This is a genomic window from Parabacteroides sp. KHUB-02, from assembly GCF_056640955.1.
This window is the reverse complement of the sequence record NZ_JBWQEV010000001.1, coordinates 1,037,576-1,268,261: the sequence shown is the minus strand read 5'-3', so window position 1 is coordinate 1,268,261 and position 230,686 is coordinate 1,037,576. Positions and strand designations below refer to the sequence as shown.

Genomic DNA, 230,686 nt, shown 5'->3' with positions numbered 1-230,686 from the left:
TTGTCTAATAAAAATACTTTCAGCAAAATCAGCAACAATTGTTTCTCTCCGGAAGATAATTGTTCCAGATGAAGCACGTCTCCAGCTTGATGAAAGTATTCAGTTCTTGCATTAATGGACTTTCTGATTTGCGCTTATCGGCTATAGGAGTGTCGAATGTGCGAAGATAGACTAACGGATAAGTTTCCGTATTAAGAGGTACACCCTGAATCTCCTGATATTTATACTTTCTTAGTTCTTTCGTATCATTGGTATAATAAGCATACATGATATTCATCAATGTAGTCTTTCCACTGCCATTAATTCCAACCAGCACATTGACATCGGGATTAACATTCAACCAGTCCACATTTTTATGCCCCCATAATCCTTGCAAGGAAAACGATCTTATGTATGTTTTACAAGAATCTTTCATCCTTTTTATTTTGAACAATTCCACACTACAGATATAACACATTTCCGGCAAACCATCAACCATCAATCACAAATCCCCCTCTCTTTCTCCACCCTCTCCCGCACCTTCCCCGATAGCGGATAGCTCAGCTCCAGTATCCGGCTGCGGGAACATCGGAGTTCATTTCGCTCGGGCTCACGCTCCTTCTCCGGGAAATGGAAGGACACCAAGTGGAGGAAGGTGGCGTAGACACGGTCTAGTGATTCCAGCCGCAGACTGCCATCCGGATGGCTTGGACTCAACTTCGACAGTGTGTGGCGGCTGATACCCAAGAACACGGAAGCGTCTCGCACGGAGGACAGACCCCAACGATCCAAGATGAGGCATACCTCGAAGGACGCCACACGAATCCAAGGGTTCAGATCCGAGCTTTGCGGTTCGATCATTACGTCTCAAGGGGGAAATCTCTCCATGGTGAAACGCTAAGACCTTGAAGAAACATTAAAATAGGTTATAATACTCTTAAATTGGCGCACCCATGAGTGCGCCACCCACAAATTCAAAGGCTATATCTTTACCTGCGATCCGAAGCGAAAGCCTTGGATCATCATTGTTTAAACCTTATTAAAAAACAAACACAATGAAAGAATCCATCATGTCTTTTTACAACGCTCCGATTACCAATCAAGTGCCAAACGGAGTGGTCAGTATCGACCAATTGTACACCTACGTCAGCACCAATGAATGGCTACGGGAACGGACGGACCGCACACGTGTCGCACTGGACGACGAGAAACGGTTCAGGCAGTTGAAGCAAAGCCTCCTGCCCTATGTCACGCCCGCCGGGGTATTCTCCTACCGAAAGGAGGACCGGTTGCTTTTTCCCTCGGGTGAACTGGTTATCGATATCGATCATCTCGCCTCGCCCGAGGAGGCTTGTACGTGGCGAGACACGCTGTTCGCCGACGAGCGGCTACGCCCCGACCTCGCCTTCATCAGCCCCAGTAACACAGGCGTAAAGCTCTTCGTGCCTTATCGTTTGTCCGTTACCGCCACGATCGAGTGGGCCTTCGACGAGGCACGACGATCGGCTTGGGAATACCTTGAGTGGAGATACGGACTGAAAGCCGATACCTCAAACGCCGACTTGTCAAGGGCTTGCTTCCTCTGCCACGACTCTTTAGCCAAGCTGAGAAATCGTGGCAATTGAAAATTGAGAAATGAAAATTGAAAATTATATATTACCATGAACACTATTCAAGATTTAGAGCGGCTCGTGGCCGCTATCGAGAAACAGGGGGCGAACGTCGCTCCCACCTATCAAGAGTATATGCCGCTGGCCTTCGCTATCGCCAACGATTGCGGCGAGGCGGGACGGTCGTTGTTCCATCGCATCTGCCGTATCTCGGAAAAGTATGTGTCCGACGAGGCGGACAGACTCTTCGACCACGCCCTCAAAGGGGGTAACGGACGAAACGGAATCGGGTCTGTCTATCACTGGGCAGAGACCGCCGGCGTGAAACTCGACAAGCAACTGGCCGGTACCGCCCGGAGCTACGCCGGGAAACAACCCGAAACTTGCGAACTTGCAAACTTGCAGCCCTCTCATCCTCTCACACACACCTGCGCACATGAGGCGTACATTAATATGCCCGTCTTCGGAAACTATGATTGGCCCCCTTTCTTGAACCAGCTCATCGACTGCGGTGACTCCCCGGCGCAACGGGATATCCTGCTGCTAGGTGCCGTCACCGTACTAGGCGCTACCCTCAACAAGCACTTGCGCATACTCTACGGACGTAAATACCATTATCCCTGCCTGCAAACCTTCATCGTGGCGCCTCCCGCCTCGGGAAAGGGGGCGCTCACTTGGGTACGCCACCTAGCCGAACCGATCCACGAGGCAATGATGGAGGAATTCAAATCCCTACGCAAGGAATACCGGCTGGAGAAGGCACGGTGGGGTTCCCTAGGCAAGGAGCGGGCGAAAACCCCTGAGCCGGAAGAGCCAAGGCCTAAGATGTTCCTGATCGCCGGCGATAATTCCGGAACGGGCGTATTGGAGAATCTGATAGAGGCGGACGGCGTGGGGCTGATCTGCGAGACCGAGGCGGATACCGTCAGCACCGCTATCGGCACGGATTACGGCCATTGGAGCGATACCTTGCGCAAATGCTACGATCATGACCGACTAGCCTTTAACCGGCGTATGAATCATGAGTATCTGGAATGTATGAAATCTTTTCTCAGTGTCTTGTTAAGCGGGACACCGGCACAGGTGAAACCGCTCATTCCCTCGGCCGAGAACGGATTGTTCTCACGCCAGATGTTTTACTATATGCCCTCCATCACCGAATGGGTAAACCAGTTCGACCTGTCCGATGAGGATTATGATTCCCGGTTCACCGGATGGGGCAAACAGTGGAAGACGTTCATCGAGTGGCTCGGCGCTTCCGTGAATCTCATTCAGCTCAAGCTGTCCGAAGAGCAAAAAATCCGTTTCAACGAACGTTTCGCGCAACTTTTCGGCCATGCGGGTTTCACGCATGGGGGAGCCATGAGAAGCACCGTGGCACGTATCGCCATCAACATCTGCCGAATCCTAAGCGTGGTGGCCCTGCTACGAGCCACGGAAAAACTCCTCCCGCCACACAAAACAATTTTCAATTCTCAATTCTCCATTTTCAAATGCCCCGGTCTCTCCCCTTCCGATGACATACCGGAAGAGAATGTCCGAGACGGTATCGTACCGAAACTGGACCTGACAGCGACAGAGGCTGATTTCGAGGCCGTGCTCAACCTCACCGAGCCTCTTTACCGGCACGCTTGCCATATCCTGTCTATCCTGCCCGCCACCGACGTGCAACAACGGGAACCTACTCCTCAAGAGGCGCTATTCGATGCCCTCCCCCTCGCCTTCAACCGCCAAGAGGCGCTTCATGAGGCAAAGAGGATCGGCATGGGTACCGATACCCTAGATTCTCACTTACGGCGTATGCTGGAAAAGGGCGTGATCCAAAAGAACGCACGGGGTGAATATATATTCACGGCCAAACAACGCCAGACACCCCAATCCCCTTTATAATGTACATGTATGTGTGTGAGGTATGGAACCGACCGCAAGTTTGCAAGTTCACAAGTTTCATTTTCCCAGATTCATAATCCATAAACAATAAATCAAATGTCCTTACCATTAAGAAAGTCCGCACTGGCGGCATCCTATTTCCCGGAACTGGCCTCCCATCAAGCCTGCAACCGTCTACGCCGCTGGATCATCCGATGCACGGAGCTGTACGACAAGCTGCGGGAGACGGGCTACCGCCCCGAGCAACGTATATTCACGCCACGACAGGTGGGGTTGATCATCCACTACCTCGGAGAACCGTAAATTAGTTGACAGGTGACAAGTGGCAGTTGCGCACAGCGGTGAATTAACTGTCACTTGTCAACTATCAACTAGAACGCCCATCCAAGGCCCCTTACAATGCCCATTCAAAGAGTCTTACAATGCCTATCCAAAGGGGCTTACGATGGGCAGCGTAGTCCGGCGGCCATTGGCTACCATTATTCATTGTTAATTATTAATTATTCATTATTCATTCCCTAAGGTATCACCCGGCATCACCGCCCCTTACGGCGGCACCTATCTTTGTAACGTTGATCAACAAACAATTAATTTTCTATTATCAACTTTTAATTTTCAATTACCATGCCACAAGCATTTCAAGCACGAAAGTTTTTTATCCCCAAGACGGATCCCAAGCAGGAGGTGTACAAGCCGGTTCCCTATTATTTCGGTACCCTATCCACACAAGACGCGGCCGACCAGATCGCCGAGGAATCCTCGCTCACGAAGGGTGACGTATTGAACGTATTGGATCGTTATCAGCGGTATGTCATCAAGAACCTGCAGAAAGGCTACAAGGTGGAGCTGCTGGGCGAGAAGACTTCGTTGCTCAAGGTGACGATACTCGGGACGCCGGTGGAGGAAGGGGGCGGTTCCGATTCTGAGTCGCCTGATGAGATCTAGTGTCACTTTTGGCTTGACCCAAAAGTAACCAAAAGGTCAAGGCCTCAGCGGACGGGCTACTTCGAGACCTACGCTCGCTGTCGCATCCCAACTCGCTTCGCTCAGACAGGGATGCTCCGGGCGCTCGCTACGGTCTCTTCGCTTGACGCCCGTCCGCTGAGGCCGTCCGAAGGAAAGCCAAGCTTTCCTCTTATATCAGCCGGGATATCATTATTCACTATTCATTATTAATTATTCATCATTCATTATTAATTATCATGAAGAAATCTGTCTGGAGTACCATTATCAAAGTGATCATCGCCGTAGCTACCTCCATCGCAGGGGCACTTGGCATCCAATCCTGTATTCTCTAATTTTCAATTTTCAATTATCATGGGTAAGGCTTATTGTTTCTACCAGAATTACAGGGAGGTCAGACTCCTTGTAATTCATTGCTCGGCCACACGATATGACAGGGATTTTCCCGTGGAGGCGCTCCGTTCATCGCACAAGGCACGGGGATTCGCCGATATCGGCTATCATTTCTATATCACACGGGACGGGAAATTACACCGCTGCCGGCCGGTCAACCAGATCGGGGCGCACGCAGCCGGATGGAACGACAAAAGTATCGGTATATGTTACGAGGGAGGACTCGACGAACAGGGCCGTCCGGCCGATACCCGGACCTACGCCCAGCGCTGTACCTTGATGGATCTGCTACGGCAATTACGAAGGGACTACCCGGAGGCACGTATTCTAGGGCATTACCAGCTTAGCCCCTATATAAAGAAGTCTTGCCCTTGCTTTGACGCAAGGAAGGAGTATGAAACCTTATGAAAGCCATACTATGCCTCCACAAAAAATAGTCGTCATTCATCTATTGGATATAAATTATTCTTTACTAATTCATAGAAGGCTTGAACTAAAACATTACGTTTCGAATTATTTTTATTTAAATAAATAGAAACGTAAAGCAGGTAATCATCTATTTGGGTGGAAGCATCGTATTTTATGATGCTTCCATCATTATAAACAGAATACCATTTAGAGAACAACAATCTGCGCTTTTTTTCTTTGCCATCTAAATTATCACAAACCATTATCATCGCATGGTCGTTCCTTGAGAAGAATATCCGTAATAACGAGACTATGGTCATCGCTATACGATTATCTATCGAATGAGGTCTATCCGACTCCGGCTCTATATTAAAAGTATAGACATTATCAAATGTCGGATGGTATATTGAAAAATCTATAAAATAAGCATGATAAACAATGCCATGCTTAGTCTTAAATGAATAATTCCAATCACTTTCCTCTACTATATCATAAGGGAGTGGCAAACTTGATTCCACGTTGTCGTGCTATTTCTTTTATATCACCTCCCTTTTGAATACATTCTCGAATAATTCGTTTGTCTTCCAATATCTTTTGAAAGACAGACACTGGTCTCATTTCTTTTTTTTTGTTATCCATAGAGGTTTCGTTTTTTATGTTATTAGGCAAAGATAGCTATATTATCTTACAAACAAAGTTTTACCACAAGATATTACAGAAATATCAGAATTTCTTACCGAACGCTATATTCAAGAAGGTCTTCACCAATATCTTGAAATCGAACAGCCAAGAGCGATGCTCCAGATAGAACAGGTCGTAACGCAAGCGGCGGAGCATCTTATCGACCGTGTCCGTATACCCATTGTAGAGCGTGGCGTAAGAGGTCACCCCCGGACGGATCTGGTAGAGGTAACGGTAACGGGGATCACGCTCCATGATCTGGTCGATATAGAACTGGCGCTCCGGACGGGGACCGATAAAGGACATGTCGCCCACAAAAACATTCCATAACTGGGGCAACTCGTCCAAGTGATGTACCCGAAGGAATTTTCCGACACGGGTCATCCGGGGATCTGCCCCACCCTTGTAAAGGGCCGGACCGAATTTCTCAGCGTCCAGACGCATACTACGGAACTTATAGATGTTGAACGGGCGACCGAAACGACCGATACGCTCTTGCCTAAAGATCGCCGGGCCTCCATCCTCCCGTTTTACGGCGATATAACAAAGTAAAAACAGCGGGGAGAATACGATCAAGGCCAAAAACGCCAGCGCACAATCCCCTATACGTTTTACATTACGTTGGAACATACCCATCCCATCCGGGATGAATCGCTCCGGTTCCGCTCCCTCACTTTTTCCGAATGGTGTAGTTTTCTTTTTTTCAGCACTCATACTCTCTCACTTAATAAAGGTAGTCCCTCCACCTCGCCGGCGTGCCATTCACGGTAGTCTGCCAAGGAAAATCCGGGGACGGTCAATAGCTTGTAATCCGACTCGTCTCTTCTCAAGATATGTTTGCGGGCGTACGAGCGGAGCGAGCGATCCGTAACGGACACCATCACGATCGGGAACGGGTAGGCGAACAGGCGCAACGGCATGGTCTCGCTATCCGGAAATGCACGATACAACTGATAGGCCGAACACTCAAAAGCCACCCAGTAAGCCCCCGTACAATACAGGTGTATTGAGTTTTGGTTCGCACGCTCACGATCCATGATCTCTGTCAAATGCTCACGCAACAGGTTCATCAACCGGAGGCCGGAAGGAACCTCGCACGTCTCTCTCTCTTTTCTCATATCTTTCATTTATCGCTATGCACAACTTTTACTTATCAACTGATCCCGTGTCCGAGCCAACGGTCGTAATCACGTAAACGACGTATCAACACGGACTTGCTCTTCTTGGGCGAGGCCTCCTCCATCCAAGGGTCAACCAACTCGTGCGCCATGCGCTGATAGAGGCTGCTGTCCGTACAGCCGTACAGCGTGACCAGCAACAAGGCACGGGATTGCGGCGCTTTTATCACGGGGAGCATGCTGCGCATCGTGGAGCGCAAACGATCGAACTCATCCTCCTCGCCCAAAAGCTTATAGGCAGGAAGGAGCAACGAGTAAAGCTTGCAACGGATCACGTCGGTCTCAGCACGGAGAGAGGCGTAGCCACGCAGGACCTCACGGGCCAGACAGGCATCCTCCTCCACTACGCTGCCGGACGAATGGTAACGCCCCAAGGCTCCGTGCAAGCCTTCCGACAGACGGTCGTTGTCCAAATGGGTATAGACGTGCTTGCCCCCCGTGTTCAGCTCGATCAACTCATACTCCCCAGCTCTCACCTCGAACAAGGGAACCCACATGCAATCGAGGATACGCACCATCACGTCCTTATGGCCACCGCCCGGCTGTACCACCACCTCGGCCTCCATGTCGGCAAACGGACCGGAGGTGATACGCACACGGTCGCCTTTCAACAGGTGGCCGCTATCAGGCACGTACACCGGAAGCTCGTTGGAGTAAGACGCCGCGACCCAACGTAAGGTCTCCATCTCACGATCCGAGAGGTAGGGAAAGTAAGACTGTCCACCCGAGGAAACCCGGGGTAGGAAATTGTACAGGGGAAGCGTACGCTTCAGACTAAAGATCTCGTTCTCCGAGGCGTGGATGAACACGTAGTTGTACAGCAGGGGCCGTTTCGTGTTGACCATCTTGCCGCCCACCTTCCTCGCCTCGACATACGAGGGGGAGAAATACTCGAACAAGGCCTCCCCACGACGCTCGCGGCGGGAAAGCTCAACGTCCAGCCCCTTCGCGGGGCTGATCTTGTCACGCCCGCCACCGGCGGTAGGAAGCGTGAGCACGTACCAGCGGACGACCTCTTGGTCACGTCGCTTACGAACATGCGCCATGAACCTATCCGAGCACTTGCTTGTCAATATATCCATCTCTATGATTATCTTTTCTAGTGGTTATCCCATGGCCCGAAAACAGACCCCACGGCAATTCAGAGCCCTACCAAGAATCATTTATATCATCTTGATAAACAGCGTTTTATATTCTCAAATATGGCATTACTGAAAATTACCATCTCTTGAAATCTTAGGCTACTTGGAGAGTAGCGTAAAAAGGTAGGAGAATGGTTATTACCCGGTTGTAGAGACGGAGCGTGCTCCGTCTCCCACCGTCTGGGAGTAATTTTAAATACCATTTTGAAGGGATGAGACGGGGCACGCCCCATCTCTACAGGGATACACACAGGTTATGAGACATGGCGGAATGATACCGAAAACAAGGAGTCGTTTCGCCCGCATCACCGTGTCTATACGTCTAGGAAAAAATGGAAAAATCAAAGAATAGAGAGGGTCAAACACCAATAATGAACAAACAAGCGGATCTATTCGCTTGTTTTTAGCTATTTTTTATTACATTTGCGCCGTGAAAGAATACGCTACTCTCCAAGTAGCCTCACCCCGCTTGAGATTCATAATTATAGACACCGCCAAAGCAGGCGCTATTAACCTCTGTCATTTTCCCTAAAGAGAAACTCCTTAAATAAATTTGTGTTGTCTTGATAGATTTATGCCCCAATAGTTCGCTGATCATTTCAATCGGGACATTTTGTTCTTTTAATGTCATGGCAAAAGAATGGCGAATCGTATAAGAGGTGACATCCGAGGTAATTCCCGCAAATTCTTTCAACGCTTTTAAATTCCGGTTAAATCGAAATAGTGCCGCATTGTATTCGAGGTATTCCTCACGCCCCTCTCTGGTGCCACTCAGAAAGGGAAATAAATATCCGGAATCTCGCACTTTCTCTCCTGACAATTCCTTATACATTGTCTCGGCTGTCTCCAAGATCTCCAGTCTCATCGGTGTCCCGGTCTTCTGACGGTTGTAATCTAATATACCGTTTTTGATATTACCGGTCTTCAAGTGGGCAAAGTCAACGAAAGACATACCCCCAAACAGAAACATCAAGCAAAGCGCCAACTGTGTCTTTCTCTGCTTCCCATCCTCCACCGGGACTGTCATCAGACGGTGTAAATCCTCGATAGGCAAGGACTTCTTACGCTTACTTTCCACACCCGTAAAAATCCCCTTGAATAAAGTGGGAATAAATTCCGCCTTACCGTTCTCCACCGCTTTGTTATAGATACAACGCAAACGCCGCATATAAGTGGAAATCGTATTGCGCATACAGCCGTTCTCCAATAAATAAGCCTCGTACCGGCGAAGATTATCCTTATTAATAGCCGAGTAAGCTATACAGTCGGTTCCGCTATACCTTATAAAGGAGTTTAATGCGTCTTGATAACTCTTAGCCGAGGAATATCGCTTTTCTCGATTCAACTGGGCTATATACTCCCTCATACCTTCTACAAATCCTTTCTCATCCATATCCCTATTTTAAATACTGTTTTGTAAATGAATGAACAAATGTATTTAAAAAGAGATCCCCTTTACCCTATCTCACGAATGAGAATAGTAAAGGGGGAAGACTAAAGTTATTTCTTCAATTTTATCTCGATAACACCATTACGACCTTTCTCTCCAAATTTAGCGATCGCCTCGTTTCCTTTGTACACATTCATAGACGCAATACGATCGGGATTCAAATTGTCCATCCTCTCTTTAGATGATTCCACTCCATCGATGTAAACAATACCGGAGAAAGAGGATTTTACCTTTGATGCCTCCTTAGCAGCCTTCTCATTGATATCTATGGCTTTCATGGCCTCCTCTATGGTTCGATTGATCTCCGGTTGGATCTTCTCCATTTCGGCGGCAATAGTCTCATCTATCTTGGCTGCCTCTATCGCCGCTTGCACAGCCTTGTCGATCTCAGCTTGGTGTTTCGCCATTTCCGCAGAAACTATCTCGTCGATATTCGCCGCATTCACAGCCTCTTCAACCGCCTTGTCAATCTCCGGCTGGTATTTCTCCATCACGGCCGAGACCTTTTCCTGTATCGCTTGCATATCTTTTTCAAAAACGACCGAATCCCTTGCGAGGGTCTCAACCTCTACATTTCTTTTAGGCTCTTTTTTTTCCTGAACCGGAATAATTTCGCTAATTTTGACACTCGAAATCTTCTCCAATTCGTGAGAGATTTCCGGACGGGCAAAGGCTACCACCGTTAAGGCTGCCAACGGGAGTACATACAGATACTTCAACCGTGCCCATGGACTTGATTTTTGTTTTAACATCATAGCTATTCGCTTTTTAAGTGAACTGTGATTAAAGCTGTTGGCCATAGAAGTGAAGCGCTGTGCACCAACAGCTTTTTTGATTAATAATAATTGATATCTTTTTGCGTCGACGCCTTGATTTAATACGCTCTCGTCGGCCTCGTATTCATGGATATTTTGCAATTCCTGTCTCAACAACCAGACAGATGGGTTGAACCAATGGAACAGGATACAAATCTCGGAGATCAGCAGATCAATGGAATGACGGGCTTTTATATGCGCCATCTCATGCGTCATGATCTCTATCCCACTTTCCTCAAAATCCTTCCGGCTTATTACGATCGTTCGCATCCAACTGAACGGGACGACTGGTTGGTCCATAAGAATCAGATGGATTCCGTCCACCAGCTTCGGTGTACCTTGTCTCATCAACCGGAACAAGGCATAAAATGAATATGCGAATTGACAAAGCGTTAATATCCCTCCGATTATATAGGCTATCACCATAACTCGTAACCATACAGGTTGGCTAGCGGATTCCGCCGACGTTCTCATGGAAACCGCCGCTAGCAAATTCTCCAAATCCATGACCGGACGCTGAATGGCCGTCGCTTCCTCCAAAGTAATCTCACAAAATGGGATGATAACCGAAAGCATGATCAAGCTTAATAAAGCGATCCGGTTGAAACGATGGAAGGTATCACGGCTCAACAATAGCTTATAAAACAGATAAAATATCGTCAAGCACACGGATGATTTAAGGATATATACAAAGAAGATTCCCATATTCGTTCTTATTTACGATTCCCTTGTTCTACATCATCTATTAGTTTTCGCAGATCATCCACAGAGATATCCTCTTCCTTGATCAGCGTAGAGACAACCCCCAGATAAGAATTATTGAAATACTTAGCGATCACATTTTTCAGCGTGCCGTTGCTATACTCCTTTTCTGTTAAGACCGCATAATATTGATAGCTATTCCCGAAATTCTTATGGGCGAGGAAACCTTTCTCCTCCAAGCCTCGGACAATCGTAGAAAGGGTATTGAAATGAGGTTTAGGCTCCTCGTAATATTCAAGTAGCTCCTTCACGAACAATGGGCCTTTCTGCCAGAACCAGCCCATGATTTCTTCTTCTTTCGCCGTAAGTCGTTTCATAACCTTATCTTGTTTGCGACAAAGTAACTAAAACTTTTAGTTACCAAACTAATTCGTATAGTTAATAAACTAAAAGAGATAGTTTATTCATTGATCCAATCAAAAAAGCCGCCCCGGGAATGTCCGGGACGGCCTTTATTATATCCAGATGTTTGAATGATTAGGCGACAGGAATCGTTCCGCCAATCAAGATCACAACCAATAAGGCCAAGATAGCGTATAACTCAGGGAATACGGCCATTACCATCGTAGCACCGAATACGTTGTGTCCGGCACCAACACCAGCGATACCATTCGCGCAAACTTGAGCTTGGCGGATTGAAGAGTAAAAACCAGCGAAACCTAACACTAAACCAGCGCCGAAAACAGCCGTAGCGGCCAACATGGAAATATCAGCGACCAAGAACTTCTGCATCATAAAGTAGCCCACGAATCCATACAAACCCTGTGAAGAAGGCAACGCACTTAAAGCGATGTACGTACCCAGAGCATCCGGATTTTTCTTCATCGCACCTACCACCGCATTACCTGCGATCGTAACACCATAACTACTGCCGATAAAAGTTAAACCTGTCATCAACGCAATACCTACATAAGCTAATAAAATTGGTTCCATAATAAAATGTGTTTTTAAATTATTCTTTTATTGTTTTATTTTCTCGTTTAATTGTTATGCTTTTCTGAATGGCTCATAAGCCTTACCTCCACCTTCGAACTCTGCGTTCTTGTAATATTCCACGAAGATCAAACGAAGCGGGTGTACCAAGGAGCTGATCGTACAAAGAGCGATATTGATGGAGTGACCCACTAACAAGATCAACAACATACAGATCGCACGTGCCACGATATTCATACCGTCTGTCATCGTAACCGCCAACGTATTAAATACGCCACCCAAGATGGAACCGGTCAGACCGATAGCGAACAAACGAATGTATGATAACGTATCCCCCAGCAATCCGGAGGCCATATTGTACGTGTTCCAAAGTCCGGTACCAAAGTTCAAGAATACGTTCTTGCCCGGTGTATTGTACAGATAAGCGACAACCAGACCCAAGATGGCGATTCCGTAACATACCATAACGACAGCGTTCGGCAAGTGAACGTTCAACATTGGAAGTCCGAACGCCAATGCCAAGGATATGATCACGAACACCCAAGCGAACGGAGCGATACTGTGTTTCGTTCCTTTCTGTATCTTGATCTTGTAAGCAGCGACACATTTACCGAATATGATCTGTACCAAACCGATGACAATAGAGAATGTCATCAAGTTGTCGCTATTCACAAAGTAGTTCTTGATCTTTGACAAAGCCGGGATATCCGCCAAGGCCACTCCGAAGAAAGATCCCGTACAAGTACCCACCAATAAGGCGGCGAAACCTAAATACTGGAACAAGGTCAAATAAGGCTTGAAGTCCGGGTTCACCTTCTTCTTCAAGATCGTACAAGCGATCATGACCAACAAACCGTATCCGCCATCGCCGAAACAAAGTCCGAAGAACAGCATAAAGAACGGGGCGAACAACGGGGTCGGATCAAGTTCACCGTAATTAGGCAAGGAGAACATCTTCGTGATAGGCTCGTACAGCTTACTGAATTTATTATTCCGTAACTTGATAGGCACCTTATCCCCATCCTCGATCTCTAATTGCTGGAAGAAATAACCTTGCTTATCCAGCTCGTGCTCCAAGGCCGGAGCGTTTTCCGTCGGCACCCAACCTTCCAACAACATGAGCTTATCACCCGCTTGCCGGTCTGTCTGCACTAACGCATTAGAAAGATTAAACTCGTCCTGCAGGTTCTTATCGAATTCCTCCAACGTTTTATAATCCTCCACGGCACGATGTTTCAGCTCATCCTCCACATTCTGGATATCCTTGGTACGTTGATCCAGACGGGCACGCAACTTCGCCAATCCTTGAACCGGCATCTTCGGACGTTCAGCGTCTATATCGATCAAGGTACCTTCCTTGGTAATCGTGATAAAATACGTTACCGATTGGAAATTATTGATCAGAATGGCGTTATACAGCACGCCCCATTCCGGCTCGTACTTAGCAGTAGGACAGGTAAAGAACGTAACATCGTATCCCGCTCTTTTCAGACGGTTGATATTCTGATAACTGAACTCACCCCATATTTCCATATAAGCCAGATCCTTCTCGATCGATTGCTTGGAAGCGATCAATTGCGCTTTCTTATCTTGCAATTCCTCTATCTTACGCACCAACTTCAAGCCTTCCTCTTTCGTCAACTCACGGGCCGGGGCAAACTTAACGTCTTTCTCCGCCGCATGGAGGTTCTTAAAGTAACGCATCAGCGTATTGATCTGTTTACGCTCAGCCAGAAGCTCTTGCAACCTCTCGTTATCCATCACGGAGTTTGTCTCCTTGATATGGACGACACCTAAGTCACGAAGCGTAGAAAGGAACGTATCATACTCCTTATGGTACACCATAAAGGCATATTTACTCATCTTTACTATCATACCTCGGCCTCCTCTTTTTCTTCTTTTGCCTTACGTTTCTCCTGATTGGCTCTCATGATCTTCTGTGAGGACTTAGAAAGACTCTCCTCGTCTTCCATAAACCGTTTCACCTTACGGATCGCATCCTTATAACCCGGAATCTGTACCTTCTCAAACAGGTTCACCTTCTGAGTGGTCTTTTTCCTAGCATGCTCCAACAACTCCAGCTTCATGCCCGAGAACTCCGCCTCGATACCGGTACGAGCCAGCTTTTTCAGCAACTCGATACCATCCGTATACCATGCGGGGGCATTAAAGAGACTATAGTGTCCGATCTCGAACTTGATCTCGTCCAATAACGGGACGATCACGCCGGCGATCTTCTTCGTGGAGAGCGTAACGTCCTTCACGGAGATCAGCTCCGGATTGAACTCGTTCCACAAAGCCACCATATTCTCATAACTCTGAATCTCTCGTTCTAGCTGAAGTTCCAATTTATTCACTTCGTCCTTGGTCCGCTTCACCTCGATACGCAGAGCGCTCTCCTTGCTCTTGATCGTAGGCAGGGAGCGTTCACGCATCTTCAGTTGCTTTTCCAATTGCTGAAGAGAGGTTTTATTATATTGAAACTTTATTGCCATGTTTATTTAATTTACTTCCAGTACTTATCAACCAATCCTTGTTTGATATTTACCTCCTCCGGGCTGAAATATCTAGCGAACAATCCCCAAGCTACGTCCAGCATCTCCGTCGTATCCAAGTTTACGTCGATAGCCAACAGCTTAGAAGAATAATCCTTGGCGAAAGACAAGGTACGGTTGTCGTAGTCGGTCAAGTCGAAACCGTTCTCCAGCTTGGTCTTAGCGTTGGCGGCATCGGCATACAAGCGTACGGCGGCGTTCATTACCTGTGGATGATCCTCACGGGTCTTCTTTCCGGTTACCAGCTGTTTCAAACGAGACAAGCTTCGGAACGGATCGACGATGACCTTACCCACATCGCTATCACGACGCAAATACAACTGACCTTCCGTGATATAACCCGTATTATCAGGTACGGCATGCGTGATATCACCACCGGATAAGGTCGTTACGGCGATAATCGTGATGGAACCTCCCGCCGGGAATTGAACGGCTTTCTCGTAAATCTTCGCCAAATCCGAATACAAGGAACCCGGCATAGAGTCCTTAGACGGGATCTGGTCCATACGGTTTGATACGATCGCCAAGGCATCGGCGTAGTTGGTCATATCGGTAAGCAATACCAAGACCTTCTCGTTCTTCTCCACGGCGAAATACTCAGCGGCGCTCAACGCCATATCCGGGATCAAGATACGCTCTACGGACGGGTCCTCGGTCGTGTTGATAAAACTAACGATACGGTCTAGGGCACCGGCGTTACTAAATGTATTCTTAAAGAACAGGTAGTCGTCGTTCGTCATACCCATACCTCCCAAGATAATCTTATCGGACTTTGCACGCAAGGCTACCATCGCCATAACTTGGTTGAAAGGCTGGTCGGGGTCGGCGAAGAACGGGATCTTCTGACCGGTTACCAAGGTATTATTCAAGTCGATACCGGCGATACCCGTAGCGATTAATTCAGAGGGTTGTTTACGACGTACCGGGTTCACGGACGGACCACCGATCTCGACCTCACGTCCCTCGGGGATCGGGCCGCCATCGATAGGCTCGCCATAAGCGTTGAAGAAACGTCCGGCTAACTGGTCACCTACTTTCAAGGAAGGGGCCTTCCCCATGAATACCACCTCGGCATTCGTACGGATACCTTCCGTTCCAGAGAATACCTGCAACGTCACCTCGTCGCCGATAATCTTTACCACCTGAGCCAGCTTTCCGTCTACAGAGGCCAACTCATCATACCCAACTCCCGTTGCTTTCAGCGAACAGGTAGCTTTTGTGATCTGGGTAATCTTCGTATATATTTTTTGAAATGCTTTTGTTGCCATAACTCTTTTAATTTTCGATTCTCTCCTTCAAAAGTTCATCCAGTTCCGTATTAAACTTCTTGAATTGGTCACTCTCATATTCCGAATAGTTCATCTGCTTAAAGATGTTGATCATCTTCTTAAAGTAGTCCATAACCTCTAGGAAGGTATCAAACTTAAACTCTGAACGGCAAACATTCACGACTCTATCCAGCATGAATTCCTGACGTTGCAACGGAGTAACCGCATCGATGGCATCGAAAGCATCCTGTTGCAAGATCACGAAGTCGATCAACTCGGACTTCCAGAATGTAACGTGATACTCGACAGGCACACCATCATCACCCAAGATATTGATTTGCTCGGAGATCTCCTTACCACGCAACATACGGGTCTTGATCTCGTTTACTTTCTCGATCCATTCCGGGGAGATATGTTTAGCGATGTATTCCTGAAACTCCGGATACTCGATATACTTGGAATAACTCTCGATCGGGTTTACGGCCGGATAACGTTTACGGTCGGCACGCTCCTGCTCCAAGGCATAGAAACAACGGGCCACCTTCTTCGTATTCTCGGTCACCGGCTCCTTCAAGTTACCACCGGCCGGCGATACCGTACCGATGAAAGTGACGGAACCTGTAGCGTTGTTTTTCAAATGGACGAATCCCGCACGAGCGTAGAAGTTCGCCACGATAGCGGACAAGTCCATCGGGAAGGCATCCGGTCCGGGCAACTCCTCCAAACGGTTGGACATCTCACGCAAAGCCTGTGCCCAGCGGGAAGTAGAGTCGGCCATCAACAGAACCTTCAAGCCCATGCTGCGATAATACTCGGCGATGGTCATCGCCGTATATACGGATGCCTCACGAGCGGCTACCGGCATGTTGGATGTATTGGCGATAATGATCGTACGTTCCATCAATTTACGTCCCGTATGCGGGTCTACCAATTCCGGAAACTCCGTAAAGACCTCCACTACTTCATTCGCACGCTCACCGCAGGCGGCGATAATCACGATATCCGCTTCCGCTTGTTTAGAGATAGCGTGCTGAAGCACCGTCTTGCCCGTACCGAACGGACCGGGGATAAATCCGGTACCACCCTCAACGATCGGGTTCACGGTATCGATCGTACGAACGCCCGTCTCCAGCAATTTGAATGGACGGGGCTTTTCCTTATAACAAGTGATGGCTTTCTTTACCGGCCATTTCTGGATCATCGTCACGTTTACGTCCGTGCCATTTTCGTCCGTAAGGACAGCCATCGTATCATTGATGGTATATTGTCCGGCTGGAACCACCGATTTCACAGTATAAGATCCCTCGAACTTAAAGGGGACCATAATCTTATGAGGTTGGAAATTCTCGTCCACCTCTCCCAGCCAATCACCGGCGCTCACGGTATCGCCCGCTTTAGCCAGAGGCTTGAAGTCCCACTTCTTATCATTGTCCAACGCAAACGTATAATCGCCACGTTTCAAGAATACACCTTCCATCTTGTCCAAGTCATTCTGCAAACCGTCATAGTTGCGGGACAACATACCCGGACCCAGCGTAACTTCCAACATATGCCCTTGGAATTCAGCCTCGTCGCCGACACGCATACCACGTGTGCTCTCAAATACTTGTACAAAGGCATTCTTACCTATCACCTTGATTACTTCCGACATCAGCTTCACGCCTCCGACAGAAATGTAACAGATCTCATTCTGAGAAACCGGACCATCCACCTCTACGGTTACTAGGTTGGATACGATTCCTTTTACAATTCCTTTCGTAGCCATAATTTATTTTATATTGTTTCTTTTAAATTCTTCCAACGCATTCTCACTACCCATCTTCATGGCGCCTACCAATTCACGGAAAGTCTTCTCGCCTCTCGCCTTATCCAAGGTTACCCAGCGCTCTATCATCTCCAATTTCAATAAATAAGCGAATACACTCTCTATGTCGAACGTCTTGAAGAAGGTATTATCGTCCAGCCATTTCCATTTCAAAAGATCGATTTTCTTCTCACGAACGATCAGATCGGTCTCTTCGGCGATGCGTTGTAACTCGGGCAAATATTCCACGGAATCGCCCAAGCCGAAATCACGGGCGTTCGACGTACGGATATTTTCCGCTATCTCATTATGCCCCACGATATAATTGGCCTTATCAAATCCATATTTACGGCAAGTGATCGCAGTAAGAACATTGTTGATATTCAGGTTAAGCTCGAACCAATCGGCCACGAACTTATTCCCACATTTCATGGCATATTCATAATATAACGCAGCCAAGCGGTCTTCCCATGATATATATTCTTTCTCGCTTTTGGTGTCCTTAGCCTCTTCGGCTAGATACAGTTTAAAGAATTGCACGAAATAAGGCGGGAGATTATCATTTTTGGGAATTTTTTCCTCATCCTTCAACGCTTTATATAAAGTATTGAACTCATCATACGTTATTCTTCCTCTTTGATCCGGATCGGAGTCCGGTCTTTTAGCGTGAGCCAGCAGATTTATATTATCATATTTCAAATAAAATAAATCAATCAGCTTTTTGTCCTTAGAAGATAGCATATCCTCTATTTCTGTCCGGAACTCACAGACCGAATAGGCTAGTTTACTATCATCCAACGCTATGTTAGGAAGTCCGGAGATTAAGTAGTAATACTTACTCATATCAGAACAGCATTTCTACTAATTGCGGACGCAAGAACTCTTTAAAGAACTCGATGAACTCGTCTTCGCCAAACGTCACTTTATAAGACCCATCCGCCGGGATAATAGAGAAAGACGCTTTCTTTCCGCTTACCTTCTCGATCTTATACCCTTTCTCTAGCAAACCTTTGGCATTGGCCTCAAAATACGCCTTCAAGCCATCGGAATCAGAAGCTTGGATAGTCAAGAACTCATTAGCGGGCCAGCTTTTCACAAGCTCGAGGATCACTTTCTGCATATAGGCGGGATCCATCAACGCCGCTTTCACATTCGAACTAGCGATATCACCAGTGATAAGGTTTGTCACCTCGCTCTTTAATGCCTCGACAGACTGGGTGGCGAACAATTTCAATTCGGCTTCCGTATTCTTCTTCAACTCGGCAGCTTGTTTCTCGGCAGCCGCTACGATACGTTTCGCTTCCGCTTCCGCATCTTTAAGAATCGTATCCTTTTGAGCATTGGCCTCGGCGATTATACGCCCCGCTTCTTCGTTCCCCTTCTCTACACCTTCCTTGTAGATCTTGTCTGTTAGTTCCTGAATCTTTGTATCCATTTCCTATTATGTATTTGAATTGTATTTTTCAATAGTAAACGCCCACAAAGTTATTATTTTTCGCGGATTAACATGAGAATAAGTGTGAAATCAAGCTAAAAAATAACACTAGTCAAGTAAAATTCTATTTACATTCGTCTATATTGTATTTTTGTTCGTCTATTTGTATCTTTGTGAGTCAAAATACAAAATTAACATGTTTACGATTAGAAAAGCGACTATTGATGATCGTTCTCTTATTCATGACCTTGCCTCACGCATTTGGGAGAACACGTATGGAAAGATACTTTCTAAAGAGCAATTGGATTATATGTTCGATATGATGTACGCTCCGGATAACATTCTTAAACAAATGGAAGAGTTACATCATCAATATTTTATTATATTGGCGGACGATATGCCGGCAGGCTATTTATCCATAGAGAAAACAGGTGAAAACACGTACAATTTTCAAAAGATCTATTCCCTACCGGAAATGCATGGCACGGGAATCGGGCGTTTTATCATCGAACAAGGTATTAATTATTTGAAGGAGGTACATACCGGGCCTTTCACTATAGAATTATACGTAAACCGTTACAATCCCGCCATAGGCTTCTACAGACATATGGGATTACGGGAAATAGGCACACGGGACCATCATATAGGAAACGGCTATTTCATGAACGATTATATCATGAGCATGGAAGTGGAGAATAAATAGACAGTCATCCCCTATTCATATATTTATATATAGAATAGGGGATGATGATTGTCAACGGGTCTTCCCTCTTTTCGGATTACGAGGTTTCTCTAGGATTCGTACACTACTAACTTTTACAGAGTAAATAACAGCGATCCTATCATTCTTCGGATTCTCAATCGCAGGTTGAGAGTTCCAGATTTTCTTTTCTTGTTTTTTATCCATAACGCTACAATTTAATAGTTCATATTTAATAAGTCAAACCTTGACTGTCTTTTTCTCTTTTCCTTCCGCTATCTCAACCAGATAAACCCCGACGCAAATACAGATAATGGCGAACGTCTGTGTCCAACTGAAACGGTCTTGCCCGATCAATAGGGATGTAATCGTTGCCACGATCAAGATCAGATAGCCATAAATAGCCACCAACGTAGTTTTCAAATACTTCAATCCGATAGGAATCAACAGATAACTAATTACCGTAGGGAAAATAAGCACAAACATCAATACGGCAAAAGGCCACCAATGAAATGGCTCCGAGAATAAAGGAGCATGAAAGCCTTCTATCGGCAAAATCAATAGACTGGAGAAAGCGGCGCCCGTGAATGTATATCGAAGCATCGTCATCGTCCCTACTTTTTGTAAGATCCGCTGGCTTAAGACCAAATACACGGCATAAAACACGGAGCTAGCCAAGCATAGCATATTTCCATTAAAAGCGTCCGCCGCTAAATCGTCGCTTTGCTGGGTCAAGATGCAAACCAAGGCCCCGGATAAACCAATCAAGATACCGAGTATTTTCATCCAAGTAGCCTTTTCCTTATAAAAGAATACCATAATCAAAAATACCCAGATCGGTTGCAAGCTCGTGAAAATAGAACTCGAGACCGGCGTTGTCTTGCTAAGCCCCACTAAATAAAGAAACATAAAACCATAGATACCGATAGCGCCTAGTAAAAATAGCCACACCTTATCTTTCGTCGTAGAAACCTCCGGTTTCATAAACCAGCCGATCACCCAAAACGCCACGGCCGCAAACACGCATCGGAAAGAAGCGCCCGTCAACGGGCTCATCCATAAGGGAAGCAAGTATTTCAAGGCGTTCATATTCAATCCACTGAAAGTTTTTGAGACCACCATGCTAATATTAGCTTCTGTTTTCTTATTTTTCACTGTCTATCGTTTTTTAGTTTTATATTCGTAAATCATATTTTATCGTTGAAAAGGAACGAGTCTCGTTTTACATAAGCCCAGATCGTAGCGACCAGCGCAATACAGAGATTAAAAATAAACGCGAATTGCTGGCTCTTGACATGGAGCATAGACTGGAAGAAATCGATAATAAACGGACAAAGTAATATCGCCAAATAATTCATCGCCATCACGAAAGCTAATGCCAATGTAACTTTCTCAGGAATGGCCGTACGAGTCGTTTTATCATAAGCAATTGGCTGGATAACACCATATCCGAAACCGATAAAAATACATCCCAATCCAATTAGCCATTCCGTACGAGATATCAAAATCAAGGCCATCCCTAAAGCGATGGCCAATAGACTGACAAATTTTGTCTTTTGCTTAAATAAATCAACGATCTGATTCAAGATAAAACCGGGAGCCATAATAGCCAAGAAAAACAATGATATCATTAATCCGGAATTACCGCTTGTAAACTTATATTCCTTCATTAAAAACGGTAAGTTAAAGCTGACTATAATCACTAAATACGTAGCCAATCCATAAAAACACATGATTTGTACCAGATGCTTTATATCCACACCATATTTACCCGGAACCGTGACGGGATCTGCCGCAACAGGGGCTTTCACTTCTGATTTCGATACGATCGCCGGCTCATTCTCCATACTCCTTTTCAAGTATACGGAAAGTACGATGGAAATCAAGGGCAATAGATAAACGGCAAACGGTAAATGCCAATTCACCTCCGCCAGATATCCCGTTAAGATCGTGGCTAATACCAACGTTACATTTGTAATAGCAGAACTTAAACCAAATTGCTTCGTCCGGTATTTCCCGATAAAGAAACGAGAAATCAAACCGGTCGATAAGGGTACGATCAAGCCAGATCCGATTCCCATTAAGGCGCTCACCGCTATCAACTGCCACATCTTATTAGAGAGTAAGTATAGAATACCACTTAGGGCAAAGATCACCAAGCCTAATTGCAATAGACGTATCTCATTTACTTTCTCCGTTAATTTACCCGACAATATAATAAATGGAATTATCAATAACGATGGCAAAGAGGAAAGCATCTGAATATCCAGTTCCGTAGAATGAGGAAAAATAACGGAAAGTTTCCCTAATATCGGAGAAACCGCTAAACCCGGTAATGCATTTAAAGCGGAGATAGACCATATCCCTACCAGAGTTATAAGGGGAATTGTGCCCCGGCCTGTCTGTATTCTCATAAAGATTTAGTTTTACGTTTTTATCTAATCAAAACAAACATTTTATGTGAAAGTTCATCATTTTCGCTCTTTCCAAGAGGACTGGACTTGTATCGCTAATAAACCCCAAATAATGTAAATCCAAAAAACATTCCAATCCATAATCTGTTTTGGCATAAACGCTCAGTGGAAGCAGTATTCCATTGACTCAAATCATTTTATTAACAAAAAAACTAAAGAAAAATGAAAGACTCAAATTTCAGAAATGGCGATGCCAAAACAGCGATTTTTGGCTCAGAAGTGATGTTGACACCCTCTCCAGTAGATAAGATTCCTGATGGCCCTACAACCCCGGAGATCGCTTATCAAATGGTTAAAGACGAGACTTTCGCACAAACACAGCCTCGCTTGAACCTAGCTACATTCGTTACTACGTATATGGACGAGTACGCGACAAAATTGATGAACGAAGCTATCAACATCAACTATATTGACGAAACAGAGTATCCGAGAATCGCTGTTATGAACGCCAAATGTATTAATATCATGGCGAGTCTTTGGAATTCTCCCGAGCAAGAAAAATGGAAAACCGGAGCCTTGGCTATCGGTTCTTCAGAGGCTTGTATGCTAGGTGGTGTAGCCGCTTGGTTACGTTGGCGCAAAAAGAGACAAGCACAAGGTAAACCAACTGACAAGCCTAATTTCGTGATCTCTACTGGCTTCCAAGTCGTATGGGAGAAATTCGCCCAGCTATGGCAAATCGAAATGCGTGAAGTTCCCTTGACTTTAGACAAGACGACACTTGATCCGGAAGAAGCGCTTAAGATGTGTGACGAGAACACGATTTGTATCGTTCCTATCCAAGGTGTAACATGGACAGGACTGAACGATGACGTAGAAGCCTTGGACAAAGCGCTCGACGCATACAATGCCAAGACCGGTTATGATATACCTATCCACGTAGATGCCGCCAGCGGTGGTTTTATCCTTCCGTTCTTAAGCCCGGAGACAAAATGGGACTTCCGTTTGAAATGGGTTCTTTCTATCAGCACATCCGGACATAAATTCGGATTGGTTTACCCGGGATTGGGTTGGGTTGTTTGGAAAGACAAGAAATATTTGCCGGAAGAAATGGCATTCAGCGTAAACTATCTTGGAGCGAATATCACTCAGGTTGGTTTGAACTTCTCTCGTCCTGCCGCACAAATCCTCGGACAATACTATCAGTTTATCCGTCTCGGATTCGAGGGCTACAAACAAATCCAATATAACAGTATGGAAATCACGAAATACATCCACCAAGAAATCGGTAAGATGGCCCCATTCGTTAATTACAGCAACGAGGTTGTGAATCCATTGTTTATTTGGTACATGAAACCGGATTACGCTAAGAACGCCAAATGGACACTTTACGATTTGCAAGATAAATTGCAACAAAGCGGTTGGATGGTTCCAGCGTATACACTACCGAAGAAGCTGGATAACTACGTGGTTATGCGTGTCGTAGTTCGTCAAGGTTTCAGCCGTGATATGGCCGATATGTTATTAGGTGATATCAAGAACGCTGTAGAGGCATTGGAGAAACTTGAATATCCGACTCCTACTCGCATCGCTCAAGACAAAAACGTTCCGGTTAAGGGTAAGGTATTTACTCACACCGCAATGAGCAACGCTAAGAAATAAAAACAAAATTCATCAAGGCGTGCATGAAAGGACTATCAGTGTTTTCATACACGCCTTCTTTAATCCAATTCATATATGGACAAAAAAATAACGATCGCCCAAATAAAGGAAGTAGCTCAACAGGCTTACGATCTTTACAAGACAAATACGGATGGTAAGAATGCCGATTACATTCCTTATCTGGCGAATATCAATAAAAATCTATTCGGAATCAGTATTTGTCTTTTAAACGGACAAACCATCGAGGTGGGAGATTCCGAATATCGTTTCGGTATTGAATCCGTATCGAAAGTACACACCGCTATCTTGGTACTGCGCCAATACGGAGCGAAAGAATTATTGGAGAAGATTGGTGCCGACGCTACCGGATTGCCATTTAACTCCATCATCGCTATCTTATTGGAAAACGACCATCCTTCTACCCCATTGGTAAATGCCGGCGCTATCACGGCTTGTAGTATGGTGAAGCCTGTCGGTGATTCCAAACAGAAGTGGGATGCTATCGTAGCCAATATCACGGATTTATGCGGAAGCGCACCGCAGTTGATCGACGAACTCTACAAATCCGAGTCCGCAACGAACTTCAATAACCGCTCCATCGCTTGGTTGCTAAAGAATTACAATCGCATTTATGACGATCCGGATATGTCTTTGGATCTGTATACCCGTCAATGTTCTTTGGGTATCACGGCTAAGCAACTATCTGTCGCTGCCGCTACGGTCGCAAATTTAGGTCTTAATCCTGTGACAAAGAAACAAGTATTCAATGCAGAGTTATCTCCGAAGATCACTTCCATGATCTCTACCGTAGGTTTTTATGAACACACCGGTGATTGGTTGTACACTTCCGGTATTCCCGCAAAAACTGGCGTAGGCGGTGGCGTCATGGGTGTACTTCCCGGACAATTCGGTATTTCCGCATTCGCTCCTCCTATTGACCAAGCTGGTAACTCTGTAAAGGCACAGCTTGCTATTAAGTATGTAATGAATAAACTCGGATTGAACGTGTTCAACGGGCACCGTGTGACGATCGTTGACTAATAGACTGAATCAGTTTAAACGAGAAATAGTATAGAAAAAGTGTTTCATTACGATGGGCAGTTATACCATCTAAATGAAACACTTTATTTTTTGTATCAATAAAAATCGGATCAATTCTCCGACACGACCCAAGCCGAATCGTATACTTCCGTATTCGGGGTCTTATAATACATATCCTTTTCTTGAGGAATGCTTAATTTATAGGTCTTCCCACCTGTCACCAACTTCCGATCACGGAGCCAAGGATTAAAACGTTTCAAGTCCGCATAAGTGATCCCATGCTCTTTAGCGAAAGCCGACAGATTCTGTATATCTTGGCTTACAGCCACGTCTACGGTAGGGATCGGCTTATACAGGTCACGGGCACGAAGCACAAAACCGTATTTCGACGGATTCTCGAAAATTTGCTTGATCGCCATGATTCGATAAATATAACGGGTAGTCTCCTCCACCAGCCAGAGATCAAAGGAGGAATCCGCATCTTGTTTGACCAGCTCACCGGATATACGTCCCATGCCGCCATTATAAGAAGCGGCTACCGCCGCCCAATCTCCATATTTCTTATAGGCGGCTTTCAAATAGCGGCAAGCGGCCCCAGTAGCTTTCTCCACATGGCAACGCTCGTCGACCGTCGGGGTGATTGTCAAACCATACTCCCTTGCCGTGCCCTCCAGTAATTGCCACATCCCGACAGCACGAGCCGGAGAGGATACACGGGGGTCCAAATGGCTTTCTATCACCGCTAGATATTTGAAATCATCGGGAATGCCGTTCGCCTTCAAGATCGGCTCGATCACCGGGAAATAACGGTTCGCCCGCTTGATCAGAAGCATCGTCGTAGAATGGAAATAAGTAAAGCTACTCAATTCACGGTCATAGGCTTCCCGCATATCATAGCGGGTAATATCGATTAGTTTCCCACAAAAAGGAACCGAGGACGGAACATCCGGAGACAGGGTCATGGACGAGACAACCGGACGGCTCTCTATCACTTTTTCCACGTCATTCGAACTCATCGAGATACATGCGGTCAAGCAAACGACGCCTCCACATAAAAAACTAGCTAAATTATTCTTGGATATTCTCATTTTCATCTTGAATTGTTTTAGGTCTAAGAATGTTTATATCGCCTTTTTCCTTGTACTTAATGCCATCGGAACCTTCGGCTTCTATCACATAAAAATACACACCCGGCTGAACGTATTTACCACCTTTCTTACCATCCCATCCTTGGGCCGGATCTGTCCAGTAATACATCTGTAGGCCCCAGCGATTAAATATCCATGCCTTAAATTTCACCAACGACTTATAGGCAACCCGGAACTCATCATTAATTCCGGGCGTGGTACCCGGGGAGAATGTGTTCGGTATCATCAGATAAGACTCCGAGATATCAATCTGAACCTCATCTTCCGTGCTGCAAGTAGTGCTTTGGTCGCTTACTTCCAACTTGATGATAAAAGTCCCGGATTGGTTGAACGTATAATCCACTTCCTCACCCGTAAAACGAACAACCGGATTATCTTCTTCCCCTTGCCGATAGATTTTCCAATTAAACAGGGCGGCTGTCGGCGTATTCGCGATAGCCGAAAATTGAACAGTGGCGGGAGCGCAATAACCGCTCTTCGTCGTATTCATATTCGGGGCCTCTTGCTCAATCAGCAACGTGTCTATATGAGCATCTACCGCAGCGGCCTGATATTCATCGATACAAAGCGTAACCTCCTTTCCAAAATGACGAGCGAAATAATCGCCTTTCACACAGATCTCCGTATCACACCAAGGAGCGGGAATGGATTTACCGAACAAATTGCCCTCGATGACCGCCGTCTCTTGTTTAGAGGTATATTCTTTTTTATCCGAATTATATTCCAATGTATTATAAATAACATCAAATTGGCGAGACAGTTCACGTCTTGTTCCCGTATTCGGCCAATAATAATAAATAGGTTGGATCGTACCTGTCCCAGCCAAGACCAATCCGCTACATGGATCGCTATTATCGGAGACATGCAGGTTGGATATGTTTAAGGTGTATTTGCTGTAATCAACGATCCAGACGTAACGAGATACGGCTCCTTCCTCGACAAAATAGCCATATCCCTCCTCTACATTCCGAATGGTGGAAGTAGTTCCATTTTGGGTGGAGGCCACCTTCTCGGCCTCCAATCGCTTGGTTTTATAACGATACCATTGATGCGAAGAAGAAGATGATGAGGTATAACTAATCGTCACGTTATCCATTCCATACACCAAGTAGACCTCAAGTCGCTCGGCGGAATCGCCGGAACTCTGCGTGGCTTTCATCGGGCTACCACTTCCTCCCGTCACCACATACTGGGCACACGAGACAGCCGCTACAAACACAAAACTTAGCGATAACAGTATCTTTCTTAATTCCTTCTTTAGCATATATAGTCTAAAAATTACGGTTCCAAAATTAGGGAAATAAAAGGACATACGTAGCATGATAAGCAAAATTCACTATCTTTGTCACAAAATACTCCGAACAGCAAATGAACAAGATTAGTATATACGCATTGACGTTCTTTTTAAGTTTATCGAGCGTAACCGTTTATTCCCAAAAGAATAATAAGCAAGTTATTTTTACTAACGAACAAGGGAGCGATATATTTTATCATACCATCGAACGCGGACAAACCGTATACGCCATAGCGACCATGTATGGCGTAAGCGTAGAGGATATTTATCGGTTGAATCCGGAAAGTAAAGAAGGGATCAAGGCCGGTTCTACGTTAAGAATCCCGCAGAAGGACTCCGCTATCGCACCTTCCGGCAAAGCAGATAACTATACATACCATACGATCCAGCCGAAAGAGACCTTGTACTCTTTATCCATTAAATATTCAGTGCCCGCCACGGATATTATCGCCGCCAATCCGGGTCTCTCCACATCGACCTTTACGATTGGCAAGAATATCCGGATCCCGCCGACACGACTGGAAACCTTGCCTACTACGGAAAAAAAGACCGTACAGAAGGAAATGGAATATACCATACAGAAAAAAGAGACCATGTACCGTATCTGCCGGAAGTTCGATATTTCCAGCGCGGAGCTTTTAAGACTCAACCCCGAGCTGAAAAACGGAGTAAAAGCGGGCATGGTTATCAAGATACCGGTAGCCAGTGAAGAAGTGATCACCCAAAACATGAGACAGCCGGAAGAGCGTGAGGTGAACGCCCTCCTCTCTACTCCTAAAGATATAAAGAAGGTGAACCGTATCCAAGTCGCCTTATTGTTGCCGTTCATGACGAACGAGACAACGCAATCATCCGCAACCTCCCGTTTCGTGGAATATTACGAGGGATTGCTATTGGCGGTCGACAGCTTGCGAAATATGGGAACCTCTATCGAGCTATCGGTATATGATACTGGAAACGGTACGAAGAAAGTCAAGGAGATATTGAAAGAAGATGCGTTATCAAACGCTAATTTGATCATTGGCGCCGTACAGAACGACCAAATCGGATTGATCGCTGATTTTGCCCAAAAGCATAATATCAAATACGTGATCCCTTTCACCTCCAAGAATGATGATGTCTTGTCAAACGCGAATGTTTATCAAGTAAACACACCTCATTCCTATTTATACTCCAAGGCGGCACAAGCCGGATGCGATTTATTCTCGGATTACAATATCATACTTGTCAATATAAAGGATAAAGAAGAAAAGCCGGAATTTATCAAAGCCTTCAAGACGGAGATGCAGCAACGCGATATCCCGTTCAAGGAAGTAACTTATAAAGGGGATACTTTCGCCACGGATATAGAGGCAGCCATGGTAAGGGACAAGCGGAATGTGGTATTGCCAACCTCCGCCTCCTTAGATGCGGTGAATAAGATCAAGGCACCGCTCCGTATGCTTTCCGAGTTGAAAGAGGAGGAGAAAGAGCCTTATATGGTCAACCTATTCGGTTATCCGGAATGGCAGACCTATACAAGAGAGTGTCTGGAGGACTTCTACGCATTGAACACCTATATCTATAGTAATTTTTATGCGGACAACTTATCTCCGGAAGTCCATAGCTTTTATTCCGATTATAAAAACTGGTATAGCAAGAATTTAATCAACACATTCCCGAAATATGGAATCCTAGGCTTTGACACGGGTATGTATTTCCTAGGCGCCATCAATAAATATGGCTCGAACTTCGAGAATAATTTAGACAAGATCCATTATAAGAGCATCCAGACCGGATTCGATTTCCATAGAGTAAATAATTGGGGCGGTTTTATCAATACGAACTTGTTTATTGTACATTACAAGAATGATTATACGGTAACCCGCAGTGAGGTAAGATAATTGATATGATGACGAAAAAGATATTTGTAGCGATATTTCTGTGCATGGCAAGCTTATCGATTTGCTATGCGCAGAAAAGTACTTTTAAGCAAGAGCTTGCGGTTGGAGCGTCCTTCGGATTAAATTTCTCTAGCGTAAGTTTTGCCCCAAAAGTCCCTACGAAGATGAAACTTGGGTTTAACGGGGGAGCGACGATACGTTGGAATACGGAACCCAATTTAGGCATACAGGCGGAATTGAACTTTACCCAACATGGATGGGAAGAGAAGTTTGAGGAGAAACCTCAATATAAATATAGCCGTACGGTAAACTATATGGAGCTTCCGTTCTTGACGCACATCCATTTCGGAAGCAAGCGAGTGCGTGTATTCGTCAATCTAGGGCCTAAAATCGGTTATGCGCTGAGCGAAAGTACGGAGTCGAACCTTAATGGCGAGAACCCGAACGCGAACCGTCCGGACGAACAACATACAATGGAAGTCCAAAAGAAGTTCGATTGGGGGCTTTGCGGCGGACCGGGAATCGAGCTCCGCACCGGAATAGGCTCTTTCCTGTTGGAAGGTCGTTATTACTATGCGCTGGGCGATATGTTCAATAGCCGTAAAGGAGACACTTTCTCTAAATCTTCCAGCCAAATAATATCCGCGAAACTAACCTATCTGATTCCCATCTTTAGTAAATAAAGGGGATGGACTCGTGATATCGTAACAATCAATTGAAGATCTGTGCCGCAAGTAATCCCACTCACGGGATAAGAACGGTGGATAATATAGCCAAGCACCGGACGATCTGATCTTTTCACGAATGTGAAGAGATCTTTTCACGCTCGTGATACGATCGTTTCACCCTTGTGAAAAGATCATTTCACATCCGTGAAAAGATCTTTGGATACAGGCGTACAAGCTACTTCCGATAATACCTTTATCCAACAGGAAGGTTCTACAGTAATAAATCATGAATACAATGGGGAACGCATCTAACTATCATTATTGTTGAGGTGACCTACTATAAAAGAAAAGGCCATCCGTCACGGACAGCCAATCTCATTGTTAACCTTAAATCTAATACCATGAAAAACACAGTGCAAATATAGAGACTTTATGTTATGCAGCATAATTTTCCAACAAGAAAAGCCTACTCATTAACTTTATTTAAGATAAACATGCTATACAACATAGAATTCAGCTCTTTTTATCTCGTTTTTTCTATTAACAGCGAAATACTACCACTATAAATATTTCTTACCTTTGCATTTATAAACATAAATATGGATTAATATAAGAAATCATGCTAATTATAGGTATAGCGGGCGGGACTGGTTCCGGGAAAACTACAGTGGTAAAAAAGATCATAGAAAGTTTACCTCCCGGTGAGGTCGTATTACTCCCTCAAGATTCTTATTACAAAGATAACAGCCATGTGCCGGTAGAGAAACGTCAATATATTAATTTCGACCATCCCGACGCATTTGATTGGCCGCTCCTCTCAGAGCAAGTCACCTTGCTGAAAGAGGGGAAATGCATCGAGCAGCCGACTTATTCTTATCTTACCTGCTGCCGATTGCCCGAGACCATTCATATCGAGCCTCGTGATGTTGTCATCATCGAAGGGATCCTCGCTTTATGCGACCCTCAATTACGAGACTTGATGGACTTGAAAGTATTTGTCGATACAGATTCGGACGAACGTCTTATCCGTGTGATCCAACGGGATATGATCGAGAGAGGACGCACGGCGGAAGCGGTAATGGAACGCTATACCCGGGTACTAAAGCCTATGCACCTGCAATTTATAGAGCCTAGCAAACGATATGCCGACCTAATTATACCCGAAGGAGGAAGCAACCAGATCGCCATCAATATATTGAAAATGTTTATCGAGAACAATCTGGGGCTTCCCCATACAGAAAATCAATAAACCAATCGTTCCGACAGGGATCTCCCCAATATAAATGCGTGTACCCCGCCAATACGTTCTTGTAGCGATATAGCGGGGTATCCGTTTGACCTCCTTTCGCCGTAAAGGCTTTCGCTACCGAAGGCAGCGGGCTTTCCATAGGCACGATCCGGGAATAATGGAACTCATGCCCTCGTAGGACATCATTCTTATAGCATAAAGTCCGATACCCTAAACGTAACTTCATGTTCTCCATCGTGGCGGATTGCGGTAATACACCGGCCATTGGATAGGCAATCCCATCCGTACCGATAATCTCTTTACAGAGATACATCATCCCCCCACATTCCGCCAGCAACTTGCCCCCCATTTCCACAAAGGAATGAATCGATTCACGCATCCCGGAATTCATGCTCAACTCCGATAAATATAACTCGGGATATCCACCCGGCAAATAGACAAAATCGGCCTCCGGTAAACAATCATCCCTCAATGGACTGAAATAGGTAATCTTGCCTAGAGTAGATAAGAAATGTATATTTTCCTCATATGAGAAATTAAAAGCGGGATCACGGGCGATGGCTATATTTAAGTTTGCCTTTGAAACAGTCCTCATGACTTCCTTAACCCGAGGAACTGGCTGTCGCTCTGGCAAAGCCGTGATTGCCAACAGGCGGTCTATATCCACATGCTCCTCCACCAAGCAAGCAATCCGGTCCGCAAACTCCTCAAAGCAAAAGTCCTCATCCAACGACAACCCCAAATGCCGGCTCGGGATCTCTACATCCGCACACTTCGGTAGATAGCCTAACGCTTCCACACCCGCATCCTCACACGCTTGTCTCAAGAAAGAATAATGGCTCTCCGACGCCACGAAATTAAATACCGCCCCCACGACATTCAGATCTTTCCGAAAATTCCGGAAGCCATAAAGCAAGGGAGCCACCGAATAAGCCGTACTTTTAGCGTTCACCACCAATACGATCGGTATCCGCAATAAACCGGAGATCTCCGCACTACTCCCTCGCATGGCATCGTAGCCATCGAACAGTCCCATCACCCCTTCGGTCACGGCTACATCCGCATTCGAGGTATACCGGGCATATAAATCCTTGATATGCCCTTCCGACATCATGAAACCATCCAAATTCACGGAAGCGCAACCAGCCGCCATTTTATGATGACGAGTATCTATATAATCCGGCCCACACTTAAAAGGCTGCACCCGTAAAGAACGATTTCTCAAGGCACGAAGCAATCCTAAGGTAAAAGTAGTCTTCCCGCTTCCCGACGAAGCGGCACCTATTAGCAAATGAGATCTCATGTATTCTGTTTCTAATATATCTGGGAAACAAAGATATGAAACCAACTCGTAAATGTAACATAGAAATAACATAAATTCTTGTTATACTATAAATCGATCCTATTATATTCGCTGCATGAAACAAAAAGAATAAGTAGTTAGTGAAAACAAGATTAACCATATTATATAGTATTTGTTGCATATCAATGTTTCAGGGCACGACTTTTTCCCAAACAAGCACTTTTACCCACCGGAACGACAGTTCCAGTCTAGCGCCTTTATCTACTTGGGGAAGAATCCAAAGACAAACCGACAAGATAATTACCAGCAATGTTTTCCAAATGACCTATATCGGGGTACCGTTGATCGTTAGCGGTTTGATTATCAAAAATGAGGACGATCATTTTCAGAGTTTGCGCAATACATATATTCCAAATTTCCGATACCATTACGACGATTACCTGCAATATCTACCTGCCGTAGCGATGCTTGGCTTAAAAATAGGCGGTGTACAAGGAAGAAGCTCTTGGTCCCGAATGCTCGTATCCGAAGCCATCACCGCCAGTATCATGGGAGCAACCATCAATACGGTGAAACATACGGCAAATGTCACCCGTCCGGATGGTTCGAACAATCATTCTTTCCCTTCCGGGCACACGGCCATGGCATTTATGGCCGCCACCATGTTGCATAAAGAATACGGGACGACCCGTAGCCCTTGGTATAGTATAGGAGGCTATACGGTAGCGACCGCCACGGCCGTATCCCGTATGCTCAATAACAAGCACTGGCTATCGGATGTAATGGTTGGTGCCGGAATCGGGATCTTATCGACCGAGGTCGGATATTTTCTAACGGATCTGATCTTCAAGGACAAAGGTATCACCCATAGCTATCTGGGATTCGAGACATTCAAATACCAGCGAAATCCCTCTTTTTTCGGAATCTATATGGGGTTTAGCTTGATGCCGACAAAGTTTAATCTGGCTCCGGATGTGCGATTAAAAGCATCGCCGGGAAGTACGGCCGGATTTGAAGGCGCTTGGTTCATGAATCGTTATATAGGCTTCGGCGGACGCATCTCGGCGACAAGCATGCCTTTATCCCTTACGAAACCCTTAGCGAATCCGACAGTTCCCGGTACGACCTATCAAGTGAACGCCCTAAAATCCGATCCTCTCGACATGATCGGCGGATACATCGGCTCCTACCTATCGTATCCGGTGACCAATCGATTTCTCTTGGGCACGAAACTGCTAATCGGATGTAATTACAGCCCAGCCTCCCGAATATCAGCATTGGGCGTGGAGGAAGGCAAACCGGAAACGATTGAGAAAGAGATCGTAAACACGAATAAAGCGTTTAATATAGGATATAGCACAAACTCCTCTTTCTCATACATATTGCATCCTAATCTAAATGTGCGGGTATTTCTCGATTATACTTTTATCCCCTCACGATTCGTATCATACATAGCCAACCCCAAAAAAGAAACCGATCGCTTCGAGCATCATAAGACCTTACAGGCCTTGACGCTCGGAGCATCGGTAAATATCATGCTTTGGTAGATTTAAAAATCAATATTGCTCCTTCTCGTTCGGGAAATCTTGAGATTTCACGTCCTCGATGTACGCTTGTACGGCACGGGTAATCTCCTCCCCTAAATTAGCGTAGCGACGTAAGAAACGGGGAGAAAAGCCTTGATTGATACCGAGCATATCATGCATAACCAACACTTGACCATCTACGCCTCCACCGGCGCCAATGCCGATAACCGGGATCGTAAGCTCCGAAGCGACACGAGCCGCCAACTCCGCCGGGATCTTCTCCAACACCAAGGCGAAACAACCTATCTCCTCTAGCAAATGGGCATCCTCGATCAGTTTATTAGCCTCGGCCTCTTCACGGGCACGTACCGTATACGTACCGAATTTATTGATCGATTGCGGCGTCAATCCTAAATGTCCCATAATTGGAATACCGGCACACAAGATACGTTCGATAGATTCCCGAACCTCAGCCCCGCCTTCCAACTTGATACAATCGGCATGCGTCTCTTTCATCACCCGGATAGCGGAGGCCAAGGCTTCTTTAGAGTTTCCTTGGTACGTACCGAAAGGCAGGTCTACCACCACCAGCGCACGATTCACCGCTTTCATGACCGATTTACCATGGTAAATCATCTGGTCGAGCGTAATCGGCAAAGTGGTCACGTTTCCAGCCATTACGTTAGAAGCGGAGTCTCCCACCAAGATCACATCCATTCCTGCTTGATCGATCAATTTCGCCATCGAATAATCATAGGCGGTAAGCATGGATATTTTCTCGCCACGCTGCTTCATCTCTATCAGGCGATGCATGGTCACCTTTCTATTATCATCTACTTTTGCGACAGACATATTATATTTTTTTATTAATTGTTTCGGCCGCAAAGGTAAGTATTATTATTTATTTTCAAGACAAACATTCACGGCACTTAAGCCTCTGTCGCCACGTTCAAGGTCGAACGTCACGATATCGTTCACGGAGATATCATCCACAACATTGTTCACGTGAAAGAAATACTTTTCCGTCCCCGACAAGTCACGGATAAACCCGAACCCTTTTGCCTCATTAAAATAGTCTACCCTGCCCCTTAAGATAACGGGAGCCACATCCTCTTTCTTAGGAGTCGAGATCAAGATATCTTCCTGATTTATCTCTTCTTTTTGACGAAGTTCGGGAGGGACAGAGGTGATCATCCCATTTTCATCCACATAAGCGATCATATCCTCAAAGCTAGTCGCCTTACCGGATGATTTTCTTTCCTCTTTCCTGTTCTGTTTCTCTACTCGGCGGGCTTGTTTCTTTTTCTCGTTTTCACGTTTACCAAATGATGCGTATTTTGCCATACAGTCGATTTTAATTTATACTAGGGCCTCACGTTCCGTGAAGCGTTGTTTATACTAACTTAGCGTGAGAATTGATGATTAAAGGTGAGATCCGCTTAATAATAATATAAAAAGAAGAACTATGTCGATAATGATTCTAGACTCAAACTTTCGCAAAGATAATAAAATAAACGGAGAAAACCTTATAGATCCTCTCATTTAAGAATAAAAAAACTTACTTTTGCATCCTATACCAAAAAGCATTTATGAAACTACTTTTTTTTGATTTAGAGACTACCGGCATAAAATACTGGAGAAATGGCGTCCACCAAATAAGTGGGGAGATCGTAATTGATGGGGTTACGAAGGAATCTTTTAATTTCAATGTCTGCCCACATCCCCAATGTGAGATAGAGGAAGAAGCGCTTCGCATTTGCAACGTGTCCAAGGAACAGATACAAGCTTATCCTCCCATGCGAGAGGTGTACGTTAAATTCGTGAACATGCTGTCCAAATACGTGGACAAATTTGATAAAAAAGACAAGTTCTTCCTCGTAGGATACAACAACGCCTCTTTCGATAATCACTTCTTGAAAGCCTTCTTCGTACAGAACGGAGATAATTATTTCTACTCATGGTTCTGGGTGAACTCGATCGACGTAATGGTATTGTCTACCCAGCATTTGATGCGCAAACGGCATGAGATGACAGATTTCAAGCAGGAAACAGTGGCAAGGGCTTTAGGCATACAAATAGATTCCGCTAAATTGCATGACGCGTCCTATGATATTCAATTAACCAAAGAAATTTATAATAGGATATCCTCCCTCTCATTTATGGGTTGATTGATTCTTTTTATAAATTATCGTTTTTGACTATAGGTTGATTTAATTATCTTTACGGCGTAGAATCAATTTTTAAGATGTCTGTGAAACATAGTATCCGTATTTTCTTCATCTTTATTATCGCTCTCGTATATACAGGTTCCTTGACTGCCCAAGAAAAGGCGTATCCGAAAAACGGAGAGGGCATCACTCTTTTTCTCAAACGCTTCAACCGTACCGGCGGGACGTATCAGAAAGAGTTTATCGAGCTTAATAAAGGGAAGTTGGGTAAAAATAACACTCTGCGCATGGGCGTAAAATATACCTTGCCTCCGCTCGCCTCCGCCCCTCAGAAGAAGAATTATCAGCCCCTATTCGGCAAGTCCCTAGCCAGTTACAAAGTAACCTCTTCCGATTTAAAGGGAGCTTGCTTTTATCTGGTCAGCGGTCATGGCGGTCCGGACCCCGGGGCGATCGGTAAAATGGGCTCCCATGAATTGCATGAGGATGAATACGCTTACGACATCATGCTACGTCTGGCACGCAATCTTTTAACGCGAGGCGCAAAGGTACATATTATCATCCAAGACGCAAAGGACGGAATACGTGACCAGCAATTCCTCAATAACAGCAAACGGGAAACTTGTATGGGTAGTCCGATCCCCCTCAGCCAAGTAAGCCGTCTGGATCAGCGTTGCGCCAAGATAAACAGCTTGAGCCGGAAAGATAAAGAAACTTATAAGAGAGCGATATTCATCCATGTGGACAGCCGGAGCCGGCATCAAAGGACCGATGTCTTTTTCTATCATAAGCCCAAGGATCAAGCGAGCAAGCGCTTGGCTAAAACGATGAAATCCACTTTCTCGCGCAAATACAACCGCCACCAGCCGGGCCGGGGATTCTCGGGCACGGTAGACGATCGTAACTTATATGTATTACGTCACACGACCCCGACCTCCGTATTCGTCGAATTGGGCAACATACAAAACCAATACGACCAACAACGGATCATCCTCAGCAACAATCGGCAAGCCTTGGCCAACTGGCTTTGCGAGGGTTTTGTCACGGATTATAATTATTATAGGAAGTAGCATCCCTAATGATCTATTATACTAACACATATCCTGCGGCAGAAATGTTATATGAGCGATCTTAACAGCAATGTAACATATATTTCATTTCTCCGAAATAAGAATATCCGTTCTTTGCCAAAAATAATTATATTTGTATATGGAGAGCCGTAAGGCACTCTTTTAAAAACAGAACAGCTTATGGCAACAACTCGTATTCTTGTAGTGGATGATGAAGAGGATTTGTGTGAGATCCTTAAATTCAACTTAGAAATAGAAGGTTATGAAGTAGATACCGCCTATAGTGCGGAAGAGGCATTGAAAAAGGATCTGACCGTTTACAATTTATTATTGTTGGATGTCATGATGGGAGAAATCTCCGGTTTCAAGATGGCACGTATCCTGCGACAAGATGAGAAGACGGCCAATACCCCTATCATCTTCCTCACGGCCAAAGATACGGAGAACGATATGCTCACAGGGTTCAATCTCGGGGCGGACGACTATATCTCCAAGCCTTTCTCCATCCGCCAAGTGATAGCGCGTGTTAAGGCCGTACTAAGAAGAACTTCCGAGAAATCAAAAGATAAAGAGATTGAGAAACTCGAGTATGAGACATTAGCTCTTGATACGAAACGCATCAAGGCTACGGTAGACGGGGTGGAAGTTCCATTGACCAAAAAAGAGTTTGAGATACTAAAACTTCTATTGGAAAATAAAGGGAACGTCTTCTCCAGAGAGGAAATACTGTCTCGCATCTGGAAAGACGAGGTATATGTTCTAGACCGTACCATCGATGTCAACATCACCCGGTTACGTAAGAAAATAGGTCCTTATGGAAAGAACATCGTAACTCGCTTAGGTTTCGGTTATTGTTTTGAATGCTAATATTGTCGTGAATCATGGTAAAGATAGATGGTGAGAAAAGGCACCGGATACCGTTTAGCCAACGGCTTTTCTGGTCGGTCTTTTTTATGTTCTTGGGCTTTACGGTCTGTTTCCTGCTATTCCAATATCAGCGGGAAAGGGAGTTCGCGCAAGAAAAGTTGAACAATGTGTTGAGTAACTATAATTACCAATTATTCCGCAAATGCCAACAAAGTACGGACATCAACAAGACCGTAATAAGTTTCATGGACGACATCCCTCAAAAGGATTTGCGGGTAACCATTATAGATCCATCCGGCGACGTATTGTTTGATAATAGCGGGACGGACGAGTTTAATAACCATAACGACCGGAGCGAGGTACGCAAAGCCCGATTATATAATGAAGGGTTCGCTATCCGTTCCTCGGAATCTACGGGAAAAAGGTATTTCTATTCGGCATCAAATATAGGAGGTTATATTTACCGCTCAGCCCTGCCCTATGATCCATATGTAAGAGGGATATTGACGGTAAACAAGGACTTCATTTATTTCATGGCATTGATGACCTTGATTTTCTTCTTTGTCCTTTCCCGTTTTACTTTCAGCATAGGTAAAACGATATCCAAACTAAGGGATTTCGCCTTAAACGTAGAGAAAGATCGAATGCCTGCGGTCGATTATGTTTTCCCGAATGATGAGCTAGGTGATATCTCACAGAATATCGTAACCTTATACCATCGGCAACAGAAAGCGAAAAACGAGTTATCCATGGAACGGGAAAAGCTTATCAAACATTTCCAATATTCCAAGGAAGGCTTCGCTATGTTTACAAGTGAAGGGCGGGAGATTCTTTCTAACATCCTATTCATTCAATTCATAAATGTCATATCCGACACCCAGATCCACCAAGTGGAAGACGTTACTGATATAGCCGAATTAGAACCAATCCGTACCTTCTTGAATAAGAATATCCGGAATCTGAATCGGAAAAAGAAAGTATTAAGAGAGTCCGTGACTATTGACAAGAACGGTAAAATATTCTTGATCGAATGTATTTTATTCCTCGATAATAGTTATGAGATCTCTATTAATGATATATCCCGTCAAGAAGAAGAAAGCCGGATGAAACGACAGCTTACGCAGAACGTCTCTCACGAGCTGAAAACACCGGTCAGCAGCATTCAAGGGTATTTGGAAACAATCCTATCCAACCCAGATTTGAGTCCGGACAAACGTCAATTTTTCTTGGAACGTTGTTATTCCCAAAGTACCCGCCTTACAGGATTATTACGAGATATTTCCGTATTAAACAGACTTGACGAGGCATCCGAGATGTTCGACCTCACGGAAGTAAATATCACGAAGCTTATCGCCGAGATACAAAAAGAATGCTCCCAAGATATGGAAGAAAAACACATCACGTCGGAAATTATCCTCCCGGGAGATCCGACCGTGTTCGGGAATAACTCCCTACTCTATTCCATATTCCGGAATCTATATGACAACGCGATCGCTTATGCGGGAGAAAACATAAGGATTACCGTCAACTGCTATAAAGAAGATCCTAAATATTATTACTTTAGCTTCTCCGATAATGGAGTGGGTATCCCGGAAGAACATATCAATCGCATATTCGAGCGCTTCTACCGGGTAGACAAGGGACGCAGTCGTAAGATCGGAGGAACCGGATTAGGATTATCCATCGTTAAAAACGGGGTTAATTTCCATAAAGGACAAATATCGGCGAAGAGCAGTCCGGGAAAAGGGGTTACTTTTTTCTTCACTTTGAAAAAGAAACTATAAGGCAGACCTCTAAAATTCCATAACATACGCTTGATATTTAATATTAAAATGTATTTTTGTATTGAACATCATACAATATCATGAGAAATACCTATTTAGTATTATTTATCTATTTAATGATCCCAATGTTTTCTTTAGGGGAAAACACCTATACTACCCAACAAAGGGAAGACAGCCTTTTATCCCTATTAAAGTCCTCGCCAGCCATAAATGAACAGATCGAGTTATATAAGGATTTAGCGACAATGTACAGGCAAATGCCCAAGGAGATTGTTTACCTAAACAAAATGGCAGATGTGGCAAGCTCCACTTCGAAAGGTCATGCTTCCTTATATTACGCATGGGCCAACTTATCCCGCCATTATTACAATATACAAAACAGGGATAGCCTGATTTACTGGTCGCATAAGATAGATTCATTGGCCGCGGCCAAGAATGAGGTTCCGGACGCATTATTCGATGCGCGAGGATTCATTTGCCAAATGGATCTATGGGACGGCAATTATGAGTTAGCGATGAACGGGGCGATCAGCCTATACAACTATGCCCGTGATACAAAGAGTGAATATGGATTGATTTGTTGCAATGAGAACTTAGGTTTAATCTATCAAGAAATACATCGGGATAGTGACGCGATAGTAGCTTATCGGGAAGGTCTCGATTTATTACAGAAACGAGGTGACAATCCGAAATTCGAGATGCAATACATGGGAAACCTCATCGAATCTTATCTACGAACCGATCATTTCACCGAGGCCGAGGAATTATTAACCCGTTACGATGAAATGATCCAAGATAGGGAAAGAGAGAATGAAGAACAAGGCACCGCATTCCCCGTGGATCGTTGCCGTGCGCTAATGTATGTTTTTTATGCGGATATGTATGTCCTTCAAGACAAGCCCAAGAAAGCATTGGAGACCTTGTTGAAGGCGACACCGATCGTAGAGAAAACCGGAGATGATTATACGGAATTCTGCTACAACTTCGTTTTCGCCAAGTATTACTATTTAATAGGTAAGTATGGAAAGGCGCTGAATATCATAGACACAAATAAATTAACAGAAGAAGATATACGAACCTCGGAGCTGAAAGTCGAGATTCTCGAAGCATTGGGACGTTATAAAGAAGCGCTCGCATTTAGTAGAGAAGTTGTAGAACATACCAAGATGTTGCATGACGAGGCCTTCAACCGGCAGATCAATCAGCTCCGGACATTACATGATCTAAACAATCAAGAGATGCAGGCATACGAGCTACAGCTACGTGAACAACAACTGCATACCCAAAGGTTGTTAATGATTATTCTACTCGTAGTATCGATCGTTCTTTTAGTGATGCTATACATCGTATACAAATCCTATCGCTCCGCACGCCGCTACCAACGAGAACTTATGAAAGACAAGGAAGCCTTAGTAGAGTCCGAGCGTCAACTTCGTACAGCCAAAGAGATAGCGGAACACGCCAACCAGATGAAAAGCACGTTTATCGCCAATATCAGCCATGAGATCCGTACGCCGCTTAACGCGATTGTCGGCTTTTCGGAATTAATATCCGATGAATCTATTTCCGCTGGCGAAAAGAAAGAGTTTTTCTCCATTATCAACAATAACTCTTATTTATTACTTAATCTGATAAATGACATTCTTGACCTTTCTCGCCTAGAATCCGGGAATATGAAGTTCATTATAGAGAAGACAAACTTATCGGATTGTTGCCGGAACGCTTTAGCAAGTGTAGAGCACCGGGTCTTTCCGGGTGTTCAATTGACCTATACACCTTCTGAAGACCCCTTACATATTCAGACAGATTCGATACGTCTCCAACAATTATTGATAAACTTATTGACTAATGCCTGCAAATTCACGAAAGAAGGAGAGATCAACCTATCTTATCAAATAGATGAGGACAAACAGCATGTACGTATCACCGTAACCGATACCGGATGTGGAATACCGGAGGATAAGCAGAAAGTCATATTCGAGCGTTTCGAAAAGGTAGATGAATACGCGCAGGGTACAGGCTTAGGGTTATCCATCAGCCAAACGATTATCGAGCATTTAGGTGGCTCCATTCAATTAGACCCGACGTATAAGCATGGAGCCCGGTTCATCGTACTCCACCCCTATAATCCTCTTGATAATCCATCATGACGTAAACCACGTCTTGAAATCCGGCACTCTCGCCTTGCTAACCAATATACGCTCCAAGGTCGGTACGATCAAATTGACCGCAAGGCGTCCGTTAAACCAGAGATCGATATCTTGCACCGCCTTTCTGGATATCAAGTACTGACGATTGATCCGGAAGAACAAGGCAGGATCAAGGCTATCGGCGAGCTCATCCAAGGTCTGCGTGAAAAGGTATTCCTTCCCGTCCGTCATCACCGCCTTTACATTTCCGTCCGCTATATAGAAAAATAAGATCATATCCACGGAAACAGGTAGCAGCTTATCCCCTTTCACAGGGATCAAGAAATGCGTTTTATATCCTTCCACCCGCTTCAAGGCTTGCATGACAGCGGAATAATCGATCGCTTCTTTCTCCACAGCCGTCGATTGTAACCGTGACAACTTATCCAAAGCTTTCCGTATATCATCCGCGTCGATCGGTTTCAGCAGATAATCTACGCTATTCACTTTAAACGCTTTCAGCGCATATTCATCATAGGCTGTCGTGAAAATGATCGGGCAAGAGATATCTACATGACCGAAGATCTCGAAAGCCGAACCATCCGCCAAATGGATATCCAGAAAGATAAGTTCCGGCATTGGATGCGATTGAAACCATTCAACACTATCCGTAATACTATCTAGGACATCGATCACCTCGATATCCGGATCAACCTCTCCCAGCAATGCCATCAAATTACGGACAGCCGCTTTCTCGTCTTCTATTATCAAAGCTTTCATACCAAAGGGATTGTTACGCTGAATATACTAGCATCTTCTTTTATGGAAATATCTTTCTTATACAAGAGGTTATAACGTTTACTCAGGTTCACCAAGCCAATACCGGTGCCTCCGCTATGTGTCAATTTCGGTTGGATGGGATTGCTAACCGTCAAGGAATCATGGTCAGAACGAACGGAAATGGTCAATGAATGACGGTTGCTGATCTCGTTATGCTTCACGGCGTTCTCGATCAAAAGCTGCACCGACATAGGAGGCAGTTGCTTAGACTCGTGCTCCTTCCCTAAGTCTATATCGAAGACCAGATTATCCTCATAGCGCATTTTCAAAAGGAAGATATAAGCGTTCACGAAATCCATCTCCTCCCGTAAAGTAACACTACGGCACTCATTCTCTTGCAAGGTATAACGTAAGACACGGGATAACTCCTGCAAATATTCTTGTGCCTTCCCGGGAGTCTCCCGGATCAAGGAACGGAGCGTATTCAAGGAATTAAATAACATATGAGGATTAAGCTGGCTCTTCAACGCCTCATATTGGTTCAATAGATTCTCCGCCCGCAATTGCTGGTTCTCGACCTGTACTTGCTGGCTTTGACGAATCAGGTAAATCATATAGCAACTACCCGTAACGACACACGACATGATAAAATCCCTCAACGGATGCAGATAATGATGCACCAAGGCGTCGATCGCCGGGATATCAAACTGATGGTGCAAGAACACGAAACCCTTTCCTAATAAATTATTCACGCACCAAGTCATCACGAACGAGAGCAGGACCTTCCGCCAAGAGATATGCGCTTTCTGCCGATTGAAACCAAAGACATACGTGTTCATCGCAAATAACAGTAAGAGGGACACGAAGGTGAAAAAGACCTCATTCGCTACATCCAATACCGACATATCCGGGAAAAGAGCGTTCTGCCCGGTAACGTCAAACAACGACACCAATTCCGGGAAATGGATCAAGAAGGCCACCATGATCGATATGATGACCAACGAGAACACATATTTATTCTTTATATTCATTTTCTTCATGAAGACAAAGATAGTCATTTCTTCTCTACCCGTGCGGAAACATACATACCGGGACGAAAACGGGGATTCGTCTCTTTCACCCGAGCGTACATTTCCAAGGAACGGCTCGTCTCGTCCACCTCCTGTCCGATCGAGACCAAGACCGCATGGAAGGTCTCCTTCCCCATTCCATTCACCCGGAACTGCACTTGGTTCCCAATGGATAAGTCCGCTAAATCCTTCTCATAAGCGGTCAGGCAAAGAAGAGTCTCGCCTTTATCGATCACATCACAGATCGGTTCGCCCGCGTTCACGTATTTACCGAGATTAATGGACAGCCCGGCGACATAACCGCTTAATGGCGCTTTTACCTCCAAATAAGGTTGGATACCGTCTTCCAGAAGATCGCCGGCGGAGACACCTAGGATAGCGAGTTGCGCGGCGGCGGCATCTTGACGGCTCTTCATGGAAAGATAATCCGCCTTGCTTTGCTGGAAACGTTTTTGCGAGGCCGCTTCTTGCTCGCTCAAACGCTGTTGCCTTTTATACTCAGCCTCTAAGTATTCCGTTTGGGCATGGGCATCCAAATAGGTCTGTTGCAACGTGATAAAATCCGGATTCTCCAAGCTGACGACCACGGAGCCCTTCTTCACATAATCGCCCGGAAGCAGCGTAGTAGCATGAACCGTGCCTCCCATCGTCAATGTAACCGTAGCCTGCCGCTGCGGGGGAACTACCATGATCCCGTTGAAAGAGGAGTGATTCGGAAGGGCCGTAGCCGAGGAAATCCCATCCACCTCTACGCTATCCACGGATGGTTCGGACGGTATGTTTTCTGCTACTTGAGTAATAGCGGGCCGGGCAGTTATGTCTTGCGAATCGCCCTGTCCTTTCTCCGCGTTGTTTGTCATACTGCATGCGGCCAATGCCATAAGAGCCGCAGGAATCCATATCTTTTTCATCTTATACGATTTTTCTGGTTATCTACTATACAACTCCAACTCAAGCGCCGATATATTATAGGCATATACGGCCTCGATATATCCCCGCCGGATCTCCCGGGCGGCGTTCAGGCTTTGAACAAACTGCGTGATATCTGTCTCGCTCTCTTTGAACTGTACCGTCGCGCTCTTCAACAAAGCCTCCGCTTCCGGTAAAGCGCCGGTCGTATAATAGCGGATATGCTCTCCTTCCTTACGAAGCGCGACGCTCAACTCCTCCACCTTATTGTTCAATTGACGGATGTTACTCTCCGCTTCCGTACGGGCGATATAGGAATCGATCTTCGCTTGCCTTACCCGGCTATGCTGCGGGAAGAATAATACCGGGAACGAGATCCCGACCATCCAAGAGTCCAGACCGCTCAACGGGGCTATTTTCTGACGCACATATCCTACCGATAGTTCCGGGAAGAAACGGCTTCGTTCGATACGAAGCATGGCTTTCTTCTCATCGGCCACGCTCCGGAAATAATTCAGATGGATATCGGACGGAGCGATCTCGGCTACGCGAGCGGGGAATAAAACCAATGTCGTATCCATAGGCAGTAATGGGGAATCCGAATAACAAGTCCAAGAGAAACGACGGGTAGCCAATTGCAACTCCTCTTCCGCCTGCGACAAACGGGTCTGTAGATCGGCGACCAAGGTAGATGACATATTCCGCTCCAATAGCGTGATATCCCCTTGCTCATAACGCAACTGACTTGCCTTTCGCAAACGTCCGGCCCACTCGATCTGCTCTTTATACAAGGCACATAGATGAAAGGCATATTGATAATAAGCCCATGCCCGTTTTACCTCGGCCGTAATCTCCTTCTTCACCAAGTCCCGGTAATATTCTCCCGTGGCGACTTGACGGTTCACCAAGGCGTTCTTATAAAATGGGGTCAATAGAGAGCCCAAGGATTGCGTGATCTCCATTTGATTGTCGTTTCGTGTCTCACCGTTGATCTGTCCCCATGAATAATTAAAGGTGGTCGGTGACACCTCCCAGCTCTCTCCCCGTGAAGCACGACTACGTTCAATGGATGCCGTGGCAGTCTTCAGGCGAGGATGATTCTCCAAGGCGATCGTCACGGCTTCTTCCAACGACACCGTCTGTTGGGCATGCGTGGGGAATAAGATACCTAAAAAAAGAAGAAACGGCAATAGGCGCTTCAACCAGCATTGGCGCTTCCAAGCGGCCGAGCTATTTACCAACCGATAAAATACCGGGATAATAATCAACGTCAAGATCGTGGAGACAATCAAGCCTCCGATCACGACCGTCGCTAACGGACGTTGCACCTCCGCGCCCGCGGACTTCGCTATCGCCATCGGCACGAATCCTAGAGAAGCTACCAAGCCGGTCAAGAATACGGGGCGAAGTAGATGCGGACATCCTTTCGCGAGGATACGATTCGTTGTCATTTGATATTTAGTTTGTTTTCGTAAGTTATTAAAATGATTAATCATTAATATACCATTCAAAACCGCTACGCCAAACAAGGCGATAAAGCCGACCCCCGCCGATATACTGAAAGGCAACCCTCGTAACCAAAGGGCCAGAATACCCCCGATCAAGGATAACGGGACGGTAGAAAATACCACCAGCGAGTAGGTAACACTCTTAAAGGCAAAGAACAATAGCAATAAGATCAATGACAAGGCGACCGGTATCACGATCGTAAGCGTATCGATCGCATTCTGCAAGTTCTCGAACTGGCCGCCATACTCAAAGTAGTATCCCGGTTCCAGCTTGATATGCTTGTCAAGGGTTTCTTGGATAGTACGCACGACTTTCTGGATATCAGCGTCACGGACATTCACCCCGATCACGATACGGCGTTTCGTGGCATCCCGGTTAATCTGTAGAGGCCCGTTGACCAGCTCGATCGTAGCGACCTCGCTAACCGGGATCTGGATTCCCTCGGCAGTCCGTACAAAGAGCTTATCCAAATTCAGATCCGCCACTTTATCGTTATCCAGACGAAGCACCAAGTCGAAACGTCGCTCATTCTCGAAAACGACACCCGCCGCCTCTCCCGCATAAGCCGTACGGATGATCGTGTTCAACTCCTCTATATTCATCCCGTAACGGGCGATCTTGGCACGATCGTAGTGTACGACCAATTGCGGTAGCCCCATCGCCTGCTCCACGATCACATCGGCGGCTCCCGGTACTTGCTCCACGAAAAGAGAGGCTTCCTTCGCCTTCTTATAAAGCTCCGCCATATCCTCTCCATATAGCTTGATCGCGATATCCGCCTTGGCTCCCGTCATCAATTCATTGAAGCGAAGCTGGATCGGCTGGCTGAAATTAAACTCCGCCCCCGTAATCGGTTCCAAGGAGGCCTTCATCTTCTCCACCATCTCCGCACGGCTGGAGGCCGAGGTCCATTCCTTGAAAGGTTTCATCACGATCATGATATCCGCGTCTTCCACCGCCATCGGGTCGGTCGGAACCTCGGCCGTTCCGATCTTGGCTACCACATGCTTGATCTCCGGGAAATTCTTCATCAAGGTCTCTTCCGCTTGCTTCGATAGCTCGATACTATGCGTCAGGGAACTACCGGCGGGAAGCGTCATCTGCATGGCGAAATCCCCCTCATCCAGCGTAGGGATAAACTCCGCCCCTAACCTCGTGAATAAGAAAAGGGACACAGCCAGAGCCGCGAAAGAACAAGCGATCGTTCCCCAGATATGACGCAAGCAGAAATGAAGCGTACGCCTGTAAACCCCGTTTAATTTCCCGAAGAAACGATCGGCGAATGTAGGCTTCGAAGAGATCGTACGCTTTAGGAACAGGGAGGCCATCATCGGCACGTAGGTGAGCGAAAGGATCAAAGCTCCGATAATACAAAATACCAAGGTCTTCGCCATGGGGGTAAAATACTTGCCCTCTATCCCGGTCAGCGTAAGTAGCGGGAAGAAGACGATCAAAATGATCAATACGGCAAAGGTAGCGCTCCGGGCGACATGACCGGCTCCGGCCTCGACCTCCCGGTCCATCTCCTCGGCAGAGAGCGTACGCCCCATCAACCGCCTCGAATAGATATGCGCCAATATCCCCTCCAATATAACGATCGATCCATCGACCACGATACCGAAATCGATGGCCCCCAAACTCATCAGGTTGGCGGAGACCCCGAAAACACGCATCAAGATAAAAGCGAAAAGCATCGCCAACGGGATCACGGAAGCCACGATCAAGCCGGCCCGCACATTCCCCAAGAAGATGATCAATACGATAAAGACGATCAACGCTCCCTCTATCAAGTTACGGATCACGGTGGATATATTTCGGTCTACCAATTCGGAACGATTCAAATAAGGTTCTACACGAACACCTTCCGGCAACATTTTCTGTACCCTTTCGACCCGTGCCTCCAGTTCCTTGGTCACGACATTGGCGTTCGCACCCTTCAACATCATGGCGATACCGCCCACGCACTCTCCCTCGCCATCCTTTGTCATGGCGCCAAAACGCTTGGCGGAACCAAAGCGAACCGAACCGACATCGCTTATATGAATCGGTATCCCTCCACGGTTCGTGATCACGATGCGCTCGATGTCCTTTATCTTGCCGATCATTCCCTCGCTACGGATGTAGTAAGCCTTATTGATTTTCTCGATATAACTGCCGCCTGTATTCTGGTTATTCCGGTTGAGTGCCTCGAACACCTCGCCGATCGTAATATTCAAGGAATAAAGGGCATCCGGATCTACCGCCACCTCATACTGTTTCAGATAGCCGCCAAAGCTATTGATCTCCACGATACCCGGTATACCGCTCAGTTGCCGTTTCACGATCCAGTCCTGAATGGTACGGAGTTCCATGGCGTCGTATTTCTCCTCATAACCGGGCTCCACGCTCAATACATATTGATAAATCTCGCCCAAGCCGGTCGTGATAGGCATCAGCTCCGGCGTACCCAGTTCCGTGGGGATTTCTCCCGCCACGGTTTGTATCTGCTCGTTTATAAGTTGGCGGGCATCTAAGGTAGGCACGCTTTCCTTAAATACGACCGTTACCAATGACAGGCCAAAGCGGGAAACGGAGCGGATCTCTTCCACGTTCATGATATTACTCATCGCTATCTCGATAGGCATGGTGATCAATTGCTCTACCTCTTGCGGGGCCAAGGTTGGCGATACCGTCACGATTTGCACTTGATTGTTCGTTATATCCGGTACGGCATCTATCGGTAAAGTCATCATGGCATAGATTCCTCCCAGAAGCAGAAACAAGGTTGTCAACCCAACGAATAGTTTCTTCTGAATAGAAAAATGGACAATCGCTTTAAACATCACTTCATTTATTTAATATAATGGTTACAAAAATAAAAGGTAAGTGTTTGCCTGCCCGACATAAAATAATGAAGTGACCGAAATCAAGGTTGAAGTATCGGTATGAGGAGTTGGAGCATATCAATAGAAAAAGGCTTCACATGCCCTCTATGACACATGAAGCCCCTTTTGTTATCCTATATAAATAATAAGAATCGTTGCCGTTAAAAGCGGATCAGCACTTAATGCTCAACTGTCGCAACACCTCACGGATCTTCTCATACGTGACGATACGTGTAGGAACCAAAGGCAAACGAAGCTTATTCTCGATAAAGCCCATCATATTTAACATACTCTTCGCTCCGGCAGGATTTCCATCCACGAACAACAGGCTGAACAGCTCCGTGAAGCTATGATGGATCGTACGTGCGCTATCATAATCACCCGCCAAGGCCAGACGTACCATACGGCTAAACTCACGAGGGAAGGCGTTACCGATCACGGAGATCACTCCCACCGCACCTAATGTCATTAAAGGGAAAGTAATACCATCGTCACCGGAGATCACGTTGAAACGGGCCGGCTTGTTCTTGATGATATCATCCATCTGGGTGATATTGCCGGAAGCCTCTTTCACGGCGATCACGTTATCGAACTCACGGGCGATACGAAGCGTAGTCTCGGCCGTCATGTTCACACCCGTACGCCCCGGTACGTTATAGAGTACGATCGGTAAATGAGTAGCGTTGGCGATCGCCTTGTAATGCTGGTAAATCCCTTCTTGGGAAGGCTTATTATAATAAGGTACGACCGAGAGGATAGCGTCGATACCCTCGAAATTATCGGTCTTCAATTTCTCGACAACCGACCGTGTACAATTACCTCCCACGCCTAATACGATAGGGATACGGCCCCGTACACGAGTCACTACCAAGCTTATAATGTTTTTCTTTTCTTCTTCCGTAAGTGTAGGGGTTTCCGCTGTAGTTCCCAGCACTACCAAATAATCCGTACCGTTCTGCACCTGATAATCCACCAGCTTGCCTAACGCCTCGTAATCTACACTCTCATCTTCCTTGAATGGCGTGATCAACGCCACACCCATTCCTTTTAAATTTATGTCTGCCATGGGGAAAATATTCCTTTTTGTTATTTAGCACTGCAAAAATAAGGAAATTATATCATTTAGCACGGATGGAACGCAAATAAAATAATATCTGTCCGAATAAATACTGAATATCGTCCTTATCTGTTACAGTCAAGCCTAAGTCGTACCATTCTTGGCCCGGATACTTAATCCCGACCTTGAAGGCGGATGGATGCCGGAGAGCGATGTATTGCAAGGCATAACAACCCGGCCGGGTGATATCGATCAAGATATCCGCCTTGAGAGCGCCCACCTTTTCCAAGACACTATCGGAAGGGAATCCCCACGCGTTGAGATCGTTCTTTATATGTACAGGAATATTGGAATCGTCGAAAGGAATATCCGCTCCTCCGGACGGCACATATACACACGTCTTGATGTCCTTCTTCGCCTTGCGCAAAGGCTCCAAGGCCCTCATGACGTCCTCGTGATCCTCTATATTATACAAGACCAAAAGCGAACGTGCCTCATCCAAGGAAAGGGAACGATGCGGACGCCCCCCAGCGTCCGACACTAAAGCCTGTATCTTCTTCTTGATAAAATAATTCGTAAACATTTATTCCAGCATATTTAAGAACGCATCCTCGTTGATAATCTTCACACCCAGCTTCGCCGCTTTCTCCAGCTTGGCCGGTCCCATATTCTCGCCGGCAAGGATATAATCGGTCTTCCCCGAGACGGAGCCGCTATTCTTGCCGCCATGTTGCTCAATCATCGCCTTATACTCGTCACGTGAATGCTTGGAAAATGTCCCGCTGATCACGATCGTCAATCCTTTCAACTTCTCGGAACGGTTCGCCAATTGCTCTTCGGAAACCGCCATCCGCAAGCCCTGTTCCTTTAATCGGTTCACCAACGTACGGTTCTTCTCGTCCGAGAAATAACTCAATACACTCTGGGCGATCCGCTCGCCGATCTCGTCCACGGCTACCAAATCCTCTAAGGACGCCTGCTCCAATGCCTCGATCGAGTGGAAAGCCGAGACCAAGCGTTTAGCGACCGTCTCTCCCACGAAACGAATCCCCAGACCGAACAAGACCCTCTCAAAAGGAACTTGCTTGGATTCCTCCAGACTCGACATCAGATTCTGGGCGCTCTTCTCCGCCCACCGTTCCAGACGCAATAAATCGGCAACCGTCAACGTATATAAGTCCGCCGAGTCTTTTACATAACCGGCGTTGTACAAATCCTCCACCGTTTCCGGGCCTATATTGATATTCATCGCCTTCCGGGTCACGAAATGCTCTATACGCCCCTTGATCTGAGGAGGACAGCCCGACTCGTTCGGACAGTAATGTGCCGCCTCTCCCTCCGGACGCACCAAAGGAGTCCCGCACTCCGGACACACACGGATAAAGCGGACCTTATCCCCCATCAGCATCGAACGAGCCTCCACGTTCACTCCCACGATCTTCGGGATGATCTCCCCGCCTTTCTCCACATACACTTGGTCGCCGATATGCAAGTCAAGCCCCTCGATAATATCGGCGTTATGCAAGGAAGCCCGCTTCACCACCGTCCCCGCCAACAATACGGGCTCGAGGTTCGCCACCGGAGTGACCGTCCCCGTCCGTCCCACTTGGAAAGAGACCGAGTTCAAGCGAGTCTCGGCACGCTCCGCCTGAAACTTATAAGCGATCGCCCAGCGAGGGCTTTTCGACGTAAAACCTAAGTTCCTCTGCTGACGAAGCGAGTTTACCTTCAACACGATTCCATCCGTCGCCACGGGCAGGTTCTTACGTTCCACATCCCAATATGCGATATAATCGAATATATCCTGTAGGCTCTGGCATTTACGGATCACGTCCGGAATCTTAAAACCCCATGCGCGAGCCGCCTGCAAATTCTCATAATGCCCTTCGGCCGGCAGGTTCTCACCCAATAAATAATAGAAATAAGCATCCAGCTTACGGGAGGCCACGATAGCCGGATTCTGCTGTTTCAACGTACCGGAAGCGGCGTTGCGAGGATTGGCGAACAAGGGTTCCTCCTGCTCCTCCCGCTCCTTATTCAAGCGATCGAACTCCGCCCAAGGCAGCAATACCTCGCCACGGATCTCGAACTCCTCCGGAAAATCAGAACCCCGGAGTCTTAATGGAACCGAACGGATGGTCTTGATATTCGCCGTCACGTCATCACCACGAGTGCCGTCGCCACGGGTCACGGCACGCGTCAAGCGTCCTTTCTCATAGGTCAAAGAGATAGAAGTACCATCATATTTAAGCTCCGCCACAATCTCGAAAGGCTCATTCAAGGAGCGGACCGTACGATCATAAAAATCTCGGATCTCATCCTCGGAGTACGTATTACCCAACGAAAGCATCGGATATTTATGTACCACTTGCTCAAACTCTTTCGAGAGGTCGCTCCCCACCCTCCGGGTCGGGGAATCCGGATCGGCGAACTCGGGATGCGCCGCCTCCAGTTCCTGCAACTCTTTCATCATCTTATCAAACTCAAAGTCTGATATTGTCGGTGCCGAAAGCACATAATAATTATAATTATGCCGCTCCAGCTCATCACGCAGGGCTTTTATCTTTGCTTCGACCATATTAGTATATTAATTCTACGTTGTCTATCCAAAACGTATTTCCCGGAGAGCCGATATAGGCCCCTCCGTGGCTGGAGGTGAACTGCAACACCATATGCGTAGGTGCCTCGCCCGGCTCCGCCCAGCCTACCTCTTGGATAGGAACGCTTTTTCCTTTACTATTTAACGTATAACGTTCCTCTACTTGTATACGCATATACGGTTTATATTCGGGTTTGGATGTTATATTTCCATAAAGGATCGGGTAAGTAGCGTCATTTACCCAATCAGGGGTAGATTCCGTATAGCGTTGCACCATCGTACCGACCCGCTTGGAATAAACATTCCCTTCCGCGTCTTCCCATCGTTTCTGCAACAACAAGATCACCGCCAAGGAATCCTGCCCGGCCACCGTACTCTTACGGCTGAACCCCGTACTACGTACCCGATTCTTCTCGGGAGCGGCTTTCACCTTATAATCAAACCGCAACGCTTTCGGCTTCTTGGAGAAAGGCACTCCTGATTGTAACATCGCTTGAGGGTTTTTTGTTCCCTTGATCGGCTCATGCACCGTACCCAAGAAAACGGAGCCGGCGGCGATCACCTCGATATCCACCAAACCGAAAACCTTCACGCTCTCATAACGGGTCTCCATGCGGGCGCACATCCCATCCCCCCGTTTCTCCGGGAAAACAGACGTATTGGTTTTCACCACTCCCGCCACTTTCGCCATCACGTTGGAAGTAGCCCACGGAGAACCGCCCATATTACGAAACGCCGTATTACCGACAATCGTATCCGAGGGCCCCAGCTCATAAAGCCATTTCGTATTTCCCCCGATAATGCCAGACTCATGAATCTCACGGACAATCCAATTATCCATGTCTCCATAAGCGAAGGGCACCACATTCTCCGATGTCACCCCATCCCCGTCCGCGAGAACCACGGACAAAGGCATACAAGCGATTGCCAAAAATAACGCTTTCTTTCTTAAACTCAAACCCATCCCTCTATCAATTTAATACCTATCTAACCCTTTTATTTATAAGCTATAGCCCCATTCCTTCAAGGCCATGCCCCAATTTTCCTCTACGAGCCGGACCGTACGATCCTCGTACTTGTATTGGTTCTTCTTGTAGCCCTTCTTCTTGCCCAGATACTTCTCTATATCCGCCTTAGACTCCTTAAAGCCGGGTAAGTTTAATGACCCGTAAATATTTTCCGTCATGGCGAAAGCGTCTTTCTCGAAATCCTCGAACTTCACTTCCACCAGATTGCCTTCCGGTATCAGGTGCTTCTCTTCCTCGTACTTGTAGAAAAGACGGCGATATACCTCGATGAAGTTCGCCTCGATCTGCTCGTTCGTGATATCCTGCAAACGCAATGGCTGGATCGTATTCGTAAAGAAACTGCGGGTACTCTCGAATACCGTATACGGATTTCGCTTCAAGTAGATGAACTTAGCGTTCGGGAACATCTCCAGCAATGTCTTCACACGCCCCGTATGCGGTGGGTTCTTGCTCAAATACTGCGTACCGTTCGTATTCCAGAGGGAAACCTTAACCAGACGCATGAAAGTATCCATGAAGATCCGCCGCTCCTCCTCCGTGATATCGTTAAACAATAAGTAACGATCGCAATACTCCATCCAGCGTTTCGGGAAGAACCAGAAATTATAATATGTATAAGGCATCATGTTCGACAAGGCGAACTCCTCCTCTTGCGGAAGATCCACCTTCAACTCCATATTATCGGTCGGACGCTTATCCGGCATCAAGAAAGCCATGTTCTTCTTGAAGAAAGGCTGCCCCCAGAGCATCAGGTGCGGGAATACCGTCTGGTACGTCGTGGTATAACCGAAATGCTTATCGCAGGCGAAGATGTTATGAACAAAAGTCGTACCACTCCGCCAATGCCCCAAGATAAACAAGGGGTCCATCTCGAGCGGCTTATCGGCCAATTTCTTGAACCGGCTATCCTCGATCGGCTTCAAGGCGCTCAACAGGCGGCAAACACCGGTCGTAAGGCGATACTTACCCTTAAAGCCCTTGTCTATCTGCTGCCGGGCCGTCACCTTCCTGAACGTATCCCAATCCGCCCCGACCAACGTATTGATCGGTAGCTTATCAAACTCCAACAATCCCATATCCTATCGTTTTTCCGTTATACATTTCACAGATACGCCCTGCCGGCCCAACTCCTCACAAACCTTACGGATCGCCTCATAATGCTCCTCTCCGATTCCCATCTCCGGGAGGTTCAAGGTAGCCAAAGCGTCTTCCGTCACCATATCTTTAGCGTCCACACGGTCGATGATCATACCCACGGCGGACGTATTATTCGTAATCGGATCGATCAAGATAAACGAGCCGGTCTGCTTATTCCTCCTATACGGATCGAAGAACAACTCCTTGCCGGTAGTAAATACCACACGGCCGATCTCGTTCAGCTCCAGATGATCCACGGAAGACTGCTCCATCGTGTTCACGTTCACCTTATAGCGGATACTATCCACACGGGCACGTGTCGTATGAGTGGTCTGCTTGATGTAGAACTGCTTGTTCACGTCCATGGCTTCCTCATCCATCCACACCAGCATGGCCTCGAAATTACGGTCGCGGATCGGCAAGTTATCCGGGTGCACCAGCATCTCCCCACGGGAGATATCGATCTCGTCCTCCAAGGTGATCGTAATACATTGAGGCGGGAAAGCCTGCTCCAACTCACCCTCGTAGGTGACGATGCTCTTTACCTTCGAGGTCTTCCCGGAAGGCAACGCCATCACCGTATCTCCCTTACGCACGATACCGCTAGCCACCTTGCCGCTAAACCCACGGAAATCCAGATTCGGGCGCAACACGTATTGCACCGGATAACGGAAGTCCTCGTAGTTACGATCCAAGTCGATAGGCACGTTCTCCAGATAATCCAATAAAGACGTACCCTCGTACCAAGGCGTACGATCACTCTTCTCCACCACGTTATCGCCATCCAAGGCCGATAAGGGGATATACGTGATATCCGGGATATCCAGCGGCTCCACGAAACGTTTATAATCCGCCACGATCCGGTCGAACGTATCCTTGTCGAAGTCCACCAAGTCCATCTTATTCACGGCCAGTACCACATGTTTGATCCCCAGCAAAGATACCAGATAGGTGTGACGGCAGGTTTGCGTGATCACGCCCGTGCGGGCATCCACCAAGATGATCGCCAGATTCGCCGTGGAACCACCCGTGATCATATTCCGGGTGTACTGCTCGTGCCCCGGGGTGTCGGCGATGATGAACTTACGGTTGTTCGTGCTGAAATAGCGGTAAGCCACATCGATCGTGATACCTTGCTCACGCTCGGCCTTCAAGCCATCCAGCAACAAAGCGTAGTCGATATGCTCGCCGGCGTTGCCCATACGCTTGCTGTCACGCTCCAAGGCATCCAACTGATCCTCGTATATTTTCTTACTATCAAACAGCAATCGGCCTATCAAGGTCGATTTGCCATCATCCACCGAGCCGGCGGTCAAGAATCTCAGCAGGTCCTTCTGCTCGTCCTTATCTAGGAATTCCTTTATATTTAATTTTGTATCTGCCATGTCTCTTCTGTGTTAAAAATACCCTTCCCGTTTCTTCTGCTCCATACTAGCGTCTTGATCGAAGTCGATCACACGGGTCGTACGCTCGCTCTTCGTCGTGGTCATCATCTCCTCCACGATTTTCTCGATCGTATCCGCCTCGCTCTCCACGGCGCCGGTCAGCGGCCAGCAGCCCAACGTACGGAAACGGACCATACGCATACGGATCTGGTCCCGGTATTGCTCCGGCAAGCGGTCGTCGTCCGCCATGATCAAATTACCGTCGATCTCCACGCACGGACGCTCCTTGGCGAAATACAGGGGAACGATCGGGATATTCTCCAGACGGATATATTGCCAGATATCCAGCTCCGTCCAGTTCGATAGCGGAAATACACGGATGCTCTCGCCCTTATGCACACGGGCGTTATAGATATCCCACAACTCCGGGCGCTGGTTCTTCGGGTCCCATTGATGGAACTTATCGCGGAACGAGAAGATACGTTCCTTCGCACGGCTCTTCTCCTCGTCACGACGGGCGCCGCCGAAAGCGGCGTCGAACTTATATTTATCCAAGCCACGAAGCAAGGCCTGCGTCTTCATCAAGTCCGTATGCACCTTGCTTCCATGCGTGAACGGGCCCACGCCCGCGTGGAAAGCCTCCATATTAGACTCCACGATCAAGTTCCAGCCGAATTTCTTCGCATAAGAATCACGGAACTCTATCATCTCCTTAAACTTCCATTTCGAATCGATGTGCATCAACGGGAAAGGAACCTTACCCGGAGCGAAAGCCTTCTCGGCCAGACGGACCATCACGGAAGAATCCTTCCCGATGGAATAAAGCATAACAGGATTCTCGAACTCGGCGGCTACCTCACGGATGATGTGGATAGACTCGGCCTCCAGCTCCTGTAAATGACTTAACTTGTAATCAGACATATCTTTTTTCAGTGTTTAATTTCTACTTTCGGTACGATCAACTCCAACAACCGGCTCACGGATTGTTCCACGCTCAATACGGAGGTATCCAAGGACAGGTCCGGACGCTCCGGTGCCTCGAACGGGGCGGAAACCCCGGTAAACTCCTTGATCTCGCCTTTCCGGGCCTTGGCATACAGGCCTTTCACGTCACGGCGTTCGCACTCGGCGAGCGGCGTACTTACGTAAACCTCCAAGAAATCCGCTTTACCGATGATAGCGGACGCCATCTCTCTCAACTCGTTGTTCGGGCTGATAAAAGCCGCTATGGTTATAACACCCGTATCGACAAACAGTTTACCCACCTCGGCGATCCGGCGTATATTCTCCACCCGGTCCTCCGGCGAGAACCCGAGATTATTGTTGATACCACTACGGATATTATCCCCGTCGAGGATGCGGCAAAGCAATCCCCGTTTATGCAACTCACGCTCCAAGGCGATAGCGATCGTGCTTTTCCCCGAGCCACTCAAACCCGTGAACCACACCATCACTCCCCTTTGCCCCAGAAGCGCCTCTTTATCCTCACGACCCAGCATACGGTCGAAAATCGGATAGATATTATTTTCTAAAACTTCCATATCATAGGTATTACAAACACGGAGATCAAGAACGTGATCAAGTTCAAGGGCAGGCCCACCTTCACGAAATCCGTGAACTTATAGCCTCCCACGCCTTGTACGATCAGGTTGGTCTGGTAGCCGATCGGCGTACTGAAACTAGCCGACGCCGCCATACAGATCACGACAAAGAATGGGGTCGGATCAACGCCTAATTGCGTAGCCACCGACAAGGCGATCGGGAAACTCAATGCCGCCGCGGCGTTGTTCGTGATCAACTCCGTAAATATATTGGTAATAATAAATATAATCGCCAGCAACGCATACGGTCCTAAATCGTCGGCCATACCGATTATATGGCGGGCTATCATGGAGGCAAAGCCGGAATTCTCCATGGCCTTGCTGATAGCGAAAGCGCAAGCGATCGTTATCAAGATATCCCAAGAAATGTATTTCGTGTATTTTTTAGGCGGGAAAAGCTTCGTCCACGCCATGATGATTGTCGTAATACAGACAAAGAAGAACATATCCAAGCGCATACTTGGAACGGCCTCTTTCACGACTGGCAACTCTCCTACCGTCGCCCCCGTAATCATAAAGATCAACAGTCCTAAAGCCAGCCAACGTTTCTTCCTCGATACCGGCTCCGTTGCCTCATTACCATTCGCCAACATCAAGAAGACACTAGACTCACCCCATGTAGGGATAAAAGAATCGTCCGCCCACAACACCAAGGTATCGCCCTCATGCAACACCACCGTATCCAGATTACGGGTAAAACGCTGTCCGCCGCTTTTCACCTCTTTCACGATCGCCCCGTAATGGCGGGTAAAGTTAAACTCTCCCAAGGTCTTGTTGATACCCGGGAAGCGTGCGCCCAGCACGGCCTCCACCCGGTGGAAATTCCCGGGATTCTCATCCTCCCCGTCTTCGGATACCGTATCCGTCCTCGAGTCCGGAAGCAGTTTATTCGAGAAAGCGAACAAATATAAAATACCGGCGATAGCGATAAAAATACCGACTTTCCCCAGCTCAAACATCGTAAAGCCCTCATATCCCGCCTCCAGAATCATGCCGTGCACCACCAGATTCGTAGAAGTACCGATCAAGGTACATATACCGCCCAATATCGTGACATACGAGAGAGGGATCAAGAATTTCGTGGCCGGAAGCCTCACCGCCTCCGCCCATCGCTTGATGATCGGGGCAAAAATAACCACCACCGGCGTATTATTCAGGAACGCCGACACGAAAGCCACGGGCGGGAGCATCCTCGCCTGCGCCTTGAAGACGGTGGTCTTCCCCTCGGGAAGCAGTTTCTTGATCAATTGGCCTAAAGCCCCGCTCTGCCGCACTCCCTCACTGACAAGGAAGAGCATGGCTACGGTTATCATCCCTTTATTGCTAAAGCCCTCCAGCATCTCCTTGGGAGTAAGAATGCCTACGCAGAGAAAAAACACGACCACTGTCAGAAGAACCATTCCCGGCCGCATCTTATCCCATACCAAGGCTGCGATCATGCCGATCAGGGCCAGCAACACAAACACTATATCAAAATTCATGTATTTACTTTTAAGAGCGCAAAAATAATAAGAATACTCAAGTGCGCACTCCTTTCGCTAACCTATTTTTAGGATTATATGGGATATAGACCAATAATGATTGATTCTGGGCCAACTTATATTCTTACAAGGTAGTCTTCTAAATTTCGTTCATAACCAAATAAACAAGAATGCATTGTACTGCTTGTAGAGACGGAGCATGCTCCGTCTCCCACCGCTGACAGTAACTTAAAATACACATCCCCCTCACTTCACGATAAACCACGGATTATGCAAATCTTCCTTGTTATAGCGAAGCGGGGTCTTGCCGTCGATATGATATATGTCGCAACCGGCAGACTTGGCGATGGCGTGGCCGGCGGCGGTATCCCACTCCATCGTCGGGGCGAAACGGGGATAGATATCGGCCGAGCCTTCCGCTACCAGACAAATCTTCAGGCTGCTGCCGCTACTGATCAACGTAACGGGCTTTCCCTGCTTGCGGAGATTATCGATGAAAGCGGTGGTCTCCTCCGTTTGGTGAGACCGGGACGCCACTACCACGACTCCTTGATGCGCCAGCGCCATCGGCAAATGTATCGCCCGCTGCTTCATCTCGTCCATCGAGGGCTGGCTACTGCTATCGATTCCCGTAAACTTATAAGCACCCACAGAGGAGGAGGCGAAATACAACTCCTTCCGGACGGGCACATAAATGACGCCCAACACGGGCACACCTTTCTCCACCAAGGCGATATTCACGGTAAACTCGCCGTTTTTCTTGATAAACTCTTTGGTACCGTCCAGCGGGTCCACGATCCACAGCGTCTCCCATTTGGAGCGCTCCTTGAACGGGATCTCCTTTCCTTCCTCGCTTAAGACCGGAAACGGGGTAACGGACAAAGCGTTTGTTATCAATCGATGGGCCGCCTTATCCGCCTTTGTCAACGGCGAGTTGTCTGCTTTTCTCTCTATCCCGAAGTCTGATTCGGGGTCGTTATAGATATCCATGATCGACTTGCCTGCGTCTACCGCGGCACGGATCGCTATGTAAAGATAATTGGCGTAGCTCATCATCACTTCTCGTTTTATTATTTGTTAATAAGCAAATATATGGAAAAAAAACAAATTAACGCCCTGTCGCCTGTAAATATTCCGTACGTTTGATCAAATAAGCCGTATAATCACCCGTATACTGGTCACGGCTTTGCTGGAGGAGCGATTGGGCGTCCAGAAGATCGCTCAGCGTTACCGTGCCCGCCTTATAATAGTCCGTATTAAGGCGGACATTCTCCTCGGCCGTCGCTATGGACTCCTCCGAGAGCTTGACTTGCTTATAAGACTCCTCCAGCTCGTTCCAGAGCTTCCGCATTTGTACCAACAGAAGCTCATTGGCGTTTTGGCGGGAATACTCGGCCGCCTTCACCTGAAGCTTTTGCTTCCGGATGGCGTGCGAGCCGCCCCACCAATCACTGATCGGAATCGCTACGGTAGCGAAAACCATGCCGAACGGACGGTCCTTATCCAGTAAGTTGTGATACATATACCCGGCTCCGATCCCCACGGTGGGCAAGTATTGCCCAACCTTCAGCTTTTGTTGAAGACGGGCGGCCTCCACGTTCTTCTCCAGCAATTTATAAGAGAGTGTCGTAGGGAGCGCCTCCTCATGGCTCACCCGGTAAAACTCCGGGGAGGGCACCTCGGCGGGCAGCGTGAAATCGATCTCGAAATCATCTTCCCCGATACCGATATATTGAGCCAGCACCATCTTGGAAAGGCGCAAGCCGTTCTCCACCCGCAGGCGGTCGCTCGCCACGCCGTTCTTTTTCAACTGGACTTGCAGTAGGTCATTACGAGTCGTCACGCCGGCGCCGACCGCTACCTCCACATCCTTATAAAGACTCCCCACCAAGGATTCCACGATCTCGATCGTCCTTAATTTCTCGTGAAGGGAGATCCATTGCCAGTAATACCGCTCCACCGTCAGGGCTACCTCATCCTCGGATTGGCGCATCTGGTAACGGCTCACCTCGAGCGCCAAGTCGGCCAGCTTATTGCCGTTCACGATCTGTCCGCCGGCGAACACGGGCTGGATAGCGGTCACCCCACCCAGCAAGCCGTCATCCATCATCGACAACTCGAGAAGGCCCGGTATCACGCTCATATCCATCATCCCGTGGTTCGCCTTAAAAGCTGTTCCCACGGCGCTGACATTCGGGAAGTATTTCGTAAAGGCCTCCTTTTTTCCTTCCCTCGCCCCTTCTACGTCCAAACGGGCGTTCTTCATCTTCGCATTATTCTCCAAAGCCATTTCCCGGCATTCTTCCAGCGATAATGTCCGCTGGGCGCTCACGGTCCCCACGCATAAGACGAGGGAACCGACGATGCCATATATCCATCTTTTTATCATCTCTTTTTTCCGCATATATTCATTCCTATATTATATCCTAATCCACATCCGTATCATTCATTTATTCCCGAATATCTTCCAATAGAAAACAGGCAGGATGATGACCGCCAAGATCATCGAGAAGACCGTTCCCGAGCAGATCACCACACCCATCGGCATCCAAAGGGAACTGCCGCTGATGATCATGGGAACCACGCCCACGGCCGTTGTAGCCGAGGTCAGGAAGATCGGGAGCATGCGTCGCCGGCCGGCGTCGAAGGCGGCATCCCTCGGGCTATAATGCTTATGAAGCCGCAAGTCTTGCGCATGCTCGAATATCAAGATAGCGTTTCGCACCACGATACCGATCAAGCTGATAACGCCCAAGACGCACGTCAAGCTGAAATCGATATGGAACGCCCACAAGCCCAGCGCAGCCCCGAACAAGGTGAGCAGCAACGAGGACAGGGCCGCCAACGCCAAGCCGATCTTCTTGAAATTGACCAACAGGAAGAAGAAAACAATGATCACGGCGATCGCCAAGCCCTGCATCAGCGGGTTCATCGTCTCGAAATCCAGCTCCTTGGCTCCACCGTACTCGTACGTCACGCCCTCGGGCAAGGTCGGGATAATATGGCTTTCCATGACTCGCTCGATCCGTTTCTGCATAGCGTTCTGGTTGGTCCCCCGGGTTACCTCGGCGAAGACGCTCAAGGTACGCACGCCGTTGCGACGGACGATCTGCCCCTCATTCCAGCCTCCCTCGATCGTGGAGACTTGCCGGAGCGGGACGCTCACGCCGGGGACGATGGTGGGAAGATACTGGTCGCCGACCTTATCGAACGCGTCACCCTCCCCTTTCTTATCGGATCTCAGCTGGATCGGCAAAGCGTAATCGCCTTCCCAGAGGGAGCCAACCGAGAGACCGTCGTAACGGATCGCCAGATCGGCCGAGGCCATCGCCTTCGTGATCCCGAGGCGGGAGGCTTCCACCGGGTCCAATCGAACCCGTACGTCGGGCAAGGCCTCCTCGTAATTGGTGTGTACCCAGACCAAGCCGTCCATCTCACGCAACACGGCCATCAAGGAATCCCCAGCCTGCTTCAACCGAGCGATATCGTCTCCCATGAAACGGATCTCTAAAGGAGAGGATACGTTTTGGTAATCCAGTTGCTTAAACTTCACGTAGGCGTCGGGGAAATAATCGGCGTACCGGTCCGTATAATCATCCAACACGCTACGGGTGGCCTCTATCGAGGCGGTGTTGACAATGAACTGGGCGTAATTCTTCCCGGCCAAGTTCGGGGCGTAGGTAGCTTGGAAACGGGGCGAGGAAGTTCCGATAAAGGAGGTGACGGACAGGATGCGCTCATCTTCCGACAACAGTTTATAGAGGCTATCGCTCACGGCGGCGGTACGGTCCAGCGAGGTTCCCTGCGGGAGATAGATCTCGACGGCGAACTGATCCCGGTCGGCTATCGGCATCATACGCTGGCTCAGTTGGGTGATCATCAGGATCGCCAAGGCAACCGTCAAGACGCCCAGACCGATCGTGGTTTTCGGGAAACGGAAAGTCCACGTCAGTGCCCTCGTATAGACGGCCTGTACGGTATCCAGCAGATTGAACCTCTTCTTGCCCGTATTCTCCCGCCCGGACTTCAATCCCTTCTTGATCAAGACCCGCTCCAGCAGCGGGATAAAGACCATCGCCACCGCCAGCGACACCATGAGGGAGATGGAAAGCGTCCAAGGGAAGAAGGTCACGAAATCCAACATCTGCCCCGTCATCGTGAAAAGCAACGGGAAAAAGATCACGCAGATACACAGCGTAGCCAACAAGATCGAGCTGAAATAGTTCTTGGCGCTATAGACGGCGGCGTACCAACGGGAATAGCCCTTGTCCAGATATTCCAGATAGGCGTCTATCACGATGATGGAGTTATCCACGATCATGCCCAATACCACGATCAAGGCGGCCAGCGTCACCGTATTCAGCGGGATGCCGCAAGCGTACATGACACCGATCGAGATAAAGACACTGATCGGGATGGAGGTAGCCGCAACCAATGCCGAGCGGAAAGGGAAGAGTACCATCATCACCAAGATCACGACCACGATGGACACAAACAAATCCCGCACGAAGGAACTTACCGAGTCTCCCACCACCTTCGGCTGGTCGGCGATCCGGCGGATCGAGACACTCTCGGGAAGATCCCGCTCGAAAGCGTGCAATACCTCGTCTACCTCCTTTCCGTATCGTACGATATTATGGCCCTCACGCATCTCCATGGAAAGGATGATCGCTTTCTTGCCGTTGTTCGTTATATAGCTATCCGGCTCGGGATATTCCCGCACGATACGGGCCACGTCTTTCAAGCGGATCATATGCCCGTCGGCATCGGCCAGCAGGATCTGCTCGCCTACCTCCCGCTCCGAGGGATAGGTCACGGAAAGGTGGATGGGAATGTCCAAGCCGCCATTCTCCAAGGAGCCGGAGGCGGTGGTAAAGCCTTGGGTGAACAAGGTTGTCATCAGCATACGGGTATCTAGGCCGTAAGCGGCTAGCTTGTCTGGATCCAAGTAGACCGAGATCTGCTCGTTTTGTACCCCGTAACGGCGCAGGTTGGATACGGACTCGATCCGGCGCAGGCGGTCTTCCAGCGTCTCCATGTATCGCTGCAATTCCCGGTAGGTCTTGTCTTCCGATTCCAAGGTGATCAATAAGGCGGAAGTATCGCCGAAATCATCATTCGCGATGACGGCGAGTACGCCCGAGGGCAGTTGCGACTTGAAGTTCTGCAAGCCGAGCTTGATCTTCGACCAGACCTCGTCTTTATTGTTCACGTCGTCGTTCAGCTCCACCATCACGTACACCATTCCATCCCTTGACATGGAGTACGTCTTTTTCTTCTTTACCTCCTTGAAGGTAAACAGGTATCTCTCCAAAGGCTTGGCCAACTGCTCCTCCACCTCTCCGGAAGTCGCCCCGGGGTAAACACCCACGACCACGCCTTGGCGGATGGTGAACTCCGGGAATTCCTGTTTCGGCATGTCCACCAAACCCCAAATACCCAACCCGACCAGCACGGTAATCACCAGCAACGTGATCTGGTAATGACGCATGGTCCATTCGATCACTCCGTTTTTACGTTCTCTCATAACGCACGCACTCTCATGCCCTCACTGATTTTCTGGTAACCGCCTATCACGACGATATCCCCCTCGTTCAACCCTTCCAGAATAAACAAGCCTTGCTCCGTCAAGTCGCCCGTCCGTACGGGCGTAGCTTTCGCCTCTCCGTCTACGATCTTCCAGACGAAACGCCCCCCGTCGTTCGCTATCAGCACGGCGTTGTTCGGCAAGGCGATAGCCGGCACGGATTCCTCTCCCGACAGGCGTACATCGCAAACCATGCCGGGCAACAAAGCGCCGGACGGGTTCTCCAGCCGGATCTTCGCCTCGTAAGTATGGGAGATAGGGTTGGCCACGATACCTTTCTCCGTCACTTTCCCCTCAAAACATTGTCCGCCCAGAGCGGCTACCTTTATCATAGCGGCTTGATCGCCGAGCGTGGCGACCTCATTCTCCGGAACGGCGATCTTCACGTTTACCGTCTCTATCCTTAACAAGGAGAAAACCGGTTGCCCGGGCTGCACGTTCTCTCCCGCCTCAACCATGCGCTTGCCGATAACGCCGCCGAACGGGGCATACAGGTTCCGGTCCTCAAGGTTTTTCCTCGAGATTCGCTCCATGGAACGGGCCTGTTCCAATTTGCTCTCCACCTCTACCCATTTCATATCCGGCAGGCTCTTATTCTCGTGCAAGGTTCTCATGCGGGCATAGGCGTCCTCCGCTTGTCGCAAGGAAGCGGCCGAGGCGTTATAGGCGTTTTCCAGCGTCGCCTTGTCTAACACCGCTAGTAGTTGGCCCTCACGGACCTTCTGCCCCTCGCCCACCAATACTCGCTCTACATTACCCATCACCTGAAAACTAATCGAGGAAGATACGACCTCCTCTACCGTTCCCACGTAATTCCTTGTATCCGCCGGAACGGTCTTCGCTACCTTCACGATCTCCACCGGGATCTCTTTGCTATCCCGTCCCTCTTTTTGACTGCCCGAACATCCGGACAGCACGAATACGACGGATAATAATCCTCCATAAACAATGCCTTTCATCCTTTTCATATCGTATGATTTATTATACCGCGAAGATGATGAGTTTATCCACTCCAAAGAAGTTCCGTTTTGCAACCAAATTGTCCTATTTGACACATTTCAATTGGATTATTCTATTATTTCACTAATTTTATCGCCCAAACAAGAATAAATTATGAACGTAACAGATCTACCTCAAGCTTGTATCTCTCTTATCGAGAACGTACCCGGCATAGACTTTATCGACGAGGATTTCGCCATATTCGATAACATCGACGATATTCCCTCGCTCGACCATCCGATGCGAATAGACGCCGTCGTATTCGCGCTTTGCACGAAAGGCTTCATGCGTATACGGATCAATATGGAGGAATATGTCGTAGGGGAAAACCATCTCGTATTGTCCTTGCCCGATCAGATCATCCAACACGTGGAACGTAGCGAGGACGTGGCCGGGATCTTCATCGTCATCTCCAAGAATTTCATGGAGGAGATCATTCCTCATATACAGAATACCTTGCCGGCGTTCTTCTACATCAAGGAGCATCCGGTCACTGAGTTGAATGCCGAGGAGATAGGTTGTATCAAGGAATATCATTCTTTTCTCTGGAAGAAAGTGAAAGCGAAAGGGCATCCTTACCGGAAAGAGATTGCCCAGAGCTTATTGTTGGCGGTATTCCACGAGGTTTACGGCATGTTTAAGAATCATATGCCGATCGAGGTGAAGAAGAGCCGGCAAGAGGAGTTGTTCGCGGCGTTCATACAAACGCTCGCCTTACATCATAAGCAGGAACGATCGGTAGCTTTCTACGCCGGGAAATTATGTGTCACTCCAAAATATTTATCTCTTTTGGTAAAGAACGTCAGCAACCGTACAGCCGGGGAATGGATCGATAATTACGTTGTCTTGGAGGCGAAGGCGTTATTATCCTCCTCCACCCTTTCCATCCAAGAGATATCAGACCGGCTAAACTTCGCCAACCAATCCTTCTTCGGTAAATACTTCAAGCAACACGTCGGGATATCGCCTACGGAGTATCGGAAGAAATGGTAATAATCAGAAAAATAATTATCTTTGTCTCACGACATAAGTCATTTAATGAAAAGATAAAATGAAACGAACAGAAATTATAGATCAGATAAAAGATATCATGCGCCGGATAGCTCCTACGGCACAAACTATCTTATTCGGTTCGGAAGCACGTGGAGACGCTCGGATTGATAGCGATATCGACTTGCTCATCTTAATAGACGGAGAGAAAATGACTTTGGAACGAGAGGAAGAAATTACTTTACCCTTGTATGAGCTGGAACTAAAGACTGGCGTAAATATCAGCCCCATCGTCATGTTAAGAAAACTCTGGGAAAACCGTCCCTTTAAAACTCCTTTCTATATTAATGTTATAAACGAAGGTATTATATTATGAAAGAGATCCTAGATGAAGAAAGTAAGAACGCATTGATTAACTATCGAATCCAACGTGCTTATGAGACATTGAAAGAAGCTCAAGTGATGATGCGTGAGTCTTTCTATAATGCTGCTGTTAATCGCCTCTATTATGCATGCTATTACGCAGCGGTTTCCCTGCTATTAAAATATGATCACCAACCACAAACACATAATGGAGTTAAGACTATGCTTGGATTACATTTTATCTCTACCGGAAAGCTTCCTATAAAAATCGGGAAAATATTCTCGACTTTATTTGAGAAAAGACATAGTGGAGATTATGACGATTTTGTTTATTGTGATAAGGAAATGTTGGATAACTTATATCCACAAGCCGAATTATTCATTCATACAATCAACCAATTATTGAAAGAAGAATAGTTCCCAAAGAGAACTATCCTCCGATCAACGCAGTTATCCCGCAAGAGGCGAATTGATCGATACACCTTTGCAGGACTGCTTCGGAAGGGGTGGATAGCGGAAGGTGCCCGGGATTGTAGAGGGTTCCTCGCTTATCGTGCTTACCTTTTCCGATGTCGTGGTACGGGAGGAGATTGACGACTTTGCGTTTCCACGGCAAGGAGGCTAGGAAGGTGGCAGAGCGGAATATATTCTCCTCGTCCGCATTGACGCCCTCGATCAAGGGGACGCGAATGAGGAAGTCTATGCCGGCCTCGGCGATCATCCGAAGATTGGAGAGGATACGCTCGTTCGGGACACCCGTGAAACGACGATGGCTACCGGAATCCATATGCTTTAAATCCACCAGAAAAAGATCCGTGCGCTCCATTACGCTCCGGACGGTATCCGGCGAGGCGAACAAGGTCGTATCCACCGCACGATGGATTCCCAACGCTCCGCAACGATCCAGCAGGGCAACCAAATCCGATGGATGCGACAACGGCTCTCCCCCGCAGAAGGTAACGCCTCCCTCGGAGCGATCCATAAAGACCGTCTCTTTCTCGATCTCACGCATGACCTCGTCGATAGAATACTCACGGCCGGACATCTCCATCGCCAAGGTGGGACAAACCTCGGCGCATCTACCGCATGTCCGGCACAGAGACCGATTCGTGACGATACCCGCCTCCGTCAAGGTCAACGCCCCGGTGGGGCATACATCCACGCAGGCCCCGCAACCTATGCACTTCTTCCTCGTATACAGCTTCTCCGCCCGGGGCGAGATGCCTTCCGGGTTATGGCACCATACGCAGGCAAGCGGGCATCCTTTCATGAAGATCGTGACACGAATGCCCGGCCCGTCGTTTATAGCGTATCGTTTGATATCGAATAACAGCATGGCTCAGAAAGTCTCTTGCTCCGTACGTGCGATCACGTCCGCTTGCAAATCGGCGTTCATATCGTTGAAATAGTCGCTATAGCCCGCTACACGGACCAGCAGATCCCGGTAGTCCTCCGGACACTTCTGGGCGGCGTAAAGCGTTTCCGTATCCACGATATTGAATTGGATATGATGGCCACCCAAGGCGAAGTAGCTACGGATCAAGGAGGCCAGCTTCGAGATATCCTCCTCCCGCCGGAGCAGGCTGGGCAGGAAGCGTTGGTTCAGCAGCGTGCCGCCGCTCTTCACCTGATCCAGCTTGCCGAGGGACTTGACAACGGCGGACGGCCCGTGGGTATCGGCTCCGTGCGAGGGCGAGGTACCGTCGGAGATGGCACGCCCGGCCAAGCGGCCGTTCGGGGTGGCTCCCATCACTTTGCCGAAGTAGACGTGGCAAGTGGTGGATAACATATTCAAATGGAAACACTCCCCTTTCGTATTCGGCTTGCCCTCGATCGCGTCATATAAATCGTCGAAGACACGGACGGCGATCTGGTCGGCGTACGGATCATCGTTGCCAAAGAAAGGCGTACGGTTCAGGATCATTTGGCGCATCGGCTCATGTCCCTCGAAATTATCCGCCATCGCATCCAACAAGGCTTCCATTGTGAAGGTCTTATCCTCGAAGACGTGTTTCCGCAAAGAGGAAAGGCTATCGGTTATCGTGCCTAATCCGGTACACTGGATATAAGTGGTGTTGTAACGAGGCCCGCAATTGTAGTAATCCTTACCCTTCGCTATACAATCATCGATAAACAGGGAGAGGAACGTGGCGGGGGCGTACTTGGCGAACATGCGGTCGATATAGTTGCTGACCCGCACCTTCATGTCCACGAAATAATGGATCTGGCGAATGAACGCCGCATAAAGCTCCTCATACGTCCGGAAACCACGGGGATCGCCGGTCTCCAGACCGACCTTGCGACCGCTTACCGGATCTACGCCGTTATGCAGCGTCACCTCCAATATCTTCGGCACGTTCAGATAACCGGTCAACACGTACGCCTCCTTCCCGAAAGCGCCCACCTCGATGCAACCGCTACAACCTCCCTCGCGGGCGTCACGCAGCGACTTGCCTTGCCGCATCAACTCCTGCACGTACACATCCGGGTTGAATACCGACGGATAGCCGTGGCCTTGGCGGATCACCTTGCACCCGGCACGAAGGAAACGCTCCGGCGTACGGGCACTGACGTGGATGGCGCTGCCGGGCTGGAGGATATGCAGCTCCTCGATCGTCTCCAACATGATATAGGAGACCTCGCTTACGCCATCGCTACCGTCCGCCCGGATGCCGCCGATGTTCAGGTTCGTGAAATCGTTATAGGTTCCGCTCTCCTTCGCCGTGATACCCACTTTCGGCGGGGCGGTATGATTGTTTACCTTGATGAAGAAGCAAGACATCAACTCTTTCGCCTCGTCACGGGTCAAGGTTCCGGCGGCGATTTCTTTCTCGTAGAAAGGCGCCAGATGCTGGTCGAAATGACCGGGGTTCATGGCATCCCAACCATTCAGCTCCGTGATCGTACCGAGGTGGACAAACCAGTACATCTGGATCGCTTCCCAATAGGTACGGGGAGCGTGGGCGGGAACCCGGCGGCATACCTCGGCGATCTTCCTCAGCTCGGCGGCACGGCGGGGATCTTTCTCGGTGAGAGACATCTCGTCAGCCAAGTCCGCGTGTCGCTCGGCCAGCAGGATAGCGGCGTCGCAGGAGATAGACATGGCCGTCAGTTCCTCCTGCTTGTCCGTGGCCTCGGGGTCGTTCATGAAATCCAAGGCGCTTAGTTCCCCCTCGATACGTTTCTTCAAGTCCAGCAGGCCATATTGGTAGACCTTGCCGTCCAAAGCGGTATGCCCGGGGGCACGTTGCTCCATGAACTCGGTGAACATACCCACCTCGTACGCCTCTTTCCATTCCTTGGGGACGTGGCTGAAGATGCGTTCCCGCTGGGTACGGCCTTTCCAGTACGGGATCACCTCCCGCTCGTAGGTATCGATATCTTCTTGACTGATGGTGTAACGTTGCAGCTCCCGGGTATTCAATATATGCAAGTCCTCCACGCTATGGCAGGTAAGTTCCGGGAAGGTAGGCACGGCTTTGGGGCGGGGCCCCCGCTCGCCGACGATCAACTCGTCCTCGCCGATATAGATCGTCTTCCGCTTGCAGATCTCAAGGAAGTTCAGGGCACGCAGGATAGGGATCGGATACTTCCCGTAATTCTCCTGATAGAAACGGGTCTCGATCAAGGCCCGCTCGATGGAGAGGGAAGGTTGGGCCTCGAAGGTCTGCCGGCGCAGACGTTTGATACGGTCGTTCATCCCGAAATTGTTCGCTCCTACGGAAGAGACGGTATCATGTACGCATGAATGTGTGTGATGGGTTGTATTCATAAAATTATATGTTTTATCGTAGAGGTAGGATCTATCCGCCCTCATCAAGGTTATTTTTTATTGTTACACAGGACGGGCATCCCCGCCCCCATGAGTTTATATAGGGAGAGTATCTGCTAGAGATAAAACATCAGGCAGTTGAAAAGCATCCGATAGCCTTTGTGTAACATAGCGCTTGTTTCTTTTTGAAGTATGATGGCAAAAATAAGGAAATTATTGATAATATCACAATTCATCAACAGAAAGTAACCGTTTGTCAAAAAAATAACACAGGAACGTAAATAAAGGAATAGCTTTGCTTTGTATTTCCAGATCAAAGGGTTTAAAATTAAAAGAACTTATACCATGCAAAGTACATTCAAGAACCTGCTTTATGTCTTGAGACATTATAAATTAGCGACGGTCACTAATCTTTTAGGACTTAGCTTCGCTTTCCTGTTATTCATGCTAATAAGCATACATGTCGGTCATGAATATAGCTTCGACGCTTCCCTCTTGAACAGGGAAAGGATTTTTCAGTTAGAAAACAAGCGGGATGACGGGATATGGGAGGCTAATTTCGCACGTCCACAACTCGAGCGTTTCATCGCCGCCTCCCCTTATATAGAAGCGGCCGCTATCACAAACAACCTTGTTTACTCCTCCGTACGTTTTGGGATATCAGCCAGTGAAGGGCCCGACGCACGGAGCTATATGGAGCAGGTGGAACGGATCACCCCGGGATATACTAAGATCTTTGGCTTCGAGCTGGTGGCCGGCGATACGGATTGCCTGAAACGTCCGGAAGGGACGCTGATCCCGGAGAGCATGGCCCGGAAACTCTTCGGCGAGGAAAATCCTATCGGGAAGCCGGTTTATCTGTCGGAGTTCGCCGGGGCCGAAGGCTCGATTATATATGGGCTTAGTTTTGAGCCGGCATATATCGTGGGAGGCGTCTTTCGCGATTTCCCGGAAAACACCCGGGTGAAGAATGCCCTGTATATCCCGATCATGGAGAAAGAGATGATGGAAAACTGGCATACCGGCCTTTACTATTGTTATCTGCTGATGTCGACGCCGGAATCCGCCTCTGTCACTACCGAGACCTATATGGCCGATAGCCGGGCTTTCCTGAAAAGTTTCACGATCGAGGATATGCGCCTCCGGCCCTTGTCAGATCTCTATTTCGGCCAGCCGGTCCGAGCGGACGCCGCTCCCATCGGTAATAAGCTACGGACGAATATGTTATTCTTTATCGCCATCCTGATCATAGGTATCGCCTTGGTCAATTATATCAACCTGTCGATAGCCTTGGCGCCGATACGCACCAAGTCGATCACCATCCAGAAAGTGCTGGGAAGCTCGGACGCCACGCTACGGAAGTATCTGGTCTTGGAGTCCTTGGGAATCTCGGTTGTCGCCTTCTTCCTCGCCTTGCTTTTCCTGTTATTTTTGAATAACGTGCAATGGGTCACGAATATGGTGGGGCATCCGTTGGATCTGTATGCCAACTGGAAGATTCCGGCATACACATTCTTCCTTGTCGCAGGCGGCGGTATACTGGCCGGTTTGTATCCCGCTTTCTATATCACCTCGTTTCCTCCTGTCATAGCGCTGAATAAGTCTTTTACCCTTAGCGACCGGGCCAAGAACACTCGCAAGTTACTTATAGGGTTCCAGTTCGTTATCTCGATCACGCTGATTGTCGCAGCGTTGTTCGTCTCCTTGCAAAACAGATATATAGGGAACGTGGACTTGGGATTTAACAAAGAAAACGTACTGGAGGTAAGACTAAGCATGGGGGCGGCCTTGAAAAAGGGCGAATTGTTCAAGGCACGTCTCTTGGAAAGCCCCGTTATCCGTGATGTTTCCTTTAGTGAGTTCAAATTTGTCTCGGACGAATCACGTTCTTTCATCGGGTATAATTACAAAGGCCAACATTATTATATGAGCTGGCTGGGAGTATCTGCCAATTTCCCGGAGCTAATGGATGTAAAGATGATCGCCGGAAGGAAGTTCCGGCCGACGGATGAGGCGGCGGATAACACGCAGGTCGTTTGCCTCCTTAGCGAGACGGCAGCGAGGGAGATCGCCTCGGGTCTTTCCCCCGAGAAACTGGACGACCTATCGGACTTGGTAGGGACAAGCATCACGGATAATGATATACCGGTACGGATTGTCGGTATCTTTGAGGATGTCCATTATGAATCCCTGTATAAAGAGTTACGCCCGATGGGACTTTGGACCTCGGCTAAGAATCATTACCGCCGTTCGGTGCCGGAAAGATACGCTTATGTCAAGATCGCCGGCGGAAATCCCCGGACGGCTATCGAGCATATCCGGAAGGTAACGGATGAATTGATCCCGGGTTATCCGGCCGATATCCATTTCTTTGATACGGCGCTGGAGGAGCTTTACAGTAAAAGTGGGCGGCAGGGAGCGCTGATTACCGCCCTTTGCCTGATGGCCGTCTTTTTATCTCTCGTGGGAGTATTCGGACTGGTTATCTTTGAGCTACAGGGACGGGAAAAGGAGATAGCCGTGCGGAAAGTACATGGGTCCACGGTCCGGCAGATCCTTTGGATGCTGAACTCGTCTTTCCTCCGGATCACGCTCGTCTGTTTTATTATCTCGATCCCGCTTGCTTATTACGGGGTGAATGTTTGGCTACGAAGCTTCGCTTATAAAACGCCGATCTACATATGGGTATTTTTAGTGGCTTTGGTAATCATAATGACACTGACCGTATCTACGGTTACTTTCCAGAGCTATCGGGCGGCGATGGCGAATCCGGCGTCTAAATTGGGGCATTAAGGTTCATTACGAAAAAAGGACGGGTAGATTGATCCGTCCTTTTTTACTCATATATTATCTTGTCTCAGGTTTGGTTACCGTTCCCAATAACCTTCCATCTCCTCCAGCGTCTTTCCTTTCGTCTCGGGGACAAATTTCCAGATGAACAACGCCGCCAATATACCCATCACGCCATAGATCCAATAGGCCATACCGTGATTGAACGTATCGGTCAAGTATTGATTCTTATCCAGCATTGGGAATGTCCATGATACCAAGAAGTTGGCAATCCACTGCGCCGCTACGGCGATACTCATCACCGTGGAGCGGATCGAGTTCGGGAAGATCTCGGCCAGCAGCACCCAGCAGACCGGGCCCCACGACATAGCGAATCCCGCCGTATAAACCAGCATGCAGACCAATGATCCCATACCCACCGAACGCGTATAGAAAGTAGTTCCCAAGATCAACATAGATACCGCCATGACGAGCGCCCCGATAATCATCAACGGACGGCGTCCGAACTTATCCACCGTGAAAATAGCCAATACGGTAAACGACAGGTTCACCGCCCCTACCACGATCTGTTGCAAAAGGGCGGCGTCCGTGGCCGCTCCCATCGTCTTGAAGATCTCCGGGGCATAGTAAAGCACCACGTTGATCCCCACGAATTGCTGGAAACCGGAGAGCAACACGCCCACCAAGATGATCAGCACGCCAAACGACCGGATCGGGAACAGCAAGGCGATACAGAAACTAGCCAACAAGGCGATCTCCAACGCATTCGTATTACCTGCCCACGACAACAACCCGTAGCCGGCCAAGAACAGCGCCAGCCAAGTCCCCATAAACCGGAAGTAAGGCTTCATCGACGGAGCTTTCTCCTTGAAACTATTCCGTATGTCCTCCAGCTCACGGCCAGCGTCCGCCCGATCCATCAAATGGCTCAAAACGCCCAACGCCTGCTCCGTACGCCCACGCATCACGAGGTAACGAGGCGTCTCCGGCACGAACATCAAGAACGAGAGGAACAATACCGCCGGAATAATCTCGGAAGCGAACATCCAACGCCAGCCGATCGTATTCAGCCAAGCGGCATCTCCTTGAAGGGCGATCGTGTAATTCACGAAATATACCACCAGCATACCAAAGATAATGGCAAACTGGTTCCATGCCACCAGATTCCCCCGGCGATCGGCCGGAGCCACCTCGGCGATATACATCGGCGATACCATGGAGGCCAGCCCCACGCCGATACCTCCCAGAATACGATAAGCCACGAACGCATACATAAACGTATGATCGCCACTTCCGGGCATGCCGATAAACAGCTCCGGCCAAGCCGAGCCGATAGCGGAAAGCAAGAAAAGGATAGCGGCCAGTATCAACGTAGGCTTCCTGCCGTAACGCTGGCTGATCCACCCGGCGAACGAGGCGCCGAGGATACATCCGATCAACGCGCTACTCACCACGAACCCCTCCAAGGCGTTGGCTTGATCCAACGGAAGCCCTTGCGGCTCGATGAAGAACTTACGCAAAGACTCTACCGTACCGGAGATCACCGCCGTGTCATACCCAAACAGCAGACCTCCCAAGGTAGCGACCAAGGTAAGAGCGAAAATATAAGTGTTGTTACTTTTCATGGAATAGATTTATTAATTAAAAACTGAGAATTGAGAGCTGAAAACTAGGGCTTACGCACGATAATTTTCAATTCCCAATTCTCGATTTTCAATTATTTAGATATGCAGATTTACAATCATCTCGTATAATTCCTGCTTACCGCTGATCTGTTTCGGCTCGCCGTCACGCAAAGCGATCGTACGAAGATCTTCCAGCGTAAGCTTGCCATCCTCGAATGCCTTGCCCTCACCGGCATCGAAACTAGCGTAACGCTCGGCACGCATCTTGCGGTAATCTGAGTGCTCAAGGATATCGGCGGCGATCATCAAGGCACGGGCGAAAGCGTCCATACCACCGATATGAGCGATGAAGATATCCTCCAAGTCCGTAGAATTACGGCGGGTCTTGGCGTCGAAGTTCGTACCTCCTGTAGTCAAGCCACCTCCCTCAAGGATGACCAGCCAAGCCTGTGCCAGCTCATAGATATCCATCGGGAATTGATCCGTATCCCAACCATTCTGGTAATCGCCACGGTTTGCGTCAATACTGCACAACATGCCGGCGTCGGCGGCGGCTTGCAACTCATGCTCGAATGTATGTCCGGCCAAGGTAGCGTGGTTCACCTCGATATTCAAGGCGAAATCCTTGTCCAATCCATAATGGCGAAGGAAACCGATCACGGTCTCCGAATCCACGTCATATTGATGTTTCGTCGGTTCCATCGGTTTCGGCTCGATCAGGAACGTACCCTTGAAACCGTTCTTACGGCCATAATCACGGGCCATCGTCAACATCATGGCTAAATGATCCTTCTCTCGTTTCATGTTCGTGTTCAATAGGCTCATATAACCCTCACGGCCGCCCCAGAATACATAGTTCTCGCCCCCTAAAGCGATACAAGCGTCGATAGCGTTCTTGATCTGCGTGCCAGCGCATGCCACGGTCGGGAAATAAGGGTTCGTAGCGGCGCCGTTCATATAACGCTTATTGCTGAAGACGTTCGCGGTAGACCATAGAAGCTTCTTTCCGGTAGCGGCTTGATGCTCCTTGGCATGTTCCACCATCGTCTGCAAACGTTTCTCGAACTCGCCCAGCGTAGGAGCCTCGTCCACCACGTCCACGTCGTGGAAGCAATAGTAAGGAATATTACATTTGGTCATAAACTCGAAAGCGGCGTCCATCTTGTACTTCGCGCGGGTGATAGCGTCCGCGCTGTCATTCCAAGGGAATGATTTTGTTCCACCACCAAACTGATCACCTCCCTCAGCACATAAGGTATGCCAATAAGCCATAGCGAAGCGTAAATGATCCTTTAGTGTCTTACCCATTACTACCTTATCCGCGTCATAATAATGAAATGCCAACGGATTTTTTGACTCACGTCCCTCAAACTGAATCTGTCCGATTCCCGGGAAAAATTCTTTCTCTCCTTTAAAGTAACTCATAATAATATATATTAAAAATGTAAATAATTCAGCCGTTAAATAGATTGTTCCAAGCGTTCTTTCCACGTCTCGAACGCCCCGCAATAAGCATTCGCCTTGAAACCGTCCGGCTCGATCACGTTGATCTTCTTCAAGGAAGCGAACGCTTCTTCCGCATTCTTGTAGATACCGGCACCAATACCGGCACCCTTGGCCGCGCCTACCGCACCATTCGTATCATACAATTCGATCACCGTACCCGTCACGCCCGCCAAGGCATCCCGGAAGATCGGGCTTAAGAACAAGTTCGCGTTCCCCGCACGGATTACCTGAATATCGATCCCCATCTCATTCATGATATCCATACCGTATTTAAAGGCGAACACGATACCTTCTTGCGCCGCCCTAGCCATATGGGCCTTGGTATGTATGTTGAAGTTCAATCCATGAACCGAGCAATCGATCTGCTTATTCTGCAACATACGCTCCGCCCCGTTTCCGAACGGCAAGATCGAAAGGCCATCGCAGCCGATGGGAACCGTAGCCGCCAAATCATTCAACTCATTATAGTTGATACCTTCCGGCGCTATATTCCGTTTGATCCAAGAATTAAGGATACCGACCCCGTTGATGCACAACAAGACACCCAAGCGGGTCTGCTCCGTCGTATGGTTCACGTGGGCGAACGTATTCACACGGGAAAGCGTATCGTAATTCACCTTGCCGTTCACGCCATACACCACTCCGGAAGTCCCGCCGGTAGCCGCTATCTCGCCCGGATTCAATACATTCAATGATAAAGCGTTATTCGGCTGATCACCCGCACGATAGGTAACCGGCGTACCTTTCTTCAGTCCCAACTCGGCCGCAACCGAGGCGGTAACCTCGCCCTGCAAACCGAACGTCGGACGGATATCGGCGATCAGATCCTTACTGAATCCATAATAATTCATCAAATCCTCCGATAAGGCATTATTCTTGAAGTCCCAGAAAATCCCCTCCGACAAACCGGAAACCGTAGTCACGATATCCCCCGTCAGGCGCATAGCGATGAAATCTCCCGGCAACATAATCTTATGAATGCGGTCGTAAATATCCGGCTCGTACTCCTTGATCCAAGCCAGCTTGGAAGCGGTAAAATTACCCGGCGAGTTCAATAGGTGGGAAAGGCATCGCTTCTCGCCTATATTCTTAAACGCACGCTCGCCATAAGGAACGGCACGGCTATCGCACCAGATAATAGATGGACGAAGCACCTCCATCTTCTTGTCCACCACCACCAAGCCATGCATCTGGTACGAGATACCGATCGCCTTGATATCCTCGCCTTTCACCTTCGCCTTGCTCATGGCACCTTTCATAGCGATCTTCACGTACGACCACCAATCCTCCGGATTTTGCTCCGCCCACCCCGGGCGCAACGCCTTGATCGGGGCCTCTTCTTTGGGATAAAAATCCGCACCTATTGTTAACCCGGTCTCCTCATCGACGATAGAGACCTTGATGGAAGAACTTCCAATGTCACATCCTAACAGACACATAATCGTATGGTTTTATATCTTATTAAACTTCGAACGTTGTTGATTATATTTCACCTTATCAAACCGATAATACCGGGCGGCACGATGGGCGACCCCATCTTGCATATCCTCCGTGGGTACCACGTAATCCAAGGAATTCATCTTCTTATGAAAATTGCGCACGTCCATCTCACGGTTATAGATCACCTCGTACGTGCGCCTAAGCTGGAACGCCGTGAACTTCATCGGCATATAGTCGAAAATGATGGCGGGCTCCTTCTCTACCCAATTACGGATCTCCTGTATGGCAGCCTCGATAATCTCTTTATGATCGAATGGCAAGCGAGGAAGCTCGTCGATAGGGCACCAACGGATCGACTCGGATTTATCGGCCGGACACGTCTTCCTGCTATTCTTGCACAAGGCGAGATAAGCGACCGTGATCAACCGTCCGATCTTCACCTTGGAAGTCGCCTCCAGCCACATCACGTCCAACCGGTTCGAGGTACGGGCGGGGGAACCGAAACAACGGAATTGTTTCAATTGGACACGCTTCAAGCCGGTCGAATCATTCAGTATCCGATAGGCGGCGTCATCTAAATCCTCGTTCTCATAGATCAGGCTGCCGGGTAATTTATAGCCGATCAACTCGCCTTCCTCACTTTTTCGCTCCGCCAACAGCACGGTGAGCTTGTCATCATTGATGCCGAGAAGAACACAGTCTACGGAAACATAAGGGGACAGCATCTCTCTATTCTCGTTTTGTGTATCCATGATATCAGTAATTAGATTTGCGCAAATATAAGTATTTTTCTAAACAAAGCAATTACAAAAGGTCTTTTTTACATCTCCTAATTGATTATTTTTCTGATATTTCAGTATCGTACATCATACAATATGCTATACAACACATAATGTAAGTAAAACAATTAGTATGAGAACAAATAATGAAGGCGCTTTCACGTACCTCTAACTTTTATTTCCTACATTTGTTATATTTATAAAACATCGGACATGAATCTAAAAAACATATACTTCTCTTGGCTGATTTATTGGGGTAAAATGAAGGGATTATTGAACGGGATAGCGGAAGCGATTATCCTACTCGCCTCCTTAGCCTCTTTCTTCGTATTGATCTACCAATTCGGCTTTGTACAGACACCCGATTCCGTCCATATCCTAGAGCGCTCCCGCCCATTCATCCTGCTAGCTTTTTTCACGGGCATAACACTCCGGTACGTGGTGAGGTTCCAAGAAATCATACAGGAGAAAATGTTGTATCTCGATATCAGCATCTATTTCCTTTTATTCGCCGTATTATCCAGCAAGATATTTTTCAAGGATGCCATAGCGCACTCTTTGCCTTATTTGTCTTTCCTTACGAAACCTCTCTTCGTATATGTCTTATTATTGCTGCTTAGCACGATTCACTTATCCCGGCAGACGTTCACGCTGATGCAGACACGGATCAAGCCCTCGTTGCTTTTCTTGCTCAGTTTCGTGTTCGTGATATTGGTCGGGGCCGGGTTGCTATCGTTGCCGAACGCCACTACGCACCGGATTCCGTTTATCGACGCTTTGTTTATCTCCACGACCTCGGTATGCGTAACCGGACTAACCACCGTCGACGTAGCCACTAGTTTCACGCATATCGGGCATATTATCATCCTGATTTTGATACAGATCGGCGGTATCGGGGTCATGACATTTACCTCTTTCTTCGCCCTCTCCTTTATGGGGAAATCCTCTTTTACGAGCAAGATGATGCTGAAAGATATGCTGAACGAGGATCGGACGGGAGGGTTGTTCCGGGTCATCTTAAACATTCTTTTCGTGACCTTGTTTATCGAGGGGATCGGCGCCTATTTTATTTATATGGACGTACGGGGAAGCCTGCCGGGAGGTACGCAGCAGGAATTATTCTACGCAATGTTTCATGCCGTGTCCGCTTTTTGTAACGCAGGGATCTCTACCTTGAGCGGCAATATGTACGATCCGTTAGTGGCGGATAAGTACAACCTCCATTTCTGGATAGCCATGCTGATTATATTCGGAGGCTTGGGCTTCCCGATCGTCTTCAATTACCTGAAACTCTTGCATCACTTGCTGATGAATGGTATCAAGATATTGATCGGTAAGCAAAAGCATTATATCCATACGCCCCGTATTATTAATGTACATACGTACATTGTTGTTATATCTACCTTGATCCTGTTAATTACCGGAACGGCTTTCTACCTCTTTTTCGAGTATGACAATACCTTGGGCGACCTTCCCCTGCGGGGGAAACTGGCAAATGCGTTCTTAGGCGCCGTCACGCCTAGAACGGCAGGATTCAACGTAGCGGATATGGCTACATTGGCCCCTCCGACCTTAATGCTGACGTTGATCCTTATGGTAATCGGAGCCGCCCCTATGTCCACCGGCGGCGGATTGAAAGTGACCACCGTTTTCGTAGCTCTGGTTACGACCTTGAACGCCGCACGTGAGAAAGATAAAGTGGAAGTGAGAAAACGGGAGATCGCCCCATTCGCCATCCGCCGGGCATTCGCTATCATCATGATGTACTTCATGTGGGTGGCGATCGCTACGTGGGTATTATCCTATACGGAAAAAGGGGCGCCGCTGTTCTCCCTATTGTTCGAGGTTGTTTCCGCCTTGAGTACCGTAGGCTTGAGCATCGATTATACCCCTCACCTCACCCCTATCGGGAAAATCATCATTATCAGCACGATGCTGGTCGGACGTATCGGGGTATTGGCCTTCCTCGTAAGTTTCTGCAAGGAATACACGAAAAAGAACTACACATATCCACAAGAAAATATATTAATGTAAAAATAAGATAGCATGAAATATTTAGTAATCGGATTAGGGAATTTAGGACGTGCGATAGCGAAAGACTTGACACGTGTCGGCAATGAGGTGATCGGCGTAGACATGGATCTGCATCGTGTCGATATGCTGAAGAACGACATAGCGGGGGCGGTCGCCTTGGACTCTACGGACAAAGAGGCATTGAGCACCCTGCCATTGAGTGAGATGGATGCCATTATCGTAACATTCGGTAAGGATTTCGGGACTTCCGTTCAGACCGTCGCTTTATTGAAAAGTCTGGATGCGGGCAAACTGATCGTGCGGGCGATCTCCTCGATCCATGAGACGGTGATCCGTGCGATCGGGGTAAGCGAGATTATTACCCCGGAAAAGGATTTCTCTACGATGTACACCTCCCAAGCCTCTTTAGGCGGCCTGTTCCGGCATTGGTATAAAGTAACCGACACGGAACATCTCTATAAGATCAAGACACCGGCCACTCTTGTCGGGCAAACCATCAAGAACATCGATTTCGAGGAGAATTTCGGTATCCATCTGGTAGCGATCGAACGTCCTTACGAGAAAAAGAACCTGATCGGGCTCACACAAACAGAATACAAGGTAATCAGCCGTATCACCGAGGAATTGATGATCGAGGCGGATGATCTACTGATCTTATTCGGGAAGATGGAGCTATTAAATAAAATAGCCAACATCTAAAACAAAACATAGGCAGACGATCACGATATAATCAGCGTCGTCTGCCTACGGCTAATATCAACGAAGCGATCAAGCCCCCGCTATCTCTATCGTATAGGAGGCATCGAAGACCTCTCCCGGTTCCAAATGCCATACCCAATCCCGGTCTTTATACTCACCCGTATAATCCACCCGGTCGCAACGCCCATACCAAGGTTCGATACAGACAAACGGAGCGTTTTTCGTAGGCGGAGACCATAAGCCTACCACCGGAGCCGTAAAGGTGAGCGAGAGGTACGGACGTTTCTCCACATCCAATAAGTCCACCCGCTTAATCTGGCTATCTTCCAAGATAAACGTATCGATATCGAACGTATGGATATTCAACGGCAGCAAGCCGTCCGCATCCAAAGGTATCGGACGAACCACGTCCCCTACGCACCCTTTCTCCACCAGCGCACGGTATACGAGCTCTTTTTTCACATCGAAAGCGAAATACCCCCGATCCGGTTGATCCACCTCATAATTCGGGTACAGGAAAGCCGGATGAGCGCCAATCTGGAAATGCATCGTCTTATCTCCCGTATTCTTCACATGCCAAAGCACCTCCACCTTATTGCCCTCCAAACGATACCCGATCTCCAGAAGGAAAGGGAACGGATAGGCTCTCAGCGTGTCCGGGGTACTTTCCAGCGCGAAACGCAACTCGTTCTCCGCCTCATCGATCAACGTAAAATCCATATCCCGTGCAAAGCCGTGCTGCGACAGCGGATACACGGTTCCCTCGTTCCGATACTCGGCCTTCCATACGCTCCCGACGATCGGGAACAATACCGGGGAATGACGTTTCCAGAAAGCGGGGTCCGCTTGCCAGAGATACTCCTTTCCCATAGCGTTCGCCACGATACTACTCAACTCCGCTCCATGTTCGGAGACACGGATCGTTAGTTCTTGATTTGATACTGTCTTCATTATGATAAGTTTAGTAATTGTTCGGCGGGAAGTCCCTTGCTTTTCAAGAAACCGTTCAAAGTCCCGAATAATAAGGGCTGCCGCCGGAAATCTTCCAGATAAACCCGTTTCAGGCAGTCTACCGGCATCGATACCGGAACGTATGGGATCAAGTTTCCATGCTCATAACGATAGAGCACCTCGTCCGTAGCTTGCAGCGAGGCCAACCGCCATTCCTTATCCCCCACCGAGGAAGGCTGCTTCACCTCCAGACAGGCGTTACACAGCATCGAGAAAAAGCGGGAATCAGGCGTAAAGCCCGTGTGCTCCTCATCAAAAAAGAAGGTATCGTATTCCTTTTCCAATTGTGCCGTAAAATGGTTCAAGATAGGCTCCTTCTCATACTTGCAGGACAACAGGGAATAATTCTCGAACAGGCAAAGCTCGCCCAACGACTGATAGTCCAGCTCAAGGACCAGAGAAGGCTCGGCAGAGCGGGCCGGCTCACCGGGTTTCTCATACAAAGGGATCACGTACATGCCTATCTCCGGCCCCACCAGCATCCGGCTGTCCTGTCTGAAAAAGGGCATCGCCTTCTTGCTCTTTTCCACAGGTATCCCTTTGCGTTCCTCATACAAGCCGATAGACTCCCTAAGCAAGGAAAGCCCATACTCGATCTCCTCTTGCGGCACGATATGCATCAACCCCTTCGCCGGAAGCGTGAAAAAGGAATCAGGCCCCGAGGTAGTCCGAAAGCTTTCGACAAAAGCGTTCAATGATACTCTACAATATAAAACCATACAATCTGTTTTTTGCCTCGCAAGGTAGAAAAATATTATCAGAACCGATATGCCTTCCGACAAGAATTTATCTTATTACGCAAGATCACTGCAACCCGGGTTGCAGTAAAAAGCAGTCACGGCTCTTTCATTTAACATTTCGTTAAAGTGGGGTTTCTTGTAAATTTTAACATGCGCTTTTGTTTTCGATGGAAGGATTCCGGAAAACACGTACGACCTTTCCGGAAAACACGTACGACTTTTACCAAAAACATGTACGTGTTTTCGCGGAAAGATTATCTTGTTTTTTTAATACTGATTATCAGTTTCTTGTATACAATCTTCTCTCGTGAGCTTATTGTGCGGAATTTCACTTGAGATTCATGCATTCCGGCCTGCTGAAACGGATGGGTAAATGAAAGAGCCGTGAAAAGCAGTTCTACTTTGTAAAAGGAGTTAACTCCCATATCAAAATAATCATTATCTTTGTTCAGAATAACAAGCGAGTAAAAAAAGACCGTACCGTAAATCAAATATAAACCAATATAGTATACAATTATGAAACGTCGTGATTTTTTAAAGACCAGTGTCATCGCTAGCGCGGCTCTATCCTTAAATTTTGAAGGTCTGCAAGCGGCCCTTTCCACGAACACCGTAGCCGTAGAGAAGGCTCCCGATATGGTAGCCGTTATGGGTGGAGAGCCGGAGGTGATGCTAGATAAAGCCTTGGAAGCCCTTGGCGGTATCGGAAACTTCGTAAAGAAAGGACAAAAGATCGTGATCAAGCCGAATATCGGTTGGGACCGCTCTCCTGAATTGGCCGGTAATACGAACCCCAAATTAGTGAAAGCCTTGGTCAAGAAATGCTTGGAGGCCGGCGCCTCTAAAGTGACCGTATTCGACCACACCTGCGATAACTGGCAGAAATGCTATGAGACGAGCGGGATCGCAGAGGCCGTAAAAGAGGCCGGAGGTATCATCATGCCTGCCAACGATGAGAAATATTTCAAGGAAGTATCCATCCCGGGTGGCGTGAACCTGAAAAGCGCCAAGATCCATGAGGCCCTGATCGAGGCGGACGCATGGATCAACGTCCCCGTATTGAAGAACCATGGTGGGGCGAAGATGACTTGCGCCATGAAGAACTATATGGGAATCGTATGGGATCGCCGTTTCTTCCATCAAAATGATTTGCAACAATGCATCGCCGATATTTGCACTTGGCAAAAGAATCCGGTATTGAACATCGTGGACGCTTATCGTATCATGCACCAAAACGGCCCGCAAGGAAAGAACGCGGCCGATGTGGCTACCTTGAAATCCTTGATCGCCTCCACCAATATCGTCGCTATAGACACCGCCGCCCTTCGCCTGTTCAACCAAGTGAAGAAGCTGGATATGGCCGCCGTAGGTCATATCGGTAAAGGCGAGGCTTTAAAGCTGGGTACGACGAATCTGGATAATGTCACGATCAAACGTATTAAGATATAATCGAGGATGAAGAAGCCTAATTACTTAAAAGGATTGCGGGTCGTACTCGCGATCCTCATTTTCGTACCCATACTTTTATTCTTCGTTGATTTCGCCGATGTATTGCCGGACAACCTGCACACGTTGTTGCATCTCCAGATCATGCCCGCTATTTTAGGGGGAATGGCGGGGTTGGTAATCTTCCAATTCGTATTGGCTTTATTGTTCGGCAGGATCTATTGCTCGGTTATTTGCCCGGCGGGCGTATTGCAAGATATTATCAACCGGGTTTTCTGTATCGGAAAGAAGAAAAAGAAAGGAGTACGCAGGTTCAGCTATCATAAGCCCATGAATATCTTACGGTACTCTATTCTCGGGCTTACATTCGTACTGGCTGTTTTCGGGATGATCGAATTATGTACGTTGCTAGATCCGTACAGTAACTTCGGCCGTATAGCGAACAACCTGTTCCGTCCGGTCGTCATGTGGGTCAATAACCTGCTGGCCGACGGATTGGCACGGATGGATAACTATACGCTTTATCACGTCACGATCAGCAACGTGACGGTATTCGGCGTGATATCCGCTTTGGTTGCGCTACTCGTATTCATCATCATGGTCGTATTCCGGGGAAGGTTGTTCTGCAATACGCTTTGCCCGGTAGGAACGCTGTTGAGCCTGATCTCCCGGTATTCGTTTTTCCGGATCTCCTTTGACAAAGAAGCCTGTACGCATTGTGGTAATTGCGAGCATACTTGTAAGGCGGAGGCGATCGACAGCAAGAACCTCACCGTAGATACCTCCCGTTGCGTAAATTGCTTCAACTGCGTGTCCTCGTGCGCTAAAGGAGGATTGCAATATCGTTTCAAGCCTTCCTTCAAGAAAGAAGCCGAAACAGCTCGCATACAAACGGACGTGATCCAACAGGCTACCGCTCCGAACAGCCGCCGTACATTTCTCTCGGCAGGGGCTACCGTCGCGGTCTCCCTCCCGATCGTATCCTCCATTGCCCAAGGAATGGAAAAAGGGCATGGCAAAGGGCAGCACGGGCAAGGTAAGCACGGCAAGAAATGGCCCCCTATCGTACCGCCGGGAGCAATCAGCTTAGAACGTTTCAAGGATGTATGTACCGGATGCCAGATTTGCGTGACCCAATGCCCGAGTCATGTACTACGTCCCACGGGATTGGAGTATGGCTTTGATTATATGTTGAAACCCCGTATCGCTTACATCGACAGTTATTGCAACTACGAATGCACGGTCTGCTCGGAGGTTTGCCCCACGCACGCTATAAAACCGCTTACTAAGGAAGAGAAAGCTACTACGCAAGTGGGCATCGCCACCTTCTTCATCAACCGCTGTATCGTAAAGACGGAGGGGACGGACTGCGGGGCCTGCTCGGAGCACTGCCCTACCCAAGCCGTGCATATGGTTCCTTACGAGGGCACGCTTACCATCCCGCAAGTAAACCCCGATCTTTGCATCGGTTGTGGCGGCTGCGAATCGATCTGTCCCGTACGCCCGATGAGAGCGATCATCATCAAGGCAAACGAGGTACACAAGTTCGTGGAGAAGCCCAAAGAGGAAGAGGTGAAAAAGGTAGAAATAGATGACTTCGGATTCTAAGAGAAAAATGCTACCTTTGTCACAAATTTTTGATACATGACATTTGAATTACAGTATAACGATACGAAATCGAACGCTAGGGCGGGCTTGATTACCACCGATCACGGGGTAATCGAGACGCCTATTTTTATGCCCGTGGGTACGCAAGGTACGGTAAAGGGTGTACATATGACCGAGCTAAAGGAAGATACCAAAGCACAAATCATCTTGGGGAATACGTACCATCTGTATCTTCGTCCCGGTATCCAGATCTTGGAGCAGGCCGGAGGCTTGCATAAGTTTAATACATGGGATCGCCCGATATTGACCGATAGCGGGGGGTTTCAGGTATTCTCCCTTTCCGACAATCGTAAGCTGCATGAAGAGGGAGCCGAGTTCCGCTCGCATCTCGACGGCTCCAAGCATATGTTCACGCCGGAGAAGGTGATGGATATCGAACGCTCTATCGGTGCGGATATCATCATGGCCTTCGATGAGTGTTGCCCGGGAGATGCCGACTACAATTACGCCAAGCAATCACTGGGCCTGACCGAGCGTTGGCTGGATCGTTGTTTCGCCCGCTTCAACAGCACGGAGCCGAAATACGGCTACCGGCAAAGTCTCTTCCCGATCGTACAGGGATGCGTCTATACGGACTTGCGGCAGAGGGCGGCGGAGAACGTGGCCCGAAAAGGTGCCGATGGAAACGCTATCGGGGGATTGGCCGTTGGCGAGCCTACCGATAAGATGTACGAGATGATCGAGGTCGTGAACGAGATCTTGCCGAAAGATAAGCCTCGTTACTTGATGGGCGTAGGTACCCCGATCAATCTGCTGGAAGGGATCGAACGAGGCATCGATATGTTCGACTGCATCATGCCGACCCGTAACGGACGCAACGGCCAACTCTTCACCCGCTTCGGTACTATCAATATGCGTAACAAGAAATGGGAGAACGATTTCTCGCCAGTCGATCCGGACGGACATTCCTACGTGGATACCTTATATAGCAAGGCTTATCTGCACCACTTGATCAAGGCGAAAGAAATGCTTGGCTTACAGATCGCTTCTATCCATAACCTCGCTTTCTACCTATGGTTGGTGAAAGAAGCGAGGGCACATATCATCGCTGGCGATTTTACTACATGGAAAAGTGGTATGGTCCGTCAATTAGCGAACCGGTTATAAAAAACGAGACAGATGAAATTTAAACTAAAACGGATCGATTGGTATATCATCAAGCAGTTTCTGGGCACGTACGTGTTCGCTATCGCCTTGATTATCTCTATCTCCGTCGTTTTCGATATAAACGAGAAGATCGATAAGTTCTTGAATCCGGATGTCCCCTTGAAGGCGATCATCGTGGATTATTACTTGAACTTTATCCCCTACTTCGCCAATTTGTTCAGTCCGTTGTTCACATTTATCGCCGTGATCTTCTTCACGTCGAAGCTAGCGGATCGTTCGGAGATCATAGCGATGCTTGCCAGCGGTATGAGTTTCCGTAGGTTAATGCTTCCTTACGCGGTCTCGGCTACGATTATCGCTATCGTGACGTTTATCCTGAACGCTTACATCATTCCCCCGGCGAATGAGACTCGTATCGATTTCCAGAACAAGTATATCCGTAACAAGAAGGTGGACTACGTAAAGAACGCCCAATTGGAGATTGAGCCGGGTATTATCGCTTATTTCGATAGCTATGACGCTCGCTCGAACATGGGATACCGTTTCTCTCTGGAGCATTTCGAGGATAAGAAATTGATCTCCCGTCTGACCGCCAAGTCGATCAAATACGACTCGCTTTATCAATGGACCGTTATTGATTATATGATCCGTGATTTTGATGGCATGCGGGAACATATCACCGAAGGCTCCCGTAAGGATACGACCTTGACCATCGTGCCCTCGGACTTCCTGATTTCCGTGAATGATTGCGAGACGATGACAACGCCCGAGCTGAATACGTATATCAACCGGCAGAAAAAAAGAGGTATCGGGAATATACAGACCTTCCAGATCGAGTATCATAAGCGCTTCGCCACGATCATGGCGGCGTTTATCTTGACTTCTATCGGAGCGTCGTTGTCTTCCCGGAAAATAAAGGGAGGTATGGGTATGAATATTGGTATCGGATTGGCGTTGAGTTTTTCTTACATCCTGTTTATGACGGTTACTTCCACCTTCGCTATTAATGGTTATGTGAGTCCTGCCGTAGCAGCTTGGATACCGAATATAGTTTATACATTTATAGCGATATTCTTATATCAGAAAGCACCAAGGTAATTGATTAACTCCTATATTGGTATAACTCTGCCAAATTTCATCCAGTTGTAGAGACGGGTGTACTCCGTCTCTACAACCTAGGATTTTCAATTATTTCGTGAAATTAAGTCCAAACTCTAACGTTTTTGCGTTCGGAAGTAGTTGCAATACCATATCTACCATTTGCTGATAATTCTCCGGAACCATCGGTTTCAAGATAGGAGCTATCATGGTCAAAACCGGTACGATTAAATCCTTATCCGCATAAAAAGTAGCCTCACTTCCATCCACCTTCATGTTAAGAGGTAGACCATAATAACCTCCTAAATCAACCAAAAGCTTCATGATCTCGTCAATAGAGATACCAGCGGCCTCCAATTTGTCACCAGCAACCTGTTGTAATAAAGTAGTCAAGACTGTCACATAATTTTTATCCACAACCACCATAAATTTCCCGTCTACCACACAATATTGGATACTTGCCATTTTTGTGATCTCACCGATTCCTTTATCCTCAGAAGCCCCTATAGGTCTCCAAGAAACATCGAAGATTCCATCTTCCGGTAAGTTAACATTTACAGCGCTTACTTTGCCCCAAATCAAGTTACCGATAGCAGGTTTTATCATAGGCACGAGATTATCGATAGTAGAATTCCCGGTAACTATATTCGCATAAATAGCTCCCGCACCCGCTTTCAAGCTCCAATTACCTACGATAGAAGAAGTTAATTTACGAGTATAAACAACAGAAGCTACGCCCCCTTTCACCGTACCATTTACCGATACCACGCAATCGCCAACCGTACTCTCGCCGGTAAACGTATAAGTGCCGTCCGCTTCCTTCAACGCAGCATCGATAGCGACCGACTTATTTTCGGGGATGATATTGTTCAAGGTTACGGATGCCTTCTCCGCAGAGGAAGCGGCAATCACGACCGATTTACCGTCAACAGGGATTGTCACTTCACCCATTACCAGATTAACGCTCTTACCCTCGTACGTTTTCGACAGATCTTGCCAGTTACCGGAAGAACTTGAATCGTCATCATCACCACATGCCGTAAAAAAACCCATCGTGCAAATCACGGCAAATACATACAACAAACTCTTTCTCATGACTCTTGTTTTAAATTTAACATAAATAGCTATTAATATTATCACAAATATATTCATTCCAACTTCCACTAACAACAATAATTTAATATCAGATGTTCGATTCCTGTGTTTAGATCAAAAATTCACTACTTTTGTCGTATCAAATACTTAAAAACAATCTATCATGAAGAAAGTGTTTATCTCAATGGCCTGCGTATTAATCGCTCTATCCGGTTGCACGAATGGAGGAAGCAATAAAGAATCCATGGAAGTCGTACTGAATATCAAACGGAAAGTAAAACCCGAATGTGTCTCCGCCTTAAAGGAATCATTCTTGAAATGCAAGGAAAGCACGTTGCTAGAACCGGGATGTATCGACTACGGCATGTACCAGTCCCTCACCGATAGCACCGAATTCTTTATCGCCGAGACTTGGAAAAACGACGGGGAATTACAAAAGCACGGCGAAACCGCCCATCTTAAACAACATCTGAATGAGATCAAAGATATGGGAGACCCTTCCTATAAAGGTAGTTTCCGGAAGATTTATGTCTGCCCGAGTGTAAATGACTAATCATTAAGAATTGAAGATTAAAAATCAAGCTTCACATAAGCGTTTATTTTCAATCTTCAATTCCCTATATTAATTACAAAAGATCTGACGCTAACTCAGATAACTCGCTTCGCTCGCCTTTTATCAAGTTGATATGGGCAAACAAGTCCTGTCCTTTCATCTTGTCGATCATATAGGCCAAGCCATTACTTTGGGCGTCTAGATATGGGGAGTCAATCTGTTGGATATCTCCCGTGAAGACCATCTTCGTTCCCTCTCCCGCACGGGTGATAATCGTCTTGATCTCATGCGGCGTGAGGTTCTGGGCCTCATCGATGATACAATAAGTCTCGGACAAGCTACGACCCCGGATAAAGGCCAACGCCTCGATCACCAACTGGTTGTTCTTCTGCATATCGTCGATCTTACGGACATCGGGATTACCCGGGGCAAACTGAGTCTTGATCACGTTCAGGTTATCGAATAGAGGTTGCATATAAGGAGCGACCTTTTGCTTCTCGTCACCCGGAAGGAAACCGAGATCCTTATTCGCCAAAGCGACGATCGGACGGGCCAAAAGTATCTGTTTATACGTGCCGGCTTGTTTCAAGGCAGAGGCCAACGCCAACAACGTCTTTCCGGTACCGGCCTTTCCGGTCAGCCCCACCAGCTTGATATTCGGATCGTTCAACACCTCGAAAGCGAAACTCTGCTCGGCATTACGGGGCTGGATACCAAAGTTCGTGCCTTTATCCACCTTCTTGATCTTATCCGTAAACGGATTGTAGCGAGCCAATACACTATTACGTACGCTTTTCAAGATAAAGCATTCGTTCGGGTCGAGCTTAGACTTGATATCCAACGAATCTGCGTCCACGCCTTCCGGAGAGCTGTAGATCTTGTCGATCAAATCGGGGTCTATATTCTCATAGGTCTCTTGCGCACGCTCGAAAATATCTACATTCACGACCTTATCCGTGATATAATCCTCAACGGGAATACCCAAAGAACGAGCCTTCATACGAAGGTTCACATCCTTGCTGACCAAGGTTGTCTTGATCTTCGGATTCTTCTCGGCGATCGTCAACGCACAAGACAAAATACGGTGATCTGGCGTTTTATCCGGAAAAGAATGCGCTATTTTCTCCTGGTACTTATCACCGGTCACGATATAGAGTGTACCTTTTCCCGGTCCTAGTGAGGCGCCTTTCAAGAACAGGTCATTACTGGTCAATAAGTCTAGCTCCCGAACAAACTCACGGGCATTATAATTGATCTGCTCACTCCCCTTCTTGAACTTGTCCAACTCTTCTAATACCACGATGGGTAGATAGATATCATTTTCCTGAAAGTTCTCGATGCACTTATAGTCATGTAATATGACATTCGTGTCCAACACAAAATTCTTCTTTGCTCCCATGGCCTTTCGATTTAATGATTATTGCTTCTAATATAAGAACAATTCTGACACGTTGATAGTTCAGGCCTGCTAAAATTAGTTACACACACCAATAATTTCGTCATATTGACCAATTCAAGGAAAAATATGTATCTTTACGAGGATTAAAAAATAGAGGAGGATAACGTCATGTTCACAAATTTCAACTTCCAGCAAATACTTAGCGCATTCATCGTATTATTCGCTGTTATCGATATAATCGGAGCTATTCCCATCATCATAGACCTAAAGGATAAAGGCAAGGATGTCAATGCGTTGAAGGCAACCCTAATCTCCTTTCTATTGTTATTAGGGTTCTTCTACGCCGGGGATATATTACTCAGGCTTTTCCATGTGGACATCGAGTCGTTTGCCGTGGCCGGCGCTTTTGTGATCTTCCTCCTATCTTTGGAGATGATTCTCGACATAGAGATTTTCAAGAACCAAGGGCCGATCAAGGAAGCTACGTTGGTGCCGCTGGTATTCCCGTTGCTAGCCGGAGCGGGATCGTTCACCACTTTGTTGTCGCTCCGTGCGGAATATGCCAGCGTGAATATTATCGTGGCGTTAATACTGAATATGCTATGGGTATATTTCGTGGTTCGTATGACACGGAAGGTGGAAAGGGTTTTAGGAAAAGGCGGTATTTACTTGATCCGTAAATTCTTCGGTATCATTTTATTGGCGATATCCGTAAAATTATTCATGAGCAATATCACCCTGCTAATGGAACAGATAGAAGCGAGTACGAAAGCAATATAGGATTTCCTCTAGAAGAGCATCCAGTTTCATCCTATTGAAACAAAGAGTTCATTAGGATGAAACTACAAGGCATCTATTATTTTCCGAAACGGGATGTGTCTATCGAATCATGTTCCCTCTCCTTGTAACCACCAAACTTCCAGACAAAAGATAATTTCAGACATCTCTCATCATTCAATTTCCTCATCCGGCTCCATTGATTGCCTTGGTTTATCTTGATGGTACGTGGAATGCTGCTGGCGAAAATATCGTCTCCTTTAAGTGTCAAGCTGGCACGGTCATTCAAGAAAGTCCATTTTAATCCAGCGGATATCTCATACATGGAACCCAAGTCGTATATACCTTGGATGGCACCGGGAGTCACGTATTGGCCGTCTATCGTCATTTTTAAATTCGGTTTATCACAGAGGTTAAATGTGTTACTCATATGCGCTAACCCGAGATAAGCCTCACGGTTATATGAGATGCCGTGGAAGTTATCATTCTTCTCTTGCATCCTCCAACCTCGCAGTGTGATGCGGCTATTCCAAAAACGACCCACATTAAAAGGAATGATCACCGCCAATCCCGCTTCCAGACTATAATCCATATTCTCGAAACGAAAAACGGTCTTCAGTTCCGTATCGCTTTGATAAGGAAGTTGGGCGAAATAATCCGGCGTGTATTCACAGAACGCTACCAGCATATACTTTTGGCGGAAGATATAGACCATCTGCCCCTCATACGTGCGATAAGGTTTCAACAAGGGATTTCCCGCCACCTCCGAGTAAGAGTTTAGAGGCGTTACTTGCGGGGAGACTTGCCAATAACCGGGATAGGTCTTATCGCTACTTATATCGAACTGTAAAATATGTCGGGGAGAAAACGTATAGCTCAGGGATACGGTGGGAAACAACGCCCCCTCATTCCATAGGTTCATATTTTCCCGGCTAGAGGCGTAGTCAGACTTAAAATACTCCCCTTTCAGCCCGACCGTAGCAGAGAAACGCTCTCCGAAGCTTTTCGATACCTCGGCGAAAATATCAGCGATGTATTCCTTTTGTGTATTATCCTCCAACGCTTCCTCGTCCATCTCATAGCCAGCACCTTGCTCATATAAATACTCCGAATAGTTTTTCGACGAGGCGTAACCTCCATGCACGCCGTAATTCAATCCCCACCCGGAAGCGAAACTATGTGTCTTATTTAGGAATACGGACCAGCGGGATACATCCTGTCTCGTATTATTTATCATATCAGTCCGGGAACCATTCGTATTCGTATCCTGGTAATCAAGTACCGAGGGCGAATGATAACGGGTGAAATCCGCTCCTGCCGATATCCCGGCATGTCCGTCATACTGTAAACGTATATTATGAATAGCGGAGTGCCCGTCATCACGGACCAAGCTCGTACTCTCACTTTTATTTTCCGGCTTCGACAGATCCAGATATGAGGTAAAGGCATCACGGTCCGATAAGACTTTATCTCCCTTCAGATAATATGCCAAAGAGAGTTTATCCTCATTCGCAAACGTATAATCCATTCCCAAACGAACCGTTCCTCTATTTACATGGACAAGGGCCCGATTATGTTGGCTTATTTCCGTCATACCACTATTTAATGTATGGCGGGCCAACATATCCTCCCCCATCACATCCCGTCTCTTATTACCATTCAACAGGAAATCTATGCTAAAGCCCTTATTCGTATAAAGTAAATTCACATGCGCATCTCCCCCCGCATGGCGATATTGGGTGTAATCCACACCCGTTTCACCTTGCCAAGAAGGAGTCTCGGACTCATTCTTACTCAATACGACATTGAGTAACGCCCCCTTGACATTATATTTAGCTGGAGCGTTATACATCACCTCAGCCTTTTCGACCCTTGAGGCCGGCATAGTTTTCAGTAACTGGATTAATTGATCTGCCGACATTGTCGTCAACTGCCCATTCAAGATTATATTCAAACGACTGGCCCCTACCAGTTCCAGATTATCATTCCGCTCGATAAGCCCTGGTAAGTCCTTGATGATCTCAAAAGCGTTCGTGGCAGTCTTATCCTTCATCAGTTGAGGGACATCATACGTCAGCTTGCCTCCCTCCAGTTTCACTTGCGGGCGTTCTCCCTTTACGGTAATCTCAGCCAACTGATAATCTTTCTCCTCCAGCACCACCGTACCTACGTTGGCGGTAGTTATCTCTTTCTCTACCATATTATATAAGATGTGTTGGAAAATAAGTCGATACGACTGGTCTAGCGGATGATTCAATCGAAAATCCCCAAGCGTATCGGTAACCACGGCATCCACATATACAGAGTCGAGGGTCTGTAAAATCACCGCCACTCCATCTACCGGCTGTTCCTTGCCATCCATCACCTTCCCGGAAATACCTTGTGCCATAATCTCACCGAGACTCATCAGCAAGCATAAAATCATGTAGTAAATAGTACGTTTCATATCGGTTTGTTTTTATCATTTTTCGTTCATACAAAAGAAACGTATTCTTAAAAGAAACTATGTTACCACTCACTTACGAAGTCTTACCTTGTCTTATCAGGAATGTTATTTAGTCTTATCGCCAATTATCAAACCCAACAAAGAGGAACAAGATAATCTGGAAAACACCTTCGGAAAAGTAGTATGAATGGTATCCTTCGTGCTAAATCTCACCTAAGGGAATTGCAGGAAAAAGGTTTCGAAGCCGCCGTACTCTTTGATGCGAAAACGTAAACTGAACATTAAGAGGTTCTAACTGTTGATATATCAATCAAATATTTGAAGATAACCTATTAAAAGTTGAAAATCATGTGTACAAGAGTAGTTTATTCGGGAACAAACGGGATGGTAGCGACTGGTCGCACAAGACTTTAAGCCGGCGCAACCGTTCAAGTTTATGGGTGTAAAGGATCTTATTTTAGTCTTGGCTAACTATTTTTTGGGATAATATGTTCCATATTTCCTTTTACAACATTTGAGTTTCAATTAATATTTATATTTGACGTCAAAAATCTTACAATATGGATAAACAGTTCCTCTGCCTTGATTCACCTACGGACTTTATGGTTGGTAAATACATATCCGCCGATGAACTCAAGGAGTTTATAAATATTCCTTGTAAGATAAAAGCCGGGGTCTTTATCCTTTGCATGGAAGGGCAAATACGCTCAACTATCAATATGTCAGAATTGACCACTTCGAAACTCAATGTTGTAACGCTATTGCCCAATAGTCGCATACAAATACATGAGATATCCCCCGACATCTTGATCTATTTCATAGCGTTCTCTTTCGATTTTATGTGTTACACCAATTTTATCAAGAGTACGATGGGTTATCTACTGATGATTTACAGGTATCCGATTATAAAAATATCCCAAAACAGGGCCAACCTGATCACGAACTTCTACGAGCTTCTCTATCAATATGCCGTATATCCCGATATCTTGAACAATAAAGAGATGATAAAGGCCATTTTCATGATGTGTAGTCAAGGTATCATAGAAATATACAGTAAAAATTACCCATTAGAGAAACAGGAACTTACACGTCCGTTACAAATCTATCAAGAGTTCCTAAATATGGTATTGAGATACTATACGAAAGAGCATAACGTATCGTTTTATGCCGAGAAGTTGGGCCTCACGTTCTCTTATTTCTCGACATCCATCAAAAAAGCGATCGGAGAGACTCCTCAAGAGATCCTCACGCAAACAATAATCATAGACGCTAAGGCTCAGTTGAAAGGGACCAACCGAGAAATCAAGAACATAGCGATGGACCTCGGCTTTAATAATCTATCGTTCTTTAATAAGTTCTTCCGTCGAAATGTAGGCATGACTCCACAAGAATACAGGGGTAAATCGTATACCTATTCTTGTTACCAGAAAACATCCGACTAGCTGAAAGCAAAAACGGAACATATTATCAAAAAGAAGAATTTCAAGGGTACCTTTTATAATTTTTACTTTTGTAGGATAATATAAAAAGACATACGATGGAAGGGCGAGAGACGGATCTAGAATACAACTTATTGATGGGGCTTACGGGAGCTAGCGTTAGCAAACATTTATTGGATGAGCATTTCACACTTTTATGGGCAAATGACTTCTATTACGATATGATAGGTTACCCCAAAGAAGAATATGAAGCTCTTTTCCACAATAAACCCGATTTGTATTTTAAAGGTTATGATGAAGCTTGGAATATATTATCCAAGAATGTTTACGAGACGATAGCTAATAAAGCCAGCGGTTACGAAACCGTTATCCAGATGCCAACGAGAAAAGGAAAAAGATGGACTAAAATCACCTCAACGTTTACCGACCAACTACAAGACGGCATCCCTATCTCCTATACGGTAATGACCGATGTAGAGGACGTAATGCGAAGGCGGATCGAGCAAACGATCACTTATGATAATATCCCCGGCTTCATATCCAAGCATAAAGTACATAAAGACGGCAGTTTTACATTGCTGGAGGCAAATGATAAATATATGGACTTCTCTGGTATCGATAAAAATTCTTTTTTATCTTTCAGTCCTTTCTCCCGTTTAGATGAAACAAGCCGTAATACGATGAACGCACATATCTCCTGTATGCTAAAAGGGGAACCTGTACATTTCGTTATCCAGTCGAAAGACAAAAACGGCAACGGCGCTTGGCTACAGTTGAACGGGGAATGTATCGGCTGGGAAGGCAACGAGCCTATCTATCTTATCGTTTACATCAATATCACCGACATTACCGAACAGAGGGAGTTGCAAAAGAAACTGGAGAAACAGTCAAAGCAACTTAAAGAAGCACTAAAGTCGGCGGAACAAGCCAACCAAGCCAAATCTGATTTTCTCGCCCGCATGAGTCACGATATCCGTACACCCATGAACGCCATCATGGGAATGGCGACTATAGCCAAAGCCCATGTAGATGAACATGAAAGAATACTAGATTGTATGGAAAAAATCAATGGAGCCTCTAAATTATTATTGAGTCTGATTAATGAGGTTCTCGATATGTCCAAGATCGAAAGTGGCAGGTTAATTCTTTCGGAGGATGAGTTCAATGTGGGTGAGCTCTTGCAAGACTTGGTCGTTATGATGCAACCGGAGATCAAAAACAAACAACAAACTTTAAATATACACGTCAAGAACCTGAGGCATGAGAATGTAAAAGGTGATACGCAGCGTATCAAGCAGGTATTGATGAATATCCTCTCGAACGCAATTAAGTATACGCCGGAGAATGGGCGAATCACGATAGAGATCTACGAGAAGGACCCTCATAATGGCATCGGAAATTATCAATTCGTGTTTGAGGATAACGGAAGAGGTATGAAACCGGAGTTTCTGGATAAGATTTTCGAGCCTTTCGAGCGTGCGAGCGATGATGAGATCAAGAGGATACAAGGCACTGGCCTCGGGATGTCGATCAGCCATAAGATCATTCAGATGATGGGAGGAGATATCAAGGTGGAGAGTGAATATGGCAAAGGTTCCCGCTTCACCATCGACATGCCATTGGTTTGCCGGGATCAGAAGCCCGATGATAAGATAGAGGTAGAAGGTTTAGAGGTTCTTGTGGTAGATGATGATAAGATCGCTTGTCTAAACACGTCTAGCTGTTTGCAAGAGATCGGGATAAACAGTGAATGCGTATACTCAGGTAGCGAAGCTATAGAAAAAGTACGACAGCATCATTTAGCGGAGAAAGAGTATTTCGCCGTGATCATTGACTTGAAGATGCCTCAAATGAACGGCATTGAAACAACCCGGCAAATCAGACGTTTCGTGGGAGCGGACGTACCGATCATCATTCTCTCCGCATACGATCTTGAGGAATATGAGGCAGAGGCTAAGGAGGTTAAGGCCAATGGATTCATCACCAAGCCTCTCTATAAGTCCAAGCTACTCCAAGTATTGAGATCTTTCCTTGACGAAGGAGACCAGCCGGAACCGATCCGCCCATTCAAGTTATCAAACGTCGATTATTCCGGCAAGCGCATCTTGCTGGTGGAGGATAACGAGTTAAATCGTGAGATCGCCGTAGAGATCATCGGCAGCACCGGTATCACTATCGATACGGCGATAAATGGGCTCGACGCCGTACATAAAGTCGCCCAATCGGAAGAAGGATTTTACCAGATAATACTGATGGATATCCAGATGCCTATCATGGACGGTTATGAGGCGACCCGGCAGATTCGTTCCCTCCAACGAAGGGATATCGCACATATGCCAATTATAGCCATGACCGCCAACGCTTTTTCCGAAGACGTGACAAACGCTATCAAAGCGGGCATGAATTATCATTTGGCTAAACCGATTGATATTGGGGCGTTGATGGGCATCCTTAGTAAATATTTACAAGCGCCCGCATAAAGTTTATCTTGCGTATTAAAAGTTCATGTAATAAAATTGTCTATTTTTAGCGATCAATTCGATTATAAGCATAAAGAGACTTCATGAACATCAGACTTCGTTTTAAGTTAATCGCTTTGTTGATCGTCCTATCGCTGGCCGGGCTTTTGGTTTTCCAAGGATACTGGCTGAAAGGTTTATATGATACATTATATAAACAGATGGAGATCAATATAGAGGAAGCGATGAAGATCGCCGACTATAAGGAGTTGTTCCTGCGCATCCGATCTATCAAAAAAGAACAGGGAGCGCTGGGACCTCAAACCCAAGATGTGTACTTCAGCTCAGAGCTAGATCCGTCTAATAAGCAGAAGATGGACGCAAAAGCTTCGATCCATCCGCAGAAAGAAGATCCTGACCTTAACCGGGAAGATATCTTCAAGACGGCAAATCCCGACTCACACATGAAACTACATATCGATTACGGGGATGAGGAGGACTTTAGCTCGATAGACTCTACCCTAACGGATTACCTATATGTAATCGGCGAGGTGGAGGACATGGTGCAGCAAGCGATGCACGCGAATATAGATTCTATAAAACCAATTGATTTCAAGACCTACAACAAATTATTAACCTCGGAACTGGAGGCAAGAAATATCGTAACGGAACATGAGCTGGTAACGATTTATAAACCAAACAACGGGGACGAGAAGGGTTGGATGCATCTGGACAAGCCAGAACGATTCACTACGTGGAAAAACCCCGTGCATTTCGATTACCCGCTCCATAACGAGAGCACGTTACAATATCGCCTGTTCCTCAAATCGCCGGCCAGCGTGATACTCACCCAGATGAAAGGCATCCTGATCTCCTCCTTCCTATTGCTTTTGCTGATCATTTGCGCTTTCATATACTTACTCCGCACCATCTTAAAGCAAAAGACCGTGGAAGAATTGAAGACCGATTTCACCAACAATATGACGCATGAGCTGAAAACCCCGATCAGCGTCAGCTATGCCGCCGTAGACGCATTATTGAACTTTAGCGATCCCGTCAACGAGAAACAGAAGAAATACCTGACGATCGTTAAAGACCAACTTATCCATCTTACCGGATTGGTGGAACAAATTTTGACACTCGCCGTAGAGAACCGCAGTACCTTCCGCTTGCGCCCCGAAACCATCTCATTAAACGAGTTGGTGAACTCCCTCATCGAGCAATACAAACTGAAAGCGAGCAAACCCGTGGAGTTTACTTGCTCCATCCCCGAGGATATAGAATTGGTGGCCGATCGTACCCACCTATATAATATGTTGAGCAACCTTATCGATAACGCAATCAAATACGCCGACAAGGAACCTTGCCGCATCGAAGCGACAGCCCGGCAAGACGATCACGAAACGACAATCTCCATAACCGATAACGGCCCGGGTATCAGCGAAGCCAACCAGCGGCAGATATTCGACAAGTTCTTCCGGGTTCCCAGCGGGAATATCCACAACGTGAAAGGTTATGGCCTAGGATTATATTACGTAAAAGACATGATGGGTAAACATGGAGGAACAGCCCGTGTGGAAAGCGTCCCCGGCAAAGGCTCCACCTTTACCCTGCATTTTAAATAATAATCCGAAAATCAAGTATCAAATATGGAAAAGATAAAAGTACTACTAGTAGAAGACGAGCCTACATTGGCCATGATCATCAAGGATACGCTGGATGGGAACGAGTTCGATATCACCCTAGCGGCGAATGGCGAGGAGGGCCTCTCCCGTTATGCGGAGATCAACCCGGACATTATCGTAGCGGATATCATGATGCCCAAGATGGATGGTTTCACGATGGTCAAATTGATCCGTAAGACGGATACGCACACCCCTGTCCTATTCCTATCGGCCCGTTCCGCGGCCAACGACGTGGTAGAGGGCTTCGAGACAGGCGGCAACGATTACCTGAAAAAGCCTTTCGGCATGGCGGAATTGATCGTACGCATCAAGGCGTTACTGCATAAGGTGTCCGTCCAAAGACCGGAAGCCACCTCTTTCCGTATCGGGCTTTATACGTTCGATTCCATCACGCAGACATTGGTCTACCGGGGAGAGAAACAACTCCTCAGCAACCGGGAATCCGAGATATTGAAGCGCCTTTGCGACAATAAGGACCAAGTATTACCGATGAAAGAGATCTTGATAGACCTTTGGGGAGATGATTCTTTCTTCAACGCACGCAGCCTGCATGTCTTTATCACCAAGCTACGTCATAAGTTATCGAAAGACGAGTCTATCAAGATTTTGAATATCCGGGGAATCGGATATAAGCTGATCATCGATTGAATTGCTTCAATGCCTGTGCCATCTGGTCCGGGCATGAAGTTCCCCTTCCATGACAATCGATGCCAGACAAACGGCCGATAGCGTCTTCGATGCGCATACCTTTCAATAAGGCGCACATGCCTTGCCCGTTACCGTGGCAACCTCCTACAATCTGCACATTCTCGATCACGTCCTCCTTCGCATCGATCACCATCAACTTAGAACAAACGCCTCCTTGAGGCGTATAGGTTATACGTTGTGTTTCCATTTTCTTTTTCTCTCCTTTTTATAAACGAGTCGCAAAGGTATAAATAAATTTAACTACATTTGTAGCATCTAATTTACAAAAACATGACATACGAGGAAACGCTACACTATCTATATACCAGCATCCCGGTCTTCCAACACAGCGGAGCTTCCGCTTACAAACCCGGTCTTGGTACAAGTATCGCCCTAGATGATTATCTGGGAAATCCCCATAAAGCCTATAAGACCATCCATGTAGCCGGGACAAACGGCAAAGGCTCGGTCAGCCATCTATTGGCGGCCATTCTCCGGCAATCCGGTTTCAAGGTCGGGCTTTATACCTCTCCCCACTTAGTGGACTTCCGGGAACGCATCCGGGTGAACGGGAAAAAGATCTCCCAAGATTACGTGGTCGATTTCGTCGAACGCCATCGTTCTTTCTTCGAGCCTCTCCATCCTTCTTTCTTCGAGCTGACGTCCAGTATGGCTTTTGAGTATTTCCGCGACCAGCAGGTAGATTACGCGGTTATCGAGGTCGGGCTTGGCGGTCGTTTGGACAGTACGAACATTATCACTCCGATCTTGAGTATCATCACGAATATCAGTCTGGATCATACGCAATTCTTGGGAAATACGGAGGAGAAGATAGCGGCGGAGAAAGCCGGCATTATCAAAAAAGGCGTACCCGTCCTTCTGGGGGAGGCTGAGAAACGCTCCGTTTTCGACCTCTTCCAGAACGAGGCGAGAAAGGCAGGAGCACCCTTCCACTACGCCTTGAGCATGGGAATGCTGGAGGGGACCGGAGGGTTGTCGATGGTACACTGGAAGTTCCCCTCCGTAGAATACGGCGAGGTGATCGGCGAGCTTGCCGGAGAGGTACAACAAGCCAACGCCATCACGGTGTTCTCCGCCCTGCACCTGCTCCGCGAGAAGTGCGGCGTTGACATCCTGCCCGAGGCCGTCCATGAAGGGTTCGGGCACGTGACCCAACTGACGGGTTTGATGGGCCGCTGGCAAACCTTGCGGACAAAACCGACCGTCATTTGCGACACCGGGCACAACGTGGGTGGATGGAAACACATAGCGGAACACCTGAATGCCATGAGAAGCCGTTTCCGCGAAATTTATATGATCGTCGGTATGGTGAACGACAAGGATATCGACGGCGTATTATCCTTGATGCCACCAGATGCTTCTTATTTCTTCACGCAGGCCTCCGTGGAGAGAGCGATGCCCGTAAAGGATTTCGCCATGAAAGCCATGCGGAAGGGACTGCCCGGAGTCCTTTGCGAAACGGTGGAAGAGGCGGTCGAGAAAGCGTTAAAAAGTGCCGACAAGGATGACTTGATCTTTATCGGCGGAAGCACCTTTATCGTAGCGGACGCTCTCCCCTTGTTCATGAAAGAAGACGAATACAAATAATATAACTCTATAAAACAAATATCATGATAGAAAAAATTCATCAGAAACTAAGCGACTCGAAAGTCGCACGCTGGAGTGTACTCGCTTTGGCGGCATTCACGATGCTTTGCGGATACTTCCTTACGGATGTAATGGCTCCGCTTAAACCGATGTTGGAAGAACAGCTAAGCTGGACGAGTACGGAATATGGTTGGTTCACCAGCGCTTACGGTTGGTTCAACGTATTTCTTTTCATGTTGATTATTGGTGGTATCGTTCTGGATAAGATGGGTGTCCGTTTCACGGGTGTCGCTTCCTGTATCTTGATGATTATCGGTTGTTCCATTAAATATTACGCCATCTCGGACGCGTTTACGATGGAAGGAGAGCTTTTCGGATGGAAAGCGCAAGTGATGGTGGCCGCCCTCGGATACGCGATCTTCGGTGTCGGCGTGGAGACCGCCGGTATCACGGTATCTAAGATTATCGTACGGTGGTTCAAGGGAAAAGAGATGGCGTTGGCTATGGGCTTGGAGATGGCTACGGCTCGTTTGGGTACGGCCTTGGCTTTATCTATCACGGTTCCCGCCGCCAAGTACTTCGGTAGCATCTCCGCTCCTATCTTGCTTTGTCTTTGTATGTTGTGTATCGGTTTGATCGCCTTCCTCGTATTTTGCGTGATGGATCGCAAGCTGGACGCTTCGATGGATGCTATCGAGCAAGCCGAGGAGGAAGAGCCTTTCCGTTTGAAAGATATCTTATTGATCGTTACCAATAAGGGTTTCTGGTTGATCGCTCTGCTTTGCGTATTATTCTATTCGGCCGTATTCCCCTTCTTGAAATACGCTACGGACTTGATGGTCAATAAATATAACGTAGATCCGGAGTTGGCGGGAAACATCCCGGCTATCTTACCTTTCGGCACGATTCTTCTGACTCCGTTCTTCGGTAACTTATACGACCGCAAGGGTAAAGGGGCGACGATCATGATCTATGGTGCCTTGATGTTGATCGGCGTGCATTTATTATTCACACTTCCGATCTTGAATCAGTGGTGGTTCGCGACAATCGTGATGATCGTATTGGGTATCGCTTTCTCCTTGGTTCCATCGGCGATGTGGCCATCTGTTCCGAAGATTATCCCGGAGAAGCAATTAGGCACGGCTTATGCCTTGATTTTCTGGGTACAGAATATCGGTCTGAGTATGGTTCCTTTATTAATCGGCTGGATATTGGATACGTATTGCAAAATAGACAATGGTACGGGCAAACCGGCTTACGACTATACGATACCGATGGCAGTCTTCACCTGCTTCGGTGTACTCGCCCTCTTCATCGCCTTGATGTTGAAACGTGAGGACCGGATCAAAGGCTACGGCCTTGAATTGCCGAACATCCAAAAGGACGCCGATAAAGCCGAGGCCGAGATAATCGCTAAAGAGATGATCGCGGAGCCTTAATAAAGCTCATAACCCTAAATAAATGGAAGGCGCTGTAAACTTGATTTACCGCGCCTGTCTTTTTGATGACTGAAAACCATCGTCATTGGAACACACAAAAAGTTCGTTTGAAAAAGAGGAGTAGCGAAACAACTACAATATGCCTTATTCATAAAATCTTTTTTAGCGGTAATATTAATAAAAAACACCCTTGATTTTCGGAACGGCATATTGAAATGTGGCATTTATCCGTGGTCCAGCCATCCAAAAGGAAATCATATGTATAGGTCTTAACGCAGTGGCTTATATATTTCATTAGATCCTTATTATCAGTTAAGAATAGATATACAGCTTCACAAATGTCGTTTTGATTAAAAAGGCAAGTGAGCGTGGAGGTTTTGAACACGACTTCCAATGTAATCTGGCTTACGTCATTCCACGTATAAGTGATCATACATAAATCCAGATCCTTCAATAACATCTGCGCTTTCCTTACCGGCAAACCAATTACTTGATGGGATAAGCTTATTATCTCGGAATAATCCTTTTGAGGATATTGATTTTGAGTTTCCATTGATTTCTGTGTTTATCATTCGCAGACAAAATAAGCTTACCGCCTGCTGATATACCATCAATCCCCCTGATAAAATATCAATGTCACGACTAATATTATCAGATGACAGGGATAAATGATATATCTGACTACGTATTGTCGGTAATGCAGGATCATCATGATAGACACCTAACAAATTACGATGAATTTATGTTTCTCTGGCTATGAATAAAATTGGGTGCGGTTACCCCGGATATCTGACATGATAGTAAGATAACTCAGATTTAATACTTATTTTTGTGACAGGATCAATAAAAACTGACATGGAAACAACATTTACCAAAAGAAATAGTCATGGAGCCAACTTAAAACGTTGGAGAGAATGGAGAGGCATCAAACAAGAAGTGCTCGCCGACAAAATTGGGGTATCACAAGCCACCTTATCCGGCTACGAGAAAAAAGACGAATTGGAACCTGAGGTATTGGAAAAGGTCACGAAAGCTTTGGATATTCCGATAGAGGCGATCACGGAATTGAATGAAGGGACATCTATCAATATTTTTTCCGGCACGTGGCAAGATAACGCAAGCGGAAATGTTCAAAATCAAACATTCAATCCCATCGATAAAATAGTCGAGCTTTACGAACGATTATTAAAGGCCGAGCAAGAAAAGGTTGCCATGCTCCATGAAATCATAAAGGATAAATAAGTATCGATTATAGAGACCGTAAGCGAAAATGAGATAATCTTGACATTATGATCGAAATAACAGAATAACGATGTCAAGACCTTTTTACAAATAGAGAAAAAGAGGGAGAGACCTATGATGAAATCATACGTCTTCCCTCTTTTTCTTGCCTAAATACCCCTGTTTGGACTCAAAAGTAATAGAGTTAGGTAATACAAAAGGCTGTATTAGGCAACACGACCGTATGTATTAGGTAACGCAACCGTATGTATTAGGCGATACATACGGAAGAAACAGCCCTCGCATCCTATAGAATTGATCGATACACCCGTATAAAATGGCTATTTTCACCTAAAAATATGAGATACGATGAATTAATCTCGCTAGAATAAAAAGGCCTATTTCCATAAAACACTACAAGACAACCAGATGCTATTATTCTATGCCATTTTCGGAAGCAAGGCGTACCTTGGCCCGGAAAAAACGCTTCTCCGGGAGTTTAGATTACAGAATGTCAAAACGTCAAACCTACTCTTTTACGCATGATGCCCATCGTGGGCCCCTTATTAAAGCCATATATAGTTCACCCGATAAAACAGAACGTTTATAAGGATATCTTCTTATCTTCGCGTATCACATAAAACAAACATTAAATACTATGATCTGTTTCCCGAACGCAAAGATAAACCTAGGTCTGAACGTGGTAAGCAAACGTCCGGACGGTTATCATAATATAGAGACCATCTTCTATCCGATCCCCGTGAGGGATGCCCTCGAGATCGTCGCCTCGGATCGGACCTGTTTCACGCAAACCGGAATCCCGGTAGACGCTCCCCAAGAGAAGAACCTCGTCATAAAAGCGCTGAACGCCCTAAAGACGAGATACGAGATTCCCCCGCTAGAGATCCATTTGTTGAAAGCGATACCTTTTGGCGCCGGGCTTGGAGGAGGTTCCGCCGATGCCGCTTTTATGTTGAAGCTGGTCAATGATTTCTGCGGTTTGGATATTCACCCGGATGAGTTGGAGGCGATAGCGTCCACCATCGGAGCCGATTGCCCGTTCTTTATCCGTAACACGCCGGTATTCGCGACCGGCACGGGAAACCAATTCGAGCCCGTGGACTTGTCCTTGAAGGATTATTATCTATGCTTGGTAAAACCGGATGTAGCCGTCTCCACCCCCGAAGCCTATTCGATGGTAACACCCGCCGCGCCCGAGACCTCCTTGAAAGAGATCATCCGGCTACCGGTATCCGAATGGAAAGAGCGGATGGTGAACGATTTCGAGCGAAGCGTATTCCCGAGACATCCCGTGATCGAGCGGATCAAGGATACCTTATACGAGGGAGGCGCCTTATATGCCGCCATGTCCGGCTCCGGATCGTCCGTGTTCGGTTTGTTCGAAAAACCAACCCATTTCAAGGAACAATCCCTGTTCAGCGATTGTTTTCTATGGGAAGGACAATTATCATGAATCAAATAGAGACCTTTTTTGATACGATGGCGGAACGCTGGGATGCTGTCTGCGTACATGATCCGGGAAAGATCCGGACGATATTGGATCGTACCAACCTGCGGCAGAACGCCCGCATCCTCGATGTCGGTTGCGGCACGGGGATATTGGAAAGTTACCTGCTGCCGTACGAACCCCGCCAAATCGTAGCTATCGATATAGCGGGCCAAATGATCGAGAAAGCACGCATGAAATATCCGGATCATCCGCTCATCGAGTTCCTCCAAGAGGACGCTATGAGCTACGAGGGGAAAGGATTCGACTATATTATCCTGTATAGCGCCTACCCGCATTTCATGCGGCCGGAACGGTTGATCGAGCATATGAGCGACTTGCTCGTGCCCGGCGGTAAATTGGTTATCTGCCACAGCGAGAGCAAGGAAAAGATCAATACGCACCACCATCGGCACGCCGATCGATTATCGCTGCCCTTGCCCCCGGCCCGAGAGGTGGCGGCATTGATGGAGCCTTATCTTCTTCCGCTCGTCGTAGAGGATACCGAACAGCTTTACATCGTTTGCGGAAAACGTTTATCCTAAACTAATTATATATGAACAGAAAAACTAACTTAATTCCGGCATTGCTTCTTTCCGCCCTTTCGCTTTACGCCATGGAAGACGTGAAAGTAACGCAATTCCAGCACGCAGGCCCGTTTACGGTCAACAAGCCGATCCTAGCGGACAGCCTCAACGTAAACGGCAAGCCTTTCGAGGCGAAGAATCTATTAAAAGCGACCTTACCGTTCGAGCAAACGCTTGCGAACGCCACGGTACTCGACGCTGACACGGCAGGCGCGATCACCTTCGCCGCCCCGCAAAAGGGATATGCCCTACATCTATTCTCTTTCTTCTTGAACAGCGACCGGTACGTAAAAGGCACGCTCGATATATCGGGTCCCGGGGCGTTCGAAGTATTCGTCAATGATAAACCGGTCGGAGCCTCCTCCGAGTTGGTGATGGAACCCCGCCGCTATCAAGTAGTCGTTAAATACCTGACAGCGGAAACAGACACTTGTCCTCCCAGCCTAAAGGCTACCTTCAAAAGCGAGGCAGAAGCGAAAGTCGTAGCTTCCTTGAACCCGGAGAAACGCTACACCCTTCTGAATATCATAGAAGGAAAGGATTTCCAAGGCGTAAGTCTCTCCCCGAACGGGAAGTATGCCTTGGTAAAATACGTCAACCGGTTCCCGGAGGGCAAGAGCGAATCGTACGGGCAATTGATGGATGCCGCTACGGGACGGGTCTTATTGCAAGACGGAGGTTTCTTGACAACCGCCAAATGGATGCCTAAAAGCAATCGATTGTATTACACCCGCACCGGTCTGGACGGTACGGAGTTGGTAACCGTAGATCCGTCTACCTACCAACAAACGGTATTAGTCCCGAACCTTCCGAAAGGGCGGTTCGTATTCACCCCCGATGAGTCCACGCTTCTCTATACCGTAGAAGAGGAAGGTCCCAAGGAAGGGACGGACTTGATCCGTGTATTAGAGCCGGCAGACCGTATCCCGGGTTTCCGTGACCGCTCCTTTATCTGGCGGTATGACTTAAAAACAGGTTTGTACGAGCAACTTACTTTCGGGCATACGGACACTTATATCAATGATATCAGCACTGATAGCCGCTATCTATTGTTCAGCACCAGCGACCGGGTGTACACCTCCTTGCCGCACTCCCGCAACTCCCTTTATAAATTGGATTTGCAGACCATGGCGATCGATACGATCTGGGAGAAAGCCCCGTACGTAAACCAAGCCGCCTTCTCGCCCGACGGTAAACAGTTATTGGTAGCTGGGGCAGGCGACGCTTTCGACGGAATCGGACGAAATATCAAGCAAGGACAGATCTCCAACTCGTACGACGGGCAGTTATTCCTATACGATCTGGCAAGCCGTAAAGCCTCCCCTCTCACCAAGGATTTCAATCCGAACGTGATCGATGCCGTATGGAACCGCTTCAACGGGCAAATCTATATCCTCTGTGAGGATGAGGATTATCAACGGATCTATACGTGCGACCCGGCAAACGGAAAGATCAAGCAAGTAGCCGCCTCCGAGGATATTATCATGTCGTATGCGTTGGCCGACAACGCCCCGGTTCTTTTCTATTACGGACAGAGCGCATCCAACGCCAACCGCCTTTACGCTTACGACCTGAAAGGTGGAAAGAACTGCTTGGTGTATGATCTCTCGCAAGATAAATTAAAAGATATCGCCTTGGGCGAGGTACACGACTGGAACTTCAAGTCGGATGACGGTACGACTATCCAAGGCCGTTATTACCTGCCGCCTCATTTCGATCCGAATAAGAAATATCCGATGATCGTTTATTACTATGGCGGTACTTCCCCGACGAACCGTGCGCTGGAGATGCGTTATTCCATGCATATGTACGCCGCTCTCGGATACGTGGTCTACACCTTGAATCCGAGTGGAACAACGGGCTTCGGACAGGAATTCGCCGCCCGCCATGTGAACGCATGGGGCCTGAAGACCGCCGATGAGATCATCCAAGGCACCAAGCTGTTCTGCAAGGAGCATTCGTTCGTGAACGAGAAGAAGATCGGTTGCATCGGTGCCAGCTACGGCGGATTCATGACACAATACCTACAAACCCGTACGGACATTTTCGCCGCCGCTATCAGCCATGCCGGTATCAGCGCGTTGAGTAGCTATTGGGGAGAAGGTTATTGGGGATATGGCTATTGCTCCGTAGCGAATGCCGGCACTTATCCTTGGAACGCCCCGGAGTTCTTTACTAAGCAAAGCCCGTTGTTCAACGCCGATAAGATCAAGACCCCGCTCCTATTGCTTCACGGCAACGCCGATACGAACGTACCCATCGGGGAAAGTATCCAGATGTTCGCCGCCTTGAAGATCCTAGGAAAGACCGTGGAATTCGTGCAGGTGGATGGCGAGAATCATGGTATCGTAGGCTATCAGAAACGTATAGGCTGGCAAAATACCATCTACGCATGGTTCGCCAAATGGCTGAAAGACGAGCCGGAATGGTGGAAAGCCTTATATCCGGATCGTACTTTATAAGAATATTTATTTGAACGAAAGCGTCTGTGTCTCCCGCAAGGGAATCGCAGGCGCTTTATTCGTTTGCTCAACCCCGGCTGTCATCCGGATCAGCTTCGTTTACGAACGGTAATTTTGATACAAAGATCCGTAATATATATACATATACTTGAGATAAATCCGAATATCTTTGTGATGTCAAACAATAACGATATCCTCATGAAAACAAAAGCAATCGCACTCTTCCTGCTAGGCTTCATACCAGCCTTCGCACAAGATATCCCAACTTCTAAAACAGAACAAAATATGGACAGAATCGAACGCTGTAAAAAGAATTACACCGAGCTATTCGGAGGCGAGGCATTGACCGGACAAGGAACAGATCCGGAAATGATGGACATTCTCCAGAAATTCATCTTCGGGGAGGTATTCCGCACAGGAGATCTTGATAAAAAGACCCGGGAGCTTATCACTTGCACCGTATTAGCCACGATGCAAACCTTGCCCCAACTGAACGCCCACGCCAAAGCGGCGCTAAACGTAGGCGTCACTCCCATCGAGCTACGGGAGGCAATATATCTATGTGCCCCGTTCATCGGTTTCCCGAAGACATTGAATGCCTTAAATACCATCAACGAAGTCTTTAAGCAACAAGGCATCGCTTTGCCTCTGGAGAGACAAGCTACCGTTACAGAAGAAGATCGCCACGAGAAAGGACAAGCCATACAAAGCCGGCTTTACGGCGAGGGAATCAAAGAGGCCATGAGGAACGTCCCGGGAAATATGGGTCCGGAAGTAGAGCGATTCCTCACAGAATTCTGCTTCGGAGATATCTATACTCGCAACGGGCTAGACCTGAAAACCCGGGAGTTACTGGCTTATTGCATACTAACGACCCTTGAAGCCGAAAGCCAACTACACTCGCATCTCGAAGGGAACTTACTGGCCGGCAATAGCAAGGAGACCTTAACGGCAGCGGTTATACAATGTCTTCCTTATATCGGCTTCCCTTCCGCTATCAAAGCGTTGAAGATCATTAAGGAGTCCTCTCAGCCCGCCCCTGAGAAGAACTTAGTCCGCCTATCCAAGATCACGGTCGATCCCGCCCAGTTGGAGCGTTATAACGCCTTTCTGAAAGAAGAGATCGAGGCTTCCATGCGTCTAGAGCCGGGTGTTCTTACACTGTATGCCGTATCGGAGAAAGAACATCCGCATAAAGTAACCATTCTAGAGATTTACGCAGATCAAGACGCTTATAAAAGCCATATCCAAACGCCCCATTTCCAGAAATACAAACAAGGAACATTACAGATGGTGCAAGAGTTGGAACTGGTAGATAGCACGCCCCTGATCCCCGGACTAAAGATAAAATAAAACAAGAATCCCCGCTTTCCGGCACGAAGCCATCTAAGCGGGGATTCCATATATCCATGAAAATCTAAATTACTTGTTATTCGATCATTTGATATTCGGATTCAATTTATGCCATTCGGAAATAGCGGGAAGCACACCCATAGCGATCACCTCGTCACGTAAAGCGCAAAGGTGCTTGTAGCTCTTCTCCAAGGCAGCCTCTTCTTCCGGTGTACCATGCACCTCTTTCAACGTTACGCCGTCTTTCGTAATCGAGGTCTCCCAAGCCATCATGATATGATCGAACTTACCGTTTGATACATAAGCGCCAGCCGGCCAACGGAACGGTTTACCACCCATTGCCGCAGCGATCATCTCGATAGATACATACGACGGGCTTTGGAAGGAAGAACGGCCACGCAAGGCGATAATGTTTGCGCCACCCTTCGTAACCTTTGTCTGTATCTCCGCCCATTGATCTTTCGTCAAGGCATCCGTACCGATAAGCTCAGTTAAAGGTTTACCATCCACTTTAGCGGTAGAGGCGAAAACAGCCATTTGCTCGCCATGGCCACCATACGTACGGCAATTCTCAACCTGATCCATAGAGATACCGAAATGTTTTGCCAACTCACTGCGTAAACGAGTAGAATCCAATGCGGCCAACGTCGTAACCTGAGAAGGTTTCAAGCCGGAATACAATAAGGTAATCAAACCGGTAATATCCGCCGGGTTAAAGATAACCACGATATGCTTTACGTCCGGGCAATAAGCCTTTACGTTCTTGCCGAACTCCTCGGCGATAGCGGCGTTTCCTTTTAGGAGATCCTCACGGGTCATACCTGCCTTTCTTGCGGCACCACCGGAGTTAACGATATATTTAGCGCCAGTCAAAGCCTCCTTGATGTCTGAGGTAAAAGTGATGTTTACACCCTCGAAACCACAATGGAATAATTCCTCGGCAACTCCCTCCAAACCCGGTGCGTAAGGGTCGTACAAACAAATGTTGGAAGTTAGTCCCATCATAATAGCGGTCTGTGCCATATTAGAACCGATCATACCTGCTGCGCCGACAATCGTCAGCTTCTCGTCTGTGAGTGTTTTCATAAGAAACCTTGTTTTTAAATGTTTATTTTTCTTTTCGACACAAAGATACGAGATTGAGAACTCTTGTCCTAATCATAAAAACGAATCCCCCATAAATAAAAGTTATGAATAGCGTCTCTATGATTATTCCAAGATTATCACGTACCTTTGTATTATGAAAACATTTAAACTAGACAATTGGTTGCCCACAACGAAGAAAGAAGTCGAGGCACGGGGATGGGATTACCTCGACGTGATCCTTTTCTCGGGAGACGCCTATGTGGATCACCCCTCTTTCGGGGCGGCCGTGATCGGTCGTGTATTGGAAGCGGAAGGATTACGGGTAGCGATCGTACCGCAACCGGATTGGCGGGGAGATTACCGGGATTTCAAGAAGCTCGGCGTTCCCCGGCTTTTCTTCGGTGTATCCGCCGGTGCCATGGATTCAATGATCAACCATTATACTGCCAATAAGCGATTACGCAGCGACGACGCCTATACGCCGGACCAACGTCCGGGAATGCGCCCGGATTATCCGAGCATTGTCTATACTAAAATACTGAAAGAATTGTATCCGGATGTCCCCGTCGTATTGGGTAGCATCGAGGCCTCATTACGCCGGCTTACGCATTACGATTATTGGCAAGATAAGCTATTACCGGGAATCCTTGCCAGTAGCCCGGCCGATTTATTGATTTACGGCATGGGCGAGAAGCCGATCAAGGAGTTGGTGCGCCGCCTAAAGTCCGGCATTCCTTTCAACGAGATCAAGGACATCCGCCAAACGGTTTATCTGGCAGACAAAGAGGATGCGAAAGACGATGATATCGTGCTCTTCTCACACGAGGAATGCCTAAAAGATAAATTGAAACAAGCGAAGAATTTCCGGCATATCGAAGAGGAATCCAACAAGTACAATGCCTCACGTATCTTGCAAAAGGTAGGAAAGCAAGTGATTGTGGTGAATCCTCCCTTCCCTCCAATGACGGAAGCGGAGATAGATGCCTCCTACGACCTTCCCTACACCCGCTTGCCGCATCCCAAATATAAAGGGAAAGTGATACCGGCTTTCGAGATGATCAAGTTCTCGGTGAATATCCACCGGGGTTGTTTCGGAGGATGCGCGTTCTGTACCATATCGGCGCATCAAGGGAAGTTCATCGCCTCCCGAAGCAAGGAATCGATCTTGAAGGAAGTGAAAGCGATTACCGAAATGCCGGATTTCAAGGGATATCTAAGCGATCTGGGAGGCCCTTCCGCCAATATGTACCGTATGAAAGGGAAAGATGAGCGGATTTGCGCCAAATGCAAGAAACCGTCTTGTATCTCCCCCGTCGTTTGCAAGAACTTGAACGCGGACCATACGCCGCTACTGGATATCTACAAAGCGGTAGATAGACTTCCCGGGATCAAGAAGTCGTTTATCGGAAGCGGTGTACGCTATGACCTGTTATTGCACCGTTATGCGGATGAGTCTTTAAACAAGGCAGCTCAAACCTATACCGAGGAATTAATCGCCCGCCACGTATCCGGCCGTTTGAAAGTGGCCCCGGAGCATACGCAAGACGAGGTGTTGAAACAAATGCGTAAACCGTCTTTCTCGCAATTCGGACAGTTCAAGAAGATATTCGATAAGGTAAACCGGCAATATGGGTTGAACCAGCAACTCATCCCCTATTTCATTTCCAGCCATCCGGGATGTACCGAGGCGGATATGGCGGAGCTGGCGGTGATCACCAAGAGCTTGCATTTCCAGTTGGAGCAAGTACAAGACTTCACGCCTACGCCGATGACATTGGCTACGGAGATGTATTATACCGGATATCATCCTTATACGTTGGAGAAAGTATATACGGCCCGCTCAAAAGAACAAAAGTTGGCACAACGCCAGTTCTTCTTCTGGTATAAACCCGAGTCACGCCGTCAGATCATGCAAGTATTGCAAAAGATGGGACGAAAGGATTTGATTGAGAAATTATTCGGACAGAGGGGTGACATGAATCCCGCTCCCAGAAAAAGAAGATAATAGGCTTTTGAGATTAGCTGTATCGATGAATTACGAGAGTAGTCGCATCGTATCACGGGAGTAGTCTTGATGGATAACGAGAGTAGTCTCGACTAGCGATGAGACTACTCTCGTTATTCCTTATGATTATTCTTTCACGGCGATCACCTCGATCTCTACCAAACCATTCTTCGGCAGTGTCTTAACGGCTACCGCCGAACGTGCGGGAAACGCACCTTCGAACTGAGAGGCGTATACCTCGTTCATAACGGCGAAGTCGCCCATATCCGCTAAAAATACGGTTGTTTTTACGACATCATTGATGCTATAACCTGCCTCTGCCAAGATAGCGTGAACATTCTTGAACGCTTGGGCGGTTTGTTCCTTTACGGATCCCTCAACGAAAAGTCCCGTAGCAGGATCGATACCCAGCTGTCCGGAAGCGAACAGCATATTGCCTACTTGCACCGCTTGGCTATACGGACCGATAGCGGCGGGAGCGTTTTTTGTAGCGATAACTTTCTTCATTTTCTTCTTTAGTTTATATACATATTATTATTGTTGCTCGTTCATACGTTGGCGAACCACCTCGTACACCAGAATGGAAGTGGCTACAGATACATTCAAGGAGCCAATCGTTCCGAATTGCGGAATCTTTACCATATTATCGCAGATGCGCAAGTTCTCCGGAGACACACCCGTATCCTCCGCTCCCATCACGATCGCTACCGGTCCTTCATACTTCACCGCCGTATAATTCTCCGCCGCTTTCTCGCTGGCGGCAAATACCTTCACCCCGCTTTGCTGCAAGAAACGGATCGCTTGGTTGATACTCTTCTCCTTACAAACCGGCAATACATGCAAGGCACCGGCAGAGGTCTTGATCGCGTCGGCGTTTACCGAAACGCTTCCTTTTGCCGGAATCACAATCGCATCGACTCCCGCACACTCGCAGGTACGGGCAATAGCGCCGAAATTACGCACGTCCGTAACCCCATCCAGCAATACGATGAAAGGATCTTTTCCTTGCTCATACACAAAAGGAATGATATCTTCCAAGCTCTGGTAGGTAACCGCCGACATAAAAGCGATCACCCCCTGATGATTCTTTCGAGTCAAACGATCCAAGCGTTCAGCCGGAACACGTTGTACCGGTATCTCACGGCCTCTCAGTACCTCAAATAACTCTTTGGATAGATCCCCTTGTAAATCCCTTTTCACAAGGATCTTATCTACCTCCTTATCAGCCTGTATAGCCTCAATCACGGCACGAATGCCGAACACCATCTCGTTTTCTTTCATACTTTATATAACGCAAAACTATTAATTTCACAAATGTAGGGATAAATAATCAATTCTTCAAACCTTCAGCCTTCGCATAGCATTCCCGGCATAAAGGCTCGTATTCGGATTGTTCCCCTAAAAAGACCCGTTTATCATTTCCCACGATACGATGGGATACGTAAGCCAAACGTCCGCATTTCACGCAGATGGCATGCACTTTCGTCACCTCATCGGCGATAGCGCATAGCTCCGGCATAGGACCGAAAGGAACTCCCTTATAGTCCATGTCCAACCCAGCCACGATCACCCGGATACCGTTAGCGGCCAATTGATTGCACACGTTTACCAATCCCTCATCGAAAAACTGGGCCTCGTCTATCCCCACCACATCGATCTCGGAAGTGAACAATAGGATACTGGAGGAAGAATCCACCGGAGTAGAAGGAATCGAATTACTATCGTGCGAGACCACGTTATCCTGCGAATAACGGGTATCGATCGCAGGCTTGAAAATCTCCACCCGCTGCTTGGCGAATTTAGCCCGCTTCAAACGGCGGATAAGCTCCTCCGTCTTACCGGAAAACATGGAACCGCAAATCACCTCGATCCGCCCTTGTCCCGGATACTGGAATATATGTTCTTCTGAAGGCAATGTCATTACTTTCTCCTTTTTTGCCGGCAAAAGTACATAAAAAAGCGGAACCGCGGAAGCTTACTCACCGTATCACCGGTTCTAATTGTCACTGCACAGGCGTTGCAGTGGGCATTGCCTATAGTGATACACGGTATAAGGCATCCATCGTCCGCCTCGTTATAAATTAAGGTTGGGCCGGTCTATTTTCCAGTTGAGCGACGGTATCTTCCGGTTCAGTAAAAATCCGCCTTATTCCTTCATCCATTGCCTCTATTTTTGCCCGGTAACAAATAACTAGGTATATCTTATGAGAAGAATTTCATACATCCTGCTTCTGGGCATCCTTTTATCGGCATGCCAAAAGAACACAAAGTCCGAAGGCACGAACTTACCTGTCGAGGTGATCTCTCCAATAAAAAAGACAGAGATCGGCAGAAGTCGTGAATACACCTTTTTATCAAGGCCCTACAATGAGACGGTCCTATCTTTCCGCATCAATGGCCCCGTCTTGAATTTCGACTTACGGCCCGGACAAGCGTTCTCCAAAGGCAGTACGATCCTCTCGATCGATAACCGTGACTTCTTGATTCGCAAGCAGCAAACAGAGGCGCTCTATTCGCAAACCAACCAAGAGTATAAACGGATCGAGGCCCTTTACAAAAAGAATAACATCTCCGGAAGTAATTATGAGAAGGCGAAAGCGGATTTCCTTGTTGCCAAATCCAATTACGAGACCTCCGTCAACGCCCTAAGCGATACCCATCTGAGCGCCCCTTACGACGGGTATATCCAAAATATCCATATCGAACCTTTCCAAGACGTGAAAGCGACCGAGCCAATCCTTACCTTCATAGAACTGGACAGGCTCAAGATCGAGACCTATATACCAGAGGAAGTCGCCTTACACTTATATGATAAAGAAAAACAGAAGCTATGTCAAATAGGAATCCATTTCGATACGGCTCCCGAACGGACAATCACCCCTTCCGATTTATATGTGTCTAAAAGTACGACAAACAATAACCTCTCTTATCTGCTGACCGCCATTGTCCCAAATCCAGATATGGAATGGCTGGGCGGAATGAGTGGAATCCTCTCGATCGACCTACCCAAAGAAGAGCGGTCTCAAAATCTATGGCTTCCCTTAACGGCTATCTGTCATCGCCCCCAAAAAGGAGATTATGTATGGGTGGTTAAAGGAGACAAGGTTAACTCCGTTCCCGTCAAACTCGGTGAGCAAAGAAATAACCAGATAGAGATCGTGGAAGGAATCACGGAAAATGACCTTGTCGTATTGACAAGGCAACGTTTCCTTTCTGAAAATAGTACCGTAACCATCCAAAAATAAGTAAGATGCAAAAATTCATCAAATATTTCCTGAAAAACAAAGCGGTTACATGGCTCCTGCTAGTCCTGATCTTGGCAGGGGGACTGTTCTCTTACGCAAAGATGGGAAAACTGGAAGATGCCCCGTTTACGATCAAGCAAGCCTTGGTACTTACCCCTTATCCCGGCGCCTCCCCCTCGGAAGTTCAGTCCCAAGTGACGGATGTGCTGGAAGAAGCCATTCAATCCTTAGGCGAGTTATACTATCTGAAGACAGAGAACCGGGCTGGACTTTCCAAGATCACGGTCTACGTGAAAAAGGAAATCCGGGCCGACGAGATGCAGCAGTTATGGGATAAACTACGCCGAAAGGTAAACGACGTACAAGGCAAATTACCTTCCGGAGCGGGAACCTCCATCGTCAATGATGACTTTGGCGATGTATTAGGTGTTTTCTACGGATTGACCGGAGAATCTTATACCTACCGGGAACTGGAGGATCAAGCCAAACTGATCAAAGACGATTTACTGAAAGTAAAAGACGTGGCAAAGGTAGAGATCTACGGCATACAAACTCCCGTAATCGATATCCGGATAAACCCCACGATCTTATCCAATCGGGGTATTACGACAGCTGATATCAAACGGGCGTTCGACGGACAGAATAAAGTGGTAGACGCCGGGAGTATTCGCAACGGGGAGACTCGCATACGTATCGAATCCACCGGTAATTTTTACTCCTTGGATGATATCCGTAACCTTACGATCGTATCTCATTCCGGCGAGCATTTCCGGCTAGGCGATATCGCCCGTATCGAAGAGGGTTACCAGACTCCGCCCCAAAACTTCATGCGCATCAATAACAAGCAAGCGGTCGGTATCGCTATCTCTACCATACCGACCGGGAACGTGGTCGATATGGCCAAGGCCGTGAAAAAGCGTATTCAATCATTTTCGGAGACCATGCCCAAGGGTTTTGAGCTCACCTCCATATACGACCAAGGATATGAGTCTGCCGTGGCCAACCAAGGATTTATCTTGAACTTGATCATCTCCGTCGTGACCGTAGTAGCAATCTTATTGTTCTTTATCGGTTTCAAAAACGGCCTTTTGATCGGTAGCGGATTGGTTTTCTCCATCTTCGCCACTTTAATTGTCATGTTCGCCAACGGGATCGCCTTGCAACGAATGTCTCTTGCCGCTATCATCATCGCGATGGGTATGTTGGTAGATAACGCCATCGTAGTATCGGACTCTGCCTTGGTAAATATGCAACGAGGCATGCGCAAACGTATCGCGATCATGAGGGCTTGCTCATCCACCGCCCTGCCTCTACTGGCGGCTACGGCTATCGCGATCCTCACGTTCTTGCCCATTTACTATTCACCGCATATCACGGGCGAATTACTTTCATCCTTAGTGATCGTGATCGGAGTATCCTTGATGTTCAGCTGGGTGTTCGCGCTTACGCAAACCCCACTCTTCATCCAAGAGTTTGTACGGCGCCCCAGACCGGACGAGTTAACAGGGGAATTATTCTCCGGAAAATACTATGATTATTTTCGGTCTTCCCTACGCCTTGTCATCAAATACCGATACGCTACAGTAGGTATCTTAACCGTTCTATTGGTTATCTCCGCATGGAGTTTCCAGTTTATCCCGAAAGTGTTCGTGCCCTCGCTCGATAAGCAGTATTTCACTTTAGATATGTGGCTATCGGAAGGTACAGCCATCGAGGAAACCGATCGATACGCTACCGATATGGCCGAATCCATCCAAGAATATTCGCAGACGGAAATGGTTTCCTCTTATATCGGACGGACACCGCCCCGTTATTATCTATCGAACGTTAGCTTCGGTCCTCAACCAAACTATGCCCAATTATTGGTAAAATGTAAGACATCCGGAGAGGCCCGGGAATTGCATGCCTTGCTACAAGACTCAATTCGCTTAAAATATCCGGAACCGCTCATCAAGGTGAACAAGTTTGAGTTAAGCCCGCTTACGGAAGCCTTGATAGAAGCCCGTTTCCTCGGACCGGACCCGGCGATATTGGACTCTTTGGCTGGAGTAGCTATCGACATTATGCGAAGGAACCCGAAAGTAGCCGATGCCCGGAATGAATGGGGTAATATGACCTATATGATACGCCCGGTATATGATCCGGTAAAAGCCAGTTCCTTAGGTATCACCAAGGCCAATTTGATGGAATCCGTCAAATCCATCGAGGAAGGTGCGGTTATCGGGATTTACCGGGATGAGGAAAAGAAAGTCCCGGTCTTATTGAAATCGGAGACGAGCGGAATCAATGATCCCCATTCATTAGGCGATTTCTCGGTCTGGAATGGAGAGAAATCCGCTCCTTTGTCGCAAGTAACCCAACAAGTAACCTCTACATGGGAATATCCGCAGATCAAAACCTACAACCGACAATTGTCTATGGCAGCGATGTGTGGCGTGAAAAACGGTTACACCATGTCTGAGGTACACGGTGAGATTCGGGAAGAGATCGAGAAAATGAACCTGCCCCAAGGATATAGCTTCTTCTGGGATTCACAATACAAAGACCAGACAGAGGGATTGCAAGCCCTTGTCAAATTCTTCCCGTTGGCTTTCTTGATGTTGGTTGTTATATTGGTCGCTTTATTCTCCAATTTCCGTCAACCGATAATCATCCTTTGCGTGTTCCCTCTCTCCTTAATCGGGGTAGCGATCGGTATGTTACTTACCGGGTTCGATTTCGGCTTTTTCCCGATCGCCGGATGGTTGGGACTCTTGGGTATGATTATCAAAAACGTAATCGTATTATTAGACGAGATTAACACGCAACGTCGTAACGGTATCTCTCCATACGACTCGATCATAGAGGCAACCATCTCAAGGACTCGCCCGGTCTTGATGGCGGCTACCACGACTATTCTAGGAATGGTGCCTTTACTTTTCGACGTAGCGTTCGGTGGAATGGCGGCGACTATTATCTTCGGACTCACCTTCGCCACCTTACTTACGTTATTCGTAACCCCGACGTTATACGCATTGTTTTACCGGATTCATTCACCTCACAAATAAACGATAAAAATGGACAAAGTATATATTATCAGCGGTCTCTTATCCTTCCTATCCTTCCCGTTAATCGCACAAAACAGCGATTATCAAGCGCAATATAGGGAAAAAGTCTTGGAATACAACCAAGACTTGAAAGCAGCGGGATACAACGAGGCCATGAAACAGGAAATGATAAAATCGGCCCGTGCGGATTTCAAACCGAAACTCTCGGCGGGAGGTAATTTCAATTATACCGGTAATCCGCTAGAATTATCGATTGATTTGCCATCTATGAGTTCCCCCCTTTATTTTCAAGGTAAAGATCTGAAATATGGGGCGACTCTCTCCCTATCACAACCGATTTATACCGGAGGCGGCATTCGTGCCAACTACCAAAAAGCACGGAAGGAAAAAGAGTTGGCATCCAATGAATCCAATCGTATAAAAAGCAATACCCTACACGACGCCGATATCTACTATTGGAACGCAGTAGCCCAACACGAGCTGGTTTTCGAGGCACAGGCATTTCGTACATCTATACAGCAACTGGTAGAGGTCGTACGCCACCGGGTAGAAGTCGAATATATCGATCGAAACGACCTTCTTATGGCGGAGGTAAAACTAAACGACGCAGATTTCCAGTTATTGCAAACTCGTGATAACGCCGAGATCGCACGTTTAGCCCTTAATTCTTTCGCTGGTGTAAACCCGAGCGATACCTTGCCGATCGATCATTCCGTAATCGCCCTCAAACAATTTATCCCTTTATCGGATGAGATAGATAACGCGATAACCAGCAGGCCGGAATACCGGATCGCCCAAAACAAGATCGAGTTACAGGAATCATCCCGGAAAATAGCAGATGCCCGTTTCTTACCCCAATTCCATATTGGAGTAGATGGAAGTTATTCCTCACCGGGCTATAACTTCAAATCCGACCTAGATCCGAACTATGCGATCTACGCCAAGTTCAGTATCCCGCTCTTCGAATGGGGAAAACGTAAGAGTACCCGCAACGCTTCCTCGTACGCCATCAATATGGCTCAACAGAATCTCAGCAAGGCGCAAGATAAGATCCGGCTGGAAATACAAACCGCCCATTACAACTATAAGCAAGCTATCGATAAAGTCAAACTAACCGAGAGCTCATTATCAAAAGCATCCGAAAGTGAACAAATGGCCATGGAGCGTTATAAGGAGGGGAATGTTTCCATCGTCGAGGTTATCAACGCTCAACTATATCATCAGCAAGCTCAGGTTAATTATATACAATCCAAACTAAACGCACAGATGGCGAAGACGGATTTCGAACGGGCAATTTATTATCTTCGCGAAAAAGAATAGGTCATGAAAGAAATATCATACGGGAAATCGGCATGTATCCTTTTGTTTTCGGCATTAGGGGTCTTTTCCTATTTCTTGCTGTTATATCATACGGAGCTACAAGAGCGCATCCCCGATATAAAAATTTCATTGATCGCTTTGTCCATCACGATAGCGGTATTCAACCTGTTCGGTTTCAGTTTACTGGTCAGCAGTAATTGGATGGCTACCAATTACCCATTGTATTATATCGATAAGAGCCGAATGTTATGGCATTATCTGCTGGTAGCGATCCTATTGCTACTTATGAATTGTACCCTGTTTATCTCGTTGAAATGGATCACAAGCATTGGCGATCCTTTCGTGATCCGGGCAAAAGGGGCCGGTTTAGTAATAGCCGTCTGGTTCGTGGAGATGATCATTTTCAGCCTTCTCTTGATTAATTATTCGATGCGTTATACATTGAATTTATATAAGGAGAAACAAAGATTGGAAGCAGAATCTATACAAGCTAAATATACCGCTCTCCAAAGCCAGCTAAATCCTCATTTCCTGTTTAATAGCTTGAATACATTGATAGCGGAGATAGAGTATGATCCATCTACGGCGGTCAAGTTTACACAGCATCTATCCGAGGTATACCGTTACGTGCTCCGCCAGCAACAGTGCCAGATCGTCTCTTTAAAAGAGGAGCTTGATTTTCTGGATTCCTATATATTCCTCCATCAAGTCCGGCTGGGAGATTGTTTGTCGTTGGAATGCGATCTTCCCGACAACGTCATTGACCATCAATTACCCCCTCTGACACTGCAACTGCTAGCCGAGAATGTCGTGAAACATAATTATATCGACGATTTTAACCCGATGACCATACGAGTATATACTGAAAAGAACGGTCGATATCTATGCGTCAGCAATACATTACGACCTAAAAAAGTCTCAAACGCATCCGGTAAAGGATTAAAGAATTTGTCGGAGCGTTATCAATTACTATGTAAGCAGGATATCCAAATCCGTAAAAATGATCACCAATTCACCGTATCAATCCCACTTATTTATGAATAATATTCAAGTAGCCATTATCGAAGATGAGAAACCGGCCGCCCGGTTACTGGAAGGTATGATAAAGAAATTACGCCCGCAATGGGATATCATCAAGATACCCGGAAGCATCGAATCATCCGTGGCTTGGTTCGCTTCCCATCCGCATCCGGATATCGTTTTTCTGGATATCCAGTTGTCGGATGGAAATTCCTTTTTATTTATAGAACAGGCTTGTCCTACAAGTCTCATTATCTTTACGACCGCTTACGATGAATATGCAGTCCGGGCCTTTACGGTAAACAGTATTGATTATCTACTCAAACCGATACGACAAGAGAGATTGGAGGAAGCCATCCAAAAATTCGAGCATGTCACGTCTAAGTACAACCAGAAGCTCTTAGAGCAAAATGATTTATTGGAAGTACTCCATTCCCTCACGTATCCCGGCAAGAAATACAGGACCCGTTTCCTTATTTCCGGCAACGAGAAACTGGTTACTTTACAGGTGGAGGATATCGCCCACTTTTATTCATTAAACAAGATCACCTTCGCTGTCACACGCCAAAACAAGGAGTACATAATCGATTTCCCGCTGGATAAACTCATGGAACAATTAGATCCCGATAAATTTTTCCGGACGAACCGGCAGACGATCATAAATATCGAATCCATCGTGAAAATAGAGCCCTATTTTCAGAATAAGGTCATTGTCCACATAAAGCCGGAACATAAAGAGAAAATATTGGTCAGCAAAGAAAAATGGGCCTCTTTCAAGCTATGGCTGAATTATTAGACCTTTCGCCCATTGCTATAATACCGTTCTTTTCTATCGTCCCGATCCTTCTTATTCTTTTTAGGTTTGGGCTTATCCGGTTTCGCTGGTTTCCGATAGTCATGACGATGGTTGTCACGATCCCAATGTCTATCTGAGTCATGCCGGTCGTCTCTCCAATGATTGTCATGGTGAATGGTACCCCAGCGGTAATTCCAATAGTTATCCTCATAGCGACGGCAGTCATGGGACGGGCGGCGATCCGGATATCTCGGATTCGCATACCATCCCCGATAATCATGGATACGTTGCGGATGCTCCCTTACAAAACGGACATATAGATTGAACTGGGCCGGAGTCAATATACGTTGGATCTTACGATCCCTTTCCATGCGCAAATCGTAAATACGACGAGCTGCCCGGTCCCAATACCGATAGTCACGGCGGGCCTCCTTCTCTATTTTCTGTCCGTACTTATGGATGATCTTATGGTATTCCGCTGCTTGGCGAGCGGGCAAATGCATCGCTTGCTCCATCCAAAGACAATTTTGACAATGCGGTTCATTCCACCCAAAACTGATCCAAAACTGGCTGTAAGCGGGTAAACTGCACAATATAGCCAACACACATAGTAAGCTGAATCGTTTCATGTCTTTTCAATTTTAAGTTAATAATAAAGCGAATCGTTTGTTCTTTTATCTAAGACTGCCCTACTTCAGAAAGGTTTAATCCTTGATACCCAACAAATCTTTCGCATTGGCAAGAGAAGCCTCTGTCAACGAGGCTCCGCTCAACATACGGGCCACCTCGTTCACACGTTCCTCCCCCTCTAATTGCTTGATACGGGTCAGCGTACGGTCTTTGGTATCCTTCTTATAAACAAAATAATGAGCTTGCCCCTTCGCCGCTATCTGAGGTAAGTGAGTGATAGCGAAAACTTGCATCTTTGTTCCGAGTTCTTGCATGATATCCCCCATTTTATCGGCGATATCACCCGATACCCCCGTATCTACCTCATCAAAGATAATAGTAGGTAAAGCGGTGAACCCGGCAATCATAGCCTTAATGCAGAGCATCAACCGGGAGATCTCACCTCCGGAAGCGGTTTGGGCTACCGGCTGCAATTCCGCACTCTTATTGGCGGAGAACATAAATCGGATATCGTCCATTCCATCGCTCTCCGGCTCTTTGCGAGGAAGGATGTCCACACGGAAACGGGTATTCGGCATCCCCAACGGAATAATCATCTTGACCAATTGCGAGGCCATCGCCGTGGAAGCGACTTTACGCTGCTCGCTAAGCACTGAGGCCTGTTGAAGCAACTCTTTATACGAGGCATCCAATTGACTTTCTAACAAACCGATTTGCTCATCGAAAGAATCGATCGCACGCAATTGCTCTTGGTATTGATCCCGTATAGCGATCAATTCATCCACGGTGGAGACACGGTGTTTTTGCTGGAGCGTATAAAGGGTATTCAAGCGTTCATTCACCCATTCCAATCGTTCCGGGTTGAACTCTACATCTTCCTTTAAAACGTCTGTCTCGGAAGCCAGATCATTCAAGTCGATATAAGCCGAGCGGATTCGCTCGGAGATCTCCTTGGCTTTCGGGAAATATCTTTCTAAGGAATCCACGGTGGAAAGGGCTTCCTTGAGTATTTGGATGGCTCCTAGCTCCTCGCCGTCCAAGAGTTCGGTTACCTTATATAAAGAGCTTTTGATCTCCTCCGCATGCGAGAGAGTTTCTTGCTCTTGCTCCAACTCATCCTGCTCATCCGGTTGAAGGTTGGCTTCGTCCAGTTGTTCCAATTGAAAACGGATATAGTCTTCCTCCTGCTTGCTTTGAGCCGCTTTGTCCCTCAAATCTTTCAGTTCCCTTCGCAACGCCTGATAACGGGTAAATTCCTTCTTATAAAGAATGAGCAAGATCTCATTTTCGGCCATTACATCGATCACTTTCAGCTGGAAACGGTTATCGCCCAACAATAGGTTCTGATGCTGCGAATGGATATCGATCAAGCGGCTTCCCAACTCTTTTAAGATCGTAAGGGAAACCGGAGAATCATTGACGAAGGCACGGGATTTGCCGGAGGCATAAAGCTCCCGACGCAAGATACAGCTATCCGCGTCGTACTCAAGGTCGTTACTTAGGAAGAAAGGCTCCAACTGATATTTTGAGACATCAAATACGGCCTCGATCACACATTTATCCGAACCTTTCTTTATACTCTTACCATCCGCACGTTGTCCCAGCACCAATGACAAGGCTCCTAATATAATAGATTTTCCCGCTCCGGTCTCACCCGTTATCACCGAGAAGCCTTTATCAAAGCGGATATCCAAATTGTCTATCAAGACAAAGTTCTGTATAAATAAGGATTTCAACATAACTATTTTACCTTACTGGTTTTTGAAGCTCTTCCAAGCGAGTGGATTGTGCCGGATAGATCTCGAACAGCATCTTATAGCCCTCTTGCCGCTCTTGTGTGGTCGCTTTCGAATAAATCGCGATAATCTCATCTAATTTAGCGTCGACGAACATTTGTAGAAGCACAGAAGTAGGCCGGGCTTTCTTTACTTCCTGCAAGGCGGGAAGCGCACCGATGATCGTCGTACGTCCGCGATCCGGATTTGCCGCCATTTCATCGAGTCCTTTCCGGTGATACGTGTACCACATTTCCCGGAAAGCGTCGGATGCGTTATCTTGCAAAGCCGTCGCTACGGCATGGCGGTTCTGGTTGCTATCAAAAGCTTTCCAGCCCGTCCACGACATCTCGGACTGGGCCATGTTCACGATTTGCTGGGCTTGCTGAATATAGGTAGTTCCACCTTTCGGGGCGAAACTATCGAAATCAAGCCCCAAGATCACATAGACGTAAAACACGATAGTGGCCGTAAGATTGCTGGTCAGCGTATTTGAGTTATAGTCCAATGGCTCTCCCTCCGTATATTCAAAATCCAACTGTTGGTCCCTAAAATTCAGAAGAGTAGTTGTATAACTGGAATTATAGACCGGACGGCGGGCTTGTATCTGGATCTCGCTCTTGAAGTTCGTCTCATCCAATTCATTCACGATAATCGTCATCGTACAATCGATCTTCTCATTGACGGCAAACGTGGCATCCGTCCATTTCCGGTTATTCACGAACTCAGTCAAGGAGTTCTGCAAGGTCGTGAAGATTTGCTTGTTAGCGGTCGCGATCTTGTCTCCGTTTACCGTGATACGGGCGTTCAACTCTTGCGCCTTCCCACAAAAAGGAGCGGCGCAAAGCATGAATAGATAAAACAGTCTTCTTACTTTTCTCATTTCAATAATGTTACCAACTTATTTACGATATCAGAGGCTACCTCCCGCTTCGTTTTGAGCGGATAGCTCGTTACTCCTCCGGCATTGTCGATAATCGTGATCTTATTGGTATCGCAACGGAAACCGGCACCTTGGTCTCGTAAAGAATTCAAGACGATGAAATCGAGATTCTTCCGCTTCAGTTTACCTTCGGCATGAGTAGCCTCGTCGTTCGTCTCCAGGGCGAACCCCACCATGACCTGTCCTTCCCGCTTGATCGCACCCAAAGAGGCGGCGATATCCGGGTTCGGAACCAAATGAAGCGTCATCTCTCCCTCTATTTCCCGTTTGATCTTCTGCTCGGAAGCATTCTCCGGACGGTAATCGGCGACAGCGGCACATAATATGGCAGCATCGCTACTCGGGAATGCGGTTATCGCCGCTTGGTACATTTCCCCGGCAGACTCAACATCGATTCGTTTAATAGCCGGATGATGTGTTTTTAAAGAGACTGGACCAGCGACCAAAGTCACCTCCGCCCCTCTCTCCGCACAAGCTTCCGCTAAAGCGAACCCCATCTTACCGGAAGAGTAATTACCTATAAAACGTACGGGATCTATCTTTTCATATGTCGGACCTGCTGTTATTAAGATCTTTTTTTTTTCAAGATCTTTTTGAGCGAAAAAGAAGTCTTCCAAAACCTCGATAATCTTATCGGGTTCTTCCATCCGGCCTTTACCAACCAAATGGCTCGCCAATTCCCCCTCGGCAGGTTCGATAATCCGGTTACCGAATGAACGCAAGCGCTCCAGATTCTGTTGGGTACTCGGATGAGCGAACATATCCAAATCCATGGCCGGAGCCACGAATACAGGGGATTTGCAAGAAAGATAAGTAGTTATCAGCATATTATCGGCGATTCCGTTCGCCATCTTACCGATCGTGGAAGCGGTAGCCGGAGCAATCAACATGGCATCCGCCCAAAGCCCCAGATCCACATGGCTATTCCATGTACCATCCCTATTGGAAAAAAACTCGCTGATTACAGGGTGGCTACTCAACGTCGATAACGTAAGCGGAGTGATAAACTCTTTTCCCGCCGGCGTGATAACCACTTGTACCTCGGCTCCTTTTTTCACCAATCCCCGGATGATATAAGCGGCTTTGTATGCGGCTATACTCCCCGTAATCCCTAATATAATATGTTTATCTTTCAATGTCATATATCGAATCAATTTATCTTTGCCAGTAGAGACGTAGCACATTGCGTCTCTACAACCTCAACAAAAGAATCTCTTTGGCTACTTTTGAGTTTATATTGCCATATTCGCCAAGTTTCCATCCCATTCGATCGATAGGTTCCACCAAAGCATCCAAGTCGGACTCCTTGATCCCATAGTCGGAAAGACGGGTCTTTAATCCCATGAAATGGAAAAAATCTTCCGTAGCCTCTATTGACTTTTGCGCCTTTTCATCGGCAGATCCTTCGGTAATACCAAATACGACCTCTCCCATCCGGATCAGTTTCGCCGCTTTCTCCTTACGCATATAGGTCATGACACCCGGCAAGATAACCGCCAAAGTCTGGGCATGATCCAAGCCGAACTGCGCCGTCAATGCATATCCCATACGGTGTGAGGACCAGTCTTGGGGTACTCCTTGGCCAATCCAACAGTTCAAGGCATTCGTAGCCGCCCACATCAAATTAGCACGAATATCATAATCATTCGGGGTTTGCAAGACCTTGCGGCCTTCTTCCACGATTGTCTTCATCAATCCCTCGGCAAAATAATCTTGAACCTTAGCGTTCACCGGATAAGTCAAGTATTGCTCGACCACATGGATAAACGAGTCAACGACACCGTTAGCCACCTGCCGCTCTGGTAAAGAATAAGTTACCTGCGGATCTAAGATAGCGAACTTAGGGAACACCAACGGAGACATGAAATTCAATTTCTCATGAACAGATTCCCGGGAAATTACCGCCCGTTCATTCATTTCCGAACCGGTAGCGGCCAAAGTCAGCACTACTCCTAAAGGAAGCGCTTTCTTTATCACGCCACCTTTCGACAAGATATCCCAAGGATCTCCCTCGAAAAACGTAGCCGAAGCGATAAATTTCGTAGCGTCGATCACTGATCCGCCGCCTACCGCCAGCAAGAAATCGATATTCTCCCTCTTCACCAACTCAACAGCCTTCATACAAGTCTCATAACGGGGATTCGCCTCGATACCACCAAACTCATAGGTATGGAAGTCTTTCAAAGCTGCCGTCACCTGCTCATAAATGCCATTTTTCTTAATGCTACCGCCACCGTATACCACCAGAACCTTACTTCCTTCTGGAATTAACGCAGACAAACGGGCAATACTTCCTTTGCCGAACACAACCTTTACAGGATTGCAAAACTCAAAATTATTCATCGCCTTATTTTGAATTAAAGTCTCTCAAACGGATCTCTGTCAACATTTTCTTCGTATTCAACGGGAAATCGCCATTCATGATCCAAGAATAATAACCCGGATCCGACTTCAAGATCTCCGTTACCAAACGGCCTTTATACTTACCGAAGTTAATAACCTCCTCGCCTTTATCGTTGTAAACCATACGTCCGGCGAAATCCACATTATTCGAGTAGCAGGAATATTGGGAAAGGAAAGCAACGTCATTCTTCAAATCCGGATAGCGATCCAGCTGCGCTTTCAACACCTCATACGTAGCCAATGTATCAGCCTCAGCCGTATGAGCGTTCTCCAAGCTTTTATTGCAATAGAATTTATAAGCGGCAGATAACGTACGTTGCTCCATCTTATGGAAAATCGTCTGTACATCGATAAATTTGCGCCGGTTCAAATCGATATCCACACCCGCACGCAGAAACTCCTCGGCAAGCATGGGTATATCAAAACGGTTGGAATTATATCCGGCCAAATCACAACCCTCGATCTGGGTTGCCAAAGATTTAGCGATCTCCTTAAAGGTCGGACAATCTTTTACATCTTCATCGGTTATGCCATGAATAGCGGTAGATTCGGGGGGAATAGGCATACCGGGATTTATCCGGCGTGTCTTCGTTTCTTCTTTCCCATTTGGGAAGACCTTCACGTAGGAAATCTCTACGATACGGTCCTTTACGATATTTATACCCGTGGTCTCTAAATCAAAAAAGACCAGCGGGTTCCTTAAGTTTAACTGCATTATTTATTTATTAGTCATTCAACATCATCGGCATCAGCAACATGAGCAAGTCCTCGTCCTCATCATTCTCAGAAGGAACGATCAAGCCGGCACGTGAAGGGTCCGCTAATTCTAATACAACCTCTTCCGAGCTGATATTTCCAAGGATCTCGATCAGATATGTAGCCTTAAAACCGATGCTTAACTCCGTCCCGTCAAACTGACAAACAATACGCTCTTCCGCAGAAGTGGAGAAATCGATATCTTGGGCGGAAACCGTAATCAAGCTATCCTTCAAGTGCAACTTCACCAAGCTGCTCGCCGGATTAGAAAAGACAGAAACACGCTTTAAAGCATTCAAGAAAGAGATACGATCGATCGTTACCTTAAACGGGTTTTCTTGAGGAATCACACTATTATAGTTCGGGTAACGCCCCTCGATCAAACGACAAACCATCTCGAAGTTCGTGCAAGTAATATACGCATTGTTATCATCAAACTTAATCAATACTTGCTCCGACTCCTTCGCCAACAAATTCTTCAATAAATTAGCCGGCTTCTTCGGCAAAATGAAAGAAGCCCGTTCCGGGGATTTCACCGCCAAGTTACGCAAGCGAACCAATTTATGTCCGTCTGATGCCACGAACGTCAAATCATCCGTATGGATATCGAAATAGACACCATTCATTACAGGGCGAAGCTCATCATCGGCCGTGGCGAACAAGGAACGACTGATGCCGTTTAACAGCATCTGGGCATCCATCGAGATAGAGATAGCGTTATCATTCAACGGCTTCTGCTGCGGATATGTGTCCCCTTTCTGACCGATAAAATTATACTTACCATTCTGGAAATGAATGAAAATCTCCAAATTCTCATCATTGATATCAAAAGTAAGCGGTTGTTCGGGAAGCTCTTTCAGCGGATCGAGCAGTATCTTGGCGGAAACCGCAAAGAGTCCGGCACCTTGGGCATTCATGACGTCTACGGAAGTCACCAACCGGGTCTCGGCATCGGAAGCTGTCACCGTAAGCGTATTTCCTTCTAGGTTAAAAAGGAAGCTGTCCAGAATCGGTAAAGAGTTCTTGGAAGCGATAACCTTGCTTATAGACTGTAAACGTGATAATAGCGCAGTGCTGGATACATCGAATCTCATAGCTTTAATATTTTATCTTGTTATATTATTATTTCACACAAACTGCCATTTGGATGGGAAGAGACACGGCATGCCCCATCTCTACAAATTAACCCAACAAAATTAAGAAAATATTTTATTTGTAACCAACTATACTTTCAAAAGTTTAGGGTACAAAAAAAGCTTCCCTCCGCTTTATCGGAGAGAAGCCTCTTATATTCTTTATTATTCGATACTTAATTATTTAGCGAAATAATCTTTTACTGCTTCGTTAGGGATCATTTCCTCTTGGAAGATGTATGCACCTGTTTTCGGAGACTTAACCATTTTAATCACTTTGGAATAAGTACGACCGTCACCTTTCTTAAATGTTGCAACTGCTTTTTTTGCCATCGTTTAAAATCTCCTATTACTTAATTTCTTTGTGTAACGTCATCTTCTTCAAAACCGGATTGTATTTCATCAATTCCAATCTCTGAGTAGTATTCTTTCTATTCTTCGTAGTGATATAGCGAGACATACCCGGCATTCCACTTTCCTTGTGCTCTGTACACTCAAGGATTACCTGTACTCTATTTCCTTTTGCTTTTTTTGCCATTTTCTATATCCTCCACAAATTATGCGTTCAAATAACCTTTTTCAGCCGCCATCTTGATAGCCGCATCCAAACCTAACTTATTGATTGTACGTAAGCCAGCCGCAGATATATTCAAGCTAACCCAGCAATCCTGCTCTACCCAGTAGAACTTCTTCGTAAACAGGTTGACATTGAACTTACGCTTCGTTCTTCTCTTTGAGTGAGAAACGTTGTTTCCAACCATTGCTCTCTTTCCAGTAATTTGACAAATTTTAGACATTTCTAATCTGTTCTTTTAAATTATACGAAATTTAAGTCAACTCCTGCTATGTGTCTTCCCTTTCTGAACTAGCATCATGAACAAAAACGAAGATTCTAATAGAGTCTTATCTTTACAGGGTGCAAAGGTAAGAATTATTTTGATTTATCCGCAAGAATTCTCAAATATTTTTTCCTCAACAAATCATGTCTTAAATTAGTTATAGGTATATAACAACATAACATGATATTCATTATGGCAAGAAGTTTTAAAGAAGCGATCCAGCATCGCCGGACACATTATGGAATAGGTAACAACTCTCCCATTTCCGACAACGAGATTCATGAGATTATTAAGACAGCGGTCACTCACGTTCCCTCCGCATTCAATTCGCAGTCTACGAGAATCGTACTGCTACTGGGTGAAAGCCACAAGAAGCTTTGGGAAATCGTAAAAGACACGCTTCGTAAAATCGTCCCCGCCGAAGCCTATAAGGCTACCGAGGCAAAGATAGATAATTCTTTCGAGGCTGGCTATGGCACGGTCCTCTTTTTCGAGGATACAGCGGTAGTAGAAGGCTTACAGAAGCAATTTCCTTCTTATAAAGAGAATTTCCCGGTATGGTCCCAACAGACATCGGCTATGCATCAATTCGCGGTATGGACTATGCTGGAAGACGCCGGCTTCGGCGCTTCTTTGCAACATTACAACCCGTTGATCGACGAGGCGGTCGCTAAACAATGGCATATCAATCCGAACTGGAAACTGATCGCCGAGATGCCGTTCGGAACCTCTACCCAGGAACCGGGAGAAAAACAATTCGCTCCATTAGAGGAACGAATTTTAGTATTCAAATAATTATAATAATGTATATGGAATATGACATAGCAATCATAGGCGGTGGACCTGCGGGTTACACCGCCGCCGAAAGGGCTTCGGAGAATGGATTAAAAACGATCCTTTTCGAGAAGAACGCTATCGGTGGCGTCTGCCTAAACGAGGGATGTATCCCGACAAAAACTCTTTTATACTCCGCCAAGATACTAGACAGTATCAAAAGTGCCTCCAAATATGGTATAGTGGCGATGAAAGACCCAAGTTTCGACTTGGCAAAGATTATCGACCGGAAGAACAAGACCGTCCGTAAACTTACGCTCGGGGTAAAAGCCCGGCTTACGGGTAACGGCGTCACCATCGTAGAAGGAGAGGCACGAATCACCGGAGAGGAGTTTGGAAATATACGGATTCACTGCGATGGAAAAGAGTATTTAGTGAAGAATGTGTTAGTATGCACAGGCTCTGAAACCGTGATCCCTCCTATCAAAGGGTTATCAGAGGTCAAGTATTGGACTTCCCGGGAAGCCCTTGATCTCAACGATTTGCCAAAATCGTTAGCGATTATCGGTGGTGGCGTGATCGGAATGGAGTTCGCCTCATTCTTTAACAGTATGGGCGTAAAGGTGAAGGTAATCGAGATGCTACCCGAGATATTAGGGAATATGGATAAAGAAACCTCAGCGATGCTTCGATCCGAGTATAAGAAAAAAGGCGTAGAGTTTTTCTTGAATACCAAAGTTTCAGAGGTATCGGCAGAGAAAGTCTTTGTTGAGAAAAACGGCAAGGCAGACACGATTGAAGCCGATAAAATATTGGTGAGCGTGGGCCGCCGTCCGATTACAAAGAGTCTGGGACTAGAAAATCTAGCGATCGAAATACAAGGGGCCGGCGTAAAGGTGAACGAACATATGCTGACTTCCCATCCACATGTATATGCGGCTGGAGATATTACCGGTTTTTCCCTGCTGGCACATACGGCTTACCGGGAAGCGGAAGTTGCCATACACCATATCCTAGGCATACCGGACGAGATGAGCTATAAAGCCATTCCGGCGGTAGTTTATACGAATCCGGAATTGGCGAGCGTGGGTAAGACAGAAGAGGAATTGGTAGCGAACGGGGAAAGTTTTCGTGTTCAAAAGATCCCGATGACCTATTCCGGACGTTTCGTCGCAGAGAACGAGAATAGTAATGGTTTATGTAAACTGATCACGGACGACGAGGATCGTATCATCGGTTGCCATCTACTAGGGAATCCGGCATCCGAGATTATCGTCACCGCCGGAATCGCTGTCGAGAATGGTTATACAATCGATGAATTTAAGAAAAATATTTTCCCGCATCCGACAGTCAGTGAGATCCTCCACGAAAGTTTATATATCTAATAAAACGCCTAACTAAAACAGTTTCCTGATGCTTTGCATTCACAATACACAAACGGATCCATACTTCAATTTGGCCGCCGAAGAGTATCTGCTCAAGAATTTCAAAGAGAATATTTTCATGCTTTGGCAGAATGAACCATCAATCGTGATCGGTAAGCATCAGGATGTATGGGCCGAGGTAAATCTCAAATTCGTACAAGACCAACAAATCAAGATAGCACGCAGGTTTTCCGGTGGTGGTGCCGTTTACCATGATCCGGGAAACCTGAATCTTACATTTATAGAGACCGGCCAGATTATGCAGACCGACAAATATACCATCCAGATCATGAATTTTCTCAAGACATTGGGAGTACATGTCGAGGTGGATGAACGGAAAGGATTAACTATCGGAGGATTTAAAATATCGGGTAGCGCACAGAGTATCCATAAGAATCGGTATATGCACCATGCTACCTTATTGTTTTCCACCGATCTGGATAGGCTCGTCACCTCCTTGAAAAGTACATCCCATCAAACACCAAAGAAAACAGGAGGTAAACGATCGACATTCGTTAAATCTGTACGGAGTCCGGTCACGAATATCAGCGCCCATCTTCCGGCTTCTATCTCCATCCAGCATTTTAAGAAAGCGCTTCTTTACTATTTCACGATCAATAATCCCGGCATACAGGATTATTCCTTCACGCAAGCAGACTTGGAAGCCATCTATCGGCTTAAAGAGCAGAAATATGCTACAGCCAGCTGGAACTTTAACACTTATACACTATAATACAGAAACTTACCTTCTTGATCTTTGTTCTTATTATATACCGTTTGTAGAGACGGGGCACGCCCCGTCTCCCCACTATATAACAGTAATTAAAAAATCAAAATATGGCTACATTTGAGATAAAGATGCCTAAGTTGGGCGAAAGTATTACAGAAGGAACCATCATCTCATGGTCGGTAAAGGTAGGTGATACCGTAGAGGAAGATGATGTCCTTTTCGAAGTAAGCACAGCGAAAGTAAGCGCTGAGATTCCATCCCCCGTTGAGGGAAAAGTAAAACAACTTCTTTTTAATGAGGGAGACACCGTAGCGGTCGGTACAGTCGTAGCGATCCTTGAGATCGAAGGTGAAGGAGAGGATAACGGAGCTCAGCCGGAAACCTCGGAGGCTCCTCAACCGAAAGAACAAGTCCCCGCTCCCGTCCCAGAGGAATTATCAAAGAATTCCCAAGAGGAAGATCGTTGGTATTCTCCCGTCGTATTGCAATTAGCGAAAGCTGCCGGTGTATCGCAAGATGAACTGGATCATATTCCGGGTACCGGATATCTGGGACGTCTCAGTAAGAAAGATATTCAAACGTATATCGATCACAAAAATAAAGGTACGGAAATGCCGAAGCCGAAACAGGCTCCTGTTTCTTCCATGCAGCAAACGGCTACGAGCACGCCAACAATTACGGTAGCGCCGCCGACCGCTCCTTCCATGCCTATGACAGCGGCCACTCCATCTGCTCCACTCGCCCAAGGAGACGAGGTGAGAGAAATGGATCGTGTACGTAAGATCATTGCGGACCATATGGTATTATCGAAAAAAGTATCTCCGCATGTGACGTCGGTTATCGAGGTAGACGTGACCCGACTGGTTAACTGGCGTAAAAAAGTGAAGGATCAATTCTTCAAGCAAGAAGGCATCAACCTAACTTATATGCCGGCTATTACCGAAGCGACAGCCAAAGCGTTGAAAGCCTATCCATTAGTAAATTCATCCGTGGACGGTTACAATATCATCCTAAAGAAGCCTATTAATATAGGTATAGCGGTTTCCTTAAACGACGGAAATTTAATTGTCCCGGTTATACACGATGCCGATAAGCTGAACCTAAGTGGCCTCGCCTCACAAATAGATACCTTGGCGGCTAAAGCCCGTGAGAATAAGCTCGCCCCGGATAGCATCCAAGGCGGAACGTTCACGATTACGAATTTCGGAACCTTCAAGAGTCTGTTCGGCACCCCGATCATCAATCAGCCTCAAGTAGCGATCCTAGCCGTCGGTTATATCGAGAAGAAGCCTGCGGTAGTAGAGACGCCCGAGGGAGATACGATCGCTATCCGTCACAAGATGTACCTCTCACTCTCCTACGATCATCGTATCGTGGACGGAGCTTTGGCGGGAGCCTTTTTACGTTCCATCGCCGACGAACTAGAGAATTGGAACGCTTAATACATTATATATAATAGAACAACATGAAAAAGTATGATATAAAAACAACAGATAAGGAGACTCTCAGGAAATGGTTTTACCTTATGACGCTCGGAAGGGCGATCGATGAGAAGGCTCCCTCCTATTTATTGCAATCTCTCGGCTGGTCTTATCATGCCCCGTATGCCGGGCACGACGGGATACAACTCGCCATGGGACAAGTATTCGATAAGGACACGGACTTTCTCTTCCCCTATTACCGGGATATGTTGACGGTTCTCTCGGCGGGAATGACCGCCGAGGAGATCATCTTGAATGGTATCTCCAAGGCGACCGACCTGACCAGTGGCGGCCGCCACATGTCTAACCACTTCTCTAAGATGGAATGGCATATCGAGAACGTTTCTTCCGCTACGGCGACTCACGATCTCCATGCCGCCGGCGTGGCACGGGCGATGGTTTACTATGGACAGAAAGGCGTAGCGATTACCTCGCACGGTGAATCGGCCGCTTCCGAAGGCTATGTGTATGAGGCAATCAATGGCGCCAGCAATGAGCGACTGCCGGTTATCTTTGTCTTCCAAGACAATGGATATGGTATCTCTGTCCCCAAAAAGGACCAGACGGCCAATCGTAAAGTTGCCGATAACTTCTCTGGCTTCAAGAATTTACGTATTATCCATTGCAATGGAAAAGACGTGTTCGATTCCATGAATGCCATGACCGAGGCCAAAGAGTACGCGATCGCTAACCGGACTCCCGTGATCGTTCAGGCCAATTGCGTACGGATAGGCTCCCACTCAAACTCCGATAAACATACCTTGTATCGTGATGAGAACGAGCTTACCTATGTAAAATCCGCCGATCCTTTATACAAATTCCATCGCATGCTGATTCGTTACGAGCGTTTCACCGAGGAAGAATTGAAAGAGATCGCGGATCTAGCGGCTAAAGACCTGAAAGCCGCCAATCGGAAAGCGATGGCCGCCCCCGATCCCGATCCGTCTACCGTCAAGGATTACGTCCTCCCGGAACCTTATCAACCTCAGAAATACAAAGAAGGTGTTCAAAACGAGGAAGGAGAGAAAGAAACGCTAGTTACGGCGATCAACAAGACGTTGAAAGCGGAGTTCCGGCACAACCCGGATACGTTTATCTGGGGACAGGATGTAGCCAATAAAGAAAAGGGTGGCGTATTCAACATCACCAAAGGCATGCAGCAAGAATTCGGTATCGAGCGAGTCTTCAACGCCCCTATCGCCGAGGATTATATCGTAGGGACAGCGAACGGTATGTGCCGCTTTGACCCGAAGATCCATGTAGTGATCGAGGGTGCGGAATTCGCCGATTACTTCTGGCCGGCCGTCGAGCAATACGTGGAATGTACGCATGAGTATTGGCGCAGCAACGGGCAATTTACCCCAAACATTACTTTGCGCCTAGCCTCCGGAGGCTATATCGGAGGAGGGCTTTATCATTCCCAGACCATTGAGGGCGCATTGACCTCATTACCCGGTGCCCGGATTGTTTATCCCTCTTTCGCGGATGATGCCGCCGGACTGTTGCGGACGAGTATGCGTTCTAAAGGCTTTACGCTCTATCTGGAACCGAAAGCGCTCTACAACGCGGTAGAAGCCTCCACCTTTGTCCCCGAGGATTTCGAGGTTCCGTTTGGGAAAGCCCGTATCCGCCGTCCGGGAAAAGATCTGACGATCATCACTTATGGCAATACGACCCATCTTTGCCTCAACGTAGCCGAGCTTCTTTACAAAGAAAAAGGCTGGGAACTGGAGGTTATCGATCTTCGTACCTTGATACCATTGGATAAAGAGGCGATCTTCAACTCGGTGAAGAAAACCAGTAAAGTATTGATCGTACATGAGGACAAGGTCTTCTCTGGCTTCGGAGCGGAAATTGCCGGTATCATCGGCTCGGAACTATTCCAGTACTTGGATGCTCCGATCCAACGGGTAGGTTCCCTATTCACTCCGGTTGGTTTCCATCCGGTCTTGGAACGGGCCATCCTCCCCAACGAGGAGACCATCTATCATGCGGCAAAAGAACTGCTGCTTTATTAGATCCACATTCGTTAAATCTTTAAAAGCATCACAATGAAAACAGGATTATTTTACGGAACGGGCACAGAGAAAACAACCTTTGTCGCCAATAAAATAAGAAAAGCTTTCGGGGAGGATCAGATCGATATCATCCCTATTGAAAGCGCATGGAAAAGAGATTTCGAGGCTTACGACCATATAATCGCAGGAACCTCTACTTGGTTCGATGGCGAGCTTCCCACCTATTGGGACGAGATCATCCCGGAACTGGTCACTTTAGACCTTAAAAATAAGAAGGTCGCTATTTTCGGTCTTGGAGATCAAACGAATTATCCGGATAATTTCGCCGATGGAGTCGGCATACTGGCGGACGCTTTCACCTCCTGTGGAGCGACTTTAGTAGGCGAGACCTCTTCGGATGATTATTTCTTTAATGCCTCCAAAGCCTTGAAAAATGGCAAACTACTAGGCTTAGTCCTCGATTTGGAAAACCAACCGGATCAAACCGACAAACGAATCGAGCGATGGGTGAAGCAATTGAAGGAGGCGTTTGGATAAAGAAGAATGCATCTTAAACTCGTAAACGAGAACTAAACAGAAAGCGTAACGAATCACTCCACGGGTTTGTTACGCCTTCATTCTATACACCTGTCTTTCATACACATACTGTGCCAACATCTGCCATCGCCTTGGCACAGCTGTGCCACGCTGATGGCATACCCGTGCCATAGTGATGGCAAGCCCGTGCCACGCCGATGGCAAAGCTGTGCCACCTAGATGGCAAACATACTTTATTAGCGAGACGCTAATTAGTTAAACATTTGACTAATCCGAGAAAAAACGCTATCTTCGCGCCCAGCAAGTTTAAAAGAATTATAAGTAATGGTAGAAGGTAAAGAATTCCGGGAACTTATGTTACAAGTTGTCCGCACACGCATGGCATTTCGTCGGTCTATGCAACGAACGCTGAAAAAGAACAACGCCGGTATAACATTTGAGATGCTTCAAATCTTGAGTTGCCTATGGCACGAACAAGGTATCACCCAACAGGTCTTGGCAGAGAGAACGGCAAAGGATAAGGCTTGTCTGACAAACCTAATGAACAATTTAGAGAAGAAAGGCTACGTCCATCGGAAAGAAGATCCCGAGGACCGGAGGAACAAACTGGTTTTCCTAACCCCGGAAGGAGAAGAATTCAAAAAGCAAATTCGCCCGATCCTTGATCAGGTTTATGTACATGCGGAGCATATTATCGGAATAGAGAACGTAGAAACCATGTTATCCGAATTAAAAGCAGTACATAATGTCCTTGAGAATATATAAAAAGCACGTATTGAGCCTCTTTTGTATGACGGTCGCTACATTTCCGGCAATCGCCCAAACCGATTCGCTCTTCTTGACCATCAACCAGCTTTTCGAGAGAGGCGTACGGCATAGTCTGCAGATCCAAGCAGACGTCTTAAAAGAATCGATAGCGCAAGAGAGAACCCATACGGCACGTTCCGTACAATTGCCAGACCTGCAAATCGGCTTGAAAGGTGGATATGTAGGGCAACCGATCCTCTTTGAGCAAGGACTCGCCCATCCGACTCGCCCGGAAGCGCCCGATTGGTCCCAGAACTATGCCATCGACCTTACCCAACCGATATATCAAGGCGGTAAAATCCGGTATTCCATTCGGAAAGCGGATCTGGAGAAAGAAGTCGCCTCTTTACAAACGCTCACAGACCAGAGTGAGATCAAGCTCGGTCTATTAAACCAATACATCGGTCTTTTCAGCCTGTTTAAACAACGTGAGGTGCTTTCCCGTAATATCGAGGAATCGGAACGCCGCCTGCAAGATATCCGGCGTATGAAAAAAGAGGGACTGATAACCAATAACGACGTATTAAGAAGCGAGATGCAATTAACCAACGACCGCCTATCCTTGCAAGAAACGGATAATAGCCTCATACTGGTATCACAGCAATTGGATATCCTGATCGGTCTCGATGAGAATCTATTGCTCAAACCAGATACCACGTTACTGGACCAAACCGTATCTTTAGAAACTTACGAAGATTATGTAGCCCAAGCCTATTCCAATGATCCGGCGATACGTCTACTCCGGAAACAAACAGAGTTAGCCCAAAACGATATACGTTTGACTAAAGCCTCCTCGCTACCCAGCCTATCGCTATATGCGTCGAACACATTGGCACGTCCGGTCTCCCGAACATTAGCGGATATGTATAACAACAACTGGAACATAGGGCTGTCGCTCTCCTACCCTTTATCCTCTTTATATAAAAACAACCATAAGATAAAGGAAAGCAAATGGATGGTCTCGTTACATAAAAACGAGGAGGAACAGAAAAAGCAGAAAATCCGTATGGAAGTACGCACCGCGTTCTTACGTCATAAGGAGGCTCTACAAGAAGTGGAAGCCTTGAAGTTATCCGTACGGCAAGCTCAAGAGAACTATAGGATCATGCAAAACCGGTATTTAAACCAATTGGCGATCCTAACCGACTTACTCGACGCGAACTCGGTTCTCCTCAACGCAGAGCTACAGCTCACGAATGCCCGTACCCACGTGATTTACACTTACTATCAACTACAGAAGGCTTGCGGCCGTCTCTAAAAAGAAACAACGACTATGGCAAACGAATTAAAAGAGAAACATCAAAGACTAAAGAAAGTAAGGACACGGAATATAGTATTAAACTCCATATGTATCCTTTTAGCCGGTTCCGGCATTTGGTGGACAGCCAATTATTTCTGGCGTTACATCAATTATGAGGTGACAAACGATGCCTTTGTGGACCAATATATCGCCCCACTAAATATACGTGCCTCCGGCTACATAAAAGAGGTCCGTTTCAAGGAACACCAGTACGTTCACCAAGGGGACACACTTCTCATACTGGACGATCGGGAATATCGGATCAAGGTAAAAGAGGCAGAGGCCGCGTTGATCGATGCCCAAGGATCACAAGACGTACTTCGTTCCGGTATCGAGACCTCCCATACGAACATCGCCGTACAAGACGCCAACATCGCCGAGGCTAAAGCCAAGCTTTGGCAACTGGAACAGGATTATCACCGATTTGAGCGGCTGCTGAAAGAAGAATCGGTCCCCGAGCAACAATACGAGCAATCCAAAGCCGCTTTCGAGGCGGCGCAAGCCCGATATCAGGCGTTGGTGGAACAAAAGAAAGCCGCTTTCTCCCAATTCACCGAAACCAGCAAGAAGACAACAGGAGCCGAGGCGGCGATCTTACGAAAAGAAGCGGATCTGGATTTAGCGAGGTTAAACCTTTCCTATACCGTTATAACCGCCCCTTACGACGGTCATGTAGGCAGACGGACCTTAGAGCCCGGACAATACGTGCAAGCCGGACAAACGATATCCTACCTCGTACGAGATAAAGACAAATGGATCACGGCCAATTACAAGGAGACCCAGATCCCCCACATCTATATCGGGCAAAAAGTACGTATCAAGGTAGACGCGTTGCCGGGAAAGATATTCAACGGGGAGGTAACCGCAATCTCCGACGCCACAGGCTCCAAATACTCATTGGTCCCGACCGACAATTCCGCCGGAAACTTCGTCAAGGTACAACAACGTATCCCGGTACGGATAGACTTGGAAAATCTATCGCAAGAAGATACGCAATACTTAAAAGCAGGCATGATGGTTGAAACAGAAGCCTTACGCAAATGATCACGATGAAAGAGCTTGGGGCACCGATCCGCCAATGGGTGCCGGACTGGTTAGGATTGATTTGCATCTTCATCGTTATCCTTCCGGTTACGATGCTAAACGGTTCGTACACCGGCAGTATGCTGGAGGTATCAAACACGCTAGGCACGAACACCGAGGATATAACCATGGGATATTACGCGGCAGCGGCGGGAATGGCGGTATCCTATCCGATTATTCCGAAGATATTAGAAGCCTTCTCTATAAAATTCTTATTGTTAGCGGATTTAGTCGCCCAGTTCTTCTTAAGCTGGATCTGTGCCCGCTCCCAGAACGCCGACATATTGATCGTCTGTAGTTTCGCGATTGGTTTCCTGAAAGGGTTTCTCATGCTGTGGTTTATCCGGTACGCACAAAAGATATTCAGCCCTAAAAATATACGTAGCCAATTCTATTCCTACTTCTATCCTTTTGTTTTCGGAGGGGGACAAGCGTCCATGCTTGTTACCGCACAGTTAGCCTACCATTATGACTGGAAATATATGTATTATTTCATGATGCTGATGATCTTATTGGCCATACTAGTGGTAATCATCTGCTTCCGCCATAACCGGCCGATCAAGTCCATCCCCTTGGCCGATCTACACATCCGGGAAATGTTCATCATATCCACCGGATTGTTAATGCTTATGTATGTCATTAATTACGGGAAAGTACTCGACTGGATGGCATCCCCCAAGATTTGCCTTTATATCATGATCGCCCCGATATTGATCGCTTTATTTATTTGGTATCAATATCATTCGGAACGTCCGTACGTGAATCTGGCGCCTTTATACCAACCGAAAGCCATTATCGGTTATTTCTATATGATGCTTGTCATGTTTTTCAGTACTTCGACTACCTTGTTGACCAGCTACCTGACCAGTATCTTAAAGGTAGACAGCACCCATACCTATTCCCTTTATACTTATTTGCTTCCGGGATATGTCTTGGGGGCGTTCATCTGTTTTTGGTGGTTCCGGTGGCAACGTTGGCGGTTTCGTTTCTTGATAGCGGGAGGAATGAGTTGTTTCGTCCTGTTCTTCGGGAGCCTTTATTTCGGGATCTCACCGGATAGCAGATACGAGATGCTCTACTTTCCTATATTCCTCAGGGGATTGGGCATGATGATTCTTATCATAGCTTTTGCCTTATTTGCCGTGGAAGATTTAAATCCTAAATATTTATTGTCAAACGCTTTCTTTCTCATCATTTTCCGTTCGGTACTATCCCCTATCATGGCGACTTCTTTTTACAGTAATATACTATATCGCTTGGAACAAAAATATATGTATTCCTTATCAGAAACCGTTACGCTGGCCGATCCTCTAGCCGCCTCACGCTATAATCAGGCGCTTGGCAACGCCTTGACCCAAGGGCATCCCTACGACGAGGCAGCGCAAATGGCTACCAATACACTCTATAATACGTTACAGCAACAAAGCTTATTATTGGCGTTAAAAGAGATACTGGGGTATTTATTAGTCATCTCCTTATTCATAGCGATCGTATCCCGTTTTATCCCATTCCATAAAACCATCCGTGTTACATTCGCCAAGACAGGAGATGATATGGTTTGATCAAACTATGCCCGGCTGCAAATCTATCAGCCGGCATCTGCCTTTTTGTCATTTATAGTTTATCCGAAACATTTTGGCATTCGTTTTGTATAGGAATAGGCGGATCTTGAGAATGATCAGGATCAGGAATACGCACAAAATAACAATAAAAATAATAAGATATTCAGACTATGAGCAGTAAACAAGGTAACATCGGAGTAACATCGGAAAACATCTTTCCGATTATCAAGAAGTTCTTATACAGTGATCACGAAATCTTCCTTCGTGAACTTGTTTCTAATGCGGTAGACGCTACCCAGAAGTTAAAAACGCTTTCTTCCGTAGGCGAGTTTAAAGGCGAACTCGGCGATTTGACCGTACAGGTTAAGTTCGATGACAAAACGATCACGATCTCTGACCGGGGTATCGGTATGACGGCCGAGGAGATCGATAAGTACATCAACCAGATCGCTTTCTCCGGCGCCGAGGAGTTCGTTGAGAAATACAAGAACGACGCCGCTTCTATCATCGGTCACTTCGGTCTTGGTTTCTACTCCTCTTTCATGGTTTCCAAGAAAGTAGAGATTGTGACGAAATCGTACAAAGAAGGCGCTGTTCCCATGAAATGGAGCTGCGACGGTACGCCGGAATACTCCTTGGAGGAAACGACGAAAGAGGATCGTGGTACCGATATCATCCTGTATATAGACGACGAGAATAAAGATTTCTTGAACAAGGACAAGATCAATGGCTTGTTGACAAAATACTGCCGTTTCTTACCGGTTCCTATCGCATTCGGCAAGAAGCAAGAGTGGAAAGATGGTAAATATGTAGATACAGACGAAGATAACGTAATCAACGACACCAAACCGGCATGGGTTCGCAAACCGGCCGATATGACCGACGAGGATTACAAGAAGTTCTATCGTGACTTATATCCTATGACGGATGAGCCGTTGTTCTGGATTCACTTAAACGTAGACTATCCGTTCAACTTGACCGGTATCTTATATTTCCCTCGCATCAAGAGCAACATCGACTTGCATCGTAACAAGATACAGTTATATTGCAACCAAGTATTCGTTACGGATTCCGTAGAGGGTATCGTTCCTGAGTTCTTGACATTATTACATGGTGTATTGGATTCACCGGATATTCCGTTGAACGTATCCCGTTCCTATTTGCAAAGCGATCAGAACGTGAAGAAGATCTCCAACCACATCACGAAGAAGGTGGCAGACCGCTTGGAAGAGATCTTCAAGAACGACCGTCCGCAGTTCGAGGAGAAATGGGATAGCTTGAAACTATTCATCCAATACGGTATGTTGACTGATGAGAAGTTCTACGACCGTGCGGCTAAGTTCGCCTTATTCAAGGACGTCGAGGGCAAATACTTCACTTTCGAGGAATACAAGAACTTGATCAAGGACAACCAAACAGACAAAGAGGGTAACTTAATCTATCTGTATACGACCAATAAAGACGAGCAATACAGCTATATACAAGCCGCAAAGGACAAAGGTTACAGCGTCTTGGAAATGGACGGACAATTGGATGTACACTTGATCGGACAATTGGAGCAGAAGTTCGAGAAGAGCCGCTTCGTTCGTGTGGATAGCGATACGATCGATAACCTGATCCGCAAGGAAGACTCGAATAAGGTAACCTTGAGCGAGGAGCAGAAAACGGCCATGCAGGAAATATTCAAGAGTCAGATGCCGAAATTGAACAAGACCGAGTTCTACGTAACATTCGAGGCATTGGGCGAAAACGCGAACCCTGTCATGTTGACACAAAGCGAGTATATGCGAAGAATGCGTGAGATGTCCGCTATGCAACCGGGTATGTCTTTCTATGGCGAGATGCCGGATAGCTTCAACTTCGTATTGAATACGGATCATCCGTTGATCAAGAAAGTATTAACAGAAGAGGAGCAAGCTTGCGACGAGAAGTTAAAACCGATCCTTAGCGATATCAAAGGATGGGAGGCTCGTCAAGCCGACTTACGTGAGGCTCAAAGCAAAAAGAAAGAAGATGAGATCACGGCGCAAGAGAAAGAGGATATGACCAACACCAACCATAAGCTGGATGAGCTTCGTGAGCAACGCAACCAAGTTCTGGCCGAGTACGCCGGTACGAACAAGACAGTTAGTCAGTTGATCGACCTTGCTTTGTTAGGAAACGGTATGCTGAAGGGAGAGGCCTTAAGCCAATTCATCAAACGTAGCGTAGAACTGATCGGATAAACCAATCCTCACATATATAAAAAACCGTTCCTTCTCGGGGGAACGGTTTTTTTAGTTTCAGCCCACGACATCCTCGACCACTTTCCGCAACCTATCCAAGCTCATCTCGCCGGATTGTCTCCACAAAGCCTCCCCTTTCCGTAGCAGGATAAAAGTAGGAATCGATTCCACCGTATACAAATCGGCAAGAGCGCTCTCCTCCTCGATATTGATTTGTACCACTTCTAATTTTCCTTTCTCCAATTCCTTGAACTCCTTCACGATCGGCATCATTTTCTGGCAATGAGGGCACCAATCCGCATAAAACTCAGCCATGACCAAAGCACCGGTCTCCATAACGGTCTTATTCCGCTCTTCCCTATTCAATTCTTTCTCTTTCATAACATCATCTGTTTTAATTGTATTGATAACTCAACAATACGAAAAAACAAAATGTTTATGTTTCTAAAGAAATACTTCTTACATTTGGAGAAGAAAAACAGATTGGGTTCATATGAGGAAAATAACCGTTATCATAGCCTTATTCCTTGCTGCCATTCAGATTGTTTCCGCCCAGAAAGTAGGGTTGGTACTCAGTGGCGGCGGTGCCAAAGGAGCGGCACATATCGGAGTGATCAAGGCGCTGGAAGAAAATAATATACCGATCGATTACATTACCGGTACCTCCATCGGGGCGATTATCGGTAGTTTATACGCCATGGGGTATTCCCCCGAGGAGATGCTGGAGCTGATGCTTTCCAAGGAGTTCGCCTATTGGCAAACAGGTACGGTGGAGGAGCAATATACCTATTATTTCAAGGAGCCTTACCCGACCCCGGAATTCGCGCATTTCTCCATCGATATGTCCGATTCCCTACAGATCAAGGCTAGCTTCTTACCGCAAAGCTTGATCAATCCCATACAGATGAATCAGGCGTTCATGGCCTTGTTCTCGCAGGCGACGGCAAAGGCGGGGTGGAATTTCGACAACCTGTTTGTCCCTTTCCGTTGCGTGGCCTCGGATATATATACTAAAAAGCCGATCATCTTTAAGAATGGGGATCTGGGAGACGCCGTACGTGCCTCCATGACTTTCCCGTTTTTCTTCCAGCCCATATGGAAAGACAGTATTCCTTTATTCGATGGAGGTATCTACGATAATTTCCCGGTAGGCCCGATGAAAGATGCGTTCCACCCGGATTTCATTTTCGGATCGACGGTATCGGGAGGGAATAAAAAGCCTTCGGAGAATCCTTATAACCAGATCGAGACCATGATCATGCAAAAGACCGATTACGAGGTACCGGAGGAAGATGGCATGATGATTAAATTCAGTTTTCCCACCGTCTCCTTATTGGATTTCCAGAAAGGCAAGGAGCTTATGGACATCGGGTATAAACGTACCCTTTCCATGATCGACTCCATCAAGCAACGGGTTCCCCGGGAAGTGCCTTTAAATGAGGTTACCGAAAGAAGAAAAGCCTATAAAGAGAACCTTCCCCCGCTGATCTTCCGCAATATTTACGTGACGGGCGTATCCGAGGCCCAGCGTAAATACATAGAGGCCCAATTACACAGGGATATCAATAACGAGTTCTCCATGGAAGAGTTCAAGCGGGCTTATTTCAAGATGCTGACCTATTCCAAGATTAGGGAAATCATGCCGCATGCCGTTTATAACCGGAAAGAGAAGAAATTCGATCTTTATCTGGACGTGAAGATGAAAGAAGAGATCACGGTTGGCTTCGGTGGAAACGTATCGTCTCATCAAGCGAATCAATTATACCTAGGATTGGGGTATCAATATCTGGGACGGTTCGCCGCCGACGTAAACTCGAACTTTCAAGTGGGTAACTCCTTTAGTGGTGTCATGTTGAGTGGCCGGATGTACCTGCAAACGCAAATCCCCACTTATTTAAATTGGCAAGGAGTCTTCTCGGACAAGAAATATACGGAAAGCCAATCCCTCTTTTATGAGGATATAGTGCCCGCCATGATTAAGCAGAAAGAACTGTACATGAAACTAAAATTAGGCTTCCCCTTCCTCAACCACGCGAAAGCGGAGATCGGGTTCGCCTACGGACGGTTGAACGATTTCTATTTGCAGAGCACCACGATACCTTTCCCGAACGCCTCTTTCGACCATAGCTGGTACGATTTATTCAGCGGTTCGTTAAGTATCGAGCAAAACTCACTCAACGCCAAACAATACCCGATAAGCGGAAAACAGCAATTCCTAATCGCCCAATACGTAACCGGTACGGAGAAGTACACTCCATCCCCCACTTCCGCCACGACGGAAGCCCCGATTGGTCGCAAAGTGCATAGCTGGCTGCAACTGAAAGGGCGCTGGAACCAATACCAGACGCTGAGCAACCGTTTCAACTTAGGTTATTTGGCGGAAATGGTCATATCCAGCAAGAACCTCATGAATAACTATACGGCTAGCGTATTACAGGCCCCGGCGTTTACCCCGACACCCCATAGCGAGATTGTATTCAACGAGGCGTTCCGGGCGAACCAATATGTGGCTTTCGGGCTTTCCCCGATCTTGAAGTTAAGCAAGCTTCTGCACTTCCGGTTGGATATGTATGGCTTCGCTCCGCTCTATGAAATACAAAAGACGGTGCCGGAAAACAACCCGTATGTCGGAATCCCGCATTATGGTAAGTTTTTGCACTCGTTTAATTATATGGGTGAAGCGGCGGTCGTATTGCAATTGCCATTTTTATGTATAAGTCTGTACGCCAACGGATACAGTTATCCGAAGGAGAATTTCAACTTTGGCTTAAACATTGGTTATCTGATCTTCAATCCAAAAATGTTAGATTAAATTCGCAAAAAAGTAGTCGAAACGTTTGCATATTTAAAACAAAAACGTACCTTTGCACTCGCAATCACGAAACAATGGCCGCGTAGCTCAACTGAATAGAGTAGCTGACTACGGATCAGCCGGTTACAGGTTTGAATCCTGTCGCGGTCACCATTCGAAGATAGCAATAGAATATATCTTGGCTCCTTAGCTCAACTGAATAGAGCATCTGACTACGGATCAGAAGGTTAAAGGTTTGAATCCTTTAGGAGTCACTTGAATATTCAAATTCATTTATAGATTGGCTCGCTAGCTCAACTGAATAGAGCATCTGACTACGGATCAGAAGGTTATAGGTTTGAATCCTATGCGAGTCACTTGAGAATCCTTATTTCATCCAGCGTCTTCGGAAGCAATGAAATAAGGATTTTTTCAATTTCTACCGGTCGTATCATTATTATTCATATATTCGCAGTTAATACAAAGAATATTTTATTTAAGATAAAAGGTAAACACTTGAAAGCACACTATAAAACTTCTATAGCCATAAGTCTAATCGTCATTATCGTATTAGTGATCTTACGTACCACTGTTACCGGACAAGATAGCATCAAATTCATCGACGATACCGATGATCAGCCAATAGATCAACAAAACAGCGACTCTATAGACCTTCGTTATTCCAATGAGTACCAAAGTTGGAAACAAACCTCGGACACGACTTTCCGCAGTTTGTTTAATGGGAACCAACAAGCTGATATCTTGGCCGAACATCCCGGAATGGTGGTATTATGGGCAGGATACGCTTTCTCCAAAGATTATCTAAGTCCCAGAGGGCATATGTATTCCATAGAAGATCTATACAAAAGCCTGCGGACCGGCGCTCCTATGACCCCGACGAGTGGCCCCCAGCCTGCCGCATGCTGGGCATGTAAAAGTCCGGACATACCCCGCTTATTAACGACCACCGATGCCAAGACCTTATATAAGAAGAAATGGGCGGAGCTAGGCAACGAGATCGTAAATCCAATCGGATGCGCAGACTGCCATGAACCGCAAAGCATGGGATTGCGCGTGACCCGCTCATTCTTGAAAAGTGCCTATAAGCGCAACGGATTACGTATAGAGGACGCAACCGAGCAAGAGATGCGATCTCTAGTATGCGCCCAATGCCACGCCGAATATTATTTCCAAGGAGAAGATCGTATACTAACCTTACCTTGGGATCAAGGTTATACGGTAGAAAATATAGAAGCCTATTACGATAGCATAAACTTCACCGATTTCACCCATAAATTAAGCCGGGCACATTTGATAAAGGCGCAACATCCGGATTTCGAGTTATTCCAGATGGGCATTCACGGGCAAAGAGGCGTTTCCTGCGGAGAATGCCATATGCCTGCTGTCGGGGAAGATGAGAACCGGTACAACAACCATCATATCAAAAGCCCGTTGGCGATGATAGACCGTACTTGCCAAGCCTGCCACCGGGAAAGTGAGGAGACCTTACGCAAGGATGTTTATGAACGGCAAAACAAAGTCTACGCCATACGCATGCGTGTAGAGGAAGAATTGACAAAAGCCCATATAGAAGCGAAATTCGCTTGGGACAAAGGCGCTACGGAATCTCAAATGAAAAACGTATTAAAACTGCTCCGGCAGGCACAATGGCGTTGGGACTTCGCCGTGGCCTCACATGGGGCGGCTTTCCACGCGCCCCAAGAAGTCACACGTATCTTGGGCAGCGGACTCGATAAGGCTACCCAAGCCCGCATCCAGATCATGAAGGTCTTAGCGCAGCTAGGCTATACCCAAGATGTTCCGATGCCGGATATCTCCACAAAAGCGAAAGCCCAGCAATATATCGGCCTCGATATGGAAGCCGAGCAACAGGCCAAACAAAAGTTTTTAGAAACCGTCATCCCCCAATGGCAGGAAGAAGCGAGGGCCAATAAACGATTCATCGAAGGTAATTAAGTTCTTTCCTCCAGCTCCAATCCCGGGGTATAAGGTAGCGAGATCGTAAACTTACTACCTACGCCAACCTCGGATTCCAACGATATGCTTCCATGAAACGTATGAACGATACTCTGGCAGATCGCTAACCCCAAGCCTGTACCTTGAGCAAACTCATCCAGTTTCTGGAAACGCTCGAATACCTTTTCCTTTTTATCATCAGGAATGCCCTTACCCGTATCTTTCACGGAAATAAGGATCGATTTTCCATCTGCGCTAAGTTCGTATCCGATCTCGATATATCCCTTAGCGGTAAACTTCACCGCATTATTAATGAAATTGGTACAAACCTGCGTCAACCGGAAATGATCCGAACGGATGATAAGAGGTTCATGGGGAACCCTTATCTTTAACTCCACTCCCTCCGGCATCATCAATTGATGCGTATGGAAGATATCTCCCATCAGTTTACTCAGATCGAGGTTCTCATAAGAGAAAGACATGCTACCGGATTCTATGCGTGATAGATCCAAGATATCGTTGATCAGCTTAAGCAACAGGTCACTGTTTTTGGTAATCAGATCTATAAACTCCGCCTTTTCCTCCGGTTCCAAAGGCATATCCGAATTGAGCAATTGGGAGAAGCCTACGATCGCATTCAGAGGCGTACGTATCTCATGGCTCATATTCGCCAGAAAGACTAATTTCATCCGATCGGATTCCTCCGCTTTCCGGCGGGCGGCTATAAGGCTATTCTCCGTGTCTTTTATCCGCTGGATATTCAAGCATAAGCCACTTACCTCAACAGCTTCGTCATCGGAAACCGAATCTTTCTCATTCTTATTTTGGGCATAGCGAAATTCCCACCACTCATACCCCTTCTTATTAAAGTTACAACGACGTTGCGTCACTTTCCGGGAAAGAAAGCCACTATCCAGCAGATTCCGGTCTCGAAGGAAATTATCCAGTTCTTCAGGATGTATAGCATCCTGAAACTCCTCGATTTTCATCGGCACACAGGGCATACCTAAGTAATGGTAGAATCTATTATCAAACTCGAATACCCCTTTGCTATACCGAAAAGCGAAAATGTTGCCGCTATCCAACGCAAAAGAAAGAAAAGTCTTCTCCCTTTTTAACTTCTCCTGCGCATCCTTCTTATGTAAAGCCTCCTGTATATATCGCTTTCTTTGGTAACTAAAAAGCAGAAGCAACATCACCACCAGAATAAAGCCGGCAGCCCATATATAATATTTATATTGAACGACAAACGGCATATTCGCGATAATAGCTCCTTCCGGCAATTTACTACTATCAATGCTCCATCGTTCTAACACACCGTAATCAAAAACATAAGCCTTGTTACTCTCTTCGATTTGCGGAAAATCGGACAGGGGCGTTCCTTTCAAGATAGAGACGACCCGGTTTACAGCTGCCTCTACCTCATCCTTAAAGACAGTGACATACCCGCCAACTACGCCATTCTGATTACCGATCAACTCATTGATCACGGAAAAACATGGAAAGGCGCTGAGCCGCCCCAACGAGATTGTCATATAATCCCTCTTGGTTGCCAGATACGCTTTATTATAATAATTCTCGCCAAATCCCTTAATCAGGGCATTCGCCGATTTCGTACTGAGTGTGCTTATATACATCGTATCCGGCTTTATCTTAGGTATATCCGATATCGAAATCCCGTTCTTTCCGGATAAACGTACCCGATCCAAGGAATATATATTGTTCACGGCACAAATATCCTGAATCTGCGCATTCATGTCCGCCAGCATCATATTATCCTGAAAGGTATCGTCCGAGACTCTTATGACGATGCAATTACCAACAAGCCGCCGTATCAATTCTATATTCCTCTTATAATCCGGTTTATCATAAAAGCCCATCATATTCGGATATTTCCGGATGATCGGGATATTGGGATAACTAACCCCCATAAACACGACCGGGATCGATTTAGCGAGGGGATGCCTGCTACTTATCAAAGCGTTCAAGGCTTGATCGTCATTGACCAGAATAATATCCGGGGTCCATGTCGATAACTCATTCAGTTTCTTGAATAATTTCTGTCGCTGTTGCTTCTCCGAATATTGCTCACAATCCAAATAAAAAGAATAGACACTCGCATGTATCCCCTTCTTCCGCAAATCACTCGACATGATTTCCTTCATCTTCTCATAGGCGGGAAAATGTTTTTCGTAAGATTGAATCACGAGTATACGCTTCTCCTCCGATAAGTCTGTAGAGGATTTACATGATATACAGGTAACAAAGAGAAATATGATGGATATTATTCCAAATAAGCGCTTAGCTGGCATATCGTTCCTTTAAGGTGTTTTCTATGACTTTACAAAACTAAAGATTTATTTCGTACATTTGAGCATATTTTTCACGAAATACAATCAAAACATCAAATATATGAAACAAGAAATCCAACTGAACGAACACAACAAGCAAGAGTATCCTCCTATGCACACGGCGGAACATATCTTAAACCAGACAATGGTACGGATGTTCGGATGTCCCAGATCCAAGAACGCGCACATAGAGAGGAAGAAGTCTAAATGCGATTATCTATTGGCGGAAGAGCCCAGCGCGGAGGTCATGGCCGAGGTTGAGAAGAAGATAAACGAGGTGATCGACCGGCACCTGCCCGTAACCATCGAGTTCATGCCGAAAGAAGAGGCCGGAGATATCGTGGATTTAAGTAAATTGCCCGACGATGCCAGCGATACATTACGTATCGTACGCATAGGCGATTACGATGCCTGCGCATGTATCGGATCGCACGTGGCGAATACATCCGAGATCGGACATTTCAAGCTGTTGAATTACGACTATGCCGACGGGAGATTACGGCTACGTTTCAAATTGGTATAAAATTTAAAGCAAGCGCAAACGGTCAAATAAAAATATTTTATGTAAGTTTGCAAGCGATTAAAGGAACATTTTAATACAGACATTAAATACAATAGTTATGCAAACAATTGACAATTTCAATTTTGCCGGCAAAAAGGCATTTGTAAGAGTTGACTTTAACGTTCCATTGGACGAAAACTTCAACATCACCGACGACACTCGTATGCGTGCCGCTCTTCCTACATTAAAGAAGATCTTAGCGGATGGTGGTAGCGTAATTATCGGTTCTCACCTAGGTCGTCCGAAAGGCGCTACTGATAAGTTCTCCTTAAAGCACATATTGAAGCACCTTTCTGAGTTGTTAGGCGTAGATGTTCAGTTTGCAAACGACTGTATTGGCGAAGAAGCCGGCGCTAAGGCTGCCGCTTTGCAACCGGGCGAAGCTTTGTTGCTTGAGAACCTTCGTTTCTACGCTGAGGAAGAAGGCAAACCAAGAGGTTTGGCTGAAGACGCTTCTGACGAGGAGAAGAAGGCTGCCAAGAAAGCCGTTAAAGAAAGCCAGAAAGAGTTCACGAAGAGATTGGCCTCTTACGCTGACTGCTATGTAAACGACGCGTTCGGTACCGCTCACCGTGCTCACGCTTCTACGGCTTTGATCGCTGACTACTTCGATACGGACAACAAGATGTTCGGTTATTTGATGGAAAAAGAAGTGAAGGCTGTCGATAAGGTTATGAACGACATCCAACGTCCGTTCACCGCTATCATGGGTGGTTCTAAGGTTTCCTCCAAGATCGAGATCATCGAGAACTTGTTGAACAAGGTAGACAACTTGATCATCACGGGTGGTATGACTTATACTTTCACGAAAGCGCAAGGCGGTAAGATCGGTAAGTCTATCTGCGAGGACGATAAGCTGGATCTTGCTCTTGATTTGATCAAGAAAGCGAAAGAAAAAGGCGTAAACTTGGTATTGGCTGTTGACGCTAAGATCGCTGACGATTTCAGCAACGACGCTAAGACTGATTTCGCTCCGGTAGATCAGATTCCTGATGGTTGGGAAGGTCTTGACATAGGTCCGAAGACCGAGGCTATCTACGCTGACGTTATCAAGAACTCTAAGACGATCCTTTGGAACGGTCCTACGGGTGTATTCGAGTTCGAGAACTTTACGCACGGATCTCGTACGGTTGGCGAGGCTATCGTTGAGGCTACGAAGAACGGCGCTTTCTCTTTAGTAGGTGGTGGCGACTCTGTTGCTTGCGTTAACAAATTCGGTTTGGCTAACGGCGTATCTTACGTTTCTACAGGTGGTGGCGCTCTTCTTGAGGCTATAGAAGGTAAGGTTCTTCCGGGTATCGCAGCTGTAAAAGGCGAGGCTTACAAATAATCAGATAAGTAAGTGATTTAATAAGAAATCCCCCGGGACGCTCGGTATTCATCGAGATGTCCCGGGGGATTTTCTTTGATTTAGTTCCGTATTAATCTTGTTTCAAGATCAAGGCGGAAGAGGCGCTTACGGTAGTTTTACCCTGTACGGAACCTTTACCGTCCAGATAAATCCGACCGTCTTTACAAACCGGAACCCATGTTCCTTCCGGCAGAGAAACCGTTACCGCCTTCCGGTTCCCGTTAAAGATAACCATAATCTTCTTCCAACTATCCCCGTTCGCATGTTCCCCTAAGGTATACGCTACGACACCGGGCTGGTTCACTTCTTGGAATTGAAGGGCCTCCCTCACTCCCTCGGCCGTGGCGATACGGAAAGCCGGGTGCGACTTACGAAGGGCGATCAAATCCTTGTAATAGTTGAAAACATCCTTGTTTTTTGCCTTCAAAGACCAGTCGATCTCATTGATTGAATCGGGCGATTGATAGCTGTTATGTACGCCCTTCTTATCGTGCAGCAACTCCTCTCCTGCCCGCATGAAGGGTACTCCTTGCGAGGTGAAGATGATGGTCTGGGCCAACTTGCCGAATCGTATCAACTCATCCGGGGTAGCGTCTTTCGGGGCCGAGAGCTTCAACTTATCCATCAAACAAAGATCATCGTGGCAAGAGACATAGTTGATCACTTGCGTAGGCTTGTTCGCATAAGGCGCTTTGCAATATAATATTTGGTTATAGTCGATTTGCGGATGGCGGATAGCGCCTACGATACCGAACTTAATAGACTCCTCGTTACCTTCCGGCTTTCCGGAGGCGAAACCGGCCTGTGTAGTCTCGAATACGCTTCCTTTTAAAGCATCCCGCAGGTCATCGCTAAATACGGCCACATCATTCAGTTTCGGGGCGTTTACCTTGATCGCCCTCTGATCCTCCGGTAGCGGGGAATCGCTGGCGGTCCAGCCCTCGCCGTATACGAAGATGGAAGGATCTAGTTTGGTTAACTCGGCTTTTACCTCGTTCATGGTCTCTACGTCATGGATGCCCATCAAGTCGAAACGGAAACCATCCACATGGTATTCCTCGGCCCAATATTTCACGGACTCCACAATATAGCGGCGTACCATCGCCCGCTCCGAAGCGGTCTCATTACCACAGCCGGAGGCATCCGAATAGCTTCCGTCCGGTTTATGACGGTAGAAGTAACCGGGGACGGTCAAGCTGAAATTCGACCCGTCACCCACAAAGGTATGATTGTAAACCACGTCCATGATCACACGGATACCATTCCGGTGCAACCCCCGCACCATCTCCTTGAACTCACGAATACGAGCCTCGGGATTGTAAGGATCGGTGGAATAGCTCCCCTCGGGGGCGTTATAGTTCTTGGGATCATATCCCCAATTGTACACATTATCTTGCAAGCGAGTCTCGTCCACCGAGCCATAGTCATAGGAAGGAAGGATGTGGACATGGGTAACGCCCAACTCCTTCAGATGATCCACGCCGGTAGCCACGCCGCCCGGACCTTTCGTGCCGTTCTCCGCCAAGGCGAGAAACTTACCTTTATGCGTCACGCCGGAGTTCGCGGCGATCGAGAAATCCCGATGATGCATCTCGTAGATGATAATATCGGAGAAGCTTTTCAACTCGGGAGATTTATCCGCCTCCCAGCCCTCCGGATCGGTAGCCGCCCAATCGATCACGGCCGCACGGTTTCCATTCACCCCGACGGCTTTCGCCCAGATACCGGGAGTCTCATCCAGCCATTTATCGCCGATACGGATCTGGAAGGTATAGAAGGAACCTTTCAGATCCTCGCTCACGGAGATACGCCACGTACCCTTGTCCGAGGATTTCATCGGCAACTGGCGGATAGGCTCCCCTCCCTCACCGGAGGCGTAAAGATTCAAGCGGACTTCTTCCGCCGTCGGGGCCCAAAGGGTGAACACGGATTTCGTGGGGGAATAGAACAACTCCAGATCGTCTCCCTCATAGGAAGGGTATTCATCAAAGGATTTGTATTCTTTCGGTGAGTTGCAGCTAAGCAACAGCGACAGGTATATAGATACCGGAACTAAGTGTCTCGTCATGGCTGATTCAGTAATTTGTTTTCAATCACAAAGATAGAAGTTTCGAATCGGATTCGCCAACGAAACAGAAAAGAAGAGGCGAAAAATCTACCGCAAACGTTTTCGCCTCTTTCGCTCATTCATGCTATATTAGAACGGAACCTCGTTACTGCTACCTTGACTCAAGAAGTCAGCTCCCGCCGATGGGATCGGGGGCATCGGGTCTCCACCGTTCATGGTCGAGGAGAATTCCCTTACCGCTATATCTTCCTCTACGTTCATAAACTTGGCGAACTCGCTCTTAAAGCGCAGCCGGACATCCCCCACTGCACCGTTACGATGCTTGGCGATAATAATCTCGGCGAGGCCGATCAGGGAATTTCCCCGCTCGTCTTCCGTAATCTTATAATATTCGGGACGGTGGATGAAACATACCATATCGGCATCCTGCTCGATAGCTCCGGACTCACGCAAGTCGGCTAGCTGCGGACGCTTACCTTCCACGCCTTGACGAGCTTCCACACCACGGTTCAACTGCGACAAGGCGATAATCGGGATATTCAATTCCTTCGCCAATCCCTTCAACGAGCGGGAGATCGTACTCACCTCCTGCTCACGGCTACCGAAGTTCATACCGCTAGCGTTCATCAACTGAAGGTAGTCGATAATGATACATTTAATGCCATGCTCACGCACCAGACGACGGGCTTTCGTTCGCAGCTCGAAGACGGACAAGCTCGGGGTATCGTCCACGAAGATCGGGGCGTCGTAAAGCTCCTTGATCTTAAAGTCCAGCTGTTCCCACTCGTAGCTCTCCAAGCGTCCGCTCTTGATCTTCTCGCCCGGTATCTCGCAGACATTCACGATCAGACGGTTTACCAACTGCACGTTACTCATCTCGAGCGAGAACAGGGCGACAGGCGTATTGAAATTCACCGCCATATTCTTCGCCATGGAAAGGACGAAGGCCGTCTTACCCATGGCCGGACGGGCGGCGATAATGATAAGGTCGGAATTCTGCCAACCGGAAGTCATCTTATCCAAGCCCTCGAAGCCCGTGCGCAATCCGCTCAGACCTTCCTTCTGGAGGGCCGCCTTTTGCAACATCTCCATAGCGTCCTTGATGACGGGGTTGATCTGGGTGACATCCTTCTTTACGTTACGTTGAGAGATCTCGAACAACTTACCCTCCGCCTCTTGCATCAGGTCCTCTACATCGAGCGTCTCATCAAATGCCTTTCCTTGGATCATCGCCGTGAAAGAGATCAACTCCCTCGCCAGATATTTCTGGGCAATGATCCGGGCGTGATACTCGATATGGGCGCTACTGGCCACCTTGCTGGTAAGTTGAGAGATATAAAACGGTCCGCCTACATCCTCCAATTCTCCCCGTTTCTTCAATTGCTCCGTTACGGTAAGCATATCCACGGGACGCTGGCTCAACGCCAAGTCTACGATAGCGGCATAAATCTTCTCATGCGCTTTCTCATAGAAACACTCCGGCTTCAAGATCTCGCTGACGATCGAGTACGCGTCTTTCTCCAGCATCAACGCACCCAACACAGCCTCCTCTAACTCACGGGCCTGTGGCTGAAGACGCCCCATATCGGGGAGCATCTCCACAGGCTTTTTCCTTCCTCTTCCTGTATTTCTTGTTCCTTCTGCCATCATTCTTTCTATTTGGGGAGTCAAAGGTAATATCTTTTACCCATTTCTGAAAAAGATTCTTTATATTTAGGAATTAAAACCTGTCGAATCATGAAAGCGTATTTTATCGGATTAGTTATCATGGGCGGCTGCCTATTATACGGCTGCCATACCAAACAAAAGAAAGGGGAAAACAGTAGCGACTACTCAGCCGACTCCCAATCCATAGCACGGCAAGATACCCTACCGTTACCGATTGATACCCATGCCGCATCTTCAGTTTCCACGGAAGGATGGACCGCCAAGCAGATACGGGACAGCATAGAATTGTTCTTCGGCAAGGAATACGATACCCTTCCCCCGCATCTACGGAAGATCCGCAGAAACATGACCTCCCTCTGGAACACGGACGACTCCGTCTTCCTACAGCTTATCATAGCGGAAACCCCGTATGTAAAAGCGTTTAAGACCTACGTATTCGACTCGCCCCTCATCCGGATCGGCGGAGGCCCTTACGACCGGTCGCCCGAGGAATCTCTTTGCGAGGACACCACCCACTTCTCCATGCGAGTAAGCCCGAATGTCTACCCAACCAACATCGAACGGATCGAGATCGCCATCACCAACCATACCAACCTAGAAGGGATGGGAGGTGAATCGTACTTCATCGAGCATTTCGATGGTAAAGCATGGAAAGGAATCCCGCAACCCTGCGCCTTCGTCGATCTCGGCTATCCGATCTTTCCTAACCAGACAAGAGACGATTTCTCGGCCACCTTGATGCCTGAGCTCAAGGAAAATCCACCGGGATTGTACCGGGTGCATAAGACCGTCATCACCGGACAGGGCGCCGGCATCGTCCATTATCCTTTGGCCGCCACGTTCTACCTATCCGATAACCCGGAAGATTATGAGGAATACACACGCTTCGCCAGCCGGCTCCACGAGCCTCGCCCCATGGCCGAGTTCAAGGGAGGAAGAGAAGCCATGACCCGTTTCTTCGAACAGAACCTGCGTTATCCCAAATCTTATAAAGGTACGGGCACGAAGGTACGACTCTTCTACTCCTTCACGATCGATTCCTTAGGAATGTTACAGAATCCCGTAAGCCTACCCGAGAATATACTGTATCCTCGTGATACGGGGAAAACCTATGATGAGTTCCGCGATGAAGCCTTACGGGTACTCCGGTTGATGCCCGCATGGGAACCCGCCGTAAGCCGTATCCATGGTCCGGTCAGCATAGATACCGGGCTCTTCTTCTACTTCAACGAAGAGGGGAAATGCGGGATTGAATAGATGGCCAGTACTGCCTAAGAAGTATTGGAGTACTTCTTAGGCAGTACTCGGGTACTTCCATGAAAGTACTCCAGTACTATTACCAGAAGTATCGCAATACTCTCAGAGAAGTAAGCCTATGCTAACGTAAACTGGCAACAATATTGCTGTCAGCATACAGCGACATAACTTTACTTACGTAAAAAAGTATTATCTTTGTACCCGTAAAAAGTAATTTTCAAATTATGGACGACAGTATCCCGCTAGAAACAGAACAGAGTATGAACTAACGAGGTGGAGGGTTTCATTGATCCTCTGCTCGGATTAAACACGAAAGGAGGCAATAATGAGACAATTTCTTTATTGTGAGGCCGGTTATGTGGAGAAGAACCAATGGCTTCCTAACAGTTGGGTAAACGTAGAGTGCCCGACTCCCGAAGATCTTCAATTCTTGATGGATCGATTTAACGTACCCGAATCATTCTTGAGCGATATAGCCGATACGGACGAACGTCCCCGTATCGAGTACGAGGGGAATTGGTTGCTTACCATCTTACGTATCCCGTTGCAGAACCAAGATCATGACATCCCGTTCAATACGGTGCCGATCGGTATCATCACGAACAATGAGATCATCGTAAGCGTATGTTACCATAAGACGGACTTGATCCCCGATTTCATCCGTTATACCCAACGGAAGGAACTCCAGATTAAAAACAAGTATGAGTTGATCCTCCGGCTGATCCACTCATCGGCCGTATGGTTCCTTAAATACCTGAAACAAATCAATTACGCCGTCACCGAGGCGGAAAAGGCGTTGGAGAAAAGCATCCGCAACGAGGATCTGCTAGCGTTGATGAAGCTGGAGAAGAGCATGGTATTCTTCAACACCTCCATCCGCGGGAATGAGGTGATGCTGGCCAAGCTCCAGAATATTTTCCAAGAGCCGGAATATATCGACAAGGATTTGGTGGAGGACGTGGAGATCGAGTTGAAACAGGCCCATAACACGGTAAATATCTATAGCGATATTCTTACGGGTACGATGGACGCTTTCGCCTCTATCATCTCCAACAACGTGAACACGATCATGAAACGTATGACATCACTTTCCATTATCTTAATGGTTCCGACATTAATCGCTAGCTTCTACGGGATGAACGTCCCGATCTACATGGAGGATATGCCACATGGTTTCGTGGTTATCATCTTGCTCTCGATCTTGCTATCCGCTACGGCCTTTTTTATATTCAGGAAGATCAAATGGTTTTAGGATATCAAAAAATAAACCGGACGCAGATCACCCGTGCTTGTCGGTGTCATCTGCGTCCGGTAAATATCAAATTCGGTATATCTTTATCTTGGCTTACTTATGCGTATCCTCGAGGATATAACGCAAGGTTCCGGCATTTACCAAGTCCTCTTGCGAGATGGTGTAGCCCTTTAGCTTTTTATCGCCGGCGAAAACGTCCTTGATGTAGATCGCTTCCGGATTACTATGCTTAGACTCGATTACCAATTCGCCTTTAGGATAGAATTTCTTGTCGAGCTGGATCGTAACCTTATCGAAAGTCGGGGAAGTCAATACATAGTTCACGTCGCCCGGACAAGCCGGATAGAAGCCCATCATGGAGAAAATAGCCCAAGCGGACATAGTGCCTGTATCCTCGTTACCCGGGACACCGTTCGGGGCGTTATGATAGCAATCCTTCAACAACTGACGGACCAACTTCTGAGTACGCCAAGCCTCTCCCTTGAAATAACTAAACAAATAAGGATAAGCGATATCCGGCTCGTTGGCGGGATCATAATTGCCGTCATCGAATACCTTCTGCAAATGATCGACAAATTTCTTATCGCCTCCCATCAATTTGGCCAGTCCCTTGATATCGTGAGGAACATAAAACGTATAATTCCATGCGTTGCCCTCATGGAAACCGGGACTAGGCTCGAAGTTCTCGCCTTGTTTCGGATCGAACGGAGAGTAGAAAGTGCCGTCCGGCAAGATAGGACGCAGCGTTCCGAACTCCTTGCTATAATAATGTTTGTAACCTAAAGAACGGTCACGGAATAACTTGGCATCCTCTTTCTTACCCAAGGCTTGAGCGAAATTAGCCAAGTTCCAGTCGGCGATATAATATTCCAGCGCATGAGATACGGAGTTATCGTATTGCTCACGCAAAGGAACATAGCCCTTGCTGAAATAATCGTTCGCGTCCGGACGAAGCAGGTTGAACTCTCCCGGGGTAGTAGCGCCTTTACGCATCGCCTCATAAGCGGTTTGCTCATCAAAGTCACGCAAGCCGCGCATCCATGCGTCTACGATATACGGGATCGAGGGATCGCCCTCCATCGTAAAGGTCTCACGTCCGTAAAGCTCCCATTTCGGTAACCAACCGTTTTCCCGGTACATATCCAGCATCGTACGGATAATATCCAATTGACGCTCCGGATAGAGCAAGGTCATCAGGGTACTTACGTTGCGGTACGTATCCCACAAGGAGAAGACCGTATAACGGTTTCCGGTGGTATGGCCTACTTTCAGGCTCTCCATCATCGGGTACTCGCCGTTCACGTCTTGCAGGATATTCGGATGGATCAGCAAATGATACATACCGGTATAGAATATCGTTTTCTCGTCTTTCGTACCTCCTTCCACTTGTACCTTGGAAAGATCCTTGTTCCACATCGTGCTAGCCGCCGTACGGACCTTGTCGAAATCGAAGCCGGGCTGCTCCGTATTCATGTTCAGGCGGGCGTTCTCGATGCTCACGTACGAGATACCCATCTTCACCTCGATAGCCTCGCCCTCGTCCGTATCGTAATCGAACCATACGCCGACATCGTCTCCGCTCATCTCACGGGTATAACTGGTATATAACTTATACTTGCCGGAGTAGATATCCCATTCGGCCTCTACCCCCTTCATCTCACGTTGTTTCTTCCAATAACCCATCTTCTTCGGGGCCTTGTTTACCTTCATCACGAAGTAAACCGGGAATACGGCCTGTGGATTATAGCAGAACGTACCTAAAAGCTTACTCCCCTCGATCTCCGTATCATTCACGATACGTACCGTAGCGCCGGTCTCGTTCGTCAAGCCCTCGCCTAGGTTCAAGAGGATATGGCTCTCCCCTTTCGGGAAGGTAAAACGGCTCAAGCCCGTACGCATGCTGGCAGTAGCCTCCGCCTTGATATTATACTTGGTCAAGGTATTGCTATAATAACCGGGGTGAGCCACCTCGTCCTTGTACTCACTGCCGTAAGCCTTATAGTCCACGTTCAACTCGCCCGTCGTCGGCATCAATAGCAAACCTCCCAGCTCCGGGCATCCCACACCGCTCAAGCTGCCGTGGGCGAATCCCGTAAAGAATTTATTGTCTGCCGAGTAAGGAGTAGACCACCATTGACTATCCTTGTCAAAACGGTTCTTCTCCGACCCCATGACGTTGAAAGGAACCACGCTCATCATACCCTGCGGACAAACCGCACCGGGATTCGTCGTACCGTAATTGCTCGTACCGATGAAGGGGTTCACATAATCTACCGGTTGCTGCGCCGTAGCGAACAGACTGCCACACAACAGGAAGGTCATTAACTGTTTCTTCATTTGATAAATGTATTTTAGTTGATAATTAATTGATTCATACTTACCAGATCACGATCTCATCCGTGAAGATGAAACCCTTATTCGCCTCTTTTGCCTTGACACGGACATAACGGGCTTTCCAATCGCCGTTAAACGTATATTCCTGAAAAGACAGGTCTTTATCCGTATTGGATATCGTAGTAGGGATAACTCCCTGCGAGATATAGCTCTCCCCGTCTTCCGATGTCAGCAACTCCACCTCTCCCGGTTGGTACACGCCCGGGCCGATCAATTGCATAAAGCGGGACGATACCTTATGGATATCCGTCACCTCGCCCATGTCCACCACGCAATCCAAGTCATTCAAATAACCCTGCCAACGACCGTCCAGATAAGTCAAGCCTCCCCTGTAGCCGTCCAGCAAGGCGTTCATGCCACCCGCCATATAACCGCTATACAGCTTACTATTATAATGTATAGGCTTATTGATACCCCGGTGATAATCCACCTTCTTCTCGGTAGGCGTTCCTTGAAGCTGCCCGTCACGGAAGATAGCGGCCTTGATATCAGCGGAGTCTTTCACCACGATCGGGCCGTTATAGACCCGGGAAGAGGCGGCGGGAATAGAGCCGTCTGTCGTGTAACGTATCTCCGCCGGATATTTCTCCGCATCCAACATGACCTTGATCTCTCGCCGCAAGGTATCTACCTCCATCGTGGTCTCGATCTCGTCCGAGAGCGTGAACGTATTGATACCCATCCGTTGCAGAACCGGGATATTCGCGTTCATACGAGGCTTAAAATCCTCCCAACTACGATCCTCTTGCGGAGTCCATCCGATCTCGGCGACCGCTAAGGCACGAGGGAACATCATATACTCCAGATGCTTCTCATCCTTGATATACTCCGTCCATGTATTCGCCTGTACCCCTAGGATATGCTTACTTTCCTCGGCAGTCAACGAATCCACAGGCACTGGATTATAACTGTACGCCCGCTTGATCGGCGTATAACCGCCGATGGCATACGGCTGTGTCTTCGGATCGGCTTGATAGAAATCGAAATACATATAACCACCCGGTGTCATGACCACGTCGTGTCCCATGCGGGCGGACTTGATTCCCCCTTCCTCGCCCCGCCAAGACATGACGGTAGCCTCCGGAGCCAAGCCCCCTTCCAGAATCTCATCCCAACCGATCAATTTGCGGCCTTTGGAAATCAGGAATTCCTCGGCACGATGAATCATATAGCTCTGCAACTCATCCACGTCCTTCATCCCATTCCGGCGCATCAAGCCTTGACATTTCGGGCAGGTCTTCCAAGCTCCCTTCCCGGCCTCGTCTCCCCCGATATGGATATATTCGGAAGGGAACAACTCGATCACCTCGGACAATACATCCTCCATGAACGTAAACGATTTCTCGTTGCCGATGCAGAAATCACCCGTCGTATAAGGTTTGCCGGCACAACTCAACTCCGGGTACGCCACGAACACCTCGTCCGAATGCCCCGGGAATTCGATTTCCGGTATTATATTAATATGCCGAGCCGTAGCGTAATCCACGATCTCACGGATATCTTCTTTCGTAAAATAACCGCCATATGCCCCCGGAGTTCCTTCCGGCAGATACTTGCGATCCTTTCCATCCCACCATTTCTGCCAATCGGATTCCGTACGGAAAGCCACGTCCGTAGTCAGTTTCGGGTATTTATCCATCTGGATACGCCAACCACCGGCATCCGTCAAATGCATATGAAGCGTATTCAATTTATAATAAGACATGACGTTCAATAACTTCATCACCTCCTCTTTCGGGAAGAAATGACGAGAGACATCCAGATGCAAGCCACGATACGGGAAACGGGGATTATCTTGGATCGATACGCAAGGAATCCCTTTCGACGTATACAGCTGGCGCAACGTTTGTTCCCCGTAAAACAATCCGGATTTAGAGGCGGCTCTCAACTCGATCCCCTTCTTGGTCACATTCAACGCATATCCCTCCGGATTTCCGCCATTGAAAGACTCATCGACCACGTAACGGATCGTACCCGATTGATCATTCCCGAATACGAGATTACTATCTACTTTGAAATAACCGCCAGTCACCTCGATATGGGCCGGCTTAGGGATTAAATTCACCTGCGAAACCTCCTTGGGAACACAGGAAAAAAGTAGCGAGGAGCAAGCGAGAGCAAGTCCGGTTACTTTCATGCAAGACCGTTTTGGCAACGTCATAATACTTATTTTTTAGTTGTGTTATTCTTGGTGCGTAAATATACGACAATAATGGACAATATCAAAAAAGCGGAAAGACTATCGTCTCCCCGCTTCAGAGTTATTTTAAGATGTATATCTTCTAAAATTAACGTCTAGGAATTGCTTCTTTTACAACCATCTGACGACCTTCGTACTCAGCTTGGTTTAATTCCTCGATAGCTTTTTGAGCCTCGTCTACGTTAGGCATTTCAGCGAAAGCAAAACCCTTAGAACGTCTAGTATCACGATCAACAATTAACTTTACTGAATCAACAACACCATACTCTTCTAATACTTGTTGCAAATCAGACTCTCTTACTCGATAACTCAAGTTTCCAATGTAAATATTCATACGAAAAAAATTAAAAATAAATTAATAATAAAACAAGTGATGTTAGTGAAGATCGATTTCTAGAAGAATATATTATCATTACTGAGAATAGAAACTCGAAGATAAAGAGCAAGACAAACTATCTTTTGTTTGTTGGTACAAAGGAAAGCATTCTTTTTGGATTACCAACTATAAAACCTAATTTATTTTCAAAATAATTCACTTTATCGGCTCACCCGATAAATCAGGGGGAAAATTCTTTAATTCTATAGAAAATTTGCACCTTTGTACCATGAACAATCAAGGACTATTAGCATTGGCACAGTTGATTCTGCCATCAGAGATACTTTCAAATTTTGAAGTAGTACGTGTAGAAGAAGAGGCATCCCTTATCCGCATCTATCTTGATGAATCGGTTAAGGCTGAATATAAAGAGAACCCAGAGATTGAATCCAAAGGGTTCTGTGAAGCCGTAACTATACGTGACTTTCCAATCCGCGATAAAGGTGTTGACCTAATTGTCAGAAGACGCAAATGGTATGACAAGCAGAATAACCGATACTTCTCCGACTCTTACGACCTGAAGGCTGAAGAAACCCGCTACTCCAAGGAGTTTGCGGCTTTTTTAAAAGGAGTGTATGGAGACGATTCCTACGACCTCCCGTTCGCTTGACCGCTATTATCACATAAACGGGGATACGTTTGAAAAGCAATACAAGGAAGTGCTCAGCGGCTATCGTGAATGGTCAGAACTCTCACATGCAGAAGACTGGCTTGTCTTTCCAGAGAACATTGGTGAAAGCATCTGCATTGACGAAACGGCTCCAAGCAACGGTGAGCTGTACACTATAGTAAGCAACAGATCTTCACGTGGAGGTAAAGGTACCATCATTGCTATTGTAAAGGGTGTGGCGGCAGATGCTGTCACGGAAGCACTTATGCGCATTGACGAGGACAAGAGACTGTTGGTTAAGGAGATAACAATGGATATGTCGAATTCCATGCGACTTATAGCCAGACGCTGTTTCCCGAATGCAATGCGTACCATAGACCGCTTTCATATACAGAAACTTGCATGTGATGCCTTGCAGGAGATGCGTATCGCGCATAGATGGGATGCCATTCAAGCAGACACGGATGCCAGGGAAGAAGCCAAATGCCTGGGCGAAGCATACACTCCAATTGTGCTTGCAAATGGTGATACCCACAAGCAGTTGTTGGCTCGCAGCAGATATCTGCTTTTTAAATCTGCCGACAAATGGACGGAAAGTCAGAGACAAAGAGCTGAGGTGCTCTTTGAAACGTATCCTGATCTTAAAGAAGCCTATTCGCTTACACATTCCCTAAGAATGATATTTTCCAAGAATACCGTCAAAGATGCAGCAAGACTCTCGCTTGCACGATGGTACAACAAAGTGGACGACTCTGGCTTTAAGAGTTTCAATGTTATTGCCGCCACACTTTACGAGCACTATGATGAAGTCTTGAACTTCTTTGTAAACAGGGCAACTAATGCATTTGCAGAGTCTTTTAATGCTAAAATTAAGGCGTTTAGAGCTGCTTTAAGAGGAGTAACGGATATAAAATTCTTTCTTTTCAGACTTACAAAGCTGTATGCTTAATCCCCCAGGTTTATCGGGTGAGCCACTTTATCCTCAGAAGACTACTTATATGAGCTAACGAGACTACCTGCGTGAACCGCATAAAAAAGAAGAGAATCTAATTAAAGATCCTCTTCCCTATTTGAAAAAGCCGCACTGTAGATGTGAACAAACTCCGTATGACAGGATTTGAGTGCTTTGCCACCTTTGTAATCCGCCGTGCTAAGCATACCCCGAAGGGCGCGGCCCGCCATTGGCGACAAGAGCTATGTCTCGGAATTAAAATAAACTGATGAGTTTCCCAATCGAACAAGTGCGGCTTAACTCATTCCCTGTTTATCTTTTTCTTGTTACAAAGATATGTAATCGTATCGACATAACCAAACAAAAACAACAAAAAAAGAGCCTCCTTTTCGGGGAGGCTCTTTATTAACTATATAGCAAAAATCTTATTTCACTTTAGCTACGATAGCCTTGAATGCTTCCGGATGGTTAACGGCCAAGTCTGCCAAAACCTTACGGTTGATCTCGATACCGGCAGCGTGCAAAGCACCCATTAGGCGAGAGTAAGACAAACCTTCCATACGAGCGGCAGCGTTGATACGCTGAATCCACAAAGCACGGAAATTACGTTTCTTGTTACGACGGTCGCGGAAAGCATAAGTCAAACCTTTTTCCCATGTATTCTTCGCTACGGTCCAAACGTTCTTACGTGCACCATAATAACCACGGGTTAGTTTTAAAATCCGTTTTCTTTTTGCTCTTGAAGCAACATGATTTACTGATCTAGGCATAATTCTAATCTGTTTTGAATGTTAGCGTCATCTCTTAGGATGAACTTGATTGCTAATGCATTCGGTTAATAAAAATCGTTATAAAACTCGCTTAATGAATAAAGATTACTTCATGCAAAGCATCTGCTTTACGTTGCTTACGTCAACACTAGCTACCAAACCCGTGTGAGTAAGATTTCTCTTTTGCTTCTTAGTCTTCTTTGTTAAGATATGACTCTTAAAAGCGTGTTTTCTTTTGATCTTTCCTGATCCGGTAAGGGCGAACCTCTTTTTGGCACCGGAATTAGTCTTCATCTTAGGCATTTTCCAATTATATTTTAATTATTAAACTTAACCTCCCTTCTATCAGGGACGGATTTTATTCTTCTGTTTTCTTATCACCCTCGCTTTTAGGCTTAGGTGTCGTGATCACTTTCTTTACAACTTTCGGAGCTGCGGCCGCAACCGGGGCTGAACCAGTGCCCGCTTTCTTCGGAGTAAGCATGATAATCATACGTTTTCCCTCCAATACCGGCAACTGCTCTACTTTTCCATAATCCTCCAAATCGTTGGCAAAACGAAGCAGCAGGACTTCTCCCTGTTCCTTGAAAAGGATAGAACGGCCTTTAAAGAACACGTAGGCTTTGACCTTCGAACCTTCCTCCAAAAATCCCTTAGCGTGCTTCAATTTAAAATTGTAATCATGATCATCAGTCTGAGGCCCGAAACGAATCTCCTTCACGACCACTTTCACAGATTTCGCTTTTTGCTCTTTCTGACGCTTTTTTTGCTGATAGAGGAATTTCTGGTAGTCGATTACTCTACAAACGGGGGGCGCAGCATTTGGTGAAATCTCGACTAGATCCATCCCCTGCTCTTCCGCTATTTTCAGCGCTTGAGCGATCGGATAAACACCCGTCTCAATATTGTCACCTACTAAACGAACTTCACGAACACGAATACGTTCGTTGATTCTATACTGTTCTTTCAGATTGTCATTCTTCATTCAAAAAGATTTATTCTCCTCGTTATTAGTTATTTAATCATTACTTTTTTGCCAGCGATTCATCATTTCCTCTACCTCGCCATTCAAAAGCGCTGCAAAGGTAGCAATTTTCATCGAACCTTTATCACCTTCGCCCTGTTTTCTTACAGAAACTTCACCATTTTCTGCTTCTTTTTCTCCAACGATGAGCATATAAGGGATTCTTTTCAATTCATTGTCACGAATTTTACGACCGATCTTCTCATTTCGGTCATCTACGATAGCACGGATTTCCTGATTACCTAACTCACGTGCGATTTGCCAAGCGTAATCATTAAACTTCTCGCTGATCGGCATGATACATACCTGCTCCGGAGTCAACCACAACGGGAACTTTCCGGCGGTGTGCTCGATCAATACGGCAACGAACCGTTCCATGGAACCGAACGGCGCACGGTGGATCATAACCGGACGGTGCTTCTGGTTGTCGGCACCCGTATATTCCAATTGGAAACGTTCCGGTAAGTTATAGTCTACCTGAATCGTACCTAACTGCCAACGGCGGCCGATAGCGTCTTTCACCATGAAGTCGAGTTTCGGACCGTAGAAAGCGGCCTCTCCATATTCGATCTTAGCTTTCAAGCCTTTTTCCTCACAAGCCTCTACAATCGCTTGCTCAGCCTTCTCCCAATTCTCGTCGCTACCGATATATTTCTCACGGTTCACCTTGTCACGCAAGGAGATCTGAGCCTCGAAGTTCTCGAAATTCATCGTCTTGAATACGATCGAGATGATGTCCATTACGTTCAAGAATTCCTGCTTTACCTGATCGGGGCGGCAGAAGATATGAGCATCATCCTGCGTAAAGCTACGTACACGGGTCAATCCGTGCAACTCTCCACTCTGCTCATACCGGCAAACCGTACCGAACTCAGCGAGACGCAACGGCAGGTCCTTATACGAACGAGGAGAGTTTTTATAGATCATACAGTGATGAGGACAGTTCATCGGTTTCAAGAAGTATTCCTCACCCTCCTCAGGTGTATGGATCGGTTGGAAAGAATCCTTTCCGTATTTAGCGTAGTGGCCGGAGGTAATATACAATAATTTATTACCGATCGGCGGACACATTACCTCTTGATAATTATAACGAGCTTGGATACGACGCAAGAACTCTTGCAGACGCAAACGCAAGGCGGTACCTTTTGGCAACCACATCGGTAAGCCCTTACCTACCGTATCGGAGAACATGAACAAGTCCATCTCCTTACCGATCTTACGGTGGTCACGTTTCTTGGCCTCCTCCAACAATGTCAGATACTCATCCAACATCTTCTTTTTCGGGAAAGTGATACCATACAAACGAACCAATTGCTTGCGTTTCTCATCGCCACGCCAATAAGCGCCGGCTACGCTCAATATCTTGACAGCTTTCAGATAAGAGGTATTCGGTAAGTGCGGTCCTCTACACAAGTCCGTAAAAGAACCCTGCGTATAGGTAGTGATCGTACCGTCTTCCAACTCACTGATAAGCTCTGTTTTATACTCTTCACCTCTATCGCCGAACATCTTCATGGCATCCGCCTTGGTAATGTCCTGACGTTTGATCTCTTCTTTCTTGGCTACCAGCTCAAGCATCTTAGCCTCGATAGCAGCGAAATCACCCTCTTTGATCACGGCCTCACCCGGATCCACGTCATAATAGAAACCGTTCTCGATCGCCGGACCGATACCGAATTTAATACCCGGATATAATTCCTGCAAAGCCTCTGCCATAAGGTGAGCGCTGGAATGCCAGAACGCATGTTTACCTTCCTCGTCTTCCCACTTCAAAAGTTTCACCGTAGCGTCGTCGTTGATAGGACGGCTTAAGTCCCAAACCTCCCCATTCACGCTTGCGGCTAGGACTTCCTGTGCCAAACGAGAACTAATGCTTTCCGCTATCTGCATAGCAGTCGTTCCCTTTGCATATTCTCTTACGGAATTGTCCGGAAATGTAATCTTTATCATATTCTATTCTCTAAAATTCTTTATATTCAGCCCACAAAGTTAATATTTCTTTTCTATCAGCGAAACATTTAACTCGAATAATTTGCGTTATCACCGGCTTGTCATTCGCTTGATGATACTATAGGCGTTGTAGATACCCAATTCCCCTGCCTTGCTCAAGTCGGCGATGCCCCGGTTCACGTCACCTTGCGACAGACGGGCTAACCCACGGTTGTAGTAAGCCTCGGCAAATTCAGGGTCCCGCTCGATCGCCTCGTTGTAATCAACGATAGCGGCACGGAAATCACGCTGGGCGCAACGCAGATTCGCACGGTTAAAGTAAGCGTACACAAAACCCGGGTTCAGCTTGATCACCATATCGTAATCCCTCATGATCTGCTCATGCTCATAGGCTCGCTTATTATCCTTCAGCATAGCGCTCCGGAGGTCCACCGAGGTGTTGGCGTTTACCTGCGACTGTGCGGACTTACCAATATTCAAGTTCATTCCCGAGCCACTCAAGTCGTACGTATCCTTGCTAGCCTGCTGGGATTGGGTGTACATCAATTGCTTATAACGTTCCACGGCACGATTGAAATAAGCCATCGTGAACGACGGGTCTCGCTCGATCGCTTCCGAGAAATTCTTGATCGCCTCCGAGAAATCCTGCACCAACATGAAGTCCATCGCACGGCCAAAATAAGCGTTAGCGTTGTTCGGATCACGCTCGATCTCCGCCGAATACTCGTCGATGGAGGCGAAATGCACGGCGATTTGGTCCTCAGTCAAAGCGGCCTCCTCGTTCGTGATACGCAATTTACGCTTCAAGACCATCTGGCCATTGTAATCCTCCACCATCTTGTCGTAATAAACAAGTTTCTTTACGGGATCCGCCTTCTCGTAATAGGTCAAGACAAACTGGGGTTCCAGATCCACATGGACATTCCGGTCTTGTACACGCCCACGGACCTCACTTTGGTATTTACTTTTACGCTCCTGCTCCTTATCGTATACCACCAAGCGGTTGAACTTATTGATATTCTTATCGGATTGCTCACGAGTATTCTCCTCCGAATCGTCCGTCTTGGTATCTCCGTTCACCGCTGTATTGGAGCCAGAAGACGATGTCTTCGGGAGCTGTCCGTTCTTGGCCTGCTCCTCCATCTTTATGGCTGCCCAATAATCACGGTCTGCCCCCACGTTATCACCTAGCTTACGCTTTGCTTCCGAACGGCTCACAAAGCCTGGCAGGAAAGTAGGATATTGCTTCAAGACCACGTCGTAATCCTGCACGGCCCCCCGGTAGTCGCCCGTCTCGAAACGGAGCAACGCACGGTTGTAATAAGCCATATAGTTATCTGGCTCTTGCTGGATAACGACATCGAAGTCCTCGATAGCCCGGTTATTATCCCCGACTTGGAACCGAAGCAACCCCCGGTTAAACCGTGCGATCAAGTTCCGGCTATCCATGCTGATCACCTGATCGTAATCGGCCATCGCACCTCTCAAGTCATTCATCTGATAACGAACTAGCCCCCGGTTAATATAATATCCGCTCTCACGGGTATCCAGACGTAGAGCCTCGTTCAAATCGGCCAGAGCGTCCTTATAATCATCCATTTGATAATGAAGGATCGCACGATTGCCATACGCCGGCGCATAATAAGGATCCATCTCGATCGCCTTATTATAATCGGCCAAGGCTTTCAACGTATCCCCTTTCTCCAGATACATAGCGCCCCGTGTCATATAATTCATGGAATATTTCGGATGGGCGGTCATTAAATCATCGAATGTCTTCTCCGCCCCGTTGTAGTCTTTTTTCTGGATAAAAGCCACCGCCATATTCACCAGCATCTGGCGGTCCTCGGGTTTGAACTCAAGTCCTTTCTGGTAATCGTCGATCGCCTCGTCGTATTTCTCCTGACTTTGACGGGCGATGCCGCGAGCGTAATACGCTTGCGTTAAAAAAGGGTTCCGCTGAAGACATAAAGTACAGTCTTCCTCGGCCCCCTTAAAATCGTCCAGATTTATCTTCGCCACCGCACGGTAAAAATAGGGTTCCGCCAACCAAGGTTTGGATTTGATAACTTGATTGAAGTACTGAATGGAAAGAACATAATCCTCAAAATAAAGGGCGTTCCTGCCAATAGCCAATACACGGTCCGTATTAATCTGCGCAAAAAGCGAAATCGTAAATATCTGTAATATCAAAAAGAGTGTTGCCTTCTTCATCCTATTAAAAATGATTGAGAGGCAAAAATAAGTAAATTATCTTACTTAGACTCTATTTTTACCATTAAATGATTCTTCGTTATCTTATCGCCCTCTTTTACATTGAGCTCGACAACGACTCCCGATATGGGAGCGACCACCCGGTTCTGCATTTTCATCGCCTCATGGATTAGCAGAAGTTGCCCAGCCTCCACAGCCTGTCCTTCTTCTACCATAATCTTGATAATCGTTCCGGGAAGATGAGAAACCACGTCACCAGCCGACGGCTTATGCCACATCGGTCGGCTCTTATACTTCGCTGTCAGCAACGTCTTATATTTACGTGCCGTCACCACAAAGTCTACATATTCTTCTTGCTGGTGTTTCTTTTCCATACTCTCATCAATTTAGAACGGAGGCAAACCGTGCTTCTTGGCCGGTCTGTATTCCTCTTTTAGAATGGAAAGCTTCAGTGCGTGTAGCAATAATGAACGGGTTTCTTTCGGTTCGATCACAGAGTCGATAAATCCCTTGGAAGCCGCCACGTACGGGTTCGCGAATTTCTCGATATATTCTTTCACCTTCTCCTGACGCATAGCGTTCTGATCTTCCGCCTCCATGATCTCCTTGCGGAATATGATGTTAGCTGCACCTTCCGGACCCATAACAGCGATCTCCGCGCTCGGCCAAGCGAACATGAAGTCAGCGCCCAAGTGACGGGAGTTCATAGCTATATAACCTCCACCGTACGCCTTGCGCAAGATAACCGTGATCTTAGGAACAGTAGCTTCCGAATACGCATACAGAACCTTAGCCCCATGACGAATCACACCCGCATGCTCTTGATCTACGCCCGGCAGATAACCCGGCATATCCTCCAACGTGATGATAGGAATATTGAATGAGTCGCAGAAACGGATGAAACGAGCGGCCTTGTCAGCGCTATCACAATCAAGCACGCCGGCCAGAACCATCGGTTGATTGGCAACGAAACCTACCGTTTCTCCTGCCATACGGCCAAAACCGATCACAATATTAGCGGCCCACAACTCTTGAATCTCCAAGAAGTCCGAGTCATCGACGATACATCTGATAACGTCTCGCACATCATACGGCTGTTTCGGGTCCGCCGGAACTACTTGCTCGATATTCAGCATAGCGGACGGCTCTTTCGGCTCAACCACTTTCGCACGCTCCTGATTATTCCAAGGGATGAAGCTAACCAAACGTTTCACCTGATCGAAACATTCTTGCTCGCTCAAGGCATAGAAATGAGCGTTACCTGTAGTCTCTGCATGAACACGTGCGCCACCAAGGTCTTCCATTGAGATATCCTCACCCAGCACGGTCTTGATAACGTTCGGTCCCGTGATAAACATCTTAGAGATGTTCTCAACCACAAACACGAAGTCCGTCAACGCCGGAGAATAAACGGCACCACCGGCACAAGGACCGAGGATCAAGGAAATCTGAGGGATCACGCCCGAGGCGATCGTATTGCGATAGAATATTTCACCATAACCAGCCAAAGCACCAACACCTTCTTGGATACGCGCGCCACCCGAGTCATTGATTCCGATGATCGGACATTTCATCTTCAACGCATGATCCATGATCTTGGTGATCTTACGAGCATGCTGCAAACCTAACGAACCACCGGCAACCGTAAAGTCCTGCGCATAGATGCAAACCGGGGCACCAAAGATCGTACCCGTACCGGTAACCACACCATCACCCGGCAGAACCTTCTTCTCCATACCGAAATCACGGCCATCGTGTTTCACGAACATGTCATACTCATGGAAAGAGTTCTTATCCAACAAAGCCAAGATACGCTCCCGGGCAGTAAGCTTACCCATCGCCACTTGCTTTTCGATAGCAGCCTCACCACCGCCCATCTCGATAACGGCTTTCTTTTCCCTGAGGGCCTCAATGTTTTTACTTAAATCTGTCATATTGATTATTTATAGATTTATTATTTACCAACGGCTTTTGCCCGGTAAGAGCAACGAACCGTCCCTTTAATAATACTATTTAATTTGCCTTTGTTCAATTGACGGCGAATAGCGGAGACATTGTCGATAAAGACATGCCCCGTCAGATGCTCGCACTCATGCTGCACGATACGGGCGGCGAAACCTTCCACCACTTCCTCGTGTTCCTCCCAATTCTCATCCCAATATCTCACACGAACCGTTTTCGAGCGAGACACTTTCTCGTGTATACCCGGCAGGCTCAAGCAGCCTTCCTCCATAGCTATTTCCTCCTCGCTACGTTCCAAAAACTCGGGATTAATCAACGCACGCTTGAAACCCTTGCATTCAGGGAAGTCATCTCCCATCACATCACCGTCTATAACCACCAAACGGATAGACAAGCCCACCTGAGGAGCGGCAAGCCCTACCCCATCAGCATTATACATCGTTTCAAACATATTGGCAACCAACTGTTTCAAGTCGGGATAATCTTTAGGTACATCCTCAGCCTCTTTTCTTAGTACGGGCTGACCATATAAAAATACGGGTAAAATCATAAGTTATAACTGATATTTTTTACTTTCTAAATAAGCTTGCAAAATAATAACGGCGCTAATCTCATCGACCAATCCTTTATCTTGCCGTTTCTTTTTCTTTAAACCGCCTTCCAACATGGCCTTATGAGCTAAGACCGACGTGAACCGCTCGTCGTAATAAGTTACCGGGATACTTGGTATCGTCCTTTTCAGATGGGTCACGAACGCCTCCACATACTTCATGTTCTCAGAAGGCTCATTGTTCATTTGCTTCGGAAGCCCGACCACAAATAAATCCACCGGTTCCCGTGATATGTAATCCGACAGGTATTTCACAACCTCTCCACTTGGGACTGTCGCCACGCCGTTAGCGATCATTTGTAAAATATCCGTAGCGGCTATCCCCGTACGTTTCCGGCCGTAATCTATTGCAATTATTCTTCCCATCGAGCGCGAATATAGCATAAATATAAATACAGATTACACAAATCCGCAAAAAGTGTGCAACAAATCGGATCAATATGCATTCTTCTCTCCCTTGAACATATTCAGTACCGTAACCACAATAATCTTTAAATCAAGGAAGAACGTCCAATTCTCTATATACCACACATCTCTCTTCACACGTCCTTCCATCTGCTCCAGCGTCTTGGTCTCACCTCGGTAACCGGTGACTTGCGCCCACCCCGTTACTCCCGGTTTCACCAAATGCCGCACCATATACTTATCGATCAACGCCGAGTACTGCTCGGTATGCTTCAGCATATGCGGACGAGGGCCTACCACGGACATATCGCCCAGCAAGACGTTCACGAACTGAGGGAACTCATCCAGATTCGTCCGGCGCAAGAAATCGCCGATCCGGGTCTTCCGAGGATCGTTCTTAACGGCCTGCAAGGTATCAGCCTGCGCATTCACCTTCATCGTACGAAATTTGAAACATTCGAAGTCACGCCCATACAATCCCGTACGTTTCTGCTTAAACAAAATCGGGCCGGGTGAGCTTAACTTGATCATTATACCGACCACGATGTACAGGATCGGATAAATCGTGAGCAAAATCACCAAAGAGAAAAATATATCGAACGTTCGTTTCAAGAACCGGTTATAGGCGGATTGCAAAGGCTCTCGGCGGACCGTCAGCAATGGGATCGATTCCATCACCTCCATCACCATACTCTTCTTTACATCCCGGTAAAACTCGGGCACGATATAGAAGCGCACCATCTTCTTCTCGGCGAAATTCAGAAGCCGTACGATCTTTCCGTTGTTCGTACCCGGCAAGGTACAATAAATCTCATCGATATCATGCTCCAGCACATACGCTTCCACCTCGCTCGTCTTGCCCAAGTAATTAGGTAAAACGTCTTTCAACGAGTCATTGTCATCAAAGAATCCCTTTACGCTAAACCCATAGCTCAAATCATCTTTCATGACTTGGTAAAGCTCCATACCATTCTTTCCGGCCCCCACAATCACCACCTTCTTAAAGTTATAGCCTTTTCGCCTGTACAACTTTAAAGATAGGCGCACCAAAACCCGCCAAAGCGAAAACAAGATGATAGAAACCCCGTAATAGACCAAGAGGAAGGTTGCCAGAACATCTCCCACATTCAAGAAGATCAAACAAGTAGCGAACAAGAAGATAAGTACGGTAACCAATCCGAACGCCCGTTGCACGATCTTGTCGATAAACACGACCGCCTGATGCAATTGAATCGGGATAAAATATAAAGAGAAGAAATAACAGAAGTTCAATAACAGAATAACCTCTCTCAAATTATAGGATATCGCTTCCGTGTATTTCGGGCCAAGCAGATGAAAAACGGCCATAAACAAAAGATTCAATACGATCAAATCTCCTACACCAATCAGCCATTGGATTAAATAACCATGTTTTTTGTTCAATATCATAGCAATTCGATAAATTCTCACAAAAGTAAGTATTTTTCGGCGCAAAAAAAAGGCCGCACTTAGAAGTACGGCCTTTTTAAAGTATTAATTCGTAAATTAATTATTAGCGCTCATAATTACTACACGGTTCCAGCTATTTTCGCCATAAGGTTGTTCGTCCGAACCTCTCCACTCGATAGTGATCTGGCTAGAAGAGATACCGTATTTATCGATAAGTTCCTTAGCGACCGCTCTAGCACGTTTCTCAGAAAGACCCATGTTATAATCAGAAGTACCCGTCTTCTTGTCAGCGTAACCAACTACCTTGATCGGAGCATTGTTGTTCTTCATGAACTCAGCTGTGTTATAGATATTGATCTGCTGGTTCTTGTCGATCTTAGCGCTGTTGATGCGGAAGTAAACCACATTGTCAACGTAGTTATTTACAACTTCAGTAACTGTCTCTTGGCACTCAGGGCAAGAAACCGGACGTTTGCTCAACTCATCGTTAGCAGCACGCAAAGAGTTGATCTGGCCGTTCAAGTCGTTCAACAAAGCGTAATCCATCGGCTCCAATACCTCGAAGTCTGTCTTACCCAATTTGAATGTCAAACCAGCGCTCAACTGAACGATACCATCTGTCAGGTGATTCATCTCGACACGGTTAAACTGCTCGTTCAACAAAGAACCTTGGATCTCAACGTTCAAATCAACACGTTTGCTCAAACGGAAAGCGGTTAAGATACCAGCGTTCAACGTAGGAGACTCCGTTCTTGGACGATCATAAGACTCTGTAGTCTTGAAACGCTGCGCATAACCAAAACCGACCCAAGGAATCAAGCGGAACACTTTAGATTCTCTGTAAGGAGCCCAGAAGTTAGTAACATCCCACAACAAGTCTACGTGAGCGGCTACATATTTATTATGTTGCATAAACTGTGCGCCATCACCTTCAAAACCGTGGATAATACCACCATTTAACTGGGTACGGAATCCTAAATACGGATTAAACCACTTACCAAAAGATACTTGTGGAGCGAAGTTTAAACGATTCTTGAAATCAGCCTCTCCATTTTGGTCTCCTAACAATACGCTGGCTCCACCCGCAATTGAAATAAACCAATTGTCGCGAGCTTTATTCTTCTTGAAATTAGTCTTATAACCAGCCTCATTGCTGAACCCCACCTGCGGTTGATATTCCTGTGCTGCCACAGAGAATACAAAACCTGATAACAAAGCTAAAAGTAAAACCTTAGTCTTCATATTTTCAACATTTTAATTAAACAATCAATTACCTAATATCTTAAAATTGGCACAAAATTAACTCTTTTTGTAATTACAACAAATAAAATCTTCAAATTGTTTCGAACTCACTCGAAATAGTTCAAAATTTTATAGCCCCCCTCTTTCAGATAAGACTCCTTCTTCATTAGTTTTATATCGTTCTTCATCATATCCTCAATTAAAGCCGCTAATGAATACTCCGGTTCCCACCCTAAACGAGTACGTGCCTTCGTAGCGTCACCGATCAGCAACTCTACTTCCGTAGGGCGGAAATACTGCGGATCTACTCCTACAACTTCCTCACCCACACGTTTCTTAAAGTTTTCCAGATAGGCATCACCAACCTTCTTGACGAACAATCCCTCGTCTATCGACTCTAAGATAGCGACCTCGTCTATCCCTTCTCCTTTAAAGCGGATTCCCACGCCAATTTCCTCAAAAGCCATACGGATAAAGTCCCGAATCGTGGTAGTAATCCCGGTAGCTATGACATAATCCGAGGGTTCATCTTGTTGCAAAATAGCGTACATGGCACGCACGTAATCTTTTGCGTGTCCCCAATCCCGTTTGGAGGAAAGATTACCCATATAAACCTTTTTTTGCATACCCAAAACGATACGTGAAACCGCCCGGGTTACCTTACGGGTCACGAATGTTTCTCCCCTTAATGGAGACTCGTGATTAAACAAGATGCCATTGGAAGCGTGCATATGATAGGCTTCCCTGTAATTCACCGTAATCCAGTAACCGTATAGTTTCGCTACGGCATAAGGGCTTCTCGGATAGAAAGGAGTAGTCTCCCTCTGCGGCACCTCTTGCACCAAGCCATACAACTCAGATGTAGATGCCTGATAAATACGTGTCTTCGGGATCAAGTTCAGCAAGCGGACCGCCTCTAGGATACGCAATACGCCCAAACCATCCGCATTCGCCGTATATTCGGGAGTGTCGAAACTTACTTTTACATGGCTCATGGCGGCCAGATTATAGATCTCATCCGGTTGAACCTCGCCAATGATACGTGTAAGATTCAAACTATCCGTTAAATCGCCATAATGCAGAATCAAATTACGGTTTTCCACATGCGGGTCTTGATACAAATGATCGATACGGTCCGTATTGAACATGGAAGAACGACGCTTGATACCATGTACCGTATATCCTTTCTTAATCAAGAACTCAGTAAGATAAGCCCCATCCTGTCCCGTAATACCCGTTATTAACGCTACTTTGCCCATTTCTCTAATTTTCAATTTTCAATTCTCATTTTTCAATTCCCAAGTACCATTCATAGAGTCGCTTCACGCCCTCCTCGATCTCGATCGTATGGCGCCAACCCAAGGCATGCAACTTGCTTACATCCGTCAGCTTACGAAGCGTACCGTCCGGCTTGGACGAGTTAAACCTCAACTCGCCCTCGAACCCGATCTCTCGCCGGATCAGTTCGGCGACCTCACGGATCGAAAGCTCGATACCCGTACCTATATTAATATGTGTATTCCGGACCTCGCCCTCCTTCTGGCGGACATCCTCGAAATCCACGTGTTCCATGATATAAACAGAAGCGTCGGCCATCTCCTCGCTCCATAAAAACTCACGAAGCGGCTTGCCGGTTCCCCACAGCTCCACCTCGCCCGGACAGATACCCTGTTTATCCAATACGGAGAGTATCTCCGGCTCGGAGGCCTTCCCAGACACGCCCTCTACCGGACGAATGTCCATATCCTTACGCAAGGCCTCCCAATCTCCTGTATGCAGGCATTTCGCCAGATGGATCTTACGGATCATGGCTGGCAACACATGCGAGGTCTCCAGATTGAAATTATCATTCGGCCCGTAGAGGTTAGTAGGCATCACGGCGATATAGTTCGTACCGTATTGCAGGTTGTAACTCTCGCACATCTTGATACCCGCTATCTTGGCGATCGCATAAGGCTCGTTGGAATATTCCAAGGGAGATGTCAGCAAGCAATCCTCCGGCATCGGCTGCGGAGCCTCACGGGGATAGATGCAGGTGCTTCCCAAGAATAATAATTTCTTTACATCGTTTTTCCAAGAGGCATGAATGACATTATTCTGGATCATCAAATTATTGTAGATAAAATCGGCACGGTACAGACTGTTCGCCATGATACCGCCGACGTGCGCCGCCGACAAGAACACATAGTCCGGCCGTTCAGCGGCAAAAAACTCGTTCACAGCGGCTTGATCCGTCAGATCCAGTTCCGCATGCGTACGAAGCAGAAAGTTCGTATACCCTTTGCTACGCAAATTATTCAGAATGGCGGAGCCTACCAAACCCCGGTGACCGGCAACAAATATTTTACTGTCTTTTTCCATCGATATCTCGTATTCTGAACTACTTCTACTTATTAATCAACCTCATCAAATACTGGCCGTACTGATTCTTAATCATCGGCAAAGCCACTTGCTCAAGTCGCTTCTCATCAATCCATCCTTGCTTGAAAGCGATCTCCTCCAGACAAGCCACCTTCAGTCCCTGTCTCTTCTCGATCACCTCCACGAAAGTAGATGCCTCAGACAACGAGTCGTGAGTCCCGGTATCCAACCAAGCGAATCCACGTCCCAATAGCTGCACTTTCAACTCCCCATCCTTCAAGAACCACTGGTTCACGGTAGTGATCTCCAGCTCTCCACGGGCGGAAGGCTTGATATTCTTGGCCACGTCCACCACCTTGTTCGGATAGAAATACAATCCTACCACGGCGTAATTCGATTTCGGTTCCTTCGGTTTCTCCTCGATACTGAGGACGTTCCCATCCGCATCGAACTCGGCCACGCCATAGCGTTCCGGATCGTTTACGTAGTAACCGAACACGGTCGCTTTTTGTTCGTTCTCCGCCTTGTCAACGGCCTCTTTTAACATACGGGTAAAGCTCTGTCCGTAAAAGATATTATCACCAAGCACCAAGCAAACGGAGTCATCGCCAATAAAGCGCTCTCCAATGATGAAAGCTTGCGCCAATCCGTCCGGCGAAGGCTGCTCGGCATATTCAAAACGAACGCCATAATCGGAGCCATCGCCCAGTAAACGACGAAAGCCCGGCAAATCCTGCGGGGTCGATATAATAAGAATCTCCCGTATCCCCGCCAGCATGAGCACGGATACCGGATAAAAAATCATCGGCTTATCATAAATAGGTAGAAGTTGCTTGGAAACTCCTTTAGTGATCGGATACAAGCGGGTACCCGATCCACCGGCTAAAACTATACCTTTCATATTCTTTCCATTTTGTTCGACAATACTCGCTTAGGATCGATTCCACACCGTCCCTAAAACTATACAAAGTTAAACAAATAATAATAGATTAGCGCATGGTTTTCAAAAAATCGTCCATATTCTGATACAATGGGACGCCATAGCGCGCACAAGTTAAGCGCACATTATCATACCGGTAAAAGCCGGGCTCGCAAATCACCCGCAACTTTCCGGAGCGCATAAACAGCCCCATCTCCAATAAAGTTATCGGGGATTTGCTGCTCGCCAGAATGTTCATGATAATCAGATCGGCTTTCTCCAGATGCTCCAGTTCCCAATTCACCTGATGCTCAAAATCGGACATCTCCCCGCTCAACCCTTTATCCCTACGAGGATTGAACAAGAGATACCGTCCCTCCGGAAGCGCTCGGAACCAGTCGCAGGTAGCCTTCTGCCAATCCACACTTTTCCCCATATCGATCGTGCCGGCCAAAAAGATTTTTTGGTATACAGCTTCATCCAAATCCTTATTTTCAGTATCGGGATACAAGACAACGACCTCAGATTGGGCAAACCCTCCCATCGGCACCAAAAACAAATATAATATACACAGTACAATATTTCTCGTATTCATGTCTCAAAGCTTACTTTTCAAGCAACAAACTTCGCAAAAAAACATGAATCCAACAAATACATTCACTTTAAATGTGGGCAACAGTCTTGTATATACTAATAGGATATCACGAGAAGTAGTACTTACTTGGACGGTGAAGTATATCTCCTAGGGTACTTGCAGTATATCTTCTCCAAGGAGAGGAGTATATGTACGTGTTTTTTCGAAAACACGTACATGTTTTTGGGAAGGGCTCGGCATGTCGCAAAATCATGGGTTCAGCCCATAAATCGTAGCTTGTACGGCATGCGATAAGATATAAGCGGCAGGCGTGTCGTTTGAAGGAGAATAACCCTTGGAGAGCCTCTGGATTACGGGTTCCTTGTTCGTGCCCAGTATCGGGACCAATAAGGGGGCGCCGTTCAAGATAAGCGGTCCCGTCATGGTGATCCGGTATTGGCCGGTAGAAGGTTGCTGGGATACCGCATAGTTACGGCTATCCGACAATAGCTCCATGGTGGTAGGGAAAATGGATGCCGTATGGGAATCCTCACCTACGCCGAGGATGATGCAATCGAACGTAGGCATTTGATTGAACAACGGCAAGAATTCCTTTACGACCCATGAATAACGCATCGCCTCGGTACCCGGCTCGTTCTCGCCCTTGATCCGGTGGATATGATCCGCCGGGATACACAAAGGCTTAAAAAGCAAATGATTCGCATGACCGTAATTACTATCCGGACTCGTTGGTGGAACGCAACGCTCGTCCACCCAGAAGAAACGGATGTTATTCCAGTCAATCTTATCCTTATACTCATCTACCCAGAGGGAAAACATATGCTTCGCCGTCTCCCCTCCCGAGAGCGCTAAGTTAAACGGAGCGAAGTCTTTGCGGCGAATCATCGCCATCATGTCCTCCGTCATCGACCGAAGCGCCTCTTTCATCTCATTGTATCTCTTTATTTCCATAAAATTATCTTCTTTGGCAGGCGCAGACTTTCTTTTCCGCACCTAAAATAACAGTTTCCTCCGGTCCGTCCTCACCCGGCTCATAGAAGAATAAGTTCTTCGAACCCTCCTCTTTCCAATGGAGCAAGATCGGATCGATAAATTTCCAACTAGCCTCCAAAGCGTCGCTACGAGCATACAAGGTAGAATCGCCCAGCATGGCATCCAGCAACAGACGCTCGTAAGCGTCAGGAAGATAGCTCTTCGAGAGGGAATCGTAGCGGAAGTCCATGCTGACTTGCTTCACCTCGAAACCGGCTCCCGGCATTTTCAGCCCGAACTTCAAGGATATACTCTCGTTCGGTTGGATACGGATAGTCAATTTATTGCAGGAACCTCCCGAACATTGACCGACAAACAGTTGATGGGGCGTAGACTTGAAGTGGATCACTACCTCCGATGACTTCTCCGGCAACTTCTTTCCCGTATAGAAATAGAAAGGCACACCGCTCCAGCGCCAGTTATCGATAAAGAATTTCATCGCCACATACGTCTCGGTATTCGAGTCAGGAGCTACGTTCTTCTCTTCCCGATAACCGATATATTGTCCACGGACAACCATCTTATCCATATCCAACACCGTATACGGGCGTATGGAGCGGAATACTTTCACGATCTCGTCACGAATCGGTTCCGGCTCGAATATAGAGGGAGATTCCATGGCGATAAACGACATCAATTGCATTAAGTGATTCTGGATCATATCCCGCATCGCCCCGGCTCCATCATAATATTTCCCTCGATTCTCCACCCCCAAGGTCTCAGTAGCGCTGATCTCGATGGAATCGATATAATTATGATTCCACAATGGCTCGAAAATACCGTTCGAGAAACGCAATACCAAGATATTCTGCACGGTCTCTTTCCCCAGATAATGGTCGATACGATAAATCTCCTCCTCATGGAAGATATGTCGTAAATGATCATTCAACTGGCGGGCAGACTCCAAGCTGGTGCCAAACGGCTTCTCCACGATGATCCGCCGGAAACCATCCGGAGACTCGGTCTTGTTCAAACCACTCTCCAGCAAACATCGCGGGACGATCTCGTACATCACCGGCGGGGTAGCCAAGTAATAGATGATCTTATCCGGCAAGTCGTGTTTCTCTTGCAAGAACTCGATGCGCTCACGCAATTTGTAGTATTCATCGGCGTTGGTGGAATCGAAGGCGAGGTAATAAACATTCTCCAAGAAGTCATCGATCAAGCCCTCGTCGTAGGTCTTTCCCTTCTGTGCCTCCAAGATATGCGTATGTTGCTCCGCACGGAACTCCTCATCGCCATAAGCGGTACGGGCGGCTCCCAAGATGCAGAAGCGGTCGGGTAGCAAGCCACGAACATATAACTCGAACAAAGAGGGAAGCAACTTGCGACTGGTAAGATCGCCCGACGCCCCGAATATAACTAATAATTGATTATCTGCTTTCTTCATGTCTTTATACGTTATAAGTTCCAGAAACCGTCTTTCCTCCCTCACCCGTCCAGTTGGTATGGAAAAACTTACCACGCTCCCAATCGACCCGCTCATAAGTATGAGCCCCGAAATAATCCCGCTGGGCCTGAATCAAGTTAGCGGCGGAATGCGGGGTAGACAGTCCATCGAAATAGCTCAACCCCGAGCTCATCGCCGGCAAAGCCACTCCATGCAAGGCACCCTCGGCTACCACTTGCCGCCAAGCCAACAAGGAAGACTCGATCTTTTGAATAAAGAACTCATCGAATAAGAGGTTCTCCAGATTCCGGTTCTTCTCATAAGCCTGCGTAATTTTCTCCAAAAAGACAGAGCGTATGATACATCCCTTCCGCCAAATCTTGGCGATCGTACCGTAATCCAACTGCCAATCATATCGCTTAGAAGCTTGGTACAACAAAGAGAATCCCTGCGCGTAGGAAACCAACTTAGCGGCATACAAAGCCTGCTTGATCTCTTTCTCCGAGATCAAGGTCTGCCCCAGCACGCCACTCTTCGGATAAAGCGAGGACGCTTTTTTCCGTTCTTCCTGCATGGAAGAAAGCATACGGGCATAAACAGCCTCGGTAATCAATGTCAGCGGATCATTCTCGTCCATAGCGGCGATAGCGCTCCATTTACCGGTACCCTTCTGGCCGGCGGCATCCAATATCTTATCTAGCAGGTAGCCCTCCCCCGCCTCGTCCTTGAAGCGGAGAATATCGGCCGTAATACCGATCAGGTAGCTATCCAGCTCTCCCGTGTTCCAATCCTCAAAGATACGAGCCAAGGCCTCATTGTCCAGATCCAGACGATTCTTCAATAAGGAATACGCCTCGGAAATCAACTGCATATCTCCATACTCGATACCATTGTGTACCATTTTCACGAAATGGCCGGCTCCACCCGGACCAATCCATTGGCAACAAGGCGTCCCGTCGTCCAGCTTGGCGGCGATGCTTTGCAAGACATCCTTCACCAAAGGCCAAGCGGCAGGCGAACCACCCGGCATCACGGAAGGTCCGTACAAGGCACCGATCTCGCCTCCGGAGATTCCGGTACCTACGAAGTACATCCCATGCGCCTCCATCTCCTTCACCCGGCGTTCCGTATCATGGAAATCCGAGTTACCACCATCAATAATCACGTCACCGGGTGATAAGTAAGGAATCAATTGAGCCATCAGCTCATCCACCGGGGCACCCGCTTTTACCATCAGCATAATCTTGCGAGGACGCTCGATAGACTCAACAAATTCCTGTATCGTATGGGTTCCTATAAAATTCTTTCCTTTTCCACGACCGCTCATGAAGCGGTCTACCACGCCTTCCTCTCCCGGCGCTGTACGATTATAAACGGATACGGCGAACCCCTTACTTTCCATATTCAACGCAAGGTTCTCGCCCATCACAGCCAAGCCGATTAATCCAATATTTGATGTTTTCATATTTATGTTTTTATTTTATTAATCCAAATAAATCATTTAAAGCCTCACTCATCGACGGATGGGTGAATATCGAATCCCGAAGGAATGTGTAATCTTGCCCGAGACGCATCGCCAAGCTAACCGTATTTATGACTTCGCTGGACTCGGCGCAGAATAAGGTACATCCTAGGATCTTCCCGTTATCCGCATCTACCACGGCTTTCAGCAAGCCATCCGTCTGCTCGATGGTACGGGTACGAGGCATAGCGGCGGCAGGCAGGCTGGCCACCTTTATATTTTTCTCCATCTTACGGGCTTGCGTCTCGTTCAACCCGACATGGGCCAACGGAGGATCGATGAATACGGAATAAGCCACTGCTTCCCGATCGTCCAAGCTCCGGAAACCATTACCAAACAGCTCTTCCCGGATAATACGGTAATCATCCAAAGACAGATAGGTGAATTGTAATCCTCCATGTACATCCCCGATCGCCCAGATATTAGGGATATTGGTACGCAACTTACTATCCACCTCGATAGCGCCACGATTAGTCGTCTGTATTCCGGCGGCCTGCAGATTTAGGCTTTCCGTATTCGGTTTACGGCCGGTAGCCAAAAGCACCGCCTCGGCTTCCAGTCGCAAGGTATCTCCCGAGATAGCGTTACGGCAGATCACCGCAGCCCGCTCAACATCCTGCTCAATCGTCTGCACAACTGTGTTCAAATGAATGGTGATCCCTTTTTTCTCTAGCGTGGACTTCACCGAATCGGCGATGTCCCGGTCCTCACGAGGGATGAACACCTCCCCTGCCTCCAAGATCGTTACCTTCGACCCAAAACCGGCGAACATGGAAGCGAATTCCAGCCCGATATATCCGCCTCCGACAATAACCAGATGCCGTGGCAGTTTCTCCAGTTCCATAATGGAAGTACTTGTATATACGTAAGGATTATCCTCGATACCGCTTATCGTAGGAATAATCGTCGTGGCTCCGGTATTGATGAATATCTTCTCGCCTTCCAGCAAGAAAGAGTCCGTATCCGTTTTCACGACAATCTCATAAGGGGAACGAAAAGAAGCCTCTCCGGTATAGACCGTTACGGTCTCCCGATCATCCAGATTCTTGAAATTCTTCTCACGAAGCAAAGAGGTCAGTTTCTCCTTGGCGAGGATCGCCTGCTTAAACTCCTCCGCATATTGCTCGAAGGTAGAAGGTCTGCGATACCCTGTCACTTGAGCGTAATGTACAAGCGCTTTCGTCGGTATACAGCCGATATTGATACAAGTACCTCCGTACATACCCGTCGAACGCTCCACCACAGCTACATTCCATCCATGGTTGGCCAAATCCGCCGCCAAGGTTTTTCCACCTTTCCCAAAACCAATAATAATCGCATCGTACTTTTTCATCTCTGATTTATCTTCTTTTCGTTAGACATTAAAATAACATTCGTTTTAACCTAATTGTTGCGAATTTCATATTGCAAAAATAGCTCCAGCCCCTATTTTACAAAATGGCTGTTCAACCTATAAGTTTAGCCATTTTTCCCGAAACAACAAAATAACGGACAATATGCTTCGCCTCATCCTTCTCTACGCCACCTAACGCACTCGTTAAGTCCACCGGAAAATATACATTTATGGACTATGTAAAGGTAGGGTTACCTTTACAAATCGTGATGGGAATCGTGATGGTATTTATATCACCTTTATTATTCCCATTCTAAACATTCGCACATGCATTTTAGTTTTATATTTGCAGTTGTAAAACAGTACAAGAAAATTTATGGATATACCGTTTAAACCGATTAGGTTAGAAGACAAAGAGATCATAACCTCATTTACATTTCCCAGCGATTATCGCAATTGTGATTTCTCATTCGCGAACATGTGCAGTTGGCGTTTCTTATATGACAGCGAATTCGCTATCGTGGATGGCTATTTATTAATCCGTTTCATGATCGAGGACAAGAGCCGTTTCGCCTATATGATGCCTGTCGGGGATGGAGATTTAGCGGGTGTCGTTCGTTTGCTAGAAGAGGATTCCTTAAAATATGGACATCCGCTCTGTATGCTGGGTATCACCCCCGACGCCAAGGAGCAACTGGAAGGCGCACTTCCCGGAAGCTTTTTCTATATCCCGGAGCGGGATTATTTCGACTATATTTATTTACGGGAGGATTTAGCTACCTTACGGGGTAAGAAATATCAATCCAAGCGTAATCATATCAATAATTTCAAGAAACGTTATTCGTACGAGTATGTCCCTATCACGCCGGATATCGTACCGCAATGCCTGAAACTGGAATGTAAATGGTATAAGGCAAATAATGGAGATAATGACGAGGAAGAGCTTAATGACGAACGTCGCTCCCTTACCTATGCCTTGCATCATTTTGACAGCCTAGGCCTGATCGGTGGCGCTCTCCGGGTGGATAACGAGATTATCGCTTTCTCTTTCGGGGCCCCTATCAACCATAATACATTCGGGGTTCACGTGGAGAAAGCGGATGTGAATTTCGACGGTGCCTATACGGTGATTAACCAAGAGTTCGCTTCTCACCTTCCGGAACAGTATACTTACGTGAACCGGGAGGAGGATCTCGGCATACCGGGGTTGCGCCAAGCGAAGCTTTCTTATCAGCCTACCATACTATTAGAGAAGAGTGCCGCAATAAAAAAGCAACTTACGCAAACTAAATAAATTATGGACAAGAAACAACAAATCGTAAACTTATGGCGTACCTGCTTCGGGGATTCCGAGGCATTTATCAGCCTTTATTTTGATCGTGTTTACAAGGACGAGAACGCAATGACCATCGAGAAGGACGGTAAAATAGTATCTGCCTTGCAGATAGTTCCTTATACGATGACTTATTTGGGTACCGAGATCTCGGTGGCCTATATCTCCGGGGTGTGCACGGCTCCGGAAGAAAGGGGTCAGGGGCTTATGCGGCAACTCTTGCAAGAGACATTCGAGGAAATGGAACGGCGTGAGGTCGCTATCTCCGCCTTGATCCCTGCCGATCCTTGGCTATTCGACTATTACCGGGAACAGGGTTATACCGAGGCATTCGATTATTCCGTGGAGACGTATATCCGCCCGAATACGCCGGTTCAACTCCCGAAGATAACGGTTATCCAACCGGAGGTACCGACAACCGACGAATTGTTCGCTTATTTCAACCGCAAATTACGTGAACGCCCTTCCTGTATCTTGCACTCGCAGGATGATTTCATCACAATACTCCGGGATCTGCAATTAGATAACGGAGGAATGTACACAGCCTTGGACGAGAACGAGAAGGTGGTTGGCATGGCTTTCGCACTGCCTCTTGAGGCGGGTACAGCGCCGTCCGACAAAAAGCTTTTTATCAAGGAACTTCTTTACGACTCGGAAGAGATCAAGGAATTACTATTGCAAGAGCTTACCCTGCAAAATAACATATCGCAAGCGACGGTCAATACCCCTCCCACCCCTCCGGGTACCTTACCTATGGGTATGGCCCGCATCATCGACACGAAACGCATGATCCACCTCTGGCTATCCAAACAACACGAAAGCCCCGTCTCCAAAAAAGACTTGGAACAAATGGATAACCAAACGCTAACACGACAGTTGATGGGGTACCAAGGGAGGACGGCTTATATGAGTTTGATGCTGGACTGACAAAGAAAATCCCCTAGCTAAGACGATTTTTGGCTAGGGGATTTTATATATAAATATATAACTACTATTATTTCTTTACCGGCTTATGATAAACATATTTCTCTTCCGGATTCATATACCAATTTTTCTGGCTTGTGCCTGATGAAGCAGACCATTCCTTAAATGCCGGGTATGCTTGATCAATAGAAACGACTTCTGACGCATATTTAAAATCACTCATCGGGATAATAAATCCCCACATTGTCTTATCTGAATTGTCAGGGTCATTAGCAACATAATTATTTGTCTCAGCTTTAACCCGATCAGTCGGTTTATAACCAGCCAAATGGACTTCTGAACGATTCTGGGCATTACCACCATTTACTATAAAGAAATTCAAATAGAACATATCCAGATCATCTGATGAAACAGGACTGTTGAATTCGACCTCATATTGCAAAGTTCTTATGCCATAATCGTTAGCATTATTAAATGTATTCACGGGCACTCGCTTATCCACATTACCCATAATCCTATGCGCATCATCAAACAAAGGTAGCACCGCAGCAGAAGGATTCGACTCTATTTCATTTGCCGATTCAAAATATCCATTATTGGCAAACACGCCATTCGGCACAGAAGCTTTCGTTATCTTGGCGGTCGTTAATCTATCAAACTGGATACCTGCTCCCAATGTCTTTGTAGCTCCTACCGCAATCAAGTTGACAGTTAAGATCATACTTTCTACATTGTTTGCGCCGTCCATAACCAATTGACTCTGTATGCCCAACACCAAATCATTCATATCATAATCACCAAAAGCAGGCCAATTATCTTCCATGGCGAATGTATAGTAGGGACCATTGGGAACTTCTATCGGATAATTAGGATTAGAAGGAGGATTTGTCGAACCTTGATTACCATCACCCGTGCAATCGCCCGCAGGAATTGCAATTGAAGCGTTTTTATCAACCTGCTTACTTCCACCAGACAACGTTAGATTTTTCGAAAGTTCATTCCCTTTCCATAAGTCTCCCAACAATTCCAAATTCCCATCCAACGAAAGCGTTCCTCCCGATAAATTAATTTGCGTGAAATCCAATAAGGCATAATCTGAATCCTTACACTCTATCTTGTTCCAACTTTTAAAAGATGCCAAATTCTGCCCTGACACATCATCTGTATCCGTAATTCTGAAAATCGAGTATTTTTCCATTTCACACTCAATCTCTTTCGCATCCATATATCTTGCTTCAAGCAGAGTAGAAGCACCCAAGAACATACCAACATTGTAAAGCGAAAGTCCGGCTTCAACATTAATCTTACAATGATTCTCTATCCGTCCACCATTGCCACTATTTTCTGCTGTCATATTAATATTAGTAGCCTTAATCGTACCATAATTTATTAGCTCAACAGCATGATTTTTCGATCTATATCCCGAAAGAATTACTTCTCCATAGTTCTCAAGATCATAATCAACTAATTTGTAAGCGGGTTTAAAACTATCATCCGGCTCTCCAAACTTCGCTCCACTTTTCACAACCAGCCTAGCGCCGTTACCTTGTGATTGTCCATCAGCTTCAAGGATTTTCAAACTACCCTTCTGGTCCAAAACAATAGTAGCCCCACTGCTTCCTATAAGAGTTGAGACAGACAATGCCCCTTCTACATATAATGTCACACTTCCGACCAGAGTAAGGGCCTTTGCCTCATAACCTTCTCCGACAAGCTTATACTCCCCTTCATACAAAGTAATAGAACCTTTATCCTTAGAAGCCATATTAAAAAACTCCTGGGCAGAAATCAATCTAGCTTTTCCTGAATTATAATTATCTTCTCCACTTCTCAATAAAGATTTAGTTGTTGTACCAACGGCAGAAGCTGGCTTAAAATCGCAAGCCAGATCCTTCATTGAGGGATCTACTAATACGGTCTTCACCGATTTTCCTTTTCGGGGATCAATCTGCATAATGTAAATTGTTTCTAAAGCTTGGGGCAATGTCATCGTGCGAACATACGGCTTATTCCCGTTGGCCACACCACCATATAATGGTTTAGCATCATCGGCATAGAAAGGATTCACGTCATATACCCATACTTGGTAATCATACTGGCCATTGAACTCATCATTCACCTCTACGGTTAAAGTCATTTGACGAATAGTAGCTGTCGATTGATTGAAATCATTAGGCAAAGACGGATCCGGCTTCTCCGGAGTAGGCGGAACCGGATCCGGCTTAGGTTCGTACACATCGGTAGTACACGCCGCCAATAGAACGCAAAGCGCGATAGCGACACATTTCATTGTTGATTTAATCATTGTTTTCATATCATTGAAGTTTTATTATTCACCTATCCCCTATAAACATTCAGTAATCCACAACCTTGTCAATACAGCGTCATTTTGGCGTTGGCAAGACATTCATCATCATTGGTTGCCAATCATAGAATCGATATATTATTTATTGAACAACAAAAGGATGTGCCTTAAAGCACATCCTCCGCATAACTAGTTCTTCATTCTGTTTTGTTTGTAAAGAGATCATATTTTATTACATTGTCCTCTACATAATTTAAATACCACCCCGGCGTATTATCACCTTTAATCCAACTCCCGAAACCCTCATAAGCATCATCGATACGAATCGTCTCTTTAGGATAAGTAGCGAAATCTTGTGAAGGTATACTTAAAGCCCACATCAAACCAGTCTCATTCGACACATAGTCTGCCGTACTATTATCACTAGATGCGGCTTTATCCGTACCTTTATAACCCGCTATATGAACTTCATTTCTACGATCAGAATCAAAGCCATTGGTAACAATAAAGAGATTAAAATTATTAACGTTCATGACTCCATCAATAGGTGTATTGAAATTAACTGTCACTTCGTTCACTACAGGCTCAGCTGTTATCTTATAAGTATTAATAGGTGTTCTTTCCGAGCTACCTAATAGAGAATGTGCATCCGAGAACAACTGGATCACAGCATTCGTCTGTCCTTGCTCAGCGCCAGAAACCGCCGAAGCGGGAATACCATCCAATTGGAAACCAACCCCAATTTGCTTTGTAGCGCCGGTGGCATATAGCGTATAGATGATTTTAGCAGACTCCGTCTTGCCCCCGATCTTTTTATTATTTATCTGGATACCTATTACCAAATCATTCATATCATAATCGCCGGTAGTAGGCCAATTATCCTCAAATAAATAAGTATAAGGTAAAGTCTCAACTTCTTCATACGACGGATCTTGATCTCCATCTCCTTCTCCCGGATTCTGATTTCCTGAATTTTTATTACAATCATCTTCATCTATCTCTACAGATGCTTGTCCTTGCGCAAATGTAGCCGGAGCATTCAGTTTATAATAGTTTACATTCTTGTCATGATGATCACATTCGATCTCAAGCATACCTGAATACTCTACACTATTCCAACCACCTAATATTACCTTATTTGCTCTAAACAACGCATATTCCGGGCTATCAGACGTACCTGATATGTAATTTGTTTGCGTCGTAAAATGCACTCCAGCATCTTTATCATCATCAGTACAATCAAAAATGGAAAACGCATCCATATACATGTGCAAACCACCAGCCGTAAATTTATCACACTCAAAACCAGAATAGGAAGCTAAAATTATAGTTCCACCGTTAACATCGCATATATCCGTCTCAAAAACACAAGCGTTATATATCTCTCCATTTGTTAACATCAATGTTTTCTCTATATCAAATTCTCCATAATTTACAATGAGGTTTGTTTTATCAGTAGTAGACAGCCCACCTGTAATGTCCATTTCTCCATCATTATAAATTGAAGCACTTGAAGTTAAAGCCAAAGAATAATTTCCATTTGCCTTCTTTCCATTCAACTCAACATCTCCATGATTAATCAATCTTGATTGAGCCGTGAAAGACAAGCTCAATTTTTTGTCATCATCATCATCTCCTAAAGAGCCATCCTTTTCTACCGCTATTTGAGCGTTACCCACACAGTTCAATACTATATTGTTTTTACCAGCAGTCAACTCGCCATCACTTAATATATAAATCTTCGCATTATTCTGCAAAGTTAAGTAATCAGTGGTTAGTTTGGCTTCACCTTTTATATATAAGCTAAAATTCCCCTCTCCCGGTAAAGAACTTATATTCAACTTTGCATCCTTGTTTACGATATATTTTCCTCCAGTTTTAATTTGTTGCTTTCCACTAATCGCAGTCGCACCTGACGGACTAAAATCAACCTCTGGCATTTCGTAACTTGCGCTACGCAACACTGAACCAGAAGAGCTTTTAGTATTGGCAATCGAACCCAAATTACAAACCATATCACCATCTTGAACAGGAAAAGCATAAACTCTTTTTCTCTTAAAGGGATCAGTTTGACGTATAAAGATTTCATTTTCAGAATCCGGAATACTTATATTCACGTTAAATGGAACTTTACTATTCACTTTCTGTCCTGCCAGCAATCTCGCCCTTTCATCAATAGCTGGATTGCCAGCAAAGGCCTCTATTGTATAATAATATTTTCCATCATAAGCATCGACTATATTTACAGTCAAGTTTCTCGACTTGGATATCGAGTTCACTATATCCACAATTGGATTTTCCGGAATCTCCGGCTCCGGAGTTGGAGTAGGATCCGGCTTCGGCTCATACACATCCGCCGTACAAGCGGCCATCAGCGCCGCGAACAGGAACAGCGCCATGAACTTCACTTTCGTAAAAATACATCTCTTCATATGCTTAATCATTAAATATTTCCCCTATAACACTGTTAAAAAAAAAGTTGTATATTTTAATCAACTTGTTGAGTATTATCGACAGCAAAGGTAGACTTTATTATGACACGAAGTCCTTCAACAGGCAAACATTATTACATCAATTAACTATAATTAATAACATATCCAATAAAAAGCCATTGATAAATAGACAATATTTATCTCATGCCGTATTAAAAAAGAATAAAAAACACACTTTTACCCCCCTACTCCAGCCACTCAAGCAACTCCTTACGCCAAGACTCCCGTTCACGGCGAAGGCGGTCGGTGTCGGAAGGGATAAGGCCCTTGGCGATCTTCTCGTCGTAATAGCGGAGGATATGGCGGTGGGCGATGATGAGTTGCTCGAGGGACAGCGCCTCGTTGGGCTGGAGTTGATCCATTCATGCCCGCGCGAAAACGCCGTGACGGATATGTAGTTCCCGCTCGAAGGTATGCCGCATGCGGGGATAAAGGCGGTCCAGATAAGTGAGTACACGTACGGTTAGCGCACGGGAGGTTTGGGATGTTCCGGTTTTTTCCATGTAGAATTCTTTTTTGAATGTTTTAGCATATTATGTCCCCTGCAGGGACACTTTCTTGGCCAAGCAAGCGGAAAGGCCTTAATTTGAGCAAAATTAATAATTTATTTTCATATGGAACAACTACAATTACCTGTTTACGCCTCTTGCGTGTCGAAAGAGGAGCCGAGAATGGAGACAATCCTTGAGATATACAACCGGATCGTGGGCGAGGAGCTGCGACCGACGACCGAGGAGTACAGGCGTGCCATGCGGAAAGGCGACCCCGAAGTGACGGCGAGGATGAAGCGGACGGCATTTCCCGCCTTGATGCCCGCCTGCGTATGCGCCGGATTCCGGCGAAAGGAGTGCGTAACGCGATATACGGGGCTTTGCCAAGTAGACTTCGACAAGGTGCCCGCAGAGCGGACGCATGAGGTGGCGCTCCGTCTCAAGGCCTTGCCCGAGACCCTTCTCCTCTATCGCTCGATGGGCAACGGCCTCCACCTGCTCTACCGCTACGAGGGCGATTACCGGCAGGCCTTCCGGCAAGGCAACCAATATTTCGCCGAGCAGGCGTCGCTCCCCTACGACCCGTCGTGCGAGCCGATCGTGCATCTCAGCTCGTTATGCCACGACCCGGAGGCTTATCTCAACCTCTCGGCAACGGCTTTCGTACCCGACGGGCATGGCGAACGTCCCGAGCCGGTGCGGACTACCTCCGGCATCTCTCCCGAGACCGCGGGGAACTCCGGCGGGACGACGCCCTTGACCTCCGACGAGATCTGCCGCCACGCACGAGAGCTGGTGGAGCGGCGGATGCCATTCATGCAGGGGCAACGGCATAACCACCTCGTGCGCCTCTGCTACTTGCTGAACGACTACGGCGTGTCCGAAAGCGATACCGAGATGTGGATCGCCATGAACTACGCCGACTATCGCGACGAGAACCCCGCCCTCCTCGTCCGCTCCGTCTACCAACGGGCCACGGCCAGCTTCGGGTGCCGCGAGCGCCCTTCCCACCGCCCTTCCGCCCGGAAGGCCAAGGACACCAAGACCTCCGGGGGGCGGAAGGCACGGGTGGCCGACGAGGGCGAGACGGATGACGGGAGGAGGAAAATGACACGCACCGAGATCGTGGAGCAATTCCTGCGAGGCAAGCCCCTGCGCTACGATATCATCAGCCAGAAGACGCAGCGCAACACGGAATCCTCCCCCAACGCGAATTGGAAGGATATGACAGACCGCGACACCAACTCGCTCTACTGCGAGTGTTGCCGGACGACCTCCCAGAACATCAACCAGCCCACCTTCCGTGCCGTGCTGAGCAGCGACATCATCCACGAGGTACACCCGCTGCGCGAGTTCATAGAGGAGCTGCCGCCTTGGGACGGGCATACGGACTATATCTCCCAAGCGAGCGGCATGGTGCACGTGAAAGACCCCGCCAAGCAGTCCCTCTGGACCTCCTGCTTCAAGAAATGGTTCGTGGCCATGGTAGCCTCATGGATGGCCGACGAGGTGACGAACCATGAGATACTGGTGCTCATCGGGCGGCAAGGTATCTACAAGACCACGTGGATCGACCGGCTGATGCCCCCCCAGCTCGTCCGTTACCGTAGCAAGCAGAGCGCCACCGGACGGCTGGACAAGGATGAGATGCTACGTTTCTGCGAGTTCGGGCTGATCAACATGGACGAGATCGACAGCATGCCGGATCGCGAGGTGAATACCCTGAAGTCGCTCATCACCTCGGACGACATCATCGTACGGGCCGTCTACGCCACGAACAAGGAGCGTCGCATACGCCTCGCCTCCTACGCCGCCAGCGGCAATAAGGAGCAATTCCTCACCGATACCTCGGGCAACCGCCGCTGGCTCCCTTTCGAGATCGAGAGCATCGACTCGCCCTTCGAGCATCCTCTCCCCTACGCCGGGATATACGCCCAAGCCTACCAGCTCTCGAAAGACGGCTTCCGGCATTGGTTCGATCTCGACGAGATAAAGGGCCTCGAGGAGCACGTGGAGGGCTTCATGGAGGAGACCAACGAGGGGCAGTTGATCCCCGTTTACTTCGCCGTGCCCACGCCCGGGCAGGAAGAGGCCGGCAACGCCATCTTCCTCACCCTAGCCGAGATCGGCGCCAAGCTGACCGTATGGGGCGCCATCCGCAGGCCGCTCAGCCTCCGGCAGCTGGGCAAGGTGATGACGAAGCAGGGATTCAGGTGCGTAAGGAGGGGAAACGGCAAGCAAACCGGTTATCTGGTGATCGAGAAAACCTCTACCTTCATCGAGGCCGAGCGTAAATTGAAAGCCCACTGACAAGCGGCCCGGGGCGTGGCCGGGGGTACGATGGTACGATTCGATTCAATATCTTATTAAAATTTTTAGGTTTTTGATATAATAGATTGATAAACAATATTATACAGACCTGTTTTTTATACGGTGAGCGCTTGGATCCAATCGTACCATCGTACCGTAAGGAAGCCTGATCGCTCATATACAAGGATTTGTGTTTTTCAGGAAAATCCGTAATCGTACCGAATCGTACCCTACCATCGAGGCTTACGGGTCCCCCCCCCGCAAACCCAAGGTTTACGCCCCCCAAACCCAAGGTTTACGACTCGTAAGCCTTAGGGTTATATAGGCCTAGCCCCCCGGAAAAAGGGCATGCGATATCCGGCGAAACCCTTTGTATTTCAATAATAATTCCGTATCTTAGGGGTATGGAAACAACATTCAGGATACGGCCCTACGGACGGATGGAACTGGCGCAAGCCTACCTGCCCGCCATGACTCCCAAGGCGGCTCACCGCAAGTTACAACACTGGATAGCGATCTATCCCGGGCTGGCAGATCGCCTCCACGACATGGGCTACCGGCCCACCGAGCGCCTCTACTCCCCCGCCATGGTACGGGCCATCGTAGAGGCGCTGGGTGAGCCTTAATTCCCTTTAACCTCCCCCTATTCCCTCGAACTCCCCATAAGTCGCAACTCGATACGGCAGCGACGTATCTTTGTGACATCATCAAAAACAATAGGTTATGATCAGATTCATGAAATTCCAGAACAAGAACGAGAAGAACCAGACGGCCTTCGGGAAATGGTACGCACGTGCCGTGTGCGACGAGACCGTAGACATCAAGGGGCTAGCCGCACACATGGCCAGCCACAACACCCCTTACTCCACAGGCGCCATCCACGGCATGCTGAAGGACATGGTAAACTGCACCAAGGAGTTGCTGCTGGACGGCAAGAACGTAAAGATCGACGACCTCGCCATCTTCTCCGTAGGCCTGCATACCACGGGGGCCCCTACCGCCGATGATTTCAACGCCAACACCAACATCACCGGCGTACGCCTCCGGGCGAGGGCTACCGGCAACCTTACTCCCACGACGCTGAAACTCGACGTGAAAATCAGGGAACTCACCGAGTATGGGGCAAGCGAGAATAAGGGAAGCGATAGCGAGAGCCCGGATGAGATCTGAGGAATCGGGAATTGAAAAAACGGGGTATTAATCATTCATTATTTATAATATGGAACAAGAGAAGAAAAAGTCTGTATGGGGAGTTATCATCAAGGTAATCATAGCCGTAGCCACCGCCTTGGCGGGAACGTTGGGCTTAACCGCCTGCGGAGTATGGTAGCCTCGTGTTTTTACCAGAATTACAGGGAGGTGCGCCTCCTTGTAATCCATTGCAGCGCCACTCGTTACGACCGTGATTTCCCGGTGGAAGCCCTTAGGGCCTCCCACAAGGCCCGGGGATTCGCCGACATCGGCTATCATTTCTACGTCACCCGCGACGGCGAGATACACCGCTGCCGTCCACTGAACCAGATCGGGGCGCACGCCGCCGGCTGGAACGACCAAAGCGTCGGTATCTGCTACGAGGGGGGGCTGGACGAGAGCCTCCAACCCACCGACACCCGTACCTACGCCCAAAAATGCGCCCTCATGGACCTGCTCCGCCAATTGAGGAGGGATTATCCGAAGGCTAAGATCCTAGGCCATTACCAATTAAGCCCCTACATCCGGAAAGCCTGCCCTTGCTTCGACGCACGTAGCGAATACGCTGAGTTATAAGGGGAGGAAGGGGTTATCAATCCAACTGATAAATCTTCAGCTTATTGTAAAGCGTCTTCCGGTCGATGCCCAATAACTGGGCCGCACGGGTCTTATTGTTGCCGCACTCTTGGAGGGCCTTACGGATAAGGTCTCGTTCGTGCTCCACGTTCTTTAGCTGGATGTTGGCGTGCGACAGGAGGTTCTCCGTCAGTTCCTCCGGGAGTTCCTTGCGGGTGATGTATCGGCCGGTCGCCAATAAGGTAGCGTACTTGATGACGTTCTTCATCTGCCGCAGGTTGCCCGGCCAAGAATAGGATTGGAACAATTGCATGGTATCGTTGTCGAAACCGATGATATCTTTCTGGAGCTCGCTATTCGCCAGATCGAGGAAGTGGTTGGCGAACAAGAGCAAATCCTCTTTTCGCTCTTTCAAGTCCGGGATACGGATCGTGAACTCATTGATACGATGGTACAGGTCCTCACGGAAATCTCCTTTCTCGATCGCCTGCCGCAAGTTCTCGTTCGTAGCGGATATCAGACGTACGTTGATGGCGATCTCCTGATTGCTCCCGATCGGCTTCACCTTGCGCTCCTGCAGGGCACGCAATAGCTGGACCTGCACCTCATACGTCAGGTTCCCGATCTCATCCAAGAAGATCGTACCGCCTTGGGCCGCCACGAACGCCCCGGTCTTGTTCTCGATCGCCCCCGTAAAAGAACCTTTCACGTGGCCGAAGAACTCGGAAGCCGCCAATTCCTTGGGGATAGCGCCGCAATCCACGGCGACAAACGGAGCCTTGCTACGATTACTTTGCTCGTGAATCCGACGGGCGATGTACTCCTTACCGGTACCGCTAGCGCCGGTCACCAATACCGACATATCCGTCGGAGCCACCAAACGCACATGCTCATAAAGCTGGCGGGCCGCTTGGCTCTGCCCCTCGATATAAAGATCCGGGGCCGAGGGAACCGGGACTCTCGCCGGAGCCTTCTCCTCCACGTGCGCAAGCTCCCTGATCTTTCCCAGCAACTCATCCGGGTTCAGCGGCTTGGCAATATAATCCGCCGCCCCCAGCTTCATCGCCTGAACCGCCGTTTGTATCTCCGCATAACTGGTCATCATGATAAGGGGTAAGGAAGGATGGGTATTCTTCAGCCATTTCAATAAGTCGATCCCGTCACTATCCGGCAGGCGTAAATCCGATATAACCAAATCGAACGCTTCCTCCCCCAGCCTCCGTTTAGCGTCGGAGACAGAGGACGAGGATCTTACGACAAACCCTTTCTTACCCAGCCATGTGGTAAGCATCAAGGAAAAAGTTATATCATCTTCAACGATTAGAATCGACAACATACCCACTCAGATTATTTATAGTAACCACAAAGGTAAATAAATAAAACGAATCAAGAAAACATCCACGTAGCTTTACGCCATACTCCCTCGAAAGGACCTTGTTTATGATGGGCCAGCCACCAGTGGCAAAAACCTAGCTGGAGAATGAAAAGAAGGATTCCTACGGCGAAGCTGGCGGTCGTTCCCAGATCGTCATACAGGGATAAACCGTATCCGAAATAGATGAAAGAGCCTACCATCGATTGCGTGAGGTAATTCGTCAAGCTCATTTTCCCGTAAGGCACAAGCCCGTGAAGCACCTTATGCGGCGCCTTCCACTGCCACAAGAAGATAAAGGAGGATACCAATACGCACATGAACGAGAAATTACGCAAGGAAGACACGATCGTGCTCATCGGGCGAAGCTCTTCGGTACGCTCCAGCAAACCGGGTAGGGAAAGGGACAGATAATAGAGGGGAATGAAACAAACTACCCCGATAACAAAGGTCCTTGTCCAAAACGTCCGGTGCTTCTCCGGATCGACAAACAATCCCTTGCGCCCCAACAACATGCCCAGCATAAAGAGAGCCGATGTCTGGAAGAAACGTCCATAGCTCCAAGCCCAGAGAAGGCTATACAGCTGCCCGTCCCACAGATTGGACTTGACCATTTCCCAAAAGCTGGTACCTTCCATATACGGATAGATCCGCATACAGTGCACCAGCCATTGTTCCTTGGATGCCACATATTCCGGATGCATCAGGGCATACATGAATTTACCCCACTCCATAGGCTGTAGCATCAAGACCACGGCGATCGCCAAGACCACCTTATTACTCAACTTGCAAACCGGTATCAACACAATACCCAAGATCGAATAAAGCACCAAGATCTCCCCCGGGAAGAACGATGCGTTGAAGCAACCGATAAAGAATAGGAGCACCAACCGCCAGAAAAAACGAAGCCGGAAGTCCTTCCCTTTCCTCGCTTGGTTATCAAACTGGATAAAGAAGCTAAAACCGAACAGCAGGGCGAAAATAGCGTATGCCTTCCCGGAAAAGAGGAAGAACAAGGTATCCCATACCCCTTTATCCAAGGCTTTCATAAAATCGGTAGTAGCCTCCGGAAAATTATACAAGTTAAAATGCTCGATATTATGCAATAGGATAATAGCCATAACGGCAAATCCTCGTAATGCGTCGACCACCTCGATACGAGGTCGGGATTGTAGTGCGTGTTCCATGATATGATTCAGTAGATTTTATTATTTCGTGGCAAAAGTAACGAAACTAAATAGAAAAAGCATCCTCGAAAGGATGCCTTTTTCTTTTGCAGACTTAAATTGAATACTCAAGACTTAATCTTTCGCCATGAATAAATTCATGACTTTTGTTTTTAACGGTTTAAATGTAGAAACGCCCACTTGCGATTTCATTAAATAGATAGCGAATATCGTGCCAAAGCCAGCGAAACGCACGATAATGAATATCTAACTACTTATCCTTTAACAAGTAATAGATAAATTTTGTTTCTATAAAGTGGAATTTTATTTCAAAAGCATGGGGAAAGGCATTCCACGGATGGGTATTTATTCCACACCGGATTCCACAAGATTACCCGATGGCGGACTCCGCATCCTTCACGATAGCAAGCGCTTGCTCGATTACCTCGCCCAGCAGGTGGTACCAGCCGGAATCGGTCAGTTCCTCATCATTCTTCTCCAAGATCCGCAGGTGTTGTACCAATGAATTGGCCCCCAGCATCGTGAACAGGGGAATCAACTTATGAGATATCCGGGAGGCTTCCTCCCGGTCTTTTCCCTCTAACGCATCCCGAAGTAAGTCGATGCTCTTGCGGGTTTCCTCCGAGAAGGTTTTCAGTATAGAGGCTGAGGCCTCCGGATCCTCTCCGGCAAAAGCGGTCAACGAAGAGAAATTCAACTCGCTCCTTGCCTCCAGATGGAGTGTCAGCAACTCATTCAGCAAGGAGATTAATTGGGCGGCGGTAAACGGCTTGTTCAAGAAACCCGTGAAACCAGCCTCCAGATAATGCTCGTGCTCCTTGGCGATACTGGCAGATAGGGCGATCACCGGGATCTCATCCGTTCCGGGGATACCGGACGTACGTATCCGCTCCAGTAAATGATAGCCATCCAGCGTCGGCATCTGTATATCGGTGATAATGGCGTTGAATACGGTGTTCCGCAATAGCTCGAGGACGTTATGCGGATTCGTACAACCTACCACCTGCACGTGACTCTGCTTCAAGAGTTCCTCCGTCAAGGCCAGTTGTAGAGGATCGTCATCTACCAGAAGACAATAGACATCTTGCCCCTCAAACAAGGGTAAAGCCTCGGCTTCACCAGCATCCGGAGCCTCCGCCATTACGTCCGGCAAAGATTGATTATCGGCCAAGGGAAGAGGTAGCAAGATCGTGAAATCACTGCCTTTCCCCGGGGTACTATCCAAAGCAAGCGTACCGTTCATCAAGGACAGAAGCTTACGGGTGATGGAGAGGCCCAGACCGAAACCTTCCGCCTCTTCCGTATCGGCAAGGCGGGTAAACTCCCCGAATATCCGCTCTTGTTCCTCTTTCGGGATGCCCGGACCGGAATCGCTGACGGTAATAGATAATTGATAATTGATAATTGAAAGTTTTTGGAGGGAGACAAGCAAAACGACTCGTCCCGCTTCCGTGAACTTGATAGCGTTGGATAAGAGGTTTCCTACGACCTGCCGGATACGGATCGGGTCGCCCATATAGACTTGCCCAGTCTCCTCCGGTTTCAGGTTCAAGACAAACCGTAAGCCTTTCGCCTCCGCTATCGGCTGGAAGCTGGTATAGATCTCATCGAACAAGACTGGGACACGGAAGGGAACGCTATGCACCTCCATCTCGCCGGACTCCAACCGCTGGAAATCCAACAGGTCGTTCACCAAGGAAAGGATATGATCCGAGGAACCTTTCATGTTCTCCAGATAATATTGCTGACGCTCGTCTGGATGGCGGCGTAGCAAAAGCTCGATATATCCGATGATGGAAGAGAGCGGAGCCCGTATATCGTGGCTGATCGTCAACATCAGCTTCTCACGGCTTCGCAATAAGCTCTCGGCGACCTGTTTCGCCTTTTCCAGTTGCATACGGTAATATTTACTTCGTGAGATATCCCGTGAGATAAAGAAGAGGAACAGAAAGGCGATTACCACGGAGACGATCGCGATTCCGGCGATCAAATGGGAGGTCTCCCTTAATAGTACCTGCTTCTTATAGACCCTTTCCAGCGACGCCTCCATCTCCTCCTCCTCTATATTACGGAGCATCTGGTTGATCTCCCGGGTAATCACGCTATTGTTATACCGTAAGTTAGAGGCCCTTTCCAACAACTGATCCATCAGTTGTTGCCGTTGCCAAGCCACACTGTCTTGGATGCTTTTCAGCACGCTGACAATCGTATCGGTCGGATTATAAGCGTTCACCAACGTATCGGTAACGATCTCCCGGGTCGTGTTCACCACGATGCTGGTATCTTCCTTGCCGGGAGAGAACACGTCGGCCAAACGCTTGAAGAATCCCCGCTTCTTACGGGGAACTACCACCGTATCTTGCTTGACCTCTACCCGCTCTTGTACCTGCACCTCGTTTACGATTGTATCCCGGACGGCAATTATTTTCTCGATATTCTCCGTATAAAGACGCTCCGTATTCGCTTCCTGCCAAGTCTCAAGCAAACGACGGGTATTCCATCGCTTACGCTCCAGCAGTATGTCGATCGTATCTATTTTCAGGAGTTGCATGGAGTCCGTCACCAAGGTCCTCAACGAATCCATGTTATTATGGGCCTTATTCAACGTACGATTGAAGTGGCGGAACTCGTTCTGGGGCATGCCTACCAACTGCCCCAACGCCTCGCTTTCATAGAGCAGGGAGAGCGTATTAGTGACCAAGTACACCTTCCGGCGTGCCTGATGATCCGGCTCGTCCTCCTCGGCCACTTTCTCTACTATATTATAAATGTAAGCGACCGAGCAGACCGCAATGGTAATCAGCAAAATATAGCCTAATATCACCTTGCTAGTAATATGTCCGCTTTGCTCTTTCATATACGGTTGAGATCAGTCTAATTCCTATCATAAGCGATATCCCATTTATCCATCATCTCAAAATCCTGCTTTTTTAAGCCGACTTTCCAAAATGGGATCGGGTCGTCATGGTCTCCCAGATACATACGGTCACGTACCTTGAAGGCACGATTCGTTAAGGCAAACGTGGAATCGGCCACCGGAGTCCGCACACCGGCTATATCAAGCATCGTATGGAATACGCTGTTCGTGCTAACCGGATAAGTCTCGTGTGCCTGCGCTTCCAGATATTTCTGGGGATATGACTCCCGGTAAGCCTTCGAGAACCAGATCACATACGGGATATGCAACTGGTAATAGGTCGGTATCGGAGACGCATGCAGATAACGGGCTCTGGAATCATCGAAGATATCCTCTCCATGATCGCTTAAGTAAAGCATGGATGCCGGAGCATTTGTCTTCGCCAACATATCCACGATTTCCCCCAGCACGTAATCTGTATAGTGGATGGAATTATCATAAGCGTTCCGTAACTCCTTTTTATACGAGGCACGAATTCCCTCCGCCTTATCCGGCCTATAGAAACGGAACTCCTTCGGATAACGTTCATGGTAATTAAAATGCGAGCCATAAGTATGCAGTACTACGAAAAGATTACCGTCCTCTTTATCCAGTTCCTTCTTTAGATAAGGCAAGATCGCCGCATCGTGCAAGGAGGTTAGCGTAGAACCCGTATTAAATGCACTCATATCGATAAAGGTATCTGCCTCCCGGTAAAAAGCGCCGATCATCGAGGTCGTTAGTTTCTGGTTGGCGATCACGAGCGTACGGAAACCAGCCTCTTTGAAAGCGGTCACGATACTTTTCTCGTCGTAAAGGACTCCATAATTCTCGGCGCTGGCAGCGGACAGGATAATGGGGACACTTTTATGCGTATTATTCGATTGCGTCACCACATCCGTGAAATGCACCAATCCGTCTAAAGCCTCCATACGGGGAGTCGTCTTGCGCTCGTATCCGTAAAGGCTCCATTCCATAGCACGGGAGGTCTCTCCCACTACCAAGACGTAGATCTCCCGTTTTCCCTCCGCTTGCTCCGGCTTAGTGGCGTCGAACTTAAAGTCGGCGGAAGTAATATGATACTTGCTGTTCCTCTCCGCCTTATTTATGGCGAAATATAAATTGTATAGGGCGTTAGCCGGATATACATCGTCCTTCCATGAGAACCGGTGATCTTGCGAAGGAGACAGGAAGCAAAGGAGCAAACCCACGACAAACATGCCTAGGCTGATCTTAGCCCATTTCTTCCGGAAAGGATTTCGCAGTTTCTCTTTCTGCCGTATCGAACGACAAGCGAGCACCAGCGTAGGTAATGTATAGAAAAAGAATACGCAACCGATCACCAGAATGATATTCCCCAATAACTCACTAGCCTCGGAAGCGTTCGAGCTGGTAAGGTTCAAATACATATCAACCGCTATCACGGACTGCCCGAAAAGATACAGAAGCACCAACTGCCCCCCATCTAATATAACCTTCGGCAACAGGCACCAAACCACGATCCCCGGTTTACGGGCCACTAATAAAACACACATCCAAAAGGCCAAAGGTATCAGCAACGAGGCGATACCGACCGTGACGGGAAGCGGTTCCGTAAAAAAGAACACACAGTTTGGGATGATAAATAACAGGGCAAATAAGAAATATAAATGCTCCTGTGAAGATATCCAGCGTATTAACCTTGTAAAATACTTCATTCAATCAAAACTTTGCCAACTCTCAATCATTACTCTTCTCAACTAATACCCAGAACCTGAAATTCCGGCAATTGGCAAAGATAGGCGTTATTAAACACATACAAAGCGTATTATACACAAAAAATGTTATTGACATTCATAACTTCTCTTTCATCCGTCGCCAATACTCATTGACAGAGCTTTTCACTTCCTTATGTAACAGCAAGATACCAATCAAGTTCGGGAGCGTCATCAAAGCCACGGTGATACCGGATAATGTCCAAACAATAGTAGTATCCGTGAACGAGGCCAAGAAAAATCCGACAATATAGATTACGTGGTAAATACGGACATATTTCGTTCCCCAAAGATAGGTCACCGCCCGATCACCGTAGTAAGACCATGCTATCGTTGTAGAAAACGCAAACAACAACAGGGAAAACGGAATAATAAACTGCCCCCAATCCCCTAAAAAACCTTTCTTAAACGCCTCCGTAGACAAGGGGGCGGAATGAAGCAGCGACTTACCGGTTAAATACACCGCACGCTCTTTATTCATAGGTAATTCGATACGTCCGTCACGTACAGAGAGCGTACCACTAAACAACACCTCCTTCCCTTCCTTGACCCGCACGCTATCCGCAAAGGAACGTGCGTGTAGTAACGTTATATCCGTATTTAGGATCTGTCCGTTCCGGACCTCCAAGGAGCCTGTATAAAAAGGCAGGGGCTTATTCCCTAGTACATGCTCCGACACTGCGGATTTACCGTCCGGGTCCGATTCATGATAAGCACCGGACAAGACTACCGTATCCGCCTGCTGAAACTTATTCTCAAACTTTTTCAGCCAAGTACCGGATGACAATAGAACCAAGCCGGTTATCGAACAAATCACGATCGTATCGATGAACGGCTCCAATAAAGCGACCATACCCTCGGATACCGGCTCTTCCGTCTTGGCTGCCGCATGAGCGATCGGAGCGGAACCTTGCCCCGCCTCATTCGAGAATAATCCACGGTTCACACCTCGGTTAAAAGCCCAGACAACCGTCGCTCCTAAGAAACCACCCGTAGCCGCCGTACCGGAAAAGATATTCGAGAAAACAGAGATAAACGAAGGTAGGATATGCTGGTAATTATAGGCCAATATGCTGAAGGCACCGAGCAGATAGACGACCGCCATAAAAGGTACCAACTTCTCGGTAACCTGCGCTATACGCTTGATTCCCCCGATCACGATCAATCCCAGCAAGACCGATAAAACCGCCCCGGTAATATATTGCTGAATACCGAACGCCGAAAACATGGCGTTCGAGATGCTATTTACCTGTGGCAGACTACCCGTACCGAAAGAGGAGAAAATAGTAGCGACCGCAAAAAGTCCCGCCAACCAACGCATATGCAAACGATGCTTCATATAATACATCGGACCGCCGGAAATCGTACCATCTTCCGTCTGCTCACGATACTTATGGGAAAGGGTGACCTCTACCATCTTGGTAGTCATACCCAAGAACGCCGTCATCAACATCCAAAACAAGGCAGAAGGACCACCTAGATGTATGGCCAGAGCGACACCGGCTATATTACCGGTCCCCACCGTGCCCGAAAGAGCAGTTGCCAACGCTTGGAAATGGGAGGTATCTCCTATGTCTTGCTTATTGTCGTACTTCCCCCGCACGACCTTGATCGCATGCCCGAAAAAGCGCAATTGCGGAAACCGAAGATAGACCGTAAAGAACAATCCGGTTCCCAGTAATAGAAAAACAAACCATTGTGATCCTCCAAAATGAGCGTCAATAAGAGATAGTAAGTTATTCAACTCTTGCATCATCTGCTTACATTTTTAAATAATGATGCCGCAAGTTAAGAATAATAAAACAAAAAGCAACCTTACAAGCCTCTATTTTTCATTTTAGACTCATAAAATTGCTTTTTTATAATCAAAAAGATACTACCACACAATAAAATTATATTTATCTCCTATATTTTCTGGAGGATAGCGATAAACTCATCATTCGTAATGTCTAGCTCCGGCTCTTTGTAATTGACATAATCCTCAAAATAGTCGCTGGCGATATCGGCTACGATCTCCCCTCCGTCCAAGCCATACGAGGAAACTAGTTTCTCCACCCGGTTACGTATCTGGCGAATCACCTGTAAACGATCCTCATAACGATCTGGCTTCTCCTGATCAGTGACGTGCTCATTCCGGGCGATCAAGTAAACTACCGTATAAAATTTCTCCATGCTCCCGAAAACAGGGACAAACAAGGATTTCTTCTCCTCGGACAGATCTGCCAAAAACTGTTGTATCTTTGTCATAACTCTTACTCTTTTACCTAATAAAAAAAACAATATACTTTTTGTTCTAAAACAATATACTTTCGTGTGTAAAAGTATATTGTTTCGACAACAAAAGTATATTGTTCTTCTCGAGTCTTTTAAATGATTGAATTCTTCTTCGTAAAATCCAAAATCTCATCAATATAGCCAAAAGCCAATCCTGTTACCGTATCTGCGCAGCCGTAATAGATAGCGATACGTTTCGTCTCCGGATCATGCAAGGCGGCACAAGGAAAGACTACGTTCGGAACGTCTCCCATGCACTCGTAATCCTTTTGCGGGGATAACAAATAAGGTCCAGAACGGAATTTCACTTTCCAAGGTTGCTCCAAATCCAAGATAGCGGAACCGAAGCTATACACATACCCGTTGCAAGAACGAAGCACGCCGTGGTAAATCAATAACCAGCCCTCGGAAGTCTCGATAGGGATAGGGCCCGCACCGATCTTCGTACACTGCCAAGCGCTATCCTCGAACGCAGCCGGAGACATCACGTGGCGATGTTTACCCCAGAAACACATATCCGGAGACTCGCTATAGAATATATCGCCGAACGGAGTATGACCGTTGTCGCTCGGACGGCTTAACATGGCGAAGTTTCCGTTAATCTTACGAGGGAACATCACGCCATTACGGTTGAAAGGCAGATAAGCGTTCTCCAGCTGATGGAAGGTCTCGAAATCGAACGTGTAAGCCACGCCGATCGTCGGGCCATGATAACCGTTACACCAAGTCACATAATAACGATCCTCGATAAAACATACACGGGGGTCGTAGGCGTAAACAAACTCGCCGATCTCCTTGTCGTCGCACTCAAACTCGAGTTTTGTCTCGGAGATACTCCAATGAATGGCATCTGCGCTAAAACCTACGTGCAAACGCATCCGGCGATTCGTATCGTCGCAACGGAACACACCGGCATAACCACCTTTGAAAGGGACAACAGCACTGTTGAACACGCTGTTCGATGTCGGAAGGATATCACGAGGAATCACCGGGTTCTTCGAATATCTCCACAATACTTCTTTGCTACCCTCGGGACGATCTTCCCAAGGCATATTAGGCAGCGGAGCGCCTACGATTTTCAAATTATCCATAACTAATCCTATTAAAATATTACTGTACTAACTTATTACCTTTATCGTCATACGTGAACGGTACGAAATAGGCTACCAAGAATGAAGGGATCATCGCCAGCAAGGTCACGATAAAGAAATACTTATAACCTAGCCAGTCGCTCACGAAACCGCTCATCATTCCCGGAAGCATTACGCCAAGGTTCATGATACCTGAAGCGAACGCATAATGCGCCATCTGATGCTTGCCCGGAGCTACCTGTTGCATCATAAACAGCATCAAGCCCACGAAACCGAATCCATAGCCAAAATACTCGAATACGATGGCGGAAGCGATAATGAGACCATTATCAGGCTGGAAACACGCCAAGAACGTGTATACCAAAAACGGTATATTGAAACAACAACAAAGCGTAAACAATACCTTTCGCAATCCCTTGGCCGAGATATAATATCCACCAAGCAAAGAACCCAGCACGAACGCCGCCGCCCCAAACGTACCATAATACAAACCAATTTCTTGCTCCGTTAGTCCTAATCCTTGATCAGCTATCGGAGCTTTCAAGAACAAAGGTACGATCTTTATCACGAAACCCTCGGCAAAACGATACAATATGATGAAACAGATATACCACACGATATACTTCTTCGTGAAGAACTCCTTGAAGACCAGCCATAACTCAGCCATACTTTCCTTCAACGAATGTTCTCTGGTAGCGGCTTTCCCACCCGAAGGCAACATCTTCATATGATAAAAACCAAGCAGGATCATGATCGTACCGCAAAGCAGCATAACGATCATCCAAGCGTATATCACGGCCTCTTTCTCCAATCCTATCCCGGTAAAATATTGCATCATATAACCCGCCAGATAAACCAGACCACCCGTGGCTACGATCTTCGCCAAATTGTAAAACGCACCTTGCCAACCGATATATTTGGCTTGATCCTCCGGCGAGAGCTCTTTCATATAAACGCCATCCGTTGCCACGTCATGCGTAGCCCCGCTAAGCGCTATAATACCTAATAATGCGATAGATAGAGCAAAGAAACTCGGCAAGTTTAACGCCAAGGCCACTAAACCGAATAAGCAACCGGATAACAACTGGGTCAATACGACAAAGAATTTCTTAGTACGATACATTTCCAAAAACGGGCTCCATAAAGGCTTTAAGGTCCAAGGTAACATGATAACCGAGGTCCATAACGCAATCTGGGCATCCGATATATCCAATCCCTTAAACATGAGTACGGTAACCATGTTCAGCACTACAAAAGGCAATCCCATAGCAAAATAGACACTAGGGACCCAAGTCACAGGGTTTCGACGTTTAGTAGCATTCGTGTTTTTCTCTTCCATGCTTTATTTAGAATTTAGGTGTACAAATATAATTAATAATCCGGATATATCTTTAATCGATCGGACAAATAGAGGAGATCATCCCGAAGGTAGCGTTATCATTCAAATCCCAGACCATCTTTCCGGCTCCGTTTATCTCGATCAACTGCGGGTAATGTCCTTTCGCAGCCTCTCCGTCATGGCCTTGCCAGTTACAGATATACAAACCACCGTCCCGTTTAGGGAGCAACTGGGCAACAAAGAAAAGCTGGGCTCCCTCGATATCGTTCGCATTCACCTTGCGAACGATATCTCCGGTCTCGAAATTCAGCTCTATGAAGCAATGGGCATCACCGCAAGCGACCAGATAATTACCGTTATCCAACGCAGCCACGCTAAACGGGTTACCGTCTACTTTCACGCTTTTCAGCAATTGACCGGACGGGGATATTTCCCGGATCTCGGAGGTAGCGAACAAGGGCACTAGATAATTGCCCCGCTTATTCTTGTTTACTTGACGGAATTGTGCATGGGGTTGCTCAATTCGGGTATCGAAATCTGTTTTCGACAGGATCTCTCCTTTTGCGTTCACTTCCATGATCGTAGCCGGGTTTCCACACCACGCCAATAAATAATTACCGTTGGAAAGTACACGGGCTGTCTGCATCTCACACCCTTCCGGAGCGGAGATATTCCAGACCTCCTCATGATCCCGGGTGATTAGCTTTGCCCCTTTCGAATAGGAAAAAAGGATATTCCGATCGGGAGTAACAGCTACGGAATTACATTCCCATCCTTTTTCCAAGGGATGCTCCCATTCAATTTCTTTCGTGTTCTTGTTTACGATGGCGATCTTATCCCAGCCGGAACCGCCTAATAAAAGATGATGCGACGCCTCATGACATGCGGAACATACGAGTAGCAGGCATGCGGATAATATAAAAGTATAGATTTTCATGGTATATAATAATGTACTAATTAGATAATATGCCAATTATAGCAGGATGGACACATGGGATCCACCCTGCAAAAAAAGATCATGTGTGTTGTATTCGCATTGGCATATTGACACATTTAGCGAAACGACACATTGGTTCATTCTTCTTTATTTCGCTAAGTCACGGAACAACTCATATCCCTGATCAGGCGTGATACCTTGATGCACGACCGCATGAACCGCCTGGATCATGGCGACAGGAGAAGTACTCTGGAATACATTACGTCCCATATCCACGCCGGCCGCACCGTCGTTAATCGCATTATAACATAATTCCAACGCCTCCTTCTCCGGTAATTTCTTACCACCGGCGATTACCACGGGAACCGGACAAGCGGCGGCTACCTTCTCGAAGCCCTCACAATAGTAGGTCTTCACGATATTAGCGCCATTCTCCGCACAGATACGGGAAGCCAGACCGAAATAACGAGCGTCTCGAGCCATTTGCTTACCAACAGCGGTAACACCCATTACCGGGATATTGTAACGGCTAGCCTTATCGACCGCTTTATATAAGTTAGCCACAGTCTTAGCCTCATGCGCCTCGTCGCCGATAGCCAACATAACCGCCATGGCGGAGACGTTCATACGGATAGCGTCCTCTATATCGATCAATACATTATCGTTCAAATCCGTAAGGATAGACGTTCCTGCGTCCGAACGAAGACAAATCGGTTTCGTCGTATTCGCAGGGATCGTAGATTGCAGGATACCACGGGTACACATCAAGCAATCCGCATATTCAATCAAAGGAACGATATTCAAGTCGATACGCTCCAGACCGGAAGTCGGCCCCATGATGAAACCATGGTCAAAAGCAAGCATAACCGCCTTGCCTGTCTTCGGGTTGAAGATACGGGATAAACGGTCTTTCATACCCCAAGGTAAGTTCTCGGCTCCCTTCACATGGAAACTCTGGTTCTCACAATTGATGCCTAAACCGAAGTCCGCACCTTCTCTTAAATCATCTAAATCTGCCATATTTATTATTCGTTATATTATTATATTTTATAGAGACGGGGCACGCCCCGTCTCACGCTGTGTATTATTTTATAGCGCCTCAGCAAAAGAAGCGAACATACAGCTCCAAGAAGTAGCCCCGCTATCAGCGAAACCAATCGAACGCTCACCATAGTTACGGGCACGGCCAAAATTAGCTTTCATCGGTACCGTAGCCTCCGCTCCATCAAGCGCCGCTTTAGCGCCGGCGTTCAAGACCACCTTGATATCATCCGACGTACAAGCCTGCATAGCCTCCACCGCCGGGATCAAGGCATCCATCATCGTCTTGTCGCCTCGTTTCGCTTGGGTTTGTTGTTGCACATTCGCCAAGCCACCGGCGAACATAGCTTTCACGCCTGCGGCATCCAACTCGGTTCCCTCTGCATGATCGCTCATACCCAAGAAGAAAGCGCCGAGCAAGGTACTTGTCGATCCGCTCACTTCCATCATCACGTCCATACCCATATCACCAAGCATTTGCTTGAACTCCGTTCCAGACTGAGCGCTTTTATTCACGGCAGTCATAGCGGCAACGATAGCGGTACCATGATCTCCATCCCCGATTACGGCATCCAATTTAGAAAATTCCTCCTCACGTGCCTTGATCTGTTTCAGCGCATTGTCTAACATGGCCTTGAAGGCCTCGATAGTAAGTTGTTTCATGTATATTATTTATTTACCTAGGGTTGTCCAATAAGGTGCGTCCGCACGTTTGTTATTCAAATAATCGATATGATCCTCATCCAAGATCGCCATGATCATCTGGAATCCGGCTTGCTCCTGTACGGTCAAGATCTCTTGGATACGGCTTACCACCACCTGCAAGCCACGAGCCTCTAATTCCTTATAAGCCTTGCGGAAGATGATATTCAATTCCATATGGGTAGTAGCGCCTACGCCGTTAATGATCAACAACATCTTATCACCGGCTTTTGGCTGTAACTGCTGGCAAAGTAGGTCTACCATCTCCGCTGCCGTATCATCGGCGGATACCAACGGTTTCTGTCCACCACCACCTTCGCCATGCTGGCCCATACCGATCTCCATGATTCCATCGGGAAGATTCGTGATCGTACCTCCGTTCTGGGGATGCGTACAAGAACGCATAGCGACAGCCAAGGTAGCCACGTTCTTATTATAGCGTTCACCTATCTCAATCAACTCGTCTAAAGACTTCCCTTCCTCGGCGGCGGCACCTAATATCTTATACAAAGGAACACAACCGGCCAAGCCACGGCGATCATCTACATTCGCCCCGATACCTGCGCTGATATCATCATGCGTAAGTAATTTCTTCACCTTGATACCCTTACGAGCAGCCAACTGGCAAGCCATATTAGCGCTCATCACGTCGCCGGAATGGTTCAATACGACCAGCAAGATCCCGGCCTCACGATCCATCAATTGCAGTGCCTGAAACAAACGTTGGGCACCCGGAGCGGCGAATACGTCACCCACGACGGAGCAATCCAACATGCCCTCTCCTACGAAACCGCTCAAGGCAGGCTCATGACCGGAACCGCCTAAGGTAACGATCGCTACCTTATCATTGCCTTTCGGGTTAGCACGTACGACGATATTCTCAGCCGCCAACTTTACTTGATTCGGATACGCTAACGCATAACCTTCCAATAACTCAGCCGTAATATTCTCAGGATCATTTATGAATTTTGTCTTGATGTCTGACATGGTATTATCCTCCTTTAGATTTATGAATTTTGATTTACGAATTATTTTAGTTCCATGATCTCGATAGCGATACCTTCTTCCTCGATGAAAGCGATCGTCAAGTGCTCGTCGCAAACAGCCGGGCCGAAGATTACCTTCTTACCTTCCAACTCTTTTTCCAAACAAGGAACCGTATAAGCGATATGGCCATTGGTCTGTACCAACTCCGGTAAGCAGCTGCCTTTCTCGAATTTCAAGAACTCGATCCGGTTCGGACTCTTGCTGTAATCCGTCAACCATACACTCAGGCCTTCGTTATAAACCGCCCCTTCTTTACTTTCCGTAGTGACAATTCCTACGTGATTAAATGTTCTCATGATCTATTCAATTTATAGTTAGACAATTATATTATTAAAATTCGTTCTCTTCCGATAGGATATAAAGCCAGCCCCCAATACTAGGATGATCGACAGATAAAGATAAATAAATATCCCGTTCACGTTGTCATTCTGGCCATAAGAGTGCATGCCACTCAAGAAATAATTCACACCGAAGAAGGTCATCAACACCGAATAGAAGGCCAAGATAGACGTAAAATTAAACAACCACAGGTTATTGCATTTCGGTATCAAGCGGAGATGCGTCACGATCGCATATATCACCATCGTAATCAACGCCCACGTCTCCTTCGGGTCCCAGCCCCAATAACGTCCCCACGACTCATTCGCCCAGACCGCTCCCAAGAAAGTACCGATCGTCATCAGGGCCAATCCGATCCAAAGTGACATCTCGTTCACGATACTCAATTCTCGTACCCGTTCTTTGAGCATCACGCTGTTCTTCTCCCCGCTTACGCTCATCATCACCAGATTCGTCAAGCCGATCAGACAGCTAATACCGAAGAAACCGTAAGCTCCCACGATAACCGCCACATGGAACATCAACCATGGGGATTTCAAGACCGGAACCAGCGGATTGATCTGCGGGTCCATCCAACTCAAGCCGGACACGAACAAGATGATCCCCCCGAATAAAGTAGCCAACGCAAACGTAAGCGTACTCTTGCGTACGAACAACAACCCGGCGAACACCGTAGCCCAAGCCACATAAATCATCGTCTCGTACGAATTGCTCCAAGGGGCGTAACCTGCGATATACCACCGCATTCCCATCCCATACATATGGAAAACGAATACGGCCAAAATGCCCAGACTCAATAACCAAGTCATATAGGTAACCCATTTTTCCTTCTTGAATAAGGCCACGAAAGCGAAGACCAGCAACAAGCCTCCCAAAATCAAGTACCCTTTCTTACATTGCCGGAATACATCCATTTGATTATATTTAATCTCGGCCTGTATTTTCTCAGGGCGAATGTCTACCGTCTTATTCTTGGCTTGCTGATACGTATGGATCATTCCGATTACCTCGTCCGCTTTCTCCCAATCACCACTCTTCAATCCTTCCTGTACCTCCGATAAATACCAGCCCATAATGTGGGTAACGAACATGGAGTCCTTTCCGGAAAACGCCGATAAATCATCGCCCGGCGCATACCATTTGTGATCCGGGTCGTCCTCTTTCGGGAAAAGGTTTAACATCTGGTAATTGATCAATTGATGGAAGATATTTACCTGCTCATCCAGCTTGATCAAGTCTTTATCGAAGCGGGTACGCTCCGCTGGCATTTTATTGTAGGCCTCTTCCAGCTTCTCTTGCAATTTATAGCGTCCGTTACTATCGAATACCTCTATATAGGCGCAATCCTTATCCGTAAGGTCGTAATAATTAGCCAGCTCATTATTAGACAAGGCGATAAACGGCACCCGGACCCACATATCCGGCATAGCCAAGACACTCAACAAGAACTGATCAGAGTTCAAGGAACCGAACTGATCCGATTTATGCAACTTTCGCAGTACCTCGGAAGAAAATGTATTGATCGGCAACATACGTCCGCTTACCGATTGGATCGGCAACGCACCGAACTTAGCGGCGTGTTCCGGACTTATCGCATATTTCTGTATGGCCTCCTTCATCTCGGGAGCGGCCGCACCTTGCGCCCGCAAGCCCCCTACGGAAAGAAGAATCGCTACTAACAGGGTCGTTTTACGAGCGCCCGATCTTAAATCTTTCAACTGTCGGCTTAATTTCATGAAACGGGAGTTTTTACCTACCAAGCAAAGTATAAAGCCGATCACTAAAATCACGTAGCCGGTATACGTAATATTCCTTCCGGCCACATCTCGGTTCACGGAAAGTACCGTTCCTTGCTCATCCGGGTCATAGGAGGCTTGGAAGAAGCGATAGCCTTTCACGTCTAATACATTATTCATATATACCCGGGCATGGCGAGTCTGTCCATCTACATGTACCAGCAACTCACTCTCATAAGCAGAGGGACTGGCAGAGCCGGGATAGCGGGTTAAGGTAAATTTCACGAGTTCTACGCTAAAAGGAAGCGTATGATAGAGAGTCTGGTCCGAGGTACGGATCATGATACGATCGCTAGCCTCTCCCTCACGCAGGTGAAGGATTCCTTCCTCGCCGAAAAGGTGGGAAATAAGGGCACCCAGAAGGATGACAATAAAGGCGGCATGGGTGACCATCAATCCCCATCTACGCCGCTTAAGTAACTGGTGCTTGATAACGATAGCCACGAAATTGGCTACCAATAAGAATTGGAGTAAGAAAAATACAGGAGAATAGTAAATCATCGCTTTAGCGGCGGCAGTACCATGATACTTCTCAATAAAAGTAGCGATAGCCAAGCCAAAGGCGTAGATCAATAGAAGGACGATAGTCGTCACAGAAGAAGAGATAAATCTTTCTAGAGTTTTCATTTGCTCATTTATTAATAACACTGATGCGACAAATGTACGCAGATTAATCATTTTTGAAAGAATCGGCGATTAATTTGCCGCATCCATGTTATCTATCTATAAATAGACCTTGTCTATTAGTCCTCAATAATTACCCGGAAGCCTACGTTGAATACACGTTGGTACGGATAATATCCTTTACGGGTATAAGCCGTCGAGAATTTCGGTCGCTCGATATAAGAACCGCCACGAACCACCTTATACTCGGAAACCTCTTTCGATTTCTCGTTGTAAGGATAAGGCAAGTAATCTGAACGTGTCCATTCCGCCACGTTACCGTGCATGCAATACAAACCGAACGGATTCGCTTCATATTGCTTACCACCCACCTGAACCAAATTGCCATCATCCACGCCTTCCTCTTTCGGTAAGTAAGTATAGTACTTGTACCAATAAGAAGTCTTAGGCATCGGTTGCGGGTCGATACCGCTTACGGCAAGCAGGAGCGTGGTTACGTCGGCTAGGTTATCCTTTTTACCGAAGTCCGCATTCATATCGCCATACCAGAAATCTTGATCGCTACCGGCACGACAAGCCCATTCCCATTGCGCCTCGGTCGGAAGCGTGATGTTCAAGCCTGTTTTCTCACTCAGCTTCTTACAATAATCCATAGCGTCATTGTAACTTACACGGATTACCGGTTGCTCTGGCTTATTAGCGGGATATCCTTGAACCACGTGATCCTTCCATTGCTGATCCACGAAACGGCTGTCGTGATCCGGGAAAATCACGTTGAATTGCTGGTTCGTAACCTCCAACTCACCCATCCAGAAAGCTTTGTCAATCTTCACTTTCGCCGTCGGACGAGTATCGGATTGCCCACGATAGCTACCCATTACGAATTGTCCGGCCGGAACGCGAACAAATGTCATCTTGATACCCGGAGCCAACTCGATCTCCTTACGGGTTTCCTTCTCGTCGGCCAACATAGCCTTGATCCGGTCCGCATCGAAAGGCCAACCTTTCACCTTCAACTCTTTTTCCTTGACAGGAGCCAATTTCTCCGGCATCTCCGGTTTGATCTCACCTTTACCCTTCAAGTAAGCGGCATAATCGGAGATCTCTTTCTTCCAATCCACGCCTGCGCCATTCGCATACTTATCCGTCAACTCTTTACGACGCTTGATCTGGTCAAAGCCTTGATACGGGATGATATCCTTCGAAAGCACATTCGCATTGAAATAACCCTTATCCGGAGCGTTGTAATCAATCCAGTTATAAAGGGTTTTCCACTCTTTATCCGTCAGTTGCACGTTAAAGTGCCCTTTCTTCAACATACGAACCAGTTCACTCGTGTTCGGATGATATTCATACGGTTGAAGAACCACCATATCACCCTCGCCACCTTGACGGTGTACATACGGATGCAGATTCAAGTAAGAAGTGCCATAACCTAATTTATCCTTCTTGCCCCCACGCAAGTCGAAAGCCTTACCCTCACCATTATGGCAAGCGATACAGGCACGATCTAAGATCGGTTGGATCTCCAGATCGAACGTGAACGAACGGGTCCCCCCTTCCGGCGGAGTCAACGCATGCGGGGCTTTCTGCGAAGCCATCACACGTTTCGGGATAGGAATCTGGTTCTGGTCCTCATGGCAACCGATACAAGATACCACCTCGCCCGGCTGACCGGTCAACCAGCTACGCATCCACTGGATAGCCACTCCGTCTTTGTCTAACGGCTGGATAGAGATCGGCGTATTCGCCGGGATCTTGAAGATAGCGGAGCCATCCTCTTCTACCGGAACCGTACCCAACATACGCTTGATGTCCCAACCGGACTGGATTCCATGCCAGTTATGATCGGAGGTAGTCTTCACGTAAGCATACTCATAAGCGTGCAGACGAAGAGACTTAACCGTACCCCGGGGAATGCCTCTCAAACCCTCTCCCTCGTAAATATCCTGAATAAAGACCGTAGCCTCTTTGTCATTCAATTTCACACGGTCCGGAATAGCCGGAGGAGTCTGTGTCTTACGTACGGCAACCGGACTGATATAGCCCTCACCCTCTACCTTACGCAAACAAGTCACGTTATCGAATACGTCCACCAAATAGATACCCCATAAATCCTGTGGATCTAATTTAGCGGCCACCAAGAAATATTTATCATTCAGCGGAGTCGGTTTGATAAACTGCGGCCATACGCCATTTACCAACTCATCCTTAATCTCCTCCACGATCGGCCGGTTACGATACGGGATCTCCTGTACCATACCAGCGGCGCCTTTACGGGCTTTCGCCGGATCGAACACGATCAAACGACCGGAACGGGCAATACCATGGTGACCGGAGATAATTCCCACGAAAGCGGAACCGTGGCCCGGCAACGGCTGAATATCGAACGTACTGTTCGGGAACATCGATCCGCTACCATACAGCGCTTTCTGCTCCGTACCATCCGGATTCATGTTCATCACGATACGGGAATAATAGTGCGTCAGGTCCGTGTACTCCCAACGAGTGTACATCACACGACCGTTATTCATCACTACCGGGTTCCAGTTTGCGTCTTGATCGAAAGTCAGACGGCGCAAGCTCTTCGTGTCCGGCGTATAAAGTACCATATTACCGACAGGGTCATCACCGCTTACACAAGGCACGCCTTGATAACCGATATTCGAGTTGGCGATGATACGTCCGTCTGGCAGGTAGGTTCCGTCGTAGAACTCCAGATCCGGCTCCTCATTATGAATCAATTGCTTGAAACCGGTACCATCCAATTTCACCTCGAATACGTTCCAACGCTTATCGGGCATCGTCTGGGTAAACATAGCACGATCGCCATCCCAATGCATCCGCAAGTCGGCGACAGAGGAACCGTTTTCCGGTTTATAGATCGACCGTACCTGTACATCCTCCCCGCGTAAATTACTCAACTCCACGATATCGGCGTCGAAGCCCATACGGCGGGCGGACTCTTGGTTACTCCAGTTATTACCCTGCGTACCCAAATCCGGAGCCATTGCCTTATGAGCGTTTACACCTAATTTAAAGCGGGCAGCCAAGACTTTATCACCATCCAAGAACGGGTTCGCCAGCAAGATCGTACGTTTATTCGCGATCGCTTTCTCGGCATTAACCAAAGCGGCCTCATCACCATTATAAATGCCATCGAAACCTTTCTTTACCTGCTGTTCCAACTCATCCAGAACCGGTTGATATTTAGTGGCGTCGAAGCCTTTCAACTTTTTCATATCGTTGAAAGCCAAACGAATCGCCTCCATATTCAACCAACTCAAGTCGCTCTGCAAATTACAGATACGTTGAGTTTTCTCATAAAGTTTCAAATACTCACGGATCTGAGTATCAATATCTTTTTCCGTCTCGATCTGCTTAACAGCGTTCTTTACATACGCAGCGTCTTTCAGACGAGAAGCCAAATTCAAGACAATATCACGCTCGGCGGAAGCGTCACTAGCGGTCAACCAGTTCTCCAACCCATCGATATTAGCGTTTAAGGCCCCCAATTCCTTCGGATAAGCGGCTAGCAAACGTGCGGCCTCCTCCTTCGGGAAAACATTCATGATACGGAAGAATACACTACCTACCGTCGACTGATCGGCCAAACCCACCTCAGCCTCGAAGCGTACATATTCCTTATTGATATTGTACACCATCACGCCATTGGCATGGCATAATACACTATGATCGTATTTCTTACCGCCGATCAACAAAGGATTCCCGTATAAATCCGTATTCTTGCGGATACTGCCCGAGCCAGAAACCCAATAATCAGGATCTAACTCATCCAACCAAACCGAACTACCGTCCGCCTTGATTAAACGGGCGTTCGCCCATGTACCCCAATCCCAATCCGTACCATCCGGTCCGGCAGCCGTAACAAGCACCAACTGATCCAGCCCCGTCAAATCGGCGGACATCGGGACAGCCTTCTGCTTCGCCTTGATCCAAGCCGACATGATCGGCATGTTCGCCTTCACCAAAGAGGCACGAAGCTCAGACTTTTGTTTTACTGAGGCGTCAATCCAGTTATCCACCTTCTTTTGCTTCGGACCTGCCGAAACAAGAAGAGAGGTCGACAACAAGAGTGATACCATTATATAGTATTTATTCATGTATTAAATTTAAATTTAGAAGGTTGTTTATTGAAACCCTAAGGATCACGATCGGCAACCCTTAGAATTACGAAGCATAACCCTAGAGGTTTTTATAAAGCGGCCTTCTGGTTCGTGAAACGTAAGCCAGCGTTGTCGTGATAGCATGCCCACTCATCTACGATAGCGCCTTCCGGACCTGCCATCATAAAGTGGAATGTCTCCAATTTCTTCAGACGTAATACGTCGCCGACCTTCTGAACCACGAAATTCTTGCTCTTGATCGGTCCGTGTCCAGCAGGGATAGCCGGGGCGTTCGGAGTCTCGTCACCTACCTCAGAGAAGTTGTATACCCAACCCTTCTCTACCATCCAAGACTCATGTTTAGCAGGGAAGTCAGTCTTTACGTGAGCATGTTCCGGAATCATCTGGCCCGGCAACAAATAGATAGCGTGAGCGAAATACTTATACTCCGGATCGTTGATCCAGAAAATACCCCCCATACCTACATTCTCGAAATCACCCAAACCAAAGTCTGTCACCCACATATCTTTCGCCATCAACTCCGTGAAAGGAACATCGTAAAAAGCAAACATATCTTTCATCGCTTCCATAGCGACATCTTGTTGGAACTTGCCGTCTTTATAAAAATCGGCGTTCGTGTACTTCTTTGAATAAGCCATTGTTTTATTTTTTTGATTGTTAGTATTACATGCGTTCGTGCATTCTTTGCGGCAAGTTCCTTCCGGACAATTGCCCTCCCCGTTAGCGGCGCAACAAGTAGCGTCTGTTGTTGTCTTTCCCGTACATGCGACCATAGATGCCAACGCCAATCCCATAGCCGCCATTTTCATGTTCAAACCTTTTCTCATTTGTTTTTGTGTATATTTGTTAGTACTATCTGTTTCAACGTATCGCTATTCCCTCGATCTCGATCAATAACTCATCCCGGCAAACGTCGGCCCACATATAAGAGATCGGGATATTTAATCCGTAGGTATTCATCAAACGCTCAGCCTCCTCGTAGTCGGATTTATTCTTCAAGTAGACTCGTAACTTAACCAATTTAGCGTCAGCGATCAGTTCCGCTATATTTTCCATCGTGATCCGTAGTTGACGTTCCAGACCTACTCCCTTCAAGCTCTCCTCACCACGGATAGCGGCTGTACCGGAGATATAAATCAATTTACGATCCTGAAAAGACATACTCTTGGCACGCTCGAACTTAGGGGTCGTCTTCTTTTGTCGGGCAACTTCCAGTACTTGTTCCGAATACGCATGGGCAGCCACCTGCAACTTATTATCGATCGGCGTAGCGAAAGCGTCCGGCGTAGTAAATACGACAGCATCCACATCAATCAAGATACCTCCCAGATTCGCCCCGATACCCGTAGCGGCAGGATAACCATTCGTCCATTCCGTTTTACTATAAAAATCAGACCGGGCGTTATTAAACGCTTGATAATGCTGATCCTGACCGTCGAAAGCTGTTATACGCTCGATATAATTCCACTGACGGATAATGCTATTCAACGGAAAACCCTCCCGACGAAGCACATCCCCCAATAACCGGAAAGCTTCCACCGACTGAGGCTCTATACCAAAATGGAGTACATCCCCTTGAAAACCGCCGGCAAAAAGGAAACGTCCCGAGGCATTCTCCAACAAGACATAAGGAACACCTTGATAATGACGGAAAGTAATCCGATCCTGCGCATCGGGCACATAGCTATGTACCTCCATCAGCAAAGGAGCGTTCAGCGGCGGTTGGGAGACATAGCTCAAAGCCGGTTCGCAATCCCCATAATACCGACGGATTTTCTCCCGCAGCAAAACCCGGCGTGCCACGTATTCCTCATTCGTACCCGGAGTACCGAAAAAGGCCAGTCTCATGATCACCTCGTTTTGAGGTAATTGAGACAATAGATCGTCCACCATAACCGCAAACTCAGCCGGCTCAGTGTTTAATATCGTATAATGTATTTTCTCACAATAATTCATATCCTTTTATTTTACAGGGAGTTTACATATTCCGTTAATGCCTCGACATCTTTCTTGGAGACCTTTTTATCGATACCATGCTTATGGACCTCGAACACCTCTTCCATGGTAGCCGCACGCCCATCAAACAGATAAGGAGCCGTACGCCAAACCTCAATCAAAGTAGGAGTGTCCCACCCTTTCTCAAATTCGATATCCTCGCCGATACGGTGCATCTTCATATCCGTATAATAAGGACCGCTATGACACTCGCCACATTTCAGTTTCTCAAACACCTTTCTTCCCTCTTTCGCCTTATCCGATAATTCCCCATTTACTAAATACGGACTAGGCACCGGACGCAAGGATTTCATATAAGCGTCCACACATTTCGCCATTTCCTCTTCTGGCTCAAAAAACTGGATGAACTTAAAACCGGCACGTACCGCATATTCCGCACTCTCACGAACACCCGAGATCATGCTTGGGGGAGTCACATGCGAATACAACATGCTCTTACAATTCTTCGAGTTACCAACTCCATCATTCATCAAGTCCCAGTTCATCCCGTCCGTACGGGCATCCCCCGGATGGCAACCATTACAACTCTGCCAGCCTTGATAACAATGATTCGCATCGTTAAAATATTTCTCGCCCTTGTTCTCCGGCGTTTCCGTACGACCCGGATTCATGTCGGTAGCCGTTACCTCCAATGTATTTATATCGACGATATTCAAAATATCGGCGAAATAAGTAGGGATTATCAACTTATCTCCCGAAAATATAAAATTTCGAGGACCGTTTCCTTGTAAGGGAACTCGCTCACGAAGTCCATACAAGAAATTCAAGTCGTAATCCAGACGGCTCTTATCCTTATAAGACTCAAACTTCGCCAACATCGCCGGATGATCGATCACGCTTACCTCATGCGTACCGCTATGCGTGATAAAGATATGCTTGTCATCGCAAGCGATACTCCAGATACCGGCAGCGCCACGATCCGGCTCGTCCACCAATACCGCCCCAACGAATTCCTGCTTCGCCACATCGATCACGCTGAAAGCACTCGTGTTCATCCAACCTTGTTGAAGCTGGGAAGTAGGCACCGTGAATCGTCCCAAGTTATGAGACACGTATATATATTTCCCGTCCGGCGTGATGCACATCCCCCGTAAGGCATTGCTACCATTCGCCAATTGGATATCTTTCACTTTCGTAAACCCATCCATCTCGATTACCGATACGCAAGCGGCCACCACATCCACGTCCGCCCGTTGTGCGGGCAGGAAATTCGTAACAAACATATACTTGCCATCCTTGCTGAATACCGCCGATTTAGGCTCACGCAACACTTTCACGCTCCGGACTACCTTACGCATCACCGGATCTACCTCGACCACCGAATTATCGAACTGATTACATACATATATATGTTTCTTATCCGGCCCGAACATCGGATGGCAGGCTCCCGATCCCGTCGGTATGGCCGCTTCCACCCTACCCGATTCCAAGGAAAGAACTTGTAGGCGGCCGGTGTTCTCGAAGGTCGTCACATACACCTTATCCCCATCCGGAAGCAATCCGGTCGGGATCTCATCAAACGGAAACGAATGAAGCAAGCTCTTACCGTCCGCTGAAAAGATATCCAGATGTCTCGTTCCTTTCTGTGTCATTAATAGCTCCCCCTTTGCGTTCAATACGGCATCCGTAGTAAAGAAAGGTGGGTTGCCGGCTGAAGCGAGAGAAACGCAACAGCCGACAAGACAAGCCACCAATGAGTTTTTTATCAAGTATTTTCGTGTGTTCATGGTATATTTTGTATTCCTTATTTTCTAAATCCTAGTTCGTTCGAGATTACCCCGGCAACCTCCTTGATCGCCTTCACCGTATTTTTCACCACCTCTTTCGATAAGCGGTCTTTCGGGCCGGAGATCCAAATCGCTCCACAAGGATATCCCGTATAATTAAAGATCGGGGCGCCTACACAGATCACGCCGCTCAGCTCCTCCTCATTATCCATGGCATACCCCAGTTTGCCAACCCTTTCTAATTCCTCCAGATAGGCCTCACGAGAAGTGATCGTCCGGGAATTATACCGTGTAAACGTCATGTAGGACAGGTAACGATCTCGCACCGTCTTCGGCAAATAAGCCATAATCGCCTTTCCCGGAGCCGAACAATGCAACTCAAACGGCTTTCCCGGCGACAGGACGAAGCGGAACGTATGATGTCCTTGCGCTTGTTCGATAAAAATCCCTTTCTCATCTCCCAAGACACCAAAGCAAGCGGTCTCTTTCACTTGATCACGTAAATCACGCAAATGTGGCAAGACGGTCTCTAAAAGATTGTGTTCATTCAAGGATCTGAAACCAAGAGTCAATAATTTTCGGGAAAGTTTATAGCGTTTCGTGTCTTCACTAAAATTAAGATATTCCAGCCGCACCAATGTATTCAAAATACGGTAAGCCGTGGTCTGCGATATATCGAGCGCCGACTTAATATCTTGCAATGTTTCCCCCGCCGACCGCAAGGAAAGGTACTCAAGAACCGCAATGCCCTTCTCTAAATTAGGCACTTTATAGTTCTCATCCACTTTTTCCATATTTGGTAGCGTGTTTTCCATATTTGAAATTGCGTTTCAGATTTGAATCAAATATAGCAGTGATGAATTTAAACAAGATACGAAATATGTAAAAAGGTGTTAAGTATGTTGCAGAGCATAAATATCATAGAACAAAAAAGCCGGAATCTCTTCCGGCCTTCTTTAAACGCAATGAATCTACTATTTTTATTTCTTGCAATCGCAAGTTGAGTAGGCTACTAACATCCAAACCAACTTCTCCTGTTCTTTCAGATAATCGCTCATCAAAGCGACCGTAGCCTCATCGCCTGCCTCAGATGCCAAGGAAAGAAGTTTACGCTCCTCACCGATCAGATGACCGTATGTATCAAGAATATTCTTTAACGCCTCATCACCGCAAGATACGCCTGATACCTCTTTTACACGGGCTACTTTCAAATACTCGCTGAACTTGTTCTCCGGCTCGCCTCCCAACATCAGGATACGTTCCGCCAACTCGTCAACCTTCTCGGCAGCGTTGTTGTACATATCCTCGAATTTACCATGAAGAACGAAGAAACCGTGTCCCTTAATATTCCAGTGGAAACCACGAAGGTTCGTATAGAATACTTGGTAATCCGCCAATAATTGTTTCAAGCTTGCTACTACGTTACTTACCGCTGACGCATCTAAATGAAGATAATCTAATGTTTTCATACTGCTATTTTTTAATTGTTATACTTTTCGTTTTTCTTATATTGCAAAGATATGGCAAATATAAACAACTGTCAAACAGATAATTCCTATACATATATAGATAAAATCTATATTTAAACGATCAGCAAGAAGACTTGCGATAGAACTTGGGTTTCTATTTACCCAATTTAAACTTATATCCTGCGGTAAGAGCCAAAGTATGGTAATTCGCCTCGATCGATCCTCCCTTATGCTCTTTACCTAACGATACATCATAGCCAAAATTGATAAAGCATTGTTTTATTTCCACACCTACAGTGGCACTTATCCCCCAATCAAAAGCACGAAGCCCTTCACAGGGATCATGGGTATAAAACTTAGCGGATTCTTCCGAAGCGACAGACCATCCCCCGAACATTCCTTTATCCAATACGCTTACGGCTATATAAGGGCCTACTCCAACATTCAAACGAATATCCTCAGCTAATTTGAATGAGAAATTAGCCATAATCGGTAATTGCAAGAAATTTCGTGTCACCTTATTTGAGTAATCATACGCATATCCATACGGATCATAAGTAGGTCCCGGCACTGCCCACCAATAACACCCATATCCATATCCGGGAAATTTGTCATTACTATATCCCCTTTGCGTATAATACAAACCTGACTTCAGAGAGAGAAATTCCGGCTTCAACTGATATTCCACTCCTACCCCAATCTTCCAACTCGGTTTCCAATCAACCATTGGACCCGCCTTCATCACTGTCATACCCGCTTCCGGAACTACCGACCACTGGGCTTGTACCGATATTACACCCAACATTAACACCATCGCAAATAATACAACTCTTTTCATATACTTTTTATTTTGATAAAATAATCGAACGACATATATGAATAAGACATGAAACAATAAAAAACCCCTATTGGCACCAACAGAAAAAGGCCGGAATCACTTCCGACCTTCTCCAAACGCAATGAATCACCTTTTTTACTTCTTGCAATCGCAAGTTGAATATGCTACTAACATCCAAACCAACTTCTCTTGTTCTTTCAGATAATCGCTCATCAAAGCGACCGTAGCCTCATCTCCCGCCCCGGATGCCAAGGAAAGAAGTTTACGTTCCTCATCGATCAAATGACCATACGTATCAAGAATATTCTTTAACGCCTCGTCACCACAGGACACGCCTGATACCTCTTTTACACGGGCTACTTTCAGGTACTCGCTGAACTTGTTCTCCGGCTCGCCTCCCAACATCAGGATACGTTCCGCCAACTCGTCAACCTTCTCGGCAGCGTTGTTGTACATATCCTCGAATTTACCATGAAGAACGAAGAAACCGTGTCCCTTGATATTCCAGTGGAAACCACGAAGGTTCGTATAGAATACTTGGTAGTCCGCCAATAATTGTTTCAAGCTTGCTACTACGTTACTTACCGCTGATGCGTCTAAGTGGATATAATCTAATGTTCTCATAATTGCTACTTTTTAATTTGTTATACTTTTTGCTTTTCTTGTACCACAAAGATACGGCAAGTATAAGTAGCTGTCAAACAGATAATTTTTATATCAAGATAGAGGAAATTTATTAAACTATTCCATACAATAAGTATGCAAATGACATGAATACATAAATAATTGGATACTAACATTTTAAAAAGACGATTATCATTTTCGAAAAACACGTACGTGTTTTTTTGAAAAGTCGTACATGTTTTTCGGGAAACACGTACGACTTTTTACAGAATCATACGGCAAGGAACTAGAACATACATAAAAATATACGATAAGTCTCCCTTTTTCAGGGGGCCCAAAAGCATTTCCCCCAAAATCCCCTACTCGAATTATCGC

At 47.0% G+C, this 230,686-nt stretch carries 195 protein-coding genes, 3 tRNA genes and 1 pseudogene (1 of these 199 only partly in view); 77 read left to right on the top strand and 122 right to left on the bottom strand.

Going from position 1 to position 230,686, the window contains the following annotated elements; all coding sequences use genetic code 11:
• The 3 genes from ACYIA1_RS05485 to ACYIA1_RS05475 all read right to left on the bottom strand — a co-directional run.
• Positions 1-77, bottom strand: the 5' portion of a protein-coding gene (locus ACYIA1_RS05485; protein ID WP_157304492.1) for an AAA family ATPase. The gene continues 187 nt to the left of window position 1, outside the view; 77 of the gene's 264 nt are visible here — the first part of the coding sequence; the start codon lies at positions 75-77; its stop codon lies off the left edge, out of view.
• Entirely contained in the window at positions 29-415 is a 387-nt protein-coding gene (locus tag ACYIA1_RS05480; RefSeq protein ID WP_157304490.1) for an AAA family ATPase, read from the bottom strand. Before ACYIA1_RS05480 ends, ACYIA1_RS05485 begins: the two co-directional genes overlap by 49 nt.
• A 62-nt stretch (positions 416-477) precedes the next feature.
• The gene (locus ACYIA1_RS05475; RefSeq protein WP_480334635.1) at positions 478-840 is read right to left on the bottom strand and encodes a hypothetical protein; all 363 of its coding nucleotides are present in this window, start codon (positions 838-840) and stop codon (positions 478-480) included.
• 194 nt (positions 841-1,034) lie between these two features.
• Here ACYIA1_RS05475 and ACYIA1_RS05470 point away from each other — a divergent pair, with 194 nt between their 5' ends.
• From ACYIA1_RS05470 to ACYIA1_RS05445, 6 genes are all read left to right on the top strand, one after another.
• Entirely contained in the window at positions 1,035-1,604 is a 570-nt protein-coding gene (locus ACYIA1_RS05470; RefSeq protein ID WP_211737952.1) for a BT4734/BF3469 family protein, read from the top strand.
• Positions 1,605-1,640: 36 nt separating this feature from the next.
• A complete protein-coding gene (locus tag ACYIA1_RS05465) occupies positions 1,641-3,479 on the top strand; it encodes a DUF3987 domain-containing protein (protein WP_122378630.1) in 1,839 nt (612 codons plus the stop codon).
• A gap of 96 nt (positions 3,480-3,575) precedes the next feature.
• Positions 3,576-3,782 (top strand): DUF4248 domain-containing protein, encoded by a 207-nt coding sequence (locus tag ACYIA1_RS05460; RefSeq protein ID WP_005857347.1) that lies wholly within the window; start codon positions 3,576-3,578, stop codon positions 3,780-3,782.
• A gap of 321 nt (positions 3,783-4,103) precedes the next feature.
• Positions 4,104-4,424, top strand: coding sequence for an HU family DNA-binding protein (locus ACYIA1_RS05455; protein ID WP_480334632.1), 321 nt, complete (start codon positions 4,104-4,106; stop codon positions 4,422-4,424).
• A gap of 257 nt (positions 4,425-4,681) precedes the next feature.
• Positions 4,682-4,777 (top strand): smalltalk protein, encoded by a 96-nt coding sequence (locus tag ACYIA1_RS05450; protein ID WP_480334630.1) that lies wholly within the window; start codon positions 4,682-4,684, stop codon positions 4,775-4,777.
• Between the two features lie 19 nt (positions 4,778-4,796).
• Positions 4,797-5,243, top strand: a complete 447-nt coding sequence (locus ACYIA1_RS05445; RefSeq protein ID WP_057326510.1) for an N-acetylmuramoyl-L-alanine amidase — start codon at positions 4,797-4,799, stop codon at positions 5,241-5,243.
• Positions 5,244-5,275: 32 nt separating this feature from the next.
• Here ACYIA1_RS05445 and ACYIA1_RS05440 read toward each other — a convergent pair whose 3' ends face one another.
• The 15 genes from ACYIA1_RS05440 to ACYIA1_RS05370 all read right to left on the bottom strand — a co-directional run bounded on the left by ACYIA1_RS05440 (position 5,276) and on the right by ACYIA1_RS05370 (position 19,266).
• On the bottom strand, positions 5,276-5,761 hold the full coding sequence (locus ACYIA1_RS05440) for a DUF6169 family protein (protein ID WP_048928433.1): 486 nt from the start codon (positions 5,759-5,761) through the stop codon (positions 5,276-5,278).
• Positions 5,733-5,882 (bottom strand): hypothetical protein, encoded by a 150-nt coding sequence (locus ACYIA1_RS05435; protein WP_005862749.1) that lies wholly within the window; start codon positions 5,880-5,882, stop codon positions 5,733-5,735. Before ACYIA1_RS05435 ends, ACYIA1_RS05440 begins: the two co-directional genes overlap by 29 nt.
• Before the next feature lie 84 nt (positions 5,883-5,966).
• A complete protein-coding gene (locus ACYIA1_RS05430; protein WP_005857350.1) occupies positions 5,967-6,638 on the bottom strand; it encodes a sugar transferase in 672 nt (223 codons plus the stop codon).
• Entirely contained in the window at positions 6,635-7,042 is a 408-nt protein-coding gene (locus tag ACYIA1_RS05425) for a hypothetical protein (protein ID WP_048928459.1), read from the bottom strand. The genes ACYIA1_RS05430 and ACYIA1_RS05425 overlap by 4 nt, the downstream gene beginning before the upstream one ends.
• A 35-nt stretch (positions 7,043-7,077) precedes the next feature.
• Positions 7,078-8,184, bottom strand: a complete 1,107-nt coding sequence (gene nusG / locus ACYIA1_RS05420; RefSeq protein WP_480334626.1) for a transcription termination/antitermination protein NusG — start codon at positions 8,182-8,184, stop codon at positions 7,078-7,080.
• 520 nt (positions 8,185-8,704) lie between these two features.
• On the bottom strand, positions 8,705-9,637 hold the full coding sequence (locus tag ACYIA1_RS05415) for a tyrosine-type recombinase/integrase (RefSeq protein WP_005857356.1): 933 nt from the start codon (positions 9,635-9,637) through the stop codon (positions 8,705-8,707).
• Between the two features lie 107 nt (positions 9,638-9,744).
• Positions 9,745-11,214 carry a M56 family metallopeptidase gene (locus ACYIA1_RS05410; RefSeq protein WP_196009507.1) on the bottom strand — a complete coding sequence of 490 codons (1,470 nt, stop codon included), beginning with the start codon at positions 11,212-11,214 and terminating at the stop codon, positions 9,745-9,747.
• A gap of 8 nt (positions 11,215-11,222) precedes the next feature.
• Complete coding sequence (locus tag ACYIA1_RS05405; RefSeq protein WP_005857360.1) at positions 11,223-11,588, bottom strand: BlaI/MecI/CopY family transcriptional regulator; 366 nt, start codon at positions 11,586-11,588, stop codon at positions 11,223-11,225.
• Between the two features lie 160 nt (positions 11,589-11,748).
• Complete coding sequence (locus tag ACYIA1_RS05400) at positions 11,749-12,204, bottom strand: hypothetical protein (RefSeq protein ID WP_005857362.1); 456 nt, start codon at positions 12,202-12,204, stop codon at positions 11,749-11,751.
• A gap of 54 nt (positions 12,205-12,258) precedes the next feature.
• On the bottom strand, positions 12,259-14,079 hold the full coding sequence (locus ACYIA1_RS05395; protein ID WP_005857364.1) for a V-type ATP synthase subunit I: 1,821 nt from the start codon (positions 14,077-14,079) through the stop codon (positions 12,259-12,261).
• Positions 14,076-14,699, bottom strand: coding sequence for a V-type ATP synthase subunit D (locus ACYIA1_RS05390; RefSeq protein ID WP_005857366.1), 624 nt, complete (start codon positions 14,697-14,699; stop codon positions 14,076-14,078). The genes ACYIA1_RS05395 and ACYIA1_RS05390 overlap by 4 nt, the downstream gene beginning before the upstream one ends.
• An 11-nt stretch (positions 14,700-14,710) precedes the next feature.
• Positions 14,711-16,027: a V-type ATP synthase subunit B gene (locus ACYIA1_RS05385; RefSeq protein WP_005857368.1), complete on the bottom strand. Its 1,317-nt coding sequence runs from the start codon at positions 16,025-16,027 to the stop codon at positions 14,711-14,713.
• Positions 16,028-16,034: 7 nt separating this feature from the next.
• Positions 16,035-17,792 carry a V-type ATP synthase subunit A gene (locus ACYIA1_RS05380; RefSeq protein ID WP_057328316.1) on the bottom strand — a complete coding sequence of 586 codons (1,758 nt, stop codon included), beginning with the start codon at positions 17,790-17,792 and terminating at the stop codon, positions 16,035-16,037.
• A 3-nt stretch (positions 17,793-17,795) separates the two neighbouring features.
• Positions 17,796-18,674 (bottom strand): DUF2764 domain-containing protein, encoded by an 879-nt coding sequence (locus ACYIA1_RS05375; protein WP_009017298.1) that lies wholly within the window; start codon positions 18,672-18,674, stop codon positions 17,796-17,798.
• A gap of 1 nt (position 18,675) precedes the next feature.
• Positions 18,676-19,266 carry a hypothetical protein gene (locus ACYIA1_RS05370; RefSeq protein WP_005857375.1) on the bottom strand — a complete coding sequence of 197 codons (591 nt, stop codon included), beginning with the start codon at positions 19,264-19,266 and terminating at the stop codon, positions 18,676-18,678.
• A gap of 196 nt (positions 19,267-19,462) precedes the next feature.
• Between ACYIA1_RS05370 and ACYIA1_RS05365 the strand changes: the two genes are divergently transcribed.
• Positions 19,463-19,969: a GNAT family N-acetyltransferase gene (locus ACYIA1_RS05365; protein ID WP_005862768.1), complete on the top strand. Its 507-nt coding sequence runs from the start codon at positions 19,463-19,465 to the stop codon at positions 19,967-19,969.
• A gap of 51 nt (positions 19,970-20,020) precedes the next feature.
• Here ACYIA1_RS05365 and ACYIA1_RS05360 read toward each other — a convergent pair whose 3' ends face one another.
• The 3 genes from ACYIA1_RS05360 to ACYIA1_RS05350 are packed head-to-tail and all read right to left on the bottom strand — an operon-like array spanning position 20,021 to position 22,380.
• Complete coding sequence (locus ACYIA1_RS05360; protein WP_270646308.1) at positions 20,021-20,173, bottom strand: hypothetical protein; 153 nt, start codon at positions 20,171-20,173, stop codon at positions 20,021-20,023.
• 33 nt (positions 20,174-20,206) lie between these two features.
• Complete coding sequence (locus ACYIA1_RS05355; RefSeq protein WP_270646309.1) at positions 20,207-21,121, bottom strand: DMT family transporter; 915 nt, start codon at positions 21,119-21,121, stop codon at positions 20,207-20,209.
• A gap of 32 nt (positions 21,122-21,153) precedes the next feature.
• Positions 21,154-22,380, bottom strand: coding sequence for an MFS transporter (locus ACYIA1_RS05350; RefSeq protein WP_122144245.1), 1,227 nt, complete (start codon positions 22,378-22,380; stop codon positions 21,154-21,156).
• A 222-nt stretch (positions 22,381-22,602) separates the two neighbouring features.
• On the opposite strand from ACYIA1_RS05350, the gene gad reads away from it, so the two are divergent.
• Positions 22,603-24,042: a glutamate decarboxylase gene (gad, locus tag ACYIA1_RS05345; protein ID WP_005857385.1), complete on the top strand. Its 1,440-nt coding sequence runs from the start codon at positions 22,603-22,605 to the stop codon at positions 24,040-24,042.
• A gap of 75 nt (positions 24,043-24,117) precedes the next feature.
• Complete coding sequence (glsA, locus tag ACYIA1_RS05340; RefSeq protein ID WP_048928428.1) at positions 24,118-25,083, top strand: glutaminase A; 966 nt, start codon at positions 24,118-24,120, stop codon at positions 25,081-25,083.
• Positions 25,084-25,193: 110 nt separating this feature from the next.
• Here glsA and ACYIA1_RS05335 read toward each other — a convergent pair whose 3' ends face one another.
• Together ACYIA1_RS05335 and ACYIA1_RS05330 are read right to left on the bottom strand one after the other, a co-directional pair.
• Entirely contained in the window at positions 25,194-26,177 is a 984-nt protein-coding gene (locus ACYIA1_RS05335; RefSeq protein ID WP_005857389.1) for a lytic transglycosylase domain-containing protein, read from the bottom strand.
• Complete coding sequence (locus ACYIA1_RS05330) at positions 26,152-27,495, bottom strand: T9SS type B sorting domain-containing protein (protein WP_413639407.1); 1,344 nt, start codon at positions 27,493-27,495, stop codon at positions 26,152-26,154. The genes ACYIA1_RS05335 and ACYIA1_RS05330 overlap by 26 nt, the downstream gene beginning before the upstream one ends.
• A 104-nt stretch (positions 27,496-27,599) precedes the next feature.
• Between ACYIA1_RS05330 and ACYIA1_RS05325 the strand changes: the two genes are divergently transcribed.
• From ACYIA1_RS05325 to udk, 3 genes are all read left to right on the top strand, one after another.
• A complete protein-coding gene (locus ACYIA1_RS05325) occupies positions 27,600-29,408 on the top strand; it encodes a LysM peptidoglycan-binding domain-containing protein (protein WP_439810124.1) in 1,809 nt (602 codons plus the stop codon).
• A gap of 5 nt (positions 29,409-29,413) precedes the next feature.
• Positions 29,414-30,091 carry a porin family protein gene (locus ACYIA1_RS05320; protein ID WP_416389585.1) on the top strand — a complete coding sequence of 226 codons (678 nt, stop codon included), beginning with the start codon at positions 29,414-29,416 and terminating at the stop codon, positions 30,089-30,091.
• Between the two features lie 604 nt (positions 30,092-30,695).
• Positions 30,696-31,325 (top strand): uridine kinase, encoded by a 630-nt coding sequence (udk, locus tag ACYIA1_RS05315; RefSeq protein WP_005857397.1) that lies wholly within the window; start codon positions 30,696-30,698, stop codon positions 31,323-31,325.
• Here the strand turns inward: udk and ACYIA1_RS05310 are convergent.
• Positions 31,282-32,628 (bottom strand): cobyrinic acid a,c-diamide synthase CobB, encoded by a 1,347-nt coding sequence (locus tag ACYIA1_RS05310; RefSeq protein ID WP_480334617.1) that lies wholly within the window; start codon positions 32,626-32,628, stop codon positions 31,282-31,284. The genes udk and ACYIA1_RS05310 overlap by 44 nt on opposite strands.
• A 320-nt stretch (positions 32,629-32,948) precedes the next feature.
• Between ACYIA1_RS05310 and ACYIA1_RS05305 the strand changes: the two genes are divergently transcribed.
• A complete protein-coding gene (locus tag ACYIA1_RS05305) occupies positions 32,949-34,175 on the top strand; it encodes a phosphatase PAP2 family protein (protein WP_229036829.1) in 1,227 nt (408 codons plus the stop codon).
• Between the two features lie 9 nt (positions 34,176-34,184).
• Here ACYIA1_RS05305 and panB read toward each other — a convergent pair whose 3' ends face one another.
• Entirely contained in the window at positions 34,185-35,006 is an 822-nt protein-coding gene (gene panB, locus ACYIA1_RS05300; RefSeq protein ID WP_480334615.1) for a 3-methyl-2-oxobutanoate hydroxymethyltransferase, read from the bottom strand.
• Between the two features lie 45 nt (positions 35,007-35,051).
• Positions 35,052-35,498 (bottom strand): cold-shock protein, encoded by a 447-nt coding sequence (locus ACYIA1_RS05295; RefSeq protein ID WP_005857403.1) that lies wholly within the window; start codon positions 35,496-35,498, stop codon positions 35,052-35,054.
• Positions 35,499-35,743: 245 nt separating this feature from the next.
• Here ACYIA1_RS05295 and ACYIA1_RS05290 point away from each other — a divergent pair, with 245 nt between their 5' ends.
• The 5 genes from ACYIA1_RS05290 to ACYIA1_RS05270 all read left to right on the top strand — a co-directional run bounded on the left by ACYIA1_RS05290 (position 35,744) and on the right by ACYIA1_RS05270 (position 42,193).
• Complete coding sequence (locus tag ACYIA1_RS05290) at positions 35,744-36,322, top strand: 3'-5' exonuclease (RefSeq protein ID WP_005857406.1); 579 nt, start codon at positions 35,744-35,746, stop codon at positions 36,320-36,322.
• Between the two features lie 77 nt (positions 36,323-36,399).
• Positions 36,400-37,392 carry an N-acetylmuramoyl-L-alanine amidase gene (locus ACYIA1_RS05285; protein ID WP_044546801.1) on the top strand — a complete coding sequence of 331 codons (993 nt, stop codon included), beginning with the start codon at positions 36,400-36,402 and terminating at the stop codon, positions 37,390-37,392.
• A 180-nt stretch (positions 37,393-37,572) separates the two neighbouring features.
• Positions 37,573-38,259: a response regulator transcription factor gene (locus ACYIA1_RS05280; protein WP_005862778.1), complete on the top strand. Its 687-nt coding sequence runs from the start codon at positions 37,573-37,575 to the stop codon at positions 38,257-38,259.
• 14 nt (positions 38,260-38,273) lie between these two features.
• Positions 38,274-40,043 (top strand): sensor histidine kinase, encoded by a 1,770-nt coding sequence (locus tag ACYIA1_RS05275; protein WP_005862780.1) that lies wholly within the window; start codon positions 38,274-38,276, stop codon positions 40,041-40,043.
• Positions 40,044-40,123: 80 nt separating this feature from the next.
• On the top strand, positions 40,124-42,193 hold the full coding sequence (locus ACYIA1_RS05270; protein WP_036612731.1) for an ATP-binding protein: 2,070 nt from the start codon (positions 40,124-40,126) through the stop codon (positions 42,191-42,193).
• On the opposite strand, the gene ACYIA1_RS05265 is transcribed toward ACYIA1_RS05270, so the two are convergent.
• The 17 genes from ACYIA1_RS05265 to ACYIA1_RS05185 form a co-directional block, all read right to left on the bottom strand.
• Positions 42,188-42,952 carry a LytR/AlgR family response regulator transcription factor gene (locus ACYIA1_RS05265; RefSeq protein WP_009017290.1) on the bottom strand — a complete coding sequence of 255 codons (765 nt, stop codon included), beginning with the start codon at positions 42,950-42,952 and terminating at the stop codon, positions 42,188-42,190. The genes ACYIA1_RS05270 and ACYIA1_RS05265 overlap by 6 nt on opposite strands.
• Complete coding sequence (locus ACYIA1_RS05260) at positions 42,949-44,010, bottom strand: sensor histidine kinase (RefSeq protein ID WP_195205829.1); 1,062 nt, start codon at positions 44,008-44,010, stop codon at positions 42,949-42,951. Before ACYIA1_RS05260 ends, ACYIA1_RS05265 begins: the two co-directional genes overlap by 4 nt.
• Positions 44,007-44,933, bottom strand: a complete 927-nt coding sequence (locus ACYIA1_RS05255) for an efflux RND transporter periplasmic adaptor subunit (RefSeq protein ID WP_122144240.1) — start codon at positions 44,931-44,933, stop codon at positions 44,007-44,009. The genes ACYIA1_RS05260 and ACYIA1_RS05255 overlap by 4 nt, the downstream gene beginning before the upstream one ends.
• A gap of 18 nt (positions 44,934-44,951) precedes the next feature.
• Entirely contained in the window at positions 44,952-49,262 is a 4,311-nt protein-coding gene (locus ACYIA1_RS05250; protein ID WP_480334609.1) for a CusA/CzcA family heavy metal efflux RND transporter, read from the bottom strand.
• 214 nt (positions 49,263-49,476) lie between these two features.
• A complete protein-coding gene (gene dapA, locus ACYIA1_RS05245) occupies positions 49,477-50,370 on the bottom strand; it encodes a 4-hydroxy-tetrahydrodipicolinate synthase (RefSeq protein ID WP_005857419.1) in 894 nt (297 codons plus the stop codon).
• Between the two features lie 52 nt (positions 50,371-50,422).
• Positions 50,423-50,944 carry a DUF6913 domain-containing protein gene (locus tag ACYIA1_RS05240; RefSeq protein ID WP_005862785.1) on the bottom strand — a complete coding sequence of 174 codons (522 nt, stop codon included), beginning with the start codon at positions 50,942-50,944 and terminating at the stop codon, positions 50,423-50,425.
• Positions 50,945-52,939, bottom strand: a complete 1,995-nt coding sequence (ligA, locus tag ACYIA1_RS05235) for an NAD-dependent DNA ligase LigA (RefSeq protein ID WP_005857423.1) — start codon at positions 52,937-52,939, stop codon at positions 50,945-50,947. It abuts the gene before it with no gap.
• Between the two features lies 1 nt (position 52,940).
• The gene (locus ACYIA1_RS05230; RefSeq protein ID WP_008772341.1) at positions 52,941-53,924 is read right to left on the bottom strand and encodes a PCMD domain-containing protein; all 984 of its coding nucleotides are present in this window, start codon (positions 53,922-53,924) and stop codon (positions 52,941-52,943) included.
• A gap of 36 nt (positions 53,925-53,960) precedes the next feature.
• A complete protein-coding gene (locus ACYIA1_RS05225) occupies positions 53,961-55,064 on the bottom strand; it encodes a sulfotransferase family protein (RefSeq protein ID WP_005857428.1) in 1,104 nt (367 codons plus the stop codon).
• 3 nt (positions 55,065-55,067) lie between these two features.
• Complete coding sequence (gene cysN / locus ACYIA1_RS05220) at positions 55,068-56,510, bottom strand: sulfate adenylyltransferase subunit CysN (RefSeq protein WP_005857430.1); 1,443 nt, start codon at positions 56,508-56,510, stop codon at positions 55,068-55,070.
• 12 nt (positions 56,511-56,522) lie between these two features.
• Complete coding sequence (gene cysD, locus ACYIA1_RS05215; RefSeq protein ID WP_121962094.1) at positions 56,523-57,431, bottom strand: sulfate adenylyltransferase subunit CysD; 909 nt, start codon at positions 57,429-57,431, stop codon at positions 56,523-56,525.
• Positions 57,432-57,439: 8 nt separating this feature from the next.
• The gene (cysC, locus tag ACYIA1_RS05210; RefSeq protein WP_057316959.1) at positions 57,440-58,051 is read right to left on the bottom strand and encodes an adenylyl-sulfate kinase; all 612 of its coding nucleotides are present in this window, start codon (positions 58,049-58,051) and stop codon (positions 57,440-57,442) included.
• Positions 58,039-59,592 carry an SLC13 family permease gene (locus ACYIA1_RS05205; protein WP_480334603.1) on the bottom strand — a complete coding sequence of 518 codons (1,554 nt, stop codon included), beginning with the start codon at positions 59,590-59,592 and terminating at the stop codon, positions 58,039-58,041. Before ACYIA1_RS05205 ends, cysC begins: the two co-directional genes overlap by 13 nt.
• 246 nt (positions 59,593-59,838) lie before the next feature.
• The gene (gene cysQ, locus ACYIA1_RS05200) at positions 59,839-60,648 is read right to left on the bottom strand and encodes a 3'(2'),5'-bisphosphate nucleotidase CysQ (RefSeq protein ID WP_036612678.1); all 810 of its coding nucleotides are present in this window, start codon (positions 60,646-60,648) and stop codon (positions 59,839-59,841) included.
• 52 nt (positions 60,649-60,700) lie between these two features.
• Positions 60,701-61,996: a TolC family protein gene (locus tag ACYIA1_RS05195; protein WP_480334601.1), complete on the bottom strand. Its 1,296-nt coding sequence runs from the start codon at positions 61,994-61,996 to the stop codon at positions 60,701-60,703.
• 42 nt (positions 61,997-62,038) lie between these two features.
• Complete coding sequence (locus ACYIA1_RS05190) at positions 62,039-65,119, bottom strand: efflux RND transporter permease subunit (protein ID WP_195300984.1); 3,081 nt, start codon at positions 65,117-65,119, stop codon at positions 62,039-62,041.
• Positions 65,116-66,147, bottom strand: coding sequence for an efflux RND transporter periplasmic adaptor subunit (locus ACYIA1_RS05185; protein ID WP_005862797.1), 1,032 nt, complete (start codon positions 66,145-66,147; stop codon positions 65,116-65,118). Before ACYIA1_RS05185 ends, ACYIA1_RS05190 begins: the two co-directional genes overlap by 4 nt.
• A 145-nt stretch (positions 66,148-66,292) precedes the next feature.
• Between ACYIA1_RS05185 and ACYIA1_RS05180 the strand changes: the two genes are divergently transcribed.
• Genes ACYIA1_RS05180 through ACYIA1_RS05170 form a run of 3 tightly spaced genes read left to right on the top strand, consistent with a single transcriptional unit; the run spans position 66,293 to position 67,948 of the window.
• On the top strand, positions 66,293-67,171 hold the full coding sequence (locus ACYIA1_RS05180; RefSeq protein ID WP_005862798.1) for a helix-turn-helix domain-containing protein: 879 nt from the start codon (positions 66,293-66,295) through the stop codon (positions 67,169-67,171).
• Positions 67,172-67,229: 58 nt separating this feature from the next.
• Positions 67,230-67,544, top strand: coding sequence for a nucleotidyltransferase domain-containing protein (locus ACYIA1_RS05175; protein WP_005862799.1), 315 nt, complete (start codon positions 67,230-67,232; stop codon positions 67,542-67,544).
• Positions 67,541-67,948, top strand: coding sequence for a HEPN domain-containing protein (locus ACYIA1_RS05170; RefSeq protein WP_005862800.1), 408 nt, complete (start codon positions 67,541-67,543; stop codon positions 67,946-67,948). Before ACYIA1_RS05175 ends, ACYIA1_RS05170 begins: the two co-directional genes overlap by 4 nt.
• A 13-nt stretch (positions 67,949-67,961) precedes the next feature.
• Here ACYIA1_RS05170 and ACYIA1_RS05165 read toward each other — a convergent pair whose 3' ends face one another.
• The gene (locus tag ACYIA1_RS05165; protein ID WP_005862802.1) at positions 67,962-68,867 is read right to left on the bottom strand and encodes a glycyl-radical enzyme activating protein; all 906 of its coding nucleotides are present in this window, start codon (positions 68,865-68,867) and stop codon (positions 67,962-67,964) included.
• 3 nt (positions 68,868-68,870) lie between these two features.
• Complete coding sequence (gene hypD, locus ACYIA1_RS05160; protein ID WP_005862804.1) at positions 68,871-71,303, bottom strand: trans-4-hydroxy-L-proline dehydratase; 2,433 nt, start codon at positions 71,301-71,303, stop codon at positions 68,871-68,873.
• Between the two features lie 345 nt (positions 71,304-71,648).
• Here hypD and ACYIA1_RS05155 point away from each other — a divergent pair, with 345 nt between their 5' ends.
• A complete protein-coding gene (locus ACYIA1_RS05155) occupies positions 71,649-74,096 on the top strand; it encodes an ABC transporter permease (RefSeq protein WP_480334597.1) in 2,448 nt (815 codons plus the stop codon).
• A gap of 74 nt (positions 74,097-74,170) precedes the next feature.
• Here the strand turns inward: ACYIA1_RS05155 and xylE are convergent, their stop codons facing one another.
• The 4 genes from xylE to ACYIA1_RS05135 form a co-directional block, all read right to left on the bottom strand.
• Entirely contained in the window at positions 74,171-75,718 is a 1,548-nt protein-coding gene (xylE, locus tag ACYIA1_RS05150) for a D-xylose transporter XylE (protein WP_480334595.1), read from the bottom strand.
• A 96-nt stretch (positions 75,719-75,814) separates the two neighbouring features.
• A complete protein-coding gene (gene xylA, locus ACYIA1_RS05145; RefSeq protein WP_005862810.1) occupies positions 75,815-77,143 on the bottom strand; it encodes a xylose isomerase in 1,329 nt (442 codons plus the stop codon).
• Between the two features lie 35 nt (positions 77,144-77,178).
• Entirely contained in the window at positions 77,179-78,663 is a 1,485-nt protein-coding gene (locus ACYIA1_RS05140) for a xylulokinase (protein ID WP_005862812.1), read from the bottom strand.
• 12 nt (positions 78,664-78,675) lie between these two features.
• On the bottom strand, positions 78,676-79,416 hold the full coding sequence (locus tag ACYIA1_RS05135; RefSeq protein WP_008779752.1) for an NUDIX hydrolase: 741 nt from the start codon (positions 79,414-79,416) through the stop codon (positions 78,676-78,678).
• Positions 79,417-79,656: 240 nt separating this feature from the next.
• Here ACYIA1_RS05135 and ACYIA1_RS05130 point away from each other — a divergent pair, with 240 nt between their 5' ends.
• Both ACYIA1_RS05130 and ACYIA1_RS05125 read left to right on the top strand, forming a co-directional pair.
• On the top strand, positions 79,657-81,477 hold the full coding sequence (locus ACYIA1_RS05130) for a TrkH family potassium uptake protein (protein ID WP_122369386.1): 1,821 nt from the start codon (positions 79,657-79,659) through the stop codon (positions 81,475-81,477).
• 12 nt (positions 81,478-81,489) lie between these two features.
• Entirely contained in the window at positions 81,490-82,176 is a 687-nt protein-coding gene (locus tag ACYIA1_RS05125) for a potassium channel family protein (RefSeq protein ID WP_009275082.1), read from the top strand.
• Between the two features lie 69 nt (positions 82,177-82,245).
• Here the strand turns inward: ACYIA1_RS05125 and ACYIA1_RS05120 are convergent, their stop codons facing one another.
• Entirely contained in the window at positions 82,246-83,127 is an 882-nt protein-coding gene (locus ACYIA1_RS05120; RefSeq protein ID WP_480334591.1) for an aldose 1-epimerase family protein, read from the bottom strand.
• Complete coding sequence (locus ACYIA1_RS05115) at positions 83,127-83,906, bottom strand: hypothetical protein (protein WP_048928408.1); 780 nt, start codon at positions 83,904-83,906, stop codon at positions 83,127-83,129. Before ACYIA1_RS05115 ends, ACYIA1_RS05120 begins: the two co-directional genes overlap by 1 nt.
• A 537-nt stretch (positions 83,907-84,443) precedes the next feature.
• Here ACYIA1_RS05115 and ACYIA1_RS05110 point away from each other — a divergent pair.
• Genes ACYIA1_RS05110 through ACYIA1_RS05095 form a run of 4 tightly spaced genes read left to right on the top strand, consistent with a single transcriptional unit; the run spans position 84,444 to position 89,246 of the window.
• Entirely contained in the window at positions 84,444-85,376 is a 933-nt protein-coding gene (locus ACYIA1_RS05110) for a DUF362 domain-containing protein (protein WP_480334588.1), read from the top strand.
• A 6-nt stretch (positions 85,377-85,382) separates the two neighbouring features.
• The gene (locus ACYIA1_RS05105) at positions 85,383-86,981 is read left to right on the top strand and encodes a 4Fe-4S dicluster domain-containing protein (RefSeq protein ID WP_480334586.1); all 1,599 of its coding nucleotides are present in this window, start codon (positions 85,383-85,385) and stop codon (positions 86,979-86,981) included.
• A 36-nt stretch (positions 86,982-87,017) separates the two neighbouring features.
• Positions 87,018-88,148 carry a tRNA guanosine(34) transglycosylase Tgt gene (tgt, locus tag ACYIA1_RS05100; protein WP_005862826.1) on the top strand — a complete coding sequence of 377 codons (1,131 nt, stop codon included), beginning with the start codon at positions 87,018-87,020 and terminating at the stop codon, positions 88,146-88,148.
• Positions 88,149-88,160: 12 nt separating this feature from the next.
• Complete coding sequence (locus ACYIA1_RS05095) at positions 88,161-89,246, top strand: LptF/LptG family permease (protein WP_008772367.1); 1,086 nt, start codon at positions 88,161-88,163, stop codon at positions 89,244-89,246.
• Positions 89,247-89,336: 90 nt separating this feature from the next.
• Here the strand turns inward: ACYIA1_RS05095 and ACYIA1_RS05090 are convergent, their stop codons facing one another.
• A complete protein-coding gene (locus ACYIA1_RS05090; RefSeq protein WP_195300992.1) occupies positions 89,337-90,341 on the bottom strand; it encodes a DUF4925 domain-containing protein in 1,005 nt (334 codons plus the stop codon).
• A 163-nt stretch (positions 90,342-90,504) separates the two neighbouring features.
• Between ACYIA1_RS05090 and ACYIA1_RS05085 the strand changes: the two genes are divergently transcribed.
• The gene (locus ACYIA1_RS05085; protein WP_005857478.1) at positions 90,505-90,894 is read left to right on the top strand and encodes a putative quinol monooxygenase; all 390 of its coding nucleotides are present in this window, start codon (positions 90,505-90,507) and stop codon (positions 90,892-90,894) included.
• Positions 90,895-90,967: 73 nt separating this feature from the next.
• Here the strand turns inward: ACYIA1_RS05085 and ACYIA1_RS05080 are convergent, their stop codons facing one another.
• The gene (locus tag ACYIA1_RS05080; protein WP_005857480.1) at positions 90,968-92,293 is read right to left on the bottom strand and encodes a PhoH family protein; all 1,326 of its coding nucleotides are present in this window, start codon (positions 92,291-92,293) and stop codon (positions 90,968-90,970) included.
• Positions 92,294-92,461: 168 nt separating this feature from the next.
• Between ACYIA1_RS05080 and ACYIA1_RS05075 the strand changes: the two genes are divergently transcribed.
• Entirely contained in the window at positions 92,462-93,073 is a 612-nt protein-coding gene (locus ACYIA1_RS05075) for a MarC family protein (RefSeq protein ID WP_005857556.1), read from the top strand.
• Between the two features lie 76 nt (positions 93,074-93,149).
• Here ACYIA1_RS05075 and ACYIA1_RS05070 read toward each other — a convergent pair whose 3' ends face one another.
• The gene (locus ACYIA1_RS05070; protein WP_087344920.1) at positions 93,150-95,516 is read right to left on the bottom strand and encodes an outer membrane beta-barrel family protein; all 2,367 of its coding nucleotides are present in this window, start codon (positions 95,514-95,516) and stop codon (positions 93,150-93,152) included.
• Between the two features lie 183 nt (positions 95,517-95,699).
• Between ACYIA1_RS05070 and ACYIA1_RS05065 the strand changes: the two are divergent.
• The 5 genes and pseudogenes from ACYIA1_RS05065 to ACYIA1_RS05045 all read left to right on the top strand — a co-directional run.
• Positions 95,700-95,780, top strand: a pseudogene (locus ACYIA1_RS05065) (cysteine hydrolase); the annotation flags it as partial.
• 296 nt (positions 95,781-96,076) lie between these two features.
• Positions 96,077-96,958 carry a helix-turn-helix domain-containing protein gene (locus ACYIA1_RS05060; protein WP_036612620.1) on the top strand — a complete coding sequence of 294 codons (882 nt, stop codon included), beginning with the start codon at positions 96,077-96,079 and terminating at the stop codon, positions 96,956-96,958.
• A gap of 95 nt (positions 96,959-97,053) precedes the next feature.
• The gene (locus ACYIA1_RS05055) at positions 97,054-99,435 is read left to right on the top strand and encodes a hybrid sensor histidine kinase/response regulator (RefSeq protein ID WP_480334581.1); all 2,382 of its coding nucleotides are present in this window, start codon (positions 97,054-97,056) and stop codon (positions 99,433-99,435) included.
• 83 nt (positions 99,436-99,518) lie between these two features.
• The gene (locus tag ACYIA1_RS05050; protein ID WP_008779740.1) at positions 99,519-101,039 is read left to right on the top strand and encodes a sensor histidine kinase; all 1,521 of its coding nucleotides are present in this window, start codon (positions 99,519-99,521) and stop codon (positions 101,037-101,039) included.
• Between the two features lie 24 nt (positions 101,040-101,063).
• Positions 101,064-101,747: a response regulator transcription factor gene (locus ACYIA1_RS05045; protein ID WP_005862877.1), complete on the top strand. Its 684-nt coding sequence runs from the start codon at positions 101,064-101,066 to the stop codon at positions 101,745-101,747.
• Here the strand turns inward: ACYIA1_RS05045 and ACYIA1_RS05040 are convergent.
• Positions 101,737-101,994, bottom strand: a complete 258-nt coding sequence (locus tag ACYIA1_RS05040; RefSeq protein ID WP_480334578.1) for a TIGR03905 family TSCPD domain-containing protein — start codon at positions 101,992-101,994, stop codon at positions 101,737-101,739. The two genes, ACYIA1_RS05045 and ACYIA1_RS05040, sit on opposite strands and share 11 nt — an antisense overlap.
• An 83-nt stretch (positions 101,995-102,077) precedes the next feature.
• Between ACYIA1_RS05040 and ACYIA1_RS05035 the strand changes: the two genes are divergently transcribed.
• Both ACYIA1_RS05035 and ACYIA1_RS05030 read left to right on the top strand, forming a co-directional pair.
• On the top strand, positions 102,078-103,394 hold the full coding sequence (locus tag ACYIA1_RS05035; RefSeq protein ID WP_057328339.1) for a bifunctional folylpolyglutamate synthase/dihydrofolate synthase: 1,317 nt from the start codon (positions 102,078-102,080) through the stop codon (positions 103,392-103,394).
• Between the two features lie 23 nt (positions 103,395-103,417).
• Positions 103,418-104,833 carry an MFS transporter gene (locus tag ACYIA1_RS05030; RefSeq protein ID WP_005862883.1) on the top strand — a complete coding sequence of 472 codons (1,416 nt, stop codon included), beginning with the start codon at positions 103,418-103,420 and terminating at the stop codon, positions 104,831-104,833.
• A gap of 410 nt (positions 104,834-105,243) precedes the next feature.
• On the opposite strand, the gene ACYIA1_RS05025 is transcribed toward ACYIA1_RS05030, so the two are convergent.
• Complete coding sequence (locus tag ACYIA1_RS05025) at positions 105,244-105,561, bottom strand: hypothetical protein (RefSeq protein WP_172606882.1); 318 nt, start codon at positions 105,559-105,561, stop codon at positions 105,244-105,246.
• A gap of 127 nt (positions 105,562-105,688) precedes the next feature.
• Between ACYIA1_RS05025 and ACYIA1_RS05020 the strand changes: the two genes are divergently transcribed.
• The 5 genes from ACYIA1_RS05020 (at position 105,689) to ACYIA1_RS05000 (ending at position 111,963) form a co-directional block, all read left to right on the top strand.
• Complete coding sequence (locus ACYIA1_RS05020; protein WP_005857583.1) at positions 105,689-106,075, top strand: helix-turn-helix domain-containing protein; 387 nt, start codon at positions 105,689-105,691, stop codon at positions 106,073-106,075.
• 637 nt (positions 106,076-106,712) lie between these two features.
• A complete protein-coding gene (gene ispE, locus ACYIA1_RS05015; protein ID WP_008779736.1) occupies positions 106,713-107,528 on the top strand; it encodes a 4-(cytidine 5'-diphospho)-2-C-methyl-D-erythritol kinase in 816 nt (271 codons plus the stop codon).
• Positions 107,525-108,106 carry a class I SAM-dependent methyltransferase gene (locus tag ACYIA1_RS05010; protein ID WP_122145079.1) on the top strand — a complete coding sequence of 194 codons (582 nt, stop codon included), beginning with the start codon at positions 107,525-107,527 and terminating at the stop codon, positions 108,104-108,106. The genes ispE and ACYIA1_RS05010 overlap by 4 nt, the downstream gene beginning before the upstream one ends.
• 11 nt (positions 108,107-108,117) lie before the next feature.
• A complete protein-coding gene (locus ACYIA1_RS05005; protein WP_480334575.1) occupies positions 108,118-110,610 on the top strand; it encodes a S9 family peptidase in 2,493 nt (830 codons plus the stop codon).
• Positions 110,611-110,808: 198 nt separating this feature from the next.
• Positions 110,809-111,963, top strand: a complete 1,155-nt coding sequence (locus tag ACYIA1_RS05000; protein WP_413646658.1) for a carboxymuconolactone decarboxylase family protein — start codon at positions 110,809-110,811, stop codon at positions 111,961-111,963.
• A gap of 84 nt (positions 111,964-112,047) precedes the next feature.
• Here the strand turns inward: ACYIA1_RS05000 and ACYIA1_RS04995 are convergent, their stop codons facing one another.
• On the bottom strand, positions 112,048-113,049 hold the full coding sequence (locus ACYIA1_RS04995) for a malate dehydrogenase (RefSeq protein WP_005862899.1): 1,002 nt from the start codon (positions 113,047-113,049) through the stop codon (positions 112,048-112,050).
• Between the two features lie 154 nt (positions 113,050-113,203).
• On the opposite strand from ACYIA1_RS04995, the gene ACYIA1_RS04990 reads away from it, so the two are divergent.
• Entirely contained in the window at positions 113,204-115,054 is a 1,851-nt protein-coding gene (locus ACYIA1_RS04990; RefSeq protein WP_121960744.1) for a YgiQ family radical SAM protein, read from the top strand.
• A 126-nt stretch (positions 115,055-115,180) separates the two neighbouring features.
• Here the strand turns inward: ACYIA1_RS04990 and ACYIA1_RS04985 are convergent, their stop codons facing one another.
• Genes ACYIA1_RS04985 through ACYIA1_RS04975 form a run of 3 tightly spaced genes read right to left on the bottom strand, consistent with a single transcriptional unit; the run spans position 115,181 to position 116,975 of the window.
• Positions 115,181-115,561: a RidA family protein gene (locus ACYIA1_RS04985; RefSeq protein WP_005862903.1), complete on the bottom strand. Its 381-nt coding sequence runs from the start codon at positions 115,559-115,561 to the stop codon at positions 115,181-115,183.
• Positions 115,562-115,588: 27 nt separating this feature from the next.
• Positions 115,589-116,335 carry a 23S rRNA (guanosine(2251)-2'-O)-methyltransferase RlmB gene (gene rlmB, locus ACYIA1_RS04980; protein WP_008778406.1) on the bottom strand — a complete coding sequence of 249 codons (747 nt, stop codon included), beginning with the start codon at positions 116,333-116,335 and terminating at the stop codon, positions 115,589-115,591.
• A gap of 49 nt (positions 116,336-116,384) precedes the next feature.
• Entirely contained in the window at positions 116,385-116,975 is a 591-nt protein-coding gene (locus tag ACYIA1_RS04975; RefSeq protein WP_005857603.1) for a thymidine kinase, read from the bottom strand.
• A gap of 283 nt (positions 116,976-117,258) precedes the next feature.
• Here ACYIA1_RS04975 and ACYIA1_RS04970 point away from each other — a divergent pair, with 283 nt between their 5' ends.
• The 5 genes from ACYIA1_RS04970 to ACYIA1_RS04950 are packed head-to-tail and all read left to right on the top strand — an operon-like array spanning position 117,259 to position 124,482.
• Positions 117,259-118,299 carry an efflux RND transporter periplasmic adaptor subunit gene (locus ACYIA1_RS04970; protein ID WP_480334570.1) on the top strand — a complete coding sequence of 347 codons (1,041 nt, stop codon included), beginning with the start codon at positions 117,259-117,261 and terminating at the stop codon, positions 118,297-118,299.
• 5 nt (positions 118,300-118,304) lie between these two features.
• Positions 118,305-121,346, top strand: a complete 3,042-nt coding sequence (locus ACYIA1_RS04965) for an efflux RND transporter permease subunit (RefSeq protein WP_413639350.1) — start codon at positions 118,305-118,307, stop codon at positions 121,344-121,346.
• A gap of 9 nt (positions 121,347-121,355) precedes the next feature.
• The gene (locus tag ACYIA1_RS04960; protein WP_044544955.1) at positions 121,356-122,666 is read left to right on the top strand and encodes a TolC family protein; all 1,311 of its coding nucleotides are present in this window, start codon (positions 121,356-121,358) and stop codon (positions 122,664-122,666) included.
• A 3-nt stretch (positions 122,667-122,669) separates the two neighbouring features.
• Complete coding sequence (locus ACYIA1_RS04955; protein WP_057326448.1) at positions 122,670-123,710, top strand: sensor histidine kinase; 1,041 nt, start codon at positions 122,670-122,672, stop codon at positions 123,708-123,710.
• Positions 123,703-124,482: a LytR/AlgR family response regulator transcription factor gene (locus ACYIA1_RS04950; protein ID WP_162613636.1), complete on the top strand. Its 780-nt coding sequence runs from the start codon at positions 123,703-123,705 to the stop codon at positions 124,480-124,482. Before ACYIA1_RS04955 ends, ACYIA1_RS04950 begins: the two co-directional genes overlap by 8 nt.
• Here ACYIA1_RS04950 and ACYIA1_RS04945 read toward each other — a convergent pair.
• From ACYIA1_RS04945 to rpmB, 10 genes are all read right to left on the bottom strand, one after another.
• Positions 124,479-125,111 carry a hypothetical protein gene (locus ACYIA1_RS04945; protein WP_005857615.1) on the bottom strand — a complete coding sequence of 211 codons (633 nt, stop codon included), beginning with the start codon at positions 125,109-125,111 and terminating at the stop codon, positions 124,479-124,481. The genes ACYIA1_RS04950 and ACYIA1_RS04945 overlap by 4 nt on opposite strands.
• A gap of 75 nt (positions 125,112-125,186) precedes the next feature.
• Positions 125,187-126,851 carry a DNA repair protein RecN gene (recN, locus tag ACYIA1_RS04940; RefSeq protein ID WP_480334566.1) on the bottom strand — a complete coding sequence of 555 codons (1,665 nt, stop codon included), beginning with the start codon at positions 126,849-126,851 and terminating at the stop codon, positions 125,187-125,189.
• Positions 126,852-126,858: 7 nt separating this feature from the next.
• A complete protein-coding gene (gene porD / locus ACYIA1_RS04935) occupies positions 126,859-127,770 on the bottom strand; it encodes a type IX secretion system protein PorD (RefSeq protein ID WP_480334564.1) in 912 nt (303 codons plus the stop codon).
• A complete protein-coding gene (gene coaBC, locus ACYIA1_RS04930) occupies positions 127,767-128,972 on the bottom strand; it encodes a bifunctional phosphopantothenoylcysteine decarboxylase/phosphopantothenate--cysteine ligase CoaBC (RefSeq protein WP_413639347.1) in 1,206 nt (401 codons plus the stop codon). Before coaBC ends, porD begins: the two co-directional genes overlap by 4 nt.
• 49 nt (positions 128,973-129,021) lie before the next feature.
• Positions 129,022-130,173 carry an iron-containing alcohol dehydrogenase gene (locus ACYIA1_RS04925; protein ID WP_413639346.1) on the bottom strand — a complete coding sequence of 384 codons (1,152 nt, stop codon included), beginning with the start codon at positions 130,171-130,173 and terminating at the stop codon, positions 129,022-129,024.
• Between the two features lie 4 nt (positions 130,174-130,177).
• Positions 130,178-130,948 (bottom strand): 3'-5' exonuclease, encoded by a 771-nt coding sequence (locus ACYIA1_RS04920; protein ID WP_005857624.1) that lies wholly within the window; start codon positions 130,946-130,948, stop codon positions 130,178-130,180.
• 10 nt (positions 130,949-130,958) lie between these two features.
• Positions 130,959-132,083: a DNA polymerase III subunit beta gene (dnaN, locus tag ACYIA1_RS04915; RefSeq protein ID WP_005857626.1), complete on the bottom strand. Its 1,125-nt coding sequence runs from the start codon at positions 132,081-132,083 to the stop codon at positions 130,959-130,961.
• Between the two features lie 219 nt (positions 132,084-132,302).
• Positions 132,303-132,455 carry a DUF4295 domain-containing protein gene (locus ACYIA1_RS04910; protein WP_005638125.1) on the bottom strand — a complete coding sequence of 51 codons (153 nt, stop codon included), beginning with the start codon at positions 132,453-132,455 and terminating at the stop codon, positions 132,303-132,305.
• 16 nt (positions 132,456-132,471) lie between these two features.
• Entirely contained in the window at positions 132,472-132,660 is a 189-nt protein-coding gene (rpmG, locus tag ACYIA1_RS04905) for a 50S ribosomal protein L33 (protein WP_005857628.1), read from the bottom strand.
• 19 nt (positions 132,661-132,679) lie between these two features.
• Entirely contained in the window at positions 132,680-132,919 is a 240-nt protein-coding gene (gene rpmB / locus ACYIA1_RS04900; RefSeq protein WP_005857630.1) for a 50S ribosomal protein L28, read from the bottom strand.
• A gap of 234 nt (positions 132,920-133,153) precedes the next feature.
• On the opposite strand from rpmB, the gene ACYIA1_RS04895 reads away from it, so the two are divergent.
• From ACYIA1_RS04895 to htpG, 11 genes are all read left to right on the top strand, one after another.
• Entirely contained in the window at positions 133,154-133,756 is a 603-nt protein-coding gene (locus tag ACYIA1_RS04895; RefSeq protein ID WP_036615787.1) for a nitroreductase family protein, read from the top strand.
• 14 nt (positions 133,757-133,770) lie between these two features.
• Complete coding sequence (gene lpdA, locus ACYIA1_RS04890; protein WP_122297278.1) at positions 133,771-135,120, top strand: dihydrolipoyl dehydrogenase; 1,350 nt, start codon at positions 133,771-133,773, stop codon at positions 135,118-135,120.
• A 28-nt stretch (positions 135,121-135,148) separates the two neighbouring features.
• Positions 135,149-135,892 carry a lipoate--protein ligase family protein gene (locus ACYIA1_RS04885; protein ID WP_122268214.1) on the top strand — a complete coding sequence of 248 codons (744 nt, stop codon included), beginning with the start codon at positions 135,149-135,151 and terminating at the stop codon, positions 135,890-135,892.
• 104 nt (positions 135,893-135,996) lie between these two features.
• The gene (locus ACYIA1_RS04880; protein ID WP_121960848.1) at positions 135,997-137,331 is read left to right on the top strand and encodes a dihydrolipoamide acetyltransferase family protein; all 1,335 of its coding nucleotides are present in this window, start codon (positions 135,997-135,999) and stop codon (positions 137,329-137,331) included.
• 23 nt (positions 137,332-137,354) lie between these two features.
• The gene (locus ACYIA1_RS04875) at positions 137,355-139,388 is read left to right on the top strand and encodes an alpha-ketoacid dehydrogenase subunit alpha/beta (RefSeq protein ID WP_196007312.1); all 2,034 of its coding nucleotides are present in this window, start codon (positions 137,355-137,357) and stop codon (positions 139,386-139,388) included.
• Between the two features lie 33 nt (positions 139,389-139,421).
• Positions 139,422-139,925 (top strand): flavodoxin, encoded by a 504-nt coding sequence (locus tag ACYIA1_RS04870; protein WP_005857641.1) that lies wholly within the window; start codon positions 139,422-139,424, stop codon positions 139,923-139,925.
• Between the two features lie 324 nt (positions 139,926-140,249).
• Entirely contained in the window at positions 140,250-140,690 is a 441-nt protein-coding gene (locus ACYIA1_RS04865) for a MarR family winged helix-turn-helix transcriptional regulator (RefSeq protein WP_005857644.1), read from the top strand.
• Positions 140,671-141,990, top strand: a complete 1,320-nt coding sequence (locus ACYIA1_RS04860; RefSeq protein ID WP_480334558.1) for a TolC family protein — start codon at positions 140,671-140,673, stop codon at positions 141,988-141,990. The genes ACYIA1_RS04865 and ACYIA1_RS04860 overlap by 20 nt, the downstream gene beginning before the upstream one ends.
• Before the next feature lie 15 nt (positions 141,991-142,005).
• Complete coding sequence (locus ACYIA1_RS04855; protein ID WP_480334556.1) at positions 142,006-143,076, top strand: HlyD family secretion protein; 1,071 nt, start codon at positions 142,006-142,008, stop codon at positions 143,074-143,076.
• The gene (locus ACYIA1_RS04850) at positions 143,073-144,677 is read left to right on the top strand and encodes an MFS transporter (RefSeq protein ID WP_162613635.1); all 1,605 of its coding nucleotides are present in this window, start codon (positions 143,073-143,075) and stop codon (positions 144,675-144,677) included. The genes ACYIA1_RS04855 and ACYIA1_RS04850 overlap by 4 nt, the downstream gene beginning before the upstream one ends.
• 170 nt (positions 144,678-144,847) lie before the next feature.
• Complete coding sequence (gene htpG, locus ACYIA1_RS04845) at positions 144,848-146,902, top strand: molecular chaperone HtpG (protein ID WP_480334553.1); 2,055 nt, start codon at positions 144,848-144,850, stop codon at positions 146,900-146,902.
• Between the two features lie 57 nt (positions 146,903-146,959).
• On the opposite strand, the gene ACYIA1_RS04840 is transcribed toward htpG, so the two are convergent.
• Positions 146,960-147,283 (bottom strand): thioredoxin family protein, encoded by a 324-nt coding sequence (locus ACYIA1_RS04840; protein ID WP_005862963.1) that lies wholly within the window; start codon positions 147,281-147,283, stop codon positions 146,960-146,962.
• Positions 147,284-147,395: 112 nt separating this feature from the next.
• Here ACYIA1_RS04840 and ACYIA1_RS04835 point away from each other — a divergent pair, with 112 nt between their 5' ends.
• The 5 genes from ACYIA1_RS04835 to nrfA all read left to right on the top strand — a co-directional run bounded on the left by ACYIA1_RS04835 (position 147,396) and on the right by nrfA (position 151,670).
• Positions 147,396-149,714 (top strand): patatin-like phospholipase family protein, encoded by a 2,319-nt coding sequence (locus ACYIA1_RS04835; RefSeq protein ID WP_057328350.1) that lies wholly within the window; start codon positions 147,396-147,398, stop codon positions 149,712-149,714.
• A gap of 76 nt (positions 149,715-149,790) precedes the next feature.
• Positions 149,791-149,867: transfer RNA gene (locus ACYIA1_RS04830), tRNA-Arg, on the top strand.
• Positions 149,868-149,894: 27 nt separating this feature from the next.
• A tRNA-Arg gene (locus ACYIA1_RS04825) sits at positions 149,895-149,968 on the top strand.
• 28 nt (positions 149,969-149,996) lie between these two features.
• Positions 149,997-150,070: transfer RNA gene (locus ACYIA1_RS04820), tRNA-Arg, on the top strand.
• A gap of 1 nt (position 150,071) precedes the next feature.
• Positions 150,072-151,670 carry an ammonia-forming cytochrome c nitrite reductase gene (gene nrfA, locus ACYIA1_RS04815; RefSeq protein WP_310591990.1) on the top strand — a complete coding sequence of 533 codons (1,599 nt, stop codon included), beginning with the start codon at positions 150,072-150,074 and terminating at the stop codon, positions 151,668-151,670.
• Here nrfA and ACYIA1_RS04810 read toward each other — a convergent pair.
• On the bottom strand, positions 151,667-153,982 hold the full coding sequence (locus ACYIA1_RS04810; protein WP_480334550.1) for a sensor histidine kinase: 2,316 nt from the start codon (positions 153,980-153,982) through the stop codon (positions 151,667-151,669). The genes nrfA and ACYIA1_RS04810 overlap by 4 nt on opposite strands.
• A gap of 100 nt (positions 153,983-154,082) precedes the next feature.
• Between ACYIA1_RS04810 and ACYIA1_RS04805 the strand changes: the two genes are divergently transcribed.
• Together ACYIA1_RS04805 and ACYIA1_RS04800 are read left to right on the top strand one after the other, a co-directional pair.
• On the top strand, positions 154,083-154,544 hold the full coding sequence (locus ACYIA1_RS04805) for an alanyl-tRNA editing protein (protein ID WP_008772406.1): 462 nt from the start codon (positions 154,083-154,085) through the stop codon (positions 154,542-154,544).
• Positions 154,545-154,641: 97 nt separating this feature from the next.
• Positions 154,642-155,913 carry a phosphoglycerate kinase gene (locus ACYIA1_RS04800; RefSeq protein ID WP_005862970.1) on the top strand — a complete coding sequence of 424 codons (1,272 nt, stop codon included), beginning with the start codon at positions 154,642-154,644 and terminating at the stop codon, positions 155,911-155,913.
• A gap of 91 nt (positions 155,914-156,004) precedes the next feature.
• On the opposite strand, the gene pulA is transcribed toward ACYIA1_RS04800, so the two are convergent.
• The gene (gene pulA, locus ACYIA1_RS04795) at positions 156,005-158,002 is read right to left on the bottom strand and encodes a type I pullulanase (protein ID WP_005862971.1); all 1,998 of its coding nucleotides are present in this window, start codon (positions 158,000-158,002) and stop codon (positions 156,005-156,007) included.
• A gap of 129 nt (positions 158,003-158,131) precedes the next feature.
• Positions 158,132-159,649, bottom strand: a complete 1,518-nt coding sequence (gene dnaB / locus ACYIA1_RS04790) for a replicative DNA helicase (protein ID WP_008772408.1) — start codon at positions 159,647-159,649, stop codon at positions 158,132-158,134.
• 90 nt (positions 159,650-159,739) lie between these two features.
• Between dnaB and ACYIA1_RS04785 the strand changes: the two genes are divergently transcribed.
• Together ACYIA1_RS04785 and ACYIA1_RS04780 are read left to right on the top strand one after the other, a co-directional pair.
• Positions 159,740-160,927 (top strand): immunoglobulin-like domain-containing protein, encoded by a 1,188-nt coding sequence (locus ACYIA1_RS04785; protein ID WP_480334547.1) that lies wholly within the window; start codon positions 159,740-159,742, stop codon positions 160,925-160,927.
• 325 nt (positions 160,928-161,252) lie between these two features.
• Positions 161,253-162,179 (top strand): magnesium transporter CorA family protein, encoded by a 927-nt coding sequence (locus tag ACYIA1_RS04780; protein WP_005862977.1) that lies wholly within the window; start codon positions 161,253-161,255, stop codon positions 162,177-162,179.
• A 93-nt stretch (positions 162,180-162,272) separates the two neighbouring features.
• On the opposite strand, the gene ACYIA1_RS04775 is transcribed toward ACYIA1_RS04780, so the two are convergent.
• The 3 genes from ACYIA1_RS04775 to ACYIA1_RS04765 all read right to left on the bottom strand — a co-directional run bounded on the left by ACYIA1_RS04775 (position 162,273) and on the right by ACYIA1_RS04765 (position 167,107).
• Complete coding sequence (locus ACYIA1_RS04775; protein ID WP_008772411.1) at positions 162,273-164,516, bottom strand: GH92 family glycosyl hydrolase; 2,244 nt, start codon at positions 164,514-164,516, stop codon at positions 162,273-162,275.
• Positions 164,517-164,556: 40 nt separating this feature from the next.
• Positions 164,557-166,734 (bottom strand): glycoside hydrolase family 20 protein, encoded by a 2,178-nt coding sequence (locus tag ACYIA1_RS04770; protein ID WP_480334544.1) that lies wholly within the window; start codon positions 166,732-166,734, stop codon positions 164,557-164,559.
• A gap of 127 nt (positions 166,735-166,861) precedes the next feature.
• On the bottom strand, positions 166,862-167,107 hold the full coding sequence (locus tag ACYIA1_RS04765) for an RNA recognition motif domain-containing protein (RefSeq protein ID WP_005862983.1): 246 nt from the start codon (positions 167,105-167,107) through the stop codon (positions 166,862-166,864).
• A 271-nt stretch (positions 167,108-167,378) separates the two neighbouring features.
• On the opposite strand from ACYIA1_RS04765, the gene ACYIA1_RS04760 reads away from it, so the two are divergent.
• Both ACYIA1_RS04760 and ACYIA1_RS04755 read left to right on the top strand, forming a co-directional pair.
• On the top strand, positions 167,379-167,759 hold the full coding sequence (locus ACYIA1_RS04760) for an ISAon1 family transposase N-terminal region protein (protein ID WP_016270338.1): 381 nt from the start codon (positions 167,379-167,381) through the stop codon (positions 167,757-167,759).
• On the top strand, positions 167,725-168,708 hold the full coding sequence (locus ACYIA1_RS04755) for an ISAon1 family transposase (RefSeq protein ID WP_016270043.1): 984 nt from the start codon (positions 167,725-167,727) through the stop codon (positions 168,706-168,708). The genes ACYIA1_RS04760 and ACYIA1_RS04755 overlap by 35 nt, the downstream gene beginning before the upstream one ends.
• 428 nt (positions 168,709-169,136) lie before the next feature.
• Here the strand turns inward: ACYIA1_RS04755 and rplT are convergent, their stop codons facing one another.
• The 19 genes from rplT to ACYIA1_RS04660 all read right to left on the bottom strand — a co-directional run bounded on the left by rplT (position 169,137) and on the right by ACYIA1_RS04660 (position 189,468).
• On the bottom strand, positions 169,137-169,481 hold the full coding sequence (gene rplT / locus ACYIA1_RS04750; RefSeq protein ID WP_005857682.1) for a 50S ribosomal protein L20: 345 nt from the start codon (positions 169,479-169,481) through the stop codon (positions 169,137-169,139).
• A gap of 105 nt (positions 169,482-169,586) precedes the next feature.
• Positions 169,587-169,784 (bottom strand): 50S ribosomal protein L35, encoded by a 198-nt coding sequence (rpmI, locus tag ACYIA1_RS04745; protein WP_005857684.1) that lies wholly within the window; start codon positions 169,782-169,784, stop codon positions 169,587-169,589.
• 55 nt (positions 169,785-169,839) lie between these two features.
• Positions 169,840-170,466: a translation initiation factor IF-3 gene (gene infC / locus ACYIA1_RS04740; protein WP_048928230.1), complete on the bottom strand. Its 627-nt coding sequence runs from the start codon at positions 170,464-170,466 to the stop codon at positions 169,840-169,842.
• A 33-nt stretch (positions 170,467-170,499) separates the two neighbouring features.
• Positions 170,500-172,455, bottom strand: a complete 1,956-nt coding sequence (gene thrS / locus ACYIA1_RS04735; protein WP_005857688.1) for a threonine--tRNA ligase — start codon at positions 172,453-172,455, stop codon at positions 170,500-170,502.
• Between the two features lie 90 nt (positions 172,456-172,545).
• On the bottom strand, positions 172,546-174,669 hold the full coding sequence (locus tag ACYIA1_RS04730) for a tetratricopeptide repeat protein (RefSeq protein ID WP_122382314.1): 2,124 nt from the start codon (positions 174,667-174,669) through the stop codon (positions 172,546-172,548).
• Between the two features lie 41 nt (positions 174,670-174,710).
• Positions 174,711-175,043: an acyl-CoA carboxylase biotin carboxyl carrier protein subunit gene (locus tag ACYIA1_RS04725; protein WP_005857691.1), complete on the bottom strand. Its 333-nt coding sequence runs from the start codon at positions 175,041-175,043 to the stop codon at positions 174,711-174,713.
• Between the two features lie 12 nt (positions 175,044-175,055).
• Complete coding sequence (locus tag ACYIA1_RS04720) at positions 175,056-176,603, bottom strand: acyl-CoA carboxylase subunit beta (protein WP_005857693.1); 1,548 nt, start codon at positions 176,601-176,603, stop codon at positions 175,056-175,058.
• A 20-nt stretch (positions 176,604-176,623) separates the two neighbouring features.
• A complete protein-coding gene (gene def, locus ACYIA1_RS04715) occupies positions 176,624-177,181 on the bottom strand; it encodes a peptide deformylase (RefSeq protein WP_005857695.1) in 558 nt (185 codons plus the stop codon).
• A 3-nt stretch (positions 177,182-177,184) separates the two neighbouring features.
• Positions 177,185-177,607: a Holliday junction resolvase RuvX gene (gene ruvX, locus ACYIA1_RS04710; protein ID WP_008772415.1), complete on the bottom strand. Its 423-nt coding sequence runs from the start codon at positions 177,605-177,607 to the stop codon at positions 177,185-177,187.
• A 69-nt stretch (positions 177,608-177,676) separates the two neighbouring features.
• Positions 177,677-179,074 carry an undecaprenyl-phosphate glucose phosphotransferase gene (locus tag ACYIA1_RS04705; protein ID WP_122369414.1) on the bottom strand — a complete coding sequence of 466 codons (1,398 nt, stop codon included), beginning with the start codon at positions 179,072-179,074 and terminating at the stop codon, positions 177,677-177,679.
• 96 nt (positions 179,075-179,170) lie between these two features.
• A complete protein-coding gene (locus ACYIA1_RS04700; protein ID WP_005857701.1) occupies positions 179,171-180,316 on the bottom strand; it encodes an OmpA family protein in 1,146 nt (381 codons plus the stop codon).
• Positions 180,317-180,423: 107 nt separating this feature from the next.
• Entirely contained in the window at positions 180,424-181,575 is a 1,152-nt protein-coding gene (gene gmd / locus ACYIA1_RS04695; RefSeq protein ID WP_005862995.1) for a GDP-mannose 4,6-dehydratase, read from the bottom strand.
• Positions 181,576-181,600: 25 nt separating this feature from the next.
• Positions 181,601-182,677 (bottom strand): GDP-L-fucose synthase family protein, encoded by a 1,077-nt coding sequence (locus ACYIA1_RS04690; protein ID WP_005862998.1) that lies wholly within the window; start codon positions 182,675-182,677, stop codon positions 181,601-181,603.
• A 25-nt stretch (positions 182,678-182,702) separates the two neighbouring features.
• On the bottom strand, positions 182,703-183,578 hold the full coding sequence (gene rfbA / locus ACYIA1_RS04685; protein ID WP_005863000.1) for a glucose-1-phosphate thymidylyltransferase RfbA: 876 nt from the start codon (positions 183,576-183,578) through the stop codon (positions 182,703-182,705).
• An 88-nt stretch (positions 183,579-183,666) separates the two neighbouring features.
• Positions 183,667-184,191 (bottom strand): nucleoside 2-deoxyribosyltransferase domain-containing protein, encoded by a 525-nt coding sequence (locus ACYIA1_RS04680; protein ID WP_005863002.1) that lies wholly within the window; start codon positions 184,189-184,191, stop codon positions 183,667-183,669.
• A gap of 249 nt (positions 184,192-184,440) precedes the next feature.
• Positions 184,441-185,142, bottom strand: coding sequence for a 6-phosphogluconolactonase (gene pgl / locus ACYIA1_RS04675; RefSeq protein WP_008778414.1), 702 nt, complete (start codon positions 185,140-185,142; stop codon positions 184,441-184,443).
• Positions 185,143-185,146: 4 nt separating this feature from the next.
• A complete protein-coding gene (gene zwf, locus ACYIA1_RS04670) occupies positions 185,147-186,613 on the bottom strand; it encodes a glucose-6-phosphate dehydrogenase (RefSeq protein WP_480334536.1) in 1,467 nt (488 codons plus the stop codon).
• A 4-nt stretch (positions 186,614-186,617) separates the two neighbouring features.
• On the bottom strand, positions 186,618-188,078 hold the full coding sequence (gene gnd, locus ACYIA1_RS04665; RefSeq protein ID WP_008772422.1) for a decarboxylating NADP(+)-dependent phosphogluconate dehydrogenase: 1,461 nt from the start codon (positions 188,076-188,078) through the stop codon (positions 186,618-186,620).
• Positions 188,079-188,088: 10 nt separating this feature from the next.
• Complete coding sequence (locus ACYIA1_RS04660; RefSeq protein ID WP_048928225.1) at positions 188,089-189,468, bottom strand: FAD-dependent oxidoreductase; 1,380 nt, start codon at positions 189,466-189,468, stop codon at positions 188,089-188,091.
• A gap of 376 nt (positions 189,469-189,844) precedes the next feature.
• Between ACYIA1_RS04660 and ACYIA1_RS04655 the strand changes: the two genes are divergently transcribed.
• Together ACYIA1_RS04655 and ACYIA1_RS04650 are read left to right on the top strand one after the other, a co-directional pair.
• On the top strand, positions 189,845-190,762 hold the full coding sequence (locus ACYIA1_RS04655; protein WP_259012692.1) for a DUF2156 domain-containing protein: 918 nt from the start codon (positions 189,845-189,847) through the stop codon (positions 190,760-190,762).
• Positions 190,763-190,765: 3 nt separating this feature from the next.
• Positions 190,766-191,728 (top strand): GNAT family N-acetyltransferase, encoded by a 963-nt coding sequence (locus ACYIA1_RS04650; RefSeq protein WP_005863012.1) that lies wholly within the window; start codon positions 190,766-190,768, stop codon positions 191,726-191,728.
• 67 nt (positions 191,729-191,795) lie between these two features.
• On the opposite strand, the gene ACYIA1_RS04645 is transcribed toward ACYIA1_RS04650, so the two are convergent.
• The 4 genes from ACYIA1_RS04645 to ACYIA1_RS04630 all read right to left on the bottom strand — a co-directional run bounded on the left by ACYIA1_RS04645 (position 191,796) and on the right by ACYIA1_RS04630 (position 197,025).
• Positions 191,796-194,039: an LruC domain-containing protein gene (locus ACYIA1_RS04645; protein WP_022192212.1), complete on the bottom strand. Its 2,244-nt coding sequence runs from the start codon at positions 194,037-194,039 to the stop codon at positions 191,796-191,798.
• 188 nt (positions 194,040-194,227) lie between these two features.
• Positions 194,228-196,462 (bottom strand): LruC domain-containing protein, encoded by a 2,235-nt coding sequence (locus ACYIA1_RS04640; protein ID WP_022192213.1) that lies wholly within the window; start codon positions 196,460-196,462, stop codon positions 194,228-194,230.
• Positions 196,463-196,707: 245 nt separating this feature from the next.
• Positions 196,708-196,884, bottom strand: a complete 177-nt coding sequence (locus ACYIA1_RS04635; protein ID WP_154291697.1) for a hypothetical protein — start codon at positions 196,882-196,884, stop codon at positions 196,708-196,710.
• Positions 196,885-197,025, bottom strand: a complete 141-nt coding sequence (locus ACYIA1_RS04630) for a hypothetical protein (protein WP_154396232.1) — start codon at positions 197,023-197,025, stop codon at positions 196,885-196,887.
• A gap of 111 nt (positions 197,026-197,136) precedes the next feature.
• On the opposite strand from ACYIA1_RS04630, the gene ACYIA1_RS04625 reads away from it, so the two are divergent.
• The 5 genes from ACYIA1_RS04625 to ACYIA1_RS04605 all read left to right on the top strand — a co-directional run bounded on the left by ACYIA1_RS04625 (position 197,137) and on the right by ACYIA1_RS04605 (position 201,090).
• On the top strand, positions 197,137-199,323 hold the full coding sequence (locus ACYIA1_RS04625) for a VapE domain-containing protein (protein ID WP_057319647.1): 2,187 nt from the start codon (positions 197,137-197,139) through the stop codon (positions 199,321-199,323).
• A 404-nt stretch (positions 199,324-199,727) separates the two neighbouring features.
• Positions 199,728-199,949, top strand: coding sequence for a DUF4248 domain-containing protein (locus ACYIA1_RS04620; RefSeq protein WP_022192633.1), 222 nt, complete (start codon positions 199,728-199,730; stop codon positions 199,947-199,949).
• Between the two features lie 97 nt (positions 199,950-200,046).
• Entirely contained in the window at positions 200,047-200,493 is a 447-nt protein-coding gene (locus ACYIA1_RS04615; RefSeq protein WP_022192632.1) for an HU family DNA-binding protein, read from the top strand.
• Between the two features lie 49 nt (positions 200,494-200,542).
• The gene (locus tag ACYIA1_RS04610; protein WP_153188314.1) at positions 200,543-200,653 is read left to right on the top strand and encodes a smalltalk protein; all 111 of its coding nucleotides are present in this window, start codon (positions 200,543-200,545) and stop codon (positions 200,651-200,653) included.
• On the top strand, positions 200,647-201,090 hold the full coding sequence (locus ACYIA1_RS04605) for an N-acetylmuramoyl-L-alanine amidase (RefSeq protein WP_044545188.1): 444 nt from the start codon (positions 200,647-200,649) through the stop codon (positions 201,088-201,090). Before ACYIA1_RS04610 ends, ACYIA1_RS04605 begins: the two co-directional genes overlap by 7 nt.
• A gap of 16 nt (positions 201,091-201,106) precedes the next feature.
• Here ACYIA1_RS04605 and ACYIA1_RS04600 read toward each other — a convergent pair whose 3' ends face one another.
• The 22 genes from ACYIA1_RS04600 to ACYIA1_RS04495 all read right to left on the bottom strand — a co-directional run bounded on the left by ACYIA1_RS04600 (position 201,107) and on the right by ACYIA1_RS04495 (position 230,311).
• Positions 201,107-202,426 (bottom strand): sigma-54-dependent transcriptional regulator, encoded by a 1,320-nt coding sequence (locus tag ACYIA1_RS04600; protein ID WP_413644917.1) that lies wholly within the window; start codon positions 202,424-202,426, stop codon positions 201,107-201,109.
• A 50-nt stretch (positions 202,427-202,476) separates the two neighbouring features.
• Positions 202,477-203,649: a DUF418 domain-containing protein gene (locus tag ACYIA1_RS04595; RefSeq protein WP_122369418.1), complete on the bottom strand. Its 1,173-nt coding sequence runs from the start codon at positions 203,647-203,649 to the stop codon at positions 202,477-202,479.
• Between the two features lie 370 nt (positions 203,650-204,019).
• Positions 204,020-206,506, bottom strand: a complete 2,487-nt coding sequence (locus ACYIA1_RS04590) for an ATP-binding protein (RefSeq protein ID WP_022192628.1) — start codon at positions 206,504-206,506, stop codon at positions 204,020-204,022.
• 17 nt (positions 206,507-206,523) lie between these two features.
• Positions 206,524-208,242 (bottom strand): phosphoethanolamine transferase family protein, encoded by a 1,719-nt coding sequence (locus ACYIA1_RS04585; RefSeq protein ID WP_005863022.1) that lies wholly within the window; start codon positions 208,240-208,242, stop codon positions 206,524-206,526.
• A 136-nt stretch (positions 208,243-208,378) separates the two neighbouring features.
• A complete protein-coding gene (locus ACYIA1_RS04580; protein WP_008772433.1) occupies positions 208,379-210,052 on the bottom strand; it encodes an alanine/glycine:cation symporter family protein in 1,674 nt (557 codons plus the stop codon).
• Between the two features lie 152 nt (positions 210,053-210,204).
• On the bottom strand, positions 210,205-210,546 hold the full coding sequence (locus tag ACYIA1_RS04575; protein WP_022192626.1) for a hypothetical protein: 342 nt from the start codon (positions 210,544-210,546) through the stop codon (positions 210,205-210,207).
• Positions 210,547-210,665: 119 nt separating this feature from the next.
• Positions 210,666-211,664 carry a glycoside hydrolase family 130 protein gene (locus ACYIA1_RS04570; protein ID WP_048928218.1) on the bottom strand — a complete coding sequence of 333 codons (999 nt, stop codon included), beginning with the start codon at positions 211,662-211,664 and terminating at the stop codon, positions 210,666-210,668.
• Between the two features lie 19 nt (positions 211,665-211,683).
• Positions 211,684-213,003, bottom strand: coding sequence for an MFS transporter (locus tag ACYIA1_RS04565; protein ID WP_005863027.1), 1,320 nt, complete (start codon positions 213,001-213,003; stop codon positions 211,684-211,686).
• A 52-nt stretch (positions 213,004-213,055) separates the two neighbouring features.
• Positions 213,056-213,940, bottom strand: coding sequence for a beta-propeller domain-containing protein (locus ACYIA1_RS04560; protein WP_008772435.1), 885 nt, complete (start codon positions 213,938-213,940; stop codon positions 213,056-213,058).
• A gap of 147 nt (positions 213,941-214,087) precedes the next feature.
• A complete protein-coding gene (gene lsrF / locus ACYIA1_RS04555) occupies positions 214,088-214,960 on the bottom strand; it encodes a 3-hydroxy-5-phosphonooxypentane-2,4-dione thiolase (RefSeq protein WP_005863031.1) in 873 nt (290 codons plus the stop codon).
• A gap of 69 nt (positions 214,961-215,029) precedes the next feature.
• On the bottom strand, positions 215,030-215,644 hold the full coding sequence (locus ACYIA1_RS04550) for a DAK2 domain-containing protein (protein WP_022192623.1): 615 nt from the start codon (positions 215,642-215,644) through the stop codon (positions 215,030-215,032).
• 9 nt (positions 215,645-215,653) lie between these two features.
• Complete coding sequence (locus ACYIA1_RS04545) at positions 215,654-216,670, bottom strand: dihydroxyacetone kinase subunit DhaK (protein ID WP_008772438.1); 1,017 nt, start codon at positions 216,668-216,670, stop codon at positions 215,654-215,656.
• Positions 216,671-216,711: 41 nt separating this feature from the next.
• The gene (locus tag ACYIA1_RS04540; protein WP_005857750.1) at positions 216,712-217,026 is read right to left on the bottom strand and encodes a hypothetical protein; all 315 of its coding nucleotides are present in this window, start codon (positions 217,024-217,026) and stop codon (positions 216,712-216,714) included.
• Between the two features lie 18 nt (positions 217,027-217,044).
• Positions 217,045-219,492, bottom strand: coding sequence for a cytochrome c biogenesis protein (locus ACYIA1_RS04535; RefSeq protein WP_480334525.1), 2,448 nt, complete (start codon positions 219,490-219,492; stop codon positions 217,045-217,047).
• Between the two features lie 116 nt (positions 219,493-219,608).
• Positions 219,609-223,613: an SUMF1/EgtB/PvdO family nonheme iron enzyme gene (locus ACYIA1_RS04530; protein WP_122132341.1), complete on the bottom strand. Its 4,005-nt coding sequence runs from the start codon at positions 223,611-223,613 to the stop codon at positions 219,609-219,611.
• A gap of 92 nt (positions 223,614-223,705) precedes the next feature.
• Positions 223,706-224,464 (bottom strand): cupin domain-containing protein, encoded by a 759-nt coding sequence (locus ACYIA1_RS04525; RefSeq protein WP_008779695.1) that lies wholly within the window; start codon positions 224,462-224,464, stop codon positions 223,706-223,708.
• A gap of 34 nt (positions 224,465-224,498) precedes the next feature.
• Entirely contained in the window at positions 224,499-225,593 is a 1,095-nt protein-coding gene (locus tag ACYIA1_RS04520; protein WP_008779694.1) for a chorismate transformation FkbO/Hyg5 family protein, read from the bottom strand.
• A gap of 11 nt (positions 225,594-225,604) precedes the next feature.
• Complete coding sequence (locus ACYIA1_RS04515; RefSeq protein WP_480334522.1) at positions 225,605-227,380, bottom strand: cytochrome D1 domain-containing protein; 1,776 nt, start codon at positions 227,378-227,380, stop codon at positions 225,605-225,607.
• A gap of 17 nt (positions 227,381-227,397) precedes the next feature.
• Entirely contained in the window at positions 227,398-228,195 is a 798-nt protein-coding gene (locus tag ACYIA1_RS04510; protein WP_005863050.1) for an IclR family transcriptional regulator, read from the bottom strand.
• Positions 228,196-228,360: 165 nt separating this feature from the next.
• Positions 228,361-228,849 (bottom strand): Dps family protein, encoded by a 489-nt coding sequence (locus ACYIA1_RS04505; RefSeq protein ID WP_008772444.1) that lies wholly within the window; start codon positions 228,847-228,849, stop codon positions 228,361-228,363.
• 154 nt (positions 228,850-229,003) lie between these two features.
• Positions 229,004-229,687, bottom strand: a complete 684-nt coding sequence (locus tag ACYIA1_RS04500) for a porin family protein (RefSeq protein WP_005863056.1) — start codon at positions 229,685-229,687, stop codon at positions 229,004-229,006.
• A gap of 135 nt (positions 229,688-229,822) precedes the next feature.
• Positions 229,823-230,311 carry a Dps family protein gene (locus ACYIA1_RS04495; protein ID WP_005863058.1) on the bottom strand — a complete coding sequence of 163 codons (489 nt, stop codon included), beginning with the start codon at positions 230,309-230,311 and terminating at the stop codon, positions 229,823-229,825.
• Between the last annotated feature and the right edge of the window lie 375 nt (positions 230,312-230,686).

What these genes read in the sequence shown, in the direction of transcription:
- ACYIA1_RS05480 (WP_157304490.1), bottom strand. Translation starts at nt 415, where the DNA reads ATGAAAGATTCTTGTAAAACATACATAAGATCGTTTTCCTTGCAAGGA.
- ACYIA1_RS05475 (WP_480334635.1), bottom strand. Translation starts at nt 840, where the DNA reads ATGATCGAACCGCAAAGCTCGGATCTGAACCCTTGGATTCGTGTGGCG.
- ACYIA1_RS05470 (WP_211737952.1), top strand. Translation starts at nt 1,035, where the DNA reads ATGAAAGAATCCATCATGTCTTTTTACAACGCTCCGATTACCAATCAA.
- ACYIA1_RS05465 (WP_122378630.1), top strand. Translation starts at nt 1,641, where the DNA reads ATGAACACTATTCAAGATTTAGAGCGGCTCGTGGCCGCTATCGAGAAA.
- ACYIA1_RS05460 (WP_005857347.1), top strand. Translation starts at nt 3,576, where the DNA reads ATGTCCTTACCATTAAGAAAGTCCGCACTGGCGGCATCCTATTTCCCG.
- ACYIA1_RS05455 (WP_480334632.1), top strand. Translation starts at nt 4,104, where the DNA reads ATGCCACAAGCATTTCAAGCACGAAAGTTTTTTATCCCCAAGACGGAT.
- ACYIA1_RS05450 (WP_480334630.1), top strand. Translation starts at nt 4,682, where the DNA reads ATGAAGAAATCTGTCTGGAGTACCATTATCAAAGTGATCATCGCCGTA.
- ACYIA1_RS05445 (WP_057326510.1), top strand. Translation starts at nt 4,797, where the DNA reads ATGGGTAAGGCTTATTGTTTCTACCAGAATTACAGGGAGGTCAGACTC.
- ACYIA1_RS05435 (WP_005862749.1), bottom strand. Translation starts at nt 5,882, where the DNA reads ATGGATAACAAAAAAAAAGAAATGAGACCAGTGTCTGTCTTTCAAAAG.
- ACYIA1_RS05430 (WP_005857350.1), bottom strand. Translation starts at nt 6,638, where the DNA reads ATGAGTGCTGAAAAAAAGAAAACTACACCATTCGGAAAAAGTGAGGGA.
- ACYIA1_RS05425 (WP_048928459.1), bottom strand. Translation starts at nt 7,042, where the DNA reads ATGAGAAAAGAGAGAGAGACGTGCGAGGTTCCTTCCGGCCTCCGGTTG.
- nusG (WP_480334626.1), bottom strand. Translation starts at nt 8,184, where the DNA reads ATGGATATATTGACAAGCAAGTGCTCGGATAGGTTCATGGCGCATGTT.
- ACYIA1_RS05415 (WP_005857356.1), bottom strand. Translation starts at nt 9,637, where the DNA reads ATGGATGAGAAAGGATTTGTAGAAGGTATGAGGGAGTATATAGCCCAG.
- ACYIA1_RS05410 (WP_196009507.1), bottom strand. Translation starts at nt 11,214, where the DNA reads ATGGGAATCTTCTTTGTATATATCCTTAAATCATCCGTGTGCTTGACG.
- ACYIA1_RS05405 (WP_005857360.1), bottom strand. Translation starts at nt 11,588, where the DNA reads ATGAAACGACTTACGGCGAAAGAAGAAGAAATCATGGGCTGGTTCTGG.
- ACYIA1_RS05400 (WP_005857362.1), bottom strand. Translation starts at nt 12,204, where the DNA reads ATGGAACCAATTTTATTAGCTTATGTAGGTATTGCGTTGATGACAGGT.
- ACYIA1_RS05395 (WP_005857364.1), bottom strand. Translation starts at nt 14,079, where the DNA reads ATGATAGTAAAGATGAGTAAATATGCCTTTATGGTGTACCATAAGGAG.
- ACYIA1_RS05390 (WP_005857366.1), bottom strand. Translation starts at nt 14,699, where the DNA reads ATGGCAATAAAGTTTCAATATAATAAAACCTCTCTTCAGCAATTGGAA.
- ACYIA1_RS05385 (WP_005857368.1), bottom strand. Translation starts at nt 16,027, where the DNA reads ATGGCAACAAAAGCATTTCAAAAAATATATACGAAGATTACCCAGATC.
- ACYIA1_RS05380 (WP_057328316.1), bottom strand. Translation starts at nt 17,792, where the DNA reads ATGGCTACGAAAGGAATTGTAAAAGGAATCGTATCCAACCTAGTAACC.
- ACYIA1_RS05375 (WP_009017298.1), bottom strand. Translation starts at nt 18,674, where the DNA reads ATGAGTAAGTATTACTACTTAATCTCCGGACTTCCTAACATAGCGTTG.
- ACYIA1_RS05370 (WP_005857375.1), bottom strand. Translation starts at nt 19,266, where the DNA reads ATGGATACAAAGATTCAGGAACTAACAGACAAGATCTACAAGGAAGGT.
- ACYIA1_RS05365 (WP_005862768.1), top strand. Translation starts at nt 19,463, where the DNA reads ATGTTTACGATTAGAAAAGCGACTATTGATGATCGTTCTCTTATTCAT.
- ACYIA1_RS05360 (WP_270646308.1), bottom strand. Translation starts at nt 20,173, where the DNA reads ATGGATAAAAAACAAGAAAAGAAAATCTGGAACTCTCAACCTGCGATT.
- ACYIA1_RS05350 (WP_122144245.1), bottom strand. Translation starts at nt 22,380, where the DNA reads ATGAGAATACAGACAGGCCGGGGCACAATTCCCCTTATAACTCTGGTA.
- gad (WP_005857385.1), top strand. Translation starts at nt 22,603, where the DNA reads ATGAAAGACTCAAATTTCAGAAATGGCGATGCCAAAACAGCGATTTTT.
- glsA (WP_048928428.1), top strand. Translation starts at nt 24,118, where the DNA reads ATGGACAAAAAAATAACGATCGCCCAAATAAAGGAAGTAGCTCAACAG.
- ACYIA1_RS05335 (WP_005857389.1), bottom strand. Translation starts at nt 26,177, where the DNA reads ATGAAAATGAGAATATCCAAGAATAATTTAGCTAGTTTTTTATGTGGA.
- ACYIA1_RS05330 (WP_413639407.1), bottom strand. Translation starts at nt 27,495, where the DNA reads ATGCTAAAGAAGGAATTAAGAAAGATACTGTTATCGCTAAGTTTTGTG.
- ACYIA1_RS05325 (WP_439810124.1), top strand. Translation starts at nt 27,600, where the DNA reads ATGAACAAGATTAGTATATACGCATTGACGTTCTTTTTAAGTTTATCG.
- ACYIA1_RS05320 (WP_416389585.1), top strand. Translation starts at nt 29,414, where the DNA reads ATGATGACGAAAAAGATATTTGTAGCGATATTTCTGTGCATGGCAAGC.
- udk (WP_005857397.1), top strand. Translation starts at nt 30,696, where the DNA reads ATGCTAATTATAGGTATAGCGGGCGGGACTGGTTCCGGGAAAACTACA.
- ACYIA1_RS05310 (WP_480334617.1), bottom strand. Translation starts at nt 32,628, where the DNA reads ATGAGATCTCATTTGCTAATAGGTGCCGCTTCGTCGGGAAGCGGGAAG.
- ACYIA1_RS05305 (WP_229036829.1), top strand. Translation starts at nt 32,949, where the DNA reads ATGACCTATATCGGGGTACCGTTGATCGTTAGCGGTTTGATTATCAAA.
- panB (WP_480334615.1), bottom strand. Translation starts at nt 35,006, where the DNA reads ATGTCTGTCGCAAAAGTAGATGATAATAGAAAGGTGACCATGCATCGC.
- ACYIA1_RS05295 (WP_005857403.1), bottom strand. Translation starts at nt 35,498, where the DNA reads ATGGCAAAATACGCATCATTTGGTAAACGTGAAAACGAGAAAAAGAAA.
- ACYIA1_RS05290 (WP_005857406.1), top strand. Translation starts at nt 35,744, where the DNA reads ATGAAACTACTTTTTTTTGATTTAGAGACTACCGGCATAAAATACTGG.
- ACYIA1_RS05285 (WP_044546801.1), top strand. Translation starts at nt 36,400, where the DNA reads ATGTCTGTGAAACATAGTATCCGTATTTTCTTCATCTTTATTATCGCT.
- ACYIA1_RS05280 (WP_005862778.1), top strand. Translation starts at nt 37,573, where the DNA reads ATGGCAACAACTCGTATTCTTGTAGTGGATGATGAAGAGGATTTGTGT.
- ACYIA1_RS05275 (WP_005862780.1), top strand. Translation starts at nt 38,274, where the DNA reads ATGGTAAAGATAGATGGTGAGAAAAGGCACCGGATACCGTTTAGCCAA.
- ACYIA1_RS05270 (WP_036612731.1), top strand. Translation starts at nt 40,124, where the DNA reads ATGAGAAATACCTATTTAGTATTATTTATCTATTTAATGATCCCAATG.
- ACYIA1_RS05265 (WP_009017290.1), bottom strand. Translation starts at nt 42,952, where the DNA reads ATGAAAGCTTTGATAATAGAAGACGAGAAAGCGGCTGTCCGTAATTTG.
- ACYIA1_RS05260 (WP_195205829.1), bottom strand. Translation starts at nt 44,010, where the DNA reads ATGACTATCTTTGTCTTCATGAAGAAAATGAATATAAAGAATAAATAT.
- ACYIA1_RS05255 (WP_122144240.1), bottom strand. Translation starts at nt 44,933, where the DNA reads ATGAAAAAGATATGGATTCCTGCGGCTCTTATGGCATTGGCCGCATGC.
- ACYIA1_RS05250 (WP_480334609.1), bottom strand. Translation starts at nt 49,262, where the DNA reads ATGTTTAAAGCGATTGTCCATTTTTCTATTCAGAAGAAACTATTCGTT.
- dapA (WP_005857419.1), bottom strand. Translation starts at nt 50,370, where the DNA reads ATGGCAGACATAAATTTAAAAGGAATGGGTGTGGCGTTGATCACGCCA.
- ACYIA1_RS05240 (WP_005862785.1), bottom strand. Translation starts at nt 50,944, where the DNA reads ATGTTTACGAATTATTTTATCAAGAAGAAGATACAGGCTTTAGTGTCG.
- ligA (WP_005857423.1), bottom strand. Translation starts at nt 52,939, where the DNA reads ATGGTCGAAGCAAAGATAAAAGCCCTGCGTGATGAGCTGGAGCGGCAT.
- ACYIA1_RS05230 (WP_008772341.1), bottom strand. Translation starts at nt 53,924, where the DNA reads ATGGGTTTGAGTTTAAGAAAGAAAGCGTTATTTTTGGCAATCGCTTGT.
- ACYIA1_RS05225 (WP_005857428.1), bottom strand. Translation starts at nt 55,064, where the DNA reads ATGGGATTGTTGGAGTTTGATAAGCTACCGATCAATACGTTGGTCGGG.
- cysN (WP_005857430.1), bottom strand. Translation starts at nt 56,510, where the DNA reads ATGGCAGATACAAAATTAAATATAAAGGAATTCCTAGATAAGGACGAG.
- cysD (WP_121962094.1), bottom strand. Translation starts at nt 57,431, where the DNA reads ATGTCTGATTACAAGTTAAGTCATTTACAGGAGCTGGAGGCCGAGTCT.
- cysC (WP_057316959.1), bottom strand. Translation starts at nt 58,051, where the DNA reads ATGGAAGTTTTAGAAAATAATATCTATCCGATTTTCGACCGTATGCTG.
- ACYIA1_RS05205 (WP_480334603.1), bottom strand. Translation starts at nt 59,592, where the DNA reads ATGAATTTTGATATAGTGTTTGTGTTGCTGGCCCTGATCGGCATGATC.
- cysQ (WP_036612678.1), bottom strand. Translation starts at nt 60,648, where the DNA reads ATGATGAGCTACGCCAATTATCTTTACATAGCGATCCGTGCCGCGGTA.
- ACYIA1_RS05195 (WP_480334601.1), bottom strand. Translation starts at nt 61,996, where the DNA reads ATGCGGAAAAAAGAGATGATAAAAAGATGGATATATGGCATCGTCGGT.
- ACYIA1_RS05190 (WP_195300984.1), bottom strand. Translation starts at nt 65,119, where the DNA reads ATGAGAGAACGTAAAAACGGAGTGATCGAATGGACCATGCGTCATTAC.
- ACYIA1_RS05185 (WP_005862797.1), bottom strand. Translation starts at nt 66,147, where the DNA reads ATGAAAAGGATGAAAGGCATTGTTTATGGAGGATTATTATCCGTCGTA.
- ACYIA1_RS05180 (WP_005862798.1), top strand. Translation starts at nt 66,293, where the DNA reads ATGAACGTAACAGATCTACCTCAAGCTTGTATCTCTCTTATCGAGAAC.
- ACYIA1_RS05175 (WP_005862799.1), top strand. Translation starts at nt 67,230, where the DNA reads ATGAAACGAACAGAAATTATAGATCAGATAAAAGATATCATGCGCCGG.
- ACYIA1_RS05170 (WP_005862800.1), top strand. Translation starts at nt 67,541, where the DNA reads ATGAAAGAGATCCTAGATGAAGAAAGTAAGAACGCATTGATTAACTAT.
- ACYIA1_RS05165 (WP_005862802.1), bottom strand. Translation starts at nt 68,867, where the DNA reads ATGCTGTTATTCGATATCAAACGATACGCTATAAACGACGGGCCGGGC.
- hypD (WP_005862804.1), bottom strand. Translation starts at nt 71,303, where the DNA reads ATGAATACAACCCATCACACACATTCATGCGTACATGATACCGTCTCT.
- ACYIA1_RS05155 (WP_480334597.1), top strand. Translation starts at nt 71,649, where the DNA reads ATGCAAAGTACATTCAAGAACCTGCTTTATGTCTTGAGACATTATAAA.
- xylE (WP_480334595.1), bottom strand. Translation starts at nt 75,718, where the DNA reads ATGAAAAGTAACAACACTTATATTTTCGCTCTTACCTTGGTCGCTACC.
- xylA (WP_005862810.1), bottom strand. Translation starts at nt 77,143, where the DNA reads ATGAGTTACTTTAAAGGAGAGAAAGAATTTTTCCCGGGAATCGGACAG.
- ACYIA1_RS05140 (WP_005862812.1), bottom strand. Translation starts at nt 78,663, where the DNA reads ATGTGTCTGTTAGGATGTGACATTGGAAGTTCTTCCATCAAGGTCTCT.
- ACYIA1_RS05135 (WP_008779752.1), bottom strand. Translation starts at nt 79,416, where the DNA reads ATGGATACACAAAACGAGAATAGAGAGATGCTGTCCCCTTATGTTTCC.
- ACYIA1_RS05130 (WP_122369386.1), top strand. Translation starts at nt 79,657, where the DNA reads ATGAATCTAAAAAACATATACTTCTCTTGGCTGATTTATTGGGGTAAA.
- ACYIA1_RS05125 (WP_009275082.1), top strand. Translation starts at nt 81,490, where the DNA reads ATGAAATATTTAGTAATCGGATTAGGGAATTTAGGACGTGCGATAGCG.
- ACYIA1_RS05120 (WP_480334591.1), bottom strand. Translation starts at nt 83,127, where the DNA reads ATGAAGACAGTATCAAATCAAGAACTAACGATCCGTGTCTCCGAACAT.
- ACYIA1_RS05115 (WP_048928408.1), bottom strand. Translation starts at nt 83,906, where the DNA reads ATGGTTTTATATTGTAGAGTATCATTGAACGCTTTTGTCGAAAGCTTT.
- ACYIA1_RS05110 (WP_480334588.1), top strand. Translation starts at nt 84,444, where the DNA reads ATGAAACGTCGTGATTTTTTAAAGACCAGTGTCATCGCTAGCGCGGCT.
- ACYIA1_RS05105 (WP_480334586.1), top strand. Translation starts at nt 85,383, where the DNA reads ATGAAGAAGCCTAATTACTTAAAAGGATTGCGGGTCGTACTCGCGATC.
- tgt (WP_005862826.1), top strand. Translation starts at nt 87,018, where the DNA reads ATGACATTTGAATTACAGTATAACGATACGAAATCGAACGCTAGGGCG.
- ACYIA1_RS05095 (WP_008772367.1), top strand. Translation starts at nt 88,161, where the DNA reads ATGAAATTTAAACTAAAACGGATCGATTGGTATATCATCAAGCAGTTT.
- ACYIA1_RS05090 (WP_195300992.1), bottom strand. Translation starts at nt 90,341, where the DNA reads ATGAGAAAGAGTTTGTTGTATGTATTTGCCGTGATTTGCACGATGGGT.
- ACYIA1_RS05085 (WP_005857478.1), top strand. Translation starts at nt 90,505, where the DNA reads ATGAAGAAAGTGTTTATCTCAATGGCCTGCGTATTAATCGCTCTATCC.
- ACYIA1_RS05080 (WP_005857480.1), bottom strand. Translation starts at nt 92,293, where the DNA reads ATGGGAGCAAAGAAGAATTTTGTGTTGGACACGAATGTCATATTACAT.
- ACYIA1_RS05075 (WP_005857556.1), top strand. Translation starts at nt 92,462, where the DNA reads ATGTTCACAAATTTCAACTTCCAGCAAATACTTAGCGCATTCATCGTA.
- ACYIA1_RS05070 (WP_087344920.1), bottom strand. Translation starts at nt 95,516, where the DNA reads ATGAAACGTACTATTTACTACATGATTTTATGCTTGCTGATGAGTCTC.
- ACYIA1_RS05060 (WP_036612620.1), top strand. Translation starts at nt 96,077, where the DNA reads ATGGATAAACAGTTCCTCTGCCTTGATTCACCTACGGACTTTATGGTT.
- ACYIA1_RS05055 (WP_480334581.1), top strand. Translation starts at nt 97,054, where the DNA reads ATGGAAGGGCGAGAGACGGATCTAGAATACAACTTATTGATGGGGCTT.
- ACYIA1_RS05050 (WP_008779740.1), top strand. Translation starts at nt 99,519, where the DNA reads ATGAACATCAGACTTCGTTTTAAGTTAATCGCTTTGTTGATCGTCCTA.
- ACYIA1_RS05045 (WP_005862877.1), top strand. Translation starts at nt 101,064, where the DNA reads ATGGAAAAGATAAAAGTACTACTAGTAGAAGACGAGCCTACATTGGCC.
- ACYIA1_RS05040 (WP_480334578.1), bottom strand. Translation starts at nt 101,994, where the DNA reads ATGGAAACACAACGTATAACCTATACGCCTCAAGGAGGCGTTTGTTCT.
- ACYIA1_RS05035 (WP_057328339.1), top strand. Translation starts at nt 102,078, where the DNA reads ATGACATACGAGGAAACGCTACACTATCTATATACCAGCATCCCGGTC.
- ACYIA1_RS05030 (WP_005862883.1), top strand. Translation starts at nt 103,418, where the DNA reads ATGATAGAAAAAATTCATCAGAAACTAAGCGACTCGAAAGTCGCACGC.
- ACYIA1_RS05020 (WP_005857583.1), top strand. Translation starts at nt 105,689, where the DNA reads ATGGAAACAACATTTACCAAAAGAAATAGTCATGGAGCCAACTTAAAA.
- ispE (WP_008779736.1), top strand. Translation starts at nt 106,713, where the DNA reads ATGATCTGTTTCCCGAACGCAAAGATAAACCTAGGTCTGAACGTGGTA.
- ACYIA1_RS05010 (WP_122145079.1), top strand. Translation starts at nt 107,525, where the DNA reads ATGAATCAAATAGAGACCTTTTTTGATACGATGGCGGAACGCTGGGAT.
- ACYIA1_RS05005 (WP_480334575.1), top strand. Translation starts at nt 108,118, where the DNA reads ATGAACAGAAAAACTAACTTAATTCCGGCATTGCTTCTTTCCGCCCTT.
- ACYIA1_RS05000 (WP_413646658.1), top strand. Translation starts at nt 110,809, where the DNA reads ATGAAAACAAAAGCAATCGCACTCTTCCTGCTAGGCTTCATACCAGCC.
- ACYIA1_RS04995 (WP_005862899.1), bottom strand. Translation starts at nt 113,049, where the DNA reads ATGAAAACACTCACAGACGAGAAGCTGACGATTGTCGGCGCAGCAGGT.
- ACYIA1_RS04990 (WP_121960744.1), top strand. Translation starts at nt 113,204, where the DNA reads ATGAAAACATTTAAACTAGACAATTGGTTGCCCACAACGAAGAAAGAA.
- ACYIA1_RS04985 (WP_005862903.1), bottom strand. Translation starts at nt 115,561, where the DNA reads ATGAAGAAAGTTATCGCTACAAAAAACGCTCCCGCCGCTATCGGTCCG.
- rlmB (WP_008778406.1), bottom strand. Translation starts at nt 116,335, where the DNA reads ATGAAAGAAAACGAGATGGTGTTCGGCATTCGTGCCGTGATTGAGGCT.
- ACYIA1_RS04975 (WP_005857603.1), bottom strand. Translation starts at nt 116,975, where the DNA reads ATGACATTGCCTTCAGAAGAACATATATTCCAGTATCCGGGACAAGGG.
- ACYIA1_RS04970 (WP_480334570.1), top strand. Translation starts at nt 117,259, where the DNA reads ATGAGAAGAATTTCATACATCCTGCTTCTGGGCATCCTTTTATCGGCA.
- ACYIA1_RS04965 (WP_413639350.1), top strand. Translation starts at nt 118,305, where the DNA reads ATGCAAAAATTCATCAAATATTTCCTGAAAAACAAAGCGGTTACATGG.
- ACYIA1_RS04960 (WP_044544955.1), top strand. Translation starts at nt 121,356, where the DNA reads ATGGACAAAGTATATATTATCAGCGGTCTCTTATCCTTCCTATCCTTC.
- ACYIA1_RS04955 (WP_057326448.1), top strand. Translation starts at nt 122,670, where the DNA reads ATGAAAGAAATATCATACGGGAAATCGGCATGTATCCTTTTGTTTTCG.
- ACYIA1_RS04950 (WP_162613636.1), top strand. Translation starts at nt 123,703, where the DNA reads ATGAATAATATTCAAGTAGCCATTATCGAAGATGAGAAACCGGCCGCC.
- ACYIA1_RS04945 (WP_005857615.1), bottom strand. Translation starts at nt 125,111, where the DNA reads ATGAAACGATTCAGCTTACTATGTGTGTTGGCTATATTGTGCAGTTTA.
- recN (WP_480334566.1), bottom strand. Translation starts at nt 126,851, where the DNA reads ATGTTGAAATCCTTATTTATACAGAACTTTGTCTTGATAGACAATTTG.
- porD (WP_480334564.1), bottom strand. Translation starts at nt 127,770, where the DNA reads ATGAGAAAAGTAAGAAGACTGTTTTATCTATTCATGCTTTGCGCCGCT.
- coaBC (WP_413639347.1), bottom strand. Translation starts at nt 128,972, where the DNA reads ATGACATTGAAAGATAAACATATTATATTAGGGATTACGGGGAGTATA.
- ACYIA1_RS04925 (WP_413639346.1), bottom strand. Translation starts at nt 130,173, where the DNA reads ATGAATAATTTTGAGTTTTGCAATCCTGTAAAGGTTGTGTTCGGCAAA.
- ACYIA1_RS04920 (WP_005857624.1), bottom strand. Translation starts at nt 130,948, where the DNA reads ATGCAGTTAAACTTAAGGAACCCGCTGGTCTTTTTTGATTTAGAGACC.
- dnaN (WP_005857626.1), bottom strand. Translation starts at nt 132,083, where the DNA reads ATGAGATTCGATGTATCCAGCACTGCGCTATTATCACGTTTACAGTCT.
- ACYIA1_RS04910 (WP_005638125.1), bottom strand. Translation starts at nt 132,455, where the DNA reads ATGGCAAAAAAAGCAGTTGCAACATTTAAGAAAGGTGACGGTCGTACT.
- rpmG (WP_005857628.1), bottom strand. Translation starts at nt 132,660, where the DNA reads ATGGCAAAAAAAGCAAAAGGAAATAGAGTACAGGTAATCCTTGAGTGT.
- rpmB (WP_005857630.1), bottom strand. Translation starts at nt 132,919, where the DNA reads ATGTCTAAAATTTGTCAAATTACTGGAAAGAGAGCAATGGTTGGAAAC.
- ACYIA1_RS04895 (WP_036615787.1), top strand. Translation starts at nt 133,154, where the DNA reads ATGGCAAGAAGTTTTAAAGAAGCGATCCAGCATCGCCGGACACATTAT.
- lpdA (WP_122297278.1), top strand. Translation starts at nt 133,771, where the DNA reads ATGGAATATGACATAGCAATCATAGGCGGTGGACCTGCGGGTTACACC.
- ACYIA1_RS04885 (WP_122268214.1), top strand. Translation starts at nt 135,149, where the DNA reads ATGCTTTGCATTCACAATACACAAACGGATCCATACTTCAATTTGGCC.
- ACYIA1_RS04880 (WP_121960848.1), top strand. Translation starts at nt 135,997, where the DNA reads ATGGCTACATTTGAGATAAAGATGCCTAAGTTGGGCGAAAGTATTACA.
- ACYIA1_RS04875 (WP_196007312.1), top strand. Translation starts at nt 137,355, where the DNA reads ATGAAAAAGTATGATATAAAAACAACAGATAAGGAGACTCTCAGGAAA.
- ACYIA1_RS04870 (WP_005857641.1), top strand. Translation starts at nt 139,422, where the DNA reads ATGAAAACAGGATTATTTTACGGAACGGGCACAGAGAAAACAACCTTT.
- ACYIA1_RS04865 (WP_005857644.1), top strand. Translation starts at nt 140,250, where the DNA reads ATGGTAGAAGGTAAAGAATTCCGGGAACTTATGTTACAAGTTGTCCGC.
- ACYIA1_RS04860 (WP_480334558.1), top strand. Translation starts at nt 140,671, where the DNA reads ATGTCCTTGAGAATATATAAAAAGCACGTATTGAGCCTCTTTTGTATG.
- ACYIA1_RS04855 (WP_480334556.1), top strand. Translation starts at nt 142,006, where the DNA reads ATGGCAAACGAATTAAAAGAGAAACATCAAAGACTAAAGAAAGTAAGG.
- ACYIA1_RS04850 (WP_162613635.1), top strand. Translation starts at nt 143,073, where the DNA reads ATGATCACGATGAAAGAGCTTGGGGCACCGATCCGCCAATGGGTGCCG.
- htpG (WP_480334553.1), top strand. Translation starts at nt 144,848, where the DNA reads ATGAGCAGTAAACAAGGTAACATCGGAGTAACATCGGAAAACATCTTT.
- ACYIA1_RS04840 (WP_005862963.1), bottom strand. Translation starts at nt 147,283, where the DNA reads ATGAAAGAGAAAGAATTGAATAGGGAAGAGCGGAATAAGACCGTTATG.
- ACYIA1_RS04835 (WP_057328350.1), top strand. Translation starts at nt 147,396, where the DNA reads ATGAGGAAAATAACCGTTATCATAGCCTTATTCCTTGCTGCCATTCAG.
- ACYIA1_RS04810 (WP_480334550.1), bottom strand. Translation starts at nt 153,982, where the DNA reads ATGCCAGCTAAGCGCTTATTTGGAATAATATCCATCATATTTCTCTTT.
- ACYIA1_RS04805 (WP_008772406.1), top strand. Translation starts at nt 154,083, where the DNA reads ATGAAACAAGAAATCCAACTGAACGAACACAACAAGCAAGAGTATCCT.
- ACYIA1_RS04800 (WP_005862970.1), top strand. Translation starts at nt 154,642, where the DNA reads ATGCAAACAATTGACAATTTCAATTTTGCCGGCAAAAAGGCATTTGTA.
- pulA (WP_005862971.1), bottom strand. Translation starts at nt 158,002, where the DNA reads ATGACGAGACACTTAGTTCCGGTATCTATATACCTGTCGCTGTTGCTT.
- dnaB (WP_008772408.1), bottom strand. Translation starts at nt 159,649, where the DNA reads ATGGCAGAAGGAACAAGAAATACAGGAAGAGGAAGGAAAAAGCCTGTG.
- ACYIA1_RS04785 (WP_480334547.1), top strand. Translation starts at nt 159,740, where the DNA reads ATGAAAGCGTATTTTATCGGATTAGTTATCATGGGCGGCTGCCTATTA.
- ACYIA1_RS04780 (WP_005862977.1), top strand. Translation starts at nt 161,253, where the DNA reads ATGAGACAATTTCTTTATTGTGAGGCCGGTTATGTGGAGAAGAACCAA.
- ACYIA1_RS04775 (WP_008772411.1), bottom strand. Translation starts at nt 164,516, where the DNA reads ATGAAGAAACAGTTAATGACCTTCCTGTTGTGTGGCAGTCTGTTCGCT.
- ACYIA1_RS04770 (WP_480334544.1), bottom strand. Translation starts at nt 166,734, where the DNA reads ATGACGTTGCCAAAACGGTCTTGCATGAAAGTAACCGGACTTGCTCTC.
- ACYIA1_RS04765 (WP_005862983.1), bottom strand. Translation starts at nt 167,107, where the DNA reads ATGAATATTTACATTGGAAACTTGAGTTATCGAGTAAGAGAGTCTGAT.
- ACYIA1_RS04760 (WP_016270338.1), top strand. Translation starts at nt 167,379, where the DNA reads ATGAACAATCAAGGACTATTAGCATTGGCACAGTTGATTCTGCCATCA.
- ACYIA1_RS04755 (WP_016270043.1), top strand. Translation starts at nt 167,725, where the DNA reads ATGGAGACGATTCCTACGACCTCCCGTTCGCTTGACCGCTATTATCAC.
- rplT (WP_005857682.1), bottom strand. Translation starts at nt 169,481, where the DNA reads ATGCCTAGATCAGTAAATCATGTTGCTTCAAGAGCAAAAAGAAAACGG.
- rpmI (WP_005857684.1), bottom strand. Translation starts at nt 169,784, where the DNA reads ATGCCTAAGATGAAGACTAATTCCGGTGCCAAAAAGAGGTTCGCCCTT.
- infC (WP_048928230.1), bottom strand. Translation starts at nt 170,466, where the DNA reads ATGAAGAATGACAATCTGAAAGAACAGTATAGAATCAACGAACGTATT.
- thrS (WP_005857688.1), bottom strand. Translation starts at nt 172,455, where the DNA reads ATGATAAAGATTACATTTCCGGACAATTCCGTAAGAGAATATGCAAAG.
- ACYIA1_RS04730 (WP_122382314.1), bottom strand. Translation starts at nt 174,669, where the DNA reads ATGAAGAAGGCAACACTCTTTTTGATATTACAGATATTTACGATTTCG.
- ACYIA1_RS04725 (WP_005857691.1), bottom strand. Translation starts at nt 175,043, where the DNA reads ATGGAAAAGAAACACCAGCAAGAAGAATATGTAGACTTTGTGGTGACG.
- ACYIA1_RS04720 (WP_005857693.1), bottom strand. Translation starts at nt 176,603, where the DNA reads ATGACAGATTTAAGTAAAAACATTGAGGCCCTCAGGGAAAAGAAAGCC.
- def (WP_005857695.1), bottom strand. Translation starts at nt 177,181, where the DNA reads ATGATTTTACCCGTATTTTTATATGGTCAGCCCGTACTAAGAAAAGAG.
- ruvX (WP_008772415.1), bottom strand. Translation starts at nt 177,607, where the DNA reads ATGGGAAGAATAATTGCAATAGATTACGGCCGGAAACGTACGGGGATA.
- ACYIA1_RS04705 (WP_122369414.1), bottom strand. Translation starts at nt 179,074, where the DNA reads ATGATATTGAACAAAAAACATGGTTATTTAATCCAATGGCTGATTGGT.
- ACYIA1_RS04700 (WP_005857701.1), bottom strand. Translation starts at nt 180,316, where the DNA reads ATGAAGACTAAGGTTTTACTTTTAGCTTTGTTATCAGGTTTTGTATTC.
- gmd (WP_005862995.1), bottom strand. Translation starts at nt 181,575, where the DNA reads ATGGGCAAAGTAGCGTTAATAACGGGTATTACGGGACAGGATGGGGCT.
- ACYIA1_RS04690 (WP_005862998.1), bottom strand. Translation starts at nt 182,677, where the DNA reads ATGGAAAAAGACAGTAAAATATTTGTTGCCGGTCACCGGGGTTTGGTA.
- rfbA (WP_005863000.1), bottom strand. Translation starts at nt 183,578, where the DNA reads ATGAAAGGTATAGTTTTAGCCGGTGGATCGGGTACCCGCTTGTATCCG.
- ACYIA1_RS04680 (WP_005863002.1), bottom strand. Translation starts at nt 184,191, where the DNA reads ATGAATACGAGAAATATTGTACTGTGTATATTATATTTGTTTTTGGTG.
- pgl (WP_008778414.1), bottom strand. Translation starts at nt 185,142, where the DNA reads ATGGAAATAAAGAGATACAATGAGATGAAAGAGGCGCTTCGGTCGATG.
- zwf (WP_480334536.1), bottom strand. Translation starts at nt 186,613, where the DNA reads ATGAAGAAAGCAGATAATCAATTATTAGTTATATTCGGGGCGTCGGGC.
- gnd (WP_008772422.1), bottom strand. Translation starts at nt 188,078, where the DNA reads ATGAAAACATCAAATATTGGATTAATCGGCTTGGCTGTGATGGGCGAG.
- ACYIA1_RS04660 (WP_048928225.1), bottom strand. Translation starts at nt 189,468, where the DNA reads ATGAAAAAGTACGATGCGATTATTATTGGTTTTGGGAAAGGTGGAAAA.
- ACYIA1_RS04655 (WP_259012692.1), top strand. Translation starts at nt 189,845, where the DNA reads ATGGATATACCGTTTAAACCGATTAGGTTAGAAGACAAAGAGATCATA.
- ACYIA1_RS04650 (WP_005863012.1), top strand. Translation starts at nt 190,766, where the DNA reads ATGGACAAGAAACAACAAATCGTAAACTTATGGCGTACCTGCTTCGGG.
- ACYIA1_RS04645 (WP_022192212.1), bottom strand. Translation starts at nt 194,039, where the DNA reads ATGAAAACAATGATTAAATCAACAATGAAATGTGTCGCTATCGCGCTT.
- ACYIA1_RS04640 (WP_022192213.1), bottom strand. Translation starts at nt 196,462, where the DNA reads ATGAAGAGATGTATTTTTACGAAAGTGAAGTTCATGGCGCTGTTCCTG.
- ACYIA1_RS04635 (WP_154291697.1), bottom strand. Translation starts at nt 196,884, where the DNA reads ATGGATCAACTCCAGCCCAACGAGGCGCTGTCCCTCGAGCAACTCATC.
- ACYIA1_RS04630 (WP_154396232.1), bottom strand. Translation starts at nt 197,025, where the DNA reads ATGGAAAAAACCGGAACATCCCAAACCTCCCGTGCGCTAACCGTACGT.
- ACYIA1_RS04625 (WP_057319647.1), top strand. Translation starts at nt 197,137, where the DNA reads ATGGAACAACTACAATTACCTGTTTACGCCTCTTGCGTGTCGAAAGAG.
- ACYIA1_RS04620 (WP_022192633.1), top strand. Translation starts at nt 199,728, where the DNA reads ATGGAAACAACATTCAGGATACGGCCCTACGGACGGATGGAACTGGCG.
- ACYIA1_RS04615 (WP_022192632.1), top strand. Translation starts at nt 200,047, where the DNA reads ATGATCAGATTCATGAAATTCCAGAACAAGAACGAGAAGAACCAGACG.
- ACYIA1_RS04610 (WP_153188314.1), top strand. Translation starts at nt 200,543, where the DNA reads ATGGAACAAGAGAAGAAAAAGTCTGTATGGGGAGTTATCATCAAGGTA.
- ACYIA1_RS04605 (WP_044545188.1), top strand. Translation starts at nt 200,647, where the DNA reads ATGGTAGCCTCGTGTTTTTACCAGAATTACAGGGAGGTGCGCCTCCTT.
- ACYIA1_RS04600 (WP_413644917.1), bottom strand. Translation starts at nt 202,426, where the DNA reads ATGTTGTCGATTCTAATCGTTGAAGATGATATAACTTTTTCCTTGATG.
- ACYIA1_RS04595 (WP_122369418.1), bottom strand. Translation starts at nt 203,649, where the DNA reads ATGGAACACGCACTACAATCCCGACCTCGTATCGAGGTGGTCGACGCA.
- ACYIA1_RS04590 (WP_022192628.1), bottom strand. Translation starts at nt 206,506, where the DNA reads ATGAAAGAGCAAAGCGGACATATTACTAGCAAGGTGATATTAGGCTAT.
- ACYIA1_RS04585 (WP_005863022.1), bottom strand. Translation starts at nt 208,242, where the DNA reads ATGAAGTATTTTACAAGGTTAATACGCTGGATATCTTCACAGGAGCAT.
- ACYIA1_RS04580 (WP_008772433.1), bottom strand. Translation starts at nt 210,052, where the DNA reads ATGCAAGAGTTGAATAACTTACTATCTCTTATTGACGCTCATTTTGGA.
- ACYIA1_RS04575 (WP_022192626.1), bottom strand. Translation starts at nt 210,546, where the DNA reads ATGACAAAGATACAACAGTTTTTGGCAGATCTGTCCGAGGAGAAGAAA.
- ACYIA1_RS04570 (WP_048928218.1), bottom strand. Translation starts at nt 211,664, where the DNA reads ATGGATAATTTGAAAATCGTAGGCGCTCCGCTGCCTAATATGCCTTGG.
- ACYIA1_RS04565 (WP_005863027.1), bottom strand. Translation starts at nt 213,003, where the DNA reads ATGGAAGAGAAAAACACGAATGCTACTAAACGTCGAAACCCTGTGACT.
- ACYIA1_RS04560 (WP_008772435.1), bottom strand. Translation starts at nt 213,940, where the DNA reads ATGAAAATCTATACTTTTATATTATCCGCATGCCTGCTACTCGTATGT.
- lsrF (WP_005863031.1), bottom strand. Translation starts at nt 214,960, where the DNA reads ATGGCAGATTTAGATGATTTAAGAGAAGGTGCGGACTTCGGTTTAGGC.
- ACYIA1_RS04550 (WP_022192623.1), bottom strand. Translation starts at nt 215,644, where the DNA reads ATGAAACAACTTACTATCGAGGCCTTCAAGGCCATGTTAGACAATGCG.
- ACYIA1_RS04545 (WP_008772438.1), bottom strand. Translation starts at nt 216,670, where the DNA reads ATGTCAGACATCAAGACAAAATTCATAAATGATCCTGAGAATATTACG.
- ACYIA1_RS04540 (WP_005857750.1), bottom strand. Translation starts at nt 217,026, where the DNA reads ATGAGAACATTTAATCACGTAGGAATTGTCACTACGGAAAGTAAAGAA.
- ACYIA1_RS04535 (WP_480334525.1), bottom strand. Translation starts at nt 219,492, where the DNA reads ATGAAAACTCTAGAAAGATTTATCTCTTCTTCTGTGACGACTATCGTC.
- ACYIA1_RS04530 (WP_122132341.1), bottom strand. Translation starts at nt 223,613, where the DNA reads ATGAATAAATACTATATAATGGTATCACTCTTGTTGTCGACCTCTCTT.
- ACYIA1_RS04525 (WP_008779695.1), bottom strand. Translation starts at nt 224,464, where the DNA reads ATGAGAAAAGGTTTGAACATGAAAATGGCGGCTATGGGATTGGCGTTG.
- ACYIA1_RS04520 (WP_008779694.1), bottom strand. Translation starts at nt 225,593, where the DNA reads ATGAATTATTGTGAGAAAATACATTATACGATATTAAACACTGAGCCG.
- ACYIA1_RS04515 (WP_480334522.1), bottom strand. Translation starts at nt 227,380, where the DNA reads ATGAACACACGAAAATACTTGATAAAAAACTCATTGGTGGCTTGTCTT.
- ACYIA1_RS04510 (WP_005863050.1), bottom strand. Translation starts at nt 228,195, where the DNA reads ATGGAAAACACGCTACCAAATATGGAAAAAGTGGATGAGAACTATAAA.
- ACYIA1_RS04505 (WP_008772444.1), bottom strand. Translation starts at nt 228,849, where the DNA reads ATGAAAACATTAGATTATCTTCATTTAGATGCGTCAGCGGTAAGTAAC.
- ACYIA1_RS04500 (WP_005863056.1), bottom strand. Translation starts at nt 229,687, where the DNA reads ATGAAAAGAGTTGTATTATTTGCGATGGTGTTAATGTTGGGTGTAATA.
- ACYIA1_RS04495 (WP_005863058.1), bottom strand. Translation starts at nt 230,311, where the DNA reads ATGAGAACATTAGATTATATCCACTTAGACGCATCAGCGGTAAGTAAC.